Below are 230,686 nucleotides of genomic sequence, written 5' to 3' on the forward strand. Positions count from 1 at the left end.
GGCTGTAGCCATGCTTTTCCATCGGGTCGATCATGATCGAGCCGATCGAGGCGACCGCCGCCGAGCCGGTGCCCGAGATCGCCCCGAAGACGCCGCAGGCCACCACCATCGAGGTCCCCATGCCGGTGCGCGAGCGCCCGACGAGGGTCTCGACGAATTCCACCAGCCGCCGTGCCAGCCCGCCAGACTGCATCAGGTAGCCGGTCATCACGAAGAGCGGCAGCGCGGTCAGGATGATCGAGTTGACCGACCAGAAGCCGGTGGTCATCAGCGACGAGATGTCGACGTCATAGGCCAGCGACAGCACCAGCGTCATGGCGGCGAAGGAGAAGACCACCGGCACGCCCAGCATCATGAGCGCCACGACGGCGAGAATTGCGTAGACGGCTCCCATCGGTCAGGACTCCTTGCCGCTGAGGTCGCGGACCAGGTCCCGCGCGAGGTAGAGAACGAAGCAGAACGCCGCGAAGAGCAGGCTGGCCTGGCTGACCCACATGGGCAGCGAGAAGACCGGCGTGCTCTGGCCGCGCTCGACGCCCCAGGAGACGAGGCTCCAGGCCCAGGCGGTGAAGAAGATCGCCAGCACGAGCGAGATGAAGGTGGTCACGGTGCCGATGATCCGCAGCTTGCGCGGGTCGCTCACCATGACCGACATGAAGTCCGCCGCGAGGTGCGAGCGCTCGCGCGAGGCGAGCACCGCGCCGCACATGTAGAACCACATCACGCTGAAGAGGACGATCTCCTCGAGCCCGAACACCGGGTGCTCGAGCGCCGAGCGAAAGAAGATGCCGACCACCAGCATCACCGCGACGGCGAGCCCGGTGAGCACGACGACGGCCTTCAGCACGAAACCGAGAAGCTGATCGAGACGGGAAAGAAGGGGCACCATGATCTCCGGATCCTTGAGTTGGGGGAGGGGAGCGGGCGCAGGGCGTGCCTGCGCCCGGACGGCGGCCTTACTCGGGGCTCGAGGCGTTGGCGCGAACCTTGTCCATGATCTCGCTGCCGACCACGTCCTCGATCTGCGGCCAGACCTCGGCGCGGACCCGTTCGACCCAGGCGCCCTTCTGCTCGGGGGTCGGCACGATGTATTCCATGCCGCGCTCCTGCGCTGTCCTGATCCACTTCTCGTCCTCGGCGCGGGCGGCCTGGAACTGCGCCGAGATCACCTCGCCGGCGGCCTCGGTCAGGATGCCCTGGTCCTCCGCGTCGAGCGCGCTCCAGCTGCCCTCGTTCATCAGCAGGTAGAAGGTCGAGAAGTTGTGCGAGGACTGCACGAAGTAGTCGAGCTGGTCGCCGAAATACTCGACGTCCCAGTAGATGACGTTCGAGCTGTCGCCGTCGACGACGCCGGTCTGGATCGAGGTGTAGACCTCGGACCAGTCGATCGGCACGGCCTGGAAACCCATGGCCTGGACGGTCTGCGGCAGCGGGAAGATCGGCTGCGAGCGCACCTTCATGCCCTGCGCCTCCTCGAAGGAGGTGGCAGCGGCGCCCTTGGTGGCGATCCCGCCGAAGCCCTCGGGGAAGGGGCCGAAGTAGTGCAGGCCCATGTCCTTGTAGATCGGCTGCACGACATCGCTGATCCAGCCACCCTCTGAATAGCTCTCGATGGCGTCGTCCCAGCCCATCACGAGGTAGGGCGTGAACATCACCGACATGCGCTGGTCGTAGGAGGTCTGCGGCCAGGTGATCATCATGTCGACATTGCCGCGCACGAACTGGTCGAAGAGCTCCTGCTGGCCGCCGAGTTCGCCCTGGAAGAAGACATCGACGCGGATGCGGCCGTCGGATTTCTCGCCGATCTTCTCGGCCCAGGCGGTCATGGCCTTGCCCACCGGGCTCTCGCGGTCGCCGGCCTCGCTGGTCAACACGAGGCGGTGCTCACCCCCGGCAAAGACGGCACTGCCGAGCGACGCGAGAATTGCGATGGCCGCGGTGGATGCGAATATTTGTTTCATGAAGGCCCCTGCTGGCGAAATTATGGTTCTTTGCGTGGCGATGATGTCGCGGCAGAGGGGCCTTCGTCGCAAACGACAATTTCGGCGGGCAGGACATAAGCTGAAGCTTATGGTGTCATAAAAGTGCAATGGCGCAGGCGGTTAGGCTACAGCGGGCCGATTGCGCTGTTTCAGAGATTCAGGCTGGAAGTTCTGGCGCGGCTTTGCTGGGGACACGCAGGAGGGCGTGGGGCCGGTGTCGGCCTCGACCAGTTCCTTCGGTCCTTGCGGTGGAGCCAGAGGCATTCCGTCTGGTCCGAGTGAAGCTCCGGTGTGTTCAAACCCGCGCCTTGGACCTCGAACCGAACGATTTCGGTTCCACACGTGCTGCGCCTTATGAAAGGTTGAGACCTCTCAAGTGCGCTGCTGCGGGCGGTTGAAGTAAAAACCCTGCCACGGAGTCGTGTGAGCTGACCCCAGCGAGTGGTCCGGGTTAAATGCTTCCGGCACCGGTAGATCGTGTGCTGCGATATCCCGATCTGGCGCACTGCATCGGCCATCGAAGGGCTCTGGCCAAGCAGCATCTCGACCTTACGTAACTTGGGGACAGTGTCTTCCACCTTCTCTCGCTATCCAGCCATTCCGTATTCGTCAAATTCACCATAATCCTACCGGACTTCGCGCATTGTCGGTGGACCAGTTCAAAGGGGCTGACTCCCGAGTCTTGTGCGTCTGTGCAACGCTGGACATGGAACTTCGGCCAAATATTTCACATAATTTCCCTTATCCGTCTACCACCTGTGTAACGGTGCGCGCTACCATCAAGTGCGACTCCTATTAAAAACAGATAGTTATCTATTGGAGTAAGACTGCCATGGGAGCGGTTTACGCGCAACTCAGTGCTAAGGAACGTGTCCAGATCGAACTCTGGTAACTGGCAAAGGTCCCTGTCCGGCAGATGGCGCGCGTACCGACAGACTGGAGGCGTGCTGCCTCTTCGGGACAAGCCCGGAGTAAGCAGCACGCTACGTTTCTCCGTCGTAGTGACCTGCTCCCCATAGAGTCCGTGCTTATGAGTAGCCCTGTTCAGGGTTTGGTCCTCTACTGACCGTTGGTGATACTCCCACGGAGTGAGCGCGTCGAGGCTCGTGTGGGGGCGGTGATGGTTGTGGTCGTCGCGCCACGCGTCGATCGGGTCGCGGGCGTGGCGCAGATTGGCGAACAGGTGCTCATTGAGGCATTCGTCACCCAGCCGTCCATTGAAGCTCTCGACGAAGCCGTTCTGCATCGGTTTTCCCGGAGCGTTGTAGTGCCATTCGACCCGGCGCTCCTCCCGCCATTTGAGGATGGCGTTCGAGGTCAGCTCCGTGCCGCTCGCCATTGTCCTCGGACCAATGGCGGACAAGGCTCGCTCGCTGACCACCATGCATGGATAGCCGCGCACCCGAGCGATGCTGTCGAGCTCACGGCCAACGCGCAGCCCAGACAGCGAGGTGTCCACGACCGCGGCCAGGCATTCCCGGCTGAAGTCGTCGATGGCGCAGAGCACCCGGACGCGGCGACCATCGAGCAGGCTGGCTGAGACGAAGTGCAGCGTCCCGCGCTGGGTCGGGCCCCGCGGGGTCGCCATGGGCGCCCTGGTCCCCAGGGCCCGCTTGCGACCGCCCCGTTTACGGACTGTTAAGCCTTCTTCTCGGTAGATGCGGTAGAGCTTCTTCCAGTTCACCTTCCAGCCTTCGCGGCCAAGAAGCAGGTGCAGCCTTCGATAGCCGAAGCGACGCCGTTCGCTGGACAGCTCGTTCAGCCTCTCTCGCAGCTCGGTGTCCGCAGGTCTGGTTGATCGTCGTCTGTAGATACGCGGATCGATCCCGGCCAGGGCAGCGGCCCGTCGCTGGCTATAGCTCTTCTCTGTCATGGCCCAGTCCACGGCTTTCCGCCTCGCACCGGGCTTCAGAAGTTTTTTCCCAGCATCTCCTTGCGCGTGGCGACATCGAGCATCTGCTCCGCCAGCGTTGTTCGGGGCAAACGCCCCACTGGGGCCTTTGCTGATCCCTCCAACTCTTCAGCTTCGCGTTCTCAACCTCGAGCGCTTTTAGCCGCTTGGCCTCGGACACTTCCATGCCCCCATACTTCGAGCGCCACTTGTAGAATGTGCCATCGCTTATGCCGTGCTTCCGGCAGAGTTCCATAGCACCTATCCCGGCTTGGCGCTCCTTCAGGATGCCGATGATCTGCTCTTCGCTGAAACGGCTTTTCCGCATCGTCTGTCTCCTCGTTTCGAGAACAGGCTAACCTCAAACCGCGGACTTTTCAGGGGAGCAGGTCAACCTTTATTCCCTCGTATTTAAAAGCTTCTCTGAACCAATCGGCGTCACAGCCGCTGTCGGCCAGAAGCCAACCCGCCTGCGGTAGGCCGATCAGCGGCGCGGCCGCGCCGGTGTAATCACTCACCGGACCGGCCAACATGTAGAACCCGGTTGTCCCTCCCTTGTCGTCGGTGAAGCCATGCAAATTGGTGTTCATACCGACTTTTGTCCGGCCGATCTGGCGTCCACGCCCCAGATTTCACCCGCAGGCTCGATGCCGTCCGGTGTGACTATAGATAGGTCGCCTCCATCATGATCGTCTTGTGCTCGACGCTCGCGGCGGCCAGGCCGGTTTTGATCCGGGCGAGCCCCCGTTGTCGCTCCAACGTTCCAGCGGTAATTAAGGGTCTTTGCCGGGCAGTATTCGTTCGGCGCATCACACCACCGCAACCCATTGCGATTGATAAAGACTATGCCGCTGAGGACACGACGATCATCGACACAGGGTTTGCCATGGCTCTTGGGAAAGAACGGCTTCAGGCGCGCCATCTGGGCATCGGTCAGCCAGAAAAGATTGCTCATCGATCAGGTCTCCTTGCGGAACCTGAATCACGTCAAAATTTCGAAATCAATGGGTGTGGAGCCTAGATTTTGTTACGGCTATATGCTATTTATGCGTATCTTAATTTTCCTTACTCTTAGATAAGGGCGAATATTATGAGGACGAAATATTCCCTAGTTCTTTATGTCGCCAGCATTTATTTTGGCCTTGCTCTTCAATCTGCTGCGAAATCGCCTGGAGCTTCATGTTTCGGTCACGGCAGGGGTGTACCCCACTTCTGCGCCACCGTTCCTGAAGTCGGTGCGGAAGGAGCGTTGATCGCAGTTGCCTTTGTGATTGGTGCGCTCGCCATCATAGTCGCGAACCGGCGTCGCAGGCTCTCTGACCAAAACCTAGATCAGTAGAAGACTAGGTGCGTAGGTCTCAAGCTGCGCAACATTGTCGTTTTCCATGATGCTTAGGCTTTTCGCGGTGCCTGGAGCCTTGGTGGTAGAGTATCTCCTGCTCTTCCTGACCTTAGCCCATTTTCACGACGGGGATGTGATCGCATCCCTGCCACCTGTGGTTCGGACGGTACTTTCGCTGTCCCCTGCCCTTGTTGGCGTTCTGATAGCCTCTACATGTTCCGCCTTTCTATTTTGGGACGAGACTATCAAGCGCCGTTTGGAAGAGAACATTCGCAACTCCGGGCCCTTGTCACTCGGCGTTATCGCGTTCCACCTAGTAGCCTTTTTGGCGCTTTTCGGTCTAAGCGCCGCCATGCTCTCGTGGGCGAACCAGCAGAGCATGGCACTTATTTTGTTCGTAGCGTGGCTGATTTCCGCAATTGCCTGCACGGTCACTCTGTTTCGTGCAGCGTTCGGGCGCGCCACCTGGTCGACCCTTGTGGCGCTTGGCCGACCGCTTGCCAGCGCGCTCGTCGCGGGGAGCGTGGCTTCGGGTCTCGCGATATTGGCATTCCAGTTCTGGACCATCCTTACAATACCTACACTGAGCATCTCAGCCTTCTTTCTTCGCGCCTTCTTTGACGTAGTTATTGTCGACAGAGCCAATAGTGGATTGGCCCTGCCGGACTTCGGCGTGATAGTCGACGCCAGTTGCTCGGGCATCGAAGGGCTTGCACTAGTTAGCCTGTTCATCCTCCTATACCTGTATAAATACAGAGAGAACTTTCGCCTGCCCCGAGCCTTGATTTTGTGGTCCATCGGGGTCGCTATATCCTTTCTCGGCAATGCCATTAGAATTTCTACCTTGGTTGTCGTCGGCGAAAAAATTGATCCTGAGCTTGCAATAGGCGCGTTTCATTCAATGGCGGGTTGGGTCTTCTTCTGCGTCATCACGGTGACATTGCTTACCGTTGCTGAGCGTATCCCATGGCTTCTTTCCCCCACCGCGCGGAATCAGAGAACGGGACAATCAAAACCTAAGAGCGGGATGACGCCTGAGACTCTCTACCTCCTCCCCTTCGTCACCTGGCTCGGAACAGGCCTTGCCACAGCTTCGCTGACCAACAATTCAGACTCGCTTTACCCGCTGCGTGTTATTGTCATCGCAGGACTTGGCGCAGTTATGTTGCGGGCTGCTCACGCCAGCCGACTTGTGCAACAGAGGCCGATCCGCAGCGCGCTTGGGTTCGCTTCTGCACTACCGCCACTTTCCATCGGCGCTGCTGTGTTCGCAACCTGGTTGGCAATGTCTCCCACATCCAATTCACTGATCGCCAATCCTGTGTCTTTCACATCTGGCTGGTTTCTTCTTTGGAGCATGGGACGGCTTTTAGGGCATGTCTTTATCGTTCCTCTGATCGAAGAGGGAGCATTCCGGGGATACCTGCAAAGGCGCCTTATCTCGCCAGACTTCTCTGCGGTGCCGCAAGGAAGGTTCACGCCGGTCTCACTCTTGGGAAGCAGTGTATGCTTTGGACTGCTGCATGACGGTTGGGTTGTGGGCATCTTGGCAGGAGTTGCCTTCAGCTTCGCCACGTACTTGCGCGGGCGTCTGCTTGACGCCGTAATTGCTCACGCCTTCGCGAATTTTATGATTGCAATTTGGGCATTCGGCTACGGTCGATGGGACTTGTTGTAAAATACGCTGTCTCAACGAATGCGGTTCACACAACGCATAGGCAAAGTTCCATTCAATATCCGCGATGGTGACAATTTCGTCCGAAGCTTTGTTCCGGGCGAAGAGTGCGCGTAAACAGTGACCTGCTCCCCTGAAAAGTCCGCAGTTCGAAGTTAGCCTGTTCTCCAAACGAGCAGACAGACGATGCGGAAAAGCCGTTTCAGCGAAGAGCAGATCATCGGCATCCTGAAGGAGCGCCAAGCCGGGATAGGTGCCATGGAACTCTGCCGGAAGCACGGCATAAGCGATGGCACATTCTACAAGTGGCGCTCGAAGTATGGGGGCATGGAAGTGTCCGAGGCCAAGCGGCTAAAAGCGCTCGAGGTTGAGAACGCGAAGCTGAAGAGTTGGAGGGATCAGCAAAGGCCCCAGTGGGGCGTTTGCCCGAACAACGCTGGCGGAGCAGATGCTCGATGTCGCCACGCTCAAGGAGAAGAGGCTGGGAATGGAGGCGGGTGAACGTCTCCGGTGCAAGAGAACCTGCCGACCCTTCTGAAGCCCGGTGCAAGGCGACGCGCTGTGGACTGGGCCATGACCGAGAAGAACTACAACCAGCGCCGGGCCTGTGCCTTGGCCGGGATCGATCCGCGTATCTACAGACGACGATCAACCAGACCTGCGGACACCGAGCTGCGAGAGAGGCTGAACGAGCTGTCCAGCGAACGGCGTCGCTTCGGCTATCGAAGGCTGCACCTGCTTCTTGGCCGCGAAGGCTGGAAGGTGAACTGGAAGAAGCTCTACCGCATCTACCGAGAAGAAGGCTTAACAGTCCGTAAACGGGGCGGTCGCAAGCGGGCCCTGGGCACCAGGGCACCCATGACGATCCCGCAGGGGCCGAACCAGCGCTGGTCGCTGGACGTCGTGCCAGACAGCCTGTCCGATGGTCGCCGCTTCCGGGTGCTCTGCGTCATCGACGACTTCAGCCGGGAATGCCTGGCCTGTGTGATCGATACATCGCTGCCTGGTCAGAGAGGAGCGCGGGACCTCGACAACATCGCCCGGGTCCGCGGCTATCCCTGCATGGTGGTCAGTGAGCGAGCCCTGTCCACCATTGGTCCGAGGACAATTGCGAGCGGAACGGAGCTGACATCGAACGCCATCCTGAAATGGCAGGAGGAGCGATACATCGAGTGGCACTATATCGCACCCGGCAAACCGATGCAGAACGGCTTCGTGGAAAGCTTCAATGGCCGTCTGAGGGACGCGTGCCTGAATGAGCACCTGTTCGCCAACCTGCGCCATGCCATCGCCCATCGGGCTCGGACCGATGGCGTCTCGATGGACGATCCTGATCGAGGCGTGGCGCGACGACAACCACCACCGCCCCTACAACCACCACCGACCCCCTGAACAGAGCTAGGGAGCCAGTCGATGACTAGGGCGATGCGATTGCGCCGCTTGTATCGGCGTTTGTCGTATTTGACCGGCTTCTTGCGTTTCTTTCGGCCTGGGATACAGGCGCGTATCCCTTTGTTCTGCAGCGCTTCTCTGAACCAATCAGCGTCATAGCCACGATCCCCGAGCAGCCATTTGACGTTTGGTAGGCCGCTGAGCAATACGCGTGCGCCGATGTAATCGCTGACCTGTCCGGCGGTGACGAACAGGTCGATCGGTCGTCCCAGACTGTCGCAGATGGCGTGCAGCTTGGTGTTCATGCCGCCTTTGGTTCGACCGATCAGGCGACCGCGCCCCCCTTTTTTGCGGCCATGCTGGTCGCCGTTCGATGGGCCTTGAGATATGTCGCGTCGATCATCACGGTCTTCTCTTCGCCGTGCTCAGCGGCCAGACCTGCCATCATCCGAGCGAAGATGCCTTTCTCGCTCCACCGCTTCCACCGGCTGTAGAGCGTCTTGTGCGGACCGTACTCCTTCGGCGCATCCCGCCAACGCAAGCCATTGCGATTGATGAAGATAATCCCACTCAAAACCCGTCTATCATCGACCCGAGGCTTACCATGAGGCTTGGGGAAGAAAGGGGCCAGGCGTGCCATCTGCGCGTCGGTCAGCCAGAAGAGATCGCTCATGTCACCGCTCCGTTTTCGAAGCCGTGAATCATGCTGTTCGAGCGAAATCAATGCATCCTGACCCTACGAAGAACATAGATTTCACAAAATATATGAGAAAATCGCATCAATTTTCGAGGGACCGTCCATGCGAACGTCGAACAGCCCCGCTGCAGTGCGAAATCCCGCACTGTCATTCAAGGGAATAGGAAGATCGTCGATCATGATATACAGCTCGAAGCTGTATTTCAGCGACACGTTGGCTGCCGTGATCCGTACGGAATTTCCCCGCCACGAGATCCTCCGCAGTCACGACCCGCGTGACCTGGAAAACCGGGACATTCGCGCGCTCCTGCTCGGGACTGAGCGGCTCGCGAACTTCGCTGCGAATGTCGAGGCCGCGGGCAAGGCCTACCCCAACGCGGCAATCATCCAGTGTTTCGAAGACCTTGACGAAACGCGCCGCATCTACCACGCGCAGTGTGACGCGCTGTGCGGCAAATCGGTCAGCTTCCTTCCATTGAACGCCCGGGTCGAAGTCTCGATATCGCTCCTGCATCTCATCCTCCTCGGACAGACCTTCATTCCGCGCGAGTTCCACATGCAAGACTCGGCCTCTGCCGATCGCGAGCCAATGGGCAAGTCCCGACCTGCGCAAGCGCCGTTCGACAACCTCACCCAACGCGAGGTCGAGGTGCTCGGGCTTGCCGCAAAGGGGCTGCAGAACAAGCTGATCGCCGTGCATCTTGATATTTCGGAACACACGGTGAAGCTGCACATGCACAATGTCATCCGCAAACTGGATGTCCGCAACCGCACCGAGGCGGCGCATCGCTATCTCAGCGAGCAGTAACGGAGGCCGGCCGGGGCCAGTCCCGGCGGGCCCGCGGTTCGGGGCCGCAGAGGTCCCTGGGTGCCGGGTTTCCAGAGTTCTTTCCCCCTCCTTTCGTTCAGCCTCCGGTCAGGTTTTCGGAGACCGCCCTCCGCCTGCGCGCCGCCCACCGGCCCCGCAGCGCGGGGTAACACGCGCCCCCGGCCTTCAGTAGGCACCGTACCCCGTCAGGACCACCCGCGCGGTGCGAAACAGGATCCCCAGATCAAGGGCAAGCGTGCGCCGGGCGGCATAGTCGACGTCGAAGGCCACGCGCTCGTCATAGGTGGTGTTGTTGCGCCCGCTGACCTGCCAGAGCCCGGTGATTCCCGGCCGCAGCGAGAGGTAGATCGGCACATAGGCGCCGTAGCGAGGCAACTCGTCCCGGACAACGGGCCGTGGCCCCACGAGACTCATCTGACCCGCCAGAACGTTGAAAAGCTGCGGCAATTCATCCAGGCTGGACTTGCGTAGCAGGCGGCCGACCACGTGCACGCGCGGGTCCTTCCTCAGCTTCTGCGTCTCGTTCCACTCGCGCCGCTGGTCGGGATGATCCGCAAGCCACTGGGCAAGGATCTTGTCACCGTCCTTGCGCATGGTGCGGAACTTCAGGCAGCCGAATTCACGATCGTTGCGCCCAATCCGCTGGTGCCGGAAGTAGACCGGACCTCCGTCGAGCAGCAGGATCGACGCCGTGATCAGCAGGAAGACCGGCAGCAGGAACACGATCAGAAGCGAGGCGCCAGTGACATCCACGGCCCGCTTGACAAGGTCGGACCGGACCGTGCGCGCCGCCACCTGCGCCGCCTCGTCCGCGATGAGCGACGCCTCCTCGGAGAACGGATCGGGGCAGGGTTTCAAGAAACTCTCGTCCTTCATCATACCTCATCCCAAGTGGGGGAGCCGCAAGGGCTCTGCGGCCGGTCAGGTGCTAGCTCGCCGGGCACGGGACGAAACCGGGCCCATTCTCCGGCCCGCATCCCTTGCCACCCCGGGCACCGCGAAATATATGAACTCCGTTGCCCGCCGCGCGCCGCATTTCCCGGCTCTCCAGCGCGGCGGGGGTGCTTCAGTAATTCGACCGAGACATTCTCCGGCCCCCAGAGGAGCCTTTGGCCATGCATAACCCCGACGAATCCGCGACCTGCGCGCAGCCCCGCGGCAGCCGACCGACTGCCCGCACCCAAGCGGAGCTTGACGCGGCATCAGGCCGGCGGATCCGTGTTGCGGCCGTGGCTTTCGCGGCGCTGGCCTGGGCGGGCGCGTTCTACCTGGCATTGCGCTGATCTTCCACGGCGAGGCCAAGCTCGGCCTCGCGGGCCACGAGCACGGCCTCGATCTTCTGCGCCGCGTCCGCGATCCCGACGTTCCGCCCCTGGGAGATGCTGAGCTCCCGCAGCGGCACGGTCTCCAGGTTCCCGGTCACCACCCGCTCCCAGCCCATTCCTTTCTCGAAGCCACGCCCCGAGGGGCTCTCCGATGTCACGAAGTGCAGGACGCGACCGTCGAAGGCATCCGGCCGATAGCCATCGCGCGCCCTGCTGAGGTAGGCGATGAACTCCTCCTGCTCGGCATCCAGGTCGGTGTGCCTGACGCGCTCGATCAGCCCGGCCCGCACCGCCAGGCGCAGCGGACCGCGGAAAGCCCGGAACGTGCCGAGAAACGACTGCAGCGAGATATCCCCCCTGCGCAGGAACCGCAGCCGCGTGCCAAGGAAGTGCCACCGCGCGAGCAGCCAGGTCATGCGGCTGGCACCGACGCGCACGGCATAGCTCGGCTCCCAGACGTCCTTCATGACCACGGCGGCGACCTGCTCCCCGTCCTGCTGCAATTGCCGCGCCACCTCGAGCGCGAGGTTGCCATGCACGCAATTGCCGAAAAGGGCGTAGGGTCCATGCGGCTGCGCGCTGCGCACCGCGTCGACGTAGTCGGCCGCGATCTCCTCGAACCGGCGCGCCGCGAGCTGCGTGCCATGCGCCGCGTCGTGGATCCTCACGGCAAAGACCGGACGCTCGCGCGCAAAGCCGTTGGCCAGCGCGTAGATCGTCTGGGCGTTGTTGATGGCGATCAGCGGAATCCCCTGCCCTCCCTCGTTCAGCCGCAGAACCCGCCAGTCGGCGCGATCGGGGGCGGAGGCGTCCCTGCCCGACAGGTGCCGGGCCAGCGCGCGCAGCGTCGGGCTGTGGTAGGCGGTCGCCAGGCTCAGCTTCTTGCCGAACTCCTGCTCGATCCGGGCCAGCATGCGGACCGTCAGGAGCGAATGGCCCCCAAGATCGAAGAAGCTGGAGTTCGGCGGGATCTTGTCGAGGCCGAGCAACTCGCTCCAAATCGGCATAAGCCGGGCCTCGATCGCACCGACGTCACCGTCCGGAGCCGCCGAAGCAGGCGCGCCGCCGCTCCGCGCCGCCGCCATGACCGCCGCCGCGAGTGGAAGCTGCGCCCTGACGAAGCGCCCTTCGGCATCCTGCGGCAGCGCCCGCAGGACGCTGATCGCATCCGGTTGGCCATCCTCTTCCAACTCACCGAGGAGATGGTCCGCGAGCGATGCCGGCAGCCCCTCGAGCGGCACCAGCGGCGCCTCGGAGGCGGGTGAGACGAACGCGTGGATGCGGCGCGTGCCGTCGGACTCCGAGTACTGGACCACCGCCGCCTGGCCGACTTGCGGATGCGCGGCGAGCGAAGCCTCGATCCTTGCGATCCGGCGCGCGTCGGCCTCGAGGGTGCCGGGATCGCTCTTCGGCCTCGGCATGGTGGTAATCGGCTTTTCCGGCGTCTCGAATGCCGTGCCGAAGGCGGCACGCCAGATGTCGAGGAGCGCCTCCGCCCGGTCTGCGGTGAAGAGGTCGGAGTTGTATTCCAGCGTCATCCGCCAGCCCGTCGACCGGCCGATGAGCACGAAGCTGAGGTCGTAGATCGCGCCCGGCGCATGCGACGGGGCGCTCGAAAGTTCGAACTCGCCGTAGCGGACCGTCTCCATGAAGGCCGGCTGCAGGATGAAGTTGACCGAGATGAGCGGCGTCCGCGACGGGTCACGCGGCGGGTTGAGCGTCTCCACCAGCTTGTTGAAGGGAAGATGCTGGCTCATCAGCGCCTGCTGGACGACAACCTTGGCGCGGCCGAGATGTTCGTTGATCGTCACGTCGGCAGGGGTCGGAAAGCGCATGACGACGTTGTTGATGAAGGCTCCGATCAGCGGCTCGAGATCGACCTCGGTTCGCCCCGCCGTCTGCGTGCCGATCGTGACCTCGGGTGTGCCGGCACAGGTCGCCAGCATCGCGCTCAGCACGCCGGCGCCATAGGCAAACGGCGACATGGAGCGTCTACGCGCCTCCTCTTCGAGGCGCTCGCCGAAGGCCGGCGGCAGGTCGCACATGGTCATCGCACAGCGGTCACTGCGCGATAGCGGGCGCGGGAAATCCGGTTGGAGTTCGAAATAGGGGGCCCCGGCCAGCCGCTCGCGGCAGGCCGCCAGCTCTGCCGAAAAGGCGGGGCTGTCGAAATAGGCCCTCTGCCACAGGGCGTAATCGGCGTATTGCAGGGGTAGCTCCGGCAGCTCGGCGACAGTGCCGGTCGCGCGCGCCGCCGCGCATTCGCCGATCTCCCGGCCGAGGTTGCGGATCGACCAGCCATCGAAACAGATCTGGTGGATGGTGATCGCGAGGATCGCACGATCGTTGCTGAGCCGGATCAGCGTCGCGCGGACCAGCTCGGGCGTCGAGAGATTAAACGGCAGAGAGGCGCTCTCGGTCGCAATGGTCTCGACCCGCGCCGCTTGCTCCGCGGCCGGCGTCGTGCGGATGTCGATCTCGGAGAGCCGGAACTCGCTGCTCTCCATGATCACCTGCTCCGGCCCGTGCCCGCGGTCTTCGAAGCGCGTGCGCAGGATCTCGTGCCGCGCGATCACGTCCCGGAAGGCGCCCTCGAGCGCCGCGGCGCTGAGCCTGCCCTGGACGTTCCATCGCACCGCGACATTGAGCGCCCGCGTGCCGGGATTGAGCTGATCGAGAAACCAGCAGCGTTCCTGCGTGGCCGAACATGGGAACCGCCCGGTTTCGACCGCGACGGTAGCCGCGGGCGCATCGCCGGCATGGCGCGAGGTCGGGGCGGTCATGCCGACACCTCGGCCTGGCGCCGCGCACCTCTGCGGAAGTCCTTGAGCGAGGGCGCCTTCGGCTCGTTGGCATGGGTTTCGGCGTAGGCCGCGAGACCGCGGATCGTCGGGTTCTCCATGATGTGACGGGCTTCGATCCCAAGGTCCCGGTCGAGCATCCGTGCCGCGATGCGGAAGATGCTGAGCGAATTCACGCCAAGGTCGAAGATGTCGTCGGTCACCCCGATTGCCCCGGTCCCCAGCACCTCCTGCCAGATCCCCAGGATGGTTTGCTCGAGCTCGCTGCCCGGCGCCACGATTTCCCGGACCGCGGCTTTTGCGTCGAGCGGCTCCAGCGCCGGCAGCCGCTTGCGATCGAGCTTGCCATTGCCCGTGAGCGGCAGCGCGTCGATCCTTTGGAACCGGCTGGGCACCATGTATTCCGGAAGCACCTGGCGCAGGCTGGCGGCAAAGACCGCCGCATTTGGCGCCCCGGACCTCGCCACGTAATAGCCGACGAGAACCGGGCCGGCAGGGCTGTCCCTGAGCGCGGCGGCAGCGGCCGAAACCCCGTCGACGGCGCGCATCGCCGCCTCGATCTCTTCCAGCTCGATCCGGAAGCCGCGCAGTTTGACCTGCCCGTCGGCGCGGCCCAGAAGCGCGATCGTGCCGTCGGCATTGCGCCGCGCCAGATCGCCCGTGTGGTAAAGCCGGATCGGCCCGGCGCCGGGAACATCGATCATGCGGTAGGCTGCCTCGGTCAGGTCCGGACGGCGGAAGTAGCCCTTGGCAAGCCCCGCGCCGCCGATCACCAGCTCGCCGGGAACGCCGACCGGAACAAGCTCGCCCGTCTCGCCGAGGACATGCATCACGGTGTTGGCGATCGGTGCGCCGATGGTGATCGGCCCGTGGTCGACCCGCCCGCAGGACGACCAGATCGTCGTCTCCGTCGGGCCGTACATGTTCCAGACCTCGCCACCGAGAGCCAGCAGGCGGTCCGCCAGGTCACGCGGCAAGGCCTCGCCGCCGACCAGCATCTTGAGCCCTGTGTCCGGTTTCAGCCCGGCCTCGACCAGCATCTGCCACAGCGTCGGCGTTGCCTGCAGCATCGTTATGTCGCCCCGGCCGAGCCGCTCGACCAGCGGGAAGGCCTCGCGCACATCCGCCTCGGAGGCGATGACCGTGCGTGCGCCCACCGTCAACGGCAGCAGGAGCTCCAGCCCGGCGATGTCGAAGGACACCGTGGTCACGGCGAGCACCACGTCGCCTGCGGTGATCCCGGGCCGCTCGGCCATCGAGGCGAGGAAGTTGAGCAGCGCCGAATGCGGCACCTCGACCCCCTTCGGTGTACCCGTCGAGCCCGAGGTGAAGATGACGTAGGCGGCCGCATCGTCGCCCGGGAGGCTCGCGACCGGCGGCAGGCCGCCCTCGGGAAGGCGCGCCGAGGCGCTGACCGGAAGCATCTCGAGATTGAGCCCCTCGGCACTCGCCGGGATGTCACCGCCGTGGATCAGCCCGGTCACCGCCTCGAGCACGAGCCGGTTGCGCGCCTCGGGATGGCCCGGATCAAGCGGCACATACGCATGGCCCGCCTTCAGGATCGCAAGCAGCGCGACGACCAGCAGCGACGAGCGGTCGAGCATGACGGCAACGCGCGCGCCGGCCTCGGGCAGACGTTCCCGGATCGCCGCCGCCAGCAGGTCGCTCGCGTGCTCGAGCTCGGCATAGGTCAGGCTGCCCGACGCGTCCTCGACGGCGATCTGCTCCGGCGTTTTCGCCGCCTGGGCGGAGATCAGCGTCTCGAGCCGCGCGACCTCGGGCATCGGTGCAGCCGTGTCATTGCCGAGCGCCGCGAGCGCCGCCGCTTCCTCGGCTGACAGCAGGGATGCAGCACCGACCGGCAGCGACATCCCCTCCGCGATCGCCACCAGCAGGCAGTGGTACTGCCGGCACCAGCGGGCCACCGTGTCTTCGGTGAGGATGTCCGTGGCGTAGGTCAGGTCGATGCGAAGACCCTCGGGGCTCTCCGTGACGTTGAAGATCAGATCGAAATTGGTGTAGGCGCGGGAATTGGAGGCGACGGTGCCAGACAGCGCGTCGAAGCCGAAGTCGTCGGGCTGCTGGTCGAGGTTGAACTGCACCTCGGTCAGCGGCTGGCGATCGACACCTCCGGTCACCCCCGCTGCCCGCAGGATATCGCCGTAGGTCATGTCGCCGTGGTCGAAGCAGTCGAGAACCTTCGTCGCGACGCCTTTCAGGTAGTCCGCGAAATCGGCGTTGTGCTGGCGGGTGAGGCGGATCGGCAGAAGGTTCACGCAGTGCCCCACCAGCCGGTCATCGGGCAGCAGGAGCTGCCCCGCCGTCGGCACCGCAAGCGTGACCTCCTCGGCACCGGACAGCCGTCCGAGCAGTTCCGCCAATGCGCCGGAGAGCACCCCGAAGAGCGTCACGCCCTCGCGCCCGGCGCTGCGCTTCAGGGTCCGGACGAGATCGGCCTCGATGCAGTGCACGTGGGTGGCGCCGGCGAAGCTTCGACGGCCGATGCGCGGGGCATCGGTCGGCAGGTCGGGCAGCTCGGGCGCTTCCGGGAATTCCGCGGACCAGTAGGCGTGCGTGGCGTCGCACGGGGCCCGGCTCCCCTCGGTGCGGGCGTAGTCGGCGAAGCTGGCGGGCGGGCAGAGCACTGCCGTGGTCCCCGAGCGATCCGCGTTGTAGAGCGCGGCCAGTTCCTCGAGGATCAGGTAGGTCGACCAGCCGTCGCAGACGATGTGATGGGTGGTGAGGTTGAGCACGTGCCGGTCGGGCCCCAGCCGCGCGAGCCGCGCGCGAACGAGCGGCCCTTCGGTCAGGTCGAAGGGGGTCCGCGCGTCCTCGGCGATCATGGCCGCAAGCCCCGCCTCGTCGGTCTCCTCGGGGATCAGCGACAGGCGCAGGCGCGGCATCACTTCGGCGGCCTCGCCACTCGCGGCGAAGCGCAGGCGCAGGGCGTCGTGGCGCGAGATCACCTCGTTGAGGGCGCGTTCCAGCGCCCCGACGTCGAGCTGCCCCTCGAGCCGCAGCCCGATGCCCTCGATGAAGACGCCGGAGGCTGCATCCCCGAGCTGCGCCGCCATCCAGACTTCCTTCTGCGGCGCGGTCAGCGGCAGGGTGATCGGCACGTCCACCGCGCGGGCCGTCCCTCCCAGGATGCCGACCGACTGCAGGCGGTCGACCGCCGCCGTGAACGCCTCGAGCACGTGGAGGTAGTCGGCTTCCTCGTGCGCGGTGGTGAAGAACCATGGATAGCCGTCGTGCACATGGACCCCGCCGAGCCGCATGAGCGGATAGAGCAGGGCCGCGCGCGGATCGAGCGACGAGAGGTTGACGATCAGCCAGCTCGAGAAGCCGGTGACCGCCCGCGGCAGGCCGCGCGCGACGAGGACGTCGTTCATGTCCGCGAGCAGCGCGCCGGTGCGCGGCGCGACCCGCTCGTAAAGGGCCCTCCCCTCGCCGTCGATGTGATCGAGCACCGCCGACATTGCCGCGAGCACCAGCGGGTGCCGCACGAAGGTGCCGGCAAAGAAGGTCGGCGGAACCTCCGGCTCGCTCTCGTCGCCAAACGCCCAGTGGCCGCCATCGAGCGCATCGAGAAAGCGCGACGCTCCCGACAGCACGCCGATCGGCATGCCGCCGCCCACGACCTTGCCGTAGGTCGCCATGTCGGGCTCGATCCCCCAGAGTTCCTGGATACCACCCCGGGCGACCCGGAAGCCGGTGACGATCTCGTCGAGGATCAGCGCCGCGCCGGACTCCGCGGTGATGCGGCGGATCTCCTCGCAGAAGGCACGCGGTCGCAGGTCGGGCCGCCGGCTCTGGACCGGCTCGACCAGCACCGCGGCGATCTCGCCGACGTTCTCGCGGATCCAGTCGAGCGACGCGTCACTGCCGTAGCTCAGCACCACCATGTTCGCGACCGAGCCGGCCGGAACACCGGCCACCGCCGGCAGCGCGGTCGGATCCCCCGACTTGCGCCCCTTCACCAGGACCTCGTCGAACTGGCCGTGGTAGTCGCCGTTGAACGAGACGATCGTGTCGCGCCCGGTGACGGTGCGCGCGAGGCGCATCGCCGCCATCACCGCCTCGGAACCGGTGTTGCAGAAGGTGACCCGTTCATGGCCGGTGACCGTAAGGAACTTGCGCGCCACCTCGTAGGCCAGCGGGGTCTGCGGCCCGATCGCAAAGCCCCTGGCCATCTGTTCGGCGACGGCCTGTGTCACGAAATCCGGCGCGTGACCGAAGGCGGTCTGGCCAAAGCCGTTCACCAGGTCGAGGTAGCTGTTGCCGTCGACATCGACGAGCCGCGCGCCTTTCGACGTTTCCGCGATGACCGGGTAGACGATCTCCTTCCACTCGCGGCGGAAGCCGGATGCGGTCCGCGGATCGGCGAGCCGCTTGCGGTTCTCCTGTGTCCGTTCCTTGGACAGCGGGTACTTCGCATCATGCTCGGCCGCGATCTCGGCGATGAGCCCCAGCTGGGCCTCGGTGAACTCGGTCTGTGTCGCACTCCCCTTGCCGCGTTCGTAGCGCGAGGGCCCCTCGTCGCCGCCCGCCGCAACCGGCGCGCGACCCTTCGCGGGCTGCGGTGCCGGAGCGCCCGCGATCACCGGTGCGGCCGCGCCTGCCGCCGCGGTGCCGCCGCAGGCCCGCATCTGGCTGTCGAAGAGGGCGAGCAGCGCCTGCGTCTGCGAGGCCATGAGCGCCGAGAGCTCGCCCGAAGCCGGCACTCCGCCCGGAGCCGGCTGGCCCGCGGGTGGGGCGACTCCGTTCAGCGCCGGCGCTGCCGCCGGAGCAGCAGACGGGGCGGGCACGGCCTCGGGCGGAAGCTCGGCGTCGAGATAGGTGACCAGCGCCTCGACGCTCGGGTAGTCCTTCATCAGCTGGCGGAAGGTAAGCGACACGCCGAACTCCTTGCCCAGCCGCTGCGAGACCTGCGCCAGAAGCAGCGAGTCGAAGCCAAGATCGAAGAAGCTGGCACCGGACTCCCCGGCGTCGAAGCTTTCCCCGGAAAGCTCTTCGAGCAGTCCAAAAATTCGAGTCGTCAGCGTTTCGGTGCGCGAGGGCATCTGCATGGCGGGCCTATCTGAGGTTGTCGTTGCGGTGGGAGCGGCGGGCACGGCGGCCAGGGGCTGGGAGGATTGGCGGGCCAGCGGTGCGGGCGGTTCGATCCAGTGACGGGAACGTTCGAACTGGTAGCCGGGGAGCGAGACGCGCCCCACGGCGCCAACCCGGTACGGCGCCCAGTCGATGGCCAGACCGGCGCTCCACATCGCGCCGGCCGCGTTGGCCATCTCGTGTCGGTCGCGGTCCGCCTCGCCGTGGTCGGGAAGCGACTGGAGGATGACGGCCCGCCGCTTGCGGTCGACCGCCTGCCCCGCGAAGGCGCCAAGCGTGCGCCCGGGACCGACCTCGAGCAGGATCGGCGCCGGGCCCGACGCGCAGAGCGTCTGCACCGCGGCCTCGAAGTTGACACCGGCGCGGCAATGGCGCGCCCAGTAGGCCGGATCGGTCGCATCCGCGGTGGTGATCCAGTCTCCGGTGACGCAGGAGACATAGGGGAGCTCGGGCGCGGCGAAGCTGTGCTTGCGGGCCTCGGCCTCGAGCGCGTGGACCACCGGGTCCATCATCGCCGAATGGAAGGCGTGGGACGTGTGCAGCCGCTTGCAGGCGATGCCCGCGGTCTCGAGCTCGCGCGCAAAGGCATCGACCGCCTCGCCCGGCCCTGCCCAGACGGTCAGGCTGGGCGCGTTGCGCGCGGCGAGATCGACGCCTTCCGGCGCCATCGAGAGGACCGCATCGGCCGGGGCCCGCACCGACAGCATGGCGCCCGCCGGCTGGTCCTGCATCAGTCGGCCGCGTGCCGCGATGAGTTTCAGCCCCGTCTCGAAGGACATGACGCCCGCCATCGTGGCGGCGACGAACTCGCCCACCGAATGGCCGATCATCGCCTGCGGTGTCACGCCGCGCTCGGCCCAGAGCCGTGCCGTGGCGAACTCCACGAGGTAGAGCGCGGGCTGGGTGATCGCCGTGTCGCGCAGCACCCGCGCGGCGGCGGCGGCATCGGGAGTGCGGTAGATCAGCTGCGCGAGATCGAGCCCGAGCAGCGGCGCGAGCACCTCGCTGCCCTGATCGATGATCCGCGAGAAGACGGGCTCCTGCGCGTAGAGCCCCTGCCCCATGCCGGGATGCTGCGAGCCCTGGCCGGGGAACATGAAGGCCACCGGCGGCGCCTCCTCCGCGGCGTCCATGGCGCGCAGGCTGCCGCGCAGAGCGGCCACCGCTTCCGCACGGGTTTCGGCGGCCACGGCGGCACGGCGGCCAAAGACCGCGCGCCCCTCCTGAAGGGTCAGCGCCGCGTCCGCCAGCGAGGGCGCATCCCCTGCCTCTAGCGCCTCGGCCAGCGCTTCGGCCTGCGCCTTCAGCGCGAGGTCGGTCCTTGCCGAGAGCGGCAGGACCACCGGCCGGTCGGCCTCTCCGGACTGCCGGCGCGGTGCCTCCTCGAGGATGACATGCGCGTTGGTGCCGCCCACGCCGAGCGCGCTGACCCCGGCCCGCAGCGGGCCGGCGTCGTCCCAGCTCATCTCCTGCACGGGAATGCGGAAGGGGCTGTTTTCGAGGTCGATGTTCGGGTTCGGGCGGGTGTAGTTCGCCAGCGGCGGAACCACCCTGTCGCGCAGCGAGAGCGTCGTCTTGATAAGACCCACGACCCCCGCAGCGGCATCGCAATGGCCGACGTTCGCCTTCGAGGAGCCGAGCCAGACCCGGCCCGGCGCGACATCCGCGAATGCCTTTTTCAGCCCCTCGAACTCGACGGGATCGCCAAGCGGCGTGCCGGTGCCGTGACATTCGACGTAGCCGATCGACGAAGGCTCCACTCCGGCCGCGCCCTGCGCCATGGCGATCGCCATGGCCTGCCCGTCCACGCTCGGCGCGGTAAAGGAGATCTTGTCGCTGCCGTCGTTGTTCAGTCCCCAGCCGCGGATCAGCGCGTAGATCCGGTCCCCGTCGGCGAGCGCGTCCTCCATCCGGCGCAGCGCGACGACACCGGCCCCATGGCCGAACACCGTGCCGCTGGCCTCGGCGTCGAAGGGGCGGCAATGCCCGTCGCGCGAGACCATGCCGCCTTCCTGGTACATGTAGCCCCGCTCCTGCGGGAAGGTGATCGAGACCCCGCCGGCCAGCGCGAGATCGCACTGGAAGGCCTCGAGGCTCTGGCAGGCCTGCGCAACCGCCACGAGCGAAGTCGAGCAGGCCGTGGCCACGGTCATGGCCGGGCCCGTCAGGCCGAGGCGGAAGGCCACCCGGGTCGCGAGGGTGTCGGTGAGCGCCCCCATGAACTGGTGGTAGTCGCCCAGCTGATAGGTCGAGACGAAATCCTCGGTCCGGGCGCGGTCGGTCAGCACGTTGTTGAGGAAATAGGTGGACATCGACGCGCCGCCGAAGACGCCGACCGGCCCGGGCGCCCGGCGCGGGTCGCAGCCGGCATCCTCGAGCGCCTGCCAGCAGCATTCCAGGAACACCCGGAACTGCGGATCGGTCTGCGCCGCCTCGCGCGGCAGCATGTCGAAGAAGGGGGCGTCGAACATCGCGACATCGGGCAGCGAGGGACGCACCGGCACGTAGCTGTCACGGGCGCGCTCCGCGTCGCTGAAGTTGTCGGCGAGGGTCTCGGGCGGATGCGGGCGAATGAGATCGCGGCCGGCCCGGACCGACGCCCAGAAGTCCTCGACCGAGCTTGCGCCGGGAAAACGCCCCGCGAGGCCGACGATCGCGATCGCGCCCGGAATGGCCATGTCGGGAAGGGATTGGTCTTTCATTTCTGGGGTATCCTTCTTGCTCTGGCTCGGGCCATGGTCGATCGGCGGGCCGCAACGGGGTCGGCGGTGACTGCACCGGCGAAGAGACGCTCGATGTCGCGGATGCGCGGCGCCTCGAAAAGCTTGGCGATGTCGAAGCGAAGGCCGAGACGGGTCTGCAGCTCGGCATGAACCTCGATCAGCTGCAGCGAGGTGCCGCCGAGGTCGAAGAAGGTCTTGTCCAGCACCCGCACCGGGGTGCCGAGCGTGCGCTCCCAGACCTGTCGGATGATCTCGCGAAAGCTGTCTCCGGTGACCACGGCCGGGACCGGCTCTGACACCGTGACAAGATCGGCGGCCATGCGGCGCCGGTCGACCTTGCCGGAACTGGTCAGGGGAAATTCGTCACGCGCGAGGAGCTCGGAGGGCAATGCCGCCGGCGGCAGGAGCTCGCGCAGGCGTCCGCGCAAGCCGTCGAGGGCGCCGTCATCCAGCAGGGGCTTCACGATGGCGACGATCCGGCGCGTTCCGTCGGGCCGGGGCACGGCCACGGCCACCGCATCCTCCACCTCGGCGTCGGCGCGCAGCGCATGCTCGATGGAGTCGAGCTCTACCCGCTGGCCGTTAACCTTGATCTGCCGGTCCGCGCGCCCGTGAAACGAGATCACGCCATCCGGATGGCGGCAGACGAGGTCCCCGGTCAGGTAGACCCGCCCGTAGTAGTCGCCCAACGTCAAGGTGCGGAAGGAGGCCTCGGTCAGTTCGGGTTGCCCCAGGTAGCCGATGCCGACCCCCGCCCCGCCCGCCGCAAGCTGGCCGATCTCGCCATCCGCGAGCGGGTTCAGGCTTTCGTCGAGCACGAAAAGCTCGTCATGCGCGAGGCCGCGGCCGATCGGGATCGGACCGCCGGTCCAGCCGTCGTCGATCGGATAGCAGCAGGTGAAGACGGTGTTCTCGGTCGGGCCGTAGCCGTTGATCATGCGCAGGTGCGGCAGGCGCTCGCGCATCCGCTGCACGTGGACCTCCGACAGCACGTCGCCGCAGGGGAAGCACTGGCGCAACGGCGCGAGCATCTCGGGGCGATGCTCGGCAATGATGTGAAAGAGCCCGGCCGTGATATAGGCGATGGTGACCCCCGCATTCGAGATCACCTCGGAAATGCGGTCCAGCGACGGCGCGGCGTCCGGCAGGATCGCTAGCACGCCCCCGTTCAGCAGCGCGCTGTAAACCTCTCCGATGACCGCATCGAACCCGACGGCCGCCATGCAGAGCATCACCTGGTCGGGCCCGAGATCGGCGTAGCTCTGGCCGCGGACCAGCCGGCAGACCCCGCGATGCGCGACCATGACCCCCTTTGGCCGCCCGGTCGAGCCCGAGGTGAAGATGACATAGGCCAGCTGCGAGGGCGTGGTTCCCGCGCTGACGCGCTCGAGTTCGCCGGCGATTTCCTCCTCGTCGCGCGCTCCGGCCGGCCGGGCACGACTGAGCGTGACGACTCTGCAGCCTGCCGCGACGAACCGTGTCGCGGAGTCCGCGTCGCGCGGATGCAGGAGCACCAGCCGCAGCCCTGCCTGTTCGACGACTTCGCGGTGGTGGCGCTCGGCCGCCGCCGGGTCCAGCGGCACGAACGCGGCACCGATCGAGACCAGCGCAAGCTGCGCGGCGACGGATTCGACGCTGCGGCGCGACGCCAGGCCGACAAGATCACCCTTGCACACGCCCGCCGAGAGAAGGTCGTAGGCCAACTGCAGCACCAGCGTGCCGAGTTCGGCGTAAGAGAGATAATCCTCGTCCTCGATGACCGCTATCGCATTGGGTCGGCTCCGCACCTGCGAGATGAAGAGGCGCGGGATGGTGAAGGAAGGATCATAATACAGATGCGAATGAATCGGCTGCGCGTTGCCAATAGAAAATGACAATGTATTCCCTCCGTCCCAATTCCGCCTCATTTCAGAAGCAGGGAGATGTGGAGCAAGGCTCAATCAATAAATTCGTCGAGACGCAGATGAAATAGGTGGCCGTTTTTTGTTTTCCGTCAGGAAAATCATCCCGCGCAGAAAACAGGCCTTTCCCGTCCCAATTCCCTGGCTTCGATCATCTGCGCTCCGCATCTATTTGGGTAGCTAACAAAATGATTACGTCCGCTTCGGTACGCTTCTCTGCGGGCGGATGCCTTGGCGTTTGCCTTCCCGCGAATTGACCACGCAAAGTGCCGCACGACCTCGCTCAAAATGTGATCCTCTGCGATCCGGGTCCAAGCCGGACAGCCCGGGAATCGTCCCGATCCAGCGGCATCACATGTCGGCGTTCTCCGGCGTGTCCTCGACGTCCGGATGTGCCGGGCGCCCGTCACCACGCGGCGGTCCCTCGGGCCGCGGCTGGAGCTGCGGTGTCGCCTCCACCCGGCGCGTCAGCACGCCGCGAAGGTGCAGGCCGAGCCGGTCCGCAAGCGCCGCGATCATCAGCGTGGGATTGGCATGACCGCTGGTCGGGAACACCGATGCACCCGCGACGAAGAGCTGGGCGACCCCGTGCACCTGGCATTGGGCGTCCACCACCCCTTGATGCGCCGTCGCCGACATGCGCGTCGTGCCGGAACTGTGTGCCATGTCTATGATCCCGGCCGCCATCACATCGCCGCGGAGGACCCAGTCCGCCAGCTGCGGCCGCGGAAGACCGGCGGCTGCAAATTCTTCGCGGATCAGCCCGGCAAGACGGACGAGCGTTCTGGTCTCCAACTCCCCCACCCGCCACCTCACCGCCGGCAAGCGCTGACCGAACCGGTCGCGCCGCTGTGCCAGGAACACACGATTCTCGGGATCCGGCACCTGTTCGCAGACCGCCTGGATCTGAAGGGACACCAGCTTGTGCGGCACGCCGCCGGTCAGATACTCCCCAACCGCTAGGCCCGGCACGCGGCGCAGGACCTGGTCAATCGTGGCGCGCTTGAGCCGCTCGGGAAAGCGGGGGCTTTGCAACGCGAGACGGCCGGCGCCCACCGCGACCAGCCGCGGCGAGCGCAAAATGGCCGAAAGGTCCTGGCCCCAGTGCGTGCTGCCGCCTTTCAGAAGGCGCCGCACCGCGTCCCAGGGATCGTCCGGCGCGCGCTCGCCCGGCATGAAGGCGGCGCAGTTGAGGAGGCCCTCCTCTTTTTGAACCCGCGGGGAGGGTGTCAGGCCGCGCATGTACATGTGGACACCGTTAGGCCCTTTGACACCATAGAAGCCGTAGAGACGGGAGAGCTTGGCAATATCCTCAGGCTTGAAGGCGCCGATCACGGCGCCCGGATGATCCATCAGGCAACGGCCCACCCAGCCGGTCGCATTGCCCAGCCCGGCGGGGCCTTCGCCTTCAGAATTGAGCAGGAGGCGCGCATTCTCGATGGCGCTGGCAGCGAGCACCGTTGCGCGGGCGCGGATGGCCCGACGGCGCCCGGCTCCGTCGGCAACGGTGACACCCACCGCGCAGCGTCCCGCGTCGCGGGTCAGAACCTCCAGCACCGTCGCGCCGGTCAGCACCCTGCATCCCGGTGGCGGGTCCTTCAGGAACTCGGCGCCAGCCCGCAGCACGTCCATCGGATTGATGGTGGAGCGGGCGAATTGCCAGAAGAACGACTCGAGCCGCTCCGGGTCCGGCCGCGGCTCGGGCACCTGGCGCTTCATCAATGCCCAAAGCGCGTCGCCATAGCAGTTGGGCCCGAGATTGAGGACCCGTGCCGCCCTCTCGAGATTGCTTTCGAGGTCCTCGAGGCGCAGCGGCCAGCCGCTGTGCGGAACCCAGGGTCTTTCCTCGAAATCGATGGCGCCAAAGGCCGCCGACTTTCCAGCCCACGCCGCCGTGGCCCCGCCAAGGCCGCGGCAGCGCACGCCGTAGCCCTGCCGGCTGTGCGACCAGTGCGGGGCCTGGGGCGCATGGTAGGCGGTGCGCCGGGTTGCCTGTGCCTCGGTCCAGGTGCCGGCCCCGACGATCACCTCGTTCAGATCCTCCGCGTCCGGGCCCGGCTCGATCCCCCCGCTTTCCAGCACCAGCACCCGCATATTGCAGCCCGCCACGCTGCGCGCGACAGTCAGCCCTGCAGGCCCGCCGCCGACAATCAGCACATCGCATGCCAGATCCTCGGCATCGTCCACTGCCGCAAGCTCGCGGACGAACCGCGAAGAGTTCATGACGCCGCCCCTGAATTGTCCTCGGTCAGGATCTGCTGAAACCGCAGGGCTTCGCGGCGGAACTTCCTGTCCGAGGCGGCGAGGCTGACGTTCTCGCGCAGCTTGCTGAGCCGCGAACAAACCCTGTTGGCAGTCCAGATCGCCTCGTTCATGCGGTCGAGCGGAGTGGCCGCCTGCATCGGGACCGAACTTGGCGAATAGCGTTCGATAACCGGGAACGGAAACACTGCATAGATCGGCAGGCCCGTCTTCCAGAAGTGGTCCATCGCAAGATCGATCGTCGCCTCGATCTCACCCAGAGCCGCCAGCATCCGCTCCGCCCCGGTTCGCGAGAGAATGTAGGACTGCGCGCCAGCAGGGCTCGACTTGTAGCGGATGATAGAACGGTCGAAAAAGAAGCTCAGGCGCACCGCGTCAGCGTAATACATCCCGAACAGCCTCATGTAGTGAATGCCGCGTGCCCGGCAGAGGTCGACGAGCGCCGGCAGGGCAAAGGCCGTGTCGAAGATGACGTCATCCTCGAAGACGAGAAGATAGTCGCTGCTGCCCCGCTGCAGGAATTCCTCGATGACAGTGTAGTGGCTCGACCAGCAGCCGAGCTCCGGCACGGAAAGAGTGCGCCCGAATTTGTGGTAGAGGGTCGCGGGATCATAGCGCGGCGCAAGGTTCACCAGAGATCCGTGCGCGTCGAAGAAATGCCAGGGCAGCGGCAGCCGGGTGAATTGCTCTTCCATGAGCCGACGCCGCGGTGCCGCTCCCTTGAGGCTGATGACGGCTACCTCGACAGGCTGTCGCTCCGAGTGGGGTTCCATTCGCATGGCGCGGCTCTCCTCAGGCGGGGACTGCAGCACCGACGGCCCCGGCCCTCGACGCGGCGTTGCGCAGGCTCCGCTTCTGCCACTGCATTACCGGCAGGGGGTATTGCGCCCCCAGCGACACGCGACAGGTGCGCGACAGGATCTCGAGCGTGCGGGCGTAGTCGTCGGGCAGATAGGTGATCTCGCGATTGGCCCAGGCATGCGGATTCATCTTCGGATGGAACGCGCGCTTCGAGAGCACCGCCTCCCAGTTGACGAAGACATGCCGGTCGGTGTCCAGCAGCCGCTCGGCGCCGCGCGTCCTGCCAAACACGCGTGCCTCCTCCGGATCGTCGAAGATCACACTCAGCGCGACGGCGTTTTCCGGGTCATTGTGCGGCGACAGGCGGCAGTTCGGCAGATCCGCGAAAGTCCGGGCGACGATCGGGTGCCGTCTGCGCAGCCGCCGCAGGAATGGGTCAAGCTTGGCCAACTGTGCCCAGAGCACGGCTCCGGTGAGCTCGGAGACCCGGAAGTTCAGCCCCGCGAACAGCGGCTCTGACGCCTCGCCATGCCCGCGCATGAAACTGCCGGGGTCATGGTACATCCGGGCGCGCTCGAAGTAGCCGCGGTCGCTGGTCAGCACCGCGCCGCCCTCGCCAGAGGTGATATTCTTGAAATGGTTGAAACTGTAGGCACCCAGATGGCCTATAGAGCCGGTACGCCGTTCCTTGTAGCTGACGCCGACGGCCTGTGCCGCGTCTTCGATCACGATCAGCTCGTTCCGCCGCGCGATCTCCATGATCGCATCCATGTTGCAGACCAGATTCAGCATGTGCACAGGGATGATCGCCTTGGTGTAGGGCGAGAGTCGCCGCTCTATGTCGAGCGGGTCCATGGTGAGAGTCTCGTCGATGTCGACCAGCACCGGCACGGCACCGACCGCGAGCGGCGCAATCGCGGTCGCCATCCACGTGTAGGCGGGGACAAGCACCTCGTCGCCCGGCCCGATCCCCGCCGCGGCGAGCGCGGTGATCAGCGCGTTGGTCCCGCTGTTGACCGTCAGCACGTGACTGGCGCCCGTCATCTCCGCGAGCCTCGTCTCGAACCTGTGGGTGTAACCCTTCGCGCCGCGGGGATAGCGCAGGAGTTGACCGTTGGTGATGACCCGTCCGAGAGCGAACAGCTCGCTTAGCCCTACTCGTGGCATTGGCGTTCTCCAGATTGGTGGCTCGCTTTTTGCCGAGCCTTCGTGGGCAGTTGGGATGGGGGAGCAAGGCGGTTGACCTGCCCGGGACCGGCGATGATGTCGCGTCTGGCCTTGCGGCAGATCAGCACGCAGCCCCGGCTGTCGCTGGCCGGCAGCCATGGATGCGTCGGAACGGTGTGGGACAGCTGGGGGATGGGCCACTCGTCGACGACGTCGTACCCCATCGCGTCGACCTCGGCGTCCCAATCCGTGCGCGAGCGGATCTGGTATGGAACGCGCCCCGGACCGATCCGTTCAACGGTGAAGACGCCCGCGTCCGGGCGCAGCGCCACCTCGTTGAGCAGCACGACCTTCGGGCGCTGCGCCAGCGCGGCCACGAACCCGGCAAAGGGCGTGTCGAGATACTGCAGCAGGCCGGAGGCAATCAGTATGTCGCAGGGCGGGGCGTCGGCCAGCCGGTCCACGAAACGGAGCCGCTCCGGCAGCTCGTGCCTCTCCTGACGCTTGCGCGCGGCAAGGACGATGCCGGGCAGGTCAAAGACGGTCCAGTCGAACCGCCGGACGTCAAGCACCCCTGAAAAGGCGATGTACTTCGTTCCCATGTGGCCCCCGGCGTCAAGGACGCGGGTTCCCTGCCCGCCGAGCCGTTCCAGCCAGAACAGCATCGGGTAATCCCAGGGAGCGCGGCGGCACATGATCTCGAAGGAAACCGCGGCGACCTTCTCGGAGTCGTACCCCGTGGCGCTGGCCCGGCGCGCGGCCTGCTCGGCACTGGCCCAATCGCTGTAGACGCCGCTGAAGCGCGGTGCCCATTGGGTGGCCGCGGCGATCCGTGCGCCTCCGGCAATGGGCAGCGCCGCCATGAGGCCGAGCAGGCCCCGCAGCCGTTCGCGCCGTCCGGTTCCGCGCGCGCCCGGCACTGTCTCGACCGGGGTCATGACAGGGTCTCCGAGCTGCGCGACGGAAGCTTCACCGCGTCGGCGAGCAGCGCGCCGAGCGCCGGATCGACGAAGAAGAGAACGGCTAGGTAGACCGCGCCCCCCGCCAGCCCGGACAGAACCGCGAAAAGCAGGGGGTGCATCGGCACCGCCACGATGGCGTGGCCGAAGATGAAGAGCGCCGCCACCCCGAAGACCAGCGCAATGAACGTGCCCCGCAGGCTCCTGGCCAGCTCGCCGGGCAGGATACCCGCCGTGTCGCGGAAGACCTGAACCGCTCTCACCGCGGCAAAGAGCGAGACCCCGGCCTGGGAATATGCCAGTGGAACCGCGCCGAAGGGGGCGAAGGACATGGTCAGCACGACGGAGACGAGGAAGATCGCCAGCGTGTAGCGCGGCAGGCGCCGCACCGCGCCGATTATCGTCAGGAAGGGTTCGATGAAGACGCCCGGAAACATGGGGAGCCGACCCAGTGCCAGGATCATCAGCAGCATCCCCGCAGGCTCCCAGCCCGCACCGAAGAGGCCCCGCACGATCTCGTCGTTGAACACGGCAAGCCAGACCAGGAACGGGGCGCCGAGGGCGGTCAGCACGGTGCACTGGCGCACGAGCGTCTGCGAAATGCGGGCCATGCGCGTCTCCGCCGTCCCGCCGTTGCGCGCCCGGCGCAAATGCTGCCAGGCGAGCACCTGCCCCGGCACATAGATGAGTTCGGTGACGCTTCCGGCAACCCGCTCCGCTGCGCGGAAGAATCCGACCATGGTCGGACCGAGAAAGACCCCCACGATCAGCGTGCTGAACTGGAGCCGGACGTTGACGAGAATCCGGCTCGACAGGTACTGCAGCGAGAAATGCGCGAGCTCGCGCATGATCGGCCCAGGAAGGCCACGCCGGGGCGCCCGGCGCGTGACAGCGAAGGTGACGCAGAGTACGACCAGCTGGCAGGCGAGCCGTCCGTAGACCAGCGCGAAGACCCCTGCCCCCTGCTTCAGCGCAGCGATCGCCACGACGAGACCGACGGCCTCGCCGGCGATCTCCGACAGCGCCGAGCTTCGGATGCGTGCCGCCCAGGTGAGCACGGCTTTCTGCGCCGACGCCGCATTGGCCAGCGCGATCCAGACCGCGAAGAGCATCATCAGCGATCTGAGGTCCTGGTCCAGCCCGGCGAGCAGCACCGCGCAGGCACCGACCGCGGCAAAGGCGATCCCGGACATGATCGCGACGAAAAGGACCTGCTGGACCACCAGCCAGTCATCTCCGCGCGACATGATGAACGGCGACCACCCCATCTCGGCGACCCGGAAGAGAAGCACGGCGCAGGCCGACGCGAGCGCGAAGACCCCGAACTCGGTCGGGCCCAGCACCCGGGCCGCGTAGACAAAGACCATCAGTTGCGCGACTTGCGAGAAGATCCGCTCGAGCATGATCGCCGCGGCATCCGCCGCGGTGCCGCGGCCTGCGGCCGCGACCGGCGCCGCGCTGTCCACCTGAAGATCCGGGGCTTGGGTTCCGGGATCGGTTGCGGTCATCTCAGCGGCCGCCTTCTCGGACGAGGGCGGGCCGGAGCAGGACCGCGGTCATGGCGATCGACCGCCGCACGCTCGGAATAAATGAAATCCAGCGCGATTGGGGTAGAGCATCGCGCATTCCTTGGTAATACCACGGCATTTTAGAAAGTCGGGAAATAATCAAGATAAAGCCTCCGGATGACTCGCCGTCATGTCGAAATTCGTTTCGAAAAAATATTCGCCATGAAGAATTAATTACAGCGCCCCTAGAAAAATAACATTTCCGAACTCATGAAGAATATGGCCAAGGAGGATCTCATAAAGATCGTCACCTCCTTTATGGAACGTCAACTTATGATCGGCTTTCGACGGTGGATTCGGTAGCTAACAAAACGATCATGTTCTTCCCTGCGGATCCGCGATCATTCTGAAAGAAATGCGAAAAATAAAGGCGGGGCGGGGGTGTTCGGCATCCGCGACGATGGCGTCGAGCGCCTTTCCCGGATGGACTGATCCATTGGTCTATTTACCGGCTCGACCGGCCATGGGAGTCTGGACTCGTTGCGCAGCGCCCTGCGCACCCGGCGCCTGCCGCCCATCCCAACCCCACAGCAAGGTGCCCGCGGCCCGCGGGTCTCACCCGTCTCGAACGGAGTCCCGTTTTGCAGCTGTACCCCGCCTCGATCGTCTTTCTTGCGATCCTCGCTCTCTTTGCGGTCCGGGGGGCTCAGAACGTGCTCATGCTCATGGTGGCGATGATCCCCTTCGGCATGTTCTCGGTGGTCGGGCTGCCCTCCGTGGGCGGCCTGTCGCTTCTGGCGGTGAACCTTTGCGCCGCGACGCTGATCGGACTGGGATCCATCGCGCTGGTTGCGCGGCTGATCCGGGGCGACCGAGTGCCGATCGAGCCCGCAACGCTGATCCTTGCACTCTTCGCGATTTATACCGTGTTCTCTGCCACCGTGCTGGTGCGCCTGTTCCAGGGCGACTTGATGGTCTTTGCCCTGTCGCGTGGCGCGACCGGCGTGAAGGTCAGCATTCATTTTTCCTGGGAAAAGGTCTGGCTCGGACCCAGCAACTCGAACATCTCCCAGACCCTCTACGTGCTCATCGCCTGCGGTCTTTTCGTGATCGCAAGCCACGTGCTGGCCAGGCATGGTACGGCCTTCGGTGTCCGGTGCCTCGCGTTCGGAGCCGGCCTCAATGTCCTGCTGGGCGCGATGGACCTTCTGGCGCTCGATCCGCTGCTGTCGATCATCCGCACCGCCGGCTACTCGCTGTCCAACGAAGCCACCGTTAACGGCGTACCGCGGGTGATCGGCGGCTTTTCGGAGGCCTCGAGCTTCGGCGCCGCCAGTTCGATGTTCTGCGCCTTCTTCGCCACCGCCAGTCTGCGCGAGCGGCGGCTCGGGCATGCCGCTCTGGCCCTGGCCAATGGTGGCTTCACGCTGATGGCGCTGTCTTCGACCGGGATCATCTCGCTGGGTGTGACCTGCTTGGTGCTGGGGCCGCAGGCGCTGGCGGCGATGCCCCGGCGCGTGTCGCGCAAGACGCTCATACTTGCCGCCGCGGGTCTCTTCGGGATCACCCTGACGATCTCGGGCATGCTTCTCTTCACCACCGCGCCGGACATGATCGGCAAGGTCGTGCAGAACCTGGTCCTCGACAAGTCGCAGAGCTCGTCCGGAATGGAGCGCACCGCCTGGGCCATGGGCGGCCTCGAGGCCCTGCGCGACACCTGGGGGCTGGGCGCGGGCACGGGATCGCTGCGATCGAACGGCCTGATCTTCGTCCTGCTGGGCAGCGTCGGGCTGATCGGCACCGCCGCCTTCCTGGCCTTCCTCTGGGCCGCCTTCGGCGGGCGGGCTTCCGAGGGGCAGGCGTCGGTCCTGTCGAGCGCGCGGGTCGCCGCGCTGGCCTGCCTGACCTCGATGTTGCTGGCCTCCACGGTGCCCGACCCGGGCGTGCCGCTGATCTTTCTTGCGGCCCTCGCGGTGGCAGCAAAGGCCCCGCGCGGCTTCACCGGCAGATCCCCACGCGGCGAAATTGCCTTCGTAAAATCAATGAGTGCGCCCGGGGACATGCATCTCGACCCCATGCGTGGCGGAGACGAATACCGCGACATCCCGAGGGCACGGATCGTGGGACTGTTTGTCAGCGCGGCGGAATCCAAGGCTTGGCGGCGGTCCGTGGCCCGCACGCGCTCCGCGATCCTGCGCTCCAAGCTCCGCCCCGCCGGAACGGAGCGTGCCGCCGTGGTGTTCGGGGGCCTGCCCAAGATGCTGGGGGCCGCATGAAGATCGCGGTGGCATTCGCAAGCACCGGACGCGCCGAGCTGCTCGGCCAGACGCTTCTCGACCTGCAGCGGCAGATCCGGGTGCCGGACCGCGTCATTCTATCGCTTGCAGGCCGGGACGACGTCGATCGCGACGCGCTTGGCCGCAGCACCCTGCCGGTCGAGGCATTGATCGGCGACAGGGGCCTCACACGGCAACGCAACACCGTGCTCGACGCGCTGCGCGACGAGGACCTCGTGCTGTTTCTCGATGATGATTTCGTCATGGCGCAGGACTATCTCGCACGGCTCGAACAGCTCTTTTCCGAGCGGCCGGATGTCTGCGTGGCCACCGGCACCGTGATCGCGGACGGCATCAACAACGCCGGGCTCAGCGCCGACTACGCGCGCCACCTGCTCGGGCGAAGGCAGGACTTCGCGGCTGATGCAGAGCTCGAAGAGGTGAACAACGCCTATGGCTGCAACATGGCCTTCCGCTGCGCGCCGATCCGGCGTCACGCATTGCGCTTCGACGAGAACCTGCCGCTGTATGGCTGGCTCGAGGACGTGGATTTCTGCCGCCGCGTGGCCGCCCACGGTCTTTGTGTCCGCGCTCCGGACCTTCGCGGCGTCCATCTCGGGGTCAAGGGCGGCCGCCAGAGCGGGCTTCGCTTCGGCTACAGCCAGGTGGCCAACCCGGTCTACCTGATCCAACGCGCGACGATGCGGCCGTCACACGCGCTGGCGCTCATCTCGCGGAACATCATGGCCAACGTCGCGAAGTCGCTGCTGCCGGAGCCCTGGGTGGATCGACGCGGCCGCCTGCGCGGCAACGCCTTGGCGCTGGTCGACCTGCTGCGCCGCAGGAGCGATCCGAGGCGCATTCTCGACCTTGGCGGTGGTCACGATGGCCGCTCCTGATCGCATCGTCCTTCTCAACGATTTCTCCCGCGCCGAGGGCGGGGCAGGATATCTCGCGACCACGCTCGCGGCGGGGCTTTCCGCGCGGGGGCTGCGCGTCACCTTCATCGCCGGTGACACGATCGAGCAGGGCCTGCCGGAGGGTGTCGAGCCGGTTGCGATCGGCGGGCATGCCTTGCTCGACGGCCCGGCCCGCAGCGCGGCGCTCCGCGGCCTCGACAACCGCACGGCGGCCGCGGCCGTCGGGCGCTGGATTTCGGAGAATGACACGCCCGGCACGGTCTACCACCTCCACAACTGGTCAAACATCTTCTCGCCCTCGGTGTTCGACGCCCTCGCCCCGGTCCGCGACCGCCTCGTCATTCATGCGCACGACTTCTTCCTCGCCTGCCCGAACGGCGCCTATCTCGACTTCCAGCGCGATGAGATCTGCGGGCGGACCCCACTTTCGACCGGCTGCATCGCGGTCAATTGCGACAAACGCAGCTACAGCCACAAGCTCTGGCGCGCGGCACGGCAGGGCGTGCTCCAGCGCAAGCTGCGTCCACATCTTCCCTTTGCCAGGTTCGTGACGATCCACGAGGCGACCGTGCCGCTGCTGCGCCGCGCCATAACGCCCGCCCACATGCACGTGATCCGCAATCCAGTCACCGCGTTTGCAAGCCCTGTCCCCGCCCCGGAAGCGCAGCGCCGCTTCGTGCACATCGGGCGGATCCAGAAGCTGAAGGGCGTTTTCGAGATCGCCGCGGCCGGCGAGCGCCTCGGCCTCAGGATCGACTTCTTCGGCGGCGGCGAGGATCTCGACGAGATGGTCCGGCGGCATCCCTCACATGCCTACCACGGCTGGACCGACCGCGACACGATCGGCAAGGCGATGCAGACGGTGCGGGCCGTGATCGTCGGCACCAAGAGCCCCGAGCCCTTCTGCCTTGCCGCCTTCGAAGCCGCGGCGACGGGGCTCCCGCTCATCCTCTCGGACGCGATCCTCGCCGCCCCCGAACTGGCCGGGACCGGCGCTGCCATCATGTTCCGCGCCGGCGACGCCGATGCACTGGCCGCCGTGATCGGCCGTGTCCGCGATGACGATGCGCTCGTCGCGCGGCTCGCCCGCGCCGCGCGCGACACCCGGGAAAGCCTGGGGCACGGGCTTCCGGACTGGATCGAGGCGCACCTGCGTCTCTACACGCAGCTTGCCCGCCCGGCGGGCAGGCATACCGACACTCAAGTCGCCCGTGCCGCGGGCTGAGGAGGAGACAGGATGATCTCGCGCCGCATCATGCTTCTGGGAGGCGGGCTGCTCGCCGCGGTCGCCACGCGCTTGTCCGATGCGCGCCCCGCGACCGCCAATCCGATCCCCGCGGTGCTCCGCCTCGAGGACCTGACCGCGACACCCGCCACCGGTCAGCCAATGTTCATCCCCGGGCAGGGCTGGTTCGAGAGCACCCTCCCGGACGGCGAGGCGGACGGTGTCGTGCACATTTCCGGCCCGGACGGTCGCCACTGGAAGAGATGCGGTTTCGACGGGGCGCTGCATCCCGGCTGGTTTGCGCGTCCAGAGGATGGCGAGGACCAGAGCCTCGCGATCCAGCGCGCCTGCGATCATGCCCGGAAGTTCGGACCATTTGCCGTCGAACTTGGCAATGCCGTCCACCGCTGCCTCTCGATCCTGCGCATCGACCCGACCCGCGTGGCCCTGCGCGGCTCCGGTGCGCGGCTCGATTACTCCGCCATGCCGGAACCCCCGGCCAGCGATCCCGTCGCGACGCTGGACAACATCGTGCCCTCCGCCGGGTGGCGCCGGGATGCGGGGGCCCTGATGTGCGACGATGGCGGCGGCGAGACGCTGTCGCTCGACCTCGAACTGCCCGGCGACGGGCGCTACCGCATAAGCGCGACGATCGGCGCGCTGGAGGGCAGCGAGGACTTCCCGTCGCTCCGGATCGCCATGCTCGCGCCGGGCCGCGAGCCGCTCGCAACACTGGTTGCAGCCTCTCCGGGACCCTTCTATTTCGAAGTCACCGGGCCCCAGCAGGCCGTTCGGCTGACGCTCGAGACCGGCTCCGCGGTGCGCCTCGAAAGCCTGACAGTCAGCCATCACGGGCTGCGCGAGTGCGTGCTCATCTCCTCCGGCGAGACCAGTCCGCAATACGGGCACAAGTGGATGGAGGGGATCGAGATCGTTGGCCCCGGCGCCGGCACCGCCCTGCATGGCATGCGCTTTGAATCCTTCGCCATGGCGCGTTCGGCCCGAATCGAGATGCAGAACGTCACCGTACGCGGCTTTGACACCGGGCTGGTGCTGTCGCACCGCTGCTATCTTCTGCGCGGCACCGCGATGCGGATCAACTGCGGTGTCGGCGTGCATTTCCTCGGTGGCCTCGAAGACGCGGGGGAACTCATCTCGTTCCAGGGCGGCGTGATCGACGGCGGCCGGATCGCGATCCTTAACAACGGGGCCGAGATCTCTTTCTTCGGGACCTCGATCGACTTCGCCGATCAGGTCTTTGTCGGGACGGGCCAGCTGAACCTCGTGGGGTGCCACGTCGAGATGAACCGCCCCAAGGCCGCGGACAAGCCGCTGGTCGACCTCGGCATCGGCAACGTCGCCGTCGACGGCGGCTCGTTCAGCGTCACCGGCAACGACTTCGAGGCCGGCAATCTCTGCGACCACATCTTCGAACTGCGCTCGCCCGCGGCGACAGCGTCGCTCCGCGAGGTCACGCCCTACAACCTGCGCACGCAAAGCGGGGCGCTGGCCGGCGGACCGGGACGGCTGGACACCGCGCTCATGCGGGGCCGCCGTCCGCGGCACATCGCGCCGATCGTGCAATTCGCGCAAGGGCGCAACCTGCTCGGCCCGATGCCGCTCGACCTGCGCGCCAGCGACGGTCCGGGCGGCGGCTTCCAGATGTTCCCCACCACCAACCCGAGCTTCAAGGCGTCGCAGAGCTTCCGCTATATCTGGCTTGTCGGCCGCGCCAGGCCCGGCAGCGAGGTCGGCGTGCATCTCAGGATGCGCTCCGACGTGCAGGGCGAGCTGAGGCTGGCGCTGCAGGCGTTGGCCGGAGATGTCCGGACACCGATCGGCAACGGCTGGGCGTTCAAGGTCGGTCCTGACTGGAAGACCTTTCTCGGTGACAGCAACGACACCCACCCGTCGGCGGCAACCTCTGGGCGGATGCCCGAGGGCAGCCTTCAGATCGGGTTGATGCTCGATCTCACCGGCATCGACGGCACGGTGGAGTTCGCGGACGCGTTCCTATGTGCGATCTAGCCTGCCCTGACAGCGCAGGCCTGCGGTCGGGGCCGGAAGCGCCTCGTGCCCGGGGCCACGGAATGGCAGGGGTCTTTCGCAGGGGCGCGGGATCGGAGACACCCCGGTGATCCGTCTCGCGTGGTTCGGCGCGGCGCTGGCGGCGACCGCGGCCCTCGCCGGCGCGCTGCGGTCAGACGAGCTGCTCTCGATCGGCCACGACGCCATGCGCAAGGCGCTGCTGCTGCGTGCCGGGCTCGACCTGCACAGCGGGATCATGGTCAAGATGCCGGACGGCGTGCGTCTCGCGACCGACGTCTACCTGCCCCGCAACGCCGGCGGCAAGCTGCCCGCCCTGCTGATACGCCTGCCCTACGGCCGCAGCGGCTTCGGTGGAGCGACCTGGTGGGTCGAGGCCTACGGGCCGCGCGGCTACGCGCTGGTGATCCAGGACATGCGGGGCCGCCATGGCTCGGAAGGGGTCTTCGCGCCCTATCGCAACGGCGCCGAGGACGGCGCGGCGACGCTCGACTGGATCGCCGCGCAGGACTGGTCCAACGGCCGTGTCGCAACCGCGGGCTGCTCGGCGCTCGGGGAAATCCAGCTCATCCAGTCCAAGACCCGCAATCCGCATCTGGCGGCCATGATCGCCGAAGGGGCCGGCGGTGCGATTGGATCGGGCGGCGCCTCGCACGCCTATTTCGGCGTCTTCGAGGGCGGCATCCCCAATCTTGCAGCCGCCTACGGGTGGTTCTCGGAAGCGGGCGGCAAGACGCCCGAGCACATGGCGCCGGCCGGGGTGGATCCGGCCCGGGTCATCGCGGAACTGCCGTCGGGCACGCTGGTCTCGCGTCATCGGCGCGACCCCACGGACTACGAGGACTTCCTCGCCAATTTCGAGAACCCCGACTATTGGCGCGATCTCGGCTACCTCACCGGGGACGACCGGTTCGCGGCGCCCGCGCTGCACGTCAACACATGGCACGACATCGCCATACGCGGCACCTTCGAAAGCGCGGCCCTGATGCGCCGCAACGCCGTCACCGAGACCGCTCGGCTGCATCAGCACGTGCTGATCGGGCCCGGCCTGCACTGCAGCTTCGATGCCCCCTTCGTCGATGGCATCGTCGGCGACCTGCCGGTCGCGCTCGACGCGGGACTCGACCTGCAAACGCTCTATGACGCCTGGCTGGACCACTGGTTGCGGGACGGACCGATGCCGGAGCTGGCGCAATACACCTTCTTCGTGCTCGGCGCGAACCGCTGGGAGACCTCGGAGGAATGGCCTCCGCGTGACGCCCGCCCGCTCCGGCTCTATCTCGGCGCGGCGGACAGCGGGATCGGGACGCTGAGCCTTGACGCCCCGGACGGCGGGGCGAAGAGCTATCTCTACGATCCCGCCGACCCGACCCCCTCGATCGGTGGTCCGATCTGCTGCACCGGCGGCCTCGATCTGCGTGCCGGTCCGCTCGACCAGAGCCCGAACAGGGCGCGCGATGATGTGCTCACCTTCGTCACCGACCCGCTCGACGACGCCATCACCCTTGCTGGGGACATCACCGCCGAGATCGCCTTTTCCTCCGATGCGCCCGACACCGATCTCATCGCGGTTCTCATCGACCTGGCGCCCGACGGAACGCAGGTCGCGATCCAGAGTGGCGCGCTGCGCATGCGCTACAGGAACGGGTTTGACAGGCCCGAACTTCTGGAGCCCGGAAAGCCGACGCGGGCCAGCCTGAGTTTCGCGCCGATCGCCTACGAGATCGCGCGGGGACACCGCATCGGGCTGCACCTGAGCTCCGCGAGCTTTCCGCGGCTCGAGCGCAACCTGAACACCGGCGGCCCGAACTATCTGGCGAAGATCCCGCGCAAGGCGCGCAACACCGTGCATTTCGCCGGCGAGGCCGGGGCGTCTTCGCTGCTGCTTCCGGTGCTGCCCACCCGCCCCTAAGTCGCGAAGCGCAGCATCTGACGCGTCCGGGCGGCGGTCACCTCGTCGGCGAATTCGGCGCGGAAACGCGCCGCCCCGAACTTGCCTGCGTGTTCGGCAATGGCGACCGGATCGAACTTCTGCCGCCGCGCATCGAAGTCGACGACCGCGGCGCGCAGCGACGCAGCGCTCTGCTCCTCGAAGAATGTGCCGGTCACATCCGGCAAGACCGAGTCCCGCACTCCCCCGCGCCCGTAGGCGATGACCGGGGTGCCGCAGGCCATCGCCTCGACCGGAACGATCCCGAAGTCCTCCTCGCCGGGGAAGACCAGCGCGCGGGCGCCCCGGTAGAGATCGGCCAGAGAGTCGACCCGCCCAAGGAGCTCGACGTTCGGCGGCGCGATCTTCGAGAGGCGTTTGTATTCTTCGCCCTGCCCGACCACCTTGAGCGGGAACTTCAGCCCGCGGAATGCCTCGACCGCGAGATCGGCCCGCTTGTAGGGCACGAGTTCCGAGACGAAGAGATAGTAGTCCCGGTCCGACTGCGGCACGCCCGAGCCCGCATCGCCAAGGTGGTAGGTTTCCAGGTCGACGGGGGGATTCACCACGCCGGCGTCGCGACCGTAGAACCGCGCGATGCGCCCCGCGACGAAGCGGGAATTGGCGACGAAACGGTCCACCCGCGCCGCGGAAGAGACATCCCACTGCCGCAGGCGGTGCGCGAGTTGCGAGAAATAGCGCTTCTTGGCCCAGCCCATCGGGCCCGAAAGGCTGTCGCGGTAGCCGTAGTAATGGTCCCAGATGTAGCGCATCGGGGAATTGCAGTAGCACAGGTGGGTCGCGTCGGGTCGGGGCAAGACACCTTTCGACGGCCCCGACTCCGACGACAGCACCAGGTCGTAGTCACTCAGATCGAGTTCCTCGAGGGCGCGCGGCATCAAGCTGAGGTATTTCGGGTAATGCTTTCGCGCCCCGGGCAACCGGCCGACGAAGGTCTCGGTCACCGTCCGCGCCGCCAACTCGGGGCTCAGCTTCGCGCGATCGAGAACGTGGGTGAAGAGATCCGCGTCGGGATAGAGTTTCAGAAGCTCCTCGACCACGCGCTCGCCGCCGCGCATCCCGATGAGCCAGTAATGGACTATCGCAACGCGGCGCGGAGGTTGCAGGATGAAGTTGCGTTGCTCGCCCTGCACAGGAATGGTGCCGGCTGCGACTGGTGCTCCGTCAGGCATGAAATTCCACCTCCCTCGAAAAAATGGGGTCGGGTGCGGCCACCGTGCCATTGGCAACGGCCCGACTGTCCGCACGCGACAGAATGGTTCCCGAGACCACCGCGCCCGCCGTCCTGAGCGCGGCAACGGCCGCGCTGATTTCCGCGCGGTTCGACCCGCGTGCCCTCGCGACGAGGACGACGGCGTCGGTCAGTCCGGCGATCACGGTCGTGTCCGCGAGGCCCGAGACCGGCGGGGCGTCGATGATGACCACATCATACCGCGCCACAAGTTCATCGAGCAGCGTGCCGAAGCGCCGGGCCGACAGCATGTCGGCGACGCTCCCGCTGCTCGGCGCGACGCGGACCAGCGCAAGGCCGGGCTCGGCGTCAGCGATGACGATGTCAGACACCTCGGCCTGACCCGCGATGTATTCGACGACGCCCGGCCCGCGCACCGGCACCTGCAAGAGCTGCGCAAGCGACGGACGGTGAAAGTCGGCATCGAGCAGCACGACCCGCTGGCCGATGTCCACCAGCGTCCGGCCAAGGCCAAGCGCGGTCGTCGAGCATCCGGCGCCGCGTTCCGGCGCGGTCAGCATGACCACCCGCGGCCAGCCATTTTCCGGATCGTTCATGAGCCCGAAGCGAAGCAGTCTCAGCCCTTCCGCGTAGGCCGTCACCTTCCTGGAACTCAGCCGCGCGCGCTGCCACGCGGCACCGCCCCCACGCCCGCGCCAGCGGACGGTGGGGAGTGTGCCGAACACCGGAAGGCCGGTAAGCTGGGAAAGCTCCTGGGCGGTCCGGACCGTGCGGTTCATCGCTTCGCGAATAAGCGCGATCGTGACCCCGAGGATCGCCCCGAGCGTGACCGAGACGGCAAGCACGAGCGGCTTGCGCGGGCGCGACGGGGCGAGCGCCGGTTCGGCCTCGGAGATGATCCGGGCATCGGGCCGCTGGAACTCGAGTTGCTGCGTCGTTTCCTGGAAGCGCGAGAGGAAGCTGTTGTAGACCTGCCGCATGGCGTTGGCCGAACGTTCGAGCTGGTTCATCCGGATCGAGGAGCGCAGAAGATCGACTTTCAGCGCCTGCGCCTTGCCGATGTCCTTCTCGATGGCAAGCTGCCGCCCCTCGGCCTGCGCCACCTCCGATTCCAGCTCGCGCACCCCGGCCCTGATCGCCGCGGCGCGATCGCGCATCAGGTCGCCGAACACGACGTTGAGCGACAGCAGGTCGGGGTGGCGCGGGCCAAGACGGGTCGCGAGCTTCGCCCGCTCGCGGGTGATGCTGGCAAGCTCCGAGTCGAGCGCGGTCAGCCGCGCGGTGTTGAGCGAGGCGGCGGCGACCTCGGGCCCGTCCTCGGCCAGCATCTGCTGGACGTGGGTCAGCCGCGCCTCCGCCGCCGCCCTGTCATTGCGCGCCGCGACCACCGATCGGTTCATCTCGCCCAGCTGCTGCGAGACGCCCTCCTCGTTGCCGCCGTCCTCGACGACCTGCTGCGCCAGCGCATCGACGACCGCGTCCTCGGCGTCCTGCAACTGCTTCTGGAGCTGCATGAGACGCGTATCGAGCCATTCGATCGCGCGCTGAGTTGCCGCCTGCTTGGCGTGCAGCTGGTCCTGGATGTACTGGCGCGCCACTGCGTTCGCGATATCGGAGGCCACCTTGGGGTCATGCGCCGCCATGGAGATCGAGATCACGTAGGAGATGCCGCTCTGGTAGACGGTCATCCCGCTGCGCACCTTCCAGATCACGATGTTGCGCGCATCCGCTTCGCTGAGCTTGCCGTCCTCGTCGGACTGGTTCTCGGCTTCCGGCATGGGTTCCGGGGCGCTCACGCCCGACCAGAAGCCCGCAAGCCAGGTGCGCAGGACAACGCCCGCGCGCCCGAGCAGGCTCTCGTCGTCGGCAAGGTCCGGGTCGAAGTCCGGGTGCGACATGAGATCGAGCTCGTCCACGACCTGGCCCAAGAGCAGGTTCGATCGCAGCACGGCGATCTCGCCCGCGACGACCGAATTCGTGACGTTGAGATCGGATACAACCTGCTCGACACCGACGACGCGTTCCTGCCGGGTGTCGAGCAGCACCTCCGCCGACGAGAAATAGCTTGGCCGGATGTCGGAGAGCGCCAGGAACCCCGTGGAGGTGGCCGCCAGGGTGCAGCCGAGGATCAGCCACTTGCTGCGCCCGAGCGCCCCGAAGACCGCGCCGAGATCGAGCCCCTCGGGCTCGGGCCGGTGCGGGAGCCGGATCGGGTATCCAGGTGCCGGACGCGGCTTCATCCGGTTCATTGCGACACCTCGCCCGCCAGCGCCGGATCGCGCAGCTCGATCCGCACGATCAGCGCGTCGCCGGGCAACAGCTGATCCGTCTCGCCGAGCTCACGGGTCTCCATGCCGCTGCCGGCCTCGCGCCGCCGGACCTGCGTCACGATGCGCGAGGTCTCCTCGCCTTCACGCGTGCGCAGCGACCAGTCCTTGACCAGCGCGAGGCGCTCGCCCAGAGAGCGCCGCGTCTCGCGCAGCTTGGCCGCGCGCAGCAGGCTGTCGGACATCTCGGTACGCCAGCCCTGCATGCGCCGGTAGTCGAGTTGCAGCAATTCGCGGTTCAGCGCGGTCAGATCGCGGCGGCGCGAGGCCTGCCCCGCCTGAAGCTGCAGCAGCACCGAACGCTCGTCGGTCATCTGCCGCAGGATCTGTGCGCGCACCGGCTCTGCCATCAGGCCCCTGTTCACCAGTTCCGAAGCGCGTTTCACTTCCTGCTCATAAGAGACGATCTGCGCCTCCTGCGCCTCGATCTGCTTTTCTGTGAGATCGATCTGCAGCTTCGCCTCTTCGACCCCCCGCTCGACAAGGTTGCGGTCGGTCGCGTGGAACGCCCGCTCTTCCGAGATGATGTCCTGTTGCTGCGCGACCATCTGGTCGACAAGAGCGGGTTCGACCGAACCGTTGCCGAGCGAGGCGGGAACCGCGATCTCGTCTCGGCCCGCGAGCTGCGCGGTGATCCGCGCGGCCGCAACCGCCTCGAGCGCAAGCGAATTCTCCGTTGCCGCGAGTTCACCCTCGAGCGCGATCCGCTGCAGTGCCCGCTGTGCTTCGCTGTCCATCTGCCGGATCACGCCCCCCGCGAGGCCGATCGCCTGCTCGACTGTGAGTTCGGCGGCGTAATCGTAGAAGCCCGGCTTCTGGACATCGCCCAGCACTGCGACCTTTCGGTGGTTGACCACCGAAAGATCGAGCTGAGGATGCAGGAAAATCTCCTTCTCGACGTAGGTCGCGGTCAGCAGATCGCGCGCGCTGCCCAGCGTAAGGCCGGCGAGGTCGAGCGTTCCGACATAGGGAAGCAGAACCTCTCCGGCGCTCCCGACCTTGAGAACGGCAGGCTCTGCGATGTCATCGAGGAAGTCGAGTTGCAGCTCATCCCCCGCCGCGATGACGTAATCATCGATGGCCGTGGCCTGTCCCTGCTTCACCGCGAGCACCCACAGCATGCCGATCAGGATCAGCACGGATGCATGTCGACACTGGAGCGAAAGCGGGAAAAGGCGCATGCGGCCTCCTGCATTTTGGTGGCCATAATCCCCTTGCGGGCGCCACGCCGAACGTAACTAAATTAAGGAAAAACTAAGCCGGGCTCCGTGACCGGTCTATAGACAGTTCGGTCAGGTCCCCAGCTTCGGCCACGCGAAGTGGCCTTCGGACGGCGTCACGCCCTCCGAAGATATCTGCTGGATCTGGTCGTCCGAACCGGGCAGATGCGCAATCATTTCGGCGCACGAGCGCTGAACGGCAGCCTGCCAAACGTCGAATGGCTGCCCGCGGATCATGGCCATGGCGCTGATTGGTTCCGAGAATTCCTTCGCGCCCGCATCGAGCCCCGAACGTTCCGACAGCCGCGCCTTCAGCCCTTGGCGAACGGGTCATCCTCGCAGGCCAGCAGCAGGAGCAGCCAGTCCTCGTCGTCGTCGGCCGTCTCGGGGGGCGGAAGGTCGAAACCCTGTGGGCCGGGCAGCGCGGGCGGCATCGCCGTCTGGCTGGTGCCGCTGCGCGGGTCGACCCAGTGGGCGCAGAACGGCACCTTTGCGAGCGGGGCGGGCGCGAGGTGCAGCGGCTGGACGCGGGGCGAGTAGACGACGGCAAGCCGGCCGTCCGGGGCCGCGGCGCAGTCGACCTCGGCGAGCACGTTCGGCGCGCCGCAGAGCGCGGTTTCGGCGTCGCTGCGCAGGGTCCACCAGGGGATCGCCTCGAAGAATTCGCGCAGGTGCGTCATGCTGACCGAGCCGGGGCTGGACAGCTCCTCCCGCCAGTCGCGCGGCGCGGCGAAGAGGCCCTGCCGGGTGAAATGCCAGATCGGGTTGTTGCCGAAGACCTGCCCGGCCGCCCCCGCCATGATCGCGCCGTAAGCCGCCTTGCGCAGCGACCGGGGGGTGGCGTCCCGTTCGTTTTCGTAGCGGCTCTCGATCAGGACCACCGGCAGGCCGAAGCCGCCGGCGAGGTGTTCCTCGACCTTGTCGCCGGTGTCGCCGTAGGTGTAGGCCGTGTCGAGGTCGAGCCACGGCGCGCCCCGCCAGAACGCGGCCGTGACGGTATCCCGGTTCGAATGCACGGTCTGAAGCGCACCGGGCTGCGCGGCGTCGATGGCCTCGGCCATGGCGGTGACGAGCGTCTTGTCCGGCACATCCCAGTCCCCGCCATGGGTCCAGACGATATTGTCGAGATCGCCGAAGGTCCGGGCGAGATAACCGGCATAGCCTGCAAGCCGTTCGGGCCCCGCCTCGGTCATCTCCTGCCACCAGCCCTGCGAGCCACCGTTCACCCCGACATAGGCGGGCGCGAGGAAGACGAGAAAGCCCAGATCCCGCGCGCGTTGCAGGACCGCATGGGCATGGGCGAAATAGGCCGGGTCGGGCATGTCGAAACGCCCCGGCAACTCGAAAGGCGCGACACCCTCGGCGTTGGCCGGGGCATTGGTGCTGAATTCATGCTCGATCAGGTTGACCAGCAAGGCGTTGAAGCCGCGCGCCTTGCGGTCCTGCAGGTAGACCTCGGCCTGCTCGAGGGTCAGCTCGGCGATCAGCGACCAGGCGGTGTCGCCGTTGACGAGAAAGGGCAGCCCGTCCCGGTCGACAAGATGGCTGCCATCGCCGGACACCGCGAGGGGAAAGGCCGCCGGCCCCTTTCCGGCAGGATCGGCGGCCTGCGTGTCATGCGCCGCGACAAGCCCGGCAAGGACCAGCAGAAGCGCGCAGCCCCACCTCCCCCACATCACCTTTTGCCCGGCGCGAGGCCATCGGGCGTGTTGTAGCGGCGGTAGACGACCTGCGAGGGCCGGCCCACGAGGTGCCTCTCGACGCCGTCCTCCAGCGCCCGGGCATAGACGCCGAGCGCGCCGTCGATCGCGGCGACGGCAAAATCGACATCCGCCTCGCTGTGGCTGTAGCTGACCACCAGCGACGGCGCGAGGATCCCCCTGCGGATCGTCTCCTGCAGGAAGAGCGAGCGGAAGGCCTGCGAGGGCGCGCCCTCCGCGTCGAGCGTCTGGTAGGCAAGGCAGCAATCCCGCCCGACGATGCCGACATGGCCGGTGAGCCCGTGCCGCCTGATCGCCTCCTCGGCGCCGAGGCGCAGCCGCCTGCCCATGGCGTGGACATGCGCGATCACCGGCTCGTCCCGGTAGACCCGCATCGTCTCGGCCGCGGCGGCGAGGGCATGGGTCTCCGCCCCGTGGGTGGTCGAAAGCAGGAAGACGCGCGGGAAATCGACGTGATCGAGCCCCCCGAGCCGCATAACCTCGCGCTTGCCGGCCAGCGCCGACACCGAGAAGCCGTTGGCCATGGCCTTGCCGAAACAGGACAGGTCGGGCTCGACACCGTAGACCTCCTGCCCGCCGCCCCGCGCCCAGCGGAAGCCGGTGATCATCTCGTCCAGAACGAAGAGCGCGCCGTTCTCGTGGGCCAGCTGCCGCAGGCCGGACAGGTAGCCCGGCGGCGGGTCATCGCCGCGCGCCGGCTCGAGGATCACCGCGGCGATCTCGCCGGGATGGCGCTCGAACAGGGCGCGGGCGCTTTCGAGATCGCCGTAGCGGAAGGACAGGGTCAGCGACTTGATGGTCTCGGGGATCCCGCCGTCGACCGGGGTCGTGCCGATGAACCAGTCGTCGGTCGAAAAGAACGGATGGTCCGCGCAGATCGCGATCTTCTCGCGGCCGGTATAGGCCCGCGCCAGCCGCATCGCGCCCGAGGTCGCATCCGAGCCGTCCTTGCAGAACTTGACCATCTCCGCCGCCGGGATCGCCTCGAGGAAGGTCTCGGCGCAGTTGATCTCGTAGGGGGTCGGCCGGGTGAAGTTGCAGCCCACGTCCAGCGCCCTGCGCGCGGCTTCGGTCACGCGCGGAAAGCAGTGCCCGAGGCCGATGGCGCGGTTGCCCATGCCGAACTCGACATAGGCGTTGCCATCCACGTCCCAGACCCGGCACCCCTGCCCGCGCGCGAGGAACCCGGGCGCCAGCAGCGGGTACTGATCGTCTCCCTTGGCATAGGTGTGCGCGCCGCCGGGAATGATCGCATGCGCCCGCCGCTGGAGATTCCGGGAGAGCGGGAAGGTCTCGGCGCTGCCCGGCGTGCCCGCGGCCGCCTCGTCCGTACCGAATGTCGCGCTGGGGAATGCTTCGATCTGCATGAGAAACTCTCCATGACTCCGGTGCAGGATTGTCGCGGCCCGCCCCTCTCACCAATCCACCCATTCGGCCCGGCCCCCCTCGAAAGGCGTAGTCCGCGTGCGCCTCAGGCCCGGGCGCGGAGGGTGCGCAGGAGGTTCTTCACCGGTGCCGGCAGGTAGGTCCGCAGCCCCGGACGCAGCCCCGGAGGCAGCCGCCAGCTCGACAGGGGGAGCGGCGAGGGAAGCGGTGGTGGATCGCGGCGCAGCGTCTCGATCAGCCGGGCATACTCCCTGCCCAAGCGGTCGATGCCATAGTATCCCCGGACCTTCTCAATTGCCGCTGCCGACATCGCCTCCCGCCAAACTGGTTTCTTGGCGAGCGCATCTAGGCATTGCGCGGCGACCCGGCACTTTCCAACCGGGAACAGCAGGCCATCGCGCTTGTCTTCAATGATCGTGCTGGTCACCCCGGGGATGTTCGACGCCACGGGGACGCAGCCGATCGCCATGGCCTCGATCAAGACGTAGCCGAAACCTTCGAACCGCGACGGCATGATCAGCGCGTCATGCGCCGCAAGGAGGGCTGGAACCTTGTCGGGAGGTACCCCGCCAAGAAAACTCACCTGGTGCTCGAGACCCGCAAAGCTCCGGCGGAGGCGGGCGAGATCCGGACCATCTCCCGCCACGGTCAACGTTGTGGACTCGCTGCAGTAACGCAAGATCCGAGGTAGCCAAAAGACCCCTTTCGAAGCATCATCCACGCGCCCCAGGAACAACACCCGCAATTGGCCGGAAACCCCTCGGGAGACCTGCGGCGCTGAAATTTCCGGAAGACCAAGCGCATTGTCGATCACCACGGTCCTCACTGGATCAAACCTGAAACGACGCACGAGGTCATCGCGAATGCGCCGGCTCACGCAAACGGTGGCATGCACATGCCCCTGAAGCGCTCGCGCCGCGGCATAGGTCCCTGGAGAGATGTTGTGGACGATCATTACCTTCAGGAGCGTCTCCGGCAGGTACCTTGCGAGGTTCATCGACACGTGATCGCTGAGAACGTTGATGAAGACTCCATCACAACCGGCAGTCTCGATTTCAGCGGCCATCATCTTCGCCTGAGAGGCCTCATCCATGCCTTCCATTGGCGCAAGCGGCACACCGAATTTCAGTGTCGGCGACCAGTCGGGATCTACATCGAGTTTTTCACGCCGCGTGCGTCCCATCCAGACGACTGCAATGCCGAATGGCGCCAGGGCAGCCCGCACCTGGGTGAATACGGTGTAGGTACCGCCAAGATGAGGCGCGACAAGGAATGCAAACTTCATCACGAAAATGATCCTCCGGTTCACCTCGCGGAGATCGCCGATCCCTTGGCTACCGCGCCTTTGTCGAGCACAACGTAGTACGTAAGGGTTTTCCCGCTCTCTGCGCAAAGGGAGGAGACCCCTAGTTCCAATGGCGGTAGGGCGCGCCAAGGGGCGCATCGATACCTCGAAGAGCGATATTCTGCCCGCGTGCTACAGGTTGCAGGTTTCACGCTGTGGGACCGCAGACACCAGCAGGAGACCGAGCGTGAAGATCGCACTACTGGGGCAGTTTGGCTCAGGAAATATCGGAAACGACGGCTCATTGAAAAGCATGACGGAATATCTTCGGGAGTACGCTCCCGACGCAGATCTTCTGTGCATCTGCTCCCGCCCCGAAGAAATTATGGCAACCATGGGGCTGGCCGCGGTCGGAATAACGAGATCCGCGTCGCTTTCCCAGGGAAGATCTCTCGTCGTTTCAAAGCTATCGAGGTTGAACCGCATCAGACAGAATTTCGAGTATGCCTTCAGGACAGCAAAGGACTGCGACCTGATCATAGTCCCCGGCACCGGCATCCTCGACGACTTTAAAGAGCTTCCGTTCGGGTGGCCATTTTGCCTCCTGAGATGGACGACCGCGGCACGGCTTGCCCGCACGCCTGTTGCCTTCGTGAGCGTTGGGGCTGGACCGATCAACAATTGGCTGAGCCGTCGATTTCTCATCTCGGCGGCGAAGGGCACCGATTACATCTCCTACAGGGATCAGAACTCACTCGATTACATGTCCGAATACGGCTCCGCGTACAATAACTCGGTATACCCCGACATAGTGTTTCGCCAGAAGTCCCAGGAAACACGCCGGGTTAAACGTAATGCCCGAGAAAGACCCTGCATCGGGCTTGGCGTCATGAATTATTCCGGGTGGTCGAAAAGCGGGGCGAACAACCAGGAAACATATGAACGCTATATTTCCGAGATGACGCTGCTGGCCCGGTTGCTGACATCAGAAGGCTCACAGGTAAGGCTTCTCACGGGCGGTCGGGAAGACAGGACCGCGGTCGAGGAGATTCTCGACGCTGCCAAGCGCTGGCAAGACGAGGAGACCTCCTCGCTGCTGGAATATAACGAAATCAATTCACTGGATGACCTGCGCGACGAGATCGCACAGACGGATATCGTCGTCGCCAGCCGGTACCACAACGTCGTCTGTAGCTTGGCGATGCTGAAGCCCACCATTTCACTTGCGTATGCATCCAAGAATGATGCGATCATGCGCGACTTCGGGCTGCAAGATTATTCCCGTTCGATCTCGAACTTTGCCGCTCGTGATATTCTTGGCCTGATCAAAATGGCTCACGCCGACGGCGCGAATATCGCCCGTCGGTCCGCAATCACGATGCGCGACTACAGGCGGCGGCTTTCCATTCAGGATCTATGCATCTTCAACTTGTTCCTGATCCGCACTCAGCGTCGTCTGGACACCACGTTCGCTCACGACTCAAGAGACGATCTGCGATGCGAATGAGCGCGGCTTCATGAGACCGGCGCGCCGCAAGATGTACCCGATCGGCGGAAACACCTTGGCGGGCCATTTCCTGCGCTGGAATGAATAGATCAGAAGCTTGAAAATTTCCTCAGGTGCAAGCCTCAGAGCGCCCGTAACGGCGGAACAGTACGCTCGCTCCCCCAGAACCCTGAGCGCGTCGTCACGCAGTTGATCGGAATTCGACAGTCGCGCGCCGTCTGCGGCGAAAAATTCCACGAAGGCTGCTTCGAATTCCATGTTCCAATGCAGCACGTTGGGAACAGACGACGATTGATTGTACGGATGACGCCGCGCATATGCCTGCATACAGTCCAGGAAGGCCGCGTTGCCCGTTGTCGCGAACCGCAGCCACATTTCGAGGTCATCCGCATGCCGAAGAGTTTGAGAATAGTGCCCTAAAGATTTCTGGACAGATGTACGAACGATCACGCTGGGACCACCAATGTAGTTTCGAGCCGCATGACATAGTCCGGCCAGCAGATCGCTTCCCATCACCGGCACCCAGCTTGCGTCACTGTTCTCGGCGGGCAATGGTGATAAGTCGCCTGCAATGCTCGAAACACGTCCATAGGTCAGGTTGATATCGGGGTGGGCCTCCAGGACGGCGGAGGCGCGTCGCAGCGCCCCCGGCACCAGCATGTCATCCGAACAGAGGATGAGAAAATAGTCCGACCTTGCCCAATCGATGCCCTCGTTGAACGAGGCGTGCGGGCCGAGGTTGCGTGGGCGGAGGCGCAATTCCACCCGGGGGTCCTCCGCCGCGAGGGCGCGGGCAATCTCGGGGCTGTCGTCGGTCGAGGCATTGTCGACGATGAGGATCCGCAGGTCCTCCACGTCCTGCGACCTCACGCTGTCGACGCAGGCCCGCAGGTAGCGCCCGTAGTTGTAGTTCGGGATCACGACGTCGAAGCTGGGCATGGGGACTCCGGGGATCTCAGGCGGTTTTGCGAACCATGCCGAGCGCATGGTGCGAGAGGATGTTCAGTTCGGTCAGGATCGGGTGGCGCAGCAGGATGACCCCTCCGAGCCAGCCGACGAAGGCAAGGCCCGCGCAGGCCAGCGCCTGCCACATGCCGAAGGCCAGCCCCGCGCCCGAGGCCACGATCAGCGCCACGGGGCCGAGGAACGTGCAAGCAAGCACGGCGCCGCTGTGAAGCGCGACCCGCCCGAACTCGCCCCAGGTGAACCCCAGGTGGCGGCGGACGGCACGGAGCGACACGAAGGCGTAGAAGGGGATGGCGACGAACTGGCTCAGCGCCAGCGCCGTCAGACCGAGGAAGCTGGCGCTGCCGAGGATCAGCATCCCCGCGCCGCGGCCGGTGAGGCTGGCGGCCAGCGCGCTGCGATTTGCGCCGAGGGCGAAGAGCGTCGGCTGGGTCACGATGATCGGAAACCAGAAGACCGAGGCCATCGCGAGGATCCGCACGATCGGCGTCACCGCCTCCCAGCCTGCGCCGAGCGCACCGCGGACCAGCGGGCCCGCGATCAGCGCGACAAACGCGACGGCGGGGCAGAAGAGGACCGAAATGTAGCTCTGCGCCTGCAGGTAGGCCGACTTGGCGTCCCCCCCTGCCCGTATCCGCGCCGCAAGCGCCGGGAAGGTGAAGGAGAAGACCGCCGACATCATCAGCCGGTCGGGGATCCCGCAGAGCAGGTTCGCGCGGTTGTAATAGCCGACGGCGGCGACGGGCATCACGCGGCCAAGGATGAGCTGGGGCATCGCCTCGTAGATCCGGTCGATGATCGTGGTGGTTCCCTTGACCCCGCCGAAGGACAGCACGTTGCGCCATCCGGCGAAGCTCATCCCCGCCGTCACGATATCGGGGCGGAGCGCAACGGCGCAGGCGGCCCGGACCAGGGCCCCGGCCATCTGGCCCCAGGCGATGCTCATGAAGCTCATCCCCATCGAGGCGCAGAGGATGGTGACCGCGGCGGTCACGGCGGCGGAGGCGATGTTGACCCGGGCGAGAAGGGCAAAGGCGATCTCGCGCCGCAGCAGCGCCTGGAACGGCGTCGTCAGGGTCTCGAAGAGCGCGGCAAGGCACATCACCTCGAGAAAGGCGCCGAGGCCGGGCTGGTCATAGCCTTGCGCAACCCAGCCCGAGGCGATCCAGAGCACCGCGGCGACCGCAAGATTGACGACACCCGCAAGCGTGACCGCCGTGCCGACATCCGCGCGCGTGAGCGTCCTTTGCTGGATGAGGAACTCGGAGCTGACGAACTCCTTGGCGGTGAAGACGATCGTGCCGATGCCGACGCCGATGGCCGAGATGCCGATCTCCTCGGGGGTCAGCAGCCGCGCCACGACGAAGACGCTCACGAACCCGAGGATCGCCACGATGAACTGTTCGACACTGGCAAAGGCGAAGGCACGACGCATGCAGGGATCCATCCTGTTCGGGCGGCTGGCGGCCTCGGGACAGGACGCCGCCGAAGTCGCCCCTCATGGCAGGAGGCTAGCAGCGGGTCGTGACGGGCCTCCTCAACCTTTTGGCGAAATGGCGTAGTCAATTGGGGGGTATTTCAACGCGCCGGCCTTTCGGCGGGCGGCGCGGCATCGCCGCGCTTTCCCGGGTGTCCGGCGGCCCCGGGGCGGGTCGCCCTTCGTCTGAAAGGCGTAGGTGGCGGCATTTTTTGGGGGTGTTTGCCGGGGCGAGGAACCGGTCGAGAGTGGGGGCAATGCGACGGCTCGCCGGCGCGTGAACCGCCGTTCTTGCAGGGAGATACTGTTGATGCGCGTTCTGGTGACTGGCAACCGTGGATATATCGGCACGGTGATGACGCCGATCCTCGCCCGGGCAGGGCACGAGGTGACGGGATATGACGTCGATCTCTACCGGCGCTGCAGCTACGCCGCCGGCGGCCCCGTGCCCGACGTGCCGACGATCGAGAAGGACGTGCGCGACGTGGAGCCCGCGGACCTCGCGGGCTTCGACGCGGTGATCCACCTCGCCGCGCTGTCCAACGATCCGCTCGGCAACCTGAACGAGCAGGTCACGCTCGACATCAACCACCTCGGCAGCGTCCGCATGGCGCGGGCGGCCAAGGCCGCCGGCGTGCGGCGGTTCCTCTTCGCCTCGTCCTGCAGCAACTACGGCCGCTCCGGCGACGCGATGATCGACGAGACCGGCGAGCTGAACCCGGTGACCGCCTACGGCCGGTCCAAGGTTCTGGCCGAGCGCGACATCGCGCAGCTGGCCGATGACGGTTTCTGCCCCACCTTCCTGCGCCCGGCCACGGCCTACGGCGTCTCGCCGCGGCTGCGGTTCGACATCGTGCTCAACAACCTCGTCGCCTGGGCCGCGACCGAGGGCGTGATCCTCCTCAAGTCGGACGGCAGCCCGCTGCGCCCGATCGTCCACATCGAGGATATCTCGCGCGCCTTTCTCGCGGCGCTCGATGCGCCCGTCGACAAGGTCTGGCGCGAGGCGTTCAACATCGGCTCGACCGGGCACAACTACCGCATCCGCGACATTGCCGAGATCGTCGCCGACGTGGTTCCCGATTGCCGGCTCGACTTCGCCTCGGACGCGGGGCCGGACACGCGGTCCTACCGCGTCGATTTCGGCAAGCTCGCCCGGACGCTGCCCGAGGCGATCCCGCAATGGGATGCCCGCCGCGGCGCCGAACAGCTCCTCGCCGCCTACCGCATGACCCCGCTCTCGGTGGCGGAGTTCGAAGGCCCGCGCTATCAGCGCATCGGCCATATCCGAAGCCTGATGGAAGCCGGCATCCTCGGCGGTGACCTGCGCGCGCAGGGCGGAATCCACCAGCTCGCCGCGAGCGCCTGAGATGGACGACGCGCGGGGCGGGAGCGACGCCTGGCCCGTCCCGGCCGATCCCGGAACGCTCGGCCCGCGGATCCATGCGCGGGCCGCCGAACTCTATCCCGTCTGCCGCAGCATCGCCGGACCGGGGCTGCGCCAGACGCTCGACATCATCGGCCGGGAGATCGCGCTCGACCGCGTCGAGACACCGAGCGGCTCCGCGGCCCATGACTGGACGGTGCCCCGCGAATGGACGCTCCGCTCTGCATGGATTCGCGATCCGTCGGGCCAATGCGTGCTCGATGCCGCGGACAACAACCTGCACGTCCTCAACTACAGCATTCCCTTTCATGGCAGACTGCCGCTCGAGGAACTGAAGGCGCATGTCTTCACCCTGCCGGACCAGCCCGAGCTGATCCCCTACCGCACCTCCTACTACCAGCCGCGCTGGGGGTTCTGCATGCGCCACGCGGATTTCGAGCGCCTGCCGGAGGGAGAGTACGAGGCCTGCATCGAGGCCAGCCATGGCGACGGCGCGATGAGCCATGGCGAACACCTCATCCGCGGGCGCAGCGACCGCGAGGTCGTGCTGAGCGCCCATATCTGCCACCCCTCGCTCGCCAACGACAACTGCTCGGGCATCGCCGTGCTGGTCGAGCTTGCAAGGACACTCGCAGGGCGCGACCTGAGGCACAGCTACCGCTTCCTCTTTGCCCCCGGGACGATCGGCGCACTGGCCTGGCTGTCGCGGAACCAGCAAGGCGTGGGGCGGATAGATCACGGCCTGATCGTATCCTGCCTCGGCGATGGCGGCGGTCCCACCTACAAGCGCAGCCGGCGCGGCAATGCGCCGATCGACCGGGCCATGGCGTATGTCCTTGCTGCGCAGGGACCAAGCGCGCGCTGCGTGGAGTTCACCCCCGACGGCTACGACGAGCGGCAATATTGCTCACCCGGCTACGACCTGCCGTTCGGCTCCTTCCAGCGCAGCGCGCCCGGAAGCTTCCCCGAGTACCATACCTCTGCCGACAACCTCGACTTCATCCGCCCCGAGCATCTTGCCGCGTCGCATGACATGATCCTGCAGGCGATCGAGATCCTCGAGGAGGACCACTGCCCGCTGAACCTCTGCCCGATGGGCGAGCCGCAGCTCGGGCGGCGCAATCTCTACGGCACGATCGGCGGCGCGGGCCAGTCGTCGGAGATCGACGCGATCCGCTGGGTGCTCAACCTCGCCGACGGCCGTCATTCGCTGCTCGACATGGCCGAGCGGTCGGGCCTGCGCTTCCGCGACCTTGCGCGGGCCGCGCGCAGGCTTCACGCGGCGGACCTGCTGAGCGCGCCGCCGCGCTAGCCTCCGGCACCGCGACTGCGCCGCTGGTCGGGATGAGGCCCCACGGCCCCCGGCACGAGCCCTTCGGGAGCGGCATCGGCCAGGTCCCGCAAGCCGGGCCAGAGAAGGTCCTTTTCGCTCATCACCGTGGCCGGTTCCGGCCAGGCAATGGCGATCTCGGGGTCGTCATGGGCAACCCCTGCCGCGGCGGCGGGCGCATGGAAGTTCGAGATCAGGTATTGCGTCACCGCGTTGTCGGTCAGCGCCTGGAAGCCATGGGCGAACCCGGCGGGAATGTGGAAGCGCCGGCCGGTCTCGGGCGAGAGTTCCGCCGCCCGCCACTGCCCGAAGCTGGGCGACCCGTGCCGCAGATCGACGGCGACGTCCCAGATCCGCCCGCCGACGCAGGAGACCAGCTTGGTCTCGTCATGGGGTGCCCGCTGGAAATGCAGGCCGCGCCGGGTGCCGCGCCGGAGCGACAGCGACTGGCTGTGCTGGACGAAGCGCGTCTCGAGCCCGTGCGCGGCGAACTCCCTTTCGCAGAAGATCCGCGCAAAGGAGCCGCGCTCGTCGCGCGCCTCCTCGGGCTCGATCAGCCACAGCCCCTCCAGTCCCGTCTCGATGAAACGCATGCACCCTCGCAATGATCATCCGGCAGATGCCCAATTGATCGCATTCCCGGCGCCGAAACGCCTAGGCCGCAGCTGGGATAGGGGTCGGCCGATCGGCGGAGTCATCGGATGAGCGAAGGGTCCACCGCTCAACCGATAATCCATCTTGACCTACACCTTATGGTCAGGTGCGCCACCTCTGTTGGTGGAGTCCAATGCGCCTTGCTCTCTGGGTAAGTTGAACTAGGGTCCGGAATTTTGCCGGATCGGCCGTTATCAGTCGCCGACGGTGCAAGAGGGTATTATGACCATTCATTCAGTTCACGACCTACACGAAGATACCATTTCTGTCGATCCGGCCCCGTGCCGGCTGTGCGGATCGCCGCTCAATCACATGATGATCGACCTCGGCATGTCCCCCCCGTGCGAAAGTTTCCTGCTGCCGGAATTGGTCGATTCCGCCGAAACCTTCTACCCGCTCCGGGTCATGGTCTGCGATCAGTGCTGGCTGGTGCAACTGCGGGAATACGTGGATCCGCGCGAGATCTTCACCGAATACGCCTATTTCTCCTCCTATTCGACGAGCTGGGTCGATCATGCCCGGCGCTATGCCGAGATGGCGGTCGCGCGGTTCGGCCTTGGCGGCGAAAGCCTTGTGGTCGAGCTGGCCAGCAATGACGGCTATCTCCTGCAGCATTTCGCGCCCTTCAATATCCCGGTGCTCGGGGTCGAGCCCGCCGCCAATGTCGCCGAGGCTGCCGAGGCGCGCGGCGTTCCCACCCTGGTCGAATTCTTCGGCGCCGAAATGGCAACCCGCATGGTTTCCGAGGGCCGCGCCGCCGATCTGATCGTCGGCAACAACGTCCTTGCACAGGTTCCAGACCTCAATGATTTCGTCGCGGGCATTGCGATTCTGCTGAAGCCCGAGGGCGTCGCGACGCTGGAATTCCCGCATGTCGGCCGCCTCCTGGCCGAGAACCAGTTCGACACGATCTACCACGAGCACTATTCCTATTTCTCGCTCCTGACGATCGAGAAGATGGCCGCCCGGCACGGGCTCCGGGTCATCGACGTCGAGGAGCTGCCGACCCATGGCGGTTCTCTGCGGGTGTTCCTTGCCCGCGACGGGTCGGACCGCGACACGTCGGACGCCGTCACGGCGCTGCGCGATCGCGAGCTCGCTGAGGGCCTCGACCGGGTCGAGACCTACACCGCATTCGACGAGCGGGCGCGGCGTACCAAGCGGGAATTGCTGTCCTTTCTCATCGCCGCGAAGGACGAGGGCAAGACGATCTGCGGCTACGGCGCGCCCGGCAAGGGCAACACGCTGCTGAACTACTGCGGGATCGGACGCGACTTTCTCGACTTCACCGTCGACCGCAACCCCTACAAGCACGGCCGCTACACGCCCGGAATGCACATCCCCATCCGGCCCGTCGATGCCATCATGGCGGCAAGGCCGGACTACATCCTGATCCTGCCCTGGAACCTGCGTGACGAGATCGTCGCCCAGCTCAGCAGGACCGCGGATTGGGGTCCGAAGATCGTCGTTCCCATTCCGCACGTCGAAATCCTGGAGACGCGAGGTGACTCGAAATGAAGGTGGTTCTTTTCTGCGGCGGACTCGGCACCCGGATCCGGGAATATGGCGAGAACACCCCGAAGCCGATGATCCCGGTCGGGCATCAGCCGATCATCCGGCACGTGATGCAATACTATTCCGATTTCGGTCACAATGACTTCGTTCTCTGCCTCGGTTACAAGGCCAATGTCATCAAGGATTTCTTCCTCGACTCCCGACCCCAGACCTTTTCCGACTGCATCGTCACCGGCGCGGGGCAAACCGTCGAGGTGCTCGGCAAGCCGGCGGCCGATTGGCGCATCGCGCTGATCGATACGGGGATCTGGCGCAACATCGGGGAACGACTCTGGGCGGTACGCGAGCACGTGCGCGGCGAGGAGCTCTTTCTGGCCAATTACAGCGACGGGCTTTGCGACGTCGATCTCGATGACATGATCCAGCGCTTCAGGGACAGCGGCAAGATCGCCTGCTTCCTCGCCGTCCGGCCTCCCCTCACCTATCACCTGGTGGATGCCGACGAGTCCGGCCTCGTGCAGGAATTCCGCTCTTCCAACGCGTCGGATATCTGGATCAACGGCGGCTATTTCATCTTCCGCTCCGAGATTTTCGACTACATGCGCGAAGGCGAGGAACTGGTGCTGGCACCCTTCGCGCGGCTCATCGAGGAACAGCAGCTGCTGGCCTACAAGTACGAGGGATTCTGGCGCTCGATGGACACGCTCCGGGACTGGCAATCGCTGCAGGACATGGTGGAGCGCGGCGAAACCCCGTGGCTCTCGAGATCCCGTGGCAAAGAAGCGGCGCCGAAACACGTGATCATGACATGACGCCAATTGCGTTGTCCGAACGCAGCGAGAAACTCGACCTTCTCTGCATCGGCGCCCATTCGGACGATATCGAAATCGGTGCAGGTGGATTTATTCTCAGCCTCCTGCAATCCGGATTTCCGGTGAACGTGCAGTGGTGCGTATTGAGCGCCAGCGGCCCGCGCGCGGAGGAAGCCCGGCAATCGGCCGAGGCATTCCTTTGCGGGGCCGCCTCGATCCAGATTGAGATCGGTGATTTCGCCGACACGCAATTCCCCAGCCAGATTCCCGCAATACGGGAATGGCTTTCCAGAATTCGCGAGAAAGCTGTCCCCGACGTCGTCCTCGTGCACCGCGCCGACGATGCCCACCAGGATCACCGCACGCTCAACCAGCTGGCCTGGAACATGTTCCGCGACCAGACGATCCTCGAGTACGAAATTCCCAAGTGGGACGGGGACCTGGGGCGCCCGAACGCCTATGTCGCGCTGACCGAGGCGGTGCTCGAACGCAAGCTCGAACTGCTGCAGACGCATTTCGCGAGCCAGCGGTCGAAGGACTGGTTCGACACCGATACCTTCCGCGGCCTGGCACGGCTCCGCGGCATGGAATGCCGCGCCCCCGAACGTTTCGCGGAAGCCTTTACCACCACCAAGGTCCGGCTCCTGTAATAGGCGCGCTTATAGGTACATCAGAAGGATATTAATCTTTCGCCATGACAGGACTGTTATCAGGTGACATGAAGGGCATCCAACTCTCCTTTTAGGCGACTTTATGAAAAAAATGTGTCCACATAACTCTTTATGTTACCCCGGTTTTAGACTATTCTATCTAAATCGTCGTTTTGGCGAATTTCGGATAAAAAGTGTTAAAACTGCCCCCCGGGCCCGAGTTTTTTTATTGACGCATTCTGTCTAGGCTTTTGTGCACGTTGGAAGGTGCTGGGATGTCCTCTAGAAGCGATTCGAACTTTCATGTTTCAACGACCAAGAAAATTAGTGCCGTGCCCGTGTCCCGCCTTCGCGATCACGATCTTCGCGAGACCTCCAGGGCCGATGCAGGCTGGTCCATCGAGCTCATAGACTCCCGTGTTCTCGATCGCGAGTGCTTCGAATTGTCGCTGCGCTCGGCTCAACCCAATATCGACGTCACGTCCTTCTCGTCCGTCGACGAGTGGAGCCGGGCACCCCGCCCCGCCTCCGATGCCGCTGCGATCATCTTCAACATCGGCAGCCTGCGCGCCTCGAATCCCAAGACGCGGGATGCGCTGACCACGCTTGTCGAACTCGCCGCCCCGACCCCCGTCCTGGTCCTCGCAACTTCCGAGGACCTCGCCGACATGCTCGACGCGCTCGACTGCGGCGCGCGGGGCTACGTCCCCTCGAGCGTCGGGGTCGCGGTCATGACCGGGGCCACGCGCCTCGCCATCGCCGGGGGCGTCTTCCTTCCGGCGCTGAGCGTCATGTCGATGCGCGAGAAGCTCAAGGACGCGCAGAACGACTTCGTCTGCGTGAGCGACATCTTCACAAGCCGGCAGGCCGCCGTCGCCGATGCGCTGCGGCGCGGCAAGGCGAACAAGCTCATCGCCTATGAACTCAACATGTGCGAGAGCACGGTGAAGGTGCACATCCGGACCATCATGAAGAAGCTGCAGGCCCGGAACCGCACCGAGGCCGCCTACCAGCTCAACCAGCTGTTTCCGCCCGATCAGGCGTGAGCCGATCCGTGCCGCCCGCGGCACGGCGTCCATAGTGCGTGCATTTCAAAGCATGAGTTTCGTTCGATGATAGTGTCTTCAGACCGAACCGACGACGCAGGTGTGCTGGAAGCGCTGGCATTTCTGTGGCGGTGGAAATTCAACATCGTCCTTCCCGTGATCCTGGGAACCGCCTTTGCCTTCTTCGCATTCGAGACGACGCCGACGCAGTTCTCGTCCCAGACCGTCCTGGTGATGGACGTCCGCAGGCAGCAGGTGCTGCCCGGAGAGTCGGTCGTGACGCCGCTCTCGCCCGAGAACCGCATGATCAAGACCGAGCTCGACATCATCGCGTCGAGGAACACCGCCGAGGCGGCGGCGGCGATCCTCGCCGAGCGGAACGTGGCGATCCTTCCCGTGCGCCCGGATCGCCATCCCCTGCTGAACTTCGTGGGCAAGCTGACGCAGCTGGTCGGACCCGCGGTCGCGGATGCCCTCGACGGCGCCGCGGCCGCAAGTCCGGGCGGAGCCGACGCCTCGTCCGGGGGAGACATCGACGACCTGCTTGCCGGCCTGCAGGTCTCCAACTCCGCGGGCACGCACACGATCTTCATCAGCTACGATTCCACCGATCCCACCTACTCCGCAGAAGCGGCAAACGCCTTTGCGGAGGCCTATCTCGCCCAGCAGATCGCCATCTACGACAGCGCGGCCGAACGGGCCGGCGACTGGCTGAAGCCCCGGGTCGAGGGGCTGCGCGACCGGCTGGAGGTGGCCGAGCGCAGCCTGCAGCGCCACCGGCGCGAGGCCGGGCTCGGGCCCGAGGGTGAAATGACCATGGCGACGCAGCGGCTGGTCGCCCTCAACACCGAACTCGTGACCGTGCGCGCGCAGGTGGCCGAGGCCCAGGCAAGGCTCGACAGCGCGACCGACGGGACCGACGACAGCGACTCGGACGCGCAATCGCCGCTGCTCAGTTCCCTGCTGGAAACCCGCGCGGGGCTCGAACGTGACCGCTCGCGGATGGTCGAACAGGGCGCGCTCAAGAACAAGGAGCTGGCCGCCATCGAGCTCGACCTCGCCTCGGTCGAGCGGCAGATGGAGGCCGAGCGCGCGCGGCTCGCAAGGCAGCTCGCCAACGAGGTGGCGATCTCGGGGCTCAAGGAAAAGACCATCCTCAAGGAGATCGAGGAGACCCGGTCGGCGATTGCCGCGAACCAGGGCGCGGTGATCGAAGCGGCGCAGCTCGAGCGCGAGGTCGAGGCGACGAGCACGCTCTACGAAAGCTTCCTGACCCGCTACAAGGAGGCGATCGAACAGCACGGCATCGCGACCGCCGACGCCCGCATCATCTCGCGCGCCGAGGTCGGCCGGCCGGAAGGTCATGGCCGCCTCGCCAAGTGGCTGATGTCCGGCTTCGCGGTGGGCGGCGTCATCGGCGGAAGCTGGGCGCTCACCCGCGGTGCCTTCGCGGCGCAGCTGACCACCCCGGGCGCCGTCGAGAGCGGCACGAAGGCCTCGGTGATCGGCTTCGTGCCGCCCTTCGCCCCCCGCGCCCTGCGCCGCGCCCTGCGCTCCCCGCTCGACGATAGCTCGGCGTGGAGCCGCGCCATGGCGCAGATCTGCACCAACGCAAGGCTCGCGCTCTGCGACAAGACCCCCTCGGTCGTGGCCGTGACCTCGCTCGAAGAAGGAGACGGCAAGACCAGCGTCGCCATCGGCCTCGCTCAGGCCTGCGCCGCCACCGGCGCGCGGGTGCTGCTCGTCGATGGCGTGCCGAATTGCCCGCCGCGCATCGCGGACAGGCTCGGGCTTCCTGCGATGGAGACGTCCGAGACGACCGACCCGGACGGCCTGCTCGACTCCGCCGCCTGCCAGCGCACCGGGTGGCACGGCGACCTTCTGACGATGGCCACCGCCGGCACGCCGATCGCGGTCGCCTTCGGTCCCGAGCGGCTGAAACCGTTCCTCGACGCGGCGCGCAGGCGGTACGACGTGATCGTGCTCGACACGCCGCCGATGTCCGGCTCGCCCGCCGCGATCACCCTTGCCGCCGCCGCCAACTGCGTGATCCACGTGGTGCGCTGGCAGCATTCGCATTTCACCGAGACCCGGGATGCGCTCGGCCAGCTCGACAGCGTGCTGCGCGGCCGTCCCCAGGGCGTCGTCTTCAACGGTCTCGCGCGGGGCACCTGCCACCTGCGGATGACGCCGGACCTCGATCCCGAAAGCCGGAGCGCCTGACATGGCTGGTTTCATATCGACTGCCAAACAGGCCCGGGCCGCCGCCGTCGCCCTGCTCCTGATTATGCTCACCGCCGCCTGTCCGGCACTGGCTCAGCAGGCCGAACCCTACCGCGTGACCACGGGGGATCGCCTCTCGGTCTCGGTCTACGGCAACCCCGACCAGTCCGGCGAGCTGCGGCTGGATGCCGACGGCGCGATCGTTCACCCGCTCGCCGGGACCGTGCCCGCTCTCGGCCGCACGCTCGAGGAGATCCGCGGCGACCTCTCGGCGCGGCTCGCCGAATTCCTGCCGAACCCCACGGTGACCATCGGCATCGCCGCCTATTCCCCGGTCTTCGTGCTGGGCGACGTGCAATCCCCCGGCGAGTACGACTACCGCCCCGGGCTCAGCGTGCTGCAGCTCATCGCGCTTGCCGGCGGCGTGCCGCGCGACCCGCTCGGCCTCACCGGCGGGTTCCTGAGCATCCTCGACGCCAAGCGCGATGCCGAGATGCAGTCGCTCGCCATCTTCGCCGCGGAAGTGACCATCGCGCGCCTGCAGAGCGAGCTGTCCGACGAGTCCTTCGTGACGACCGGCATCACGCCCCCGCCGCTCATCTCCCGGTCCGACGAGAACCGGATCATCGACGACGAGCACCAGCTCTACGCCCTGCGCAAGGAAAAGCGCGCCGCCCAGGACCGCGGATTCGAGGCGCAGATCCAGAGCTACGACACCGAGATCGAGACGCTCGAGAAGAGCATCGTGCTGCACAACGACGAGCTTGCGCTGATGGAGGAGGATATCAGTGCGACCCAGCAGCTGGTCGAGCGCAGCCTCGCGACGCCGACACGGCTGCGCGAGGTGCAGCGCGAGAAATCCGCGAAACTCCGCGACGCGCTGGAGCTGCAGATGTACCTGTCGCGGGCCCGCCAGGGAAAGGTGGCAACGACCCGCGAACGCACCGACGCCGGCACGGAATTCCGCACCGCGGTCGGTGAATCGCTGAAGGCCGCGCGGGCGGATCTCGTGCAGGCGCAGCTGCGGCTGCGGACGATCGAGGAAACCCTTGCGAACCTGCGCTCGAGCCGCGAGCTGGCGGCGGACGGCGGCGCCGAGTCCGACCTGGTGCTGACGGTGATGCGCGCCTCCGGAGACGAACTGCAGGAACTTCCGATCACCGCGAACGCGCGGCTCGCTCCCGGCGATATCCTCCGGGTGACGCGCCCCGCCTTCGCCGCGGGCGCCACGAACTAGCCCCGGCGGCCCGACCGTTCGACTACCGCATGGCCGATGGGAGGAGGCGATCCTCGTCCCAATGGCCATCCGCCGACACGCGCGATCCGTGCCATCTCATGGCGGCGGCGACATCGCACCCGGCGAGGGTCGGTGCCGCGGCCGCGCGGACGCGCTGCACCAGCCTTTGGGAACCCCAGGATGAAATTGATTTTCGTGAACCGTTTCTTCTATCCCGACGAGTCCGCCACCAGCCGCATGGTCTCGAGCCTCGCCATCGCGCTGGCCGGCGAGGGGGTCAGGGTGACGGCGCTCTGCGGCACCCGACCCGACGATGCCGCGCAGAAGCCGGGCAGGGAAAGCCTTCGCGGCGTCGAGATCGTGCGGCTCGCCACCTCGAAGCACACGGGCGGTCTCGTGCGGCGCGCCATCGGCGATCTGGGCTTCCACCTTTCCGCATCCTTCTGGCTGCTTCGCAACCTGCGGCGCGGGGACTGCTGCGTCATCTGCACCGACCCGCCCATGCTCAGCGTCAGCGCGGCCCCCGCCATCGCCCTGCGGCGCGCCACCATGGTGAACTGGGTCTTCGACCTTTTCCCCGAGGTCGCCATGGAACTCGGCGTGATCCCCCGCTCGGGGATGGTGGCGCAGCTCTCGGTCTTCCTGCGCGACCTGTCCCTGCGCGCCTCGTCCCTCATCGTCTGCCCGACCGAGGCCATGGCCCGGCGGCTGGCAAGGCGCGGCCATGGCAGTGACCGGCTCGCGGTGATCCGGCTCTGGTCCGACGGCAGCGAGATCGTCCCGGTCGCGCGGGGCGACAACGTGCTGCGCCGCGACTGGGGATACGGCGACGAGCTGGTGATCGGCCATTCCGGCAATTTCGGCATGGCCCATGATTTCACGACACTTCTCGGCGCTGCGGAAAGGTTGCGCGACACGCCGGACGTCCGCTTCCTGCTGATCGGCAACGGCGTGAAACGCGCTGAGGCCGAGGCCTTCGTCCGCGACCGGGGGCTGACCAACGTCACCTTCGAGCACCTGCAACCGCCTGAACAGCTCAGCCAGAGCATGTCGGTCGCCGACGCCCATGTCGTGTCGCTCAACCCCGCTCTCGAAAGCTGCATCGTCCCCAGCAAGTTCTACGGCGTGCTCGCCGCGGGTCGTCCCACGCTTTTTGTCGGCGATCCCCAGGGCGAGGTCGCCCGCACCGCCGCGACCGCCGACTGCGGCGTGCAGGTCGACATCGGCGACGTCGACGGGCTCGTCCGGCAGTTCCTGCGGCTCCGCGACGATCCCGAACGGCGCATGGCGATGGGCCGGCGGGCGCGCAACCTCTTCCTGTCGGACTACACGCTCCAGCGCGGCATCACCGAATGGCGGACCGCGCTCGGCGGTCTGCCGCACGCTTCCGGGCGGAACGCGCGCCATGACATTCCCCGCGAGATCACCATGACAGAGGCAAGCGAGGCCGAGAAATGACCGCAGACGTGATCGTATGCCACCTTGGGGCGCGGCGGCACTATGCCGAGGCGCGCATGCTGGCCGCGCACCAGCGGCTTTCCCGGTTCTGCACCGACATCTGCGCGACGACCGGATGGACATCGCCGCTTGCGCGGCTGCCGGGCCGGCTCGCCCCCGCCGCGCTGCGCCGGCTCGCCGGTCGCGTGCCGCAGGGCGTTCCCCCCGGCCGGATCGTGACCTTTCCGCTCTTCGGCCTGCACTCGGCCTTTGTCCGATTGGCGGGGCGCGACGGGACCGATGTCACGCGCCACGCGATCTGGGCGGGCCAGCGCTTCTCTCGCCTCGTCGCGGGACGGGGCTTCGAGGGCGCGCGGGGGCTCTACACGATCTCCGGCGAGGGGCTGGAAATGATCGAGGCCGCCAAGGCCGCCGGGCTCTGGGTCGCCGTCGACCAGATCAACGCCCCGCACGAGATGCTGGAGCGTCTCGTCGCCGGCGAGCGGCGCCGCTTTCCCGACTGGGAGGCGCAGGGGACGACCTCGGCCGAGGTGGCCCGCGCCTTCGCCGATCGCGAGAAGGCCGAATGGGCGCTCTGCGACGTCATCGTCTGCCCCTCGGAATTCGTGCGCCAGGGGATCGCCGCGGTGGGCGGTCCGGTCGAGAAATGCGTCGTCGTTCCAAGCGGCTTCGACGCCGCGCCTTTGACAGGGGATCGCACCCGCGCGCCCGGGCCGCTCCGCGTGCTGACCGCCGGGGCAGTCGGGCTCCGCAAGGGCACGCCCTACGTGCTCGAGGCCGCAGAACGCCTGAAGGGCCGCGCCGAGTTCCGCATCGCGGGACCTATCGGCATCGCCGCCGAACCGCTCGACCGGCTGCGCGCGGCGGTGGATGTACTCGGCATCGTGCCGCGCGCCGGGATGGCCGCGCAATACGCCTGGGCCGACGTGTTCCTGCTGCCGTCGGTCTGCGAGGGCTCTGCCATGGTGGTCTACGAGGCGCTGGCCGCGGGCCTTCCCGTGGTTGTCACCCCCAATGCCGGCAGCGTCGCGAGGGACTGCGAGGACGGGTTCATCGTGCCGCTCGGCGATACCGACGCCATCGTCGCGCGGCTGGGCCAGCTGGCGGGGGATGAGGCGCTCCGGCGCACCATGTCGGAGGCCGCCCGCCGGACCGCCGCCGACCACAGCGTCGCGCGCTACGGCGAGCGGCTGCTCGCCGCCCTGCCCTCGCCACCTGCGGAAAGGGTGCGATAAGATGCGGATATTGCACGTCATCGCCGACATCGATCCGGCCCATGGCGGCCCGCAGAGCGGTGTCATCCGCCTCGCCGCCGCGCAGGCCGCGCAGGGTGCCGAGGTTGTCGTCGCGAGCTATTCGCCCGCCGAGGTCGCCACCGCGGCCGCGGCCGATGTCCCGAACGCCTCGCGGGTGGCCTTCGCCGCGCTGCGCCCCGAGTCCGGGTCCGGCCGTTTCACCGCATCGGCGGCCGCGGCCGACCTGCGGCCGCTGATCGGCGAGGCCGATTTCCTGCACCTGCACGGGGTGTGGGAGCCGGTCCTGCTGCGCGCGGCCAGGCTGGCGAACCGCGCGAACGTCGCCCATTGCATCACCCTGCACGGAATGCTCGACCCATGGAGCCTCTCGCAGAAGCGGCTGAAGAAGGTGATCGCCCTGCGGCTCGGCTTCCGGCGTATGCTGAACCGCACGGATTTCATCCATACGCTGAACGACGATGAGCGCAGCCTCATTGCCCCGCTGGGACTGACCGCGGACACCTGCACGATCCCGAACGGCATCTCTCTGGCCGAGGTCGACGGTCTGGCGATCCGCGGCGGTTTCCGCGCGCGTTTCCCCGCGCTTGGCGATGCGCCCTACATCCTTTTCCTGTCGCGGCTCCACCCCAAGAAGGGGCTCGATATCCTCGCCCAGGCCTTCGCCCTGCTGCTGGCGCGGCGCGGCGATGTCCACCTCGTGGTCGCGGGCCCGGACGCGGGCGCGGAGGCCGAGCTGCGCGCGGCCATCGACCGGACCGGGATCGGCGCCTCGACCCACATCACCGGCCCGCTCTACGGCGCCGCCAAGTTCGAGGCGCTTGCCGATGCCGCCTGTTTCTGCCTGCCGAGCCGCCAGGAGGGGTTCAGCATCGCGATCACCGAGGCGCTGGCCTCGGCGACGCCGGTGGTCATCTCCGACCAGTGCCACTTCCCCGAGGTCGCGGCGATCGGCGCGGGGCATGTGGTCCCGCTTTCGCCGGATGCGGTCTGCGACGGGCTGGACGAGCTGCTGTCCGACCCGGAGCGCGCCGCGGAAATGGGCCGGAACGGCCGACGCCTGGTGGAAGAGCGCCTGACCTGGGACAGCATCGCCCGCCAGACCCTGCGCGCCTACGGCTCCTACCTGCGGCGGCCGGGAAGCGCGCCGACAGCCGTACTCAGCGCGCGCCGAAGATATCGTCGGCGGTGAAGGCCGCCCTCGTCCGAAGCGCGACGGCCGGGTTTCCCGCATAGACCGTCCAGGGATCGAGATGCCTCATCGCCACGCCGCGCGCGCCAAGCACCGCGCCGGTGCCGATGACCACGTCCGGCCCGACGAAGGCCTCGGCGGCCACCCAGGCGTCGTCTCCCACGACGATCCCGCCCGGGCGCAGCGGAAAATCCGGCCGGTCGATGTTGTGCCCGGCGGCGCAGAGAAACACGCCCTGCGACACGTTCGCCCGCGCGCCGAGCGTGATCGGCGCGACGTTGTAGCAGGTCGCCTTCGGCCCCAGCGAGCTGTCGGGCCCCATCTCGAGGTGGGCGGGCCACCAGATGCGGGCGCTCGACCGGACCCGCGCCGTGGGATGCAGGCGCGCCCCGAAGGCCCTCAGCAGCAGGCGGCGGACCGGCATCCAGCCCGGCGGCGTCCAGCGCGCGCACAGGAGCCAGGCGACCGACCACAGCAGGCGCATCGCCCTGTGCCGCGCCGGAAATGTCGGCGCGCCGAGGATCGGCAACCGGCCCGTTCCCTTCGATCCGTTCGCTGAGGAAGCGGTCATCTCATGCTCCTGTGGATGTCTGCGGGGCACGCGTCACCAGCGCATAGGCAAAGGCGGGCGTGCAGAAGGCCAGCATGTGGATCCATCCCGAAAGGACCCAGTCGGTCTGGTGCGAGAAGGCGTGCATCGCGGGCACGACGCTCAGCATGTAGACGAACTGGCCCATCGTGTCGCCGCGCCGTGCCGACGCCCAGATCACCCCGAGCACGTAGGCCAGCAACATGAATTTCAGCGCGCCGAAGTACCAGAAGGATTGGAAGGCATCGGGCATTCCGGTCATGGTCGTGCCGGTGGCGGGCTCGAACCCGCGCGGCGCGGCGGGCGTGGGGATCATCAGCCCCGCCTTGACGTCCCAGCCGACGAACCTTGCGGGGAGGTAGTTCCAGACCAGCGTGTTCCAGTGGCTGGCGCCGTAGTCGAACAGCGACGTGGCATCGGTGTTGTCGATCAGGATCATCGCGTTCTGCATCTCGTACCCGCCTTCCTCGAAGGTTCCGGTCAGGTTGCCGAGAAAGTCGATGTCCGCGACCTCTTCGAAGACGAGCCCGGAGTTGGCGCGCGTGACATCGCGGTATTGCCCCATGCTCGTGCTGCCGATCATCGCCAGCACCAGACCCGCGACCAGCAGGGGCCGCGGCAGGATCCAGCCGCGCTGGAACCAGAAGGACAGCGCGAAGATCATCGCGAGCTCCGCCGTTTCCGCCCGCTTGCCCGTGACGATGATCCGCTCGAGATAGAAGAGGCAGTCGAAGACGATCAGGATCAGCATGGCCCGGCTCGGACGGTGGGCATAGCACAGGCAGGCGATCGCCAGTCCATAGGTCATCAGCCGGGCAAAGAAGAGGTACATGACGGGCGCGCCGGAGATCAGCACGCCCACGATCATCTCGCCGGGCAGCTGGCTGAGCTTGTAGTAGAAGAACGCCCCCACCAGCGAGAACACCGTGGCGATCTCCATCAGCCGCCTTTCGGACATGTCCCCGCGCAGAAGGCCCATGGGCCGCGCCGCCAGCCGCCAGCCGATCAGCGCGCAGATCGCACAGAGGAGCGTCATGAAGGTGGTCTTGACGTAGGACCTTCCCGGCAGGAAGGGCGCGTCGAGCAGGCTGACGAGCTGCGGCAGGACGAAGCTGCACAGGATCAGCCCGACGAAGAACGGAAACTCGAGCACGCGCCGGGTGTCGATCATCGCGCGGACGACCAGCCCGACGGACAGGACCGCAAGACTTGCCAGCAGGACCTCTTTCATGGCTGACCGGCGGCGCTCATGTCGACTGGCCCTTCTGGAGCCGCCGGAGTTCGACGGCCTTGACCTCGATCATCAGTTCGTAGCTGGCCAGCATCCGGCAATAGGTGTAACCGGCCCAGCCGTCGAGGAACCCGCCGCGCAGGACGTACATGTAGAGAAAGCGCTGCGTCGGGCGGAACGGCAGGCGCGCGGCCAGGGCCTTGAGCGCATAGCGCCGGTCAGCCGTGTCGGACGAGAACAGGTCCCGCCACTGGATCGGCGTCGGCTCGTCGGTCACCGTCGCCAGCGTCGCCTCGTTCGAGGAATAGCGGTTGTGCTTGTCGTACCAGGCTGCCAGTCCCTTGTTGAAGCTGTGGTGGTCGTAATGGGACTGGAGCCGCCCGACCGGGCCCTCGCCAAGGCAGCGCGGATGGATCAGCCGTTCGTAGTGCACCCGGTCCGGCCGCATGAAACGCGGTGTCCACGTGGGATAGAGACTGCTCCGCCGGATCCAGCGCCCCATGAAGATGTTGCGGTAGCGCACCATGAACAGGACCTCCTGCCGGGCGGGATCGCGGGCGATGGCCAGCATCTCGTCGCGCAGCTCCGGCGTGCAGATCTCATCGGCATCGGGCGTGTAGACCCAAGGGTGGACGTAGTCGATTTCCTTCAGGCTGAAATTGCGCTGATGCGGCTCGCAGTCGAACGCCCGCTGGAAGACGCGCGCGCCGGCGGCGCGCGCGATCTCGACCGTGCGGTCGGTGCTGAACGAGTCGAGGACCACGATGTCGTCGCACCACTCCAGCGCCTTCAGGCAGGCCGGAAGGTTTTCTTCCTCGTTCAGGGTCAGGATAACAGCCGACACACTCATCAGTGGACCACCCTTATTGCTTCAGGTTGTTTTGCAGTGCCCTCCACGCTTCCCTTGAAGGGGGCCACGTCGGGCGGCAGGGGCGAATTGGCGGGCACCTCGATGCGGATGCCCTTGGTCGCGACCAGCACCAGCGCCGTATGGGCCACCACCAGCGGAACCAGCCCGATCATCATCACCGAGGCCCGCACCCCCACCACCATGCCGAAGAAGCCGACCCCGCCACAGACGAAGGCGATCGCGGAAATGACCAGGGTCACGCGGGCGTGGGACAGGCCAAGGTCGAGCAGCAGGTGGTGCAGGTGCCAGCGATCCGCCGAGAACGGGCTGCGCCCCGCGGCGAAGCGCCGGACGATCAGGCTCAGCGTGTCGATGACGGGAACCGCCACCAGCCACAGCAGTGCGGGCAGCGTCGGGCCGCCCTCCGTGCCGCTCAGCCCGAGGATCAGGTAGGCCAGCGCCGCACCGAGCGCCGTGCTCCCGGCATCGCCGAGGAACACGCAGGCCCGCGACCGCCAGGCCGTGCGCAGGTTGAAGACGAGGAATCCGGCCGTTGCCGCCATGACGATCTGCGCGTCGCCCGCGATGCCCTCCGCGCCGAACCTCGAGGCGATCAGGACGAGCCAGAACAGCGCCGACATGCTGACGCCGCCGGCAAGCCCGTCGAGACCGTCCATCATGTTGATGCTGTTGAGCAGGAGCAGCGCAAAGCCGAAGCCGATCACCAGGCCGGCGGTCGGCATGATGTCCCCCGGCAGCCGGGCCATGTCGCCGAAGGCCACGACGGGGATCTCGTGCGTGACGAAGAGCAGCAGCGCCGCCATGCCATAGCCGATCAGGCGGCCGGTGGCGGGCAGCCCGCGCAGGTCGTCGGCGGCGCCGATGCAGGCGGCGCCCAGCACCCAGAGGCAGACGACCAGCGAGGCCGCCAGCGCCCCGAACAGCGCCGCGACCGCGATGGCCAGCAGGATGGCGATGCCGCCGCAGGTCGGGGTGGTCTGCTCGTGCCGCTTGCGCCCGGCGGGCACGTCGACAAAGCCGAGGCGCACCGCCAGTGGCTGGAAGAAGTGGATCAGGACAACGGAAACCAGAAATACATTCAATAAAATTGTCGGCTGGATGCTCATAAAATGCGACCCCATCTAGACCAATTAGGATGCAGTCAAATTTCGAAACGGGGCGCGCAGAGCCCCTGCCCAGCCAGCGGACTCGCCCCCCTCGCCTCGATGCTAGGGCCGGGGGTGCATGGCCCCCCTTAGGCAATCCGTTCGATCGAGCCCCCCTCCAAGGGAGTAGGCCGTCCGGTGCCAGCACCGCGGCCTCCTCCATTTGGTGCGCCTCGCCCCTCCCCCTTCGGGTCATGCCCGCCTCCCCCAAGGGGGCAATCGCCTTTCGTGACGGGAGAGCTACGCCCTTCGTGCGGATCGGGCCCGGCGGGCAATGCGCCGAACCTGAACCTCTGCGAGGCGCCCCGGGGCGCCTTCGCCGTGTGCGCTGTTGCAAGCGGTCTGGGATCAGCCTGCGAGGGGTCGGAAATGTGTGGAATCGTTGGAGTCCTGATGAAGAAGCCGGCCGCGCCGGTGATGCTCGAAGCGCTCCGCCGCCTCGAGTACCGCGGCTATGACAGCGCGGGACTTGCCACGCTCGCGGGGGGCAGCCTGCAGCGGCGCAGGGCGGCGGGCCGCATCTCGGCCCTGTCGCAGCTGCTCGACAGCGAACCGCTCGCCGGAACCATCGGCATCGGCCACACCCGCTGGGCCACGCATGGCGCCGCCAGCCAGCACAACGCCCACCCGCACCGCTCGGGGCCGGTCGTGGTCGTGCACAACGGCATCATCGAGAACTGGCGCGCGCTGCGTGACGAGCTGATCGCCGGGGGCTGCGTCTTCGAATCCGAGACCGACAGCGAGGTCATCGCCCATCTCTGCGCGACGCTGCTGGCCCGCGGGCTCGACCCGCGCCGGGCGGCAATGGAAACCATCTCGCGGCTGGTCGGGGCCTATGCGCTCTGCCTGCTCTTCGAAGGGGCGGAGGACATGATGATCTGCGCCCGCCGCGGCTCGCCCCTCGCGATCGGCTACGGCGAGGGCGAGATGTTCGTCGGCTCCGACGCGCTTGCGCTCGGCCCGCTCACCGACCGCATCTGCTATCTCGCCGATGGCGACTGCGCCGTGCTGACCCGCACCGGCGCCGAGGTCTTCGATGCAAGCGGCGCGCCGGTCCAAAGGCCGATCCAGACCGTGCCGATGGAGGCGGTGCTGGTCGACAAGGCGGGCTACCGCCACTTCATGGCCAAGGAGATCCACGAACAGCCGACCGTCGCCGGATACGCGCTGGCCCGCCACCTTTCGGCCGACCGCCGTCACGTGGTCAGCGCCGCCGCCGCCATCGACTGGCGCACGCTGCCCCGCCTGTCCATCGCCGCCTGCGGCACCGCCTTCTACGCCGCCCAGGTCGCCAAGTGGTGGTTCGAGACGATCGCCCGCCTGCCGGTCGACGTCGAGATCGCCTCGGAATTCCGGTACCGCCAGCCGCCGATGACCGAAGGCGGCGCGACCCTCGTCGTCAGCCAGTCGGGCGAGACGGCCGACACGCTGGCCGCGCTGCGCTACGCCCGGTCCGCCGGGCAGACCGTCCTCGGCGTCGTCAACGTCGAGAATTCGACCATCGCCCGCGAGGCGGACATGGCGATCCCCATCCATGCCGGGCCGGAGATCGGCGTCGCCTCGACCAAGGCCTTCACCACCCAGCTGATCGCGCTGGCCTGCCTCGCCATCCACGCCGCCCGCAGCCGCCAGGCCATCACGCCGGAAACGGCGGCCGCGCTCATCGACGCGCTTTCATCCGCGCCGCGGCTGATCGCCGAGGCCATCGCGCTCGAGGACCAGATCGCCGTCGCGGCGAGGGACATCGCCGAGACCGAGAGCGCGCTCTTCATCGGCCGCGGCACGATGCACGCGCTGGCGCTCGAGGGCGCGCTGAAGCTCAAGGAGCTGACCTACATCCACGCCGAGGGCCATGCCGCGGGCGAGCTGAAACACGGCTCCATCGCGCTCGTCGACGCGACGCGCCCGATCATCGCCCTCGCGCCGCATGACGATCTTTTCGAGAAGACCGCCTCGAACATCTCCGAGGTGGCCGCCCGCGGCGGCCGCATCCTGCTGATCACCGACCGCAACGGCGCCGCCCTTGCCGGGGCCGAGGCCGCCCGCACGCTGGTCCTGCCGGAGGTGCCCGACTTCATCGCCCCCCTCGTCTACGCGATCCCCGTCCAGCTGCTCGCCTATCACGCGGCGGTGCAGCGGGGGACCGACGTCGACCAGCCCCGTAACCTCGCGAAATCGGTGACTGTCGAGTAGCGCGCGCAGGTCTGACCTCGCGGAACAACTCTTTCGGGAAGGTTGAAGATGACCGCCGGTCACAATAGTCATGACCGCGAGTCATGTCCCTCCTGCGCAATGCGCCCCTGCATCGCAGGCGCGGCCTTCCGCGCAGTCGGGACGCGAGTGAGGCCGATCCCATGGTGCAATACGCAACCGCCCTCGAAGACAAGGAAGCCCGCCGCGAGGTCATCCTCGAAGCGGCGCTCGCGCTCTTTCTCGAGGACACCCGCCGCCTGCCGACCGTCGCCGCCGTGGCCGCCCGCTCGGGTCTCGCAAAGGGGACGGTCTATCTCTACTTCGCGAGCAAGGAGCAGGTCTTCGCCTCGCTGCTGGTGCGCGAGTGGCGCGGCTTCATCGGATTGATCTCGGGTTATTTCGACGCGGCGACCGGCACGCCGGAAGACAGGCTCGCCGGGTTCATCCGCTTCTACGTCGAGCATATCCTCGCGCATCCGGCGCTGATGCGGCTCGACTCGATCGGCTACGCGGTGCTGGAACCCGCGCTGTCGGACGAGGCGCTGATCGACTTCAAGACGCAGTTCTCCGATGCGCTCGACGGCGCGGGCCAGGCCATGGAGCGGGCGCTGGACCTGCATCCGGGCGACGGCGTGACCCTGCTCTTCCGCAGCTTCGCGATGACCCGCGGCCTCTGGCAGGTGGCCGACCTTCCCGAGACCGTACGCGCCCATCCGGGCTTCGCCGGCCACCCCTTCGCGCGCGTGGACTTCGGCCGCGACCTGTCACGCGCGCTCAGCGATTACTGGCGCGGCGCCTGGGAGATGTCCCGGCGACACGCCGCGCCCTGACCGCAGCTTTTCCGTCGGGACTTCATGACACGGGCCGCAATGGGGCACGGTCTGCAGAACCCCCTGCCCTTTTCCATAGGGATGCCCGCGCTTGGCGGAGCGATCAGCACGAAGGCGGGCCTTGCGTCACGTCAGGCGGACACGGTGTCGATCGGCAGCACCGTCTGCGACTTCAACCGCTTCAGGGCGAAGTTGGCCGAGAGATCCCGGACCGGGATCGCCTCGGTGATCTGCCGCCGGATGCGCTCGAAATCGGCCATGTCGCGCACCACGATGCGCAGCACGTAGTCGTGGCTCCCGGCAAGCTGGTAGGCCTCCATGACCTCGGGCAGATCGCCCACCACCTCCTCGAAGCGGCGCTGCCAGTCCGCGCCCTGCTCGGGGGCGGACACCCCGGCAAAGACGGTCAGGCCAAGCCCCAGCCGCTCCGGATCCACCAGCGCCACGCGGCCGCGGATCACCCCGGCCTCCTGCAACTTGCGCAGGCGCTTCCAGCACGGCGTCTGCGACAGGCCCACCATATCGGCGAGCCGCGCGAGCGGCACGGTCGCGTCGGCCATCAGCGTCGCGACGATCTTGCGGTCTATGCGGTCGAGATCCATCCGGGCGCCTCCTGCGACTCGGGTCATGACCCCAGCATGTCGCTAATTTACAATAAGTCTACTGCTATTGTCGTGATTAAGAGAAAGACGACTTCTCCTGCCGCGAAATTGGTGATTTACTGCCGACATGATCACCCAGAAGACCAAATATGCCCTCAAATCGCTCATGGCGCTCGGCGCGGTGGAGCATGGCACGGCGCTGACCATCGAAGAGGTCGCGCAACGGTCGGGTGCGCCGAAGCGCTTTCTCGAGCACATCCTGCTCGACCTGCGCAAGTCGGGCTACCTCGGGGCCAAGCGAGGCCGTTCGGGCGGGTATTTCCTGATCCGCGAGCCCTCGAAGATCTCGCTCGGCGAGCTGCTGCAGCAGATCGACGGCCCCATCGCCCCGCTGCCCTGCCTCTCGCGCCGCGCCTACCGCCGCTGCGAGGATTGCACCGACGAGCAAAGCTGCCAGCTGCGCCGGGTCTTCGGCGAGATCTTCTACAGCTACCTGCTGCTGATCGAGTCGCTGACCCTGCAGGACCTGCTGAAAGACCCTGTCATTATTGGGAAATCCCTCGGAATCGAGGCCGGCCCGGACGGCCTGCAGGAAAGCGGATCATCCCAGCAGCCGGTCGCCGGAGAATAAAATTCTCCCGGCGCGGCGCAGAACGCTGAACCTCTTCTCTCGAAAACACGACTAAGACGGTGGATATTTAGGTCATTGGGCGTTCCCGCCCATGTCTTCACCGGGCGATCCCGCCCGTTTCCGAAAGGAGGACCTGAATGCCGAACGCTCTTCACACCAGGCCCAAGGGGCGGGTCCACGTGCTGCATCTCGTGGCCCGCGACACCGGCCTGCCGCTGCTGATCGGCGGACGCGAACTGACCGTGCTCGCCAGCGATCCCGATTACGCCGCCCGCGAACTCATGCGCGGCCGCAACCCCGCACAGTGGCGGGTCCGCGTGACCCGGCCCGGGCAGCTGCCCGCCTGATTTTCCCAAGGAGAGAGACCCGACATGACCCTTGCCTTCCTTCGCACCCCCGCCCCGCTGCTCGCCGCGCTTCTGGCCAGCAGCGCGGTCATGGGCCCGAGCCACGCCGCCGCCGAGACGCGGCTGCTCAACGTCTCCTATGATCCCACGCGCGAGTTCTACCGCGCCTACAACGAGCTTTTCACCAAGTGGTGGGAGGCGCAGGGCCACGAGCCCGTCACCATCGAGCAGAGCCACGGCGGCTCCGGCGCGCAGGCGCGGGCGGTGATCGACGGGCTGGACGCGCAGGTGGTGACGCTGGCGCTGGCCTCGGACATCGACGCCATCGCCGAGCGCTCGGACGTGCTGCCAAAGGACTGGCAGGCTGGCCTGCCGCACAATTCCGCGCCCTATACCTCGACCATCGTCTTCCTCGTGCGCGAGGGGAACCCCAAGGGCATCGCCGACTGGGCCGACCTGATCCGCGACGACGTGCAGGTGATCACCCCCAACCCCAAGACCTCGGGCGGGGCGCGCTGGAACTTCCTCGCCGCGTGGGGCTGGGCGCTGCACCAGCCCGGCGGCAGCGAGGAGAGCGCGCGGGACTACGTGACCGAGCTCTTCAGGCACGTGCCGGTGCTCGACACCGGGGCGCGCGGGGCGACCACCACCTTCACCCGGCGCGGCGTCGGCGACGTGCTGCTGGCCTGGGAGAACGAGGCCTTCCTCGCGCTCGACGAACTGGGCGAGGACAGTTTCGACATCGTGGTGCCCTCGGTGTCGATCCTTGCCGAGCCGCCGGTGGCGCTGGTGCCGGGCAACATCGAGGATGACGCGCAGCGCGAGGTGGCGCAGGCCTATCTCGAGTATCTCTACAGCCCCGAGGCGCAGGCGCTGGCACTCGCCAACTACTACCGCGCCTGGGACACCTCGCTGGCGGCGGATGACGACATCGAGCGTTTCCCCGAGCTCGAGCTGGTCAACATCGCCGACTTCGGCGGCTGGACCGAGGCGCAGCCGCGCTTCTTCGGCGACGGCGGCATCTTCGACCAGATCACCGCGGAGTGAGCCGGATGCTGCGCGTGGCCTCGCCCCTGCCCGGCTTCGGCCTCGGCATGGGGATCCTGCTGGCGGCCCTGACCGGCGTCGTGCTGCTGCCGCTCGCGGCGCTGCTGGGTCAGGGCATCCTCATGGGACCGGCGGAGATCGCCGGTCACCTCGCCCCGGCGCGGGTGCGCTCGGCGCTGCTGCTGTCGTTCCGGGCGGCGCTGGTCGCCTCGCTCTTCAACCTCGTCTTCGGCCTCGCGCTGGCCTGGGTGCTGACCCGCTACCGCTTCCCGGGGCGGCGGCTGATCGACGCGGCGGTGGATCTGCCCTTCGCGCTGCCGACGGCGGTGGCGGGGATCGCGCTCACCACGCTCTACGCGCCGAACGGCGTCTTCGGCCAGGCGCTGACCCCCTTCGGGATCAGCGTCGCCTACACCGAGGCGGGCATTTGGCTGGCGCTGGTCTTCGTCGGGCTGCCCTTCGTGGTGCGCACCGTCCAGCCGGTGATCGACGAGATCGACCCGGAATGGGAGGAAGCCTCGGCCACGCTCGGCGCCTCGCGGCTGCGCACCCTGCGCCGCGTGGTGCTGCCGGTGCTGACGCCCTCGCTGATGACCGGCTTCGCGCTGGCACTGGCGCGCTCGGTCGGCGAGTTCGGCTCGGTCATCTTCATCGCCGGCAACCTGCCGGGAAAGACCGAGATCGCGCCGCTGCTGATCGTCATCCGGCTCGAGGAATACGACTACGACGCGGCCGCCGCCATCGGCCTCGCCATGCTCGGCATCTCGTTCGCGATGCTGCTCTTCATCAACGCCACACAGGTCTGGACCCGAAGGAGGATCGGCCATGTCTGACCCAAACCCCTCTCGCCCGAGCCTGCCCTGCGCCTGCCGCGGCACCATCCGGCTGCGCAGACTTCCCGCCGGCAGCGGCTTCGCCATCGGCGGCGCCTTCGGCGCGATCGGCCTCGCCGCCGCGCTGGTGCTCTGGAACGCGGGCGCGCCGCTCTGGGTGGTCCTGCTCGTCTACATGACCCTGCCCGGAACGCTGCTTGCCGCGCTCTTCCTCGCCACCCGCCCCCTGCCGCCACGGACCACAGCGCACCACCTGCGCGAGGAGAACCGCCATGTCTGAGGCCAGCCTGCCCCACCGCGTCACCACCGAGGCGCCGCCGGTCCGCGCCCTGCTCACCCTCGCCGTGCTGGCGCTGACCCTCGTGCTGCTGATCGCGCCGCTCGCCGTGGTCTTCGCCGAGGCGCTGCGCGACGGGCTCGGCGCCGCGCTCGCCTCGCTGACCGAGCGCGACGCCTGGTCGGCGATCCGGCTCACCCTGCTGGTCGCCGCAGTCTCGGTGCCGCTCAACGCCGTCGTCGGCCTCGCCGCCGCCTGGGCCATCGCCAAGTTCGACTTCCGCGGCAAGGCGGTGCTCATCACCCTCATCGACCTGCCCTTCTCGGTCTCGCCGGTGGTTGCGGGCCTCGCGCTGGTGCTGCTCTACGGCTCGCACGGCTGGCTCGGGGTCTGGCTGCAGGCGCATGACCTCAGAATCGTCTTCGCCTTCCCCGGCCTCCTGCTGGCGACGCTCTTCATCACCTTCCCCTTCGTCGCGCGCGAACTCATCCCGGTGATGACCGAGCAGGGCCGCGCCGAGGAGGAGGCGGCGCTGACCCTCGGCGCCTCGGGCTGGCACATGTTCCGCACCGTGACCCTGCCCAACGTCCGCTGGGCGCTGCTCTACGGCGTGCTGCTCTGCAACGCGCGCGCCATGGGGGAATTCGGCGCGGTAGCGGTGATCTCGGGCAAGATCCGCGGCCAGACCACCACCATGCCGATCATGATCGAGATGCTCTACAACGAGTATCTCTCGGTCGCCGCCTTCTCGATGGCGGCGCTGCTGGCGGCGCTCGCGCTGCTGACCCTCGCCCTGAAATCCCTGCTGGAATGGCGCCACGCGGACCTGCTGTCCGCCACGCGCCGGCATTGAGAGGAGACCCCCATGCATATCGACATCGACGAGATCTCCAAGAGCTTCGGCACCACCACCGCGCTGCACCCCGTGTCCCTGTCCATCCCCTCGGGCGCCATGGTCTCGCTGCTCGGCCCCTCGGGCTCGGGCAAGACCACGCTGCTGCGGATCATCGCCGGGCTCGAACAGCCAAGCGCCGGCCGGGTACTGCTCGACGGCAAGGACGCCACCGGCACGCCGGTGCAGCACCGCCGGGCGGGCTTCGTCTTCCAGAGCTACGCGCTTTTCCGCCACATGACCGTCTTCGAGAACATCGCCTACGGGCTGCGCGCCCGGCCGCGCCGCAGCCGCCCCGGTCGCGCCGAGATCGAACGCCGCGTCGAGCGGCTGCTCGAGCTCATCCAGCTGCCGCAGATCGCCGCGCGCTACCCCAGCCAGCTGTCGGGCGGCCAGCGCCAGCGCGTCGCGCTTGCCCGGGCGCTCGCCACCGAGCCGCGCATGCTGCTGCTCGACGAGCCCTTCGGTGCGCTCGACGCGCGGGTGCGGCGCGAACTCCGCGCCGGGCTGCGCGAGATCCACGACGCCACCGGGCTGACCACGGTCTTCGTCACCCATGACCAGGAAGAGGCGCTGACCCTCGCCGACCGCGTCGCGGTGATGTCGATGGGGCGGATCGAGCAGGTCGGCGCGCCCTCCGAGATCCGCGGCCACCCGGCGAGCGACTTCGTGCGCAGCTTCGTCGAGCCGGGTGCGGGGGCCGGGGTCGCCCAGCCGGAAAGGGCGCTCGACAGGGCAGCGGCGCCGAGATAGCACGAGCGCGCCGGCACCCCGGCGCCGTCCCGCATCGGGGCGGCGCGGCTGCCGGCGCGAAAGGGAACACATGTCCGAGCCCTGCCCCTCCGGGTCCGCAAGATGAGAAGCCCGCTCTTCCGCAGCATCCTCTCGGTCGGAAGCTGGACCCTGCTGAGCCGCCTCGTCGGCTTCGTGCGCGACCTGATGATCGCCGCCTACCTCGGCACGGGGCCGGTCGCGCAGGCCTATCTCGTCGCCTTCAGCCTGCCCAACATGTTCCGCCGCTTCTTTGCCGAGGGCGCCTTCAACACCGCCTTCGTGCCGATGTTCGCGCATCGGCTCGAGGCCGGCGACAACCCGCGCGGCTTTGCCGAAGAGGCCTTCTCGGGGCTCTTCACGGTGGTGCTCGCGGTGTCGATGCTGGCGCATCTGGCGATGCCCTGGCTGGTCGCGCTGCAGGCGAGCGGCTTCATCGGCGACGCGCGGTTCGACCTCGCGGTGCTCTACGGGCGCATCTGCTTTCCCTACATCCTCTTCATCTCGCTGACCGCGCTGCTCTCGGGCCTGCTGAACGCCGGCGGCCGCTTCGTCGCCGCCGCCGCCGCGCCCGTGCTGATGAACCTCATCCTTATCGCCGCGATGCTGATGGCGGACCGGCTCGGCTGGGACATGGGCCTTGCCATGGCCTGGTCGACACCGGTCTCGGGCCTTGCGCAGCTTGCCACGGTCTGGTGGGCGGCGCGGCGGATGGGCTTTTCCCTGCGCCTGCGCCGACCGCGGCTGAGCCCGGACATGCGGCGGCTGCTGGCGATCGCGGCCCCGGCGGTGCTGGCCGGCGGGGTGGTGCAGGTGAACCTGCTGGTCGGGCGGCAGGTCGGGTCCTTCTTCGACCACGGCATCGCCTGGCTGACAAATGCCGACCGGCTCTACCAGCTGCCACTGGGGGTGGTCGGGATCGCCATCGGCATCGTGCTCCTGCCCGAGATTTCGCGGCGGCAGAAATCCGGCGACCGGGCCGGTGCCCGCCACGCCTTCAACCGCGCCGCCGAACTTGCGCTGCTGCTGACGGTGCCCGCCGCCGTGGCGCTGATCCTCGCCGCCGAGCCGCTGATCTCCGTGCTCTTCCGCCGCGGCGCCTTCCTGCAGTCCGACGTCGGCCCGACCGCGCTCGCCCTCGCGATCTACGGCGCGGGGCTTCCGGCCTTCGTGCTGCACAAGGTGCTGCAACCGCTCTACTTCGCACGCGGCGACACGCGCGCCCCGTTCCGCTTCGCGCTCTGGTCGATGGTGGTGAATGCCGTCGTCGCCCTCGGCCTCGCGCCGCTCATCGGCTTTTCCGCCTCGGCCCTCGGCACGACGGTCGCCGGGTGGACCATGGTGCTGCAGCTCTGGCGCGGCGTTCGGGGCTTCGGCGAGACCGCCCGCCTCGACGAGCGGCTGCGCCGGCGCGCGCCGCGCATCCTGCTGGCCTCGGCGGTCATGGGGGTGGCGGTCTGGACCCTGCGCCACATGCTGGGCGACGCCTTCGACACCCCCGGCACGCGCTATCTCGCGCTCGGCGCGCTGGTGATCGGCGGGACCGTCACCTACCTGCTGGCGGGATGGCTCTTCGGCGCGGTCCGGCCCGGCGACCTCGGCCTGCGCCGCCGCCGCCGGTGACCCCGCGGCTCAGTGACGGCGGACGATGACCGCGTAGCTCACGTAACGATCCGTGGCATTGCGGAAGGTGACCGGGCTCGGCGCGCCGAGCGACATGCTGTCACCGGCGCCGAGGGTCTCGGCCTCGCCGCCGCAGACCACGGTCAGCTCGCCCTCGAGAACCCAGATGAGCTGGCTGATGAAGGTGAAGGCCCCGGCGGGGAACCCGGCCTCGGACCGCGGCGGCAGCACCACCTTCGTCACGTCCATCCCGGTTGCCGACCCGTGCGGCGACACGGTTTCGCGCGAGAGCCGGGTCTTCGGATCGAAGAACGGCACGCGATCTGCCTGCCGCGCCACGCGCTGCTGCGCCATCGCCGGCTGCGCGACGAGTTCCGAGACCGTCATGCCGAAGGCCGCCGAGAGCTTGCCCACCATCTCGATCGTCGGGCTGCTCTGCCCGCGCTCGAGCTTGTTGATCATGCCCTGCGACACCCCCGCCCGCTCGGCCAGCTGCTGCCGGCTCCACCCGGCATGGCGCCTGAGCTCGAAGAGCCGCTCCGCAAAGCCCTGCGCAGCGCCGGCGGGTGCCCCGGTCGCGGGCGTCGTCGCTTCGGTCATCTCCCGCGGGTCTCAATGCCTGCCGGGGTTGCCCCGCCGCCTCCCGCGCAGATTGTCCAGGAGAGGCATTGATTACTATAGTAACCATCCGCGCCCCCGACACCCGGGAAGCCACCCGATGTTCTTCGACCAGCCGACATCCACACTCCTTCCACCTTCCTGCCCCGCTCTCAGCCCGAAATCCCGGAAGGAAATCCACCAAGGCCGGGCTATCCCGATCCCGACACGGGTTGCGCTTTTGTGTACTATAGTGGAAATCAGGCGCAAGCACCACCGACTCAGAGAGGGTCACATGCGGATACGCGACGCGGAAGCGGGCGACATCGACGCCATCACCGCCATCTACAACGACGCCGTGCGCAACACGACCGCGATCTGGAACGACAGGACCGTGGACAGCGCCAATCGGCACGCCTGGTGGACCGACCGCCAGCGCGCGGGCTACCCGGTGCTCGTGGCGCAATCCGACACGGGCGAGGTGATCGGCTACGCCACCTTCGGCGACTGGCGCGCCTTCGACGGCTACCGGCACACGGTCGAGCATTCGGTCTACGTCCTCGGCAGCCAGCGCGGCGGCGGCGTGGGACGGGTGCTGATGGTCGCGCTCATGGAGCGGGCGCGGGCGCTCGGCAAGCACGTCATGGTCGCCGGCATCGAGGCGGGCAACACCGCGTCGATCCGCCTGCACGAGAAGCTGGGGTTCGAGAAGGTCGGCCACCTTTCGGAAGTCGGCACCAAGTTCGGCGCGTGGCTCGATCTCGCCTTCATGCAGATCCGCCTCGACAGCCGCGAGCAGCCCGACCAGATCGCCTGACCACTTTCCGCCGGGCCCCCGCGCAGGCGGGACCCGGCGCCGCCTCGCTCAGGCCTTGATCAGCATCTTGCGCGGGATGTCGCAGAAGACCTCGGGCGTGCCCTCGGTGATGGCGATGGATTCCGTGGTCTCGTAGCCCCAGTTCTCCATCCAGAGCCCGGTCATGAAGTGGAAGGTCATGCCCGGCTGCAGCACCGTCCGGTCGCCGCGGCGGATCGACATGGTGCGCTCGCCCCAGTCGGGCGGGTAGCTGAGGCCGATGGAGTAGCCCGCCCGGTTGTCCTTCTCGATGCCGAATTTCTCGAGCGTGCCGAAGAAGGCCTTGGCCATGTCCTCGCAGAGGTTGCCCGCCCGCGCCGCCTCGAGCCCCGCCTCCATGCCCTCGAGCACCGCCTTCTCGGCGTCGAGGATCTCCTGCGGCGGGGTGCCGAGGTAGATCGTCCGCGAGAGCGGCACGTGGTAGCGCTGGTAGCATCCGGCGATCTCGAAGAATGTGCCCTCGCCCGCCTTCATCGGCAGGTCGTCCCAGGTGAGGTGCGGCGCGGCCGCGTCCGGCCCCGAGGGCAGCAGCGGCACGATCGCCGGATAGTCGCCGCCATGGCCGTACCATTCGTCATAGCGCAGCCCCGCGTCATAGATCTCGGCCACGAGATCGCACTTGCGGATGCCGACCTCGACCTTGTCGGCGATGCGGTGGTGCATGCGCTCGACGATGCGCGCGGCTTGGCGCATGTAGTCGAGTTCCTTGGGGGATTTCACCGCGCGCTGCCAGTTGATGAAGCCGGTGATGTCCTTGAATTTCGCATCGGGAAGGCCGTTCTGCAGCCTTTCGTAGGCGCGGGCCGAGAACCAGTAGTTGTCCATCTCGACGCCGATCCGGCCCTTGTCCCAGCCGCGCTCGACCAGCTTGGCGCAGAGGTACTCCATCGGGTGGCGTTCGGTCGACTGCACGTAGTGGTCGGGATAGCCGATGACCTGCTCGGGCGGCATCCAGACGGTGCGGTAGGCGCCGTTGGCATCCTGCCCGCGCCCGAACCATACGGGCGGTCCGTCCGGCCCGACGAGCACGCACTGGTGCACGTAGAAGGACCAGCCGCCGTAGCCCGCGACCCAGGCCATGTTCGACGGATCGCTGAGGATCAGCAGGTCGAGCCCCTCGCGTTCCATGCGGGCGCGGATCTTCTCGAGCCGGGCCTCGTATTCCTCGGTCGTGTATCGCTCGGGGGTTCGCTGGAGTTCGGGCATTCGGACCTCTGTGACAGATACGGCACGCGCGCGGGCGGCGACGGGCTGCCGCGAAACCCCTTGCGCGTCTTGAACAACGTCCCCGGACCGTCGCCCGAGATCCCCCTCATGTCCAGTCCCGACCGGTGCAAGACCAAGGTCCGCCCCGCACCCTCCCCGCCGCGCTTGATTTCGGGGCAGCCACCCGCGTCAGGTCGCGGTGACCTCCGCCAGCGCCTCGAGCAGCGCGCGGGTACAAGCCGGGCGTTCGCCGTTCTCCGGTGTCACGACGACGATGGACCGCTGGTAGAGATGCCCGTCCGGCAGCGGCACCGCGCCCCGCAGCCCCGGCCAGTCCGGCACCACCGACACGCCCGCGCCCTGCCGCACCATCTCGGAGATCGCCTCGAGCCCGTCGAGCGCGCAGAGCCGCTGCGCCGCGATGCCGTGATCGTCGAGATAGCGCTGCGCGATCCGCCCGCCCCAGCTGCGCGGGTCATAGGCGACATGCGGATGCCCGGCGAAGAGCTCGGCCACGGGGCGATGCGCCTCACCCGCCGGAGCCAGCAGCACCAACGGCTCGCGCCGCAGCTCGAGCAGCCGGATCCGCTCGAGCGGCGGGACACCGGGCGCGACGATCAGCGCGGCGTCGAGCCGCCCCTCCAGCACCGCCTCGTGCAGCGCCTGCGAACTCCCCGGCTCGATCTCGAGCGTGACCCCCGGCGCGATGCGGCGCAGCGCCTTCAAGAGGTCGGGCACGATCCCGGTCAGCATGGTCGAGATCGCGCCAAGCCGCACGACCCCCTCGGCCACGCCCGGCGCGGCGCGCTGCTTCAGCGCCCGAGTCTGCGCCACGACCTGCCGCATCGGCTCGAGCAGGTCGAGGCAGCTGCGCGTCGGCACGGCGGCATTGGCCTTGCGGGTCAGCAGCTGCACGCCAAGCTCCCGCTCCAGCACCTGTATCCGCTGGCTCGTCGCGGCGGGGGTCAGGTTCTGCGCCCGCGCCGCCGCCACGATCGAGCCGGTCTCGACCACGCTCAGCAGGCTCTCGAGAAACCGGGTGTCCATCGGAAAAACCTTTTCTCAGACACAGAACAATGCGTTTTTCCTTTTTGTCGGATGGCTCTACTGCTGTCATCCGAAAACAGGAGACCCTTGATGAAATCCCTCTTCCACCTCGCCATCCATGTCACCGATCTCGACGAGACCCGCCGCTTCTACGGCGACGTGCTGGGTTGCGAGGAAGGCCGTTCGACCGACACATGGGTCGATTTCGACTTCTTCGGCCACCAGCTTTCGTTCCATCTCGGCAAGCCCTTCGAGACCACGCGCACCGGCAAGGTCGGCGATCACATGGTCATGATGCCCCATATGGGCGTGGTGCTGGCCCTGCCGGACTGGCTGGCACTCGCCGAGCGGCTGGAGAAGCACGGCATCGCCTTCGACATCCCGCCGGTGATCCGCTTCGAGGGCGAGCCGGGCGAGCAGCGCACGATGTTCTTCTTCGACCCCTCGGGCAATCCGATCGAGATCAAGGGCTTCGCCGATTTCGCCGGTCTCTTCGCGCGCTGAGATCTTGCGTGCACGTGGGCCCGCCCCCCTGCCGGGTGCGGGCCCTTTCCGCTACAAGAACCCGAGCAGGCCTTTCTGCTTCGCGATCTCGACCCAGTTCCGCACGCACATCTCGATCAAGTCGGCCCCGCCTTGCGCACCGACAGGAGGGCCGAGGGATAGATCGCGGCCAAGCCCGGCTCGGCGGTCACGAAGGCGTCGTCGGGCAGCAGCCTGTCCAGCGGTGCGCTCGTCGTGGGTCGGTACGTGTTCGATATCGGAGCAGCCCTGCCCGCCCTCGTGCCAGCCGATCATCGTCTCGCAGGGTAGCCCGAAGGCATGGCTGGCGGCATGCTGGTCGGGCATCTTCAGGATGATCTGGCCGCCGGGCATCGCGGTCGCGGACATCCGGTCTTCCTTTCCTTGCCGGGCGGCATCTGTCCTGCAGCGGCACTCCGCACCCGACCCGGAGATTTTTTCCCCGGCGTTCCCGATGATTGCAAGACCGGCCATGCGCCGGAGAGCGGCTGGAGCCTGCGCCCCCTCGAAATCCGCGGGCGGGCTCCTATCTTCCACATCGGGGCCTCCGCGACCTTTCGGGACGACGGTTGGCGAACGCATCCCAAGCGCCCTTCTTCGCCGGACAGCCTGAACATGGTCACCCCCGCCCCCTTCCCCCGCAGGCGCCTCGTGCCGACCGGCGCGGCCGCGCGGCGGGACCGAGGGAGAGCCCCTGCGCGCCCTATGTGGTTGCGCAGCGCCGCGCGGCACGGCAAGAGTGGGCGGCCATGACCACCACGACGATCACGCGACGGATCGGGGCGCTTGTCCTGCTGCTCGGCCTGCTGGCCGGGCTGGTCGTGTACCCGTCGCCGAAGGTGCCGCTGGCCAGCGTGCGGCAGGCGGCCGAGACGATTGCCAGCTACGTGCTCACCGAGGCCAAGGGCGTCGTGCGCCCCGCCGCGGTCGAGCGCGCCGGCGATCCGACCGTGCCCGACCCGCTCTTCCTGCACGCGCTGACGCCCACGCTCGCGGTCCTCGCCCCGCCCTCCGCGGCCTCGTTCCGGCTCGCCTGGGCCGTCACGCGCGCGCTCTACCGCCGCGCCGGGCAGAAGGTCCACCCGCCGCGCGCACCCCCCGCAGCATGATCCCGCGAAGCCCCCGCCACGCCTGATCCCGATCAGGGACGGGCGCCGGGGCACCCATATCACGACAAGACCAAGACATATCGACACGTCCCGCACCGCCATGGCGACGGGATCTGTCCGGGATCCGACATGCAAAGACCAACCTTGTGGAAACGCCTCGGGGTGTGGGGCGTCTGCCTCCTCTGCCTCTGGCTCGCCCTGCCGAACGCCTTCTATGCGCGCGTCGAGCAGCACAACGACCTCGTCGCGCAAAACGCGACGGACACCACCGCCTCCGGCAGCGCGAGCTGGCCGAGCTGGCTTGCCTCCGACCTCGTGAACCTCGGGCTCGACCTGCGCGGCGGCGCGCATCTTCTGGCCGAGGTCGACGTCGACGGCGTCGCGCGCGAGCGCATGGACACGCTCTGGCCCGACCTGCGTGACGCGCTGCGCAACCTGCGCGCACAGGTCGGCACGCTGCGCCGCGTCGACGCCCCCGTCGGCGAGCTGCGCGTCTCGATCTCCGAGCCGCAGGGCATGGACGCCGCGCTGCAGGCCGCGCGCGGCTTCGCGACCCCGGTCACCTCGCTTTCCGGCGCCGGGCAGTCCGACATCGAGGCCTCGGCCGAGGGCAGCACCCTCGTCATCCGCTACACCGAGGCGGGCCGCGCCGAGATGGCCGACCGCGTCGTGGCGCAGAGCCTCGAGATCATCCGTCGCCGCATCGACGAGGCGGGCACGCGCGAGCCCACCATCCTGCGCCAGGGCCAGGACCGCATCCTCATCGAGGTGCCGGGCATCGACAGCGCCGAAACGCTGAAGAGCCTCATCGGCACCACCGCGCGGCTCTCGTTCAACCCGGTGCTCGGCACCGGCGCCGGCGCGGGCTCCGACACGCTGTCGCTGCCCTCCGCCGACCAGCCGGAGGTCATCTACAACCTCGACCCGCGGGCCGTGGTCACCGGCGAGGATCTCGTCGACTCCAAGCCCAGCTTCGACCAGAACGGCCGCCCCGCGGTGACCTTCCGCTTCGACACCTCGGGCGCCCGCGCCTTCGGCGACTACACCGCCGCGCATATCGGCGAGCCCTTCGCCATCGTGCTCGACGGCAAGGTGCTCTCGGCCCCGGTGATCCAGAGCCACATCCCCGGCGGTTCGGGGATCATCACCGGCCACTTCACCGTCGAGCAGTCGACCGAGCTCTCGCCGTGCTGCTGCGCGCCGGCGCCCTGCCCGCCGAGCTGCACTTCCTCGAAGAGCGGACCATCGGGCCGGAGCTCGGCCAGGACAGCATCGACGCGGGCAAGCTGGCGACCGGCGTGGCCTTCGTCGCGGTGCTCGGCTTCATGTGGGCGAGCTACGGTCTCTTCGGGGTCTTCGCCAATATCGCGCTGATCGTGAACATCGGCCTGATCTTCGGCCTGCTGTCGCTCATCGGCGCGACGCTCACGCTGCCCGGCATCGCCGGCATCGTGCTGACCGTCGGCATGGCGGTCGACGCCAACGTGCTGATCTTCGAGCGCATCCGCGAGGAGCTGAAGACCGCGCGCGGCCCGGCCCGGGCGATCGAGCTCGGCTACGAGAAGGCGCTGTCGGCGATCATCGACGCCAACCTGACCACCATCATCACGGCGATCATCCTCTATGTCATGGGCTCGGGTCCGGTGCGCGGTTTCGCCATCACCCTCGGCCTCGGCATCGTCACCTCGGTCTTCACCGCGATCTTCGTCACCCGGCTGCTGATCGCGATCTGGTACGACCGCCGCCGTCCCAAAACCATCGAGGTCTGAGCCATGCGTCTTCGAGTCATTCCCGACAACACCAGCTTCGACTTCTTCAAGCGCTGGAAGCTGTGGCTGGGCATCTCCGGGCTCATGCTGGTGCTCGCCATGGCGAGCTTCGGCATCCGCGGCCTGAACTACGGCATCGACTTCCGCGGCGGCACCACGATCCGCACGCAGAGCGCCGAGCCGGTGGACGTGGGCGCCTACCGCGACGCGCTCGGCGCGCTGGGGCTGGGCGATGTGGTCATCTCCGAGGTGTTCGACCCGGCCTTCGGGCCGGACCAGAACGTCGCCATGGTGCGCATCCAGGCGCAGGACGAGGCCGAGGCGGTCACCCCCGAAACCATCAGCGCGGTCGAGGCGGCGCTGCAGGGCGTCTCGCCGGACATCGAGTTCGTCTCGGTGGAATCGGTGGGGCCCAAGGTCTCGGGCGAGCTGATCTGGACCGCGGTCGAGGCCGTGGTCCTGTCGATCGCCGCGGTGCTGATCTACATCTGGCTGCGCTTCGAGTGGCAGTTCGCCGTCGGCGCGGTGCTGGCGCTGGTGCATGACGTGATCCTGACGATCGGCGTCTTCTCCGAGCTGCAGATGAAGGTCGACCTGACCATCGTCGCGGCGCTGCTGACCATCCTCGGCTACTCGATCAACGACACGGTGGTGGTCTTCGACCGGGTGCGCGAGAACCTGATCAAGTACAAGAAGACGGACCTGAAGGAGGTGCTGAACCTCTCGGCCAACGAGACTCTGAGCCGGACGCTGATGACCTCGTTCACCACGCTGGTCGCGCTGATCGCGCTGCTGGTGCTGGGCGGCGACGTGATCCGCGGCTTCGTCTTCGCGAGCGCGAGGCGGCGCTGGCCGCCACCCACAGCTGAGCCATTGCTCCCCGCCCGCGACCTGCGGGCGGGGACACCGTAAGGCGGTTCAGTCCTTGCCCATCCGCAGCCGCCGCTCCACGCCATGCCCGGCGCGCGCGGTCACGGGATCCTGCGTCTCCATGCGCCGGCGCAGGTACATCCACAGCAGCGCCATCACCCCGATCGAGAAATACCCGTCCACCGCGTAGTGATAGCCGCTCCAGATCGACAGGAGCAGGATCGCGCCGCAGAAGAGTGCCGCCGGGAAAGCCAGCAGCACCGAGCGCTCGCCGCAATAGAGCGCCACGACGGTCGCCACAGACACGTGCACCGAGGCAAAGGCCGAGATGCCGGTGCCAAAGCCCTCGCGCCCCGCGGCATACATGTCCCACAGGTAGTCCTGCAGCGCGCCCATCACCGTGCGGTCGAGCCCCGCGAAATGCAGCGTCCGGGTCAGCGCGGCGAAGCGGTCGCTGTCGTAGAGCCGGTCGTAGAAGATCGGCCCCACCGACATGCCGCTCAGCGCCAGCACGTTGCCGATGACGATCCAGCTTGCGCAGTAGAGCACGAGGTAGCGCTTCACCCGCACCGGGTCGTCGTCGGTGGCGATCAGGATCACCGGGAAGAGGAAGGCCGCGACCAGCCAGGGCCCCTGGTAGAGCGGCGTAAGGCTGAGCATGGTCTGCGCCCCGAACAGCCGGTTGATGACCGCCCAGGGGTCGGTGTGCCCGTGCAGCCAGGCGTCGAACCGCGCGAGATAGGGGTCGGCGTAATAGGGAACGATCGACGGCATCGTCGTCTTGAACATGGTGAACCCGACGTGCAGCGAGAGGATCGCGGCATAGACCATGGCGACGGTGCCGACCGCCCCGGCGGTGCCCGTGCCCCGCCGCGTCTCGGCGCGGACGGCCCAGAGCGACACCAGCCCGGCGGCCAGCCAGAGATACCAGAGCGAGACGTCGAGATCGCCGGACACCGTTCCCAGCACGTCGGCCACCACCCCGTCGCGGAACAGGATGGCGATCAGGAACGAGACCAGCGCGTAGCCGATGCCGAAGGCGAAGAAGGCCCGGGATGGCGCCAGGGTCATGGCCACCTCGTCAGAGCGGAAGATTTCAACATGTCCTTCACGAGCAGATTGTCACGAACTCGACATGTAGGAGACCTTAGGCCCCTTTGTAGTCAAGGGGCTGGATAATCCGCGCGGCCCGCTCCCGCTGGCGGATCCCTGCTCTCAGGCACCGGGAGCGAGCGCCGCGCGGATTGCATCCATCGTCGCCAGCATGTCGAGCGTGTCCGTCAGCGGCCGTTTCGGCGTCTCGGTGAGCCCGGCGGCGATGCAGCGCGCGACCTCTGCCGCCTCGTAGAAAAGCCCGTCGAAATGCCGCCCCGCCGGCTCCACGTAGTCGAGCACGGTGCCACCATCGGCCGAGATCACCCGGAACGGCCCCGGCAGGTTGAACTCGCTGCCGAACCGCACCGTGCCCTTCGTGCCGACGATCGCCGCGTTGGTCGGGGTGATCCCGTAGAGCGTCGTGGACATGGTGCCCTGGTTGCCCCGCGCATCGGCAAGGATCACCGACAGCTGCCCCTGCACCCCGCTTTCGTCCATCTGCGCAAGGCCCAGCACCTTCTCCGGCACGCCGAGCAGCCGGGTCAACAGCGACACCGGGTAGGTGCCGAGATCGTTGAGCGGCCCGCCCGCCAGCGCCGGATCGAAGATGCGGTGATCGCGGGTGAAATACTCGCCGTACTCGGTGTGCACCGACTTGATCTCGCCAAGCGCGCCCGAGGTGAGGATCTGGTCCAGCACGTCGAACTTCGGCAGGAAGTAGGTCCAGAGCGCCTCGGCGAGGAAGAGCCCGCGCGCGAGGGCCAGTTCGGCGAGCCGCACGCCGTCGGCATGGCTCAGAACCATCGGCTTTTCCACCAGCACGTTCCTGCCCGCGCTCAGCGCCATCTCGGCATGGGCGGCGTGCAGGTTGTGCGGCGTGGCGACGTAGATCACGTCGAGCGAGGGATCATTCACCAGCGCCTCGTAGCTGCCGTGGGCGGTGGGGATCCGCCAGTCCGCCGCGAAACGGTCGGCGCTCTCCTGCGAGCGCGAGCCGACCGCCGCGATCTCCTGCGTGGTATGGGCGCGCACCGACTCGATGAAGCGCTGCGCGATCCAGCCTGTGCCGAGCAGGCCCCAGCGCAGCGCCGGGGCCGCCATCGGGTCCGGCACGCGCGAGGCGGGCAGTGCCGAAGGAAAGCTCATGCGGGCACGCCCTGCGGCCGGTTGGCGGGCGCGGTGCTTCCGACCCGCTCCCAGACCCCGCTTGCCAGCGAGCGCTCCATGGCGTCCATGATGCGCATGTTCTCCAGCCCGAAGGCGAAGTTCGGGGCGCAGTCCGCATCCGACATGATACCCTCGACGAGGTCGCGCACCTCGATCACCTTCACGTCGAAATAGCCGAGCCCGCCCCCGGCGAAGTCGAAGGGGAAGAAGGCCGAGAACTGCGGCACCTGGCTGCCCGCCAGCAGCGTCTTGAAGCCGCGGTCGGGCTTCTCGTCGCCGAAGCGCGCGATCTTCAGCTCGTTGAAGCGCTCGCCGTCCATCAGGATCGTCCCCGTGGTGCCCGAGACCTCCCAGTAGACGCCGAAGACCTTGCCCGCCGAGACGCGCGAGGCCTCGATCGTGCCCCCCGCGCCGCTCTCGAAACGCACGAGTGTCTGGATCTGGTCCTCGTTCTCGACCGCGCGGCGCGGCGCACCCTCGCTGGCCTTGGCGCCGTAGCCCGCCGCGCCCTGCGGCACCGGACGGCTCGGGAAATAGGTCTGGCTCTGCGCGATGGTGCTCTCGATCCCGCCCATGAGGTACTGCGCCACCGAGATCACGTGGCTGCCAAGATCGCCGAGCGCGCCCGACCCCGCCTCGCGCCGCGTGCAGCGCCACGAGAACGGCAGCTCGGGGTCGTTGAAGAAGCCCTGGTCGAACCAGCCGCGGAAGCGCATCGGCGTGCCGATCTCGCCCCGGTCGATCAGCTGCTTCGCCAGCATGGCCGCAGGGGTCTTCACGTTGTTGAAGGCGACCATGGTCTTCACCCCGGCGGCGGCCGCCGCGGCGGCCATCGCCTCGGCCTCGGCCAGCGTCACCGAGAGCGGCTTTTCGCAATAGACGTGCTTGCCCGCCGCGATCGCCGCCATCGCCATGTCGAAATGCAGCGCGTTTGGCGAGGTGATGTCGACCACGTCGACACCCGGATCAGCCACCAGCGCGCGCCAGTCGCCGGTGCTGCGCTCGAAGCCGAAGCGCGCGGCCGCCTCCGCCGCCAGTTCCTCGGTCGCATCGGCCAGCATGTAGGGATGCGGCACGGCGGGAAGGTCGCGGTACAGCATCGCGGCACGGCGGAAGGCGTCGGCATGGGCCTGCCCCATGAAGCCCGATCCGATGAGGCCGATGTTCAGTCTCTTCTGCATGTCTCTCTCCTGCTCAGGCGGGCAAGGCGGCAAAGGCCGCGCGGATGTGGTCGAAGGCGCGGGTCACGGCGGCGCGCGGCGGGGCGATGGCGGGGTCCTGCTCGGCCTCGACGATCAGCCAGCCGCGGTAGTCGCCTCCGGCGGCGAAACGGACCAGCGGGCCGAAATCGAGCGCGCCGTCGCCGGGCACGGTGAACATCCCCTGCCGCACCCCCTCGTTGAAGCTGGCATCGCGGTCGCGCACCTGCCGCATGGCGCTGCTGCGCACGTCCTTGAGGTGGATGTGCGCGATCCGATCGCCGAAGCGCTCGATGAGCCGCGTGTAGCTGAAGCCCGAGGCGACGGCGTGGCCGGTGTCGAGCAACAGCCCCACGTCCGGCCCGCAGCGCCCGAGGATGTCCGAGATCTCCTCGAAGGTCTCGGCGATCATCATCAGGTGGTGGTGATAGGCCAGCCGCAGCCCGTACTCGCCCAGCAGGTGACGGGCAAACCCGGTGAGCCGCTCGGCATAGCCCGGAACCTCGCGCGGCAGCATCACCCGGCGGCGCGACATCGGCGCATCGAGCGGCGCGCCCGGTGCCATCATCGCCACCTCGCCATAGACCATCACCCCGCAGCCCATCGCCTGCAACAGCCGTGCGTGGGGGGCCACTGCCGCGAGCTCGGCGGCGACGTCGCGCTCGGCCAGCTCGCCCGAGTACCAGCCCGAGGCGAGGGAAAGCCCGTGGCCCTTCAGCAGAGGCGCCAGAAGCTCGGGCCGGCGCGGGAACTTGCGGCCGAGCTCGACCCCTTCGTAGCCCGCCTCCGCCGCGTCGCGCAGGCAGGTCTCGAGCGGGATGTCCGCGCCCAGATCCTCCAGCACGTCATTGGCCCATGAGAGCGGGCTCACCCCGAGCCGCAGCCCCGGCGGCAGGAAATCGGTTGCGCTCATCGGGTCCTCCTCCCGTGCTGCGGCTGTCATTCCGGGCGCCAGTCCGGGCTCATCGCCACGGCCTGCCCGGTCTCGTTCGACCGGATCGCCGCCTCGACCAGCCGCTGCGCCTCGAGCCCGTCGCGCGCCGTGGCGAGCGGCGGGGTGCCGTGCTCGATCAGCCCGGCGAAGGCGGCCATCTCGTCGCGGTAGGCCTGCGCGAAACGCTCGAGGAAATAGTTCATCGGCGGCGGCGCCAGCGTGCCCTCGGGGCGCACCACGTGCAGCGTGCCCTGCGGCGCGTTCTCGACCCGCAGCACCTCGCGCGCACAGATCGCCTCGAGCCGCTGGTCGTAGCCCATCGGCCCGCGCCGGCAGTTGACCACCTGCGCCAGCCGCCCGCTCACCGTGACGAGGGTGATCATCAGCGTGTCGACATCCCCCGCCGCGCCGATCTCGGGCGAAATGAGGCAGGAGCCCCGCGCGTAGACCGAGGCGATCTCCTCGCCGAGCAGGAAGCGCGCCATGTCCATGTCATGGATCGCCGTGTCGCGGAACATGCCGCCCGAGCTTTTCACATAGGAGACCGGCGGCGGCGCCGGGTCGCGCGATTGCATGATGAGGTGCTCGAGCCGCCCCGCCTCGCCGCTTGCCACCCGCGCCTGCAGCGCCCGGAACGAGGCATCGTAGCGCCGCTGGAAGCCCAGCATGCAGGGGATGCCCGCCGCCTCGACCGCCGCCACCGCCTTCTCGGTGAGCGCGAAATCGAGGCTCACCGGCTTCTCGCAGAACACCGCCTTGCCGGTCTCGGCGGCGCGGTGCAGCAGCGGCGCGTGGCTGCTGGTGGAACTCGCGACGATGATGCCGTGCAGCTTGGGGTCGGCAAAGACCTGCTCGGCGCTGACGATGCGCGCGCCGGTCGCCCTGGCGAGATCCTCCCGCGCCGGGCCCTCGAGCGGGTCGACGATGTACTTCACGTGCAGCCCGGGCTGCGCCGCCGCGTTGCGGGCGTGGATCTGCCCGATGCGGCCGGCCCCGAAAACGGCAAGCTGGACCATGTGCTCTCCTCCCTCCTTCGGCGCGCCGCTACAGCAGGTGCGCGACCTGCGGCGCGGGCACGAAGCGCCATTTGCGCAGCGGCCCGGCCATGACGTTGAGGTAATACATCTCGAACCCGTGCGGCGCGCCGCAGGGGTGGTGGCCGCGCGGCACGCAGACCACGTCGTGGTCATGCACCGCCATGGTCTCGTCGAGCAGCCGGTCGTCGGTGTAGACGCGCTGGATGCCGAAACCGTCGCCCGGGTTCAGCCGGTGGTAGTAGGTCTCCTCGAGATAGGTGATGCGCGGGAAGTCGTCCTCGTCGTGGCGGTGGCTCGGGTAGGACGACCAGTTGCCCGCCGGGGTGAAGACCTCGGTGACCAGCAGGCTGTCGCAATAGTCCTCGTTCTCCATGGCGATATTGTTGATGTGGCGGGTGTTCGCCCCCTCGCCGCGCTGGGTGAGGCTGATCCCCTCCGGCCCGATCCGCCGCGCCGCGTGCCCGCCCCTGCCCGGCGCCGAGCAGACCGCGAGCGTGCAGTCGGTGGTGGCCTCGGCGCTCCAGTCGCTGCCGTCCGGCAGGTAGAGGCAATGCGGCGGGCTCTTCTCGAAGACGCTCATCCGCGCGCCGAGCTCGCCCCAGTCCTGTCCCGCGCCGGTGAGCCTCGCCCTGCCCTCGACCAGCACGAGGATCACCTCGCGCTCGCCGGTGGCCTCTGACACGCGCTCGCCCGCGCGCAGCCGGTAGAGCGAGAAGCCGACGTAGCGCCAGCCAGCGCTCGCCGGGGTGATCTCGTGCACCTTGCCATGGGTGCCGAAAGGGTGGTGAAGAAGGTGGCTCATCTGCCCGGTGTCCCTGTCCTGTTTCCCTGACGCGCTCACGCCTCCTGCGGGGTGATCAGCCCGACCTTGGCCGAGAGCGCCTTCAGCGTCCGCAGCCCGAGCCCCTGGTACTCGAGCGGATTGCGGACTGCGCTGTCCTGCTCGGCCTCGATGACGATCCAGCCCGAATACCCGTGCTCCGCCGCGACCCTCAGCACCGGCTCGAAGTCGACGCAGCCCTCGGGATCGCCCGGCACGGTGAAGGTGCCGCGCCGCACCCCCTCGAGGAAACTCAGGCCCTTTTCGCGCACCTCGCGGGCCACCTCGGGGCGCACGTTCTTGCAGTGGATGTGGCTCACCCGGTCCATGTATTGCCGCGCCAGCGCCTCGGGATCGGCGCCGCCGAACCAGGCATGGCCGGTGTCGAGCAACAGCCGCGTGTGCGGCCCCGCCATCTCCATGAAGCGCGCGATGTCCCCCGCGCTCTCGATGATCGTGCCCATGTGGTGGTGATAGCCCATCGCCACCCCCTCCTCGGCGGCGACGCGCGAGAGCTCCTCGTAGCCGCGCGAGAAGCGGTCCCACTCGGCCTCACTCATCACCGGGCGGTCGTTCACCGCCACCGCGTCATTGCCATGCACCGTGTTCGAGCATTCGCATGCGTTGATGTGATCGCCCCCCGCCGCCTTGGTGAAGGCGATCCAGTCGCGCAGCGCCCGCACCTCGGCCTGCAGGTCGTTCACCAGCAGGCCCGTCGAGAACCAGCCCGCCGCAAAGCGCAGCCCGAACCCGGCGAGCACGGCTTTCAGCGCGGCGCCGTCCTCGGGCATCTTGTGGCCCTTCTCGATGCCGTCGAAGCCGAGCGTCCGACAGTCGCCTAGGCAATCCTCGAGGCTCAGGTGATCGCCGATCGACCAGTCGTCGTCGTTCGACCAGGCGATGGGGTTGGTGCCGAAACGGATCATCTCTCTCTCCCGATCCTTGTCATGTCCATGTCGCCGAGGGCTGCGCCTTCAGTCGAAGACCCGCTGCCTGCCGGCATTGGCCTCGTATTTCTCGCGCGCCGCCTCGAGCCGCTCCGGCCCGCCGACCTGCGGCACGGCCACGTCCCACCAGTGCCCGCCCGCGCCGGTGCCGGGCACCGCCGTGGTGTCGATGACGATCACCGTGGGAATGTCGCGCCCGCGCGCGGCGACGATCTTCGCCTCGAGCTCGGCGATGCTGCCCGCCTTCTCGGCATGCGCGCCCATCGCGGCGGCATGGGCGACGAAGTCGATCTCGGGCTGCACCTCGACGTTGCTGTCGCGGTACATGTTGTTGAACTCCGCCCCGCCGCACTCGATCTGCAGCCGGTTGATGCAACCGTAGCCGCGGTTGTCGGTGAGCACCGTGGTGAAGGGCACCCGCCGCATCACCGCGGTCGCGAGCTCGGAGTTGGCCATCATGTAGGAGCCGTCGCCGACGAAGCAGATCACCTCCTTGCCGGGCGCGGCGAGCTTGATGCCCATGGCACCGGCGAGCTCGTAACCCATGCAGGAATAGCCGTATTCCATGTGATAGCCGCCCTCGGCCGCCTGCCAGAGCACCTGCAGCGCGCCCGGCATGGTGCCCGCGGCGCACATGACGACGGTGTCCTTCGTCGCCACCCGCTGCACCGCGCCGATCACCTGCGCATCGCTGGGCAGACCCGCCGCGTTCGGCGCGGCGGTCACCTGCGCCACCGTCTCATGCCAGCCGGTCCGCGCCGCCGGATCGTGCCAGCCGAAAGCGCGGTCCCCCAGCCCCGCGCCCAACTTCTCGAGCACCACCCTGGCATCACCCACCACCGGCGCCGCCCCATGCTTCTGTGCGTCGTACCCCGAGAGGTTGACCGAAAGCAGCCGCCGCCCCTCTGCGCCGAACACCGTCCACGAGCCGGTGGTGAAATCCTGGAACCGCGTGCCGACACCGAGGATGAGGTCCGCGCGCGCCGCCAATTCATTGCCGCAGGCAGACCCCGTGACGCCGGGCGAGCCGAAGTTCATCTCGTGCTCCCACGAAAGCCCGCCCTTGCCGGCCTGCGTCTCCACGACCGGAATGCCGTGGCGCGTGGCAAACTCCGCCAGCACCCCCTCGGCGCCGGAGTAGAGCACGCCGCCGCCCGAGACGATCAGCGGCCGCTCGGCGCCCTGGAGCATCTCCAGCGCCGCCTCGAGCTCGACCGGGTCCGGCTCAGGCCGGCGGATGCGCCAGACGCGCGGTTCGAAGAACGCCTCGGGATAGTCATAGGCCTCCGCCTGCACGTCCTGACAAAACGCCAAAGTCACCGGGCCGCAATTGGCCGGGTCGGTCATCGCCTGCAGGGCCCGCGGCAGGCAGGTCAGCAGGTGCTCGGGCCGGGTGATGCGGTCGAAGTAGCGCGACACCGGGCGGAAGCAGTCGTTGGCCGAGACCGTGCCGTCGCCCCAGTCCTCGATCTGCTGCAGCACCGGGTCGGGCCGGCGGTTGGCAAAGACATCGCCCGGGATGAGCAGCAGCGGCAGGCGGTTCACATGCGCCAGCGCCGCGGCGGTCACCATGTTGGTCGCGCCCGGCCCGATCGAGGAGGTCACCGCCATCGCCCGCCGCCGCCGCTTGGTCTTGGCATAGGCGATGGCGGCATGGGCCATGGTCTGCTCGTTCTGCCCGCGCCAGGTGGGCAGCGCCTCGCCGATGCCGTGCAGCGCCTCGCCGATCCCCGCCACGTTGCCGTGCCCGAAGATCGCCCAGACCCTCTCGACGAAGCGCTCGCCCTCCTCGGTCATCTGCACCGAGAGCCATCTCATCATCGCCTGCGCCGCCGTCAGCCGGATCATGCCCATCGCCTCATCTCCCACTCGGCCAGCCGCGGCCGTTTCCACATGGTCCAAATATCCCGGGGGAGTCTGCCGCAGGCAGACGGGGGCAGAGCCCCCTCCCTGTTCGCCGTCCTTCATGCCGCCACCTCCCGCGCCCCGGCCCGCGCCCGGTCCCAGAGCGCGCAGAGCCGGGCGTAGCGCGCCGCCATCTGCTCCACCGCCTCGCCATCCGAGATCGCGCCGCCCATCCAGGCCCGCGCCGCGTCGCCGAAAATCGTCCGGCCCACGGCAAAGCCCTTCACGAGCGGCTGGCGCGCGGCGAGCGCGAAGCTCTCGGCCAGCTCCTCCTCCGGCGCGTCGAGACCCAGCACCACGATGCCGCGGGTGCGCGGGTCGTTCTCCTCGATCGCCGCCACGGCCTTGGCCCAGGCCGCCTCGCTGCGGAACGGCTCGAGCTTCCACCAGTCAGGGCAGATGCCGAGCGCGTAGAAGCGGCGGATCACCTGCGCCGTGGTCTCGTCGTTCACAGGGCCGACCTTCGAGGGGATCACCTCCAGCAGGAACTCCAGCCCGCTCCGCCGCGCGGCGGTGAAGAGCCGCAGCACTGTCTCCTCCTGCGCGGCCCAGGTCGCGGCATCGTCCTCGGGGTGGCAGAAGCACAGGCACTTCACCACCTGATCCCGCGGCCATTCCCTGAGCCCGCCAATGTCCGGGCCCAGTTCGGGCTCGAGCATCAGCGGCCGCGAGCCGGGCCATTCCACCGGGCGGCCGATCCAGAGCCCTGTGCCCTCGGCGCGGTAGAGCGCCTCGCGTCCGAGCCGCCCGTCGCAGAGGATGCCGAAGCCCCCCTGCCCGCCCGCCACCTCCTGCGCCGCCCGCAGGCAGAGCTGCTTGAAAGCGCCGATCTTCTCGGGGCATGCGCCGGCCATCTCTTCCATCTGGCTGCGGTGGTCGAAGGCGAAGACGCGCATGGTCAACCAGTCGCCCTTGCGGTTCGTCGCCCAATGCACCTGCTCGAGCGCGGCGTCGTTGCGCAGGTCCCTTCGCTGGATGCCGCGCTCGAAGAAATACTGCAGTTCCTCCCAGCTCGGGTAAGCCGGGGTGCAGCCGTGGCGCGAGACGGCGAAAGCGCCGCAGGCGTTGGCGTATTTCAGCGTCGTCGGCCAGTCCTCGCCATCGAGCCAGCCCTTCAGCAAGCCCGACATGAACCCGTCGCCGGCCCCCAGCACGTTGAACACCTCGATCGGGAAACCCGGCCCGGTCTGACCGTCATCGAGGCTGTCCGGGATCGCGCCCTCGAAGGCCGTCGCGCCCATCGGTCCGCGCTTGCAGACCAGCACCGCCTCCGAGACCCTGCGCACGTTGCGCAGCGCCTCGAGCGTGTCGGTCGAGCCGCCGGCGATGTGGAACTCCTCCTCGGTGCCGACGATCAGGTCGAAGAGGTGCAGCGTGGATTGCAGCTGCGCGGTGACCTCGGCGCTCTCGGCAAAGCGGCTCTCGCCGTCGCCGTGGCCGAGCACGCCCCAGAGGTTCGGGCGGTAGTCGATGTCGAGCGCGGTCCGCGCGCCGTGCTTCTTGGCAAGCGCCAGCGCCTTCAGCACCGCCGCGCGGGTGTTCGCGTGGCTGAGGTGCGTGCCCGTCGGCACGACCGCCCGCGCGGAGGCGATGAACGCCTCGTCGATGTCCTCCTCGCAGAGCGCCATGTCGGCGCAGTTCTCGCGGTAAAAGATCAGCGGGAACTGCTCGCGGTCGCGGATGCCGAGGATGACCAGCGCGGTCAGCCGCTCGGGGTCGGTCTTGACGCCGCGCGTCTCGACCCCCTCGCGGGCAAGCTGCTCGAGGATGAAGCGCCCCATGTGCTCGTTCCCAACGCGGGAGATCAGTGCCGATTTCATCCCGAGCCGCGCGGTGCCGCAGGCAATGTTGGTGGGCGAGCCGCCGATGTACTTCTCGAAGCTGCCCATGTCCTCCAGCCGGCCGCCGATCTGCGCGCCGTAGAAATCCACGCCCGCGCGCCCGATGGTGATCACGTCCAAACTCTTGCTCATCTGTCGTCCTCTGGCTGTCCCGCGGCGCGGGCCTATCGGGGAGTTGCGGGTGCCGCGCCGCGCGGGAGGAGGGCGCAGCACCCTGTTCCGGGCGGCCAAGGGAGAGCGGCCGCCCGGACGTTCAGACCTTGGCCACCACGCCCTCGCGCACGAAGGCGATGCTCTCGGCCAGCGCCGCTTCGGGGTCCGGGAGCGCATGGACCTCCTCGGCGAAGGGCTCGAAGGAGAAGGGGCCGTCGTAGCCCGCCGCCAGCAGCGCGCGGATCTGCGGCAGGTTGCCGAGTCGGTCACCCGCATCCACCAGTACCCGGTGCGCATCGAGCATGTCCTCGACCGCGACGCCGGGATCGGTCACGCCGGAGATGTGCACGAGCCCGGTCCATTCGGGGAAGATCTCGGTCTCACCGGCGAGGGTGTGGTGGAAGGTGTCGTGCATCAGCCGGAAGACATCCTCGCCCCCCGCCGCCTCGATCGCTGCGATGGCATCCGCCTTGCGACGCAGCGAGGAGACCGGGAAACCGAGCGGCTCGACCAGCCCGGTGATCCCGCGCGCGCGCAGGATCGGGGCGAGGTTCCGCAGCGCCTCGACGAGCTGCGCCTCGGGCACCGGCGTGCCGTCGTTGAGCGGGCAGAGCACCAGCGCCTTCGCGCCGCAGTCGCGGGCGTAGTCGGCCATCCTCTCGGCCCGCTCCGGCAGGTCGCCCGACCAGACGTTGAACGGGTAGAGCGCGTTGATCGACAGGATCTCGACCCCCGCCGCCGCGGCCGCGGCTTTCACCGCATCGGGCGCGACATTGTTCATCACGTCGGGGATGTCGTTGCGGATCTCGACCCCGGTGGAGCCGAGCCGCCTGGCCATGGCGAAGACTTCCTCGACCGAGAGCTTCGGCGCGCAGATGTGGTTGATCGCGAACTCCATGGGCATGTCCTCAGGCGTAGAGCGCGGGGCGCTCGGGGTTGGTGATGGCGATGGCGGCGCCATCGCTCTCCTGCGCCTTCACGCAGGCGTCGCAGGTCACGGCGGCCATGTAGCCGTCCCAGGAGGTCGGGCCGGTGGCGGTGCCCGCCGAGGCGGCCTTGATGAAATCCTGCAGCTCGGTGTCGTAGCTGGCGACGAAGCGGTCCTTCCAGTCGGTCAGGATCGCATTCTGAAGCGTGGCGTTGAGGCGCATCTGGATGGCCATGGGCTCGGGCAGCCGGGCGATGCCTTCCTCGCCGACGACCTCGCACTGGATGTCGTAGCCGTACTTGCAGTTCACGTAGATCTCGGTGGTGATCACCACGCCCTTGGCTGTGGTCAGCGTGACGATCTGCGGATCGCGCAGATTGGCGTGGGTGGCGGCGCAGCTGCGCGGGAAGGTGACGCGAGCCGAGACGTAGTCGTCCCCCAGCAACCAGCGGAACACGTCGATCTCGTGCACGAAGGTGTCGTGGATCGCCATGGGGGTCACGTATTGCTCGGGCACGGTCGGGTTGCGGTGCGCGGCATGGACCATGATCGGCGCGCCGGTGCGGGTCTCGACCGCCTGCTTGAGCGCGACGTAGCCCGCGTCGTAGCGGCGCATGAAGCCGACCTGCACCAGCCGCTTGCCACCCGCCACCTCGGCATCGACGATGCGCTTGGCGCCCTCGGCGGTGGTGGCGAGGGGTTTCTCGCAGAAGCAGGGCTTGCCGGCGGCGATGGCGGCAAGGACATAGGCCTCGTGCGTGGAGCCGGTCGAGCAGACCAGCACCGCGTCGACGTCTGCCGCGGCGATCAGGTCCTCGCCGCGCTCGTAGACCGTGGCCTGCGGCGCGAACTCGGCCTGCACCGCGCGGGCAGCCTCGGGGTTGTAGTCGCTGAGCGCGACCACCTCCGCCCCCGCCAGCACATGCTGCAACCGCCGCGTGTGATCGCGCCCGATCATCCCCGTGCCGATGACACCGATTTTCAAAGTCATTTCCGAGACCTCACTTGAAGTGCTTGTCGATAAGGCGCTGCATTTCCGCGCGCATGAACCTGCCGGACTCGTCGGCCCTGTCCTCCCAGGCGAAGACGCAGGCGGTCATGATCCCGTCGAAGCCGATCTCGGCCAGCGTCCGGTAGAAGTCGTCCCACGGCACCTCGCCCTGGCCGATGTTCAGGTGCTGGTGCACCCGCGCCTGGGTGCCCGGCGGGTTGAGAATGTAGCGCAGGCCAGAGCTGGCCTTGTGGTTGAACGTGTCGGCGATGTGCACATGCGCGAGCACGTCGGCGCAGTCGCGCAGCATCGCCACGGTGTCGTCGCCGAAATAGAAGGTGTGCGGGCAGCAGTAGAGGAACCTGACCCGCGGGCTGTTCACCGTGCGGATGAGATCGACCGAGGGCTGCAGCGTCTCGACCCAGTCCTCGGGGTGCGGCTCGATGTGCAGGGTGATGCCCTCGCGCTCGAAGACCGGGACAAGTTCCTCCATCGAGCGCCACCAGGCGTCCTCGCAGGCCTCGATCATCGACCCTGTGTGGCAGCAGTAGCAGCTGCCCTTGTCCGGATGCGGGCCGCGGCCGAACTCGCTGTTCATCGTGTCGACGCCCAGCTCGACGGCGATCTCGATGGCGCGGCGCCAGTGCTTCACGGCGGCGCGGCGCTCGTCCTCGTCGTTGCTGGCCCAGCGGTACATCGGCAGCAGCGAGGCGATGCCGACCTTCGCGTCCGAGAGCGCTCGTTTGAACGTCCTGACCCGGCCCGGGAACACCCGCGGCGCCTTGAACCATTCGAGGAAATCCCCGCGCGGGCTGAGTTCGATCCAGTCATACCCCAGCTCGGCCACCTTGGACGGCAGCGCTTCGAGACTGAGATGGCGGTGCATGAAGGGGTCGAGGGCGATCTTCATGGGGGGCTCCTTGGGTGGCCGCCTGCGCGGCGCAGTCACGTGTCGTTCGGCAAACCTCTCCCGCTCCCCTTCCGCGAAGGGGATGGCGGTCTGCGCTCCTGTCTTGGCGGGACGCCCGGCGAGTGGGACCGGGCGTCCCCGGGGGGACGGCCTACGCCGCGCCGGCGAATTCTTCCTGGGTCTTGGCGCCGGTGATGTAGGCCACCACGTCCTGTCCGTCGGTCTCGTGCTTGCGCAGGTTGGCGACGATGCGGCCGCGGCGGAACACCACGATCCGGTCGCAGATATCCATGACCTGCCGCATGTTGTGGCTGATCAGGATCACCGGCTCGCCCTGCGATTTCAGCGTGTGCAGGATGTTCTCGACCTGCGCGGTCTCCTGCACGCCAAGCGCGGCGGTGGGCTCGTCCATGATGATCAGCTTGGACTTGAAGGTGGCGGTCCGGGCGATCGCGACGCACTGCCGCTGCCCGCCCGACATGTTCTGGATGGTGTTGTTGATGTTGGGGATCTTCACCCCGGTCTTCTTGAGCCCTTCCAGCGTCGCCTTGCGCATCCCCTTGTAGTCGAGGATCGAGAACGGCCCGAGCCGGAAGCGCACCATCTCGCGGCCGAGGAACAGGTTGTCCGGCACGTTGAGGTGATCGGCCAGCGCGAGGTTCTGGAACACGGTCTCGATCCCGGCCTCGCGGGCCTCGAGCGGGCTCTTGAACTCGACGTAGTCGCCGTCGAACCAGATCTTGCCCGAGGTGCGCTGCTCGACCGCGGTGATCTGGCGCACGAAGGTCGACTTGCCCGCGCCGTTGTCTCCCATGATCGCCACGGCCTCGCCCCGGCGGATTTCGAAATCGGCCCCCTCGAGGGCATGGACCCCGCCGTAGCGCTTGGTCAGGTTCTCGGTTTTCAGAACGATGTCCGACATGTCCTCTCCTCCCTCAGATCCGGTCCGAATGGCGGGACTGGCGCCACTGGTCGAGCACCACGGCCCCGACGATGATCGCGCCCTTGACCATCTCCTGGTAGTAGGCGTCGAGCTTGAGGAACGTGAACCCCGAGATGATCACCCCGAAGATCAGCGCGCCCAGAACCGTGCCCAGCACCGAGCCGCGGCCGCCCTGCAGCGAGATGCCCCCGATCACCGCCATGGCGATGGCGTCGAGCTCGTACATCACGCCCATGCCCGACTGCGCGGTGAGGTTCTTCGAGCTGAGCACGATGGCGGCGAGGGCCGAGAGCACGCCGGCGATGGTGTAGACCAGCACCTTGTGGCGGGCGACCTTGATGCCCGACATGCGCGCCGCGGATTCCGACGAGCCGATGGCATAGGTGTGCTTGCCGTAGACGGTGTATTTCAGCGCGAGCCCGAAGAGGATGGCGACCCCGGCAAAGATCAGCACCGGCGTCATTCCCGCCCCCAGCGAGGCGTAGCTCTCGGTGGGGAAGGAGACCGGCTGACCCTTGGTCCACCACTTGGCGATGCCGCGGGCGGTCACCATCATGCCCAGCGTCGCGATGAAGGGCGGGATGCGCGTGTAGGCGATGAAGAGCCCGTTGATCACCCCGGCGAGCAGCCCGCAGGCCAGCCCCACCAGTAGCGGCACCACGATCGGCAGATCCACCCAGCCCTGCGCGAAGAAGACCGCGCGGGTGTTCTCGGCGCCGTAGACCGTGCCCGCCTGCGCGAAGCTCATCGCGATCATCGCCGTCGCGCCCACCACCGAGCCCGAGCTGAGGTCGATCCCGCCCGAGATGATCACCTGGGTCACGCCGATGGCGATGATGCCGATGATCGAGACCTGCAGGATGATGATCTTGAGCCGCGCCGTGTTGAAGATCGCGTCGACGTTGTCGCGGGTGTTGAACAGGAAGCTGTCGTGCATGAACAGCCTCCCGAGAACCTCGAAGATCGCGACGATCAGGACCAGTGCCAGCGCCACGCCAAGTTCCGGCGGCAGGGCGCGCTTCTTCGGGTCGAAGGTCAGGCCGCCAATGCCGTGCGTCGTGTCAGTCATGGGTTCTCCTCCAGCCCGGGCCCGGCCCGCGCGCCTCTCGATCGGGGCGGCACGCCGTCGCGCCGCCCCGGTTCGGATCAGTTCTTCGCAAGGTACTGGTCGCGGGTCTCGGGGGTGACGAGCTGGAAGGGGATATAGACCTTCTGCGCCACCTCCTCGCCCTTGGCGAGCTTCAGCGCCGCGTCGAGCGCGCCGCCGCCCTGCCCCGCCGCGTCCTGGAACACGGTCACGTCGAGATCGCCCGCGCCCATCGCCGCCAGCGCGTCCTGCGTCGCATCGACCCCGCCGACGATCACCTCTTCCATCGAGATGCCCGCCGCCTTCATCGCCTGGATCGCGCCGATCGCCATCTCGTCGTTGTTCGAGATCAGCGCATCGAAGGGCGTGCCGGTGGACAGCCAGTTGGTCATCAGGTCCTGCGCCTCGTCGCGGCTCCAGTTGGCGGTCTGCTCGTCGATGATCTCGAGCGTCACGCCGCAGTCGCCCGAGGCCATCACGTCATGGATGTCCTTGGTCCGCTGCACCGCCGCCTGGTTCGACAGCTCGCCCATCATCACGTAGATCTGCGCCGTGTCCTTGCCCTTGTCGGCGAGCAGGCGGCAGACCTCCTTGGTCTCGAGCGTGCCGCTCTCGCGCTCGTCCGAGGCGACGAAGGCCTGGTTGTCGGGCAGCGTATCGACGTTGATCGGCTCGCGGTTGACGAAGACCAGCGGTACGCCGCCGGCCGAGGCCGCGTTGGTCATCGCCTCGGTGGCCGAGGTGTCGACCGGGTTGACGATGATCGCGTCGACCCCCGAGGCCACGAAGTTGTTGATCTGGTCGAGCTGCTTGGCCACGTCGTTCTGCGCGTCCTCGACCTGGATGTCGACGCCCTCCATGGACTCGGCCTTGGCGATCATCCCGTTGCGCAGCACGGTCAGGAAATTGTCGTCGAACAGCGCCATCGAGACACCAATCGTCTCGGCCTGCGCGGCACCCGCCACGGACAGGACGAGGGCCGTCGAGATAAGAAGCTTCTTCATTATTTCTCCTCCAAAAACTGACGTGGCCTTCGCCGGGCACAGCTCTCCCGCGCTCCGAAACGGGGTTCGGAGATCGTGCTGGCTGTGGTCTGAGACCCGGGGACACGGCAACGCCTCCCAAACGTTGCGAGGCCCAGCATTCGTCAAAGGCGACGTATGGTCAACGTCCTTGGCGAGCGGAAACCCATCATTCCTGATGCAAAATGATGCGCAATGATGGCTTTTCTATCAGGAGAGGGATTCCGGCGTGTAGATCCTTGGGGCGAAGAATTTCTGCCCCGGGGTTTCCGCCATGCCATTGTCCAGCGTGCTTCCCGCCAGCACCAGCAGGTCGGTCACGATCTGCCGCAGCGGCGTGCCGAAGACGATCGAGACCACGCCGTTCTGCAACCCGCTGTAGGATTCCGGCGTCAGCTCGTTGACGATGAGCGCGTGGCTGTCGGGCTCGCGGCATTCCTCGAAGGCGGCGATCGCGCCCTCCATGCCGCCGCCCGCGACGTAGAGCCCGACAAGATCGGGGTGCCGCGCCAGCAGCTCGCAGGTCGCGTCATAGGTCAGGTCGCGCGTCTCGAGGTTGATCTGCGCCTCGAGCAGTTCGAAGCCGCGCCCGTATTCGCGGATGAAGCTGCGCAGCCCGGTCTCGCGCAGCTCGTGCCCGTGGTAGCGGTGCGCGCCGATGAAGATGCCGATCTTCCCCGGCCTCGGCGCGATCTTCGAGATCAGCCAGCCGGCCGTCCGCCCGACCCGCAAGTTGTTGAGCCCGAAATAGCTTTCCCGCACCCCCTGGGCGAAATCCGACAGCAGCGAGAAGGTCGGCACCCCGGCGTTGCGCAGCTCCAGCACCGCCGAGGTCACCTCGTGGTGGTCGATCCCGGTGCTTGCCACCGCGTGCACGCGGCCCTTGAGCGAGAGCAGGATCTCGGCCAGTTCCTGCGGCCGGGTCGACTGGGCATAGCGGATCTCGAGCCGCACGTTGCGCGTGGTGACCTGCCGCGCCTGCTCCTCGAACTCGCGCTGGAAGTCCTGGTAGAAGGTGTGGCGCGGCTTCTGCAGCACGACGCCGAGCCGCAGTTCCGGCAGGTCGGTCATGATCCGCTGCCGGATCGCGTTCGCTCCGTGGTAGCCGATCGCGTCGGCCGCCTCCTGCACCTTGCGCGCGGTCTCGTCGCGCACCTTCATCCGCCCGCTGAGCACCCGGTCGACGGTAGCGACGCTCACGCCGGCGGTCTTGGCAACATCGGCAATCGTGGGGCGTTTCATGGCAGGTGTCCGGTCAGGAGGGGGGACTCCCAGAGAACGCCCTGAGGGAATTCATTGCAAGACCTTCCCTCAAACACCTCACGCCCTGAGGGGCAAAGGCATCATCGACTCGCCGGTCAGTCCTGCCATTCCACGTCGAACCGCGCGACCAGCGCGGCGACCTGCGCCGCGTCCAGCATCCGCGGCGACAGCCCCCGGGTCATCATCGCCAGCTTCGCCCCCGCCTCGAGCTCCTCGATGGCATGGACCGCGCCCTCGAGATCCTTGCCCGCCACCACCGGGCCGTGATTGGCCAGCATCACCGCCGAGCGCTTGCCCGCCAGCCCGCGGATCGCGTCGCCGATCGCAGGGTCCCCGGGCATGAAATAGGGCAGCAGCTTCACCCGCCCGAGCTTCATCACCGGGTAGGGCGTCAGCGGCGGCAGGAAATCCTCGCTGTCCGCGTCGGGCATCATCGAGAGCGCGACGGAATGGCAGGCGTGCAGGTGAACGATCGCCCCGGCCTTGCCCCGCGTCTCGTAGAAGGCGCTGTGCAGCGGCATCTCCTTGGTGGGCGCGTCGCCCTCGACCAGCCGCATCTCCGCGTCGAAGCGGCTGAGCCGCGCCGGGTCCAGCGTCAGGAAGGACGAGCCGGTCGGCGTCACCAGCAGCCCGCCATCCGGCGTGCGCACCGAGATGTTGCCGGTCGAGCCATGGGTGAGCCCCTGCCTGTAAAGCGTCTCGGCATGGGAACAGAGCTGCTCGCGCAGGCGCGACAGCGCGCTCATGCCCGCGCCTCCAGCACCGCGAGCGCCTTGGCGAAGAAATCCGCGTCGCCGAAGTTCCCCGACTTCAGGGCCAGCGCCAGCGCGCGCCCCTCTGCCGCCACCGCCGGAACGCCCGGCGCGATTTCCGGCCCGATCCGCAGCGCCGTGAGGCCCAGCCCCTCGACCACCGCGCCCGAGGTCTCGCCCCCGGCGGTGACCAGCCGCGTGACCCCGCCCGCGACCAGCCGGCGCGCGGTCTCGGCAAAGAAGCCCTCGAGCCGCCCGGCGATGGTCGCGCGCCCGTAGCGCTCCTGCGCCGCCTTCACCCGCGCCGGATCGGCCGAGGAGTAGATGAGCAGCGGCTCCGGGCTTTCCAGCGCGGCATCCGCCGCCGCCTCGGGGGTGACCTCGCCCGACATGACCGCATCGGCGCTCACCTCGAGCGCCGGGTGAAACTCGGACCAGCGGGCGATCTGCGCCCGCGTCATGGTCGAGGCCGAGCCGGCGATCAGCGCAGCCCGGCCGCCCTGCCCGCTCCAGCCGGTCCCCGCCGGCCGCAGCCCGTCCTGCCCCATGAGCACCGAGGGCAGCCCCATGGCGACGCCCGACCCGCCGGTCACCAGCGGCAGCCCGCGCGTCGCCGCGCCGATGGCGCGCAGGTCGGCGTCGCTGACCGCGTCGATCACCACCAGCGGGCGGCCCGCCTGCGCCTCCGACCGCACCGCCCCGGCGATGGCCTCGGGCCCCGCAAGGACGGTGGACGCGGGCACATGTCCCACGCCCCGCGTGGACTGGCGCGACAGCCAACGGCGGATGTCGGGATCGGTCATCGGCGTCAGCGGGTGATGCTCCATCCCCGACGCCGACAGCAGGTGATCGTTGACGAAGAGATGCCCCTGGTAGACCGTGCGCCCGGTCGCCGGGAAGGCCGGGCAGACGATCGCGCAATCCGCCCCGAGCCGGTCCATCAGCGCCTCGGTCACCGGGCCGATGTTGCCCTCGGGCGTCGAATCGAAGGTCGAGCAGTACTTGAAGAAGATCTGCTCACAGCCCTGCGCCCGCAGCCAGTCCAGCGCCTCGAGCGAACGCCGGACCGCTTCCTCGACCGGCACGGTGCGCGTCTTCAGCGCGACCACGCCCGCGTCGATGTCCTCGGGGGCCGGCCCCTCGGGCACGCCGGTGAACTGGATGACCCGCATCCCGTTCTTGGCCAGCATGCTGGCAAGGTCCGAAGAGCCGGTGAAATCGTCACCGATGCATCCGAGCTTCATCTAGGTATCCCTTCAGGCTTGGTTCGCGGTCATGCGTCGCGGGTCTCGGCGCGGCTGTCGCGGTGGCGGCGGATCATCGGCATGATCACCGTCACCACCAGCAGCAGCACCGCGATGGCCAGCAGCGCCGCGCTGATCGGCCGCTCGAGGAACACCGACCAGTCGCCGCGCGACATCGCCAGCGACCGGCGCAGCTCGCTCTCGGCGATCGGACCCAGCACCACGCCGAGGATGATCGCCACCAGCGGGAAGCCGATCTTCTCGAGCAGGAAGCCCGCGAGGCCGAAGCCCAGCATCAGCCAGACGTCCATCATCGAGTTCTGCACCGAGTAGGTGCCGACGACGCAGCAGATCACGATGATCGGGCCCAGCACCGAATAGGGCACGTCGAGCAGCTTCGACAGGACCGCGATGAACGGCTTCGAGAAGACGAGGATCAGCACGTTGACGATCATCAGCCCGACAAAGACCGCGTAGATCAGCTCGGAGTTGCCGCTCATGAAGGTCGGGCCCGGGGTCAGCCCGTGCACGATGAAGGCGCCGAGGATGACCGCCGTCGTGCCCGAGCCGGGAATGCCGAGCGCGAAGAGCGGCACCAGCGCCCCCATGGCGGCGGCGTTGTTGGCGGATTCCGGCGCGGCGACGCCCTCGGGCGCGCCCCTGCCGAAGCGGCTGCGGTCCTTCGACCAGCGCACGGTCTCGCTGTAGGCCACCATCGCCGCGGTCGAGGCGCCGATGCCGGGCAGGATGCCGATCGCGGTGCCGAGGATCGACGAGCGCAGGATCGTGCCGCGGATCTGCCGGATAATCGGCAAATCGAAGATGCGGATCTCGAAGCTCTTGGTCGAAAGGTGGATGTCCCCCTCCTGGCTGCGCTTGAGCACCTCCGAGATGGCGAAGAGGCCGATGATCACCGGGATCAGGTTGATGCCGCTCATCAGCTCGAGGCTGCCGAAGGTAAAGCGCTCGGTGCCGGTCAGCGGGTCGAGCCCGACCGAGGCGATGATCAGCCCGATGCAGACGCCGATGACGCCCATGATCAGGTTCCCGCCCAGCGAGGCCACCACTGTCAGCCCAAGCACCGCAAGGGCGAAGAACTCGGGGGAGGAGAATTGCAGCGCCATGCCCGCAAGCAGCGGCGTCGCGCAGATCAGCACGATGGTGCCGAACATGCCGCCCACCGCCGACGACAGGATCCCGACGCCGAGCGCCTTGCCCGCCTCGCCCTTCTGCGTCATCGGGTAGCCGTCGATCGCGGTCATCACCGCCTCGGGCGTGCCCGGCGCGCGGTAGAGGATGGCGGTGATCAGCCCCGAGAAGACGCTCGAGGCATAGATCGCCGTCAGCAGCATGAAGGCGCCGGTCGGCTCCATCGAGTAGGTGACCGGCAAGAGGATGACCACGAGGATCACACCGCTGATGCCGGGCAGCGCGCCGCCGACGAAGCCGATCAGCACGGCCGAGGCCAGGATCAGCAGGTTCATCGGTTGCAGGACGACCCCGAAGCCGCCCATCAAGTCGCTAAGCATGTCGTGTCCTTTCAGGCGTCCGTCACGGAAGCGGAATGTTGAGCAGCCGGTCGAAGACCACGCTGACGATGAGGACGGCGATGATCGTGTTGAGGCCGATGCGCAGCGGCCTGCGCTCACCAAGGACGACCGTGGTGGCGGCGGCAAAGAGCGCGGTGGCAACGAGGTAGCCGGTCACGCTCATCAGCAGCGTGTAGCCAAGCGTCAGCCCCAGCACGACGAGGTGCCGCCAGTTGCCGCCCGGGGCCGCGTCGCGGCGTACCGCCGCGTCGGGCTCGCCCTCGGGCAGGTCCGGGACCTCGGCCTCGGCCTCGCCGGTGAACTGGCCGGGCCCCTTTGCCCAGAGCAGCACCGCCATGGCCGCGACGAGGGCCAGCATCAGCACCAGCACACCGAGCGGCCATGTCCGCGGCCCCACGAGGGTCGAGACCTCGTGGCTGCCCGGGAACTGCGCCGCCTGCCAGAGGAAGTAGAGCCCGGCAAGGAAGGCCACGGCGGCGAAAGTGTACAATCGTGTCGTCATCGCGGGACCCCTGTCGCTGCGCGCGACCCGCAGGACGCGCCCGCCGGGGCGGGCGCCGTCGCGGATCAGTTGTCGGCGAGAAGCTCTTCGAAGAAGGCGAGGTTCTTTTCAAGCTCGGCACGGTAGTCCGCGCTGCCCAGCCAGCCGGGGCGCACGTCGAGGAAGGTGCGGGCGGCATAGGCCTGATAGGGCTCGGACTTGTAGATGTCCTCGAACACCGCCTCGATCGCGGCGATGGTCTCGGGCGGGGTCTTGGCATTGATGAAGATGCCGCGCTCGTTGCCGAAGCTGAAATCCCAGCCGTGCTCCGCCGTGGTCGGCAGGTCCGGATAGGCCGGCAGCCGCTCGTCCGACAGTGCCAGCACCGGAACCATCTCGCCCGACTGCATGTAGCCCTGGATCGCGCTGATCTCGTTGAACATGCCGTCGATGTTGCCGCTCAGCAGGTTGGCCGAGGCCGCGCCCTCGTTGTCGTAGGGGATGAAGCTGAGGTCGAGCCCGGCCTCGGCGTTCAGCCCGAGAAAGGCCATGCGGTCGACGCTCGCCGCGTGGGTGCCGCCGATGATCAGCGTGCCGGGGTTCGCCTCGGCCGCGGCGAGGAAGGCCTCGAAGCTCTCGTATTTCTCGGGGTTCACCACCAGCGTCAGCACGTCCGACTGCATCCGCGCGACCGGGGTCAGCATGTCGAGCCCGATCGGGTTCTGGCCCGCGGCAAGGCTGGTGATCAGCGTGGAGGAAGCGAACTCGATCGAGGCCCCGTCCGGTGCCGCGGTGGCGGTGCGCTGGTGCGCGATCGCGCCCGAGGCGGCGGGCAGGTTCACGATGGTCACGTTGGCGCCGAGCCGCTCCTCGAGCATCGGTTGCACCGTGCGCGCGAAGTTGTCGGTGCCGCCGCCCGCGCCCGCCGCGACGAAGGCGGTGATCTTGGCGGGCTTGTAGGCGTCCTGCGCCATCGCCGCTCCGGCAGAGAGCGCGACGGTGGTCGCAAGCGCGACGGTCCGGTAAGTGTGGTTCATGGTTTCCTCCCAAGGTTGAACGGCTGGATCGCCGCCGCGGCACCTCCGCGCCACGCGGCGACTGGTGCGGGTGTCAGGCCGAGAGCCTCTCCCGCGCGAAACGTCGGTCCTGCTCCGCGCGCAGGCGCAGAAGCTCGCTCTCGGTGTCGAGCACGAGATCGCTCATGCGGATCGGCTCCCCGGCGCGCACGTCGCGCGCCAGAATGCGGTTCGAGGCGATGTAGAACGGCGCGGGCGCCTGCGCGTCAAGCGGCGCGCCCGGCACCATGCGCGAGGAGACGCCCTCGATCGAATGGTGGTGCCCGCCCATGGCGAGCGTGCTGCCCGCCGGGAAATCCCGGTCCGCATGCGCCACGAGGTCGACGTGGTGGCCCGGCTCGGCCGCCCCCGAAGACACGCCGCGGAGCGCGATCTCGAAGATCGTCGTCGCCGCCTCCATGCCCAGCAGGTGCCGCGGGATGTAGATCATCGCGGTGCTGCCGGTGCGGCTGACGAGATGCCCCTTGCCGCGCAGCAGGTCCCATGTCTCGTCATGCAGGCAGCGCACCACGACGAAGACGCCGCCCGCAAAGCTGACCTCGCCCGGCGCGCGCAGGCAATGGAAGACGTCGAGCACGCCGGGGCGCGACAGTATCCCGCCCTCGGCGGTCTCGCAGAGGATCGTCGCGACCTCGTCGATCCGGGCGATCGGGCAGTGCAGGTCCGGCCGGTCCGGCATCATCCCGCAGGCATTGGCCACCAGCGTCATCTCGCAAAGATCCGGCACCGCGCGCTGCGGCAGCATCGCCGTCGCCGCCGCGCGGCGCGCGACCATCCCGGCGCAGTCCGCATCGCCAAGCCGCTCGAGCCCGGCAAACTCCGGCACCGCGGTGACGCGCCCGTCGACACTCATCGTCCCGGCCTCGCGGTCGTAGACGAAGTCATACTCGCTCGACTTGCCCGCGGCGACGATCTCGAGCCCCAGCACCTCGGCCCAGGTGATCAGCCCGATCAGCAGGCTCGGCTGGTCCCCGTCCACCGGCGAGACGATCACCCCCTTCTCGCGCGCCATGGCGGCAAGGCCCGGCCCGACGACGCTGTCCACTTCCTTCGAGACCAGCGCCACGTGCCGCCCCTTCTCGATGGCAATGCGGGCATGGCGCGCGCCGACCTCGGGCGCGCCGGTCGCCTCGACGACGATCGACACCGGCAGATCGGCGACGACGGCGAAGTCCCCCGCGGCGATGAAGGCGCCGTCCCCCCAGGCCGTCAGCGCCTCGGCGGCATCGGCGCATTCGCGGATCTCGCCCGCCGCCACGCCGACCGAGCGCAGGCTCTCCGCCGCGATGCCGCTCTCGCGGTCCACCGCGACCCGCACCGACAGGCCCGGAACCACCAGGCCCTGCGCGAGGAAGCTGCGGCCGAAGCCGCCGGTGCCGATGATGCAGCACTCGACACTGCGGGTTCCTCGGTCGAAATAGCTGTGGTGGTTCATCCGGTCCTCCTGCCGAGATCACCCGCCGCTTTGCATGCAATGGGCGTAAAATCGGCGATCTTTCGAGCATCTCTTGTCGATTTTGTCACATCTTGCATGCAATAATGGTTCCGTCAAATGGTAACTTCAGTTTTCTGGCGCATCGTGCGAAATTTTGCATGCAATCGGAGGAGCCCATGAAAGACCAGCCCGTCGAGCCGCCCCGCGGCACCAGATCCGCCTTCGTCACCCAGCAGGTCCGGGACATGATCACCAGCGGCGAGCTCGAACCCGGCAGCCGCATCAACGAGCGCATCCTCGTCGAGAAGCTCAACATCTCGCGCACGCCCCTGCGCGAGGCCTTCAAGATCCTCGAGGGCGAGGGGCTCATCGCCATCCGCCCGAACGCCGGGGCCACCGTGGTCAGGCTGTCGACCGAGGACGTCGAGGCCTCGATCGAGGTGCTGATCGGGCTCGAGAGCATCGCCGCCGAGCGCGCGGTCCTGCATGCGACCGAGGCTGACCTGCGCCAGCTGGCCGAGTTGCAGGAACAGATGGTCGGCGCCTGGCGCGACGGCGAGCTGATGACCTATTTCCACCTCAACCAGACCATCCACCAGAAGATCGTCGATGCCGCGCGCAACCCGGCGCTGTCGCGGGTCTACGCCAGCGAATCCGCCCGCATCCGCCGCTTCCGCTTTGCCGGCAACCGCGATCCCGAACGCTGGGCCCGGGCGGTGCGCGAGCACGAGCAGATCCTCGACGCGCTGGTCCGCCGCGAGGGGCCGCTGCTGCGCGAGATCCTGCGCGCGCATCACCTCTCGGGCTGGCGCGCGGCGCGGCAGGCGCTCGACAACCCGGCCCCGGCGCCGGTCTGAGGCCGCGCATTCATCGGTTGACCGTTGCAATGGGCGGCGGCAGTCGCATAGCTACCGGAAACACCAGCGGGGCCGGACTTGAACACCTCAGCACACCCGATCGACAGGCGGCAGGCGCCCAACCGAGGCGCAGCATGATCAGCGGCGGCATCGACCTCGGCGGCACCAAGATCGAGGCGCGGCTCTTCGGCCCGGACCTCGAGACGCTGGACATGCGCCGCACCGCCACGCCGACGCAGGACTTCGCCGGCTTCATCGCGGGGCTCGCGGATCAGGTCCGCTGGCTCGAGGACCGCTCCGGCGCGGGCAAGGCCCTGCCGGTCGGCGTCGGGCTTCCCGGCCTCGTCGATCCGCAGACCGGACAGGCCTTCGCCGCGAATATCCCGGTGAGCGGCCACGACCTGCCCGGCGCGCTCGCGGATGCGCTGGGGCGCCCGGTGCCGCTGATCAACGACTGCCTCGCCTTCGCGCTCAGCGAGGCGCATTCCGGCGCCGGTGCCGGGGCGCGCTCGGTGATCGGGCTGATCATGGGCACCGGCATCGGCGCCGGCCACGCGCTCGACGGCGCGCTGCCGCACCGGCGGAACGGCTCGGCGCTCGAGGTCGGCCACATCGGCCTGCCCGCCCATGCGCTGCTCGCGCATGACCTGCCGCTGCGCGACTGCGGCTGCGGCCGGCGCGGCTGCTACGAGGCCTATGTCTCGGGCCCCGGCCTTGCGTGGCTGGCGGCGCAATGGCTCGGCGAGCCCGTGGCCGCCCCCGAGCTCGCCCGCCGCGCCGCCGAGGGCGACGCCGGTGCCACCGCGGCGCTCGAGCTCTGGGCCACGCTCGCGGGCGAGCTCCTGCTCGCCCTCCAGCTCTCGCACGACCCCGACTGCATCGTGCTCGGCGGCGGGCTGTCGCAGATGCCCGGCGTCGAGGACCGGCTCGCGGCGGCGCTCGACCGGACCCGGCTCGGAACCATGCGCCCGCCGGTGATCCGCATCGCCCGGCATGGCGACAGCTCGGGCGCGCGCGGCGCCGCGCTGCACGCCCGCGCGCAACTCACCTCCGGGAACACCAGATGAGCGATCTCTTCCTTGCCGCCACCGCCTGGCGCGAGGGCGCCTTCGAAAGCGACCTGCTGATCGAGACCGACGGCGCCCGCATCACCGATATCCGCCCCGCGCCGCAGGGTGGCGCGACGCCGCTGGCCCGCCGCCTGCGCCTCGCCGGCCCCGCGCTCACCGACCTGCAGGTCAACGGCAGCGGCGGGCGGATGCTGAACTCGGACCCCAGCGCCGAGACCATCGCCCACATGGTCGCGACCCAGCGCCAGCGCGGCACCGGCTGGATCCTTCCCACGCTGATCACCTGCGAGGCCGACCGGCTCGCCCGCTGCGTCGATGCGGCGCTCGAGGCCTGGGGCCTGCCCGGCTTCCTCGGCCTGCATGTCGAGGGGCCGCACCTCAACGTCGCCCGCAGGGGCACGCACAGCGCCGCCTTCATCCGCCCGCTCGAGTCCGCGACGCTCGACCAGATGCGGCGGCTGCGCGCGGCGGGCATCCCGGTGATGCTGACCCTCGCCCCCGAATGCGTGCCCACCGCGATGATCCGCGCGCTCGCGGACATGGGCGTCGTGGTCTCGGCCGGGCACAGCGCCGCCGACGCCGCCGAGACCTGCGTCGGGCTCGACGCCGGGGTCAGCTGCTTCACCCACCTCTTCAACGCCATGCCCGCGATGGAATCGCGCCGGCCCGGCATCCTCGGCACCGCGATCAACTCCGACGCCTTCGCCGGGATCATCGTCGACGGCCAGCACGTCGATTATGCCATGGTCGCGCTGGCCTGCCGCGCCCGGCCGCTGCCGGGGCGGATGTTCATGGTCTCCGACGCCATGTCGACGATCGGCGGCCCGGACCATTTCGAGCTTTACGGCGAACGCATCGCGGTGCGCGGCGGCGCGCTGGTGAACGCGGCCGGGGCGCTTGCGGGGGCGCATGTCGATCTCGTCACCTGCCTGCGCAATGGCGTCACCGAGGTGGGGCTCGACCTCACCGAGGCCTATGCCATGGCGGCGCTGGTGCCGCGCGACGTGATGGGCCTGCCGCGCCCGGCGCTGCGCACGGGCATGGCGCTCGACGAGGTGCTCTTCCTCGACGAGGACCTCGCGCGCGTCACCCCCTGACCCCCTCCCCTGCCGACACCATTGTTTCTTGACAGGAGCCCATGAGCCGGGGTTACAACTGGTCCGGTAACCGAACCAATTGTCAAAATCCATTTCATCCTTCCCCGGGGGACCGTCTCGGTGAACGACGTCCACAAGCTGCTTCTGGACAGTGCCAACGAGCTGGGCCGCGACATCCGCCGGCTCACCATGAAGGACGTCATCGCCGAGAAGATCGCCGCGCTCATCGCCTCGGGCCTGCTGGCCCCGGGGGACGAGCTGCCGAGCGAGCGCCACCTCGCCGCCGCCTTCTCGGTCAGCCGCGAGACCGTCCGCGTGGCGATCCAGACGCTGGCGGCGCGCGGCATCCTCGGGGTGACGCAGGGCGCCCGCACCCGGGTGCTCACCGACCAGATCGGCGCGATGGCCATCGGCATGACCCGGCAGATCGACGTCAACCGCTACGACATCGACGAGGTCCACACCGCCCGGCTGCTGATCGAGCAGCAGGTGGTGGCCGATGCCGCCGCCCGCATCCCCGACGAGGTGCTCGGCATGCTGCGCCGCTCGCTCGCCACCCAGCGCGGCTGCATCGACGACCCGCTGCGCTTCCTCATCGCCGACCGCGAGTTCCACCTCGCCATCTACCGCGCCTGCGGCAACAGCCTGCTCGCCGACGTGGTGACCGACCTCTACACCTACATGATCGACCACCGCCGCCGCGTCGTCTCGCGCCCCGGTGCCATCGCCGAGAGCATCTCGGACCACGAAGAGATCTTCGCCGCCCTCGAGGCCCGCGACAGCGCGCGCACCCGCGCGACCTTCGCCCGCCACGAGGAGCGCATCTACACCACGACCCGGATGACCCTCGAGGCGCAGGCCTCGCGCAGGGCACCCGGGGCGTAGGTCACGGCGCGCCAAGGAGGGGCGCGTTTCGCGGGTGGCCGGAAATGGCACCCGGATTTTCAGGCGCCGCCCGGTTCGGCGCAGCATATTGGGAGGAAAAGCATGTTCAGCAAAAGGCACTTCATCACCCTCACGGCCGCGGCCCTAACCGTGGCGGCAAGCGTCGGCATCCCCGCCCCCGCCGCCGCGCAGAACAAGGAGGTGGTCTACCTCACGCCCGGCCTCGACCTGCCGTTCTGGCGCTACCTGTCCAAGGGCGTCGAGAAGGTCGCCACCGCCGAGGGCTACGGCTTCCAGGCGCTCGACTCGCACAACGACGCGCAGCAGCAGCTGCAGAACGCGCAGGACGCCATCGCCCGCGGCGTCGCCGGCATCGTGCTCTCGCCCACCGACAGCTCGACCGCGCCGAGCGTGCTGACGCTGGCGGAAAAGGCCGGCATCCCGGTGGTGATCGCCGACATCGGCACCAACAGCGGCAATTACGTCTCGTTCATCATCTCGGACAACTACGAGGGCGCGAACGGCACCGGCGCGGCGCTGGCGGCGGCACTGGCCGACAAGGGCTGGACCGACGGCTCGGTCGGCATCGTCGCGATCAGCCAGGCCCGGCTCAACGGCCAGGCGCGCACCAAGGGCTTCAAGGACGCGATGACCGCGGCCGGGATCACCGGAGATGCCGGGCTGCAGCAGATGCAGTCCTACACCGCCGACGAGACCTTCCGCTTCACCCAGGACATGCTGACCGCCAACCCCGGCATGCGCGGGCTCTTCGTGCAGACCGACCAGCCTGCCATCGGCGCGCTCCGCGCGATCAAGGCGGCACGGCGCAACGGCGAGGTGCTGGTGGCGGCCTTCGACGGCATCCCCGAATTCGTGCCGCTGCTGCAATCGGGCGAGATCGTCGCCTCGGGGATGCAGCAGCCGCACCTGATGGGCGAGGAATCCGCCAAGGCGCTGTTCGAGCACCTGAAGGGCGGCACCCCGGAGAAGGAGATCCTCGTGCCCATCGTCGTGGTGACCGACAAGAACATCGAGGAGATGCTGCCGACCATCACCGAGACCGTCTTCGCCGGCGAACTCGGCAACGGCTGACCGCAAGGGCCCGTTCCGGCGCTTCCGGTGCCGGAACGGCGGCCGCCCCTTCGATGGAGACACCCATGCCCCACCCGGTGCCCGCCCCGGACATCGCACCGGACATCGCCCCGGCCCTCGTCGCCCGGTCGGTGTCCAAGCAGTTCGGCAGCACGCAGGCCCTTGTCGATGCCAGCCTCGAGGTCCGCTCGGGCGAGGTCCACGGCCTGCTCGGCGCGAACGGCGCGGGCAAGTCCACCCTCTCGCGGATCATCTGCGGCCACGTCGCGCGCAATGCCGGAGAGCTGCTCTACCGCGGCAGGACCCTCTCGCCCCGCTCGACGCGCGAGGCGCTCAATTCCGGCATCGCGCTCGTCGCGCAGGAGACCAGCCTCGCGCCGGATCTGTCGGTGCTCGAGAACATCTTCCTGCCCGAGCTCGGCCGCCCCGGCCGGCTCTCGTTCCGCGACATGCGCCGCCGCGCCACCCAGATCCTCGCCCGGCTCGGCCGCGAGCACGCCCTGCCGCTCGACAGCGAGGTGCGCAGCCTCTCGGCGGCGCAGCGCCAGCTCGTCGAGATCGCCAAGGCCCTCGCGCTCGACGCCGACCTGATGATCTTCGACGAGCCCACCGCCTCGCTCTCGCCGACCGAGGTCGACCGGCTCTTCGACATCATCGCCCGGCTGCGCGAGCAGGGCCACGCGCTGATCTTCGTCTCGCACCGGCTTGAAGAGGTCTTCTCGATCACCGACCGGGTGACCATCCTGCGCGAGGGGCGCACCGTCGCCGCCAGCCTCGAGACCGCGCGGCTGACGCAGGCCGACATCATCCGCCACATGGTCGGGCGCGAGCTCGGTGCGATCTACGCCACCCCCGGGCTCGACCGCGCCGGCGGCACGCCCGAGCCGGTGCTCGAGGTGCAGAACCTCTCCGCCCGCCCGATCGTGCGCGACGTCAGCTTCACCGTCCACCGCGGCGAGATCCTCGGCATCGGCGGGCTGGTCGGCGCGGGCCGCTCCGAGGCGATGGAGGCGCTCTTCGCCCTGCGCCCGCGCGACGGCGGCACGCTGCGACTGAAAGGCCGCGAGATCGCCATCCGCCGGCCCGTCGACGCGATCCGGCAGGGCATCGGCTTCGTCGCCGAGGACCGCCGCGCCCAGAACATCGTCCCCGACCTCAGCGTGCGCGAGAACCTCATGCTCGCCCATATCGGGCGGCACCGCGGCTTCGGCCTCGGCTACGGCGCGCGCCGCGAGAAGCTGGCCGAGCTGCTGTCGAGCCTCGCCCTGCCCGCGAACCGCATGGACGCGAACCTGCTGACCTTCTCGGGCGGCATGCAGCAGAAGGTGATCATCGCGCGCTGGCTGCTGGTCGATCCCGAGGTGCTGATCCTCGACGAGCCGACCAAGGGCGTCGACATCGGCACCCGCAGCGCCATCTACCGCATCCTGCGCGACATCGCCGACCGCGGCGTCGCGGTGGTGGTGATCTCCTCCGACTTCGAGGAGCTGCTCGGGGTCACCGAGCGGGTCGTGGTGATGAGCGACGGGATGACCATCGCCGACCTGCCCACCGCGATCCTCACCGAGGAGAAGCTGACCCTGCTCGCCGCCCCGCGCACCTCGACCGCGCGCAACCGCGCCCTGCTCGAGCGGCTCGCGCAGGACCACGGCGCCTTCGCATGGTGGGCGCTGCTCGAGGAGGACTCGCTGATCTGCCTCGGCACCGCCACCGGCCCCGGCGCGCCACAGCTCGGCCTGCGCGCCGGCGAGGCCCGCCAGTCCGGAGGCACCGAGATCGCCGCCGCCCTCGCCGCCCGCGGCACCGACCCCGTGACCGAGCCCGGAACCGGGCTGCAGACCGTGATGCAGCCGCTGCGCAACGCCCGCGGCCATGACCTCGGCTGGATCGGGCTGACCACCGCCCCCGGCCGCCCCCTGCCCTCCCCCGCAGAGATCGCCCGGCTGGTCCGCGGCCTGACGCACGACCCCGACACCGATGCCGCCCCCGAAGGAGACCCCGCATGAGCGACACCAGCGTACACCGGCCGGCGGGCGCGATGCGCCTCTTCCGCAGCCTCGAGGTCCGCATGCTGGGCCTTGCCCTCATCATCGCCGTGGGGCTCTCGCTGCTCTCGCCCTACTTCCTGACGCAGAACAACATCTTCAACATCCTCGACCAGTCGGTGGTCATCGGCATCGTCGCGGTCGGCATGACCTTCGTCATCCTGACCGGCGGCATCGACCTCTCGGTCGGCTCGGTGGCGGGGCTCACCGGCATCATCCTCGGGCTTGCGCTGAGGGACCTGCCGATCCCGCTCGCCATCGCCGCCGCCGTCGCCTCGGGCGCCTTCATCGGGCTCGTCTCGGGCGTGCTGGTGGCGGTCTTCGGCCTCGCGCCCTTCGTGGTCACGCTCGGGATGATGGCGATCGGGCGCAGCCTTGCCTACATCTTCTCGGGGCAGACGGCGATCTCGGGCATTCCCGACGCGCTCTCGGACATCGTCTACACCAGCGTCCTCGGCATCCCCGCCAACGTGCTCTTCCTGCTGCTGCTCTACCTCGCCGCGTGGAGCTACCTGACCTTCACCAAGGGCGGGCGCACGATCTACGCCGTCGGCTCCAACCGCGAGGCGGCGCGGGCGGCAGGGCTCAACGTGATGGGCTACTCGATCCTCCCCTACGTCATCTCGGGCGCGCTCGCCGCCGTCGCCATCACCTTCTCGATCGCGCAGATCCTCTCGGCCGACCCGCTCGCCGGGAACCAGATGGAGCTCGACGCCATCGCCGCCGTGGTGATCGGCGGGGCCAGCCTCTACGGCGGGCGCGGCTCGATCCTCGGCACGCTGATCGGCGTGCTGATCATGGTGATGATCCGCAACGGGCTGAACCTCATGGGCGTCTCGCCCTTCTGGCAGGGCACCGCCATCGGCTCGATCATCATCCTTGCGCTGCTCGCCGAGCGGCTCTTCAACTGGCGCAACAGGCCCTGATCAGGGGGCATTCGGGGGGATACCGACATGACCGACCAACCCAGCCGCGACATCCGCCTCTTCGGCACCGACGAGCCCGTGCAGCCGCCGCGCCTCCTGCGGGCCGGCCCGCTCAGCGCCGAGCTCGAGGCCGGCAACCTGCGTTACATCCGCTACGGCGGCGCCGAGGTGCTGCGCGCCGTCTCCTACGTGGTGCGCGACCGGGACTGGGGCACCTACAACCCCGAGATCACCGAGCTCGGGATCGACGAGGACGCGCAGGGTTTCACCGTCAGCTACCGCGCCCGCGCCGCCGACGCCGGGCAGGCCTTTGCCTACGCCGCCCGGATCGAGGGCCGCGCCGACGGCACGCTGGTCTTCGAGGCGAGCGGCGCCGCCGAGAGCCCCTTCCTGACCAACCGCACCGGCTTCGTCATCCTGCACCCGATCGCCGGGGTCTCCGGCGCGCCGGTCACCATCACCCACACCGACGGCCGCGAGGTTGCCGGCCGCTTCCCCGAGCTGATCGACCCGGTGCAGCCGATGATGGACCTGCGCGCCCTCGCCCATGTCACCCCCGAGGGGCACCGCGTGACCTGCCTGATGGAGGGCGACACCTACGAGATGGAGGACCAGCGCAACTGGACCGACGCCTCGTACAAGACCTACGTCCGCCCGCTCGCCCTGCCCTGGCCCTACGAGCTCGCGCCCGGCGAAGAGGTGGCGCAGAGGATCACCGTCTCCGTCGAGGGCGCCGAGATCGCCGCCGCAACGGACGAGACCGTGACGGTCACCCTCGGGCCGAGCTTTGGCGAGATGCCCGCCCTCGGCATGGGTCTCGACCCCGACGATACCGCGGCCGCCCTCACCGTCACCGCCCCGCTCGCGGCGATGGGCGCGGCGCATCTCATCTGCCACCACGACCCGCGCCGCGGCCACGGCACCGAGACCCTGCGCGCCCAGATAGACGTCGCCCGCGCGCTCGGCGCCGAGCCCTGGCTCGAGGCGGTCATCACCTCGGTCGACGGCTTCGCCGAGGAGATCGCCGCGCTCGGCCGCATGGTCGGGGCGCTCGGCGCGCCCTTCGCCACGGTGCTGCTCTCGCCCGCGCCCGACCTCAAGTGCACCCTGCCCGGCAGCATTTGGCCCGAGACCCCCGACGCCGCCGAGATCGCCGCCGCCGCCCGCGCCGCCTTCGAGGGCAAGCGCATCGGCGGCGGCATGTTCAGCTATTTCACCGAGCTCAACCGCAAGCGCCCGCCGATCGCGGCGCTCGACCTCGTCAGCTTCACCACCTCGGCCATGGTCCACGCCGGCGACGACCGCTCGGTGATCGAGACGCTGCAGGCGCTGCCCGCCATCGCGCAGAGCGCCGCGGCGATCGCCGCCCCCCTGCCCTTTGCCGTCGGCCCCTCGGCCATCGGCATGCGCGCCAACCCCTACGGCGCCGCGCCGAAGCCCAACCCCGGCAACATCCGGCAGGCGATGAGCTTCAACGACCCGCGGCAGCGCGGCCTGCTCGGCGCGGCATGGACGCTTGGCTACATCGCCGAATTCGCTGGCGGCGGCGCCGAGGCCATCGCGCTCGGCGGCCCCGTCGGGCCCTTCGGCGCCGTCCACGTGCCGGGCGACCTGCCGACCCCCGGCTACGACCGCGCCGGGGCGCTCTACCCGCCCTACCATCCGCTCAAGGCCCTCGCCCGCCACCGCGGCAGGCCGCTGCGCCGCGTCGCGCTCTCGGATCCGGCCTGTGTCACCGGGCTCGCCATCGACACCCCCACGGGCACCGAGCTCTGGCTCGCCAACCTCACCGCCGCGCCGGTGCCGCTCGCCCTGCCTCCCGGCGCGGCCGACATGACCCTGCTGACCGAGGCCGAGTTCGCCGCCGCCGCCAAGACCCCCGATCACTTCGACCACACGCGTCCCGCGACCGACACGCTGACCCTCGGCGCCTACGGCCTCGTCCGCCTGCGCGGCCTCACCTGACCCCTCACGGAGACACGACCCACATGCATATCCTCATCATCGGTGCCGCCGGCATGGTCGGGCGCAAGCTGACCGCCCGGCTCGCCGCCGACGGCACACTTGGCGGCACCGGGATCACCGCCCTCACCCTCGTCGACGTGGTCGCCCCCGTGCCGCCCGCGGGCCTTGCCATCCCCTGCACCTGCACCGCGCTCGACATCTCGGACCCCGCCGCCGCGGCGCAGATGGTCGCACAGCGCCCCGCGGTGATCTTCCACCTCGCCGCCATCGTCTCGGGCGAGGCCGAGGTGGAATTCGACAAGGGCTACGCCATCAACCTCGACGCGACGCGCCACCTCTTCGAGGCGATCCGCAGCCTGCACGAGCAGGACGGCTACACCCCGCGCGTGGTCTTCACTTCCTCGATCGCGGTCTTCGGCGCCCCCTTCCCCGAGAAGATCGACGACAGCTTCTTCACCACCCCGCGCACCAGCTACGGCACGCAGAAGGCGATGTGCGAGCTGCTGCTCTCCGACTTCTCGCGCAAGGGCATGTTCGACGGCATCGCGCTGCGCCTGCCCACCGTCTGCATCCGCCCCGGCACCCCGAACAAGGCCGCCTCGGGCTTCTTCTCGAACATCCTGCGCGAGCCGCTCGTCGGCAGGGAGGCGGTGCTGCCCGTCTCCGAGGACGTGCGCCACTGGCACGCGAGCCCGCGCTCGGCGGTCGGCTTCCTGCTGCATGCCGCCACGCTCGACCTCGCCCCGCTCGGCGCGCGCCGGGCGCTGACCATGCCCGGGCTCAGCGCGACGGTGGGTGAACAGATCGAGGCACTGCGCCGCGTCGCCGGGGACAAGGCCGTGGCGCTGATCCGCCGCGAGCCCGACCCCGCGATCCTCGAGATCGTCTCAGGCTGGCCGCGCGACTTCGACGCCGCCCGCGCCGAAGGGCTCGGCTTCACCGCCGAAACCAGCTTCGACGAGATCATCCGCATCCACATCGAGGACGAGCTCGGCGGGCGCCTCGGCGCCTAGCCCGGCACCCCCCGAATACGCGAGCTTATAACCCTGACCTCCATGTTATTTGTGCATTCGGGGCCCCTCACCTAAGACTTCCTGCACGATTGCAATCACCCCCGCGTGGCAAGGAGGCGCCCCTCACCGGGCGAAGCGGCGCGGCGGGTCAGACAAGGCGGGGGGCCATGCTGGACGCTCTGGGACACTCTCTGCACGCGCTGGTCGCGGGCGGGGGATCACTCTATCTCATCCTCGGAACGCTGGTCGGGCTGGTCTTCGGGATCATTCCCGGCCTCGGCGGTCCGACGGCGCTCGCGCTGCTCATCCCCCTGACCTTCGGCCTCGACACCTCGGCGGCGATGCTGCTGGCGGGCGGGATCATGGGCGCCGTGCCCTTCGGCGGCTCGGTCACCGCGATCCTGCTCAACACCCCCGGCACCGCGCCCAACGCCGCCACCGTCTTCGACGGCTTCCCCCTGACCAGGCTCGGCCGCGCCGGCGAGGCGCTCGGCGCGGCGGGGGCGGCCTCGTCGGTCGGCGGCGTGCTCGGCGTGCTGCTGCTCTTCGCCATCCTGCCCGTCGCGCGCGAGATCATCCTGCTCTTCTCGCCGCCCGAGTTCTTCATGCTCGCCGTGCTCGGCCTCTGCGCCATCGCCGTCTCGACCGAGGGCAAGTTCCTGCGCGGCATGATCGCGGCGGGGGTCGGCCTGCTTGTCGCCTTCATCGGCTACGACGACGTGAGCGGCGGCACGCGCTTCACCTACGGCATCGACTACCTCTGGGACGGGGTGCCGCTGGTGCCCGCGCTGATCGGCCTCTTCGCCATCGCCCAGATCATGCAGCTCTACATCGAGGGCGGCGCCATCGCCGACGATCCCGCCCGCGTCCGCGTCACCCGCGTCACCGACGGCGTGCGCGCGGTGTTCCGCGAATGGCCGACGGTGCTGCGCGGCTCGGTCGTCGGCGCGACCATCGGCGCCGTGCCCGGCGTCGGCGGGACCGTGGCGGCCTTCCTCGCCTATTCCATGACGGTGCAGATCTCCGACGAGCCCGAGAGCTTCGGCAAGGGCAACATCAAGGGCGTCATCGCCCCCGAGGCCTCGAACAACGCCCGCGAGGGCGGCGCGCTCATCCCCACCCTCGCCTTCGGCATCCCCGGCAGCGCCGAGATGGCGGTCTTCCTCGGCCTGCTCGTGCTGCACGGCATGCAGCCCGGCCCGTCGATCCTGCTCGACCACATGGACGTCATCACCACGCTGATGCTGTCGCTCGCCATCGCCTCGGTCGCCGCCTCGGTCATCTGCCTTGCCGTGGCGCGGCAGCTGGCGCGGATCACCATGATCGACATCAACTACCTCGTGCCGATCATCCTGCCGATCTCGCTGGTCGGGGCCTACGCGCTCAACAGCTCGATGTACGACGTCATCGTCGCGGTGATCTTCGGCGCGGTGGGCTATCTCATGCAGCGCTTCGACTATCCCAAGCTGCCGCTGGTGATCGCCATGTTCCTCGGCGCGGTGATGGAGGTCAACTTCCGCCAGGCGCTGATGATCTCGGGCGGCGACTGGACCACCTTCTTCACCCGCGGCCTGTCGCTGACGCTCTTCGTGCTGATCCTGCTGAGCCTCGCCATGCCGCTCATCCGCTACCTGCTGCGCCGCCGCAAGCTGGCCCGCGCCGAGAGGGAGGACACCGCATGACCCCGTCGCGTCTCAAGGGCATCGCGCCCACGCTTGTCCTGCTCGCGCTCTGCGCGGTCTACTACGCCACCGGCGCAAGCTACGGCGCGGCGACGCGGGCGATCCCGCTCGCGGTCTGCGCGGTGACGATCCTGCTGCTGGGGCTCGACCTGCTGAGCCAGGGCGACGGCAGGCTCTCGGTGCTGCTGCGCCGCGCCCTCGGCGGCGCCCGCGCCCTGCGCCCCGGCGCCGGCGGCCACGAGGCCGGCGTCGGGCGCGAGATCGCCGCCTTCGCCTGGATCGCCGCCTTCGCGCTGCTCGCCGTGGTCCTCGGCTTCTATATCTCGATCCCGGTCTACGTCATCGCCTACCTCAGGCTCCACGCGGGCAAGCCGCTGGCCACGGCCGCGCTGATCGGCCTCGTGCTGACCGGGGTGCTCTACCTGCTCTTCGCCGTGCTGCTCGGCTACGACATCTTCGAAGGCCTGGTCTTCGGCGGCTACATGTAAGATTACCAAGGGAGGAAAAAATGAAACAAATCAATGCACTCATGCGAAGCGCCGCGCTCGCCCTGCTGCCCGCCCTCGCGCTGGCGCAGCCCGGTCAGGCGGCGGACTGGCCGCGCGGCGACGTCGACCTCATCATCCCCTCGAGCCCGGGCGGCGGCTTCGACACCTACGGGCGCATCCTCGCCAAGGTGATGGGCGAGCAGCTCGGCGTCACCGTCGTGCCGAAGAACATCTCCGGCGGCGGCGGCATGCGCGGCGCGCAGGCGGCCTTCCACGCCCGCCCCGACGGCCAGACCATCGGCCTTTACAACGTGCCGGGGATCATCGAGCCGATCGTCACCGGGCAGGACGTGGGCTACGACATCGCGGCGATCGACTGGATCGGCGCCATGGCCTTCAACCAGTACATCGTCGTGGTGCAGAAGGACTCGCCCTATTCCACGCTGGCCGACCTCAAGGCGGCGGGCAAGACCATCACCTTCACCGGCTACGGCGCCTCCGGGGTCGCGGCCAACCGCATCCTCTGCGGCGAGGTCGAGCTCGAGTGCCAGGTGATCACCGGCTACCCCGGCAACAACGACGCGCTGCTCGGCGTGGTGCGCGGCGATGCCATCGCCTCGGTGACCCCGATCGAGACCGCCGCCTCGTTCAACACCGGCGGCGATCTCAAGGCGATCCTGCTGATGAGCGACCGCGACGTCGCCGCCTTCCCCGAGGTGCAGAAGGCGACCGACGCGGGCTATCCCACGCTCGGCAGCCTCGGCCTGATCCGCGCCTTCGGCCTGCCGCCCAAGGTCAGGCCCGAGGTCGCCGAGGCGGTGACCGCCGCCTTTGCCGCCGCCGTCGGCTCGCCCGAGATGGCGCAGTGGTCGGATGACAGCAACTCGCCGCTCGACCCGATGGACGGCGCCGAGCTGGCCGGTCTGATCGACGAACAGACCGCGCTTCTCGAGAAGTACAGGGACGTCATCGGCCAGGCCGACTGAGCACGGCCCCGGCCCCGGGATTGCCTCGCCGGCCGGGATCGGAGAGATTGGGGGCGCGCCGCGAGACCGGCGCGCCCGCCGGCAGTCCGGCGGCAGGGAACGCGGGGAGGCGCTCTTGGACACCCTTCACATCGGCAGCGAGACCGGCACGCAGGCGGCGCCCCCCCTGCCCTCCCGGTCTGCCGACGCCCGCCTGCCCAACCTGCGCCACCTGCGCGCGCTCCTGCATGTCGGGCGGCTCAAGAGCGTGAACCAGGCCGGGCAGTTCATGAACCTCTCGCAGCCCGCCGTCACCCAGGCCATCGCCCGGCTCGAGCGCGGCCTCGGCGTCGAGCTCTTCCAGCGCCACCCGACCGGCATGTACGCCAGCCGCGCCGGCGAGCTGCTGCTGCGCCACGTCGAGGAGATGTTCGCCGTGCTCGAGATCGGGCTCGCCGCGATCAGCCGCCCCGGGCGCGAGCCCCTGCCCGCCGACATCCTGCTCAAGGCCACGCAGCTCGACGCGCTCGTCGCGCTGACCCGCGCCTCCACCCCCGAGGGCGCCTCCGAGACGCTGGGCATCACCCCCGTCGCGCTCAACCGCAACCTGCACCGGCTCGAGGAGCGGCTGCACGTCACCCTCGTGCTGCGCGACGGCCGGCAGCTGCGGCTGTCGCAGGCCGGCCTGACGCTCGCCCGCGCCGCGAAGCTCGCGCAGCGCGAGCTCGAGATGGCGATGGAAGAGATCGACGAGGCCGCCGGCCACATGCGCGGCCGCCTTGCCGTGGGTGCCCTGCCCCTCGCCCGCACCTACGTCGTGCCGCGCGCGCTTATCACCCTCGGCCAGCGCCACGCCTCGGCGCGGATGCAGCTGGTCGAAGGCTCCTACGAGACGCTGCTCGCCGCGCTGCGCGACGGCGACATCGACATCCTCGTCGGCACCCTCCGCCAGCCCGCCCCGACCCCCGATGTGACCGAGGTGCCGCTGTTTCAGGACCGGCTATGCGTGGTTGGCCGCGCCGGGCACCCTCTGGCCGGCAAAAAAGACCTCAAACTATTGGATTTATTACGCTTTCCGTGGATTGCGCCGCGCATGGGCTCGCCCGCCCGGCGCGAGTTCGACCAGATCTTCTCCGAGCCCGGTCACCAGCCGCCGCAGCTCTTCGAGGTCGCCTCGCACATCGCCGTCCGCGCCATCCTGCGCGAGAGCGACACGCTGGCGCTGATCTCGCGCCGCCAGATACGCTACGAGGAAGGCGACGGCCAGCTCGTCGTCCTCTCCGAGACCCTCGCCCGCAAGGACCGCACCATCGGCTACACGGTCCGCAGCCGCTGGAGCCCGACCCGGCTCCAGCAGAGTTTCCTCGACGCGCTCGACGCCGCCCAGAAGGAAGGCCCGGCCTCAGTCGGCCCCTGAGCCGAGGATCGCCCGCGCCGGTCCGAACAGCGTCCCGACATCCATCCTTTCGGGCAGCAGCCCCTGGTCCCAGGCCGAGGCCAGCAGCGCCTCGACCGAGGCTGCCATCGCCTCGATCCCCAGCGGGTAGAGATCTTCCCCCGCGCCCCGGCTCTCCGCCTTGGCCTCGCGGAACAGCGCCATCAGCCCCGCCACCGCCTCGGGCCGCGCCTCGGCCAGCTCCCGCGTGACGCAGAGCAGGTGGTTCACCGGCACCCGCCCCGTCCGGGCAAAGCTGGCCCGGGCGGCGCTGTCCGCATCCTCGATCACCGGCGCGACCCAGGGCAGGTCCGGCAGGTCGTTGCCGAAGATCGCCGCGTCGATCACCCCCTCCTCGAGCATCCCCAGAAGCGAGGCGCTCTTCGGCGCGTGCTCGACATGCGGCGGGTCCTCGAACTGCGCCACATGCGCCCCGACCTGCGTCACCCAGTGCATCGAGAGCGGCGACAGCCCGTATTCGTGCTGCAGGATCGTGCGCACCCAGGCGCCGGTGGTCTGGGTATAGGCCCGGACCCCGACGCGCCGCCCCGCCATATCGCCGACGCCGAAGGCCGGACGTTCCGCGTTGCGCACGATGCAGCCGTGCTGGAACCGCGCCGCCAGCGTCACCGGCAGCAACACCAGCGGCACGCCGTAGGCCACCGCCTGCATGGCCGAGACGATGGCAAGCTCGCTGGCGTCAAAGGCCTGTTCGCGGATCATCGGGGTGAAGGCGTCGTGCATCGGCCTGGTGACGATGCGCTGCAGCTCCAGCCCGTGCCGCTCGGCCCGTCCCGGCTCCATCGCCGCGCGGCTGATCGGGTGATGGCCGACGGTGATCGACAGCGGCGCGGCGCTCATGCCTCGACCCCGGGCATCTCGGCCAGCACCGGGTAGAGCTTCCGGGCCGTGCCGCTGAAGATCATCCGCCGGTCCGCCTCGGGCAGCGGCGCCAGCGCCTCCTGCGCGCGCTCCACGATATAGGCGAGCGTGCGCTCCGCCGCCGGGAAGTTCGACCCCCAGGCGATGCGCGACGCGCCGAAGAGATCGAGGATATGCGCCAGGAAATCCTCGAGCCGCGAGGCGCCCGTCTGCGCCGCCTCGATGTTGCGCAGCGTGAGCTTGAGATGCACGCCCGGATGCGCCGCAAGGTCCCAGAGCCCCTGCGCCGCCGCGTAGGGCGCACCATCCTCCAGCACCGGCCGCGCGAGGTGGTCGAGGATCACGATGGCGCCGGGAAAGCGTTCGAGCAGCCCGGTCAGCGCCGGGATGCCCTCGGGGCGCATCTGCACGCAGACCGGCAGGCCGGTCTTTTCGGCATGGGCCCAGGCCGGGAAGGAGGCGGGATCGCCCAGCCAGCCCGCCTGACCCGGCATGGTGCTCCCGGTGGTGAAGAGCCGCAGGCCGCTCAGACCCTTGCCCTGCCAGTATTGGATCTTCTCCACCGCGTCTTCGGCCATGACATCGACCGAGAAGACGCCGGTGAACCGGTCCGGATGCGCCGCGACGCTGTCGGCAAGGTAGGAATTGTCGTGGCCGTAGGCGGTCGAGGCCTGCACGACCACCGCCTTAGAGACCCCGGCACCGTCCATCGCGGCGATCAGGTCCTCGTGGCTGGTGGGATGCGCCTCGGACCATTTCGACTGGTTGCCGCCAAGCGGCTTCAGCGGATAGGCCGCGGTGTCGGGAGAGATCACGTGCGGGTGGATGTCGATGATGTCTGTCATTCTGGGCTCTCGGTCGCGTGTCGCTATGGAAGGGCCCTCAGGGCCTTCCGGGGGTTCGGGCCGACACTAGGCAGCGTCCCGGACGGCGACCAATTGCATTGCGGCAGGGGTTATAACCGCCCGTATCCATCCCGCCCGGACCTGCCGCGAAAGAAGGGACTCCGCCGGAACCCGACCGCTCACCCGCGCGGGAGTTCACAGCTGTGAACCCTCACGCGGCGCGCTTGTCGAGGGAGAGGACCATCCGTGTCGGCGAGAAGGAGCCTTCGCGCGCCTTGCGGGTGAGGTGGCGGATGTAGCCGCCCGGGTTGCGGATTTCCGAGAACCTCTGGAGCATGGCGCAGAGCGTCGCCGCGGCCTGTTCGGGGCCCATGGCGGACTTGGCGTCCGTCCAGGCGGAGTCGGAGATCCCGGTCATCGGACGGATCTTCTCGGTTGCCCGGATGAGGCCGTGCCAGTCGTGGATGGGGTCGGGGGTGAAGACCGCGATCTCGGAGCAGGTGCTGAGGACGAGGCGCAGCGGTGGGGGAGGGGCCGCCCTTTTCTCGGCCTCCATCGCTGTGACGGTCTCGCCCGGCGCAACCACGGCAAGCTCGATGACAGGCTCTGTCTCGGGGGATTCAGAGTCTAAGAGTTCTTTTTGTGACTTCTGTTGGTGCTGCTCATTCCGGGCGTCACTGCTGCTCATTTCGGCTGTTTCGACTTCGAAGACACGGGCCGCGCGGAGGAGGGCGTCGCGCAGCGTGGCCTCGATCCGGAGCAGGGTTTCGAGGTCCAGCTTGCGGCGCAGGTCGCGCGCGGTGAGCTGCGCGAGGTCGGAGAAGGCATCCCAGGGCGCGGCCCGGGGGGTCTCGATGCGGCCGAGGTCGGCGAGGGCGGCAAGGTCGCGGCGCAGAAGGCTCACGGTCTCGCGCAGGGCCTTGATCTCGTCCTCGAGCGCGCGGGCTTCCTCGGCGCGGGAGGCGATCTCGGAGGCGCGGTGGAGCAGGGGGCGCAGGTCGAAGCCGAAGGCGATCTTGCCGCCGGCGACGCGGCGGGCGTAGCGCTTGCCGTTCGGGCTGTCGCGGCGGACCAGCAGGCCGGCCGAGACCAACCGGGCGAGGTGCCGGCGCATGGTCGAGTCGGGCATGCCGTTCGCCCGGGCGCAGATCGTCTCGTTCGAGGGGTGGATGACCAGCGGCTGCGATCCGTCGAGCCGGGCCTCGGGGTGGAAGCTCAGCAGCGCCTGCAAGAGGGTGATGTCACGGTCGGAGAGATCGAAGCTCCGGCGCGCCGCGGTGAGATCGCGGAGGACCTGCCACTTGTCGACGCTGCAGGGGGCCGCGGCCGCCGGGAGCCGGGCTTCGAGCGATGTCCGGACAGCCTCGATCGTTCGCCCGAAAGGCGTGATGGGGGTGTGACCCATGTTTTTTCATTCACGAAGACAAAAAATAGCCGCGCCGCAAATCGATTTCGACTTGCAGACAAGGGCTCCGGACACTAACTTGAAGGTGCAAAGAACAAGTGAGGGTCTCGTGGAGCGAAAGCTTTGCGGGGCTCTTTCTTTGTCGGGCTCGTGCCTCCTATCTCATTGTTTTCGTTGACTGCTCAGTCTTCGGCGCGGGCTTTCCAGCGCGCGTGAAGCTCTTCGATGACGGTCTGGGCCTCGGCTTCGATCCAGTCGGCAAAGCGCGGGTCCACGAGTTCCATGTTCAGCCCCTTGGCGGTGCGCTTGAGCGTCCCGGCCTTGCGTCCCTCGACGACGAGCGACTGGCGGCGGAGCTTTTCCACCGGCCTGGGCCTGGGCGCCGCGGCGCGGGCAGGGGAGGGGGCCAGGTGGCCCATCACCGCCTCGAAGGCGGCGACCGAGACATCCTCGGGGACCGGCTCGCCGCTGACCATGGCGACCTGCGCGCGGGTGTGGACGTCATCCGCCAGCCGGGCGAGTTCGTCGCGGTCGGCGCCGGTTTCCTCGATGCCGCGGGCAAGCGCCTCCCAGCGCGGCCGGCCGATGCCATGGGCGGCACCGATGGCGGTGGCAAGCTCGCGGCCGATCAGGTCGGCGACCGAGAGCGCCATGGAGATTGCCGACTTGGTGACCGTCAGGACCTCGGCGACCTGGCTCTGGTTGCCAAAGCCGGTTTCCACCAACTCCTTGGCAAAGAGCGCCTTTTCGATGAAGGACAGGTCGCGCCGGGCCATGTTCTCGGAGATCTGCGCGGTCATTGCGTCGCGCTCGTCGAGCGTGGCGACCAGCGCGCGGACCTTGGTGACCTTGTCGGAGCCGCGGATCGCCTCGAGGCGGCGGCGGCCGTAGACCAGCAGGTAGCGCCCATCCTCCTCGGGATGGCGACGCACGAGGATCGGCACGGTCTGGCCGTTGGTCTCGATCGCGTCGCGCAGGTCGATCACGTCGGACGGATCGAGCCGGTCGCGGGTGCGGGTGTCGTCGATCTGCGACGGATCAAGCTCCCAGACGCGGTGGCTGTCGACCGCGTCGCGGGCCGAGCGCAGCGCGCGGTTGGTGGCCATCATCGTCGCCCCCGTCGCGCCCTGCTTGCTGGCGGCGGCGAGGCTGTCGAGCATGGACATGCGTTTCTTGCGGTTGTCGCTCATCTCTCTGTCTCCTCCCGAACCCCTCAGCGGCCCCACGTTTTCTGGATCAGCGCGGCGATCTCGTCGTTCACGGCGTTGAGGCTTTCGAGCGCCCGGTCGTAGGTCGCGCGGGTGAAGGCGCTGCGCTCGACCTCGTAGAGGGTCTGCTTGGTGAGACCCGCATCCGAGATCGCCGTGGATTTCAGCATGGGCGCGTTCAGCACCTTCTCGGCGTACATGGTGCGCAGGAAGGCCACGATGCGGTTCTGCGGCGCGTCGGTCGGCTCGTAGCGGGTGAGCAGGTAGCGCATCCAGTCGTGTTTCATGTTCGCGCCGCTCTCGGCGATCACGTCCATGAGGTCGGCGGTCATGCGCAGGAACTGCGACATGGACATGACGTCGAGCATCTCGGGGTGGATGGTGACCAGCACGCCGGTTGCGGCGGAGAGCGCCGACATGGTCAGGAAGCCGAGCTGCGGCGGGCAGTCGATGACCACCACGTCGTAGCGCTCGTCGACCTGCGCCAGCACGTCCTTGACGCGGAAGAAGAACAGCCCGGCGTTGCCCTGCGCCAGCGCGCGGGGAGTCTCGTGCTCGAATTCCATCAGCTCGAGGTTGCCGGGGATGAGGTCGAGCCCGGGGATGTAGGTCGGGCGGATGACCTCGGTGATGGGCACGGGATCGTCGTAGCGGATGGCATCGTAGAGCGTGCCGCCGTCGATCAGGTCGAACTCGGGCTGGACGCCGTGCAGCGCGGTGAGCGAGGCCTGCGGGTCGAGGTCGATCGCCAGCACCCGGTAGCCGAGCAGGGCGAGCCGCTGCGCGAGATGGGCAGAGCTGGTGGTCTTGCCCGAGCCGCCCTTGAAATTCATCACGCCGATGACCTGCAGGTGGTCCCCCTCGCGGCGGCCGGGCAGGTAGTCGCCGGGCTTGCGCGCGGTCTTCTCCAGCAGGATGCGCAGGTCGTGGATGTCGTGCACCGAGTAGAGCCGGCGGTTGCCGGGCGTCAGGTCGGGCGAGGGGCCCTTGCCGTCGAGGTGCAGCTTGCGCAGGTAGGAATCGTTCACGCCGAGCAGCGCGGCGGCTTCCCCGGAGGTGAACTTGCGCATCTCCTTCGAGGCGTCGGGCGGGAACAGGCTTTCCGCCTGCGCATGGAGCTGCGCGGTCAGCCGTTCGGAATGGTCGCGAATGACCGTGTTCAGGTCTTCGTTTTCGGTGATATCCTGCATGCGCACGGTATCCTGCTCACTGTCTTGCCTCGGGCCCTGGCGTGGCCCTGCCTCGGTGCCTTGCCCTGTTCCGCCGGACGTCTGATGCGTCCTGTCGTGTTCACGGTATTTGGCGTGTTCCGGCTCTTTTTCGTGACTATTGCCGAAGCATCGCGAGTCGCGCAAGAAGTTTTGCACGCCAATCAGTAGGATGGGGGCGGGAGTGCCCCGGGATTGACCGGCGCGGCAGGCGCGACATATACTACCCAGTAGCACAGGACGGACCCTCATGAGCGTGAAATCCTCCATTTCCCTGACCGAAGCGCAGGACGCCTATGTCCGCGGGCTGGTGCATGACGGGCGGTTTCCGTCGGTGAGCGCGGCCCTGCAGCACGGGCTCGAGCTGATGCGGCAGGAGAGCGAGCAGGCCGAGGCGCTGCGCCGGCTGCTCGACGAGCGGCGGGGCGGGGCCTTCGTCTCGCTGGCCGAGGGCCGGGCGGAGACCGAGGCGATGATCGCGCGCAAGCGGGGAGCGCGTGGCCTATAGCGTCCTGCGCGCGGCGGCGGTCGCGCGCGACCTCGAGCTGATCTTCGACTTCATCGCCGGCAGCGCGGAGACGCTGGGAGAGGACGCCGGCACCGCCTTCGACATGGCGGAGCGGCGGATCCGGGCGATCCTCGGCGCGATGGAGGGGCTTGGCCGGGCGCCGCACCAGGGCACGCTGCGACCGGAGCTGGGCGCGGGCGTGCGGCACGTGACCAAGGACCGGGCGATCTTCTACTTCGAGGTCGATGACGCGGCAGAGGAGCTGCGCATCCTCGCGGTGTTCTTCGGCGGGCAGGACCACGACCGCCACATCCTGCTGCGGCTGCTGTCCGGGGCCTGAGCGGGGCAGGGGGCGCGCGGCGACCGTTGCCAAGCGCCGCCGTTCCGGACAGGGTGCCGGAAAACAGAGGATTCCCCTCCGGTGCCATCCGATCCTGCAGTGCTGCCGTCCGAGGCGGGGGCGCCCCCGGGCGTCGGCTCCGAGCTCTGGCTCTACCTTGGCGGGCGGCTGCTGTGGGTGGCGGCGGGGCAGATCACCAATGTCGCGATGGGCTGGCTGGTCTACGACGAGACGCGCAGCGCCATGGCGCTCGGGCTCGTGGGGCTTGCCGCCTTCCTGCCGAAGCTCGTGCTGGTGCTGGTCGCGGGGCTGGTGGCGGACAGGGTCGACCGGCGGCTGGTGATGGCGGTCTGCCTTGCGGTCAGCGCGGCGGTGACGGCGGCGCTGGCGGTGATCGCAGCGCAACCGGGCCTGTCGCTGGCGGCGGTCTACGGGCTGGTGATCCTGCTCGGCATCGCGCGCAGCTTCGTCGGGCCCGCCTCGCAGGCGCTGATGGCCAACCTCGTGCCGCGCTCGGAGCTGAGCCGGATCGCCAGCCTTGCCTCCTCGGTCAGCAAGATCGCCACGATCGGCGGCCCGGCGCTGGCGGGGCTGATCTACCTGATCTCGCCCTGGGCACCCTTTGCCGTGGCGACGGGCTGTTTCGCCGCCTCGGTGCTGCTCAACCTCGCGCTGCGGCCGCGCCCGGCGCTTGCGGTGCGCACGCCGGTCACCCTGTCGGCCGCCTTCGAGGGGATGCGCTTCATCTTCCAACGGCCGGTGATCCTCGGGGCGATCTCGCTCGATCTCTTCTCGGTGCTGCTGGGCGGGGTTACGGCGCTCTTGCCGATCATCGTCAGCGAGATGCTGATGGGCGGCCCGGCCGAGCTGGGGCTGCTGCGCTCGGCCCCGGCGGTGGGGGCGATGGCGGTGGGGCTGGTGATCTCGTGGTGGCCGATCCGGCGCAACGGCGGGCGCAAGCTTTTCGTCGCGACGGCGATCTTCGGCGTCTCGACCGTGGCGCTGGCGTTTTCCCACAGCCTCTGGCTCAGCGCCGCGCTGCTCTGCCTCGGCGGGGCGGCGGACGTGATCAGCGTGGTGATCCGCCAGACGCTGGTGCAGGCCGACACGCCGGACGAGATGCGCGGCCGGGTCGCCTCGGTCAACATGCTGTTCATCGGCGCGTCGAACGAGCTGGGCGAGTTCGAAAGCGGGGTGACGGCGGCGCTCTTCGGGCTGGTGCCGGCGATCCTGATCGGCGGCTGCGGCACGCTGCTGGTGGCGCTTGTCTGGGCGGCGCTCTTCCCCGGGCTGCGCCGCCGCGACCGGCTTGTCGAGGACTGAGCGGCGGATGGGGAAAGGGCGGACCTTGCGGCCCGCCCTTCATGTGTCCGGCAGGGCAGGGGCCCCGCGTCAGGCTTTGCGGCCGAGCCCGAGCAGCTGGTAGAGCAGCAGCGCGGCCAGCGTCGAGGTGCCGATGCCGCCCAGCGAGAAGCTGCCCATGTGCAGGGTGAAGTCGCCCGCACCGAAGATCAGCGCGATGCCCGCGGTGAAGAGGTTGCGCGGGTCCGAGAAATCCACCCGGTTCTCGATCCAGATCCGCGCCATGGCCGAGGCGATGAGCCCGAAGACCGCCACCGACAGGCCTGCGAGCACCGGCGCCGGGATGGTCTGCAGCAGCGCGCCGAACTTCGGCGAGAGGCCGAGGCAGATCGCGACGAGGGCGGCGATGACGAAGACCAGCGTCGAGTAGACCTTGGTCATGGCCATGACGCCGATGTTCTCGGCATAGGTGGTGACGCCGGTGCCGCCGCCCGAGCCCGCGACCATGGTGGCGAGCCCGTCGGCGAAGAAGCCGCGGCCGATGTAGCGGTCCATGTCCTGCCCGGTGATGGCACCGAGCGCCTTGATGTGGCCGAGGTTCTCGGCGACGAGCACGATGGCGACCGGGGCGATGAGGGTGATCGCCGACCAGTGGAACTCGGGCGCCTGGAAGTGCGGCAGGCCGAACCACGCCGCGGTGCCGACGGCCGAGAAGTCGATCGCGGGCATGAGGCCGAGCCCGTTGCCCAGCACCAGCACCAGCGCGTAGCCGAAGAAGAGCGCGATCAGCACGGAAAGCCGCCGCGTGCGCGAAGGACCGTAGCAGGAGACCATGGCCATGCAGAGCACGGTCAGCAGCGCGATGGTCAGGTGCGCGGGGGTGGGCGATCCGAAGGCGTTGAGCTGGTCCACCGCGACCGGCGCGAGGTTGAGGCCGATGGCGATGCCGATGGTGCCCGTGACCACGGGGGGCATCAGCTTCTCGACCCAGCCGTAGCCGGCCAGCATGACCACGACGCCGATCAGCGCGTAGAGCGCGCCGCAGGCGATGATGCCGCCGAGCGCGTGGGCGATGGTGGCGCCCTCCTGCCCGAGCACGGCCAGCACCACGGCGATGAAGGCGAAGGAGGAGCCGAGGTAGCTCGGCACCCGGCCCGCGGTGAGGATGAAGAAGAGCAGCGTGCCGATGCCCGAGAAGAAGACCGCGACGTTGGGGTCGAAGCCCATGAGGATGGGCGCGACGATGGTCGAGCCGGACATGGCCAGCAGGTGCTGGAAGCCCATGGGCACCGAGGCGGCGCCGGGAAGGCGCTCGTCCGGCATGATTACGGGGCCCGTGCCCACGCGCCATCGGGGGAAATAGGACATCGCTCTCTCCTGGAAAGACTCGCTGCGCGTCGCCATAGCCTCATTCGGCGGCGGATGTCAGGGGTTCCCAAGGGGCGGATCGCCCGGCGCGGCCGCCGGGCGAGGGTCTTTGAGCCTGCCTCAGCGCCAGCCGAGGGCCGGGGCGACGTGGGTCAGGATGTTTTCGATCACGTGGGTGTTGTAGTCGACGCCCAGTGAGTTCGGGATGGTCAGCAGCAGCGTGTCGGCCTCGGCGATGCCCTCGTCACCCTTCAGCTGCTCGATCAGCTTGTCCGGCTCGTCGGCGTAGGAGCGGCCGAAGATCGAGCGCTGCTCCTCGATGAAGCCGACCGAGTCCTGCTCCTTGCCGCCGGTGCCGAAATACATCCGGTCCTCGTCGCTGGTGATCGCGAAGATCGAGCGGCTGACCGAGACGCGCGGCTTGCGCGAATGGCCGGCGGATTTCCACGCCTCGCGGTAGGCGCGGATCTGCTGCGCCTGCTGGATGTGGAAGGGCTCGCCGGTCTCGTCGTCCTTGAGCGTCGAGCTTTGCAGGTTGAGGCCCAGCATGGCGGCCCATTCGGCGGTCTTGTTCGAGCCGGCGCCCCACCAGATGCGGTCCTTCAGCCCCTCGGAATGCGGCTCGAGCCGCAGCTTGCCCGGCGGGTTGGGGAACATCGGGCGCGGGTTCGGCTCGGCGAAGCCGTGGCCCTCGAGCATCTGCAGGAAGACCTGCGCGTGGCGGCGGCCCATGTCGGCGTCGGTCTCGTCCTCGGCCGGGCCGTAGCCGAAGTAGCGCCAGCCGTCGATCACCTGCTCGGGGCTGCCGCGGCTGATGCCGAGCTGCAGCCGGCCCTGGCTGATGAGGTCGGCGGCGCCGGCATCCTCGGCCATGTAGAGCGGGTTCTCGTAGCGCATGTCGATGACGCCGGTGCCGATCTCGATCTTCGAGGTGCGCGCGCCGATGGCGGCGAGCAGCGGGAAGGGGCTGGCGTGCTGGCGGGCGAAGTGGTGGACGCGGAAATAGGCGCCGTCGAGGCCGAGCTCCTCGGCCGCGACCGAAAGCTCGATGGCCTGCAGCAGCGCGTCGCCGGCGGTGCGGGTGGCCGAACCGCGCTGCGGGGACCAATGTCCGAAGGACAGGAAGCCGATCTTCTTCATTACGATACTCCTTGGGCTGCGGCGGCAGCGGAAAGCGCCCGCTGCCGGGCCCGGTTGGCGCATAGCTAGTCATTCGGGGGCGGCTCCCGCAAGCGGGGCGGCTGTTTGCCCAAGCGCAGGGCCTGTGCGCGGCGCGCGGGGGGCGGTGTGCGGGAGTATAAGCACGCAAATTTCGGCATTTGCCACATTCGTGTGACATATCGTGCGAACTGGCCTAGACTGGGGGCTGCGCCCGGGGCCGGGCGTGCCTGCAGGAGACGAGGAATGAACGAGGCCGCTGTCGAGACTTCACCCGGGCCGCTGGCGCTGGCCGGGCTGCGCGCCGCCGAGGCGCCGCGCGCGCCCGCCTTCATCGTCACGATCTACGGCGACGTGGTGGAGCCGCGTGGCGGGATGCTCTGGATGGGCACGCTGATAGAGTGCTGCGCGCGGCACGGGCTGAACGAGAGCCTCGTGCGGACGGCGGTGTCGCGGCTTGTCGGCGCGGGGCGGCTCGAGGGGGTGCGCATCGGGCGCAAGAGCCATTACCGCCTGTCCGACGCGGCGCGGGCCGAGTTCCGCGAGGCGGCGCGGCTGCTCTTCGCGCCGCCGCCGGCGCCGGAGGACTGGCTGGTCTGCCTGTCGGAGGGCGTGCGCGACGCCGAGCTGCCGCTGCCCTGGGCGCGGCTGGCGCCCAATGTCGCGCTGGCGCCGAACCGCGAGGACATCGCGCCGCTCGACGGGGTGCTGCTGCGCGCGAGGCAGCTCGACGGGCACGGCGACCTTGGCCAGCTGGCGGCGGAGCGCTGGGACCTTGCCGAGGTGGCCGCGGCCTACGAGAGTTTCCTGCTGACCCATGGCGCGCTGCGCGAGCTTCTGGCCGAGGGCGTGCCGCTTTCGCCCGAGGACGCGCTCGCCCTGCGGCTGCGGCTGGTGCACGACTACCGCCACGCGGCGCTGAGCGATCCCCGCCTGCCGCGTTCCGCCTACCCGCAGGACTGGCCCGCCGAGGCGGCGCGGAGGCTTTTCGTGACGGCCTATCTCGGCCTGTCGAAATACGCGGAAACCCATGTGGGGGCGCAGTTTCTCAGCCCCGAGGGGCATCTGGCGCCGCGCAATGACGAGACCGAGCGGCGGCTGTTCCGGCTGCGGCGCGAAGCGGCGACGTGAGGGAGGGCTCTCCAATACGTCACGTGAAATCGAGATTGTGACTTAACATGTGCCGTATTGCGTGCTAGTTAGTTGACCGATCGGTCGGTCATTGATGGTCGGCCTCGATTCTCGAGGGAGGAGATACGGATGTCCGAGGCATTCATCTGCGACGCGGTGCGCACCCCTGTCGGCCGTTACGGCGGGGCGCTGTCTTCGGTCCGCGCCGATGACCTGGCCGCCGTGCCGCTGGCCGCGCTGATGGCGCGCAACCCGTCGGTGGACTGGGCCAGCGTCGATGACATCATCCTTGGCTGCGCCAACCAGGCCGGTGAGGACAACCGCAACGTCGCGCGCATGGCGGGGCTGCTTGCGGGCCTGCCGATCGAGGTGCCGGGCACCACGGTCAACCGGCTCTGCGGCTCGGGCATGGACGCGATCGGCCTTGCCGCCCGCACCATCCGCGCCGGGGACGGCGACCTGCTGCTGGCCGGCGGTGTCGAGAGCATGAGCCGCGCGCCCTTCGTGGTGGGCAAGGCCAGCTCGGCCTTCTCGCGCAATGCCGAGATGTACGACACGACAATCGGCTGGCGCTTCAAGAACCCGAAGCTCGACAAGGCCTTCGGCACGCATTCGATGCCCGAGACCGCCGACAACGTCGCCGGGGATTACGGCATCAGCCGCGCCGACCAGGACGCCTTTGCCGTGCGCTCGCAGGACCGCTGGGAGGCCGCGCAGAAGGCGGGTCTCTTCGCCGAGGAGATCGTTCCGGTGACCATTCCGCAGCGCAAGGGAGATGCGCTGGTGGTGGACACCGACGAGCACCCGCGCCCCGGCACCACGCTCGAGATGCTGGCCAAGCTGCGCGGCGTGAACGGACCCGACCTCAGCGTCACCGCGGGCAATGCCTCGGGCGTCAACGACGGCGCGGCGGGGGTGATCGTCGCCTCCGAGGCCGCGGCCGCGAAGAACGGCCTCACCCCGCAGGCGCGCGTCGTCGCCATGGCGGCGGCGGGTGTCGCGCCCCGCGTCATGGGCATCGGCCCGGTTCCGGCGACGCGCCGCGTGCTGGAGCGCGCCGGCCTGACGCTGGAGCAGATGGACGTGATCGAGCTCAACGAGGCCTTTGCGGCGCAGGGGCTCGCGGTGATGCGCGAGCTTGGCCTGCCCGACGACGCGGCCCATGTGAACGCCAATGGCGGCGCCATCGCCATGGGCCATCCGCTTGGCATGTCCGGCGCGCGGCTCGTCCTGACCGCGACCCGGCAGCTGCACCGCACCGGCGGCCGCTACGCCCTCTGCACCATGTGCGTCGGCGTGGGGCAGGGGATCGCGATGATCCTCGAACGTATCTGACCCCTTCAGGAGGAGGCACGACCATGTATGCACAGATGGTGAAATCGGAAGGCATGAAGTCCCCCGAGGAGATGACCCCCGAGGAGCGCGCCTTTCAGGAGCGGGTCGACCGCGGCGAGAAGATCGAGCCCAAGGAGTGGATGCCCGAGGGCTACCGCAAGACGCTGATCCGCCAGATGGGCCAGCACGCGCATTCCGAGATCGTCGGCCAGCTGCCCGAGGGCAACTGGATCACCCGCGCGCCGACGCTGGAGCGCAAGGCGATCCTGCTGGCCAAGGTGCAGGACGAGGCGGGGCATGGGCTCTACCTCTATTCCGCCGCCGAGACGCTGGGCGTGTCGCGCGACGAGCTGATGGAGAAGCTGCACTCGGGCGCGATGAAATACAGCTCGATCTTCAACTATCCGACGCTGACCTGGGCCGACATGGGCGCGGTGGGCTGGCTGGTCGACGGCGCGGCGATCATGAACCAGGTGCCGCTGCAGCGGACCTCCTATGGCCCCTACAGCCGCGCGATGATCCGCATCTGCAAGGAAGAGAGCTTCCACCAGCGGCAGGGCTACGCGATCATGATGAAGATGGCCGAGGGCACGCCCGAGCAGAAGGAAATGGCGCAGGATGCGCTCAACCGCTTCTGGTATCCCGCGCTGATGATGTTCGGCCCGTCCGACAAGGACTCGGTGCACTCCGCGCAGTCGATGGCGTGGAAGATCAAGATGAACACCAACGACGAGCTGCGCCAGAAATTCGTCGACGAGACCGTGCCGCAGGCGAAGTACCTCGGCCTCACCGTGCCCGACGAGACGCTGACGTGGAACGAGGAGCGCGGTCACTACGACTTCGCCGAGCCCGACTGGGACGAGTTCTTCGAGGTGATCAAGGGCAACGGCCCCTGCAACGAGGAGCGTCTCGGCGCCCGCCGCGAGGCCTGGGACAAGGGCGCGTGGTTCCGTGACGGGCTGACCGCCTATGCCGAGAAGGCCGCCGCCCGCCGCGCGGCCCCCAACATGGCCGCCGAATAAGCGCGCCGACCGAGGAGGATGTGACATGACCAAGAAAGAATGGCCGCTCTGGGAGATCTTCATCCGGGGCCAGCACGGGCTGAACCACCGCCACGTCGGCAGCCTGCACGCACCGGATGCCGAGATGGCGATCAGGAACGCCCGCGACGTCTACACCCGCCGCAAGGAAGGCGTGTCGATCTGGGTGGTGCCCTCGGCGGCGATCACCGCCTCGTCGCCGTCCGAGAAGGGTCCGCTCTTCGATCCGGCCGAGAGCAAGGTCTACCGCCACCCGACCTTCTTCGACATCCCCGACGAAGTGGGGCACATGTGATGCCCTCGCTTTCGGATGCCGCAACGCCGGATGTCGCCCGGCTCGCCGAGCGCGCCGCCGCCGCGCAGGGTCAAGATTTGGGCCACGATCCGCACATGGCGGACGTGGCGCTGAAGCCCGCCTTCTTCGACTGGCTCTGCCGGATGGGGGACAACTCGCTGATCCTCGGCCACCGCATCTCGGAATGGTGCGGCCACGGCCCGGTGCTGGAAGAGGACATCGCGCTGGCGAACACCGCGCTCGACCTCATCGGCCACACGCAGATGTGGCTCGGCCTTGCCGCCGAGGTCGAGGGTGCCGGGCGCAGCGCCGATGACCTCGCCTTCCTGCGCGACGCGATGAAGTTCCGCAATCTCAAGCTGGTCGAGCTGCCGAACGGCGACATGGCCGTGACGCTGATGCGCGAGTTCCTGTTCGACGCCTTCCACTTCGAGCTGCTGACCGCGCTGACCAAATCGTCGAGCCCGCGCGTGGCCGAGATCGCCGCGAAGGCGCTGAAGGAGGTGTCCTATCACCTCGAGCGTTCGTCGGATCTGGTTGTGCGCCTTGGTGACGGCACCGAGGAGAGCCACACCCGCATGCAGGCGGCGCTGAACAAGGTCTGGGGCTACACCGGCGAGATGTTCGCGGGTGATGCCGTGGACGACGCGGTTGCCGAGGCCGGCATCGCGCCCGCGCTGTCGGACCTGCTGCCGCTCTGGCAGCGGACGGTCGGCGAGGTGCTGGAGGAGGCGACCCTGCGCCAGCCCGAGCAGCGTTTCGACGCGCATTCCGGCGGCAAGCAGGGGCGGCACACCGAGCACCTTGGCTATATCCTTGCCGAGATGCAGTTCCTGCAGCGCGCCTATCCGGGCGCAAGCTGGTAAGCCGATGAGCGCGGTTCTGCCATCCACCCAGCAGGTCTGGGACTGGCTGGGCGAGGTGCCCGACCCCGAGATCCCCGTGGTCTCGGTGACGGAACTCGGCATCGTGCGCGAGGTCCGCTGGGAGGGGCAGACGCTGGTGGTGGCGGTGACGCCGACCTACTCCGGCTGCCCCGCCACCTCGGTGATCGACCTGATGATCGAGACCCAGCTGCGCGAGAAGGGCGTCACCGACCTGCGGCTCGAACGCCGCCTGTCGCCGCCCTGGACCACCGACTGGGTGACCGACGCGGCACGCGACAAGCTGCGCGCCTACGGCATCGCCCCGCCGGTGGACGGCACCGCCTCGGACGGGCTGATGGCGGGCCGCGCGGCGCGCCTGTCGGGCAAGTCGAACCTGGTGATCGCCTGCCCGCGCTGCGGCTCGTCCCATACCGAGCGGGTGAGCCAGTACGGCTCGACCCCGTGCAAGGCCAGCTACCGCTGCCGCGACTGCCTCGAGCCCTTCGACTACTTCAAGTGCCACTGAGCCATTCCGGTGCCCCTGCGGGGCATCCCCGACGCATTTCCCTGTGCAGACAGGAGGAGGTCTGATATGCCCCGTTTCCATCCCCTCGAAGTGACCGACGTCCGCCGCGAGACCCGCGACGCGGTGGTGGTCACGCTCAAGCCGCGCGCCGAGGACGCGGAGAGCTTCGCCTTCACGCAAGGCCAGTACCTGACCTTCCGCCGCGCCTTCGACGGCGAGGAGCTGCGCCGGTCCTACTCGATCTGCGCCGGTCTGGACGAGGGCTGCCTGAAGGTCGGCATCAAGCGCGTCGACGGCGGCGCCTTCTCGACCTGGGCCAACGAGAACCTGAAGCCCGGCGACACGCTCGACGCGATGACCCCGCAGGGCCGGTTCTTCACCCCGCTCGACGCGGCCAGCGCCAAGACCTACCTCGGCTTCGCCGGCGGGTCGGGCATCACCCCGGTGCTGTCGATCATCAAGACCGTGCTGGCGCGCGAGCCCAATGCCACCTTCACGCTGGTCTATGCCAACCGGCAGGTCGGCTCGATCATGTTCCGCGAGGAGCTGGAGGATCTGAAGAACACCTACCTCGGGCGTTTCTCGGTGATCCACATCCTCGAGAGCGAGGGGCAGGAGATCGACCTCTTCACCGGGCGCATCGACGCCGAGAAGATGGAGATGCTGTTCCGCCTCTGGATCGATGCCGAGAGCGTCGACACCGCCTTCATCTGCGGCCCCGAGCCGATGATGCTGACCATCGCCGAGAGCCTGCGTCAGGCGGGCCTGTCGGACGCGCAGATCAAGTTCGAGCTCTTCGCCTCGTCGCAGCCGGGCCGCGCCAAGGCGCGCGCCGTGTCGCAGCAGGCCGCGAGCGCGGGCAACACCTGCGAGGTCTCGGTCACGCTCGACGGCGCGACGCGGGTGTTCCAGATGCCGAAGGACGGCACCGCCATCCTCGACGCCGCGATCCAGAACAACATGGACGCGCCCTATTCGTGCAAGGCGGGCGTCTGCTCGACCTGCCGCGCCAAGGTGATCGAGGGCGAGGTCGAGATGGAGATCAACCACGCGCTCGAGGATTACGAGGTGCGCGCCGGCTATGTGCTGTCGTGCCAGTGCATTCCGCTCTCCGACAAGGTGGTGCTCAGCTATGACGAATGACACCGAGACCATGCCGCTTGCCGACTACCTCGCGCAGGGTGGCAAGCTGTCCTCGCCCGAGAACGTGCCGCCGCGCTACCGTGGCGAGCTGTTGCGGCTGATGGCGTCCTTCGTGGACAGCGAGCTGGCGGGATCCGCGGGCTTTGCCGGGGCGATCAACTGGGCGCCGGGGATCAAGGCGCGCATCGCCGCCAGCCGGATCACGCTGGAGAAGGCCGACCATGCCGAGCGCGTGCTCGAGCTGATGGAGGCCTTCGGCACCGACAAGGCGCTTTACGAGAGGGCGCATGACTGGGCCGCGCGCGAGAGCAGGGACAGCACGCTGGAGGCGAAACGCCAAGGCGGCGACATGCGGCTCTCGGTCTTCCACGCGCCGCTGACCGGCTGGACCGACGCGGTGGTGATGAACGTGCTGATGGGCCTTGCCACGCAGCACGCCGTCGGCGAGCTGGCGCGCTGCTCCTACCAGCCGCTGGCCGAGGTGCTGCGGGAGATCCTGCCGCGCGAGAAACGGCACATGGAGCTGGGGCTGGAAGGGCTCGAGCGGATCGGCGCGACGGATGAGGCGAAAGCCTCGGTCGCCTACTGGATGCCGCGCGTCGCCGAGACCTTCGGCCCGGCGCAGTCCGAGCGGTTTGACCGGCTCAAGGCCATGGGCCTGCGCCACACGGACAACGAGACGCTGCGCACCGCGTGGCGCGCCGAGGCGGAGAGCCTGCTCTCCGGCCTTGGCCTGAACTGAACAGGAAGGACGAGCAAATGCTGGATACGGGACGCACCGCGCGCCGCCTCGAGAGCTACGTGCAGGGCGCCTGGCGCGCTGGCGAGGGTGAGGGCAAGCCGCTCGCCAACGCCGCGACCGGAGCGGTCCATGCCTATATCGGCTCGGACGGGCTCGATTTCGCCGGGGCGCTGGCTTGGGGCCGCGAGACCGGCGGCCGCGGGCTGCGGCAGCACACCATCCACGAGCGCGCGCTGATGCTGAAGGCCATCGGCACCAAGCTGATGGAGATGAAGGACGAGTTCTACGCCGAGAGCCTTGCCACCGGCGCCACGGCCAAGGATGCCTGGCCGGACATCGATGGCGGCATCGGGACCATGCTCACCTTCGCCTCGAAGGCGCGGCGCGAGCTGCCCAATGCCAAGGTGGTCCCCGAAGGCGCGGTCGAGGGCCTGTCGCGCGACGGGACTTTCGTCGGTCAGCACATCCTCGTGCCGATGCACGGCGTCGCGATCCACATCAACGCCTTCAACTTCCCGGTCTGGGGGATGCTGGAAAAGATCGCCCCGGCGCTGATCGCCGGCATGCCCTGCCTCGTGAAGCCGGCCTCGGCGACCGCGTATCTGACCGAACTGGTGGTGCGCCGGATCCTCGAGATGGGCATCCTGCCGGACGGCGCGCTGCAGATCGTCTGCGGCGGTGTGGGTGACCTGCTGGACCACGTGACCGGGCAGGACGTCGTCACCTTCACCGGCTCGGCCACGACCGGGCGCAAGCTGAAGTCGCACCCGGCGATCGTCGCCAACTCGGTGCGCTTCACCATGGAGGCCGACAGCCTCAACGCCGCGATCCTCGGCCCGGATGCCGTGCCGGGCACGGCCGAGTTCGAGCTTTTCGTCAAGGAAGTGCACCGCGAGATGACCGCGAAGTCGGGGCAGAAATGCACCGCGATCCGCCGCGTCATCGTGCCGAAGGCGCAGGAGCAGGCGGTGATCGAGGCGCTTTCGGCCCGGCTGGCGCAGACGCCGCTGGGGCTGCCGGACGACGCCAACGCACGGATGAGCGCGCTGGCCTCGCTCGGCGACCGTGACGGCGTGCGCGAGAAGATCGCCGAGATCGCCCGCGAGGCGGAGATCGTCTTCGGCGATCCGGCGAAGGTCGCGCTGGTCTCGGGCGATGCCGAGGCGGGCGCCTTCATGAACCCGGTGCTGCTGCGCTGCGCCGACCCGATGAGTGCCACCGCGCCGCATGACATCGAGGCCTTTGGCCCGGTCGCGACGGTGATGGGCTACGAGGGTCTGGATCAGGCGATCGAGCTGGCGATGAAGGGCAAGGGCTCGCTGGTTTCGTCGGTCTTCACCAACGATGCCGAGGTCGCCTCGACGCTGGTTCTCGGTGTTGCGCCCTTCCACGGGCGGGTGATGCTGGGCAACCGGGACAGCGCCAAGAGCTCGACCGGCCACGGCGCGCCGCTGGCGCCGCTGGTGCACGGCGGGCCGGGCCGCGCGGGCGGCGGCGAGGAGATGGGCGGCATGCGCGGGGTGAAGCATTTCATGATGCGCACCGCCGTGCAGGGCACGCCGCGCCTGCTGTCGGCCGTGACCGGCGAGTGGGTCTCGGGCGCGCCGGCGGAGCAGGGCACGCACCCGTTCCGCAAGTCGCTGGCCGAGCTTGCCATCGGCGACCAGCTGGTCACCGAGCGCCGGGTCATCACCGAGGAGGACGTGGAGCACTTCGCGCATTTCACCGGCGATACCTTCTACGCCCACATGGACAGCGCCGCCGCCAAGGCCAACCCGTTCTTCGACGACCGGGTGGCGCATGGGTACCTCATCGCCTCGTTCGCGGCGGGTCTCTTCGTGCAGCCCGATCCGGGCCCGGTGCTGGCCAACTACGGCGTCGACAACCTGCGCTTCCTGACGCCGGTCTACTTCGGCGACAGCCTGCAGGTGCGGCTCACCTGCAAGCAGATCAACCCGCGCGAGGGCACGGTCTACGGTGAGGTCCGCTGGGACTGCCGCGTCACCAACCAGAAGGACGAGGTGGTGGCCGAGTATGACGTGCTGACCATGGTGGCCAAGAGCTGGCCGCTGCCGCAGGAGGTCTGAGCATGGCGATCTGGTCCTGGGACGGGGTGGTGCCGGTGGTCGCGCCGTCGGCCTTCGTCCATCCCGAGGCCGTGCTGATCGGAGACGTGATCGTGGGGGCCGGCTGCTATGTCGGCCCCGGCGCCGTCCTGCGCGGCGACTTCGGGCGGATCACGCTGCACCCGGGCTCGAACGTGCAGGAGACCTGCGTCGCCCATGCCTTCCCCGGCAAGGACGTGGTGGTCGAGGAGCGCGGCCATGTCGGGCACGGCGCGGTGCTGCACGGCTGCCACATCGGGCGCAATGCGCTGATCGGGATGAACGCTGTGGTGATGGACGAGGCGCGGATCGGCGAGAACAGCATCCTCGGCGCCATGGCCTTCGTCCGGGCGGGGACCGAGATCCCGGCCAATGTCATGGCGGTGGGATCGCCCGCCAAGGTGCTGCGCGAGCTGACCGCGCAGGAGATCGACTGGAAGTCGCGCGGGACGGATGTCTACCGGCAGCTTGCGGTGGATGCCAAGACCAAGCTCGCCCCGGCGCAGCCCCTGACCGAGGTGGAGGAGGGGCGCCGCCGCGTGACGGCGCCCGAGTACGATCCTCTGGTGGTCGAGCGGGCGGCGCTCAGCGGACGGCCTTGACCCCCTCGAGGATCAGGGTCGTCGCGACGCGGGCATAGTCCTCGCGGCTGATCTTGCCGCCGTCGCGGAACCACATGTAGACCCAGTTCATCATGCCGAAGAGCGACATGGTGACCGGCATCAGCAGCGGCCGGTCCGGCGTGTCGAGCTGCGGGTGGATCTCGTTCAGCACCGCCGAGAAGTGCTTGACGATGCGCCGCTCGATCTTGGTGATCGCGGCCTTCTGCTCGTCCGACAGCGCGGGGCCGGCGTTGAGCTGGACCTTGTGCTGGTCGTCGGCGCCCTTGTAGGCGTCGAGCACGGTCATCACCAGGTGCTCGAGCCGCGCGCGCGGGGGCAGGGCGGGATCGTCCGCCTCGACCAGCGCGGCGTCGAGCTCGTCGAGGTGCGTCTCGATGATCGCGAAGATCAGCGCGTCCTTCGACGGGTAGTAGTGGTAGAGCAGCGACTTCGACACCCCGGCCTCGGAGGCGATCTGGGACATGGACGCCTTTTCCATGCCCTGCGTCGCGAAGACGTTGGCGGCGGTCAGGAGCAGCTGGTGCTGCTTCTCCTCGAAGTCGCTGGCGCGCGTTCTTGCCATGTGCGCGAATGCTCCTCTTGGTCCGGCGGACGGAATGGCTGCGTGCCAGTCCTTAGCCGCCGGACGGGATTTTTGCTACCCTGCGAGCGGGTTACTTCGGACGGTTGTCGACGACGCGCTTCGCCTTGCCTTCGGAACGGGCAACGCTCTGGGGATCGTGCACCTCGATCTTGGTCGAGACGCCCACCACCGACTTGATGTGATGCGACAGTTCCTTGGCCGAGGCGGCGCGGGCGTCCGCATCGCAGCGGTTCGGGGTGCATTCCACGTGCACGGTCATCATGTCCATGCGGTCCTTGCGCGAGAGCTCGATCTGGAAGTGCGGGGCGAGGCCCTCGCATTTCAGGATCTGCTCCTCGATCTGGGTCGGGAAGACGTTGACGCCGCGCAGGATGATCATGTCATCGCTGCGGCCGGTGATCTTCTCGATCCGGCGCATCGAGCGCGCGGTGCCGGGCAGGATGCGGGTGAGGTCGCGGGTGCGGTAGCGCACCATCGGCAGGCCTTCCTTGGTGAGCGTGGTGAACACCAGCTCGCCCATCTGGCCGTCGGGCAGCACCTCGCCCGTCGCCGGGTCGATGATCTCGGGGTAGAAGTGGTCTTCCCAGACGTGCAGCCCGTCCTTGGTCTCGACGCATTCGTTGGCGACGCCGGGGCCCATGATCTCGGACAGGCCATAGATGTCGACCGCGTGCATGTCGAAGGCCTGCTCGATCTCCTCGCGCATGGCGTTGGTCCAGGGCTCGGCGCCGAAGATGCCGACCTTCAGCGAGCTCTGGCGCGGGTCGAGGCCCTGGCGGCGGAACTCGTCGAGGATCGAGAGCATGTAGGAGGGGGTGACCATGATGATCTGCGGACGGAAGTCCTGCATCAGGGTGACCTGGCGCTCGGTCATGCCGCCGGAGATCGGCACCACGGTGCAGCCGAGACGCTCGGCACCGTAGTGGGCGCCAAGGCCGCCGGTGAACAGGCCGTAGCCGTAGGCGACGTGGCAGATGTCGCCCTTGCGGCCGCCCGAGGCGCGGATCGAGCGCGCCATGCAGTCGGCCCAGGTGTCGATGTCCTTCTGGGTGTAGCCGACCACGGTGGGCTTGCCGGTGGTGCCGGACGAGCCGTGGATGCGCACCAGCTGCTCACGCGGGACGGCGAACATGCCGAAGGGATAGGTGTCGCGCAGGTCCTGCTTCATGGTGAAGGGGAACTTGGCGAGATCGGCGAGCGTCTTGAAGTCGTCCGGGTGCGCGCCGTTCTCGTCGAAGCGCTTGCGGTAGAAGGGAGAGTTCTCGTAGGCGTGGCGCAGAGACCAGGCCATGCGCTTTTCCTGAAGCGCGGAAATCTCGTCGCGGCTGGCGATCTCGATCGGATCGAGGATCTCCTTCATGGGGGTCATGTCGGTCATGGGTACTCCTCCCTTCATGGTCAGTCCTCTGCGCGGGTTTCGGGCAGCAGGGGGCGGTTGAGCGTCCGCGAATGGCCGCGGAATTCTGCGATGACGGTCCCGTCCTCCCGGGTCACCGTCACGTCATAGATGCCGGAGCGGCCCTTGCGCGAAACCTCGCGCGCGGTGGCCGTCAGCCTGTCCCCGAGCGCGCCCGGGGTGATGTAGGTGACCGAGCAGTGCTGCGCGACGGTCATCTCGTTGTAGGTGTTGCAGGCGAAGGCAAAGGCGCTGTCGGCGAGCGTGAAGAGGTAGCCGCCGTGGGCATTGCCGTGGCCGTTGGTCATCTGGTCGCTCAAGACCATCTCGAGCGTCGCATGGCCCGGGGCGATGTGCTTGAGCACCATGCCGAGACGCTGCGAGGCGCTGTCGGCGTTCCACATTTCCTTGGCGCAGGCCGCGGCGAGATCCTGGGCGGTCATGGTCTGGCTGTCCTTCATGGCTCACTTCCCCCGGAAGCTGGCGGGACGCTTCTCGAGGAAGGCGGTCACGCCCTCGGCGTAGTCGTCGGACCGACCCGCCTCGCGCTGACAGTCTCGCTCGCGGTCGAGATGCGTGTCGAGATCATTCGTCGCGGCCTCGTGGATGAGGCGCTTGGTGAGGCCCAGCCCCAGCGTCGGACCGGCGGCGAGCCTTGCGGCCAGCGCCTCGGCCTCGGGGATCAGCGCCTCGTCGTCGAGTGCCTTCCAGATCAGCCCCCAGTCGGCGGCGGTCTCGGCCAGCAGCGGCTCGGCGGTCATGGTCAGCGCCTTGGCGCGCGGCTCGCCGAGGATGCGGGTCAGCGACCAGCTGCCGCCCGCGTCGGGAATGAGGCCGATCTTCGAGAAGGCCTGGATGAACTTCGCCGATTTCGCCGCGAGCACGATGTCGCAGGCAAAGGCGATGTTGGCCCCGGCGCCCGCCGCCACGCCGTTGACGGCGCAGATCACCGGCTTTTCGAGCGCGCGGATCATGCGGAGGGTGGGGTTGTAGAAGGTCTCGATCGTGTGGCCGAGGTCCGGCTTCAGCCCGCCCTTGCGCGGATCGCGGTCGCCGAGATCCTGCCCGGCGCAGAAGCCGCGTCCGGCGCCGGTCAGCAGGACGGCGCGAATCGCGGCGTCGTCGTGTGCACGCTGGATTTGTGCGCGCAGCTCGAGATGCATCTCCTCGTTGAAGGAGTTCAGCTTTTCCGGGCGGTTGAGCGTCAGCTTCAGGACGCCCGAGTCGAGCTCCGCCAGCACGGTTTGCGATGTCGTCATGTGATCCTCCGAGCCCCCCTCCAGGGGCCTGTGACATTTACTGTTGCATAAACCGACCGGACGGTCAATGATACAGACCAAGCTTTGGGAGGAGCCATGACAGACCTGTTCACCCGCCATCAGCCTCTTCTGGAAAGTGCCCTCAAGGCATTGGAGACGCGCGAATTCTGGACCCCGTTCCCCGAGGTCCCGAGCGGGAAGATCTATGGCGAGACCGCGAAGGAAGAGGGCGAATCGTCCTACGAGGCGCTGCTTGGCGCCGGTTTCGACCTGCCCGGCCACCCCGAGGAATTCCGCGTCGGCGCCGAGGTCTCGCCCTGGGGCCCCGAGCTTGGCATCACCTATCCCGCCGCCGCTCCCGAGGTGCTGGTCGCCGCCGCCGAGGCTGCCGCGCCGGCGCTGGCCGAGGCCTCGGTCGAGGTGCGGGCAGGGGCGCTGCTCGAGGCGCTGGTGCGGCTCAACCGGATGAGCTTCCTGCTCGGCCACGCCACCATGCACACCACCGGCCAGGCCTTTGCCATGGCCTTCCAGGCGGGCGGGCCGCACGCGCAGGACCGTGGTTTGGAAGCTCTGGCGGCAGCCTATGCCGAGCTGACCCGCAGCGCCCGCGACGCGGTCTGGGAAAAGCCGCAGGGCAAGCACGCGCCGCTGATCATCGAGAAGCACTGGGAACTGGTGCCGCGCGGCGTCGCGCTGACCGTGGGCTGCAACACCTTCCCGACGTGGAACGGCTACCCGGGGATCTTCGCCAGCCTCGCCACCGGCAACCCGGTGATCGTCAAGCCGCACCCGCGCGCGATCCTGCCGCTGGCGCTGACCGTGCGCGTGCTGCGCGAGGTCTTCGCCGAGGCCGGGCTGCCGCGCGACGCGGTGCTGCTTGCCGCCGACGCGCCGGGGGCCGAGATCACCAAGGATCTCGTGACGCATGAGAAGGTGGCGCTGATCGACTACACCGGCTCGACCGCCTTCGCCGACTGGATTCGCGCGCACAGCCGCGCGCAGGTCTTCACCGAGGAGGCCGGGGTCAACTCGGTCACGATCACCGGCACCGATGATTTCGATGGGATGTGCGCCAACCTCGCCTTCTCGCTGTCGCTCTACTCGGGGCAGATGTGCACCTCGCCGCAGAACCTCTACATCCCGCGCGGCGGGATCGAGACCGACGCGGGGCACAAGAGCTTCGACGCGGTGGCCGAGGGGCTGAAGGGCGCGATCGACGCGCTGCTTTCGGATCCGGCCCGTGCGGCCGGGGTCTGCGGCACCATCGTGAACCCCGCGACGCTGGACCGCATCGAGACCGCGCGCGGCGCGGGCCGGGTGATCCGCGACAGCGCCGAGACCGGCCACGGCCGCAGCGCCACGCCGCTCATGGTGGCGGTCGAGGATGCCGAGGGCCCGCAGGACGACGAGTGCTTCGGGCCGGTGTCCTTCCTCGTGCCCTGCGAGGACGCCGAGGAAGCCATTGCCCGCGCCGCCGGCATCGCCCGCAGCAAGGGCGCGATCACCGCGGCGCTCTACGCGACCGACGACGCGCTCATCGCCCGGGCCGCGAAGGCCTTTGCTCAGGCGGGGGTGAACCTTTCGGTGAACCTCACCGGCAACATCTACGTGAACCAGTCGGCGGCCTTCTCCGACTTCCACGTCACCGGGGCGAACCCGGCGGGCAATGCCAGCCTGACCGATGCCGCCTTCGTCGCGCCCCGCTTCCGGCGCGTGATGATCCGCTGGCCCAAGGCGGCCTGAGCGGACCCGGCACACGAACATCGACGGACACCAATCTGGGAGGAGTTACCATGATGTCCAAGACCACCACCGCGCTTGCCACCCTGGCCGCGCTCGGCGCCCTCAGCGGCGCCGCGCAGGCCGAGATCCGCCTTGGCGTGAGCGTTTCCGCCACCGGCCCCGCGGCCTTCCTCGGCGACCCCGAGGCGAAGACCATCGAGATGCTGGTCGAGCAGCTGAACGAGGCGGGCGGCATCAACGGCGAGGAGATCGCCCTGACGCTCTACGACGACGGCGGCGATCCCAACAAGGCGCGCACCTTCGCCACCCGCCTCGTCGAGGATGACGAGGTCGTCGCGATCCTCGGCGGCTCGACCACCGGCACCACCATGTCGATCCTGTCGGTCGCCGAGGACGAGGGCATTCCCTTCATCTCGCTCGCCGGCGCGATCTCGATCGTCGACCCGGTCCGCGCCAACGTCTTCAAGACGCCGCACACCGACCGCATGGCCTGCGAGAAGATCTTCACCGACATGCAGGCGCAGGGGATCAGCAAGATCGGCATGATCTCGGGCACCGACGGCTTCGGCGCCTCGATGCAGGCGCAGTGCAAGGAGGTCGCGGGCAACCACGGCATCGAGATCCTCGCCGACGAGACCTACGGCCCGCAGGACGCGGACATGACCCCGCAGCTGACCCGCATCCGCAACACCGAGGGCGTGCAGGCGGTGCTGAACCCGGGCTTCGGCCAGGGCCCGGCCATCGTCACCCGCAACGTCGCGCAGCTGGGCTTCGAGATCCCGCTCTACCAGAGCCACGGGGTTGCCTCGGACGCGTTCATCGAGCTCGCGGGGGCAGAGGCCGCCGAGGGCGTGCGCCTGCCGGGCACCGCGCTGCTGATCGCCGACAAGCTGGCCGAGGACGATCCCCAGTACAAGGTCGTGACCGCCTACACCGAGGCGTACAAGGCCAAGTACGACCAGGACGTGTCGACCTTCGGCGGCTACGCGCATGACGCCTTCGCGCTGATCGTCGATGCGATTGCCCGCTCGGGCGATGCCGAGGACCCGGAGGCGATCCGCGACGCGCTGGAAGCCACCAGCGGCTTCGTCGGAACCACCGGCACCTACAGCTTCTCGCCCGAGGATCACCTCGGCCTCGATCTCAGCGCCTTCCGGATGCTTCAGATCAAGGACGGCGACTGGCTGCCCGTCGAGTAATCCGCTCCGGCTCCGGGCCCCGCGCCCGGAGCCGCACCCCCCATCCGCCAAAGCCTTGGGAGCCCCGATGGACGCCCTGCTGCAATTCCTGTTCTCCGGTCTGACCGTGGGCGCCGTCTACGCGCTCGTGGCGCTGGGATTCACGATCATCTACAACGCCTCGGACGTGGTGAACTTCGCCCAGGGCGAATTCGTCATGCTGGGCGGGATGATCACCGTCTTCACCTTCGAGGCCGGGCTGCCGCTGCCGCTCGCCGCCGTGGTCGCCATCCTCGTGACCTCGGCCATCGGCGTGGCGCTGAACAAGCTGGCCATCGAGCCGGCGCGCGGCGCGCCCGTGGTGTCGCTCATCATCATCACCATCGGCGCCTCGATCCTGATCCGCGGCGCGGCGCAGCTGGTCTTCGACAAGCAGCTGCACCGCTTCCCCTCCTTCTCGGGAGACGAGCCGATCCGGGTGCTCGGCGCGACGATCCTGCCGCAGAGCCTCTGGGTGATCGGCGGCGCGCTGGCGGTCTTCGTCGGGCTCTGGATCTTCTTCACCCGCACGCTGACCGGCAAGGCCGTGCTGGCGACTGCCAACAACCGCGTTGCGGCGCAGCTGGTCGGGATCAACACCGGCTGGGTGATGACCCTCTCCTTCGGCCTCTCGGCCGCCATCGGTGCCTTCGCGGGTGTGCTGGTCACCCCGATCACGCTGGTCGGCTATGACGTCGGCGTCGCGCTCGCGCTCAAGGGCTTTGCCGCCGCCATGCTGGGCGGTATGGGCAACCCCAAGGGCGCGCTGGTCGGCGGGCTGCTGCTTGGCTGCTTCGAGGCGCTGACCGCGGGCTATCTCAGCTCGCAATACAAGGAAGCGGTGGCCTTCATCGTCATCCTCGCCGTGCTCTTCGTGATGCCGCAGGGTCTCTTCGGCCGCAAATCGACGGAGCGCGTGTGATGACCGGCCGCAACAAGTGGATTTCGCTCGGCGTGCTGGCGCTGCTCATCGCGCTGCTGCCGCTGTTCTTCCCCTCGGGCTACTACTACCGCGTCGGCGCGCTGATCTTCGTCAACGCGCTCTCGGTGGTGGGGCTGGTGATCCTGATCGGCTACGCCGGGCAGATCAGCCTCGGCCACGCGGGCTTTGCCGGGATCGGCGCCTACGCCTGCGCGCTGGCCCCCGAGCACCTCGGGCTGCACCCGGCGCTGGCGGTGCTCCTCGGCGCAGTGATCTCGGGCGTCATGGCGGCGCTGATCGGCAAGCCGATCCTGCGGCTCAAGGGCTACTACCTTGCCGTGGCGACGCTCGGCTTCGGCATCCTCGTGTCGATGGTGCTGACCAACGAGCGCGCGCTGACCGGGGGGCCGGACGGCATGAACGTCGCCGACCTCGGGCTGCGTGACCTGCTGCGCGACATGGGCTGGAAGCTCTCGGGCGGCGAGTTCTGGTACATGCTCTGCGGCATCGTGCTGCTGGTCGGCGCGTGGCTCGCGCTCAACCTCTTCGACAGCCCTTCGGGCCGCGCCATGCGGGCGCTGCACGGCTCCGAAGTGGCGGCAGCCACGGTCGGCGTCGACGTGCCGCGCCAGAAGCTGCGCGCCTTCGTGATCTCGGCGGTCTACGCCTCGGTCGCGGGCTCGCTGCTGGCGCTGCAGAACGGCTTCATCACGCCGGACGTGGCGGGCTTCATGCACTCGGTCGAGATGGTCACCATGGCGGTGCTCGGCGGTGTCGGCTCGGTGCTGGGCGCAACCTTCGGGGCGGCGATCCTGACGCTGCTGCCGCAGGTGCTGACGGTGTTTGCCGAGTACGAGCAGCTGGTGCTGGGCCTCGTCATGGTGCTGGTGATGATCTTCCTGCCGCAGGGGCTCCTGCCCTCGATCGCGCGGCGCCTGAAGGGGAGGGACGAATGAGCCTTCTGGACGTACAGGGCCTCGGCATCAGCTTCGGCGGGCTGAAGGCGGTCAACGACGTGAGCTTCAGGGTCTCGCCGGGCGAGATCGTCTCGGTCATCGGGCCGAACGGCGCGGGCAAGACCACGCTCTTCAACATGATCTCGGGCGTCTACCAGCCCGGTCGCGGCTCGGTTTCGCTCAATGGCACCGAGGTGACCGGGGTCGCCCCCAACCGGCTGGCCGAGATGGGCCTGTCGCGCACCTTCCAGAACCTGCAGATCTTCCAGGAGATGACGGTGCTCGACAACGTGCTGGCGGGCTATCACCTGTCCGAGCGCGGCTCGGTCTGGGCCGACCTGCTGTCGCTGCCGGGGATGCGCCGCCGCGCCGCCGAGGCGCGAGAGGGCGCGCGCAAGCTGCTGGAGCGGGTGCGGCTCGACAAGGCCGCCGAGCAGGTTGCGGGCAACCTCAGCTACGGCGCGCTGAAGCGGCTCGAGATCGCCCGGGCGCTGGCGCTTCGCCCGAAGATCCTGCTGCTGGACGAGCCGGCGGCGGGCTGCAACGCGGTCGAGACCGAGGAGATCGACCACCTGATCGCCGAGCTTGCGGCCTCGGGCATTGCCATCCTGCTGGTCGAGCACGACATGAAGCTGGTGATGCGGATCTCGAACCACATCGTCGTGCTGGACCATGGCGAGAAGATCGCCGAGGGCGATCCGGCCACCGTCGCGCGCGACCCGGCGGTGATCGCCGCCTATCTCGGCACCGAAGAGGAGGAGCCTGCCCATGCTGACGGTTGAGGGGCTGCGCTCGCGCTACGGGCGCATCGAGGTGCTGCACGGGCTCGACCTCGAGGTCAGCTCGGGCGAGATCGTGACCGTGGTGGGCGCCAACGGCGCGGGCAAGACCACGCTGCTGAAGTGCCTGTCGGGCATACAGCCGGTGAGCGACGGCAGCATCGTCTTCCGCGGCGAGAGCTTTGCCGCCGTGCCCGCCCACAAGCGCCTGAAGCGCGGGCTGGCGCAATCGCCCGAGGGGCGGCAGATCTTCACCAACCTCTCGGTCGAGGAGAACCTGCGCCTCGGCGCCTTCCTCTACACCGACGAGCGGGTCGAGCGCGACATGGCGGATGCCTTCGCCATGTTCCCGATCCTGAAGGAAAAGCGCAACCTCGCGGCGGGCGGGCTCTCGGGCGGGCAGCAGCAGATGCTGGCCATCGCCCGTGCGCTGATGGGCCGGCCGCATTGCCTTTTGCTGGATGAGCCCTCGATGGGTCTGGCGCCGCTCTTGGTGGCGCAGATCTTCGAGGTGGTGAAATCGCTCAAGGAGCGCGACGTCACGGTGCTGCTCGTCGAGCAGAACGCCTATGGCGCGCTCAAGATCGCGGACCGGGGCTACGTGATGGAGACGGGGCGGATCACCATGACCGGCCCGGCCCCGGAGCTCATCGCCGATCCGCGCATTCGTGAAGCCTACCTGGGACTCTGAACCATGACACTCCTGACTGTCCGCCGCGACGGCGAGATCGCCGTCGTCACCCTCGACAATCCGCCGGTGAACGCGATTTCCGAAGCCGTGCGCAAGGGGCTCTTCGAGATGGTCGGCCAGCTCGACGCCGACCCCGAGGTGAAGGCCGTGGTACTGATCTGCGCCGGCCGGACCTTTCTTGCCGGGGCCGACGTGCGCGAGTTCGGCAAGCCGCCGGTCGAGCCGCACCTGCCCGACGTGGTGGACCGCATCGAGGCGGCGGAAAAGCCCTGGGTCGCGGCGATCCACGGCGCGGCGCTTGGCGGCGGCTTCGAGATCGCCATGGGTTGCCGGTTCCGCGTCGCGGTCGAGAGCGCCAAGGTCGGCCTTCCCGAGGTCACGCTCGGCGTCATCCCCGGCGCCTCGGGCACGGTGCGCACGCCGCGCCTTGCCGGCATCGAGGCGGCGGTGGAGCTGGTGACCGGCGGCAAGCCGGTGGCCGCCGCGAAGGCGCTGAAGGCCGGGCTGGTCGATGCCGTGGTGAGCGGCGATCTCGAGAGCGAGGCGGTGGGTTTCGCCCGCGCCGCGCTGGCGACCGATCTGCCGCTGCCGGTGTCGCAGCGCCCGCTGGCGCCGATGCCCGAGGAGTTCTGGCAGGTGGCCCGCAAGACCGCCGCGAAGGCCGGGCACAGCGCGCCGCTGCGCGCGCTCGACAGCCTTCGCTTCGCCACCGAGCACGGCTTTGCCGAGGCGATGGCGGTGGAGCGCGGGACCTTCCTTGACCTGCGCGGCTCCGACGAGGCCGCCGCGCTGCGCCACGTCTTCTTTGCCGAGCGCGCGGCGCCGAAACCGGCCGCGCTCAAGGACGTGGCGCCGCTGCCCTTCGGGACCGTCGGCGTCATCGGCGGCGGAACCATGGGCGCGGGCATCGCCGGCGCCTGCCGCGAGGCGGGGATGGAGATCATCCTCATCGAGCGCGACGCCGAGGCGGTGGCGCGGGGCCTTGCGAACGTGGACAGGATCTTCCAGTCGTCGGTCCAGCGCGGCACGCTGTCCGAAGACGGCCGGGCGCAGCGCATGGCCGGGGTCCGCGGCAGCACCGATTATGCCGACCTGGCGCAGGCCGACCTCGTCATCGAGGCCGTCTTCGAGGAGATCGGCGTCAAGCGCGCGGTCTTCGCCGAGCTGGGTCGGGTCTGCCGCCCCGACGCGGTGCTGGCGACCAACACCTCCTACCTCGATCCGCGGGCCATCGCCGAAGGGCTGCCGAATCCCGGGCGCTTCATCGGGCTGCACTTCTTCAGCCCGGCCCACATCATGAAGCTGCTCGAGATCGTGCCGACGCCCGACACCGCGCCCGAGGTTCTGGCCACCGGCTTCGCGCTTGGCCGCGCGCTCAACAAGATCCCCGTGCAGGCGGGCATCTGCGAGGGCTTCATCGGCAACCGCATCCTCAAGCGCTACCGCGCCGAGGCCGAGGCGCTGGTGACGCAAGGCTTGGCCATCGCCGAGGTGGATGCCGCGATGCGCGGCTACGGCTTCCGCATGGGCCCGTTCGAGGCGCAGGATCTGGGCGGGCTCGACATCGCCTTCCTGCAGCGCGAGGGCGCGCGGGCGGCGGGGCAGGACGTGCCCGAGACGCTGGGCGACATCCTCGTGCGGGCCGGACGCAAGGGCCAGAAGACCGGTGGCGGCTGGTACGACTACGCCGAGGGCGACCGGACCGCGAAGCCCGCGCCGCAGGTGGCCGAGCTGCTGGCCGCGCGGATTTCCGGCTCGCGGGACCTGTCCCGCCCCGAGATCGCGGCGCATCTGGTCGCCGCCATGGCCGCCGAGGGCGCGGCGATCCTCGAGGAAGGCATCGCGCAGCGCCCCGAGGACATCGACCTCGTGGAAGTCCACGGCTACGGCTTCCCGCGCTGGAAGGGCGGGCCGATGTTCGCGGCCCGGACCGACAGGGCGTAACGCGCCGCCCAGACAGAGCGCGGGGCGGTCACGCCCCGTGCTGCAGGGCCTCGATGCGCGCGACGATCAGGTCGTGGTCCGAGAGCGGGCCTCCCGAGGGATCGAGGGCCGGGCGGATGTCCACCGGGCCGAGCGTCATGCCGCGCGCAAGGAACCAGTCGAGCTTCTGCGCCCGGTCGGGCCAGCGGGTGATCAGGCTCGGGCGGGTGGTCATCTGCTCCTCGGGCCCGCCATGCGCGCTGAAGCCCGCCGCGCGGGCGACGTCGAAGAGCCCCTCGGCCCGCCAGTTGCCGTGGTTGTGGTTGCCGGTGTTGAGATCGCCGCCGATCAGCACGGGCAGGCCGGGGAACTCGGCGTCGATCGCCGCGATCAGCCCCGCGACCTGATCTTCCCGATGCTCCGGCCCGCAGGCGCTTTCGAGATGGGTCGAGACGGCGAGGAACGGGCCGTCCGTGGTCTCGATCCGCGCGCCGACGGCGATGCGCTCGCCGAGCCGGGGCTGCTCGGCATCGAAGAACCATTGCCGCTTGCCGCGAAGCCGCAGCGCGAAGGGCTGGTGCAGCGCGCCGCGCGCCATCAGCCCGTTGCCATGGTAGCCGCGGGCGTTGTGACCGTCGTCGCAGAACTGCAACTCGATGGGCGAGCCGAGGCCGAGCTCGAGGAATTCCACCGCGTAGGCATAGGCCGCGCCGAGCGCACCGGCGAGGGCGGCGGTGGTGTTGCGCTGCTGCGTGCGGGCCATGCCGTGGTCCATCTCGGAGACCAGCAGCAGGTCGCAGTCGCGGGCGCGCACGGCCGATGCCTCGGGGAAGAGGCAGCGCTCGAGGTTCCAGGCGCCTACGGTGAGCGGCAGGGACAGCGGGGCGCCGGGTGCCGCGCCGCCGGTCTCGATCAGGTTCATGCCGGGCACGGTCGCCATGTGGGCATCGTGCACGGCGATCTCGCGCGGCAGGTCGCGGATCGCCAGATCCGCGGCGCCGGGCACGGGCAGGTCCCGGACGGTCTGGCGGATCATTGCGCGGGCTCGGCGACGTGCTGCAGCCGCGGCTCCATCCGCCGCCCGCTGCGCGCGTCGAAGAGATGCAGCTTCGCCGGATCGACGGCGATGCGCAGCTCCGGGCCGAGCGGCGTGTCATGCGCGTCGGTGACCGCCAGCGACTGGTCGCCGACCATGCCGTGCACGATGCGCTGCGCGCCCAGCTCCTCGACATAGTCCACCCGCATCGGCAGGCCGGTCGCGGCGATGCGCAGATCCTCGGCGCGCAGGCCGAGCGTGACCGGCCCGGGTGCGTTGCCGAGCGTCGCCAGCGCGTGGCCGTCGAGCAGGAGCTGCCCGCCGTCGATGCGCGCGTCGAGCAGGCTCATGGCGGGCGCGCCGATGAACGAGGCGACGAAGGTCGAGGCGGGCCTGCGGTAGACCTCGAGCGGCGCGCCGATCTGTTCGACCCGCCCGCCGTTCAGCACGACCAGCCGGTCGGCGAGGGTCATCGCCTCGAGCTGGTCGTGGGTGACGTAGAGCGATGTGGTGCCAAGCCGCTGCTGCAGCTTGCGGATCTCCATGCGCATCGACACGCGCAGCTTGGCGTCGAGGTTCGACAGCGGCTCGTCGAAGAGGAAGGCGGCGGGCTGGCGCACGATGGCGCGGCCCATGGCGACGCGCTGGCGCTGCCCGCCCGAGAGCGCGCGGGGCTTGCGGTCGAGGTACTGGCCAAGCTCGAGCATCCGCGCCGCCTCGGCGACGCGCTCCTCGATGACGGCCTTGCTCTCGCCGCGGTTCCTCAGCCCGTAGGCCATGTTGTCGCGCACCGACATGTGCGGGTAGAGCGCGTAGTTCTGGAACACCATGGCGATGTCGCGCTCGGCCGGGTCGAGGTCGTTGACCCGCCGCCCGCCGATATGAACGTCGCCGCGGGTCACCGTCTCGAGCCCCGCCACCATGCGCAGGAGCGTGGACTTGCCGCAGCCGGAGGGGCCGACGAGCACGATGAACTCGCCGTCCTTGATGTCGATGGTCACGTCCGAGACGGCATCGACGCCGCCCGCATAGGTCTTGCCGACCGACTTGAGAGTAAGGTCTGCCATCACTTGTCGCTTTCCGTCAGGCCCTTGATGAACATGCGCTGGAAGATCACCACCACGGCAACCGGGGGGACCATGGCCAGCACCGCGAGGGCAAAGGCTTCGTTGTAATCGGGGATCTGGCTGCCGACCCAGACCTGCAGGATCGACTTGATGCCGCGCATGAGCGTGTAGAAGCTCTCGTCCGTGGTCATCAGCAGCGGCCAGAGGTACTGGTTCCAGCCGTAGATGAACATGATGATGAAGATCGCCGCCATCATGGTCTTCGAGAGCGGCACGAGCACGTCGATGAAGAACTTCACCGGGCCCGCGCCGTCGATCCGCGCCGCCTCGAGCAGCTCGTCGGGCACCGAGCGGAAGAACTGCCGGAAGAAGAAGGTGCCGGTGGCCGAGGCCAGCAGCGGCAGGATCAGCCCGGTGTAGCTGTTCAGCAGGTGCAGGTCCGACATCACCTGGTAGGAGGGCATGATCCGCACCTCCAGCGGCAGCAGCAGCGTCGCGAAGATCATCCAGAAGAGCGGCGTCGCGAAGCGGAAGCGGAAGTAGACCAGCGCGTAGGCGGCCATCATCGACAGCGCGATCTTCCCGACCGCGAAGCCGAGCCCCATGATCAGCGAGTTGCGCAGCATCAGCAGGCCCGTGACGTCGCCGGTGAAGCCGCCCTTGTGGGTCAGCACCTTCGTGTAGGTCGCCACGCCGTTGCCGCCGGGCAGCAGCGACAGGCCGTTCGAGTGGATGTCGACCGCGGTGTGGGTCGAGGACATGAGCGCCATCAGCACGGGCGCGCAGAGGAAGACCGCGCCGAGGATGAGTATGAGGTGATCGAGGGGTTTGATCTTCTGCATGGGCTTATCCGTAGTGCACGCGGCGTTCGAGGAAGCGGAACTGCAGCACGGTCAGCAGCGCCACGACGCCCATCAGGATCACCGACTGCGCCGAGCTGCCGCCGATGTCGTTGCCCTTGAACCCGTCGAGATAGACCTTGTAGACCAGCGTCATCGGGTTGTTGGCGGGCTTGTCCTTCACGATGACGTCGATGATCGGGAAAGTGTCGAACATCGTGTAGGTGATGTTGATCACCAGCAGGAAGAAGGCGGTGGGCGCGAGCAGCGGCAGGATGATGTCCCGGAACCGTCGCCAGCCCGATTGCGCGTCGATGAGGGCCGCCTCGCGCACCGGGACGGGCACCGACTGCAGCCCCGACAGGAAGAAGATGAAGTTGTAGGGGATCTGCTTCCACACGGCGATCACAATGAGCGCGGTGGCGGTGTCCCAGTAGTTGATCCCGACCTTGAGCTCGTAGCCGAAGAGCGCGGCGAGGTCCTTGAGCGGCCCCATGTGCATGTCGAAGAACATCATGCCGATGAGCCCCGCGACGGGCGGCGCGATGGCATAGACCGAGATCAGCAGCGTCTTGTAGCTCTCGGCGCCGCGGATCACCTTGTCGGCCTTGACCGCCAGCACGAGGCCGATGCCGAGGGCGAGCGCCGTGACCACCACGCAGAAGAAGGCGGTGAAGGCGGCGGTGCTCAGGTATTCCGAGCTGCCGAGCGCGTCGGTGTAGTTCTCCATCCCGACGAAGGTCGCGCCGAAGCCGAACGGGTCCTCGAGGTAGAAGGACGAGGTCACCGCCTGCACCGAGGGCCAGTAGAAGAACACCGCCACCACCGCGAGCTGCGGCAGCAGGAAGAGCCAGGGGGTGAGCGGGCGGTCGAACTGCACGCGCTTGGCGGGGTTGGCGGTCTCGCCGGACCACCAGGCGCGGAAGCGCGCGACCAGCGGGCGCGCGGTCCCGGCAATTTCGAGGGGGGTATCGGTCACGGGATGTGTCCTGGTCGGAAGCGGGGCCGGGCAATGTCACGGGGGGCCCGGGCCGATGGCCGCGGGCCCCCCGATCCAGCGGCGCCGGTTACTGCGCGGTCTTGGCGAAGCGCGCGAGAAGCGCGTTGCCTTCGGACTGGATGGTGTCGAAGGCTGCCTTCACCTCGGTCTCGCCCGAGAAGATGCGGTTGAACTCGCGCTCCATCACGGTGCGGATCTGCGGGTAGAAGCCAAGGCGGTAGCCCTTGGACCATTCGCCGCCCGGCAGCATCAGCTGCTGGATGCCGACCTCTGCCACGGGCTGCTCGTCGTAGTAGCCCTCACCCTTGGCCATCTCGTAGGCGGCCTCGGTGATCGGCACGTAGCCGGTGTTCTTGTGCCAGTAGACCTGCGTCTCGGGCGAGGTCAGGAACGAGAAGAACTGCGCGGTGCAGGTGTTCTGCTCTTCGGGCTTGCCGGCCATCGCGAAGAGCGCCGCGCCGCCGATGAAGCTCTGGGTGCCCGCGCCCTCGATGCTGGCCCAGTAGGGCATGAACCCCGCGCCGAAGTCGAAGTTCGCCGATTTCTGCAACCCGCCGAAGCTGCCCGAGGAGCCGATCCACATCGCCGCCTTGCCTTCCTCGAAGGGCTTGAGGTTGTCGGCCCAGCCGGCACCGTAGAAGCCGTAAAGACCCTCGTCGGCCCAGGCCTTCAGCTTCTCGAACATCATCACCTGGTTCTCGTCGTTGACGATGATCTCGGTGCCGTCGACGGCGTCATAGCCGTTGTTGTTCGTGGCGAACTGCTGGTTGTTCCGCGACTTGAAGTTCTCGACCATCATCCAGGTCAACTGCGAGGCGGTCATCGGCAGGTAGCCGGCCTCCTTCAGCTTGGGCGCGACCTCTTCGAACTCTTCCCAGGTCTTCGGCGGCTCGACCCCGGCCTTCTCGAAGGCCTCGGTGTTGTAATAGAGGATCGGCGCCGAGGAGTTGAACGGCATGCCGATGAACTTGCCGTCTGCATCGGCGTAGAAGTTGCGCACGCCGGCGATGAAGTTCTCGCGGTTGAACTGCTCGCCCGCGCCGGTGATCAGGTCCTCGGCGGCGATGGTCGCGCCCTTGGCGGCGATGATCGTCGCGGCGCCGGCGTCGAACACCTGCAGGATGTTCGGCTGCTCGCCCGAGCGGAAGGCGGCGATGCCCGAGGAGAGCGCCTCTTCGTAGGTGCCCTTGGAGATCGGCGTCAGGTGGCAGGCGTCCTGCGCGTCGTTGAACTGCTGCGAGATCTCGTTGATCACCTCGCCATTGCGGCCGCCCATGCCGTGCCACCAGGTGATGTCGGTGGCGGCGAATGCGGTCGAGGCCATCAGCGAGGCGGCGATCGCGACTCCGGTCGTCTTGAACATGTGGTGTCCCCCGTTCCTGTTCGGCGCCGGGGTACTCGCGGCCTGTAACGGCAATGATACTGCCGCGTGACGTTTGCGTAACGGCAGGCGGGATCAGTCCAGCATGCCCGCAATGTGCCGGGCGATGGGCATGGCGCTGGTCGCCGCGGGCGAGGGGGCGTTCAGCACCGCGGTCACGCCGCCGAGGCTGCGGATCAGGAAATCGTCCACCAGCGTGCCGTCCGGCCGCACCGCCTGCGCCCGGTTCGCCGAGCGGTAGGTGCCGAGATCGGCAAGCGTGATCCCCGGGCTGTATTTCTGCACGAGCTTGAGATAGGCGCCGCGGAACATCGAGCCCTTGAGCTCGTTCAGCGTCGCCCTCGGATGCCGCGCGAGCGTGCGCCAGAGCCCGGGATAGAAGAGCGCGCTGGCCGCGTCGCGCGCATCAACGCTGAACCTTCCGTATTTCTCGCGCGCGAGCGACAGGACCGCGTTGGGGCCGACGGTGATCGTGCCGTCGATCATCGGCGTGAGGTGCACGCCGAGGAAGGGCAGGGCGGGGTCGGGCACCGGGTAGATCATGCTGTGCACCACGGTGTTGAGCCGGGGCGGCAGCACGAAATACTCGCCGCGGAACGGCAGGATGCGCACCTCGGGGTCGATGCCCAGCATCCGCGCCACCCGGTCCGAGGCGAGCCCGGTGCAGGCGATGACCCGCCCGGCGGAGATCCGGTCCTGCGCGGTCTTCCCGCCGTTGATCAGCACCTCGTGGCTGTCGCCGGTCGCGCGGATGCCGGTCACCTCGGCGTTGAAGCGCACCGCGCCGCCGCTGTCCTCGACCTGCGCCAGCAGGGCGCGGGTCACGCCGGTGTAATCGACGATGGCGGTGGCGGGGATGTGCAGCGCGGCGACGCCGCTGACGTTGGGCTCGCGCTGGCGCAGCCCGGCGGCATCCAGCCGGTGCGCCGTCACGCCGTTCTCGGCGGCCCGGGTCTCGAGCGCGCCGAGACGGCTTTCCTCCAGCGCGTCGGTCGCCACGATCAGCTTGCCGCGGGCGTCGTAGCCGATGCCATGGGCGGCGCAGAAGGCGCGGGTCTCCTCGAGCCCCTCGCGGCAGAACCGGGCCTTGAGGCTGCCGGGCGTGTAGTAGACGCCGGAATGCACCACGCCGGAGTTGCGGCCGGTCTGGTGAAAGGCCGGGAGGGCCTCCTTCTCGACCACCTGCACGCGCTTGCCGGGGTTGCGGCGCGCGACCTCGGCCCCCAGCGCCGCGCCGAGGATGCCGGCGCCGATGATCAGGTAGTCACAGACCGTCGTGTTCATTCTGTTCCATTTCGCCCGTTGTGCCCGGATCCGGCGCCATCTGCCTGATCCGGGGAGGTTTTTCTTGCCGGGGATGGTGCACCGGCGCCCGATTTTTTCCAAGCGCGAAGCCCGCGGGATCCGCCGGCCGCGGCAAATGTCCTAGAGCCGGATGCCATAGCGGCTGATCTTGTCGTTGAGGGTGCGGCGGGCCATGCCCAGCACCTTGGCGGTGCGCTCGGTGTTGCCGCGGCAGCGCTCGAGCGCGAGGCGGATCTCGCGCGCCTCGAAGGCGGCAACTCGGGCGGCAAGGCTTTCCGGCTCGGCCACCGGCGCCGCCGGGTCGTCGGGAAAATCGAGCCCGAGCGCGATCCGTTCGGCCACCGCCTTCAGCTCGCGCACATTGCCCGGCCAGGGGCGGCGCATCAGCCGCTGCTTCAGCGCCGGGTCGAGCCCCGGCATCTCGCGCCCGTAGCGGGTGGCGGCGAGGCTGGCGTAATGGCTGAACAGCAGCGCGATGTCCTCGCCCAGCACGCGCAGCGGCTCGACCGCGATCTCGGCCCCGGCGAGGCGGTAGAAGAGGTCGGGCCGGAAGCTGCCGTCGAGCGTCAGCTGGCGCAGGTCGGTCTTCGAGGTGGCGACGATGCGCAGGTCGAGCGGGCGCAGACGGTTCTCGCCGAGCCGCTCGACCATGCGCTCCTGCAGCGCGCGCAGCAGCTTGGGCTGGATCGCCGCGGGCATGGCCTCGACCTCGTCGAGCATGAGCGTGCCGCCCGAGGCGGCCTCGAGCTTGCCGGGCTTGTCCTGCGCGCCGGGAAAGGCACCGGCGACATGGCCGAAGATCTCGATCTCGAAGAGGCTCTCGGGCAGGGCGGCGCAGTTCACCGCGACGAAGGGACCGGCGGCGCGGGCGCTGGCCGCGTGCAGGGCACGGGCGACCAGTTCCTTGCCGGTGCCGGTCTCGCCGGTCACCACGATGTCGAGATCGGTCGGGGCAAGCGCGGCGATCTTCGCCCGCAGCGCGGTGATTGCGGCGGACTGGCCGAGCAGCCCGCCCTCGTCGCGCCGCGTGATGCGGTCCTGCAGGCGGCCGATCTCGGCCCGCGCGGCGCGGCTGCGGAGGCCGCGCTCGATCACCGTCAGCAGGTGCATCCCGTCATAGGGTTTCTCGAGGAAATCCTCGGCCCCGGCGCGCATCGCCTGCACCGCCTGCGCCAGATCGCCATGGCCCGAGATCAGCACCACCGGACAGTCGGGATCGCGCTCGCGCATCGCCTGCAACAGCGCCTGCCCGTCCATGCCCGGCATCCGCAGGTCGGTGAGCACAAGGTCGGGGCGGGCGGTCGCGGCCAGCGCGGCGCTGCCGTCGGCGAAGGGCTCGGCCCTGTAGCCGGCGGCCTCGACGAGGTCGCAGAGCGCGTGGCGGTGGTCCCGGTCGTCCTCGACCACGTGGATAAGGGGGATCATTCGGCGGCCTCGCGGGTGACGTCATCTTCGAGCAGCGGCAGGACCACGGCGATCTCGGCCCCCTCGCCGGGGTCGGACCTTATGTCGAGCCGCCCGCCGAAGTGCTGGACCACCTCGAAGGAGATCGCAAGCCCCAGCCCCAGCCCCTCGCCGCCGATGCGGGTCGAGAAGAAGGGCTCGGTCACCCGTGGCAGCACGTCGGGCGGGATGCCGGGGCCGTTGTCGCGCACCAGCAGGGTCAGCTCGCCCGCCTGCGCGCGGACCGAGAGCGTGACCTCGCCGCGCCCGGGCTCCACCGCCTCGATGGCGTTGTGCAGCAGGTTGACCAGCACCTGCTCGAGCCGCGCGTGACCGGCGCGGACCACGGGCGCACCCGCGCCGGGCTCGAACTGGAGCTGCACCCCCGCCGCATCGGCGCGCGGCTGCGCCAGCGCCAGCGCCGAGCGCGCCACCTCGATCACCGGCACCGGCGAAAGCGGCGCCATCTCGCGGCGCGAGAAGTTCTTGAGATGCTTGGTCATCCGCTGCATCCGGCGGATCAGCCCGCGCGCCGATTGCAGCCGGGCGGCGGTCTGCTCGGGGGCGCGCGAGAGGCCGAACTCGGCGGCGGTCAGCGTCGCCTCCATCGCCGCGAGCGGCTGGCTGACCTCGTGCACGATGGCGGCGGACATGCGTCCCAGAGCGGCCATCTTCTCGGATTGCACCAGCGTCGCCTGTGTGGCGCGAAGGTCGGCCTCGACCTGCCGCCGGGCCTCGACCTCGCGCGCGAGCTCGGCGGTGCGCAGGCGGACCTTGCGCTCCATCACCTCGGTCTGGCGCAGGCGCAGGGCGATGAGCCTGCGGCGGTGCCGGCGCATGTCGGCCAGCCCCAGCCCGAGCAGTCCGGCGAGCAGCACCAGCGCGGCGGTGCCGCCCGCCGCCGCCCGTGCGGGCCAGAGCGGCGCCGCGGCGAGCAGCCGCCAGCCGTTTTCCAGCGGCGTGCCGCGCAAGGTGGCGGCGCGGCCGCCGCCGGGGATGCGCAGCCCGGTCCCGGCTGGCAGCAGCGGCACCGCCCGGTCGAGCTCGGAGCGGTCATAGAGCCGCGATCTGTCCAGCCGGTCGCGCGCCGCCTCGGGCAGCGGCGTCAGCGGGCGGTAGCGCCAGGCGGGCAGGGAAGAGAGAAAGACGATGTCGTCCCGGTCGGTGACCGCGATGCGCTGGCCGGTCTCGGCCCATGCCTGCTCCAGCGGGCGCAGGTCGATCTTGACCACCATGACGCCATGCACGCCAAGCCCGGGATCGTCGACGCGGGCGGAGATGAAGTAGCCCGGCTCGCCGGTGGTCACGCCGATGGCGTAGACCGCGCCGTTGCCGGTGGCGCGTGCATCGGTGAAATAGGGGCGGAAGCTGTAGTCGTGGCCGACGTAGCTGTCGGGCTCGTTCCAGTTCGACGAGGCCAGCGTGACGCCCTCGGCATCGAGCAGGTAGAGCCGGCCCGAGCCGGTCTGCGTGGCGATGCGTTCGAGGTAGCGGTTGGCGGCGTCGATGGCGCGCGCGTCGGCGGGGGCTTTCAGCGCGGCATGGACGCGGGCGTCCTCTCCGGCGACGCGGGGCAGGTAGCGGAAGCGGTCGATCTCGGTCTGCAGGGCGCGGTGGCTGACCAGCAGGCTCTGCTCGAGCCCTTCGCGGATCTGGCCCATCACCACCTGCCACGCGAGCGCGGCGCAGAGCAGCGCGCCGAGCGTGACCAGCATCAGCCGCAGCCGCCATGCCGGGCGGAGGCGGCGCAGGAGGGCGCGCCGACGGGTCATCAGCCCGCGTCGGGGCAGGGGGCGAGCTGCACCGGCTGGCCCGGTGTGGCGCCGAGCTGGGTGCAGTCCGCGGCGCAGAGCGTCCAGGCCGAGGGGGTCGCGCCCGAGGCGGCGAGCGTGAGCGAGGGCACCGGCGCAAGCTCCGGCGTCCAGACCCACCAGCCGTCCTCAAAGTGGCCGCCCGGGCCGGGCTCCATGCCCGCGCCCGAGCCCTTCACCGCCGCCCCGGTCAGGTGGAGTTGGTGGTCCTGCGTGACCTCCCAGCTCTCGCGCCATGACTGGCGCTCGACCGAGTGGGTCCATTCGAGCGTGAAGCTGCCGCCCTCGGCGAGGGCGAGCATCATCGCCCCCGCCATCAGGCAGCCGGTCATGCCTGCACCGCGGCCTTGCGACGCCACACCAGCAGCCCGAAGACCACGGTGAGCGCAAAGCCGACCTCGTCGGTGATCGGCAGGGCCGCGACGAGGCTGAAGGCCGCGGCGACGGCGATCAGCCGTTCCCAGACCGCCAGCGGGCGGCCGAGCCAGCCGATGACGCTGGCGCCCCAGAGCGCGAGAGCAAAGAGCGCCTTGACCACGATGTAGGCGACCGCGGGCCAGTAGCCGATGGCCCCCGCCAGCGCGCCGCCGTCCTGCAGCATCAGCGCCGGGGTGTAGACCGCCATGAAGGGCACGACGAAGCCCGCGGCGGCGACCTTGATCGCCTCGAAGCTGATCTTCAGCCCGCTTTCCTTGGCGATCGGCGCGGCGGCGAAGCAGGCCAGCGCGACCGGCGGGGTCAGGTCCGCAAGGATGCCGAAGTAGAAGACGAACATGTGGCTGACGATCAGCGGCACGCCGAGATCGAGCAGCGCCGGGCCGGCGATCGACGAGGTGATGATGTAGTTGGGGATCGTCGGGATGCCCATGCCGAGGATGATGCAGGTGATCATCGTCAGGATCAGCGACAGGAAGAGGCTGTTCTGCCCCACCGAGACGATGAACTGGCCAAAGGTGTTGGCCGCGCCGGTCAGGGTCATCACGCCGATGATCACGCCGACGAGGGCGCAGGCGATGCCGACCGGCAGCGCGGTCTTGGCGCCCTCGGCAAGGCTGTCGCGGCAGACCGCGAGCGTCTCGCGCCCGCCCTTGAAGGCGGCGCAGGCGGCGATGAGCGCGGCGAGCACCAACAGAAGCGCGTTGATCCCGAACTTGAAGAAGGCCGAGGCGCAGAGCCCGAGCACGACCCAGAAGATCACCCGCACGGCCATCGAGGACATCCCCATGGCGATCGCCGCGCCGAGGATCAGCATGCCGGTCAGCGCAAGGCCGATGGTCCCTGCAAAGAGCGGCGTGTAGCCCGAGAAGAGCAGCCAGACCAGCACGGCCAGCGGCAGGATCAGGTACCAGCCCTCGCGCAGCGCCTTGCGGGCCGAGGGCATCTCCTCGGCGGAAAGGCCGCGCAGGTTGCGCTTGCCGGCCTCGAGATGGACCATCCAGAAGGCCCCGGCGAAGTAGAGGATCGCGGGCACCAGCGCGGCGCGGACGACCTCGATGTACTGCACGCCGAGGGTCTCGGCCATGATGAAGGCGACGGCGCCCATCACCGGCGGCATGATCTGCCCGCCCATCGAGGCGGTGGCCTCGACGCCGCCGGCAAAGGCCGGGCGGTAGCCGAAGCGCTTCATCAGCGGGATGGTGAACTGGCCGGTGGTGACCACGTTGGCGACGCCCGAGCCCGAGATCGTGCCCATGAGGCCCGAGGACAGGACCGCGACCTTCGCGGCGCCGCCCATGCGGTGCCCGACGAGGCCGAGCGAGACATCGGTGAAGAGCTTGATCATCCCGGCCTTCTCGAGGAAGGCGCCGAACAGGATGAAGAGGAAGATGTAGGTCGCCGAGACATAGGTCGGGATGCCGTAGATCCCCTCGGTGCCGTAGGCGATCTGCTCGACCACCTGCTCGAAGGCGTAGCCGCGGTGGTCGAAGGGCGCGGGCAGGTGCTGGCCGAAGAGCGCGTAGGCGAGGAAGATCCCGCAGATGATCGGCAGGGCCGGGCCCATCAGCATCCATGCGGCGATGAAGACGGTGGCCACGGCGATGCAGCCGAAGACGAGGTCGGCGGTGGTGGGATCACCCGCGCGCATCAGCAGCGGCGTATACTCGATCCACTGGTAGGCGGCGACCGCCACGCCCGCTGCGGCGAGCAGCGTGCAGAAGAGCCGCAGCGGCGCGCCGTAGCCGCGCCCGAGCGCCAGCAGCGGGAAGCCGAGCGCCATCAGGAAGCCGACGTGCACCGCGCGCATCACCTGGCTGGGCAGGTCGATGACATGGGCGGCGATGGAAATCTGGTAGAGCGAGAAGGCAACCGCCAGCCAGAAGAGGAAGCGCCCGGTCAGGTTCGGCGGAAAGCTCGAGGCCAGCGGGTCATGCAGTTCGGCCAGTTCCTCGGCCCGGCCCTGCTCGGCCGCGGTGTGTCCGGTCATGTCGTCCTCCCGTCGTGCAGGCAGCCCGGCCGGAGCCGGGCCGCCGCGTGGCTCTGCTCAGAGCAGGCCCTTTTCCTTGTAGTACTTTTCGGCACCCGGGTGCAGCGGGATCGGCGAGTTCTTCACCGCTTCCTCGATGTTGATGTCGCCTGCGGCGGCATGGGCGGCCTTCATCTGGTCGAGGTGCTCGAACAGCAGCTTGGTCATCTGGTAGGCCAGCTCGTCCGAGACGTCGGAGCTGGTCACGAGGATGTTGGTGATTGCCAGCGTCGTGATGTCGGCGTCCTGGCCCGGGTAGGTGCCGGCGGGGATCACGCCCGCGGAATAGGGCGCGCCGAGCGTGTCGGCGACCTCGGCGGGGACCGAGACGTAGGTCACGTCCTGGGTCGAGGACAGGTCCTTCAGCGCGGCCGAGCCGAGGCCCGAGCTCTGCAGCGTGGCATCGAGCTGGCGGTTCTTCATCAGCTCGACGGACTCGGCGAAGGGCAGGTACTCGACCTTGCCGAGGTCTTCGTAGGTCATGCCGAGCGCGTCGAGGATCTTGCGCGCGTTCACCTCGGTGCCGGACTTGGCGGCGCCGACCGAGACGGACTTGCCCTTGAGCTCGGTCACGGTGGTCACGCCGGACTCGGCGGTGGCGGCGATCTGGATGTAGTTCGGGTAGATCGCGGCGATGGCGCGCAGCTTGTCGAGCGGCTTTTCGAAGCCGACCTCGGCATTGCCCTCGTAGGCGTCCTTCACGGAGTCGCCGAGCGCGAAGCCGATCTCGCCGCGGCCCTGCTGCAGCAGGTTCAGGTTCTCGACCGAGGCCTTGGTGGCCTGCACCTGGGTGCGCGCGTCGGGGATGTTCTTGGCGTAGATGTCGGCGAGGGCCACGCCGAGCGGGTAGTAGACGCCCGAGGTGCCGCCGGTCAGCACGTTGACGAATTCCGCGGCCATCGCGGCAGGCGCGGTGACGGCGAGGCTGCCGGCGAGCATGGCGCCGAGCCCGAAGGTTCTGATCATGATGGTCCTCCCGAAAGATACTGCCGCGCATTACTTGTGCCTCCGAGGCGCGCGGTGAGCGAACCATGCGCAAGCCATGGGCACCCGACAACCCCGTAAAGGCCGGACCGGGCGAAAATTCCTCGCAGATTTCCGCCCCGGGCGGGGCAGATTTCCGCGCGGACATTGGCAGGACTGCGGCCCCTGCCCACCCCGGAAGGCGCAAAAGCGCATTGCCCTTTCGCCCGTCATGGACCAAGTTCGCCACTCGCGTACCCACCCCGGCGGCGGTCGATCCGACCGCCGGCAGGCAGGCACCAATCGGGTTTCGGACGATCGCGTTGTCCGATCTGCAGGGGGTACACATCCGTTGGGGTTCATGCATTCCATGACGTGCCGCACCGACGGCATCGAGAGCACGGCGCCGGTGCGCTGGCGCTCCTACGAGGGCATGTGCGGGGTCTACTGGCAGGCCCGGGGAGAAACCGGCGCCACCGGCTACTACCGCTCGCCCGACCCGCGGATCATGCTGTTCTTCAACGATGTTTCCGGGAATATCCGGCTGACGGACCGGCGCTCGCTTGCGCCGCGCCACTGGCGGCCGATGCTGCGCGCGCTCTACGTGCCCGCCGGGGTGCCGATGTGGACCCGGTTCGGGAGCGGCCATGTCTTCTCGCACCTCGACCTGCACCTAGACCACGCTTGGCTGGTGGCGCGGCTCGCGCCGATGATGCGCGGCGGCACCGCCGAGGAGGCGCTGCGCCACCCGGTCGAGGTGCAGGACATCGGCACGCTCGCGTCCGTCGCCCGCGCCCTGACCGAGGAGATCTCCGCGCCGTCGCGCGGCCCGGTCTTTGCCGAGAGCCTCGCGGTCGCGCTGGTTGCCGGGATGATCGGGCCGCGTGCCGAGGCGCCGCTGCCTCCTCCGGGGCAGGGCGGGCTCTCGCCGCGCCAGATGCGGCGGCTGCTCGACTGCCTCGCGGCGGCGGGGGGCCGCAGGCTGAGCAATGCCGAGCTTGCCGCCGCGGTGGGCCTGTCCGAGGGATGGTTCTGCCGCGCCTTCAAGAAGACCACCGGCAAGACGCCGCTGCACTGGCAGCAGGAGCGGCGCCTCTGCGCGGTGAAGGAGGAGCTGCGGCAGGCAGAGCTGACCATCGCCGAGATCGCCCTGCGCCACGATTTCTCGGACCAGGGGCACCTGACGCGGGTGTTCCGCAAGTACGAGGGCACGACCCCCGGCGCCTGGCAGAAGGCGCAGCGGGGTGATTGAGCGCGCGCCCCCCGGGAGTGGACCGGGGGGCGCGGCGCCTTACCAGCTGTGGTTCAGCGTCACGCTGATCTCGCGGCCGGCGTTGTAGTAGTCGGTCGAGAAGCCGCCCTGCGCGATGTGCTTCTCGTCGAGCAGGTTGGTGACCGCGAGCCGCATCCGGGTGTTCTCGGCGATCTCGTAGCCGACGGCGGCATCCCAGATCCACGCGGCATCGGTCTTGCTGGTGTTGGCGTCCGAGCGCCAGTATTCGCCGGTGTAGCGCACCCCGAGCCCGAGGTTCAGGTCACCGAACGAGCCCTGTCCCGGCACGCTGTAATCCGCCCAGACCGACCCCGAATGCTCCGGCGTCGAGGCCAGCCTGTTGCCGTTGTTGGCGCCGTTGTCGGATTCGAGGATCTCGGTCTCGAGATAGGTGTAGGCGGCGGTGAAGGCGAGCTGCTCGGTCAGCTCCGCCTTGGCCTCGAGGTCGATGCCGCGCACGCGGGACTCGCCCCGGACCTCCTCGAGCAGCGTGTCGGCGTTGGTCACCGTCTCGTTGTACTTGGTCAGGTCGTAGATCGAGGCGCTGAACAGGCCGCGGAACCCGTCGGGGCGGTATTTCACGCCGATCTCGTACTGCCGGCCGCGCTCGGGCTCGTCGCCGAGGTTCGCCGGAACGACCGACTCCGCGTAGCTGCCGAAGAGCGACAGGTTCGGGCTCAGCTTGTAGGTGAGGCCGAGCCGCAGCGTGTCCTCGACGTCGTCAGACTCGGTGGTGACGTCGGTGAGATTGTCGGTGATCGAGTTGTCGATCCAGTCGCGCCGCAGCCCGCCCTGCACGATCAGCCGGTCCCACGCGAATTCCTGCTGCAGGTAGAGCGAGGCGACCTCGGTGTCGGTGGTGGTGTCCTGATAGGGGTCGGTCGCGTCGAGGTCGAGCCCGCCGGTGTAGACCGGGTCGGTCCAGTCGATGTCCGCGGCGCGCGTGTACCAGAGCGTGTTCTCGCGGTGGTTGTCGCGGTACTCGATCCCGCCCATCGTCCGGCTCGACAGGGTGCCGAAGCTCGTCTCGTAGAGCAGGTGCGCATCGGCGACGAAATTCTCGAAATCGGCGTCGTTGGCGAAATAGTAGCGCGAGACGGTGGTGTCCGCCTCCGAGGTCACCGCGTCGAGGAAGACATAGCCGAAGCCGCCCGTGCCCTTGGTGTAGCGCGCGGTCGTGCCGAGCTCGAGCCCGCCGCCGAAATCATGCTCTAGCTTGAAGGTCAGCGTGTGGCGGTCGGTGTCGAGGTAGTTGAAATCCGGCTCGCCGAGGAAGAGGTCGCGGTCGAAATCGTCACCGGTCGCCGGGTAGCCCGAGCTGTTGGGATAGCCGTCGCGGTAGAGGTAGTCGTAGACGAGGCTGACCGTGGTGCGGTCGGTCGGCCGCCAGGCAAGGCCGCCCATCAGGAAGGTCTCGTCGTCGTTGGACCCGTCGGTCTCGGCCTCGGCATCCTGCATCTTGCCGGTCAGCCGCCACGACAGGTCGCCGGAACCGGCGAAGGTGTCGCCGAGATCGAAGCCCAGTTCCTTGTGGTTGAAGCTGCCGAGCGTGCCGTAGATCTCGCGCAGGCGCTCGCCGGTCGGGGACTTGGTGATGAAGTTCACCGCGCCGCCGGGGTCGCCGACGCCGAAGGCGGTGGAGTTGGCGCCCTTCAGCACCTCGACCCGGTCGAAGGCAAAGGGCTCTTCGCGCACGCCGCCGAAGGCATCGCCGATCAGCATCCCGTCGCGGTAGGTGGTGGCGTCGTAGCCGCGGATCTTGAAGTAGTCGTAGCGGTCGTCGCGTCCGTAGAAGTCGGTCGAGATGCCCGAGGTGTATTGCAGGATCTGCTCGGTGGTCTGTGCCCCGCGCTGCGCGATCTCCTTCGAGGTGATGACCGAGATCGTTGCCGAGCTGTCCATCACGTCGCTCGGCAGCCCGCTGCCGCTGGTCACCTGGTCGGCGACGATGGTCTCGTCGTCGTCGGTGCCGTCGCTGGCGGTGTCGATGAAGATCGTGCCGAGCGAGACCGTGCCGCCGGATTGCTGCGCCGAGGCCGGGAGGGCGGCCAGAAGGCCGAGCGTCGCGCAGCTGGTCAGCAGCAGCGAGAGCCGCGAAAGGGCAGGGGCGGGGAGGGGATGCGTCACGTCGAAAAGGCTCCTTCGAGGGTCTGTTGCGCTGTGCCTTTCGCTCGAGTGGCTGTCCTTTCCCGGATGGCTTGCTGGCAGGCTGGTATGGGGGCGTCCCGTCCGACGCTCGGGCCGGCAGGGGACGCGTCGCAGCGCCGATACCAGCGATACGGCGGATCGTATTGAACAAATCTGCGGTTTTTGTACTTTTCTGACTAAATTTATAAAGAAATGTCCGCCGCCGACCAGCCGCTCATCGCAGCAGCCCCGCGTCGCGGGCCGAGGGCACGACGGTGGCGCTGTCTCCGTCGAGCGCGGCGGTCATCTCCGGCTCGAGCCGGTCGAGCGCGAAGGGCATCGAGAGCACGCTGCCGAAGGAGAGCGCCCCGGCGAGCAGGTCGTCGCAGAAGACCTCGCGCCCTTCGGCACTGGCGCGCAGGGTGCGGCGCATGGCGAGCGCGGCAAGGTCTTCGGCCTGTCCACCCGAGGAGATCCACAGCAGCAGGTCGGCGTCGATGGGCGAGAGATCCTCGGGCGAGAGCGTCGTGTAGAAGCCGTCGATCAGCTCGGTCTGCGCGAGCGCTTCCGGCAGGCGGAAGCCCAGCTCCCGCAGGAACTGCGCGCGGGTGTCGCCGCCCATGAAGGCCCCGGTCTGCCCGCCGTTGTGCCAGGCGCAGACGCCGCTGCGCCCCGTCCAGTCGGGATGGCGGGCGCGCACGGCGGCGAACCTGCCGTGCAGCTCGGCGATGAGCTCCTGCGGCGCGACCTTCGGTGCCGGTGGCGCGGGCCACCATCCGCAGCTCGGCGTCCCAGGGCATGCCGTAGGTGGTGACCTCGGGGGCGTGCATCAGCACCGGCGCCACCTGCGACAGCAGCGCGTATTCCGCCTCGGAGATGCCCGAGCCGCTGGCGACGATGAGCTCCGGCGCGAGGCTGGCGACGGTCTCGATCGAGACCTCGCCGGTGATCACCGTGGGCGTGGCATCGCCAAGGAGCGGCTGCGCCCAGGGCCAGACCGCGTAGGGCTGGTCACCGAACCAGGCGCGGACCCCCACCGGCACGACGCCGAGCGGGGTGGCGCGGCGGCAGGGCCATGGCCTGGCATCGGGGATTTGGAGAATGGCCTGGCTGGACACCGGTCCCCGAGGGAAGGAAGGGCGCGGGAGACGCTTGCTGGGCGATACCCGAGTCGAATAATCGGAAATGCCCGGCTTGGAAAGCCTCGCGACGGATATCGGGTGCTGGGGCCTAGGGCGCCTCCTCGCGGCTGACCAGCAGCTTGTCGATGCGGCGGCCGTCGAGGTCGACGACCTCGATCCGCCAGGCGCGCCACTCCAGCACCTCGCCGACCTGCGGCAGGCGTCCCATCTCGTCGAGCACCAGCCCGGCGACGGTGGAATAGCCGCGGCCCGGCGCCAGCGTGACGCCAAGATGGTCGGCGAACTCGTCCACCGGCATCGCGCCCGCCACCAGCATCGAGCCGTCGGCGCGGGTGACCAGCTCCTCCGCCTCGTGCGCGTCGCCGCCGAAGTCCCCGGCGATGGCCTCGAGGATGTTCATCGGCGTGACGATCCCCTCGAAATGGCCGTATTCGTCGTAGACCAGCACCATGTGGGCGGGCGCGCCGCGCAGCGTCTCGATGAGGTCGAGCGCGGGCATGCCGTCGCGCACCACCGGCGCCTCGAGCAGGCGCGCGCGCGGGTCGAGGAGCGTGCCATCTGGGCTCAGCAGGTCATGCGCGGCAAGCACGCCGATCACCTCGCCCTCGGCCCCGTCGCGCACCGGCATCCGGGTGAGGCGGCTGTCGCGCAGCTGGGCAAGAAGCTGCGCGGGCGGGTCAGTCAGGTCGAGCAGCGCGACCTCGTGGCGCGGGGTCATCAGGTCGCGCGCGGCGCGGTCGGCGACGCGCATGACCCCGGCGATCATCTGCGTCTCGGCATGTTCCAGCACCCCGGCGCTGCGCGCCTCGGTGAGCACCTGCCGCACCTCGGCGTCGCTGACGTCGGAGCCGCGGTCGCCGGACTGGCCGAGCAGGGCGAGCACCGCCTTGCCGGATCGGTCGAGCAGCCAGACCAGCGGCGCGGCGACAAGCGCGATGCCGCGCATCAGCGGCGCGACGCGCGTCGCCACGGCCTCGGGCGCGCGCAGGGCGATCTGCTTGGGGACCAGCTCGCCGACGATCAGCGACAGGTAGGTGATGACCACTACCACTCCGCCGACGCCGAGCGACTGCGCCGCCGCGGGCGAGAGGCCCGAGTCGCCGAGCGCCGCCGCCAGCCGGGTGCCGAGCGTGGCGCCGGAGAAGGCGCCCGAGAGCACGCCGACCAGCGTGATGCCGATCTGCACCGAGGACAGGAAGCGGCCCGGATCCTCGGCAAGGCGCAGCGCGGTGGCGGCGCCGCTGCGCCCCTCCTCGGCCATGACCTTCAGCCGCGCGGGCCGGGCCGAGACGATGGCAAGCTCGGACATGGCGAGCAGGCCGTTGACGAGGATGAGGGCAAGGACGATGGCAATCTCGAGGGTCATCGGAGTTTATCGGGTCTCACTGGCTGTGTCGGTTTCAGGGGAAGGCGGCGGGGATCCGGCGTCGCCGCGGGTCTTCCAGAGCGAGTAGGCGACCCCCGCGGTCAGGATGGCGAAGGTGATGCCAAGAGACCAGACCGGCGGGAATTTTTCCCAGCCCATCAGGTCGGCGATGAAGACCTTGGAGCCGATGAACACCAGCAGCACCGACAGCGCGTACTTCAGGTAGGCAAAGCGCCGCAGGATCGCCGAGAGCGCGAAGTAGAGCGCCCGCAGCCCGAGGATCGCGAAGATGTTCGAGGTGTAGACGATGTAGGGATCGGTGGTGATGGTGAAGACCGCCGGCACCGAGTCCACGGCGAAGACGAGGTCGGCGATCTCGATCACGATCAGCGCCAGCAGCAGCGGCGTGGCGTAGCGCAGGGTCCTGCCGGTGGCGGGATCGGTCTGCTTCACGGTGAAGCCGTGGCCGTGGATCTCGTCGGTGACGCGCAGCCTGCGCTTGAGGAACCTGACCACGGGGTTGGTGGCGAGGTCGGGCTCTTCCTCCGCGCCGCCGGCGCAGAGCATCTTGACCCCGGTGAGGATCAGGAAGCCGGCGAAGACGTAGAGCACCCAGTGGTACTGCTCGACCAGCGTCGCGCCGAGGCCGATCATGATGCCGCGCAGCACGATCACCCCGAGGATGCCCCAGAACAGCACCCGGTGCTGGTAGGCGGCGGGGATGGCGAAGAAGCCGAAGATCAGCGCGATGACGAAGATGTTGTCGAGCGCCAGCGTCTTCTCGACGACGAAGGCGGTCAGGTACTGCGCCGCGGGCTCGGTGCCCATCTGCCACCAGACGAAGCCCGCGAAGGCGACGCCGAGTGAGATGTAGAGCGCCGAGGTCTTCAGGCTCTCGGCGACGCCTATCACGTGATCCTCGCGGTTCAGCACGCCGAGGTCGAAGACCAGCAGGGCGAGCATGATCGACAGGAAGGTCAGCCACATCCACAGCGGCTGCCCGAGAAACAGGGTGAGAAGGATATCCAAGACGGACCTCGTTGAAGCATCACGTCTCGAGGTCTGCGGGGGATGTTTGACGATCCGGGCACGACATCGAGCACAGCCGATGCGGTCCGACATCACGAGCGCTCTCGCGCGCGTCAGAGGGGCCCGGCCCGCCGTGATCGAGGTGGGGATGACCGGGGCACTGCGCAAGGAGGGGAGCGATGCATTCACGCAGGTGCGTCCTTGCCGTTTCGGCGGGATCCGGCGCATCCAGCCGGACGCCGCGCAAGGGCTTGCCGAGGTGTCACTGGCGCGGCCCGTGGCGGGGGTGCGGCCCCGCGGTCTGCCGCGGATGGGGGCTGTTCTCGCGCGCCACGCGCGGATGCGGCGCGCCCGTCTTCTGCGCGCGCGGGTGGGTATCCGCCCCGGCAGCGTGGCGGGGGTGGCGCGGCGGTTCCTCGCGGGCGGTGACGTGCAGGCGGCCGGAGGTCCGGCCGCTCGGATGGCGCATCTCGTGGCCGCGCGCGTCCGCGTCCTTCATTGGAGGGTCCGGGATTCCTGGAGGGTTTCGGTGGTGCGCCGCGCAGGGGGCGGCACGCGAAACCGGGACCCGAAGGCCCCGGTCTCGTAAGGTCGCAGCGGGGAAGCCGGGTCAGGCGCGCGCTTCGGCCCCGTCGATCCGCTCGTCGCGCCGCGCTGGGGGCAGCTCGCCGTTCAGCGCCTTCTCGAGCTTGTCGTGGTCGAGCTGGCCTTCCCAGCGGCTGACCACGATGGTCGCCACGGCATTGCCGATGAAGTTGGTGATCGAGCGGCATTCCGACATGAAGCGGTCGACGCCGAGGATCAGCGCCATGCCCGCCACCGGCACCGTCGGCACCACCGAGAGGGTTGCCGCCAGCGTGATGAAGCCCGCGCCGGTCACCCCGGCCGCACCCTTCGACGAGAGCATCGCCACCAAGAGCAGCAGGATCTGGTCGCCGAGCGAGATGTCGATGTTCATCGACTGCGCGATGAAGAGCGCCGCCAGCGTCATGTAGATGTTGGTGCCGTCGAGGTTGAACGAATAGCCCGTGGGCACGACGAGGCCGACCACCGGACGGGCGCAGCCCGCGCGCTCCATCTTCTCCATCAGCGCCGGCAGGGCCGATTCCGACGAGGAGGTGCCGAGCACCAGCAGGATCTCGGCCTTGAGATAGCCGATCAGCTTGAAGATCGAGAAGCCGCAGGCCCGCGCCACCAGCCCCAGCACGCCGATCACGAAGATCGCGGCGGTGAGGTAGAAGGTGCCGACCAGCATGGCGAGGTTGGCGATCGAGCCGATGCCGTACTTGCCGATGGTGAAGGCGAAGGCGCCGAAGGCCCCCACCGGTGCGACCTTCATCAGCACCGACACCATGCGGAACATGATGATCGAGGCCTTCTCGCAGAAGCTCACCACCGGGGCGGCGTGATCGCCGACGAGGATGCAGCTCACGCCGAAGAGGATGGCGATGAACAGCACCTGCAGGATGTTGCCGTCGGTGAAGGCCGAGAGGAGCGTGTCCGGGATGATGCCGAGCAGGAAGCCGGTGATCGTGGTGTCATGCGCCTTCGAGGCGTAGCCCTCGACCGCCGAGGCGTCGAGCGAGGCGGGGTCGATGTTCATCCCCGCGCCCGGCTGGATCACGTTGGCGACGATCAGCCCGACGACCAGCGCCAGCGTCGAGAAGAACAGGAAGTAGCCGAAGGCCTTGGCCGCGACCGAGCCGACGTGTTTCAGCGAGCCCATGCCCGAGAGGCCGGTCACGATGGTCAGGAAGATCACCGGGGCGATGATCATCTTCACCAGCTTGATGAACCCGTCGCCGAGCGGCTTCATCGCCTCGCCGGTCTCGGGGTAGAAATGCCCCAGCAGCGCGCCGAGGGTGATCGCGACCAGCACCTGAAAGTAGAGGTGGCGATAGAAGGGAATGTGGGGATGGGCGGTGGTCCCGCCGGTCTCGAACTGCATCTACTCCTCCGCATGCTTGAGAACGTGACAAGCATATGAAGCGGGCATCTGGTGTACCAATTTCGGCGCTGGCTGGGTAAGTGCTCGGTATACCGCGGTATTTCCCCGGGCCTGCCTTGCCAAGTGTTTCGGTTTCCATACAGTCGTTTTTGCGGTAGTCCGGAAAAGGAAACAGCTTTCGGACCCGACGTGACCGCGACTCTCCCTTCTCGAAAGGCCACCCCCAGCCGCTGGCCGCGCCTGCTCGCGCTGGTCCTGGCCGCCGCGCTGGTGGCGCTCGCCTGGGCCGGGGAGTTCCGCATCGCGCTCGGCGCCGCCCGCGAGGAGGCCGCGACCGACGCCCGCAGCCGGGCGCTCGGCATCGCCTCGGAGCTGTCGCGACAGCAGGCGGTGAGCGCGGTGCTTGCCAGCGACCCGCAGGTCATCGACGCGCAGGCCACCCCCTCCGCCGCCGCGGCCGAGGCGCTCTCGGCCCGGCTCGAGGCGCTGAACGCCGACATCGGCGCCTCGGTGATCTACGTGACCGACACCGAGGGCATGGCGACTTCCTCGTCGAACTGGCGCGAGCCCACCTCCTTCGTCGGCAGCAGCTACGGCTACCGCGCCTACGTGCAGCAGGCGCTGGCGCGCGGCGAGGGGCGGGAATACGCGCTCGGCACGGTCAGCAACCAGCCCGGGCTGTACCTCTCGCGCCGCATCGGCAGCGTCGCGGCGCCGCTCGGCGTGGTGGTGGTGAAGCTGGAGTTCGACGCGCTCGAGGCGAACTGGCGCGCCTCGGCGCGGCCGAGCTACGTGCTGGGCGCGGAGGGCACGGTGACGCTGACCTCGGACCCGGCGCTGCGCTTCGGCCCCGCCCCGGACAGCGGCGGCTGGAGCGTGACCGAAGCGGTGCCGCGCTCGGACTGGACGCTGGTGATGTCGTTGCCGCCGGGCCCGGTCTACCGGCAGTCGGCCATCGCGGCGGTGCTCGCGGCACTGGCGCTCGCCGGGGCGGGGACGGCGCTTGCCAGCTACCGGCGCCGCCAGACCGAGGCCACGCGCTACCGCGATCGGCTGGAGCGGGACGTGGCCGCGCGCACCGAGGCGCTCTCGCAGCAGATCGCCGAGCGCGAGGAGGCCGAGGCGCAGCTGGCCGGGATGCAGGCGGCGCTGGTGCAGGCCAACAAGCTGGCCGCGCTGGGGCAGATCACCGCCGGGGTCGCCCACGAGGTGAACCAGCCGCTCGCCACCATCCGGCTGCTTGCCGAGTACGGGCAGGACTTCGTGACCGCGGCCGACCCCGAGGCGCGCGAGCAGTTGGCCGCGAACCTCCGCCAGATCGTCGCCATGTCGGACCGGATCGGCACCATCACCTCGGACCTGCGCGGCTTCTCCCGCAAGGCGCGCGGCGATCTCGGGCCGGTGTCGCTGTCCGAGGCATGGCAGGCCTCGCTGCGCCTTGCCGCGAGCCGCCGCGCCAGCGCGGGCGTCAAGATCATTGCCGATCCCATCGACCCCGATCTGCGGGTGCTGGCCGAGACGGTGCGGCTCGAGCAGGTGCTGGTGAACCTCATCCAGAACGCGCAGGAGGCGCTCGCCGGGCGCGCGGGCGGGCGCGTCACGCTGACGCTCGACGAGGGGCCGGGGACCGTCCGCCTCTGGATCGCCGACACCGGGCCGGGGCTGGCGCCCGAGGTGGCCCGCGCGCCCTTCACCCCGTTCCAGACGACCAAGCCCGACGGGCTGGGGCTGGGGCTGGTGATCTGCCAGAGCATCCTGCGCGACTTCGGCGGCACGCTGGCGAGCGATCCCGATCCCGCGAGCCCGGGCGCACGCTTCCGCATCGAGCTGCGCAAGTGGAGGCCGGAATGACCGACGACACCCCCAACCTCGTGCGGCTGGTCGAGGACGACGCCGCGCTGCTCGCCGCCACCGCGCAGGGGCTTGCCATGGCGGGCTTCACCGCCGAGCCCTACGCCGACCCGCTGGCCGCGCTCGAGGGGCTGGGGCCGGACTGGCCCGGCGTCGTGCTGTCGGATGTACGGATGCCGGGGATCGACGGGATCGAACTGGCCGCGCGCATCCGCGCGATCGACCCCGAGCTGCCGGTGATCCTGCTGACCGGCCATGGCGATGTCGAGATGGCGGTGCAGGCGCTGCGCGACGGGGCCTACGACTTCATGACCAAGCCCGCCAGCCGCGCCACGCTCGAGACCACGCTGCGCCGGGCGCTGGCGGCGCGGCGGCTGGTGCTGGAGAACCGCCAGCTGCGACGCGAGCGCGATCAGGCCGTGCCCCCGGACGGGCTGATCGGCCGCAGCCCCGCCATCCGCCACATGCGTGCCACCGCCGAGCACATCGCCCGTGCCGGGATGCACGCGCTCTTCACCGGCGAGGCGGGGGTGGGCAAGGAACGGCTCGCGCGGCACATCCACGCGATGAGCCCGCGCCGATCGCGTCCCTTCGTGGCGGTCAGCTGCGCCGCCATCGCGCCCGAGCGCTTCGACGCCGACTACCTCGGCTCGGTCGGCGGCAGCGGCCCGCACCTGCGCAGTTACGGCCGGATCGAGAGTGCCTCGCGCGGGATGCTCTACCTCAACGGCATCGAGGCGCTGACCCCGGAGATGCAGGCGCGGATGCTCGAGGTGATCGAGACGGGGACGGTCTGGCCGCTGGGGGCCAGCGATGCGCGGCCGGTCGACCTGTGGGTGATCGCCGCGACCCGCGCCGATCTCGCCTCGCTGGTCGCGGAGGGCAGGTTCCGCGCCGACCTCTACTACCGGCTGAGCGGGCTGACCCTGTCGCTGCCGCCGCTGCGGGCGCGCCGCGAGGACGTGCCGCTGCTGTTCCGGCATTTCGTGCAGCGCGCCACAGAGCGCAACGGTCAGAGGGTGCCGGCGCTGACCGAGGTCGACCAGGCGCATCTCGACGGGCATGACTGGCCGGGCAACCTGCGCGAACTCGAGCAGTTCGCCGAGGCCTTCTGCCTCGGGCTCGGCGCGGCGCCCGAGGGCACGCGCGGCGCCTCGCTCTCCGAGATGATCTCCCGCTACGAGGCCGCGCTGCTGCGCGACGCGCTGCGGCAGGAGGGCGGCAATGCCACCGCCGCGATGACCCGGCTGCAGGTCTCGCGCAAGACCTTCTACGACAAGCTCGCGCGGCACGGCATCCGCAGCGGCGACTTCCGCGCCCCGCGGGGCGGCGCGTGAGAGGTGGCTCAGAGTTCGAGCGGCGAATTCTCGTCCGCGATGAGCGCGCTCAGCAGGCCGCGGCGGGTGTTCTCGGTGTGCAGGCTGATCGCCTCGCGCGCCGCGGCGCCGTCGCGGGCGCGCAGCGCGGCGACGATACGGCTGTGGTCTTCCTGCGTTTCGGGGGTCACGTCGCGGATCGTCGCGCCCATGTGGAAGAGCCGCGTGCATTCCTCGAGATAGCCGGTGATCAGCGCGTGCAGCCGCGGCACCCGCGCGCCGAGGGCGATGGCGGCGTGGAAGCGGTTGTTGGCGGCGACGAACTCGAGCACCGGCAGGCTCTTGTCCTGCCCGTAGGTCTGGTGCGACAGGGTCTCGAGGTCGTCGAGCTCCTCGTCGGTCATGCGCAGCGCGGCCAGCTCCGCCGCCACCGCCTCCAGCGCCTTGCGCACGGTGAAGATGTCGGTGATGTCCTTCACGGTGACCGGGGTCACCCGGTAGCCGCGCCGGGGAAAGGCCTCGACCAGCCCCTCGAGCGTGAGCCGGGCCAGCGCCTCGCGCACCGGCGTCTTGCTCATCGACAGCCGCGCCGCCAGCTCCTGCTCGCCGATGTCGGTGCCCGGGCGCAGCGCGCAGGTGATGATCTCCTCGCGCAGCCGGGCATAGGCCTGATCGGTGAGCGAGACCGCCTTGCCGCGCTCGCTCGCGGGTTTCTGCATTTTCGTCATGCCTGCTCCCTGTGGTCCCGTACGGCCCCTGCCATGCGCTGCAGTGCCTCGTCCAGCAGCTCCGGCGTGCAACCGTAGTTGAGCCGTGCCCAGCCTTCCAGACCTGACCCGAAGTCCGTGCCGCCGCTCAGGGCAACCCGGGCGCGATCGAGGAAGAACTCCGCCGCGGGGACCGGCAGGCCGAGCGCGCGGAAGTCGATCCAGGCGAGGAACCCGGCCTCGGGGGGCAGCATCCGGGCACCGGGGATCAGCCCGGGAAGGCGCGCGGCCAGCAGGTCGCGGTTGCCCTCAAGACGCGCGCGGACGGCGTCGCGCCAGTCCGCGCAGCTCTCGTAGGCCGCGCTCATCCCGGCAAGGCCGAGCACGTTCACGCTGTCGACCATGCCGCGTTTCGCGCCCTCGAAGCGGGCGCGCATCGCGGCGTCGGGAACGATGGCAAAGGCGGTCTTGAGCCCCGGCACGTTCCAGGTCTTGGAGGCGGCCATCAGCGTCACCGAGCGCGCGGCGATCTCGGGCGAGAGCGAGGCGGCGGGGATGTGGCGGCGCCCGTCCAGCACCAGCCCGCAATGGATCTCGTCGGAGATCAGCACCATGTCGTGGCGCAGGCAGAGCTCGGTGCGGAATTCCAGCTCGGCGCGGGTGTAGACCCGGCCGGTGGGGTTCTGCGGGTTGCACAGCAGCAGCGCGTCCGAGGCGCGGGCGGCCGCTTCCATCTCCTCCGCGTCGCTGGTCCAGCGCCCATCCTCGGGGCGCTGCCAGATCTCGTTGAGGGTCAGGCCCCAGTGCCCCGGCGCGGCGCGCAGCGGGGCATAGACCGGAAGCTCCTCCAGCAAGCCGCCGCCGGGCGAGGTGAAGGCCGACAGCGCCATGTTGAACCCGCCCTCGACCCCGGGCAGGAAGACCAGCCACTCGGGCTCGATCCGCCAGCCGTGGTCACGCAGCATCGCCCGGACCAGCACCTCGCGCTGCGCCTCGGTGGCCCGGCCGTAGCCGAGCACGCCATGGTCGAGCCGCGCCCGGATCGCCTCGGCGATGCGCGGATCGGCGGCGAAATCCATGTCGGCCACCCAGAGCGGCAGCACGTCCGCATCGTAGCGGCGCCACTTGTTGCTGTCGGTGCCGCGCCGGTCCGGCGCTGTCAGCGTCGTCATCACAGCCCCCGGATCATCCCGCCATCGACCCGGATCATCGAGCCGGTGACGTAGGCCGCCTGCGCCGAGCAGAGGAAGGTGACCACCGCGCCGAACTCCTCTGGGGTGCCGTAGCGGCCCGCGGGGATGGTCTTGCGGCTGGCCTCCTGCACCGCCTCGAGCGAGGCGCCGGACTTGTCGGCCTTGATCCCGTCGAGCTGCGCCAGCCGGTCGGTCGCAATCCGGCCCGGCAGCACCATGTTCACCGTCACCCCATGCGGCGCGACCTCCTCGGCGAGGGTCTTCGACCAGCCCGCCACCGCGCCGCGCACGCCGTTCGAGAGCGCGAGGTTCGGGATCGGCTGCACGATGCCCGACGAGCCGATGGTGACCACCCGGCCCCAGCCCTGCGCGATCATGCCGGGCAGCGCCGCGTCGGTGATCGCGAAGATCGGCGTGGCCATGGCCTCGAAGGCCGCGGCCCAAGCCGCCGTGCTCTGGCCCTTGGCGGGGCCCGCGGCGGGGCCGCCGCAGTTGTTGACCAGGATGTCGAGCTGCTCGGCGAGCCGCGCGATCAGCGCCGCGACCGCGCCCGCGTCGGAAAGATCGAGCGCCAGACCCTCCATGCCCTCCGCCGGGGCCGCGCCGCTGCGCGAGGCGGCGATCACATGTGCGCCCTCGGCGGCCAGCAGCGCCGCGCTCGCGGCACCGAGCCCGCGGCTCGCGCCGAGCACCAGCGCGGTCCTGCCCTTCAGTCCCAGATCCATCAGTTCAGCTCCTTCAACCGTTTCTCCTGCCGGGCGAGCAGGCGCTCGACCTCGGCGATGGCCGCGGGCGCGAGCCCCGCGCCCGGCGCGCGCAGCGCCGCCGAGCCGATGGCGCCGCGTTTCGCCAGCACGTATTTGCGCACCGCCAGCCCCGCGCCCGGCTGCTGCTCGTAGCGCACGAGCGGCAGGTAGGCGTCGAAGATGTCCTGCGCCCGGTCCATATCGCCCGCGCCGGCGAGGCGCACAACCTCCGCCAGCATCTCGGGAAAGCCGAAGCCGGTCATCGCGCCGTCGGCGCCGCGGGCCATTTCCTCGGGCAGGAACACCCCGCCGTTGCCGCAGAGGATCGAGATGCGGCGGCGGCCCTCGGCCTCGGCCTGGCGGAGTTTCGTGATCTTGGCGAGGCCCGGCCAGTCCTCGTGCTTGAGCATGACGACCTGCGGCACGTCGTCGATGATCCGGCCCAGCACCTCGTCCGAAATCTGCACGCCGGTGGCCAGCGGGAAATCCTGCAGCACGATCGGCACGTCGTCCCCGAGCGTGCGGGCGACCTGGCCGAAATAGGCGTGGATCTGCGGGTCGGTCTTCAGCGAGCCGGGCGTCGTGACCATGCAGCCCGCCGCGCCCATGTCCATCACGGCGCGGCCAAGCTCGCCGATGGCGGCGAGGCCGGGGGCCGAGACGCCGACCACCACGGGCTTGCCGGCGGCGCGCCGGATCACCCGCTCGGCGACGGCGCGGCTCTCGGCCTGCGTCAGCTTCGGCGCCTCGCCCATCATGCCGAGGATGGTGAGCCCGTCGGCGCCCTTTTCGAAGTAGAAATCGGTCACCCGGTCGAGGCTGTCCCAGTCGATCGCACCGGTCTCGGTGAAGGGCGTGACGGAGATGACGTAGACGCCGCGGGCGTCGGAGGTGAGCAGGGTCATTGGACGTGTCCTTGATCGGCGAACCAGCCGGTCGCGCCCCGCGCGACGTAGCGGCCGCTGCCGGGGGTGTTGAGAATGTCCGCGCCGTCCCAGACCGGGGCGCCGCGCAGGTAGGTGGCGGCGACGCGCACGCTGAACGTGTCGCCGTGGAAGGGGGACCATTTCAGCCCGTCGAGCGCGCCGGCCTCGTCGTAGACGAAGGCGCCCTGCTCTAGCACGGCGAAATCCGCGTCCCGGCCCGGGGTGATGGCGCCCTTGCCGTCGAGGCCGAAGAAGCGCGCCGGGCGGGCGCAGAGCTGCTCGGCGGCGAGCCGCGCGGCGTCGAGCCCGCGCGCCTCGGCAAGGGTGTAGAAGAGCGGCAGCAGGGTCTGCAGCCCCGGCACGCCGGCGCCCGCGTCGAAGATCGAGGCGGTCAGCTTGTTGTCGATCGGCCAGCTCGAGTGGTCCGAGGAGGTGAAGGCGACCTGACCCGTCTCGATCGCCTGCCAGAGCCCCTCGACCCGCCCGGCGCGGATCGGCGGGTTGACCTTCATCCGCGCGCCGAGCCGTTCACCGTCTTCGGCGGCATCGAGGCAGAGGTAGTGCACGCAGGTCTCGCCGGTGGCGCGGGCGCCGAGCCCGGCGAAGGCGGCGACCTGTGCGAACCCCTCGGCCCCGGTGAGGTGCACCGGGTGGGCATGGGCGCCGCTCGCCTGCGCCAGCGCGAGGAACTGCGCGGTGGCGGCAAGCTCGGCGGCCATGGGGCGCGCCTCGGCATGGGCCTCGATGCCGTCACGCCCGGCGGCGCGGGCCTCGGCCATGCGGGCGCGGACGATCTCCTGGTCCTCGTTGTGCAGGCCGAGCGGCACGTCCGTCTCGGCCAGCACCTCCATCATGTCGAGCATGAGATCGGCGCCGATGCGCGGGAAGCGGGTCGGGCTGCTTTCGAAGGAGGAGATCTTGAAGGCGCAGACGCCGCCCTCGATCAGCGCGCGCATCTCGGCGGTGCCGGTCTCGCGCGTGGCGGTGCCGTAGAGCGCCATGTCGGCATGGGCGTGCTCGGCGATTGCGGCGGTCTTCTCGGCGAGGCGCTCGGGCCGGTCGAGCGGCAGCGGGTTGTCATAGGGCATGTCGACGAGCGTGGTCACCCCGCCCGCCAGCGCGCCGCGGGTGGTTTCGGCGATGCCCGCCATGCCCTTGGCGCTGGTGGCATGGGTCTGGCCGTCGACCACGCCGGGCAGGATCAGCGCCGCGCCATGGTCGATGGTCTTCGCTGCGGCGGGGGCGTCCGCGCCCCGGCCGGTGGCGATGATGCGGCCGCCCTCGACCGCGACCCAGCCGTTTTCCAGCGTGGCCCCGGGCGTGACGATCGTGCCGCGAAGGAGAAGGTCCATGTCAGGCTCCGGTCTTTGCGAATGCGTGGTAGTCGAGGTCCAGCGCCGTCACCGCGGCGGCGACGGCAGCCTGCACCGGGTCGATCACCGGCAGGCTGATCGCGGCCTGCAGCGCGGCGCGGTGCAGGCCCATTCCGGCGCAGCCGAGGATGATCACCTCGGCGCCGTCGCGGTCGCGCAGCGCCTCGGCGGTGGCGCGGATCTTCGGCAGGCTTTCCGGGCGGTTGCCCTCGGCGACGGTCATCGAGATCTCGCGGTCGCCGGCGAGGCGGGACAGCAGGCCGAGGTCCTCGATCCGTGCGGCGTGGCGAGCGATGGAGGAGGGCCCGAGCGAGATCACCCCGAAGCGCTGCCCGAGTTGCAGCGCGGCGTAGTAGGCTGCCTCGGCGATGCCGATCACCGGGCGGCCGGGAAGGGCGGCGCGGGTGCGCGGGACGCCGGGATCCGAGAAGCAGGCGATGACGATGGCGTCGGCCCCGGCGGTGGCCGCCATGTCGTGGCTGATGAAGAGGTAGGAGAGGCCGAGATCGGCCTGCAGCTCCATCATCAGGTTCACCACCTGCGCCTTGATCGTCACGTCGAGCGCCGAGACGCTCTCGTCCGCCACGATCAGCCGCGGCTTCAGCCCGAGCGCGCGGGCGATCGAGATGCGCTGGCGCTGGCCGCCGGAGAATTCATGCGGCCAGCGGCATGGCGGCTCGCGCGGCGAGCCGACCGCGGTCGAGCAGCGCGGCCACGCGGTCGGTCATCTCGGACCCCTTGTGCGAGCCGAAATTGGCAGCATCAGGCTCGTGCACCACCATCGGCTCGGCGATGGCCTCGCCGACGCGCATCCGCGGGTTGAGCGAGCTGAACGGGTCCTGGAAGATCATCTGCATCTCGCGCCGCGCGTCGCGCAGCATGTTCGGCCCAAGCCCCATCACGTCGACGCCGTCGAGCACCACCCTGCCCTTGATCGGCTCGACGAGGCGCAGGATCGAGCGCCCGCAGGTCGACTTGCCGCAGCCGGATTCGCCGACGAGGCTCAGCGTCTGGCCCTTGTTGACGGTGAAGCTCACGTCCTCGACCGCATGCACGTTCGACACGGTCTGGCGGAAGAAGCCGCCCTTCACCGGGAAGCGCGTGGTCAGCCCCTCGACCTGCAGCAGCGGCGTGTCGGTGCCGGGGATCGGCATGATCTCGTCCTGCTCGCGGCCCAGAAGGCGCATCGGCTCGGGCAGCGGCTTGCCGCGCATCTCGCCGAGCCGCGGCGCGGCGGCGAGCAGGCGGCGGGTGTACTCGGTGCGCGGGGCGGCGAAGACCTGCTCGGTCGCGCCTTCCTCGAGCAGCTTCGAGCGGTACATGACCACGGTGCGCTCGGCGATCTCGGCCACCACGCCCATGTCGTGGGTGATGAACATCACCGAGGTGCCGGTCTCGCGCTTGAGCCGGTCCATCAGCGCGAGGATCTGCGCCTGGATGGTCACGTCGAGCGCGGTGGTCGGCTCGTCGGCGATGAGCAGGCGCGGCGCGCAGGCGAGGGCGGTGGCGATCATCACCCGCTGCAGCATGCCGCCCGACATCTCGTGCGGGTATGGAAGATCATCGCGATGTCGTTGCCGCGGATCCGCTCCATCTGACGTTCGGGCAGGTCCAGCAGCTCCTTGCCCTCGAACTGGACCGAGCCACTGGCGCGGGCGAGCCCCTCGGGCAGCAGCCCCATGACCGAAAGCGCGGTGACGCTCTTGCGGCGCTCCACGGCAGGGTCTGCCGCGGCGGCGCGCAGCGCCTCGACCGAGCTGCGTGCGGCCGAGCGGTTGTGCACCGGGTTGAGCGAGGTCATCGGCGGCGCGCTCGATCCCGGGGGCCGTGGATGCCGAGGCCTATACCGATTTCGCCGCCCCCGCCGCGCCCGAGCTTGGCCAGCGTCCGCTGCCGCGGATCGAGGCGCTGCAGGCGGCGGCGCGGCGCTGGGGGATCACGACGGATCGGACCGTGGTACTTTATGATGCCGAGCGCGCGATGACTGCCGCGCGGGCCTGGTGGGTGCTTCGATGGGCGGGCCTTCCCGACGTGCGGGTGCTTGATGGCGGGCTTGATGCCTGGGTGAAGGCGGGGTTCGAAACAGCGGGTTACGCCCATGAAAACAAGGTGTCTGACGTGATCCTCGCACCCGGTCATATGCCGGAACTCGATGCCGCCGCCGCGATGGCGCTGGCGTCCGAGGGCGTGTTGCTCGACGCGCGAATCCGGCCCAACTACATCGGCGGCCCGCAGGAGGGTGGCGATCCCGGGCGCGGCCATATCCCCGGCGCGCTGAGCGCCCCGGCACCCGACAACTTCACCGACGAGGGCCCGCTCACCAACGGCGCCACGCTGGCCGAGATGTACCGCGGGCTCGGCGTGACCGGCGAGAGGCCGGTCGGGGTCTACTGCGGGGCGGGCATGTCGGCGGCGGTGACGGTGCTCGCCCTCGCCTCGATCGGGGTCGAGGCGGCGATGTACCCGGGCTCCTGGTCGCAATATGTCGCCGACCCCGACCATCCGGTGCGGCGGGGGCCGTTCCCCTGACGGGCGACAATTTCCGCGCCGGTTGACGCGGATGCCCAATCCTTGGGCAGGACGCGGATCCGGGGGACGGAAAATGCGTGGAATCGGCGCTCTGTCTCAAAACAAATATTGCACGAGATATATCACGAGGCCCAAAGTCCGACGGCAACCCGCGACTCGGTCGCGCAACAAGGGCCGCGGCCCGATCCAACACAGGAGCGAAAGATGAAACTGACGCGCAGATTGTTCGGGGTCCTCTCCGGCGCGGCGCTGGCGCTGGGGACGGTGCCGCTCACCGCCCAGAAGGCGGCGGCGCAGGAAGCCTCGACGCTGGTGATCGCGGTCCCCTCGGACGCGGTCGGGCTCGAGCCGGGGATCAACAAGGCCGAGCCGATCGGCTCGGAGATCATCCTCAACGTCTTCGACACGCTGGTCGCCTGGAAGGCGCCGGACTTCGCGGAGCTCGAGGGGCGCCTTGCTACCGACTGGACCGTCTCCGAGGACGGAAAGACCTTCGACTTCACCCTGCGCGACGGCGTCACCTTCCATGACGGCACGCCGTTCAACGCCGAGGCGGTGAAGTTCTCGATTGAGCGCACCGCCGGGATGAACCCCTATGTCGAGGCAACGCTGGGCCTGATCGAGAGCATCGAGACCCCGTCCGAGACCGAGGTGGTGTTCACCCTGTCGCGTCCCTATCCCGCCTTCCTGTCGATCCTCGCGCAGCCGCAGTCGGCCATCGTGAGCCCGGCGGCGGTCGAGAAGTTCGGCGACGAGTTCGCCACCAACCCGGTCGGCACCGGCCCGTTCAAGTTCCGCGCCTACCAGGCCGACACCCGCGTGGTGCTCGACGCCAACCCCGACTACTTCCGCGGCGCGCCGAAGCTCGAGCGGCTGATCTACACGGTCATCCCCGAGGCCTCGACCCGGCGCCTCGAGCTGGAGAATGGCGGCGTCGACATCATCCAGCAGGCGGGCCAGCTTTCCGCCGTGCCCTCCGAGGAGATGGCGGCCTTCGCCGGCAACCCCGACATCCAGATCCTCGAGAGCCCGTCGCAGATCATCCGCCAGCTCGAGTTCAACAACTCGCTGACCGAGGGGCCCTTTGCCGACGTGCGCGTGCGCCGCGCCATCGCCATGGCGATCGACTATGACGGGCTGCTCTCGGGCGTCTTCGACGGCACCGCCGAGCGCGTCTACGGCCCGCTCACCTCGAACAGCTGGGCCTTCGATCCGGCGGTGAAGGATCTCGCGCCGCAGTACGATCCCGAGGGCGCCAAGGCGCTGCTCGAGGAGGCCGGCGTCGATCCGGCGGATCTGTCGGTCAAGCTCTACAGCTTCCAGGGCGCGCTCTGGGGCGCGGTGGCGACCTTCGTGCAGGCCAACCTCGCCGAGATCGGCGTCAACGTCGAGATCGCGCAGACCGAGTTCCCCTCCTACCGCGCGCTGCACGTGGCGGGCGAATGGCAGATGGCGCTCGACGGCCGCCAGCCCTGGTACAACGACCCCGACGCGCATGTGACCATCGGCTACCTGTCGTCGCTGAAGGACAGCGCAATGACCTTCCGCATGCCGGAGAACGCCGAGCTCGACGCCAAGATCCTCGCGGCGCAGGGAGAGGCCGACATGGACAAGCGCAAGGCGCTCTACTCCGAGATCCAGAAGGAGATCGTGGCAGAGGTGCCGGGTGCCTACCTCTTCAGCCCCAAGCTGATCGTCTTCGCCCGTTCGAACGTCGATGGCCTGGTGGTCAACAGCGCGCCGCCGCTCAACGAGTACTGGAGCGTGTCGAAGAACTGATCTTCGCCCCCTGCTGACACTGGCACCGGCCCGGACCCCGCCGTCCGGGCCGGTGCCCCCCTCTCTGACCGGACCCACCGATGTTTGCCTTCCTCGTGCGGCGCCTGCTGTCGCTCATCCCCGTTCTCGCGCTGGTGCTGGTGATCGTGTTCTCGCTGGTGCGGCTGATCCCCGGCGATCCGGCCACCACCCTTCTCGGACCCGGCGCCACCGACAGCCAGATCGCCGCGCTGCGCGCGCAGCTCAACCTTGACGAGCCCGCGCTGCTGCAGCTCTGGCACTACGTGGCCGGGCTGGCGCAGGGCGACCTTGGCGTCTCGCTGAAATCGGGGCAGCCGGTGCTGGGCGAGATCCTGCTGCGCCTGCCCGCGACGCTGGAGATCTCGATCGCCGCCGTGCTCGTCGCCATCCTCGTCGGCACGCCGATCGGCGTGCTCTCGGCGACCCGGCCGAACTCGGGCTTCGATCACGGGGTGCGCATCCTGTCGCTGACCGGCGTGTCGATGCCCGCCTTCCTGCTGGCGCTGCTGCTTCAGCTGATCTTCGCCACATGGCTCGGCTGGCTGCCGGTTTCGGGGCGGATGTCGAGCTATCTCTTCATCGACAACGTCACGGGCTTCGCCATCATCGACGGCTGGCTCTCGGGCGAGGAGGGCGCGGTGCAGAGCGCGCTGCTGCACATGATCCTGCCGGTCACCGTGCTGGCCGCCTTCCTTGCCGCCACGCTCGGCCGCTTCGTGCGCGCCACCATGCTCGAGACGCTGGGCGAGGATTACGTGCGCACCGCCCGCGCCAAGGGGCTGAGCCGGCGCGAGGTGATCTACGGCCACGCACTGCGCACCTCGCTGCTGCCCGCGATCACCGTGGTCGGCCTCAAGTTCGCCGAGATGCTGGGCGGCGCGATCCTGACCGAGACGATCTTCAGCTGGCCCGGCATCGGGCGGTTCATGTTCGAGGCGATCCGCAACCGCGACTACCCGGTGATCCAGGGCGCGACGCTGGTCTTCGCGCTGCTCTTCATGCTGACCTCGCTGCTGGTCGACATCCTCTATGCCGTGCTGGACCCGCGCGTCCGCCGCAAGATGCGCTGACGGGGGCGCCGCCATGAAAGACCTCATCCATTTCCTGCGCCGCAACACGCTCGCCATGGTCGGCGCGGGCATCCTCGGGGCGCTGCTGCTGGCGGTGCTCGTCGGGCCGCTGCTGGTGCAATCGCCGACCGCCATCGACATGGGCGCCAAGCTGCTGCCGCCGGGGCCGGGCCACTGGCTCGGGACCGACAGCTTCGGGCGCGACATGCTCTCGCGGCTGGTGCACGGCGGGCGTTACACGCTGGCCATCGGCATCCTCGTGGTGGGCATCGCCTTTGTCATCGGCGTGTTCTTCGGGGTGATCGCGGGCTTCACCGGCGGCTGGCTCGACACGGTGATCATGCGCATCGTCGATGCCATGCTCTCCTTCCCGGCGCTGGTGCTGGCCATCGCGCTCGCCGCCGCCTTCGGGCCGAGCCTCGAGAACGCCATGGTCGCGGTCGCCATCACCATGGCGCCGCAGTTCGCCCGGGTGGCCCGCAGCCAGGCGCTGGCGGTCTCGTCGCGGCTCTACGTCGACGCGGCCCATGCGCTCGGCCTGCCGCAGCGGCGGATCCTGCTGCGCTACGTGCTGGTCAACGCCATCGGCCCGCTGCTGGTGCAGGCCTCGCTCAACGTCGGCAGCGCCATCCTGCAGACCGCCAGCCTCGGCTTTCTCGGCCTCGGGGCGCAGCCGCCGATGCCGGAATGGGGCGCCGACGTCTCGGCCAACCTCGCCTTCGCGCGCTCCAGCCCCTGGACCGCGCTCGGCCCGGGCTTCGCCATCCTGCTGGCGGTGCTCTCCTTCAACCTGATCGGCGACGCGCTGGCCGACTGGTTCAACCCCCGCCGCCGGAGCCAGATCGGATGAGCCTTCCTTCCGTCCCGACCATCGCGCTCGAGAAGATCGACTTCCTGCCGCCCGACCGGGTGACCGACGATTGCAGCGTGCTGACACTGAAGTCGCTGGTGCTCGAGCCGATGCTGCGCTGGCAGGATGGCGAGATCCGCCCCGGCCTCTTCGCCGAATGGGCGCTGGATGCCAGCGGCTGCCGCTGGAGCCTGCGCATCCCCGCCGGCAAGGCTTTTCACGACGGTACGCCGGTGCGCGCCGAGCACGCGGCCGAGTTCATCACCCGCATCCTCGACTCGCGCGACATGTTCGGCATGCCCTGGTCCTACGCCCGCTACCTTGCCGGCGCAGGGATCAGTGCCGAGGGGCAGGTGCTGACCATCGAGACGCCGAAACCCTTCCCCGACCTGCCCGAAATCCTCTCGGAGTTCTACCTGCCGAGGATGGACGCCGAGGGACGCCCGGTGATCGGCACCGGGCCCTGGCAGGTGGAGGCCTTCACCGCCGGCCGCGAGGTGCTGCTGCACCGGCGCGCCGATGCGCGGCGGCTGCGTTTCGTCGCCATGCCCCATGCCGAGGACCGGCTCGCCGCGCTGCGCGCGGGCGAGGTGCAGGCCGCGACCCACATGGAGCGGCTCGAGGTCTCGCGGCGCGGCATCGACGGCTTCGGCTGGCAGGAGCAGACCAGCACGCTCTCGGTCATGGCCTACCTCAACGGCTTTTCCGGTGCCTTCGCCGACCCGCACGCGCGGCTCGCCGCCAACCTCGCGCTCGACCGCGCCCGGCTGGCCGGCGAGGTGATGGGCGGGCTCGCGGTTCCGTCGGACACTATCGTCAGCCCCTGGCACTTCGGCCATGCCGAAGCGGGGCTCTCGCCGCTGCGCTTCGACCCTGACGAGGCGCGGCGCGTGCTGGCGCTTTCGCAGGGCCCGCGCGAGGTGGTGCTGCGCAGCCCGACCTACATGCCCGAGCGTGCCCCCGAGGTCGCGCGCTTCATGGCCGAGGCGTGGAATGCCGTCGGTTTCGAGACCCGCGTCGAGATCGCCGAGGACCGTCCGCAATACGCCCGCGACATCGGTGAGAAACGGATGGGCGACGCCGCCATCTTCGACAGCTCGCCGCACAGCAGCTTCCGGGTGCTCGACGACAAGATCTCCGGGCTCAGCCGCGCGGTCTGGTGGCAGGGCGTGAGCGATCCCGAGGTCGATGCCGGCTTCGATGCTGCGCGCCACCTGACCGACACCGCGGCCCGCGCCGGGGCCTATGGCGGCCTGCTGCGCCGCCTGCATGAGGCGCCGCCCTGGGCCTATCTCTTCCACCCCGTGCTCTGCCTTGCGCATGATCCCGCGCTGCGGGGGCTGAGCCTCGATCACAAGGGCATCCTGCGCATCGCCTGAGCGCCGCCCGCCGACAGACAGACAGGAAAGGACCCCGATCATGCTCAAGGAATGCGCGATCACCTTCTACTACTACGAGGACATCCACGCGGTGGCCCCCTTCTACGAGGAGGTTCTGGGCTTCGAGCTGGTGCTCGACCAGGGGCTGGCGCGGATCTACCGCATCGCTGGCAACGCCTATTTCGGCATCGTCGACGGCAACAAGGGGCACCTCAGGCACCAGCCGCAAAGCGCGGCGCTGCTCACCGTCGTGTCCGAGGACGTGCCGGGCTGGCACGCGAAGATGACAGAGGCGGGCGTCACGGGGCTCTCGGAGATCCTGCGCGGCACCTATTGCGAGCATTTCTTCTTCGAGGATCCGGCGGGCTACGCCATCGAGATCCAGCGTTTCCACAACCCGGACGTGGCAAAGCTCTTCAAATGACCGCACGTCCGATCCTGCCCCGCCTCGTCGGTTTCACCCACGAGGACCGCGCCGCCAAGGGCCTGCGGGCCTTTGCCGAGGGCGCCGAGCCCGAGGTGGCGGTGCAGTTCACCGCGCCCGAGATGGTCTCGATGCACCGCGCGCAGCTGCTGCACGCGCCGCGCGGCGGCGGCAAGACCACGCTGGCCCGGTTCCTCTGCGCCGCGCTGACGGATCAGCGCACCAGGGATCACGATGGCGCCCCCGAGGCGCTCTGCCGCCCGGCGATCCGCAATCCCGAGGGGCTCTCGCTGCCGCAGGTCTGGGAGGCGGGCGCGCCGCTGCCAGTGCTCTCCGCGCCGGGGCAGGGCAGTGCGGCGCTGGCCGAGGCCCGCACCTCCGAGGGCCCGGTGCTGCTGGTCCTCGACGGGCTCGAGCGCGAGGCGGACGCTTCGGCGCTCGTGCAGGAGGCCATGGGCTGGCTCGCGGATACCCCCGGAGCGCGGCTGCTGATCCTCTGCGAGAGCGGCGCGCTCGAGAGCATCCGCCTGCACCCCGATCTGCGCGCCCATGCGCTCCTGCCCCTGCCTGCGCCCGAACGCGCGGCGGCACTGGCCGGGGAGCGTGACCCCTGCACTGAGACTTGGGTCGAGCCCGGTCTCTGGGCGCTCTCGCTCGCCGAGGGCCGGGCGCTGTCGCTGCCCGAGGCCGCGGCGCTCCCGGTGGCCGAGGACTGGCTGCAGGAGGCGCGCGACGCCGCCGCGCTGGACGCGCTGCCGCCCGCCGCGATCGCGGGCCGCGCCGCGCTGGAGCCGGACCGCTGGGCGGGACCGCTGCGCCTGCTGGTGGCCCAGCGGGGCGCGGATGCGCCGCTCGCCGCCGCGCTGGCCGCGGCCGGTCCGCTGCCGCTGCTGCTCGCCGCCGCCGATCTCACCCCGGCCGGAGGCGCCGAGGCGCCGGTCATCGCCGCCGCGCTCGCCCGGGCCATCGGGGCCGGTGGGGCGGCGCCCGCGTTGCGCCGCCGCGCCGGGGCGGCGCTGGCCCGGCTCGGCGATCCTCGCGCGCTCGACACGCTCGTGGAGGTGCCCGCCGGGGGCTACGAGATGGGCGGCGACCTGCACCCGAACTCCGCCCCCTCGCATTCCGTCACGCTGCCCGCCTTCCGCATCGGCGCCTACCCGGTCACCTGCGGCGCCTACCTGCGGTTCGTCGAGGCCACCGGACGGGACTGGCTCTCGGCCAATGGCCGCGCGCCGGAGCGGGCGAGCCACCCGGCCACCGACCTCACCTGGCACGACGCCCGCGCCTATTGCGCCTGGCTCACCGAGGGCTGGCGCGCCGAGGGCCGCATCGCCGCGGGCGAGACCGTGCGCCTGCCGACCGAGCGCGAATGGGAAGCCGCGGCGCGCGGTGCCGGGGGGCTGGCCTATCCCTGGGGACGGGAGTGGGCGCCGGAACACGCCAATGACGAGGAAACCGGTTTCAACGACATCTGCACGGTCGGCCTCTTCCCCGAGGGCGCCTCGCCCTTCGGCTGCCTCGACATGGCCGGGCAGGCCTGGGAATGGTGCACGACGCTCTGGGGCAGCGACATGACCGCGCCCGGCTTCGCCTTCCCCTGGGCCGATGACGGGCGCGAGGCGCTCGACGCCGCCCCCGACGTCCGCCGGGTGCTGCGCGGCGGCTGCTTCTCGTCGGGGCGGCTCAAGGCCAACGGCATCTACCGCGGCAGCCTCGAGCCGAACGGCTTCTGGCGCGGCAACGGGTTCCGGGTGGTGGTTGGCTGAGGGGGTGCGCGCTAGGTGCCCGTCGCAGAACGCCCGGACATTCGGAGGTCTCCGGGCGGCGGGCGAGGTCAGCGACGTGACTGGCGCGCGAGGGCCTGCTGAGCGGCCTGCGCCAAGCGCAGGCTTCTCGGCGTCCGTGGCCATGATGCCGGGTGGGTCAGGGCAGGTCCGAAAGGCAAGGCGTCGAAGGCCTGCATCCCGGCCCGGAAGAAGCGAAAGGCCACGGCTCGGGATTTGCGTCCACTTCCGACGACCGGACGCCGGCATTCAGGGCAAAGAGGCAGACCCATCCGGGACATGACGACCGTATCAGCGGCGCACCGGAAGGATCAGGTCCTTTCGATATGGTACTGCTTCATCTTCCGGTACAGCGTCGGGCGCGAAATCCCGAGGACGGAGGCGGCCTTGGTCAGGTTGCCGTTCTCGGCGACCAGCGTCCTGCGGATCGCGTTTGCCTCGATGCTTTCCAGGTCGCCGTAATTGCCCTTGAGAATGGTGCCGAGGCCATCGGCGTCGTGATCCTCGAAATCCTCCTGGATTTCCGGTGGAAGATCCTTGACCCGGACGACATTCCCCGATCCGACGAGATGCACCCGTTGCACCACGTTGCGCAGCTCGCGGACGTTGCCGGGCCACTGGTAGGCGGCAAGACGCAGCAGCGCCTCCTGGCTGAAGGCAAGTTTCGGGCGCCCGAGCTCCTCGGCGCAGAGCGTCGAGAAATGTTCGATCAGCGTCAGGAGGTCGTCGCCGCGTTGCCGAAGGGGCGGGACCTCGATGGACACGACGCTGATGCGGTAGAAGAGATCCCGGCGGAACGTGCCACGCTCGATCTCCCGGCGAAGATCCCGGTTGGTCATGGCCACGAGGCGCACGTCGACGGGGCGTCGCTGGCTGTCGCCCATCCGATAAATGGCCCGCTGCTCCAGCGCGCGCAGAAGGTAGGGCTGCAGCTCGATCGGCATGTCCCCGATCTCGTCGAGGCAGAGAACGCCGCCGTCCGCCTGTTCGAACTTTCCGGCCCGCCCGCCACGCGCGGCGCCGGTGAAGGCGCCCTCGACATAGCCGAAGAGTTCCGCGCCGATCAGCTCGTTCGAGATGGCGGCGCAGTTGACCGGCACGTAGGGCGTCTCGTCCCCGGACATCCGGCTGTGGATGAGCCGCGCGAAGAGTTCCTTTCCGACCCCGGTCTCGCCCTGGATCAGCACCGAGACATTGGCCCGCGCGGCGCGCTCGGCAAGCTCGATGGCCTCGAGCATGGCGGGCGACGTGCCGACGATGTCGATATGGCGCTCCGAGACGTTGCGCCGCGGCTTGAGCCTGCGCGCCTCGGAGATCAGCGCGCCGGAGGTCCGCTGGCTCTTGAGAAAGAGCGCGGCGCCGCGCGAGACTCCCTCGGAGGACAGCATCTCCAGCGCCTGCGCCTCGATGCTCGGCGGCAGGAATTTCTGCAGGTCCTTTTCCGAGATGCTGCTCAGCTGCGGCAGCAGCTTGTAGCCGACGGCGAGATCCGCGATCGGCCGGTGGGTGGGCTCGTCGAGCCCCTTTCGGAAGAGAATGCGCCCGCTGCAATCGAGAAGCAGGACGCTGTTGTCCATGCGGCTGTAATCCGAGAGCAGGAAGGCCTCGAGAAGCTGCGTGCGCTCCAGCCGCTGCTGCTCGGCCAGCGCGATCTCGATCTCGCGCGCGGCGGCGAGCACGAGCGCGATGTTGTGCTGGCGGAATATGTGCGGCGGGCCGGAAAGATCCACGACGCCGATGACCGACTGGCTGAACGGGTCGCGGATCGGCACTCCGGCGCAGGTCCATGCCTGCACGCCCTCGGCAAAATGTTCCGCCGCATGAACATAAGTCGGGGTGCCGGTCTTGAGCGCGGTGCCGATGCCATTGGTCCCTACGGCCTTCTCGGTCCAGTCGCCGCCGATCTCGAGGTGGATGTCCTGGCCTTCGTCCAGCACCATCTCGTCGCCGATGGCGTCGATGATGATGCCCTGGTCGTCGGCAAGGATCAGTATGGTCCGCGCCTCGCGCAGATGCGGTTCGAGCCGCCGGAACGCCGCCGAGGCTGCCTGACGGAGCGCCGCATTGCGCTCGCGCCGGAGGAACATCTCGTTCTCGTCGGTGATCTTGCGCGAGCGCTGGATGCCGGCGTCCACGCCCAGCTCGAGGCTGCGCTGCCACGAAGCGAGGATCTCGCGCCGCACCTGTGGCGGCGCCCCCTCGGGCTGACTTACGGCGGCGACAAAGCTTTCCCACGCCGCCCGTGTTTCACGTTCCGAATACACCGGCTCTCCCTCCGGAATTCGGCCCTTTTCATTGCTTGCTTTGAAGTAGCTCGCTCGCGACATGGTCTGGGGCAATTTCACGTTCTGTTGTTGGCGTTATCCGTCCTCGCCGCCCTGCCCATCGAACTCGGCCTTCCCTAACCCCAGGTGTTCCGTCAGCGCCCTTGCCAGGTCGTCTTCGGAGAAGTCCCGGGATATTTCGGCACCTTCGAGGTGGCCAATAGCGGCACGTATCTCGTCGTCTATGGGAGAAAGAAAGCCGTTTTCGCGCGTCGCCAGGACAAGGCGCCGGGAGATGAAATTGCCCCGGATCTCGCCCAGCATCTGCAGTTGTCGCCCGCTCGCCCTGTCCGCGAGGACAACCCGGTTGTTCAGGCTGACCTTCACGTAGGGCTCGGGCCGGTCGTCGCGCACGGGCGCCTTCAGGTCGTGAATGAGCAGACCGTCCGGCGTGGGCTGGTCCCTGCGCCGCGCCTCCTCCTGGCGCATCCGCGTGAAACCCCCGTTGCTGATCTGGTCGGCAAGCCTGCGGATTGTCCCGGCATTTTCTGAAAGAAGCTTGCGCGCACGAACGTCTTCGAGACGCGGGCCTTCGCGCTTCGAAAAAATATCCAATTGTCTTCCTCCCGAGCAGAAAGTTATCAGGTCGGCCGAAACAAGGCTACGACATTTTGTCGCGGTCTGGTGCGTCTTTGGTCGCGGTCGCGCCTTGTTCCATTGGCCATTCGACGGAGTGTGGAGGGGTGCGTCCGCGCGGCGAACCGGGCTCCTGCGCATCCCCCCACGGTTCATTTTCAGAGCCCGGTTCGGGCAAGATCGAACCGGTCGGCCTCCATGACCTTGGCCCATGCGCGGACGAAATCCTGCACGAAGAGGCTCTCGTTGGCAGGGCTGGCATAAACCTCGGCCAAAGCCCGAAGCTGCGAGTTCGAGCCGAAGACGAGGTCGGCGCGCGTGGCCGTCCACCTGACCGCCCCGGTCGCCCGGTCGCGCCCGGTGAAGAGGCGCTCGTCGTCGCCGGGAGTCCAGACCGTTCCCATGTCGAGGACCGAGGTGAAGAAGTCGGGGCCGAGCGTGCCCGGCCGCTGCGTCAGCACCCCGTGTCCGGTGCCGCCGTGCACGGCTCCCAGCGCCCGCATCCCGCCCAGCAGCGCGGTCATCTCGGGCGCGCCGAGCCCGAGAAGCTGCGCCTTGTCGACCAGCATCACCTCTGCCGGGACGGCCTGTCCACGCGCCTCGTAGTTGCGGAAGCCGTCGGCTGCGGGCTCCATCGGTGCAAAGGACTCGGCGTCGGTCTGTTCGGGGCGCGCGTCGGTGCGCCCCGGGGCGAAGGAAACGCTGACGGCATGGCCGCCGGCGCTGGCCGCGGCCTCGATGGCCGCGTTGCCGGCGAGCACGATGAGGTCCGCCAGCGAGACCTTCTTACCGCCCGCGGCAGCCGCGTTGAACGTGGCCTGAATGGCTTCGAGCCGTGCGAGAACCCTTGCCAGCATGTCGGGTTCGTTCACCTCCCAGTGGTTCTGCGGCGCGAGGCGCAGGCGGGCGCCATTTGCCCCGCCGCGCTTGTCCGAGCCGCGGAAGGTCGAGGCCGAGGCCCAGGCGGTCAGCACCAGCTCGGCCGTGGTCAGCCCGGATTGCAGGATCTGCGTCTTGAGCGCGGCGACGTCGCCCGCGTCGATCAAGGGGTGGTCAACCGGCGGGACGGGGTCCTGCCAGATCAGCTCTTCGGCCGGGACCTCCTTGCCGAGATAGCGGACCTTCGGCCCCATGTCGCGGTGGGTGAGCTTGAACCAGGCGCGGGCGAAGGCCTCGGCGAACGCATCGGGGTTCTCGTGGAACCGCCGGGAGATCGGCCCGTAGACCGGGTCCAGCCGCATGGCCATGTCGGCGGTGGTCATCATGATCGGCACGCGCTTGCCCGAGCCGTCCACCTCGGGCGCGTGGTCGGCCTCCTTCAGCTCCTTCGCGTGCCAGATGTGCGCCCCGGCCGGAGATTTCGTGAGCTCCCAGTCGTAGCCGAAAAGTACGTCGAAATAGCCCATGTCCCAGCGCGTCGGATGCGCGGTCCAGGCGCCCTCGATGCCGGAGGTGGTGGTGTCGACGCCCATGCCCGAGAGGTGACGGTTCTGCCAGCCGAGCCCCATGGCCTCGATCGGCGCGCCCTCGGGCTCGGCGCCGACGAGGGCGGGATCACCGGCGCCATGTGCCTTGCCGAAGGTGTGCCCGCCCGCCACGAGCGCTACGGTCTCCTCGTCGTTCATCGCCATGCGGGCAAAGGTCTCGCGGATGTCGCGGCCCGAGGCGATCGGGTCGGGCGTGCCGTTCGGCCCCTCGGGATTGACGTAGATGAGCCCCATCTGCACCGCGGCCAGCGGCGCGGCCAGCTCGCGGTCACCCGAGTAGCGCGCGTCCCCCAGCCACTCGGTCTCGGCGCCCCAGTAGATGTCCTCCTCGGGGGCCCAGACATCCTCGCGCCCGCCGCCGAAGCCGAAGGTGCGCCCGCCCATGCTCTCGATCGCGACATTGCCGGCAAGGATCATCAGGTCCGCCCAGCTGAGCGCATTGCCGTATTTCGCCTTCACCGGCCACAGCAGGCGGCGCGCCTTGTCGAGGTTGCCGTTGTCCGGCCAGGAGTTCAGCGGCGCAAAGCGCTGCGTGCCCGAGGACGCGCCGCCGCGCCCGTCCGCCGTGCGGTAGGTGCCGGCGCTGTGCCACGCCATGCGGATGAAGAACGGCCCGTAATGGCCGTAGTCGGCGGGCCACCACGGCTGGCTGTCGGTCATCAGCGCGGTGAGGTCGGCCTTGACCGCGTCGAGATCGAGCGCCCTGAACGCCTCGGCATAGACGAAGCCGTCGGGCATCGGGTCCGAGGCCGGCGCGTTCTGGTGCAGGATCGCAAGGTTCAGCTGGTTGGGCCACCATTCCCGGTTGCCCTGTCCGGCAACATTGGTGGCGCGGTGCATGACCGGGCATCGCCCTTCCGCGGCGATCTTGTTTCCGTCCATGTCTTGTCTCCCTCGTGTCTCGTGTCGGTTTCGGTGCAGGCGCCGTTCTGGCGCGGGCGCACGGCCGGAGGGCGGGACCGGCCGCGCGCCGCTGTGCCTTCGGGCTCCGTCAGGGGACGATGACGCCCCGCCCGGTGAAGCGCCGGTGCTTGAAGTCGTCGATGGCCTGGTTGATGTTGGCGAGCTTGTATTCGGTCTGGTGCATCTTGACCTTGCCGTCGGCGTTCAGCTCCATCAGCTCGACCAGCTCGATGTAGTCGCCGACGAGGCTGCCGCCGATCTTGATCTCGTTCACCACGAACTCGAGCGTCGGGATCTCGATCTTGGCGCCGTAGCCCACGACGATCAGCTCGCCGCCCTGCCGGAGCAGCTTCCAGCAGATGTTCTCGACCCCGAGCTCGCCGACGAAGTCGATCACCACATGCGCGCCGCCGCCGGTGATGTCCTTGACCTGCTGGATCAGGTCCGGCCCGCCGTCGAGCACCACGTCCGCCCCAAGCTCCTTGGCAAGCACCTGCGCCGCCGGTTCCCGGTCGACCGCGATGACCCGCCCGCCGCTCATGTGCTTGAGACATTGCAGCGCGATGTGGCCGAGGCCGCCGATGCCGAGAAGCACGGTCCAGGCGCCGGGATAGGTGAGCTTTGCCGCCTTCTTCGCCGCCCGGTAGGCGGTGATCCCGGCGTCGGCCATCGGCGCGACGTCGAGCGGGGTTATGCCGGTGTTGAGCTTGATCACCGAGCTTTCGGAGGTCTTGAAATACTCGGCAAAGCCGCCGTCGAGCCCGAGCCCCGGAAAGAGGCCATGCTCGCAGTACATGTCGTGCCCGTAGCGGCAGTTGAGGCAGATGCCGCAGCTTCGGTGCGGGTGAACGATGACCGCGTCGCCCGGCTTGACCGAGGTCACGGCGCTGCCCACGTCCTCGATCCAGCCGGCGTTCTCGTGCCCGAGGATATAGGGCAGGAGCGTGCCGCTGCCGTCCATGATGTCCTTCCAGACACCTTCGATGATGTGCAGGTCGGTGCGGCAGAGGCCCGCGGCGCCGACCTTCACGATCACCTCGTTGGGCGCCGTGATTGTCGGTGGCGGCACATCCTCGATCTTGAGCTCGACGTTCATCGCGGGGTCGTATTCGTAAAGTCTCGCAGCCTTCATGGTGTGGCTCCTGGTGGGGTGACGGGCCGCCAGCGTTCTTCGAGCGCGGCGGGAAGGGGGTCAGGGACGGCCGAGAAGCTCGGCGCCGCCGCCGCGGGCGGGGCCCTCGGTCGGATCCGCCTCGCCCTCGGCGAGATCGGCGACCAGCGTCTCGGTGGTGAGGATCAGGGTCGCGACCGAGGCCGCGTTGACCAGTGCCGAGGCCGCCACGCGGGCCGGGTCGATGATCCCCGCCGCGAACATGTCGCCGTAGCTGCCGGTCGCGGCGTCGTAGCCATGCCCCGCGGCGCTCGAGGTCACCGCGTCCACCACCTGCTCGGCATCGGCCCCGGCGTTGGTCGCGATGCGGCGCAGCGGCTGGGTCAGCACCGAGCGGACAAGAGCGATGCCCTTGCCGATGTCCCCGATGGCGGCGAGGTTGTCGAGGACCGGCGCGGCCTGCGCGAGCGCCGTGCCCCCGCCCGCCACGACGCCATCCTCGGCGGCGGCGCGCACGGCGCAGAGCGCGTCCTCGATCAGCTGGATCTTGCGCTTCTGCTCGACCGGGGTGAAGCCGCCCGCGTAGAGGATGGCGCTGCCACCCGAGAGCTTGGCGAGCCGGTCGTGCAGCTTGTCCTGTTCGATGTTCGGCGGGGCGACCTCGTACATGCGCTGCACCTGGTTGCGCCGGGCCGCCACGGCCTGCGGATCGCCCGCGCCGCGCAGGACGCTGGTGGCAGAGGCCGTGGCGCGGACCATCTCGGCTCCGCCAAGCTGGGCGCGGGTGACGTTCTCGATCTTCTTGCCAAGATCGCGCGACAGCACCTCGCCGCCGGTGATGATGGCAAGATCGTCCATCATCGCGGTGCGCCAGTGGCCATATTCGGGCGGGTGCACGATCAGGAACCTGCCCGCGCCGCCGCCCTCGAGCAGGCGGATCACCACCTCGGGCGCGATTTCCTCGGCGATGATCAGCAGCGAGCGGCCTTCGCCCTCGGCGATGGAGATCGCGCCGTCCAGCGTCGAGGGCTGCAGGATCTTCTGGTCCGTCATCAGGATGAGCGGGTTGCGAAGGACCGCCTCCATGTGCTCGCGGTCCGTCACCATGTGGTGCGAGATGTAGCCGCGCTCGAAGGACATGCCCTCCATCACGTCCATGGTCGTCTCGATCGTGACGCCGAACTCGGCGGTGATGACGCCCTCCCGGCCGACCCGGCGGAAGGCTTCGGCCACGAGGTCGCCAAGCTCGGGATCCGTCGCCGAGACCCGGGCCACCGCCGCGAGATACTCGGGGTGCGTCGCGCAGTCGCGCGAGCTTTCGTCGATGGCGTTGATGATGCGCGCCACCGCCATGTCGATGCCCTTGCAGAGGTCCACCGGCTTCACGCCATTGTCGGTCAACGCGACCTCGCGCTGGATCAGCGCATTGGCCAGCACGATGGCGGTGGTGGTGCCGTCGCCCGCGACCTCGTTGGTCTGCATCGAGACCTCGCGCACGACCTGCGCGCCCATGTTCTCGAAGCGGTCGGTGAGTTCGATCTCGGACGCGATGCTCACCCCGTCGCGGGTGATGAGCGGCGTGCCGACGGGGCGGTCCACCATGGCGTTCAGCCCCTTCGGGCCGAGCGTCGGTTCCACCGCGGCCGCCAGCCGCGCGACGCCGCGCGCCAGCGCCTTGCGGGCGAATTTTCCATGTACAAGCAGCTTAGCCATGTCTTCCTCCATCACCGGGGCAAGCGCGCCGGTGTCCTCCCAAAACTCTTCTCTTCGTCGGTTACTTGCGGGCCGCCGCCTCGTGCCGGGGCGGCACCCGGTCCAGCAGGAAGTCCACGAGCGTGGGGCCGTCCTCGGCGACCCTCACCTCCTTGTAGCGGACCGAGGCCAGGCCTCGGCACAGTGCGCCGTTGAACTCCATGTTGATCCTCGTGCCGCGCAGGCGGTCGAGGTGGGCGGGAAATGCGTCTTCGGCGATGGGCCGCCCGTCCCAGGTCGGGAAGGCCGGATCCTCCGGGCCGCGCACCAGACCCCGGCTCACCAGAAGGTCGCGGTAGCGCGCCGCCTGGCGTGCCTCCTCGGCGGTGTCGAAGGTGACCCGGTCGAACGCCCGCAGCGACATGCCGACAAGATCGCCCGCCGCCAGCCCGCGCCGGCGCAGCGCCAGAAGCACGCTTTCCTGCCGCCGGTCATAGGCCTTTGCCAGGAAGGTCGCGGTGACCTCGGCAAGGTCGGCGCCGTTGCAATACTCGGAAAACACCTCCGAGAAGGGCCGGCCGCTGTTGACGCCCGCGTTGACCTCGTCGCCGAAGCAATGGTCCCGCAGCGTCACCCGCGCCTCGCGGACCCAGGGCATGGCGTCGATCTCGCGCCGGATGCCGAAGGCCATGAGGAAGGCGAAGTTGGGCGAGCACCAGTAGGTGGGAAGCCGGAAATCGACCTCCACCCGCCGCGCGTCGATGACCTCCACGCGCTCGACGAAGCCCATCTCGGTGACGGGTTCGTCGAGCTCGGGATCGGTCACCCTCTCGAGGCGTTCCCAGACGTCGGTCTCGAGATCGGCCCTGATGATGTCCGTCATCATCGCCCTTACTCCGCGGCCAGCTGCACCGGGGCGCCGGCGAGCTGCTTCTTCTTGGCCTCGACGTCGATGCCGTAGAGGCGCGCCGCGTTGAGGCCGAGGATCTTTTCCTTGATCGCGTCGGTCAGCTGCACGCCGCGTTCCTCGGCGATGTCGTCGGGGATCTGGAAGTTCCAGAACCGCTCGACCAGCCATTGCGGCGTCCAGATCGCGTAGTCCGAACCGAAGAGCAGCTTGTCCTCGCCGACCCAGAACAGCAGCTCGGCCAGCACCTCGGCAAAGTAGCGGGGCCGGGTGTGGATGAAGGGCAGGGCGACCGCGAGCCCGCCGTAGACGTTGGTCTCCTGCACGGCGATCCAGCAGAAATCGTCGAGCCGCGGCAGGCCGCAATGCTCGATGATCCAGTTGAGGTTCTGGAAATCGGTGGCGGCATAGTCCACGTCATGCACGTCGAAGGCGTCCTTCGACAGCGGGATGATCGTCGGGCCCTTGTGGACGTGGATGTTCCTGATCCCGAGCTTTTCGCAGAGCTCGAAGCACTTGTAGGCCTGCGGATCGTTGAGCGCCCAGCCCTTCGAGGCGCCGTTCCACTCGGCCGTGTACATCTTCACGCCGGTGATATCGAACTCCTCCTTCATGTAGTGGATGTATTCCAGCGCCTTCTCGCCGTCGCGCGGATCGAAGGTGCCGTTCACGATGAAGCGCTCGGGATGGCGCGCCGCCATGGTCGAGCTGCGTTCGATCGAGGAGAAGCCGTTCTTGTAGAAATCCGACAGGTAGGTGGACTGGATGATCGCCATGTCGTCCGGCCCGTCGATGAAGAGGTCGCGGTAGATGTCGTCGGCGGTGTATTTCTCGAACTTCGCCTTTGCCCAGAGCTGGTCCCTGGGGCTGAGGTTCGCGTGGTAGGCGTAGAAGCAGTCGATGAACTGCTTGCCGTGGATGTTGGACTGGTTCTCGGGGCTGCCGTCCCAGAAGTGGGTGTGGCCGTCCAGAATGAAGACCTCTTTTCCCTCGGGCGTCTTGTACATGGTGTCCTCCCTGATCTCGCTGTCTGAATGGAACTGCTGGAAAGAGGGGGCCGGCGGACCGGCCCCGGCGTGCCGGGGAAACCGGTCAGATGTATTCCATGACCTCGTCCATGTCCCCGAAGAGGATCACGGTGTTGTCGTCGACGCGGACCATCCGCCCGTAGTGGGTGGAGGTGTTGACCTCGAAGATCTCGGCGGTCATGTCGCGCCCGAGGTATTCGCTGATCTCGTCCATCTTGAAGATCAGCTTGCCCTCGCCGTCGATCCGGATGGTGGCCGGGTTGTAGGTGACGGTGACGTTCGGGTCCTGCTCCTCCATGAACTCGGCGATGGCGCGGGCCTCGACGCTGTCGTTCATCGTGACCCCGCATTGGTGCGAGATCGTCTGTTCGAAGGTGATGTCCTTCATCGACTTGAAGATGTTGCTCTTCGAGGCGTCGCGTGCGGCTGTCGACATGGTGTGTCTCCTCCCTGCTGTCGTTAGCGGCTGAGGCCGAGTTCGCCGAGGATCTGGCCGATGCGCTCGTGCGACACCGCCTTGACGTCCTCGAAGGAGACCGGCTTGGAATGGGGTTGCGACCAGATCGGCTGGAGCGCGGCGGCGGCCTTGTCGGCAAGCGCGCCATGCCTGGTGATCCAGGTCTGGAACAGCGCCTTGTTCTGGGCGCCGAACTCGGGATCGTTTGCCAGCAGGTAGATCAGGTCCACCGTGTTGGCGAGGTTGCGCTCGTAGTCGGCCTCCGCCGCCGAGATCACCGGGGGCGTGATGAAGTCGTTGTTCGCCGCCGCCGCCTGCATGAAGAAGCCGGAGCGGACCAGCTCGCCCACGAGGGGCTCGAAGACGATGTTGATGGCGAAATACTGCTCGAGGTAGTCCTCGCAGCCCATGATCGTCTCGACCGCCTCGCGGGTCGGCTGCCAGATAGGGTCTTCCAGCCAGGCCTTTTTGCCCAGCGTGTCGTCCCAGCCCTCGATGTCCATGCCGATCTCGGCGAGGTAGAGCGTGATGTCCTGCGCCAGCCGCATCTTGTAGGAAGAGTTGGTCAGCGTGGCGTTGTTGATCATCTGGGTGTAGCCGTAGCGCTGCGCCTGCATGAGCGAGGTGCCCAGACCGAACTCGGCATGTTTCCACGCGCCGAGGTGCTTCTGCAGGATGGTCGTCCAGACCTTGTCGAAGGCGGCCGGAGCCCCCGCCTTGCGCGCGTTGGCGATGACGTTCTGCACCATCGTCTCGATCCGCGACTGGCGCTGGTAGTGGGTGCGCTCCCATTCCTGGTCCGGGGCGCGGAAGGCATGCCAGTTCGAGGACTGCGCCTTGGTGTTGGTCTTCTGGTAGGCGCCGCCGCCCTTGCCGTTCTCGAACTCGATGATCCAGTTCTGGATCAGGTAGCGTTCGGGATCGGGCTGCACGTCGACGGTGACGTCCTCGTAATGCGTTGCCCGCTTGCCGCGCGGCTCGAAGTAGTTGTACCTGCGGCTCTTCGAGCCGACGAAGGTGGCGGCACCGGCCGCCCCGGATCCAACCGAGCTTGATGTTGCTACCATTGTAGCCTCCCTTTCCTTTGGTTTTTTCAATCCACTAGCGTTCGGGCCGGTCTCAGTGGCCCGAAGAACCAGAAGTGGTGGTGAAGCGGTCGAAGAAGATGCGATCGGAGTCGAAGTCGTGCATGAAGAGCACCGGCTGCAGCGCGTCGATCATCGGCGGCGGGCCGCAGGCGTAGACGTCGCCCTCGCCCTCGATCCCCAGCGCCCTGAGCCGCCGGTCCACGCATTCGTGGACGAAGCCGCGCTCTCCCGCCCAGCCGTTGCCCTCGGCCTCGTGGCTGAGGACGGGGATGAACTCGACGTTGGGGTTCGCTGCCGTCAACGCGCCGATCTCGTCGAGCTTGAAGAGGTCGGTCTGAGTGCGCGCGCCGTAGAAGAAGTAGACCGGCCGGGTCTCGCCGCTGACCACCTGGTCCCTGAGGATCGACCAGACCGGCGACATGCCAGAGCCCGCGCCGACGAGGATCATGGGTCCGTCTCGCTCTTCCCGTCGGAAGCACATTCCGTAGGGGCCTCGCACCGAGACGTCGGCTCCGGCGCGGATACCGCCGTTGTCGAGCTCGTTCGAGAACCGTCCGTCGGGGTATTTCTTGATGATGAACGAGAGTTTCTGGGTTTCGCTCGGCGGATTTGCCATGGAGAACGAGCGTGTAATCGTCTCCCCCTCTTCGGTCCTGACGGAGATGTCGACATATTGGCCCGCCCAGAATTTCAAAGGCGCATCCAGCTCGATCTGGACGCCCCGGATGTCATGGGTCAGCTTCTGGAAATCGACGATCTTGCCGGAGAACTGCTTCACCGGAATGGACTTGGAGAGCACCTCCTCGTCGTAGTTCAGCAGCTCGATCTCGACGTCGCTCCAGACGAGGGTCCGGCACATCAGGACGTGGCCGGTCTCCTTCTCGCTGTCGTTCAGCGCGAAGGTCGAGTATTTGAGCATCTCGGTCTCGCCCTCGAGCTGGACGCATTTGCAGGCCGAGCACTGACCCTCCTTGCAGCCGTGCGGCAGCGCGATGCCCTGTCGGAACGCCGCGTCGAGGACGGTCTCGCCCTCTTCGACCTCGAACTCGACGCCTACCGGCTCCAATCGGACGGTATGGATGTCCGCCATGTCTGTCTTCTCCCTGGTGTGGCCGCGTTTTCCCGGCGCGGACCGGTGGGGAGGCCGGTGGGCGGCCTCCCCGCATCGCTCAGTTGCAAGGATTGATGGTGAAGCCCTTGCGGTACTCGGCGACATGGGCGTCGCGGTCGGCGTCGGACATGGCGCGCAGCATGTTGAGCGGCGAGCGCAGCGTGTGGCCGCGGACGTGCTCGAGCTTCCACATGTCCTTGTCGTCGAAGCGCAGGTGCGGCTGCGGCACCAGCGTCTGGCCGTCGTCACGCACGAAGTTCAGATCGACGATGGCGTCGGCGAGATCCCAGCCGTCGTAGACCGTCTCCCATTCGCGCTTGCCCGAGAACTTGCCCATCGCCGGCGTCGGCCGGCCCTGGTACTCGTCGGCAAAGGCCTCGACGGCGGTCCAGCGGTCGAGCTCGTGGGCGAAGGTGTGCCACTGGCCGTCGATCTGGTCGATCACCATGTCCTCGCGGATGAGGCAGGGCACGAGGCAGGACCAGCAGCGGTGCGGGTAGACGTAGCCGGTCTCCTCGTTGAAGGTGATCACCTTCTCACCCGGCTTCGAGAGCTTCCCGTACCATTTCCAGAAATCGCCGAACTCGGCGTACCAGCCCGGGTACTTGTGCTCGAACCATTCGAAGTCCTTGTCGGTCTGCGCCTCGATCCGCCAGAAGTTCACCGGCCAGCCGACGGCGAAGAACTGGGCGACCTTGTGGACGTAGTTCTTCTCGGTGATGCGCTTCCAGGCTTCCTGCACGTCGTCGTGGTGTACCTTCACGCCGTATTTCTCGAGCGGCAGCATGTAGGTGCGGTAGTAGTCCTCGAAGATCCAGCGGTGCCACATCTCCGCGTAGGATTCCTTGTCCTTGTCGCGGTTGGTGGTGCCGTATTCGATGAACGTGCCGATGGCCGCGTCGACGATCGCGTGGTTCTGCCAGAAGGCGTAGCGCAGGTCGCGTTCCAGCAGCAGGTGGTTCTCGGGCTCCTTCAGCGCGGCCATCAGCATCGAGTGGCCGTTGCCAATGTGCCGGCTCTCGTCGGACTGCACCGACAGGAACACGGTCGGCAGCGCATAGTCACCGTTGCGCGCCGCCTCGGAGGGCATGGCGACGAAGAGCGTGTTGGTGAAGGCGGTTTCCGCGACCACGGTCAGGTACATGCAGGCGGCGGTCATGGTGTCGCCGGTGATGAAGCCCTCGCCGAACTGCCGCCCGATGGTGGTGGCATAGCACTTGCCGAAGGCTTCCTCGGTGATGTCGAACCCGGCGGGGTCGATGTAGTTCTCCATGTACCACTTCTTCAGGTTCATCTGGATCGTGGAATGGCGGAACTCGTCGACCATCTGCATGGTGAAGCCGGTGCGCAGATCCTCGCCGGGGGCCAGGCGGGCGACCATGGCCATCGAGCGGGCTGCGGAAATCTCGGGGAAGGGGATGATCGCCAGGAAGAGCTTCATCCACTCGACCCAGCGCGGTTCCACGTTGCGGAACATGTCGCCGCGCAGGGCGGCATCGAGCGCGCCGTAGACCCGGTTGTCCTTCTCTTCCTGCATCGGGAAGTAGGAGCGCAGGACCTGCTTCATCGGGTCGCGCGGCGCCTTCGAGATCTTGTAGTCGGTGGGGAAGGTGTTGGCTTCCTGAACAAAGGTGGGGTTCCACCCGAGATCGGAAATCTTCTTGGTGGCCTCCCCGACCGAAATCCCGCGCTGAGACGTGATCTTGTTGAGCGTCAAAGTCATGCCATGAGCCTCCTCGGAGCTCTGCGACCGGGGACCCGGCCGCGATTGGCGGCTTTCGCCGTTGCGATAGAGCGCCCACGTCATCCGGGACGCCGGTTCCGGCAAAGGTTGAGAAGCCTCACGTGCCCGCCCCGGTTGCCCTGCCTGCCCGGTCTGGGCCGGCCCTCGGCAACGGCGACGGATCCCGTCTCCCTGTCCTTCGTTCTTTGGCGGCCTCCCGTCTGGACGACCGCAAGCTGTCTTGTGCGGTTCTTCCTGCACGGCCCGTTCCAGAACGGGGGGAAATGAGGGTCGGGAGACAGGGAAGTAGTTTAAGTAATTGAAATATTTTGATTAAAAATCTTGGGACCCTGATGATTTCCGCGCGCGGCTGTCCGGGTCGGTCCCGAGGCGCGCGGACGCTGTCGCAAATCTTTACGGTTTCGTTACGGTTTCGCCTGCGGAGCTTTACAAACCGCCCAACAGGTCAGCATTACACTCTCAAAACGCTCACGCGGACCGCAGTTCCCTGCGTGCCGAGATCCGCGTGACAAGATCGGTGGAAAGGCCTCGGCGACCGCCGGAGGCGCTGTCAGGGACGCTGCCGCCGCTTGTGAGCAGGCGGCAAGCCAAGCTCCTGCCGGTACTTGGCGACCACCCGCCGGGACACAGCGAGACCCTCGGCCTCCAGCATCCCGGCAAGGCACTCGTCGGTCAGCGGCGCGGCGGGATCCTCGGACCGCAGCAAGGCGCGGATGCGGGTCAGGACCCGGGGTTTCGAGGGGCCTGCGCCGGTTGACGCGGCCCCGGCGCAGAGTGCCCTTGCCTCGAACATGCCGTTCGGGCCCTCGATCAGCAGTCCGTTGAGGACGCGGCTCACCGTGCTGGGGTTGAAGCCGGTTGCAGCGGCAATCTCCGCCATGGTCAGCGGGCAGAGCGCGCCGGGGCCGTCGCGGAAGAAGTCGCCCTGCCGGTCGACCAGCGCGCGGACGACCCTCTCCTGCGCCGAGCGCCGCAGGTCGAGCGCGTGTTTCAGCGCCCTTGCCCGCATCCGGGCCTCGCGCAGGCCGCGGCAGGGTTGCCCGGCCGCGAGGGGGGCCACGCGAATGTCGCGGTGCCCGGCCAGGGGCAGTTCGACGCTCCAGCCGCCCCGCTCCCACGTCACGCGCACGTCCGGCTCGCGCGCCAGCGTGGGATCGCAGGCAAAGGCCGCGCCGGGTTTCGGATCGCAGCGCCGGATCGCCGAGAGGCACGCCGTGACCCGGGCAGGCGGCAGCGCTGCGGCCTCTGCCACGCCCTGAACGCCGCCGCGCTCCATCGCGCCAAGGTTCGCGACGACGCGCGCCATCTCGGCCGTCCAGAGATCGCGCTCGACGAGTTGCAGCCGCAGGCAGTCCGCGAGGTCACGCGCAAAGAGCCCGGCGGGAGAGACCTTCTTCTGCACCAGCGCCAGCGCGGCCAGCAGGGTCGGCTCGCCGAGGCCGAGATCTTGGGCGATCAGGGACAAGGGCCGTCCCAGCCAGCCGGAGGGCTCCAGGTCCTCGATCAGCGCGAGAACGACGCGGCGCACGGGCCCCTCGTGCAGGAGCAGCGTGCCAAGCTCGCGCATGACGTGGTCGTAGAGGCTGCTCGCGGCATCGGCGGTGGTGTCCTCGATGATGCCGGAAATGCTGCCCGAGACGCGCGCCGCCTGCCGCGAAGAGCGCACCAGCAGCATCGGGTTGTCGCGCCCCGCATCGGCCAGATGCTCGTCGAGCTCGTCCGCCGACATCTGCAGCACGCCGATGAGTTGGCTGACCTTGAAGGTCTGCGTCTGCCGCGCATCGAGACGAAGCCCGGCGGACATCAGCAACGCCCCCCACAAAGCGCTGGCCTGCGGCCGAAAGACCGGTCTATCCTTCTCGCGATCCCTATCCGTGATGTTGCGCCATGAGCGATCGAAATCCCGTGGACGGTGTCATTCCCCTGGAAAGCGCGCCGCCCGACCTGTCCTATCCCGGAGTGTCGCCGCAGCTTCTGGCGCGGGTGAGCCAGCTCTGGTCCGCGCGGGGCCTGGATTTCCACGGTGTCTGGCGGCACAGCCTGCGCAGCCTGCCCGGCTTCCGTGCGCTGCCGCGCGTCGACGGCTCGGCCACGAGCGCGCAGGTCGACCTGGTGTTTCTCTTCGACCAGGGCGTGATCTGGGCCAGGGCCTTTCACGCCGCGACGGCCGCGGGCCATCGCCACTCGGTCCCCGGCCTTTCCGGGGCGCAGTGGTACGGGCTGGCTGGGGTCTCCGCCCGGTTGATCGAACAGCTCTCGGCGCTGCGGTTGCTTGCGCTCACCGACCTGCCGATGCCGGCGATGCAGATCGCCCGATCGATCTCCGAGGACGCGGACATGGCCCTGGTCCTGCTGATCCGCGCCCGGCTCGCCGAGAATTTCGCCCAGTGCCGCACGCCCGACAGCGCCAGCGATTTCTGGCGACGGCATATCGCCGGAGGCCGGGCGTTCCGCGCGATTTCCGAGCGGCTCTATTCGGTGGGCATCGACCATTCCGACGACACCGACTACGCGAAATGGCGGCGCAGCGTCCTGACCACACTGGGGGCGGCGGTGCACAGCAACGCGCTGCGGACGGATACGCCCGGGCGTCGGGATGGCCAGATCCTGCTGAACGACGACAGCCTTCATTTCGCGACCTTCAGACTGCATGAACTCTGCGCCTTTGCGCAGCTCCTGAAGCCCGAACTGACCGACATCCTCGCGGCGGCCGGCATCGCCGCCTTGGACGACGACGGCGGCGCGCGCAGCCTTGCGCCGCTTGCCGCCCCGCTGAGCGGCATCCTTGTCAATCAGATCCAGAGCCTCGCCTCCCCCGCTCCGGCCCGCGCGTCCGGCGGGCCGAAGCGGCACTAGCCCTGCGCCGCTAGTGCCGCGGATCCTCCTGCCGCCCGAAGCGGTTCTCGGCGATCCAGCGGGCGGCAAGGATCAGCGCGCCGGTGGCGAAGTCCTTGCCATGATCCTCGACCATCTCTTCGGCGATCTTGGCGAGGCTCTGGAAGTACCTGTCCTTGCTCAGTTCCTCGGCGGTGAGTGTCGCGTTCATTGGGTCTCCTCCCGAATGCGGTCTCATTTGAACATCGATTTGGGGAAGGTCACGATGGCGGCCGTGCCATCATCGCTGCCCAGGGCCAGGTGGCTGCCATCCGCGGACCAGGACAGCGCGGTCACCGCACGGCCGGTGCCTTCGCGCAGCATCATCTCGTCGCGCTGGCCGATGCGGCTGAGGGTGACGAGGCCGTTTGCATAGCCCACCGCGCAAAGATCGCGGGCGGGATGCGCCGCGACGGCCTCGACGAGGGTGAGACCCGCGCGACCGGTTTCGATCGCCTCCCCCCCGTGATCGCCGAAGGGAAGGTCTGGCAGCCGCCAGCCCACCGTCCTGAAGGCGCCCGAGGCGATCAGCGCCCGCGCCGGAGCGCTGAAGGCGACCTGGCCAACCGGCGCCGGGAAATCGACGATGCGGTCGGCTTGGCGGGCCTGCGTATCGTAGAGAAGCAGTGCCTTCTCGCGGCACCCGCCGGCGATCCAGCGTCCGTCCGGCGACCATGCCAGGTCGAGGAGATCGCCTTCGCCCTCAACCGTGGCGACGACCGCGGCGGTAGCAAGGTCGACCAGCGTCAGCGACCCGGGGCGCCAGCAGGCCAGCGTCCGGCCGTCGGGAGACAGGCGCAGGCGCCGGACGCCGTGCGCGAGCGGGACCGAGCCCGGCAAGGCGGCGCCATCCGGGCCGAATATCTTCAGCTCGCTTCCCTGCACCGCGGCCAGACCGCCTTCGCCGGGCAGGTCACAGAGGGCATCGAAGGGTGCGGGACTGCCCTGCGCGATCCGCAGGAACTGACCGCGCGCGGTGGCGCGCCAGAGCCCGCCGTCGAGGCCGATGGCCGCAAACCCCTCCGTACCGAGGCGGCACATGCCGGGCTCCTCCCTGACAACGGGCTCGCCGGTGCCGAACGCCGCGGGCAGGCCGTTCTTCCGGGGGCGGATGCTCATGCGTCCGGTGTCGAACTCGACCCGCATCCGCGTTTCGGGATGTTCGGAATCCGCCACCGGCAGGAAGCGGACCGAGCCGTCCGAACAGGGCGCCGCGACGGCGGTCTGGGATGCGTTGAAGACGAGTTGCGCAACCGGGCAGCCGAGATCCCACGCCCGGCCGATCAGATCGAAAAGCGACAGTGCTCCCTGCGGAGTTCCATGATGTGTCATCTACTCTTCCTCGCGGGCCACGGCGGCCTCCAATTCCCTGTCCAGATCGGCAAGCTGCAGTTCGAGCTCGCGGATCGCGTCAATGGTGGCCTGCAGGGCCGCGTAGACCTGCCCGCGCGCCTCGTCGCGTTGCGTGCTGGTGGTCCCGTCGGCTTCGTCCTTCATGTCGAGCACCATCATTCCCCCGGCCAACTGGCTCAGGCGCAGGTGTTCGGCGTTCGCCGAGGCGATGGATTGAATGGTGCACAGCCGGGCGGAGAGAATGTCCGGGATCGAGCGCGGCTGACCTGTCATCGGCGCGCCCTCCTATCCCGGCGGCGGTCTATTGCAGCGTTGAACACCGGCGCCTCCCTCCCTCGAGTGTGCGGTCGGTCAAGGTCTGCACATGCTAGCGCGGCCGCGGGGGGCCACAAAGAAATCCGCCATGGCCGGGCGGTTTTTCCCGCCTTCGGGCGAGGTCGGAGGGGGATCCGTAAAGTTCCCTTACGGTCGCGGGAAACCCTGTGTAACGCTTTGTTTCGATTAAATCTTCGCTGCAGCGCAGCTTTTTTCGCCGCAGGGCAGAATGACGAATCGCGAGGCTTGCCTTGATCCGCCTCCGTCCCGCATGCTGGGGTCCTTTCCGATGGGCAGGCCGAAGATGGATCGATACCCGCAGCGTCTGGAGCAAGGAGATTTCTGCCTCAGGCCGATGACGCGCAGCGATCTGCCCGCCGTCAGCCAGCAGCTCGGGGCGCTCGAGACCGCCCGGTGGCTGGCGGCCGTGCCGCACCCGTTCCTGCAGTCGGATGCGGAGGTCTTCTGGCGCCACGCGATGGACCCGGCGCAGCGTGTCCGGATCATCGAGTGCGGCGGAGATGTTGCCGGATGTCTTGGGCTCGGTGCCTCGGTCTGGTTCTGGCTCGAGCCCGCGCAGCGGGGCAGGGGGCTCATGCAGCGCGTCTTGCGCGCGGCGATCTCCTGCCATTTCGCGGCTACCCTTGCCCCGCCGCTGATCGCCACCTGTCGCCGGGACAACCAGTCCTCGGCCGGGGTGCTGGCGGTGACGGGGTTCGCGCGGGCACCTGCCTCCCGCAGGATGTTCTTTCAGGCGACGCACGCCGCGCAGGACTGCCATGACTACGTGATGACCGCCGGGCAATGGCACCTGCTGAACCCGCCGCGTCTCGAGGCTTGCGGGTTGATATTGCGCCCGGTGCGACAGCAGGACGCCCCTGCGGCGGTACGGATGCTGCCCTTCGCGGCGACAGCGAGGCCCGCGATCTGGCCCTCGCCGGAAGACATGCACGGGTTCATCGAGCGCCATCGCTGCCGGTCGCCCCTGTGCGGGCTCTTTGCATTGGAGGACGAGATGCGCTGCCTGATCGCGCTGGCGCTCATTGACCGCGAGGCCTCTGCCTTTTCGCTCCTGTGTCCCGAGCCACGGAACAGGGACCGATGCGAAGACGCGATCCGGCAAGTTCTCGGCGTTCCGAACGGGCACGGGGCGGGCTCTTGAACGGCGGGTCCCAAGCCATAATCCGGCTTGAGGAAAGAACGATGCCTTGCTCTTTTGCGCACCGTTCTCAGGGCTTGGCCGTTGTGGCTTTGTCGCTCCTGATTGCTCGATCCGAGATGAAACGCCGCGAAAATCTTCCTCGTCGGTGAATCTCAGGAAACGCGCCACGTCTCGAAGAGCATCTGGGTGAAGGCCGCGACATGCGGTGTGTCGAGGCGCGCGGGGTTGCGCTTCAGGTAGTAGACCCGGCCGCTGTCGAGGGTCTCGTCGAAGAGCCGCACCAGCCGGCCCTGCTGGACCAGGTCCTCGACGAGGTGGTGCCAGCCCAGCATGATGCCCTCGCCGTCGAGCGCCGCCTCGGTCAGCGTCGCGTAGTTGTTGGTGGTCAGGATCGGGCGTGGCGGCTCGGCCTCGGGCAGGTGCTCGCGGAACCAGTCGTCCCAGCTCAGCGGATACCAGGCGATCGCCTCGCTGGCCCAGTGCATGCGGTGGAGCTCCATGAGGCCGGCGTTCTGCAGGTCGTCGGGACTGGCGAGCGTGCCGAAGCGCTCGAGGTAGGAGGGCGCGCAGACCGGGGTGACGGTCTCGCGGAAGAGCGGGATCATGTCCTCGCCCGGCGGCCTGCGGTCGTTGCCGCAGATCAGCGCCATGTCCACCTCCTCGAAATTCGAGAGCGTGTCGTTCTCGTCCGAGGAGAGCAGCACGAAGCGGGTGCCGGGGTGGCTCTGGCGAAATCGCGCGGCCATGGGGCGGAACCAGAAGGTGATGGCGGCATTGGTGCCCGCGCAGGTGATCGTGCTCTCGTCGGCGGACTGGCCGACCCGTGCCGCGGCATCGGCCAGCGCGTCGAGCCCGAGGGTCACCGCCGCCAGCAGCGTGCGCCCCTCCTGCGTCAGTTCGAGCGCGTTGTGCTGGCGGTGGAAGAGCCGTGCGCCGAGCCCCTTCTCGAGCGCGCGGATCTGCTGGCTGATCGCCGCCTGCGTCACGTTGAGCTCGGTCGCGGCCTGGGTGAAGGAGAGGTGCTTGGCCGCCACCTCGAAGGTCGCGAAGGAGCCGAGCGAGGGCAGGAACCTGCGTCTCACGGAGCGCGACTGCCTCGGGGTGCCTGTCATCGCCAGCCTCGCCTTTCGCCGGATCGTCACTCGCTGCGCGCCTGGTGCTCGCGCCACCGAATGAACATGTTCGCCCCGATCCTGGCAAGGGGCGCGGGCGGCAGGCGGGTTGGTTCCGGCTCCTGTGCGAAAAAGCGGGTGATCTCGCTCTCGTGGCCAAGCGCCTGCTCCGCGGCGCAAATCCCGGTCAGCGTGCCGCGCGCGGTGCCGAGACCGTTCTGGCAGCAGGCGGCGAAGAGTCCGTCGTCGAGCCGGCCGGTGACCGAGACATGGTTGCGCGATAGGCAGAGGTGCCCGGACCAGCCGTGCGCCATCTTCACCCCGGCCAGCTGGGGGAACCGGTCGGCAAATTTCTGGCGCATGACACCCTCGGCGTGGCGCATCTGCGCGGGGGTGGTCTCCATGCCCGGCTCCATCGTCGCGATGCTGCGGGTGACGATGCGGTTGCCGCCCTGGCCGATGCTGATCCGGCGCAGCGTGGTGCCCATGGGATCCGAGGGGGTGATGCCCCAGCAGGGCGCGCCGCCGAGACGCTGCAGCGCCTCGGGCGAGAGCTCCTCGGTCATGCAGGCGAAAAGGAAGATGTGCATCAGCCGGTTGCGCATGAAGCCGAAGCTCTCGAGATGGCCATTGGTGGCCATGATGACCTGCCCGGCGTGCAGCTCACCTGCGAGGCTGCGCAGGGTCCATGCGTCGTTGCCGCGGTCGAGCGAGAGGACCGGACTGTCCTCGAAGAGGCGGATGTGGCGCGCCAGCCCGGCGGCGAGGCCGCGGACATAGCCGGCTGGTTGCAGCATCACCGTGCCCGGCGTGTAGAGCCCCGACAGGTAGTGGCGGCTGCCGGTCAGCTCGAACATCGCCTGCGCGTCCAGCGCCTCGTGTGGCTCCTCCAGCGTGGCGAGATGCGCGGCATAGGAGAGGTTCTGGCGGTGGCTCTTGTCGCCGGCCGCGCCGTTGACCTTGCCGTCGCGGCGGAAGAACTCGGGCGAGATGCCAAGCTCCTGCACCGCCTCGGCGGCAAAGGCGATGGCGGCGCGGTTGGTGCGGATGACCCGCTGGTCCTGCGCCTTGGTCTCGCCGGCGTAATTGTCCGAGGTCAGCTCGTGCGGCAGGTCGATCATGAAGCCGGAGTTGCGGCCCGAGGCGCCCTGACCGATGCGGCCGGCGTCGATGAGCGCGATCCTTGCCTGCGGCGCCAGCTGGAGCAGGCGGCGCGCGGCGCTGAGCCCGGCGAAGCCGCCGCCGATCACCGCGACATCGCAGGTCTGCGTGCCCTGCAGCGGCGCATGGGGCGCGCGCGGGCCGAGGATCGCGTCCCAGGCGGCGGCCCCGGTGTGCCGCGGGGTGCGGCGGGCGGTGTAGCTTCGAGACATGGGGAAACTCCCGAAACCGGGGCCGGAGCCCACGGGGGCATTGAGGTGCGCAAGGGGGGCGGGGGCGGGCAGGGTGCCGCCCCCGGAGGGAAGGTCAGTCGACAGTGTCGCCGGCGTCATCGCTCAGGTCGAGCCAGATCGTCTTCAGCTGGGTGTACTGGTCATGCGCGTGGATGGAGTTGTCGCGCCCGCCGAAGCCCGACTGCTTGTAGCCGCCGAACGGGGTCGAGATGTCACCCTCACCGAAGCTGTTCACGGTGACGGTGCCGGCGCGGATCATCCGCGCGCCGCGGATGGCGCGCTTGGCGTTCGACGTGAAGATCGAGGCCGCCAGCCCGTAGTCGGTGTCATTGGCGACGCGGATCGCCTCCTCGAAGCTCCCGACCTCGATCACCGACAGGATCGGACCGAAGATCTCCTCGCGGGCGAGCACATGGTCATTGCCGGGGATCTCGACGACGGTGGGCGAGACATGGGTGCCGTTGGCCTCGCCGCCGATCACCACCTTGCCCTTGCCGACCTTGCCGAGATAGCCCGCGACCTTGTCGTAATGCGCCTTGGAGACAAGCGCGCCGATGCGGGTCTCGGGGTCGAGCGGATCGCCGACCGGCCATTCGCGGGCATGGGCGGCGACCTTCTCGAGGAGCCTTGCCTTGACGCCCGACTGCACGATCAGCCGCGAGGCCGCCGAGCAGTTCTCGCCCATGTTCCAGAACGCACCGTTGACCACATGCGCCGCGACCACGTCGAGGTTCTCGGCGTCATCGAGCACGATGCAGGGGTTCTTGCCGCCCATCTCGAGCACGACTTCCTTGAGGTTGCTGTCGGCCGAATAGTGCAGGAAGCGCCGGCCGGTGGCGGTGGAGCCGGTGAAGGAGACCATGTCGACATCGGGGTGACGGCCCAGCGGCTCGCCGACCTCGGCGCCGCTGCCGGTCACGACGTTCAGCACGCCCGCGGGCAGGCCGGCCTCCATCGCCAGCTCGGCGAGGCGCAGCGTCGAGAGCGAAGTCTCGGCCGCCGGCTTGACCACCACCGAGCAGCCCGCGGCCAGCGCCGGGCCGATCTTCCACGCCAGCATCAGCAGCGGGAAGTTCCATGGCAGCACGAGGCCGACCACGCCGACCGCCTCGCGCACGACTAGCGCGATGTGGCTGTCCGAGGACGGGGCGACCTGATCGTAGATCTTGTCGATCAGCTCGGCGTGCCACTTGAGGCAATGGATGGTCTCGGGGATGTCGGTGGTGGCGCAGTCGTAGACCGGCTTGCCGCTGTCGATGCTTTCCAGCACGGCCAGCTCGGGCTGGTTGCGTTCGAGCAGCTTCACCAGCTTCAGCAGCACCTCCTTGCGCGCGCCCGGATGCAGGCGCGACCAGCGCCCGTCCTCGAAGGCCTCGCGCGCCTTGGCAACGGCGAAGTCCACGTCCTCGGACCCGCAGGCGGCCACATCGGCCAACTTGGCGCCGGTGGCGGGGTTCACCGTCTCGAAGGTCCTGCCCGACTGCGCCGGGCGGAAGCTGCCGTCGATGAAGGCGTTCACCGGCAGGTCGAGGGACTTGGCGAGGGCTGCGTATTCAGCCTTTGTCAGAAGATCGGTCATCGGATCAGTTCCCTGCCTTGATGTCTGCGATGGTGGTCTTGAGCACGCGGATCACCTGTTCGAGCTCGCGCTTCTCGTCGATGTTGAGCCCCTTGAGCGGCGGGCGCATGCCGCCGGTGGGCACGGCCTGCACGGTGGTGCCGTGCTTGACGCATTGGATGAACTTGCCGCCCTGCTCGAGCACGCGCATCAGCGGCATCATCGCCGACATGATCTTGCGGCCTTTCACGAAGTCGCCGTTCAGCACGCAGGTCTCGTAGAGGTAGACGTGTTCCTCGGGCAGGAAGTTCGAGCCGGCGCAGATCCAGCTGCGCGCGCCCCAGGCGAAGAACTCCAGCGCCTGGTCGTCCATGCCGCAGGACATCTGGATGTGCGGGTAGTCGCGGGCCAGCAGGTGGACGCGGTTGATGTCTCCCGAGCTTTCCTTGATGCCGATCACGTTGCGCGAGCGGCTGACGCGGTTCAGGAACTCCTCGCCCATGCTGACGCCCATCCGGCCGGGGTAGTTGTAGAGGATGATCGGCAGGTCGGCGGCGCGGTCGATGGCCAGCGCGTTCAGCGCGTTCTCGCGCTCCGTCGGCACCGAGTAGGGCGGGGTGCCAAGCAGCAGCGCATCGGCGCCCATCTCGCGCGCGCCTTTCGCCAGCGCGATGCTGTCCTCGGTGCGCATCGCGCCGGTACCGACGATGACCGGCAGGCGGCCCTTCGTGGCCTCGGTGATGAACGTCGCCAGCTGCAGGCGCTCCTCGACGGTCTGGGCGTAGTTCTCGCCGGTCGAGCCGCCCGAGATCAGGCCGTGCACGCCCTTTTCGATGAGGTGTTCGACGATGTCGGCGAGGCGATCCAGGTTGAACGAGCCGTCCGCGTTCAGCGGGGTGACGAGCGGGGTGTAGATCCCCTCGAGTGTCAGTCTGAAGGTCATGGTGTCACCTTTCGGAAGGGGATCAGGGCAGGTAGCCGGCGGCGCGCGGCAGGAAGAGCGAGAGGTCCGGCCAGTAGGTCGTCACCAGCATCACGGGCAGCGCGGCAAAGGTCATGAAGAAGAGCGCGGGGCGGATCACGTCCTTCATCCCGACCTTGCCGACGCGGCAGGCCATGAAGAGGATCGGGGCCATCGGCGGGCTGTTCGCGCCGATCACCACCGAGGTGCCGATGATCGCGGCGAAATGCACCGGGTCGACGCCGATCGACTGCATCACCGGCACCACCAGCGGGCTGATGATGGCGATCACGCTGACGTCGTCCATGATCATGCCGAGCAGGATCAGGAAGACGTTGACCAGGAGCAGGATCAGCACCGGGCTCTCGAAGGTGCCGAGCAGCAGGTCGGTCAGCGCCTGCGGCACGCGCTCGAGGGTGAAGATGCGCGAGGCGACGAAGCTGAACACCAGGATGATCATGATGACGCCCGTGGTGGTGGCCGCCTCGACGACCGCCGAGAGCAGGCTCTTCAGCGTCAGCTCGCGGTAGACGAAGAAGCCGACGGGTATGGCGTAGACGACGGAGAGCGCCGCGGCCTCGGTCGGGGTGAAGATGCCGCCGTAGATGCCGCCGAGGATCAGCACCGGCAGCAGCAGGGCGGGGGCGGCCTTCCAGCCGTCCGAGCCGATGGCGCGGGCGCGCACCGCCCAGCTCATCACGTCCTTGCTGTTGCCGCCGTTGCGCCGGACGTGCAGCGTGTTCAGCACCGACAGCACGATCATCAGCAGGATGCCCGGCCCGATGGTGGCGAGGAAGCAGGCGGCGACCGATTGCTTGGTGACCACGGCGAAGAGGATCATGGTGATCGACGGCGGGATGAGCAGCCCCAGCAGCGACGAGATGCCGAGCAGCGCCGAGGTGTAGCCACGGCTGTAGCCATGCTTTTCCATCGGGTCGATCATGATCGAGCCGATCGAGGCGACCGCCGCCGAGCCGGTGCCCGAGATCGCCCCGAAGACGCCGCAGGCCACCACCATCGAGGTCCCCATGCCGGTGCGCGAGCGCCCGACGAGGGTCTCGACGAATTCCACCAGCCGCCGTGCCAGCCCGCCAGACTGCATCAGGTAGCCGGTCATCACGAAGAGCGGCAGCGCGGTCAGGATGATCGAGTTGACCGACCAGAAGCCGGTGGTCATCAGCGACGAGATGTCGACGTCATAGGCCAGCGACAGCACCAGCGTCATGGCGGCGAAGGAGAAGACCACCGGCACGCCCAGCATCATGAGCGCCACGACGGCGAGAATTGCGTAGACGGCTCCCATCGGTCAGGACTCCTTGCCGCTGAGGTCGCGGACCAGGTCCCGCGCGAGGTAGAGAACGAAGCAGAACGCCGCGAAGAGCAGGCTGGCCTGGCTGACCCACATGGGCAGCGAGAAGACCGGCGTGCTCTGGCCGCGCTCGACGCCCCAGGAGACGAGGCTCCAGGCCCAGGCGGTGAAGAAGATCGCCAGCACGAGCGAGATGAAGGTGGTCACGGTGCCGATGATCCGCAGCTTGCGCGGGTCGCTCACCATGACCGACATGAAGTCCGCCGCGAGGTGCGAGCGCTCGCGCGAGGCGAGCACCGCGCCGCACATGTAGAACCACATCACGCTGAAGAGGACGATCTCCTCGAGCCCGAACACCGGGTGCTCGAGCGCCGAGCGAAAGAAGATGCCGACCACCAGCATCACCGCGACGGCGAGCCCGGTGAGCACGACGACGGCCTTCAGCACGAAACCGAGAAGCTGATCGAGACGGGAAAGAAGGGGCACCATGATCTCCGGATCCTTGAGTTGGGGAGGGAGCGGGCGCAGGGCGTGCCTGCGCCCGGACGGCGGCCTTACTCGGGGCTCGAGGCGTTGGCGCGAACCTTGTCCATGATCTCGCTGCCGACCACGTCCTCGATCTGCGGCCAGACCTCGGCGCGGACCCGTTCGACCCAGGCGCCCTTCTGCTCGGGGGTCGGCACGATGTATTCCATGCCGCGCTCCTGCGCTGTCCTGATCCACTTCTCGTCCTCGGCGCGGGCGGCCTGGAACTGCGCCGAGATCACCTCGCCGGCGGCCTCGGTCAGGATGCCCTGGTCCTCCGCGTCGAGCGCGCTCCAGCTGCCCTCGTTCATCAGCAGGTAGAAGGTCGAGAAGTTGTGCGAGGACTGCACGAAGTAGTCGAGCTGGTCGCCGAAATACTCGACGTCCCAGTAGATGACGTTCGAGCTGTCGCCGTCGACGACGCCGGTCTGGATCGAGGTGTAGACCTCGGACCAGTCGATCGGCACGGCCTGGAAACCCATGGCCTGGACGGTCTGCGGCAGCGGGAAGATCGGCTGCGAGCGCACCTTCATGCCCTGCGCCTCCTCGAAGGAGGTGGCAGCGGCGCCCTTGGTGGCGATCCCGCCGAAGCCCTCGGGGAAGGGGCCGAAGTAGTGCAGGCCCATGTCCTTGTAGATCGGCTGCACGACATCGCTGATCCAGCCACCCTCTGAATAGCTCTCGATGGCGTCGTCCCAGCCCATCACGAGGTAGGGCGTGAACATCACCGACATGCGCTGGTCGTAGGAGGTCTGCGGCCAGGTGATCATCATGTCGACATTGCCGCGCACGAACTGGTCGAAGAGCTCCTGCTGGCCGCCGAGTTCGCCCTGGAAGAAGACATCGACGCGGATGCGGCCGTCGGATTTCTCGCCGATCTTCTCGGCCCAGGCGGTCATGGCCTTGCCCACCGGGCTCTCGCGGTCGCCGGCCTCGCTGGTCAACACGAGGCGGTGCTCACCCCCGGCAAAGACGGCACTGCCGAGCGACGCGAGAATTGCGATGGCCGCGGTGGATGCGAATATTTGTTTCATGAAGGCCCCTGCTGGCGAAATTATGGTTCTTTGCGTGGCGATGATGTCGCGGCAGAGGGGCCTTCGTCGCAAACGACAATTTCGGCGGGCAGGACATAAGCTGAAGCTTATGGTGTCATAAAAGTGCAATGGCGCAGGCGGTTAGGCTACAGCGGGCCGATTGCGCTGTTTCAGAGATTCAGGCTGGAAGTTCTGGCGCGGCTTTGCTGGGGACACGCAGGAGGGCGTGGGGCCGGTGTCGGCCTCGACCAGTTCCTTCGGTCCTTGCGGTGGAGCCAGAGGCATTCCGTCTGGTCCGAGTGAAGCTCCGGTGTGTTCAAACCCGCGCCTTGGACCTCGAACCGAACGATTTCGGTTCCACACGTGCTGCGCCTTATGAAAGGTTGAGACCTCTCAAGTGCGCTGCTGCGGGCGGTTGAAGTAAAAACCCTGCCACGGAGTCGTGTGAGCTGACCCCAGCGAGTGGTCCGGGTTAAATGCTTCCGGCACCGGTAGATCGTGTGCTGCGATATCCCGATCTGGCGCACTGCATCGGCCATCGAAGGGCTCTGGCCAAGCAGCATCTCGACCTTACGTAACTTGGGGACAGTGTCTTCCACCTTCTCTCGCTATCCAGCCATTCCGTATTCGTCAAATTCACCATAATCCTACCGGACTTCGCGCATTGTCGGTGGACCAGTTCAAAGGGGCTGACTCCCGAGTCTTGTGCGTCTGTGCAACGCTGGACATGGAACTTCGGCCAAATATTTCACATAATTTCCCTTATCCGTCTACCACCTGTGTAACGGTGCGCGCTACCATCAAGTGCGACTCCTATTAAAAACAGATAGTTATCTATTGGAGTAAGACTGCCATGGGAGCGGTTTACGCGCAACTCAGTGCTAAGGAACGTGTCCAGATCGAACTCTGGTAACTGGCAAAGGTCCCTGTCCGGCAGATGGCGCGCGTACCGACAGACTGGAGGCGTGCTGCCTCTTCGGGACAAGCCCGGAGTAAGCAGCACGCTACGTTTCTCCGTCGTAGTGACCTGCTCCCCATAGAGTCCGTGCTTATGAGTAGCCCTGTTCAGGGTTTGGTCCTCTACTGACCGTTGGTGATACTCCCACGGAGTGAGCCCGTCGAGGCTCGTGTGGGGGCGGTGGTGGTTGTAGTCGTCGCGCCACGCCTCGATCAGGATCGTCCATCGAGACGCCATCGGTCCGAGCCCGATGGGCGATGGCATGGCGCAGATTGGCGAACAGGTGCTCATTGAGGCATTCGTCACGCAGCCGTCCATTGAAGCTCTCGACGAAGCCGTTCTGCATCGGTTTTCCCGGAGCGTTGTAGTGCCATTCGACCCGGCGCTCCTCCTGCCATTTGAGGATGGCGTTCGAGGTCAGCTCCGTGCCGCTCGCCATTGTCCTCGGACCAATGGCGGACAAGGCTCGCTCACTGACCACCATGCATGGATAGCCTCGCACCCGAGCGATGCTGTCGAGCTCACGCCCAACGCGCTGCCCTGACAGCGAGGTGTCCACGACCGCGGCCAGGCATTCCCGGCTGAAGTCGTCGATGACGCAGAGCACCCGGAAGCGGCGACCATCGAGCAGGCTGTCTGACACGAAGTCCAGCGACCAGCGCTGGTTCGGCCCCTGCGGGATCGCCATGGGCGCCCTGGTCCCCAGGGCCCGCTTGCGACCGCCCCGTTTACGGACTGTTAAGCCTTCTTCTCGGTAGATGCGGTAGAGCTTCTTCCAGTTCACCTTCCAGCCTTCGCGGCCAAGAAGCAGGTGCAGCCTTCGATAGCCGAAGCGACGCCGTTCGCTGGACAGCTCGTTCAGCCTCTCTCGCAGCTCGGTGTCCGCAGGTCTGGTTGATCGTCGTCTGTAGATACGCGGATCGATCCCGGCCAGGGCAGCGGCCCGTCGCTGGCTATAGCTCTTCTCTGTCATGGCCCAGTCCACGGCTTTCCGCCTCGCACCGGGCTTCAGAAGTTTTTTCCCAGCATCTCCTTGCGCGTGGCGACATCGAGCATCTGCTCCGCCAGCGTTGTTCGGGGCAAACGCCCCACTGGGGCCTTTGCTGATCCCTCCAACTCTTCAGCTTCGCGTTCTCGGCCTCAAGCGCCTTCAGCCGTTTGGCCTCCGACACTTCCATGCCCCCATACTTCGAGCGCCACTTGTAGAACGTGCCATCGCTGACGCCGTGCTTCCGGCAGAGCTCCTTGGCGCCTATCCCGGCTTGGTGCTCCTTCAGGATG

The 230,686-nt window shown here is 68.4% G+C and carries 188 protein-coding genes and 9 pseudogenes (1 of these 197 cut by a window edge); 81 read left to right on the forward strand and 116 right to left on the reverse strand.

What is annotated here, in order from left to right; all coding sequences use genetic code 11:
• The 5 genes and pseudogenes from PVT71_RS27420 to PVT71_RS27440 all read right to left on the reverse strand — a co-directional run.
• Positions 1–394: TRAP transporter large permease subunit (locus PVT71_RS27420; RefSeq protein ID WP_353476525.1), on the reverse strand; the 394-nt coding region annotated here is incomplete at its 3' end.
• Positions 395–397: 3 nt separating this feature from the next.
• A complete protein-coding gene (locus PVT71_RS27425) occupies positions 398–886 on the reverse strand; it encodes a TRAP transporter small permease (RefSeq protein ID WP_353476526.1) in 489 nt (162 codons plus the stop codon).
• 70 nt (positions 887–956) lie between these two features.
• On the reverse strand, positions 957–1,961 hold the full coding sequence (gene dctP / locus PVT71_RS27430; protein ID WP_353476527.1) for a TRAP transporter substrate-binding protein DctP: 1,005 nt from the start codon (positions 1,959–1,961) through the stop codon (positions 957–959).
• Positions 1,962–3,018: 1,057 nt separating this feature from the next.
• Positions 3,019–4,201, reverse strand: a pseudogene (locus PVT71_RS27435) (IS3 family transposase); the annotation flags it as partial.
• 64 nt (positions 4,202–4,265) lie between these two features.
• Positions 4,266–4,828, reverse strand: a pseudogene (locus tag PVT71_RS27440) (IS5 family transposase); the annotation flags it as partial.
• 466 nt (positions 4,829–5,294) lie between these two features.
• On the opposite strand from PVT71_RS27440, the gene xrtE reads away from it, so the two are divergent.
• Both xrtE and PVT71_RS27450 read left to right on the forward strand, forming a co-directional pair.
• A complete protein-coding gene (gene xrtE, locus PVT71_RS27445) occupies positions 5,295–6,893 on the forward strand; it encodes an exosortase E/protease, VPEID-CTERM system (RefSeq protein WP_353476528.1) in 1,599 nt (532 codons plus the stop codon).
• A 183-nt stretch (positions 6,894–7,076) separates the two neighbouring features.
• Positions 7,077–8,292: pseudogene (locus tag PVT71_RS27450) on the forward strand (IS3 family transposase).
• 13 nt (positions 8,293–8,305) lie between these two features.
• On the opposite strand, the pseudogene PVT71_RS27455 reads toward PVT71_RS27450, so the two are convergent.
• Together PVT71_RS27455 and PVT71_RS27460 are read right to left on the reverse strand one after the other, a co-directional pair.
• A pseudogene (locus PVT71_RS27455) lies at positions 8,306–8,955 on the reverse strand (IS5 family transposase); the annotation flags it as partial.
• Positions 8,956–9,036: 81 nt separating this feature from the next.
• Positions 9,037–9,159 (reverse strand): hypothetical protein, encoded by a 123-nt coding sequence (locus tag PVT71_RS27460; RefSeq protein ID WP_353476529.1) that lies wholly within the window; start codon positions 9,157–9,159, stop codon positions 9,037–9,039.
• Between PVT71_RS27460 and PVT71_RS27465 the strand changes: the two genes are divergently transcribed.
• Positions 9,158–9,787 (forward strand): response regulator transcription factor, encoded by a 630-nt coding sequence (locus PVT71_RS27465; RefSeq protein ID WP_353476530.1) that lies wholly within the window; start codon positions 9,158–9,160, stop codon positions 9,785–9,787. The two genes, PVT71_RS27460 and PVT71_RS27465, sit on opposite strands and share 2 nt — an antisense overlap.
• Before the next feature lie 186 nt (positions 9,788–9,973).
• On the opposite strand, the gene PVT71_RS27470 is transcribed toward PVT71_RS27465, so the two are convergent.
• The gene (locus PVT71_RS27470; RefSeq protein WP_353476531.1) at positions 9,974–10,687 is read right to left on the reverse strand and encodes a sugar transferase; all 714 of its coding nucleotides are present in this window, start codon (positions 10,685–10,687) and stop codon (positions 9,974–9,976) included.
• Positions 10,688–10,923: 236 nt separating this feature from the next.
• On the opposite strand from PVT71_RS27470, the gene PVT71_RS27475 reads away from it, so the two are divergent.
• Positions 10,924–11,091 carry a hypothetical protein gene (locus PVT71_RS27475; RefSeq protein ID WP_353476532.1) on the forward strand — a complete coding sequence of 56 codons (168 nt, stop codon included), beginning with the start codon at positions 10,924–10,926 and terminating at the stop codon, positions 11,089–11,091.
• Here PVT71_RS27475 and PVT71_RS27480 read toward each other — a convergent pair.
• From PVT71_RS27480 to PVT71_RS27515, 8 genes are all read right to left on the reverse strand, one after another.
• Positions 11,073–13,916: a condensation domain-containing protein gene (locus tag PVT71_RS27480; protein WP_353476533.1), complete on the reverse strand. Its 2,844-nt coding sequence runs from the start codon at positions 13,914–13,916 to the stop codon at positions 11,073–11,075. The genes PVT71_RS27475 and PVT71_RS27480 overlap by 19 nt on opposite strands.
• Positions 13,913–21,748 (reverse strand): amino acid adenylation domain-containing protein, encoded by a 7,836-nt coding sequence (locus tag PVT71_RS27485; protein WP_353476534.1) that lies wholly within the window; start codon positions 21,746–21,748, stop codon positions 13,913–13,915. The genes PVT71_RS27480 and PVT71_RS27485 overlap by 4 nt, the downstream gene beginning before the upstream one ends.
• Positions 21,745–23,646 (reverse strand): non-ribosomal peptide synthetase, encoded by a 1,902-nt coding sequence (locus PVT71_RS27490; RefSeq protein WP_353476535.1) that lies wholly within the window; start codon positions 23,644–23,646, stop codon positions 21,745–21,747. Before PVT71_RS27490 ends, PVT71_RS27485 begins: the two co-directional genes overlap by 4 nt.
• Before the next feature lie 375 nt (positions 23,647–24,021).
• Complete coding sequence (locus tag PVT71_RS27495) at positions 24,022–25,893, reverse strand: FAD-dependent oxidoreductase (protein ID WP_353476536.1); 1,872 nt, start codon at positions 25,891–25,893, stop codon at positions 24,022–24,024.
• On the reverse strand, positions 25,890–26,711 hold the full coding sequence (locus PVT71_RS27500) for a glycosyltransferase family 25 protein (protein WP_353476537.1): 822 nt from the start codon (positions 26,709–26,711) through the stop codon (positions 25,890–25,892). Before PVT71_RS27500 ends, PVT71_RS27495 begins: the two co-directional genes overlap by 4 nt.
• Positions 26,712–26,724: 13 nt before the next feature.
• Positions 26,725–27,900 (reverse strand): DegT/DnrJ/EryC1/StrS family aminotransferase, encoded by a 1,176-nt coding sequence (locus PVT71_RS27505; RefSeq protein WP_353476538.1) that lies wholly within the window; start codon positions 27,898–27,900, stop codon positions 26,725–26,727.
• Positions 27,888–28,838, reverse strand: coding sequence for a methyltransferase, TIGR04325 family (locus tag PVT71_RS27510; RefSeq protein ID WP_353476539.1), 951 nt, complete (start codon positions 28,836–28,838; stop codon positions 27,888–27,890). The genes PVT71_RS27505 and PVT71_RS27510 overlap by 13 nt, the downstream gene beginning before the upstream one ends.
• On the reverse strand, positions 28,835–30,367 hold the full coding sequence (locus PVT71_RS27515) for an oligosaccharide flippase family protein (RefSeq protein ID WP_353476540.1): 1,533 nt from the start codon (positions 30,365–30,367) through the stop codon (positions 28,835–28,837). Before PVT71_RS27515 ends, PVT71_RS27510 begins: the two co-directional genes overlap by 4 nt.
• Before the next feature lie 641 nt (positions 30,368–31,008).
• Between PVT71_RS27515 and PVT71_RS27520 the strand changes: the two genes are divergently transcribed.
• From PVT71_RS27520 to PVT71_RS27540, 5 genes are all read left to right on the forward strand, one after another.
• Positions 31,009–32,643 carry a hypothetical protein gene (locus PVT71_RS27520; protein ID WP_353476541.1) on the forward strand — a complete coding sequence of 545 codons (1,635 nt, stop codon included), beginning with the start codon at positions 31,009–31,011 and terminating at the stop codon, positions 32,641–32,643.
• Positions 32,644–32,651: 8 nt separating this feature from the next.
• Positions 32,652–33,542 (forward strand): glycosyltransferase, encoded by an 891-nt coding sequence (locus tag PVT71_RS27525; protein ID WP_353476542.1) that lies wholly within the window; start codon positions 32,652–32,654, stop codon positions 33,540–33,542.
• Positions 33,529–34,788, forward strand: a complete 1,260-nt coding sequence (locus tag PVT71_RS27530) for a glycosyltransferase family 4 protein (protein WP_353476543.1) — start codon at positions 33,529–33,531, stop codon at positions 34,786–34,788. The genes PVT71_RS27525 and PVT71_RS27530 overlap by 14 nt, the downstream gene beginning before the upstream one ends.
• Before the next feature lie 12 nt (positions 34,789–34,800).
• Positions 34,801–36,816, forward strand: coding sequence for a hypothetical protein (locus PVT71_RS27535; protein WP_353476544.1), 2,016 nt, complete (start codon positions 34,801–34,803; stop codon positions 36,814–36,816).
• Positions 36,817–36,922: 106 nt separating this feature from the next.
• Positions 36,923–38,746 (forward strand): CocE/NonD family hydrolase, encoded by a 1,824-nt coding sequence (locus PVT71_RS27540; RefSeq protein WP_353476545.1) that lies wholly within the window; start codon positions 36,923–36,925, stop codon positions 38,744–38,746.
• On the opposite strand, the gene PVT71_RS27545 is transcribed toward PVT71_RS27540, so the two are convergent.
• The 7 genes from PVT71_RS27545 to PVT71_RS27575 all read right to left on the reverse strand — a co-directional run bounded on the left by PVT71_RS27545 (position 38,743) and on the right by PVT71_RS27575 (position 47,916).
• On the reverse strand, positions 38,743–39,957 hold the full coding sequence (locus PVT71_RS27545) for a glycosyltransferase (protein WP_353476546.1): 1,215 nt from the start codon (positions 39,955–39,957) through the stop codon (positions 38,743–38,745). The genes PVT71_RS27540 and PVT71_RS27545 overlap by 4 nt on opposite strands.
• Entirely contained in the window at positions 39,950–42,226 is a 2,277-nt protein-coding gene (locus PVT71_RS27550) for a polysaccharide biosynthesis tyrosine autokinase (protein WP_353476547.1), read from the reverse strand. The genes PVT71_RS27545 and PVT71_RS27550 overlap by 8 nt, the downstream gene beginning before the upstream one ends.
• Positions 42,223–43,485 carry a polysaccharide biosynthesis/export family protein gene (locus PVT71_RS27555; protein ID WP_353476548.1) on the reverse strand — a complete coding sequence of 421 codons (1,263 nt, stop codon included), beginning with the start codon at positions 43,483–43,485 and terminating at the stop codon, positions 42,223–42,225. The genes PVT71_RS27550 and PVT71_RS27555 overlap by 4 nt, the downstream gene beginning before the upstream one ends.
• Positions 43,486–43,596: 111 nt before the next feature.
• Positions 43,597–43,767, reverse strand: coding sequence for a hypothetical protein (locus tag PVT71_RS27560; RefSeq protein ID WP_353476549.1), 171 nt, complete (start codon positions 43,765–43,767; stop codon positions 43,597–43,599).
• Between the two features lie 68 nt (positions 43,768–43,835).
• Complete coding sequence (locus tag PVT71_RS27565; protein ID WP_353476550.1) at positions 43,836–45,200, reverse strand: DUF4038 domain-containing protein; 1,365 nt, start codon at positions 45,198–45,200, stop codon at positions 43,836–43,838.
• On the reverse strand, positions 45,200–46,612 hold the full coding sequence (locus PVT71_RS27570) for a glutamate-1-semialdehyde 2,1-aminomutase (protein WP_353476551.1): 1,413 nt from the start codon (positions 46,610–46,612) through the stop codon (positions 45,200–45,202). Before PVT71_RS27570 ends, PVT71_RS27565 begins: the two co-directional genes overlap by 1 nt.
• A gap of 104 nt (positions 46,613–46,716) precedes the next feature.
• On the reverse strand, positions 46,717–47,916 hold the full coding sequence (locus PVT71_RS27575; protein ID WP_353476705.1) for a glycosyltransferase family 4 protein: 1,200 nt from the start codon (positions 47,914–47,916) through the stop codon (positions 46,717–46,719).
• Positions 47,917–48,163: 247 nt separating this feature from the next.
• Between PVT71_RS27575 and PVT71_RS27580 the strand changes: the two genes are divergently transcribed.
• Positions 48,164–49,423 carry a polysaccharide pyruvyl transferase family protein gene (locus PVT71_RS27580; protein WP_353476552.1) on the forward strand — a complete coding sequence of 420 codons (1,260 nt, stop codon included), beginning with the start codon at positions 48,164–48,166 and terminating at the stop codon, positions 49,421–49,423.
• Here the strand turns inward: PVT71_RS27580 and PVT71_RS27585 are convergent.
• Both PVT71_RS27585 and PVT71_RS27590 read right to left on the reverse strand, forming a co-directional pair.
• The gene (locus PVT71_RS27585; protein WP_353476553.1) at positions 49,397–50,362 is read right to left on the reverse strand and encodes a glycosyltransferase family A protein; all 966 of its coding nucleotides are present in this window, start codon (positions 50,360–50,362) and stop codon (positions 49,397–49,399) included. The genes PVT71_RS27580 and PVT71_RS27585 overlap by 27 nt on opposite strands.
• A gap of 16 nt (positions 50,363–50,378) precedes the next feature.
• On the reverse strand, positions 50,379–51,824 hold the full coding sequence (locus tag PVT71_RS27590; RefSeq protein WP_353476554.1) for an oligosaccharide flippase family protein: 1,446 nt from the start codon (positions 51,822–51,824) through the stop codon (positions 50,379–50,381).
• 346 nt (positions 51,825–52,170) lie between these two features.
• Between PVT71_RS27590 and PVT71_RS27595 the strand changes: the two genes are divergently transcribed.
• Both PVT71_RS27595 and PVT71_RS27600 read left to right on the forward strand, forming a co-directional pair.
• Complete coding sequence (locus tag PVT71_RS27595) at positions 52,171–53,235, forward strand: NAD(P)-dependent oxidoreductase (protein ID WP_353476706.1); 1,065 nt, start codon at positions 52,171–52,173, stop codon at positions 53,233–53,235.
• A gap of 1 nt (position 53,236) precedes the next feature.
• Positions 53,237–54,565, forward strand: a complete 1,329-nt coding sequence (locus tag PVT71_RS27600; RefSeq protein WP_353476555.1) for a DUF4910 domain-containing protein — start codon at positions 53,237–53,239, stop codon at positions 54,563–54,565.
• An 89-nt stretch (positions 54,566–54,654) separates the two neighbouring features.
• On the opposite strand, the pseudogene rfbC reads toward PVT71_RS27600, so the two are convergent.
• A pseudogene (gene rfbC, locus PVT71_RS27605) lies at positions 54,655–55,176 on the reverse strand (dTDP-4-dehydrorhamnose 3,5-epimerase); the annotation flags it as partial.
• A 283-nt stretch (positions 55,177–55,459) separates the two neighbouring features.
• Between rfbC and PVT71_RS27610 the strand changes: the two are divergent.
• From PVT71_RS27610 to PVT71_RS27650, 9 genes are all read left to right on the forward strand, one after another.
• Complete coding sequence (locus PVT71_RS27610; protein WP_353476556.1) at positions 55,460–56,755, forward strand: class I SAM-dependent methyltransferase; 1,296 nt, start codon at positions 55,460–55,462, stop codon at positions 56,753–56,755.
• Positions 56,752–57,564, forward strand: coding sequence for a sugar phosphate nucleotidyltransferase (locus tag PVT71_RS27615; protein ID WP_353476557.1), 813 nt, complete (start codon positions 56,752–56,754; stop codon positions 57,562–57,564). Before PVT71_RS27610 ends, PVT71_RS27615 begins: the two co-directional genes overlap by 4 nt.
• The gene (locus tag PVT71_RS27620) at positions 57,561–58,214 is read left to right on the forward strand and encodes a PIG-L deacetylase family protein (protein ID WP_353476707.1); all 654 of its coding nucleotides are present in this window, start codon (positions 57,561–57,563) and stop codon (positions 58,212–58,214) included. Before PVT71_RS27615 ends, PVT71_RS27620 begins: the two co-directional genes overlap by 4 nt.
• A gap of 332 nt (positions 58,215–58,546) precedes the next feature.
• The gene (locus PVT71_RS27625; protein WP_353476558.1) at positions 58,547–59,260 is read left to right on the forward strand and encodes a response regulator transcription factor; all 714 of its coding nucleotides are present in this window, start codon (positions 58,547–58,549) and stop codon (positions 59,258–59,260) included.
• A 156-nt stretch (positions 59,261–59,416) separates the two neighbouring features.
• Entirely contained in the window at positions 59,417–61,483 is a 2,067-nt protein-coding gene (locus PVT71_RS27630; protein WP_353476559.1) for an exopolysaccharide transport family protein, read from the forward strand.
• Position 61,484: 1 nt separating this feature from the next.
• Complete coding sequence (locus tag PVT71_RS27635) at positions 61,485–62,720, forward strand: polysaccharide biosynthesis/export family protein (RefSeq protein ID WP_353476560.1); 1,236 nt, start codon at positions 61,485–61,487, stop codon at positions 62,718–62,720.
• 180 nt (positions 62,721–62,900) lie between these two features.
• The gene (locus PVT71_RS27640; RefSeq protein WP_353476561.1) at positions 62,901–64,178 is read left to right on the forward strand and encodes a glycosyltransferase family 4 protein; all 1,278 of its coding nucleotides are present in this window, start codon (positions 62,901–62,903) and stop codon (positions 64,176–64,178) included.
• On the forward strand, positions 64,175–65,413 hold the full coding sequence (locus tag PVT71_RS27645) for a glycosyltransferase family 4 protein (protein ID WP_353476562.1): 1,239 nt from the start codon (positions 64,175–64,177) through the stop codon (positions 65,411–65,413). The genes PVT71_RS27640 and PVT71_RS27645 overlap by 4 nt, the downstream gene beginning before the upstream one ends.
• A 1-nt stretch (position 65,414) precedes the next feature.
• Positions 65,415–66,623 (forward strand): glycosyltransferase, encoded by a 1,209-nt coding sequence (locus tag PVT71_RS27650; RefSeq protein WP_353476563.1) that lies wholly within the window; start codon positions 65,415–65,417, stop codon positions 66,621–66,623.
• Here the strand turns inward: PVT71_RS27650 and PVT71_RS27655 are convergent.
• From PVT71_RS27655 to PVT71_RS27670, 4 genes are read right to left on the reverse strand one after another with little or no spacing between them, the layout of a single operon-like run.
• Complete coding sequence (locus PVT71_RS27655) at positions 66,592–67,194, reverse strand: hypothetical protein (RefSeq protein ID WP_353476564.1); 603 nt, start codon at positions 67,192–67,194, stop codon at positions 66,592–66,594. The genes PVT71_RS27650 and PVT71_RS27655 overlap by 32 nt on opposite strands.
• A gap of 1 nt (position 67,195) precedes the next feature.
• Entirely contained in the window at positions 67,196–68,443 is a 1,248-nt protein-coding gene (locus tag PVT71_RS27660; protein ID WP_353476565.1) for a hypothetical protein, read from the reverse strand.
• Between the two features lie 16 nt (positions 68,444–68,459).
• A complete protein-coding gene (locus PVT71_RS27665) occupies positions 68,460–69,293 on the reverse strand; it encodes a glycosyltransferase family 2 protein (RefSeq protein WP_353476566.1) in 834 nt (277 codons plus the stop codon).
• Positions 69,293–70,396, reverse strand: coding sequence for an MraY family glycosyltransferase (locus PVT71_RS27670; protein WP_353476567.1), 1,104 nt, complete (start codon positions 70,394–70,396; stop codon positions 69,293–69,295). Before PVT71_RS27670 ends, PVT71_RS27665 begins: the two co-directional genes overlap by 1 nt.
• Positions 70,397–70,828: 432 nt before the next feature.
• Here PVT71_RS27670 and glmS point away from each other — a divergent pair, with 432 nt between their 5' ends.
• Positions 70,829–72,652 carry a glutamine--fructose-6-phosphate transaminase (isomerizing) gene (gene glmS / locus PVT71_RS27675; RefSeq protein ID WP_353476568.1) on the forward strand — a complete coding sequence of 608 codons (1,824 nt, stop codon included), beginning with the start codon at positions 70,829–70,831 and terminating at the stop codon, positions 72,650–72,652.
• 161 nt (positions 72,653–72,813) lie between these two features.
• Entirely contained in the window at positions 72,814–73,482 is a 669-nt protein-coding gene (locus PVT71_RS27680; protein ID WP_353476569.1) for a TetR family transcriptional regulator, read from the forward strand.
• A gap of 131 nt (positions 73,483–73,613) precedes the next feature.
• Here PVT71_RS27680 and PVT71_RS27685 read toward each other — a convergent pair whose 3' ends face one another.
• Complete coding sequence (locus tag PVT71_RS27685; protein ID WP_353476570.1) at positions 73,614–74,084, reverse strand: Lrp/AsnC family transcriptional regulator; 471 nt, start codon at positions 74,082–74,084, stop codon at positions 73,614–73,616.
• Positions 74,085–74,211: 127 nt separating this feature from the next.
• Between PVT71_RS27685 and PVT71_RS27690 the strand changes: the two genes are divergently transcribed.
• The 8 genes from PVT71_RS27690 (at position 74,212) to murJ (ending at position 80,505) form a co-directional block, all read left to right on the forward strand.
• Positions 74,212–74,715, forward strand: coding sequence for an Rrf2 family transcriptional regulator (locus PVT71_RS27690; protein ID WP_353476571.1), 504 nt, complete (start codon positions 74,212–74,214; stop codon positions 74,713–74,715).
• 137 nt (positions 74,716–74,852) lie between these two features.
• Positions 74,853–75,062: a hypothetical protein gene (locus PVT71_RS27695; protein ID WP_353476572.1), complete on the forward strand. Its 210-nt coding sequence runs from the start codon at positions 74,853–74,855 to the stop codon at positions 75,060–75,062.
• 90 nt (positions 75,063–75,152) lie between these two features.
• Complete coding sequence (locus PVT71_RS27700; protein ID WP_353476708.1) at positions 75,153–76,109, forward strand: sulfate ABC transporter substrate-binding protein; 957 nt, start codon at positions 75,153–75,155, stop codon at positions 76,107–76,109.
• A gap of 5 nt (positions 76,110–76,114) precedes the next feature.
• Entirely contained in the window at positions 76,115–76,942 is an 828-nt protein-coding gene (cysT, locus tag PVT71_RS27705; protein ID WP_353476573.1) for a sulfate ABC transporter permease subunit CysT, read from the forward strand.
• Complete coding sequence (locus tag PVT71_RS27710; RefSeq protein WP_353476574.1) at positions 76,935–77,222, forward strand: hypothetical protein; 288 nt, start codon at positions 76,935–76,937, stop codon at positions 77,220–77,222. Before cysT ends, PVT71_RS27710 begins: the two co-directional genes overlap by 8 nt.
• Positions 77,215–78,072, forward strand: a complete 858-nt coding sequence (gene cysW / locus PVT71_RS27715) for a sulfate ABC transporter permease subunit CysW (protein WP_353476575.1) — start codon at positions 77,215–77,217, stop codon at positions 78,070–78,072. Before PVT71_RS27710 ends, cysW begins: the two co-directional genes overlap by 8 nt.
• 12 nt (positions 78,073–78,084) lie before the next feature.
• Positions 78,085–78,864, forward strand: coding sequence for a sulfate ABC transporter ATP-binding protein (gene cysA / locus PVT71_RS27720; RefSeq protein WP_353476576.1), 780 nt, complete (start codon positions 78,085–78,087; stop codon positions 78,862–78,864).
• 102 nt (positions 78,865–78,966) lie between these two features.
• A complete protein-coding gene (murJ, locus tag PVT71_RS27725; RefSeq protein ID WP_353476577.1) occupies positions 78,967–80,505 on the forward strand; it encodes a murein biosynthesis integral membrane protein MurJ in 1,539 nt (512 codons plus the stop codon).
• 9 nt (positions 80,506–80,514) lie between these two features.
• Here the strand turns inward: murJ and PVT71_RS27730 are convergent, their stop codons facing one another.
• Complete coding sequence (locus PVT71_RS27730) at positions 80,515–81,105, reverse strand: helix-turn-helix domain-containing protein (RefSeq protein ID WP_353476578.1); 591 nt, start codon at positions 81,103–81,105, stop codon at positions 80,515–80,517.
• A 292-nt stretch (positions 81,106–81,397) separates the two neighbouring features.
• On the opposite strand from PVT71_RS27730, the gene PVT71_RS27735 reads away from it, so the two are divergent.
• Positions 81,398–81,919 (forward strand): N-acetyltransferase family protein, encoded by a 522-nt coding sequence (locus PVT71_RS27735; protein WP_353476579.1) that lies wholly within the window; start codon positions 81,398–81,400, stop codon positions 81,917–81,919.
• A 48-nt stretch (positions 81,920–81,967) separates the two neighbouring features.
• Here PVT71_RS27735 and doeA read toward each other — a convergent pair whose 3' ends face one another.
• The gene (doeA, locus tag PVT71_RS27740; RefSeq protein WP_353476580.1) at positions 81,968–83,164 is read right to left on the reverse strand and encodes an ectoine hydrolase DoeA; all 1,197 of its coding nucleotides are present in this window, start codon (positions 83,162–83,164) and stop codon (positions 81,968–81,970) included.
• A gap of 189 nt (positions 83,165–83,353) precedes the next feature.
• The gene (locus tag PVT71_RS27745; protein ID WP_353476581.1) at positions 83,354–84,211 is read right to left on the reverse strand and encodes a LysR family transcriptional regulator; all 858 of its coding nucleotides are present in this window, start codon (positions 84,209–84,211) and stop codon (positions 83,354–83,356) included.
• Positions 84,212–84,301: 90 nt separating this feature from the next.
• Between PVT71_RS27745 and PVT71_RS27750 the strand changes: the two genes are divergently transcribed.
• Positions 84,302–84,715, forward strand: coding sequence for a VOC family protein (locus PVT71_RS27750; RefSeq protein ID WP_353476582.1), 414 nt, complete (start codon positions 84,302–84,304; stop codon positions 84,713–84,715).
• Between the two features lie 51 nt (positions 84,716–84,766).
• Here PVT71_RS27750 and PVT71_RS27755 read toward each other — a convergent pair whose 3' ends face one another.
• Complete coding sequence (locus PVT71_RS27755; RefSeq protein WP_353476583.1) at positions 84,767–85,102, reverse strand: hypothetical protein; 336 nt, start codon at positions 85,100–85,102, stop codon at positions 84,767–84,769.
• A 380-nt stretch (positions 85,103–85,482) separates the two neighbouring features.
• Here PVT71_RS27755 and PVT71_RS27760 point away from each other — a divergent pair, with 380 nt between their 5' ends.
• The 3 genes and pseudogenes from PVT71_RS27760 to secF all read left to right on the forward strand — a co-directional run bounded on the left by PVT71_RS27760 (position 85,483) and on the right by secF (position 88,523).
• On the forward strand, positions 85,483–85,842 hold the full coding sequence (locus PVT71_RS27760) for a hypothetical protein (RefSeq protein ID WP_353476584.1): 360 nt from the start codon (positions 85,483–85,485) through the stop codon (positions 85,840–85,842).
• 129 nt (positions 85,843–85,971) lie between these two features.
• Positions 85,972–87,611 (forward strand): annotated as a pseudogene (secD, locus tag PVT71_RS27765) (protein translocase subunit SecD).
• A 3-nt stretch (positions 87,612–87,614) separates the two neighbouring features.
• Positions 87,615–88,523, forward strand: coding sequence for a protein translocase subunit SecF (gene secF, locus PVT71_RS27770; protein WP_353476585.1), 909 nt, complete (start codon positions 87,615–87,617; stop codon positions 88,521–88,523).
• Between the two features lie 6 nt (positions 88,524–88,529).
• Here secF and PVT71_RS27775 read toward each other — a convergent pair whose 3' ends face one another.
• The 22 genes from PVT71_RS27775 to PVT71_RS27880 all read right to left on the reverse strand — a co-directional run bounded on the left by PVT71_RS27775 (position 88,530) and on the right by PVT71_RS27880 (position 113,261).
• Entirely contained in the window at positions 88,530–89,552 is a 1,023-nt protein-coding gene (locus PVT71_RS27775) for a phosphatase PAP2 family protein (RefSeq protein WP_353476586.1), read from the reverse strand.
• Between the two features lie 144 nt (positions 89,553–89,696).
• Entirely contained in the window at positions 89,697–90,722 is a 1,026-nt protein-coding gene (locus PVT71_RS27780) for a Gfo/Idh/MocA family oxidoreductase (RefSeq protein WP_353476587.1), read from the reverse strand.
• Positions 90,719–91,924 carry a Gfo/Idh/MocA family oxidoreductase gene (locus tag PVT71_RS27785; RefSeq protein ID WP_353476588.1) on the reverse strand — a complete coding sequence of 402 codons (1,206 nt, stop codon included), beginning with the start codon at positions 91,922–91,924 and terminating at the stop codon, positions 90,719–90,721. Before PVT71_RS27785 ends, PVT71_RS27780 begins: the two co-directional genes overlap by 4 nt.
• A 13-nt stretch (positions 91,925–91,937) precedes the next feature.
• On the reverse strand, positions 91,938–92,855 hold the full coding sequence (iolE, locus tag PVT71_RS27790) for a myo-inosose-2 dehydratase (RefSeq protein WP_353476589.1): 918 nt from the start codon (positions 92,853–92,855) through the stop codon (positions 91,938–91,940).
• A gap of 26 nt (positions 92,856–92,881) precedes the next feature.
• Positions 92,882–93,892 (reverse strand): inositol 2-dehydrogenase, encoded by a 1,011-nt coding sequence (gene iolG / locus PVT71_RS27795; RefSeq protein ID WP_353476590.1) that lies wholly within the window; start codon positions 93,890–93,892, stop codon positions 92,882–92,884.
• 28 nt (positions 93,893–93,920) lie between these two features.
• The gene (gene iolB, locus PVT71_RS27800; protein ID WP_353476591.1) at positions 93,921–94,715 is read right to left on the reverse strand and encodes a 5-deoxy-glucuronate isomerase; all 795 of its coding nucleotides are present in this window, start codon (positions 94,713–94,715) and stop codon (positions 93,921–93,923) included.
• 35 nt (positions 94,716–94,750) lie between these two features.
• The gene (iolE, locus tag PVT71_RS27805) at positions 94,751–95,659 is read right to left on the reverse strand and encodes a myo-inosose-2 dehydratase (protein WP_353476592.1); all 909 of its coding nucleotides are present in this window, start codon (positions 95,657–95,659) and stop codon (positions 94,751–94,753) included.
• 48 nt (positions 95,660–95,707) lie between these two features.
• A complete protein-coding gene (iolD, locus tag PVT71_RS27810) occupies positions 95,708–97,534 on the reverse strand; it encodes a 3D-(3,5/4)-trihydroxycyclohexane-1,2-dione acylhydrolase (decyclizing) (protein ID WP_353476593.1) in 1,827 nt (608 codons plus the stop codon).
• Positions 97,535–97,644: 110 nt separating this feature from the next.
• Entirely contained in the window at positions 97,645–99,558 is a 1,914-nt protein-coding gene (gene iolC / locus PVT71_RS27815) for a 5-dehydro-2-deoxygluconokinase (RefSeq protein ID WP_353476594.1), read from the reverse strand.
• A gap of 121 nt (positions 99,559–99,679) precedes the next feature.
• The gene (locus PVT71_RS27820; protein ID WP_353476595.1) at positions 99,680–100,477 is read right to left on the reverse strand and encodes a TIM barrel protein; all 798 of its coding nucleotides are present in this window, start codon (positions 100,475–100,477) and stop codon (positions 99,680–99,682) included.
• Positions 100,478–100,487: 10 nt separating this feature from the next.
• Entirely contained in the window at positions 100,488–101,498 is a 1,011-nt protein-coding gene (locus tag PVT71_RS27825; protein WP_353476596.1) for a Gfo/Idh/MocA family oxidoreductase, read from the reverse strand.
• A gap of 10 nt (positions 101,499–101,508) precedes the next feature.
• Positions 101,509–102,408, reverse strand: coding sequence for a sugar phosphate isomerase/epimerase (locus PVT71_RS27830; protein ID WP_353476597.1), 900 nt, complete (start codon positions 102,406–102,408; stop codon positions 101,509–101,511).
• Positions 102,409–102,559: 151 nt separating this feature from the next.
• Entirely contained in the window at positions 102,560–103,330 is a 771-nt protein-coding gene (locus PVT71_RS27835) for an ATP-binding cassette domain-containing protein (protein ID WP_353476598.1), read from the reverse strand.
• A 13-nt stretch (positions 103,331–103,343) separates the two neighbouring features.
• Complete coding sequence (locus PVT71_RS27840; protein ID WP_353476599.1) at positions 103,344–104,420, reverse strand: ABC transporter permease; 1,077 nt, start codon at positions 104,418–104,420, stop codon at positions 103,344–103,346.
• A 77-nt stretch (positions 104,421–104,497) separates the two neighbouring features.
• A complete protein-coding gene (locus tag PVT71_RS27845; RefSeq protein WP_353476600.1) occupies positions 104,498–105,442 on the reverse strand; it encodes a sugar ABC transporter substrate-binding protein in 945 nt (314 codons plus the stop codon).
• A gap of 228 nt (positions 105,443–105,670) precedes the next feature.
• Positions 105,671–106,702: a LacI family DNA-binding transcriptional regulator gene (locus PVT71_RS27850; protein WP_353476601.1), complete on the reverse strand. Its 1,032-nt coding sequence runs from the start codon at positions 106,700–106,702 to the stop codon at positions 105,671–105,673.
• 116 nt (positions 106,703–106,818) lie between these two features.
• A complete protein-coding gene (locus tag PVT71_RS27855; RefSeq protein WP_353476602.1) occupies positions 106,819–107,469 on the reverse strand; it encodes an aldolase in 651 nt (216 codons plus the stop codon).
• Positions 107,466–108,719: a 3-oxo-tetronate kinase gene (gene otnK / locus PVT71_RS27860; protein WP_353476603.1), complete on the reverse strand. Its 1,254-nt coding sequence runs from the start codon at positions 108,717–108,719 to the stop codon at positions 107,466–107,468. The genes PVT71_RS27855 and otnK overlap by 4 nt, the downstream gene beginning before the upstream one ends.
• A gap of 29 nt (positions 108,720–108,748) precedes the next feature.
• Positions 108,749–110,248, reverse strand: a complete 1,500-nt coding sequence (locus PVT71_RS27865; protein ID WP_353476604.1) for a tripartite tricarboxylate transporter permease — start codon at positions 110,246–110,248, stop codon at positions 108,749–108,751.
• A gap of 22 nt (positions 110,249–110,270) precedes the next feature.
• Positions 110,271–110,771, reverse strand: coding sequence for a tripartite tricarboxylate transporter TctB family protein (locus PVT71_RS27870; protein ID WP_353476605.1), 501 nt, complete (start codon positions 110,769–110,771; stop codon positions 110,271–110,273).
• 65 nt (positions 110,772–110,836) lie between these two features.
• A complete protein-coding gene (locus tag PVT71_RS27875) occupies positions 110,837–111,787 on the reverse strand; it encodes a tripartite tricarboxylate transporter substrate binding protein (RefSeq protein WP_353476606.1) in 951 nt (316 codons plus the stop codon).
• A gap of 73 nt (positions 111,788–111,860) precedes the next feature.
• Positions 111,861–113,261, reverse strand: coding sequence for a flagellar biosynthesis protein FlgA (locus tag PVT71_RS27880; protein ID WP_353476607.1), 1,401 nt, complete (start codon positions 113,259–113,261; stop codon positions 111,861–111,863).
• A gap of 176 nt (positions 113,262–113,437) precedes the next feature.
• Here PVT71_RS27880 and PVT71_RS27885 point away from each other — a divergent pair, with 176 nt between their 5' ends.
• The 13 genes from PVT71_RS27885 (at position 113,438) to PVT71_RS27945 (ending at position 128,763) form a co-directional block, all read left to right on the forward strand.
• Positions 113,438–114,118 carry a GntR family transcriptional regulator gene (locus PVT71_RS27885; protein WP_353476608.1) on the forward strand — a complete coding sequence of 227 codons (681 nt, stop codon included), beginning with the start codon at positions 113,438–113,440 and terminating at the stop codon, positions 114,116–114,118.
• Between the two features lie 134 nt (positions 114,119–114,252).
• Positions 114,253–115,185, forward strand: a complete 933-nt coding sequence (locus PVT71_RS27890; protein WP_353476609.1) for an ROK family protein — start codon at positions 114,253–114,255, stop codon at positions 115,183–115,185.
• Entirely contained in the window at positions 115,182–116,285 is a 1,104-nt protein-coding gene (locus PVT71_RS27895) for an amidohydrolase family protein (protein WP_353476610.1), read from the forward strand. Before PVT71_RS27890 ends, PVT71_RS27895 begins: the two co-directional genes overlap by 4 nt.
• 120 nt (positions 116,286–116,405) lie before the next feature.
• A complete protein-coding gene (locus PVT71_RS27900) occupies positions 116,406–117,170 on the forward strand; it encodes an FCD domain-containing protein (RefSeq protein ID WP_353476611.1) in 765 nt (254 codons plus the stop codon).
• Positions 117,171–117,272: 102 nt separating this feature from the next.
• A complete protein-coding gene (locus tag PVT71_RS27905; RefSeq protein WP_353476612.1) occupies positions 117,273–118,262 on the forward strand; it encodes a substrate-binding domain-containing protein in 990 nt (329 codons plus the stop codon).
• A 65-nt stretch (positions 118,263–118,327) separates the two neighbouring features.
• Positions 118,328–120,268 carry a sugar ABC transporter ATP-binding protein gene (locus tag PVT71_RS27910; protein WP_353476613.1) on the forward strand — a complete coding sequence of 647 codons (1,941 nt, stop codon included), beginning with the start codon at positions 118,328–118,330 and terminating at the stop codon, positions 120,266–120,268.
• A complete protein-coding gene (locus PVT71_RS27915) occupies positions 120,265–121,233 on the forward strand; it encodes an ABC transporter permease (RefSeq protein ID WP_353476614.1) in 969 nt (322 codons plus the stop codon). Before PVT71_RS27910 ends, PVT71_RS27915 begins: the two co-directional genes overlap by 4 nt.
• Positions 121,234–121,260: 27 nt before the next feature.
• Complete coding sequence (locus tag PVT71_RS27920) at positions 121,261–123,198, forward strand: hypothetical protein (RefSeq protein ID WP_353476615.1); 1,938 nt, start codon at positions 121,261–121,263, stop codon at positions 123,196–123,198.
• Positions 123,199–123,221: 23 nt separating this feature from the next.
• On the forward strand, positions 123,222–124,211 hold the full coding sequence (gene denD / locus PVT71_RS27925) for a D-erythronate dehydrogenase (protein ID WP_353476616.1): 990 nt from the start codon (positions 123,222–123,224) through the stop codon (positions 124,209–124,211).
• A gap of 167 nt (positions 124,212–124,378) precedes the next feature.
• Positions 124,379–125,893, forward strand: coding sequence for a tripartite tricarboxylate transporter permease (locus PVT71_RS27930; RefSeq protein ID WP_353476617.1), 1,515 nt, complete (start codon positions 124,379–124,381; stop codon positions 125,891–125,893).
• Positions 125,890–126,381 carry a tripartite tricarboxylate transporter TctB family protein gene (locus tag PVT71_RS27935; protein WP_353476618.1) on the forward strand — a complete coding sequence of 164 codons (492 nt, stop codon included), beginning with the start codon at positions 125,890–125,892 and terminating at the stop codon, positions 126,379–126,381. The genes PVT71_RS27930 and PVT71_RS27935 overlap by 4 nt, the downstream gene beginning before the upstream one ends.
• Before the next feature lie 20 nt (positions 126,382–126,401).
• Positions 126,402–127,367: a tripartite tricarboxylate transporter substrate-binding protein gene (locus PVT71_RS27940; RefSeq protein ID WP_353476619.1), complete on the forward strand. Its 966-nt coding sequence runs from the start codon at positions 126,402–126,404 to the stop codon at positions 127,365–127,367.
• Between the two features lie 115 nt (positions 127,368–127,482).
• Complete coding sequence (locus PVT71_RS27945; RefSeq protein ID WP_353476620.1) at positions 127,483–128,763, forward strand: LysR substrate-binding domain-containing protein; 1,281 nt, start codon at positions 127,483–127,485, stop codon at positions 128,761–128,763.
• Here PVT71_RS27945 and PVT71_RS27950 read toward each other — a convergent pair.
• The 5 genes from PVT71_RS27950 to repA all read right to left on the reverse strand — a co-directional run bounded on the left by PVT71_RS27950 (position 128,749) and on the right by repA (position 134,311).
• A complete protein-coding gene (locus tag PVT71_RS27950; RefSeq protein WP_353476621.1) occupies positions 128,749–129,642 on the reverse strand; it encodes a hypothetical protein in 894 nt (297 codons plus the stop codon). The two genes, PVT71_RS27945 and PVT71_RS27950, sit on opposite strands and share 15 nt — an antisense overlap.
• On the reverse strand, positions 129,639–130,508 hold the full coding sequence (locus PVT71_RS27955; protein WP_353476622.1) for an amidohydrolase family protein: 870 nt from the start codon (positions 130,506–130,508) through the stop codon (positions 129,639–129,641). Before PVT71_RS27955 ends, PVT71_RS27950 begins: the two co-directional genes overlap by 4 nt.
• 211 nt (positions 130,509–130,719) lie before the next feature.
• Positions 130,720–131,913, reverse strand: coding sequence for a plasmid replication protein RepC (gene repC / locus PVT71_RS27960; protein ID WP_353476623.1), 1,194 nt, complete (start codon positions 131,911–131,913; stop codon positions 130,720–130,722).
• 182 nt (positions 131,914–132,095) lie between these two features.
• Entirely contained in the window at positions 132,096–133,103 is a 1,008-nt protein-coding gene (repB, locus tag PVT71_RS27965) for a plasmid partitioning protein RepB (protein ID WP_353476624.1), read from the reverse strand.
• 23 nt (positions 133,104–133,126) lie between these two features.
• Positions 133,127–134,311: a plasmid partitioning protein RepA gene (gene repA, locus PVT71_RS27970; protein WP_353476625.1), complete on the reverse strand. Its 1,185-nt coding sequence runs from the start codon at positions 134,309–134,311 to the stop codon at positions 133,127–133,129.
• A 268-nt stretch (positions 134,312–134,579) separates the two neighbouring features.
• On the opposite strand from repA, the gene PVT71_RS27975 reads away from it, so the two are divergent.
• The 3 genes from PVT71_RS27975 to PVT71_RS27985 all read left to right on the forward strand — a co-directional run bounded on the left by PVT71_RS27975 (position 134,580) and on the right by PVT71_RS27985 (position 136,500).
• Positions 134,580–134,837, forward strand: coding sequence for a type II toxin-antitoxin system ParD family antitoxin (locus PVT71_RS27975; protein ID WP_353476626.1), 258 nt, complete (start codon positions 134,580–134,582; stop codon positions 134,835–134,837).
• Complete coding sequence (locus PVT71_RS27980) at positions 134,827–135,177, forward strand: type II toxin-antitoxin system RelE/ParE family toxin (protein WP_353476627.1); 351 nt, start codon at positions 134,827–134,829, stop codon at positions 135,175–135,177. The genes PVT71_RS27975 and PVT71_RS27980 overlap by 11 nt, the downstream gene beginning before the upstream one ends.
• 81 nt (positions 135,178–135,258) lie before the next feature.
• Positions 135,259–136,500, forward strand: coding sequence for an MFS transporter (locus PVT71_RS27985; protein ID WP_353476628.1), 1,242 nt, complete (start codon positions 135,259–135,261; stop codon positions 136,498–136,500).
• Between the two features lie 69 nt (positions 136,501–136,569).
• Here the strand turns inward: PVT71_RS27985 and PVT71_RS27990 are convergent, their stop codons facing one another.
• A complete protein-coding gene (locus tag PVT71_RS27990; protein WP_353476629.1) occupies positions 136,570–137,847 on the reverse strand; it encodes a solute carrier family 23 protein in 1,278 nt (425 codons plus the stop codon).
• 120 nt (positions 137,848–137,967) lie between these two features.
• A complete protein-coding gene (locus PVT71_RS27995) occupies positions 137,968–138,987 on the reverse strand; it encodes an LLM class flavin-dependent oxidoreductase (RefSeq protein WP_353476630.1) in 1,020 nt (339 codons plus the stop codon).
• 264 nt (positions 138,988–139,251) lie between these two features.
• On the opposite strand from PVT71_RS27995, the gene PVT71_RS28000 reads away from it, so the two are divergent.
• From PVT71_RS28000 to PVT71_RS28045, 10 genes are all read left to right on the forward strand, one after another.
• Entirely contained in the window at positions 139,252–140,136 is an 885-nt protein-coding gene (locus tag PVT71_RS28000; protein WP_353476631.1) for a PaaX family transcriptional regulator C-terminal domain-containing protein, read from the forward strand.
• Between the two features lie 129 nt (positions 140,137–140,265).
• Entirely contained in the window at positions 140,266–141,471 is a 1,206-nt protein-coding gene (gene pcaF, locus PVT71_RS28005) for a 3-oxoadipyl-CoA thiolase (protein WP_353476632.1), read from the forward strand.
• A 23-nt stretch (positions 141,472–141,494) separates the two neighbouring features.
• Positions 141,495–142,493: a 1,2-phenylacetyl-CoA epoxidase subunit PaaA gene (gene paaA, locus PVT71_RS28010; protein ID WP_353476633.1), complete on the forward strand. Its 999-nt coding sequence runs from the start codon at positions 141,495–141,497 to the stop codon at positions 142,491–142,493.
• A 25-nt stretch (positions 142,494–142,518) separates the two neighbouring features.
• The gene (gene paaB, locus PVT71_RS28015) at positions 142,519–142,806 is read left to right on the forward strand and encodes a 1,2-phenylacetyl-CoA epoxidase subunit PaaB (protein WP_353476634.1); all 288 of its coding nucleotides are present in this window, start codon (positions 142,519–142,521) and stop codon (positions 142,804–142,806) included.
• Positions 142,806–143,672: a 1,2-phenylacetyl-CoA epoxidase subunit PaaC gene (paaC, locus tag PVT71_RS28020; protein ID WP_353476635.1), complete on the forward strand. Its 867-nt coding sequence runs from the start codon at positions 142,806–142,808 to the stop codon at positions 143,670–143,672. Before paaB ends, paaC begins: the two co-directional genes overlap by 1 nt.
• 4 nt (positions 143,673–143,676) lie before the next feature.
• Positions 143,677–144,198, forward strand: a complete 522-nt coding sequence (gene paaD / locus PVT71_RS28025; protein WP_353476636.1) for a 1,2-phenylacetyl-CoA epoxidase subunit PaaD — start codon at positions 143,677–143,679, stop codon at positions 144,196–144,198.
• A gap of 66 nt (positions 144,199–144,264) precedes the next feature.
• Positions 144,265–145,341: a 1,2-phenylacetyl-CoA epoxidase subunit PaaE gene (gene paaE, locus PVT71_RS28030; protein ID WP_353476637.1), complete on the forward strand. Its 1,077-nt coding sequence runs from the start codon at positions 144,265–144,267 to the stop codon at positions 145,339–145,341.
• Entirely contained in the window at positions 145,331–146,083 is a 753-nt protein-coding gene (locus PVT71_RS28035) for a Phenylacetic acid catabolic protein (RefSeq protein ID WP_353476638.1), read from the forward strand. Before paaE ends, PVT71_RS28035 begins: the two co-directional genes overlap by 11 nt.
• Before the next feature lie 17 nt (positions 146,084–146,100).
• Positions 146,101–148,170 carry a phenylacetic acid degradation bifunctional protein PaaZ gene (gene paaZ, locus PVT71_RS28040; RefSeq protein ID WP_353476639.1) on the forward strand — a complete coding sequence of 690 codons (2,070 nt, stop codon included), beginning with the start codon at positions 146,101–146,103 and terminating at the stop codon, positions 148,168–148,170.
• 2 nt (positions 148,171–148,172) lie between these two features.
• A complete protein-coding gene (locus PVT71_RS28045) occupies positions 148,173–148,790 on the forward strand; it encodes a transferase hexapeptide repeat family protein (protein ID WP_353476640.1) in 618 nt (205 codons plus the stop codon).
• Here the strand turns inward: PVT71_RS28045 and PVT71_RS28050 are convergent.
• From PVT71_RS28050 to paaG, 4 genes are all read right to left on the reverse strand, one after another.
• Complete coding sequence (locus PVT71_RS28050; protein WP_353476641.1) at positions 148,774–149,373, reverse strand: TetR/AcrR family transcriptional regulator; 600 nt, start codon at positions 149,371–149,373, stop codon at positions 148,774–148,776. The two genes, PVT71_RS28045 and PVT71_RS28050, sit on opposite strands and share 17 nt — an antisense overlap.
• Before the next feature lie 91 nt (positions 149,374–149,464).
• The gene (gene paaK / locus PVT71_RS28055; RefSeq protein WP_353476642.1) at positions 149,465–150,772 is read right to left on the reverse strand and encodes a phenylacetate--CoA ligase PaaK; all 1,308 of its coding nucleotides are present in this window, start codon (positions 150,770–150,772) and stop codon (positions 149,465–149,467) included.
• Between the two features lie 20 nt (positions 150,773–150,792).
• Positions 150,793–151,251, reverse strand: a complete 459-nt coding sequence (gene paaI / locus PVT71_RS28060; RefSeq protein ID WP_353476643.1) for a hydroxyphenylacetyl-CoA thioesterase PaaI — start codon at positions 151,249–151,251, stop codon at positions 150,793–150,795.
• 3 nt (positions 151,252–151,254) lie between these two features.
• The gene (paaG, locus tag PVT71_RS28065) at positions 151,255–152,049 is read right to left on the reverse strand and encodes a 2-(1,2-epoxy-1,2-dihydrophenyl)acetyl-CoA isomerase PaaG (RefSeq protein WP_353476644.1); all 795 of its coding nucleotides are present in this window, start codon (positions 152,047–152,049) and stop codon (positions 151,255–151,257) included.
• A 96-nt stretch (positions 152,050–152,145) separates the two neighbouring features.
• On the opposite strand from paaG, the gene paaN reads away from it, so the two are divergent.
• From paaN to PVT71_RS28100, 7 genes are all read left to right on the forward strand, one after another.
• Positions 152,146–153,792, forward strand: a complete 1,647-nt coding sequence (gene paaN, locus PVT71_RS28070) for a phenylacetic acid degradation protein PaaN (RefSeq protein WP_353476645.1) — start codon at positions 152,146–152,148, stop codon at positions 153,790–153,792.
• 53 nt (positions 153,793–153,845) lie between these two features.
• On the forward strand, positions 153,846–154,991 hold the full coding sequence (locus PVT71_RS28075) for an ABC transporter substrate-binding protein (RefSeq protein WP_353476646.1): 1,146 nt from the start codon (positions 153,846–153,848) through the stop codon (positions 154,989–154,991).
• 67 nt (positions 154,992–155,058) lie between these two features.
• Complete coding sequence (locus PVT71_RS28080) at positions 155,059–155,931, forward strand: branched-chain amino acid ABC transporter permease (protein WP_353476647.1); 873 nt, start codon at positions 155,059–155,061, stop codon at positions 155,929–155,931.
• A complete protein-coding gene (locus PVT71_RS28085) occupies positions 155,931–156,887 on the forward strand; it encodes a branched-chain amino acid ABC transporter permease (protein WP_353476648.1) in 957 nt (318 codons plus the stop codon). The genes PVT71_RS28080 and PVT71_RS28085 overlap by 1 nt, the downstream gene beginning before the upstream one ends.
• On the forward strand, positions 156,884–157,669 hold the full coding sequence (locus PVT71_RS28090) for an ABC transporter ATP-binding protein (RefSeq protein WP_353476649.1): 786 nt from the start codon (positions 156,884–156,886) through the stop codon (positions 157,667–157,669). The genes PVT71_RS28085 and PVT71_RS28090 overlap by 4 nt, the downstream gene beginning before the upstream one ends.
• Positions 157,656–158,357: an ABC transporter ATP-binding protein gene (locus PVT71_RS28095; RefSeq protein ID WP_353476650.1), complete on the forward strand. Its 702-nt coding sequence runs from the start codon at positions 157,656–157,658 to the stop codon at positions 158,355–158,357. The genes PVT71_RS28090 and PVT71_RS28095 overlap by 14 nt, the downstream gene beginning before the upstream one ends.
• Before the next feature lie 3 nt (positions 158,358–158,360).
• Positions 158,361–160,301 (forward strand): 3-hydroxyacyl-CoA dehydrogenase NAD-binding domain-containing protein, encoded by a 1,941-nt coding sequence (locus PVT71_RS28100; RefSeq protein WP_353476651.1) that lies wholly within the window; start codon positions 158,361–158,363, stop codon positions 160,299–160,301.
• Between the two features lie 28 nt (positions 160,302–160,329).
• Here PVT71_RS28100 and PVT71_RS28105 read toward each other — a convergent pair whose 3' ends face one another.
• The 11 genes from PVT71_RS28105 to PVT71_RS28155 form a co-directional block, all read right to left on the reverse strand.
• Positions 160,330–161,316, reverse strand: coding sequence for an endonuclease (locus tag PVT71_RS28105; protein WP_353476652.1), 987 nt, complete (start codon positions 161,314–161,316; stop codon positions 160,330–160,332).
• On the reverse strand, positions 161,313–162,383 hold the full coding sequence (locus PVT71_RS28110) for a sn-glycerol-3-phosphate import ATP-binding protein UgpC (protein ID WP_353476653.1): 1,071 nt from the start codon (positions 162,381–162,383) through the stop codon (positions 161,313–161,315). Before PVT71_RS28110 ends, PVT71_RS28105 begins: the two co-directional genes overlap by 4 nt.
• Positions 162,383–163,225, reverse strand: a complete 843-nt coding sequence (gene ugpE, locus PVT71_RS28115; RefSeq protein WP_353476654.1) for a sn-glycerol-3-phosphate ABC transporter permease UgpE — start codon at positions 163,223–163,225, stop codon at positions 162,383–162,385. Before ugpE ends, PVT71_RS28110 begins: the two co-directional genes overlap by 1 nt.
• A gap of 4 nt (positions 163,226–163,229) precedes the next feature.
• Complete coding sequence (locus PVT71_RS28120) at positions 163,230–164,102, reverse strand: ABC transporter permease subunit (protein WP_353476709.1); 873 nt, start codon at positions 164,100–164,102, stop codon at positions 163,230–163,232.
• Positions 164,103–164,289: 187 nt separating this feature from the next.
• Positions 164,290–165,585: an extracellular solute-binding protein gene (locus PVT71_RS28125; protein ID WP_353476655.1), complete on the reverse strand. Its 1,296-nt coding sequence runs from the start codon at positions 165,583–165,585 to the stop codon at positions 164,290–164,292.
• Positions 165,586–165,678: 93 nt separating this feature from the next.
• Entirely contained in the window at positions 165,679–166,887 is a 1,209-nt protein-coding gene (lhgO, locus tag PVT71_RS28130) for an L-2-hydroxyglutarate oxidase (RefSeq protein ID WP_353476656.1), read from the reverse strand.
• Between the two features lie 141 nt (positions 166,888–167,028).
• Positions 167,029–168,333, reverse strand: coding sequence for a sigma-54 dependent transcriptional regulator (locus PVT71_RS28135; protein ID WP_353476657.1), 1,305 nt, complete (start codon positions 168,331–168,333; stop codon positions 167,029–167,031).
• Positions 168,330–170,123: an ATP-binding protein gene (locus PVT71_RS28140; protein WP_353476658.1), complete on the reverse strand. Its 1,794-nt coding sequence runs from the start codon at positions 170,121–170,123 to the stop codon at positions 168,330–168,332. Before PVT71_RS28140 ends, PVT71_RS28135 begins: the two co-directional genes overlap by 4 nt.
• A complete protein-coding gene (locus tag PVT71_RS28145) occupies positions 170,123–170,494 on the reverse strand; it encodes a DUF1850 domain-containing protein (RefSeq protein WP_353476659.1) in 372 nt (123 codons plus the stop codon). Before PVT71_RS28145 ends, PVT71_RS28140 begins: the two co-directional genes overlap by 1 nt.
• Positions 170,491–172,587, reverse strand: coding sequence for a TRAP transporter permease (locus PVT71_RS28150; RefSeq protein WP_353476660.1), 2,097 nt, complete (start codon positions 172,585–172,587; stop codon positions 170,491–170,493). The genes PVT71_RS28145 and PVT71_RS28150 overlap by 4 nt, the downstream gene beginning before the upstream one ends.
• A gap of 57 nt (positions 172,588–172,644) precedes the next feature.
• Positions 172,645–173,592, reverse strand: coding sequence for a TAXI family TRAP transporter solute-binding subunit (locus PVT71_RS28155; protein WP_353476661.1), 948 nt, complete (start codon positions 173,590–173,592; stop codon positions 172,645–172,647).
• Positions 173,593–173,950: 358 nt separating this feature from the next.
• Here PVT71_RS28155 and PVT71_RS28160 point away from each other — a divergent pair, with 358 nt between their 5' ends.
• Complete coding sequence (locus PVT71_RS28160) at positions 173,951–174,841, forward strand: AraC family transcriptional regulator (protein WP_353476662.1); 891 nt, start codon at positions 173,951–173,953, stop codon at positions 174,839–174,841.
• 39 nt (positions 174,842–174,880) lie between these two features.
• Here the strand turns inward: PVT71_RS28160 and PVT71_RS28165 are convergent, their stop codons facing one another.
• The 7 genes and pseudogenes from PVT71_RS28165 to PVT71_RS28195 all read right to left on the reverse strand — a co-directional run bounded on the left by PVT71_RS28165 (position 174,881) and on the right by PVT71_RS28195 (position 182,474).
• Complete coding sequence (locus tag PVT71_RS28165) at positions 174,881–176,989, reverse strand: TonB-dependent siderophore receptor (protein ID WP_353476663.1); 2,109 nt, start codon at positions 176,987–176,989, stop codon at positions 174,881–174,883.
• Positions 176,990–177,224: 235 nt separating this feature from the next.
• A complete protein-coding gene (locus tag PVT71_RS28170; RefSeq protein ID WP_353476664.1) occupies positions 177,225–177,689 on the reverse strand; it encodes a hypothetical protein in 465 nt (154 codons plus the stop codon).
• Between the two features lie 97 nt (positions 177,690–177,786).
• Positions 177,787–178,107, reverse strand: a pseudogene (locus PVT71_RS28175) (hypothetical protein); the annotation flags it as partial.
• A gap of 112 nt (positions 178,108–178,219) precedes the next feature.
• Positions 178,220–179,497, reverse strand: a complete 1,278-nt coding sequence (locus tag PVT71_RS28180; protein WP_353476665.1) for a hemolysin family protein — start codon at positions 179,495–179,497, stop codon at positions 178,220–178,222.
• A gap of 6 nt (positions 179,498–179,503) precedes the next feature.
• The gene (locus tag PVT71_RS28185; RefSeq protein ID WP_353476666.1) at positions 179,504–180,526 is read right to left on the reverse strand and encodes a TerC family protein; all 1,023 of its coding nucleotides are present in this window, start codon (positions 180,524–180,526) and stop codon (positions 179,504–179,506) included.
• 262 nt (positions 180,527–180,788) lie between these two features.
• The gene (locus PVT71_RS28190) at positions 180,789–181,025 is read right to left on the reverse strand and encodes a hypothetical protein (protein ID WP_353476667.1); all 237 of its coding nucleotides are present in this window, start codon (positions 181,023–181,025) and stop codon (positions 180,789–180,791) included.
• Between the two features lie 111 nt (positions 181,026–181,136).
• Positions 181,137–182,474 carry a dicarboxylate/amino acid:cation symporter gene (locus PVT71_RS28195; protein WP_353476668.1) on the reverse strand — a complete coding sequence of 446 codons (1,338 nt, stop codon included), beginning with the start codon at positions 182,472–182,474 and terminating at the stop codon, positions 181,137–181,139.
• A 189-nt stretch (positions 182,475–182,663) separates the two neighbouring features.
• Between PVT71_RS28195 and PVT71_RS28200 the strand changes: the two genes are divergently transcribed.
• Both PVT71_RS28200 and PVT71_RS28205 read left to right on the forward strand, forming a co-directional pair.
• Complete coding sequence (locus PVT71_RS28200) at positions 182,664–184,325, forward strand: ATP-binding protein (protein WP_353476669.1); 1,662 nt, start codon at positions 182,664–182,666, stop codon at positions 184,323–184,325.
• Positions 184,322–185,662 (forward strand): sigma-54 dependent transcriptional regulator, encoded by a 1,341-nt coding sequence (locus PVT71_RS28205; protein ID WP_353476670.1) that lies wholly within the window; start codon positions 184,322–184,324, stop codon positions 185,660–185,662. The genes PVT71_RS28200 and PVT71_RS28205 overlap by 4 nt, the downstream gene beginning before the upstream one ends.
• Before the next feature lie 8 nt (positions 185,663–185,670).
• Here the strand turns inward: PVT71_RS28205 and PVT71_RS28210 are convergent, their stop codons facing one another.
• The 7 genes and pseudogenes from PVT71_RS28210 to PVT71_RS28240 all read right to left on the reverse strand — a co-directional run bounded on the left by PVT71_RS28210 (position 185,671) and on the right by PVT71_RS28240 (position 192,387).
• Entirely contained in the window at positions 185,671–186,369 is a 699-nt protein-coding gene (locus tag PVT71_RS28210; protein ID WP_353476671.1) for a GntR family transcriptional regulator, read from the reverse strand.
• Positions 186,366–187,520, reverse strand: coding sequence for a PatB family C-S lyase (locus tag PVT71_RS28215; RefSeq protein WP_353476672.1), 1,155 nt, complete (start codon positions 187,518–187,520; stop codon positions 186,366–186,368). Before PVT71_RS28215 ends, PVT71_RS28210 begins: the two co-directional genes overlap by 4 nt.
• Positions 187,520–188,266 carry an SDR family oxidoreductase gene (locus tag PVT71_RS28220; protein WP_353476673.1) on the reverse strand — a complete coding sequence of 249 codons (747 nt, stop codon included), beginning with the start codon at positions 188,264–188,266 and terminating at the stop codon, positions 187,520–187,522. Before PVT71_RS28220 ends, PVT71_RS28215 begins: the two co-directional genes overlap by 1 nt.
• Complete coding sequence (locus PVT71_RS28225; RefSeq protein ID WP_353476674.1) at positions 188,266–189,192, reverse strand: dihydrodipicolinate synthase family protein; 927 nt, start codon at positions 189,190–189,192, stop codon at positions 188,266–188,268. The genes PVT71_RS28220 and PVT71_RS28225 overlap by 1 nt, the downstream gene beginning before the upstream one ends.
• Positions 189,189–190,565, reverse strand: a complete 1,377-nt coding sequence (locus PVT71_RS28230; protein WP_353476675.1) for a dihydroorotase family protein — start codon at positions 190,563–190,565, stop codon at positions 189,189–189,191. The genes PVT71_RS28225 and PVT71_RS28230 overlap by 4 nt, the downstream gene beginning before the upstream one ends.
• 1 nt (position 190,566) lies before the next feature.
• Positions 190,567–192,139, reverse strand: a pseudogene (locus PVT71_RS28235) (aspartate/glutamate racemase family protein); the annotation flags it as partial.
• Positions 192,100–192,387 carry a hypothetical protein gene (locus tag PVT71_RS28240; RefSeq protein ID WP_353476676.1) on the reverse strand — a complete coding sequence of 96 codons (288 nt, stop codon included), beginning with the start codon at positions 192,385–192,387 and terminating at the stop codon, positions 192,100–192,102. The pseudogene PVT71_RS28235 and the gene PVT71_RS28240, both read right to left, overlap by 40 nt.
• Before the next feature lie 14 nt (positions 192,388–192,401).
• Between PVT71_RS28240 and PVT71_RS28245 the strand changes: the two genes are divergently transcribed.
• The 7 genes from PVT71_RS28245 to PVT71_RS28275 all read left to right on the forward strand — a co-directional run bounded on the left by PVT71_RS28245 (position 192,402) and on the right by PVT71_RS28275 (position 200,404).
• A complete protein-coding gene (locus PVT71_RS28245) occupies positions 192,402–193,115 on the forward strand; it encodes a rhodanese-like domain-containing protein (protein WP_353476710.1) in 714 nt (237 codons plus the stop codon).
• A 204-nt stretch (positions 193,116–193,319) separates the two neighbouring features.
• Positions 193,320–194,894: an ABC transporter substrate-binding protein gene (locus tag PVT71_RS28250; RefSeq protein WP_353476677.1), complete on the forward strand. Its 1,575-nt coding sequence runs from the start codon at positions 193,320–193,322 to the stop codon at positions 194,892–194,894.
• Between the two features lie 80 nt (positions 194,895–194,974).
• Positions 194,975–195,985 (forward strand): ABC transporter permease, encoded by a 1,011-nt coding sequence (locus PVT71_RS28255; protein WP_353476678.1) that lies wholly within the window; start codon positions 194,975–194,977, stop codon positions 195,983–195,985.
• 13 nt (positions 195,986–195,998) lie between these two features.
• Positions 195,999–196,835, forward strand: a complete 837-nt coding sequence (locus PVT71_RS28260) for an ABC transporter permease (protein ID WP_353476679.1) — start codon at positions 195,999–196,001, stop codon at positions 196,833–196,835.
• Complete coding sequence (locus PVT71_RS28265) at positions 196,832–198,214, forward strand: ABC transporter substrate-binding protein (protein WP_353476680.1); 1,383 nt, start codon at positions 196,832–196,834, stop codon at positions 198,212–198,214. The genes PVT71_RS28260 and PVT71_RS28265 overlap by 4 nt, the downstream gene beginning before the upstream one ends.
• Before the next feature lie 40 nt (positions 198,215–198,254).
• The gene (locus PVT71_RS28270; protein WP_353476681.1) at positions 198,255–198,638 is read left to right on the forward strand and encodes a VOC family protein; all 384 of its coding nucleotides are present in this window, start codon (positions 198,255–198,257) and stop codon (positions 198,636–198,638) included.
• Positions 198,635–200,404: an SUMF1/EgtB/PvdO family nonheme iron enzyme gene (locus PVT71_RS28275; RefSeq protein WP_353476682.1), complete on the forward strand. Its 1,770-nt coding sequence runs from the start codon at positions 198,635–198,637 to the stop codon at positions 200,402–200,404. Before PVT71_RS28270 ends, PVT71_RS28275 begins: the two co-directional genes overlap by 4 nt.
• A 329-nt stretch (positions 200,405–200,733) precedes the next feature.
• Here PVT71_RS28275 and PVT71_RS28280 read toward each other — a convergent pair whose 3' ends face one another.
• From PVT71_RS28280 to PVT71_RS28335, 12 genes are all read right to left on the reverse strand, one after another.
• Positions 200,734–202,686 carry a sigma-54-dependent Fis family transcriptional regulator gene (locus PVT71_RS28280; RefSeq protein ID WP_353476683.1) on the reverse strand — a complete coding sequence of 651 codons (1,953 nt, stop codon included), beginning with the start codon at positions 202,684–202,686 and terminating at the stop codon, positions 200,734–200,736.
• Between the two features lie 96 nt (positions 202,687–202,782).
• Complete coding sequence (locus tag PVT71_RS28285; protein ID WP_353476684.1) at positions 202,783–203,301, reverse strand: hypothetical protein; 519 nt, start codon at positions 203,299–203,301, stop codon at positions 202,783–202,785.
• 179 nt (positions 203,302–203,480) lie between these two features.
• Positions 203,481–205,691 carry a catalase/peroxidase HPI gene (gene katG / locus PVT71_RS28290; protein ID WP_353476685.1) on the reverse strand — a complete coding sequence of 737 codons (2,211 nt, stop codon included), beginning with the start codon at positions 205,689–205,691 and terminating at the stop codon, positions 203,481–203,483.
• Positions 205,692–205,800: 109 nt separating this feature from the next.
• Complete coding sequence (locus PVT71_RS28295; protein ID WP_353476686.1) at positions 205,801–206,844, reverse strand: NAD(P)-dependent alcohol dehydrogenase; 1,044 nt, start codon at positions 206,842–206,844, stop codon at positions 205,801–205,803.
• Positions 206,845–206,904: 60 nt separating this feature from the next.
• Positions 206,905–208,536 carry a molecular chaperone GroEL gene (locus PVT71_RS28300; RefSeq protein ID WP_353476687.1) on the reverse strand — a complete coding sequence of 544 codons (1,632 nt, stop codon included), beginning with the start codon at positions 208,534–208,536 and terminating at the stop codon, positions 206,905–206,907.
• A 61-nt stretch (positions 208,537–208,597) separates the two neighbouring features.
• Positions 208,598–209,401, reverse strand: a complete 804-nt coding sequence (locus PVT71_RS28305) for an iron-sulfur cluster assembly protein (protein ID WP_353476688.1) — start codon at positions 209,399–209,401, stop codon at positions 208,598–208,600.
• 5 nt (positions 209,402–209,406) lie between these two features.
• The gene (locus tag PVT71_RS28310) at positions 209,407–210,429 is read right to left on the reverse strand and encodes an amidohydrolase family protein (RefSeq protein WP_353476689.1); all 1,023 of its coding nucleotides are present in this window, start codon (positions 210,427–210,429) and stop codon (positions 209,407–209,409) included.
• An 85-nt stretch (positions 210,430–210,514) separates the two neighbouring features.
• Entirely contained in the window at positions 210,515–210,886 is a 372-nt protein-coding gene (locus PVT71_RS28315; protein WP_353476690.1) for an MmoB/DmpM family protein, read from the reverse strand.
• A gap of 23 nt (positions 210,887–210,909) precedes the next feature.
• Complete coding sequence (locus PVT71_RS28320) at positions 210,910–211,974, reverse strand: aromatic/alkene monooxygenase hydroxylase subunit beta (protein WP_353476691.1); 1,065 nt, start codon at positions 211,972–211,974, stop codon at positions 210,910–210,912.
• Positions 211,975–212,026: 52 nt separating this feature from the next.
• The gene (locus PVT71_RS28325; RefSeq protein WP_353476692.1) at positions 212,027–213,085 is read right to left on the reverse strand and encodes a 2Fe-2S iron-sulfur cluster binding domain-containing protein; all 1,059 of its coding nucleotides are present in this window, start codon (positions 213,083–213,085) and stop codon (positions 212,027–212,029) included.
• A 79-nt stretch (positions 213,086–213,164) separates the two neighbouring features.
• Positions 213,165–214,829 carry an aromatic/alkene/methane monooxygenase hydroxylase/oxygenase subunit alpha gene (locus PVT71_RS28330; RefSeq protein WP_353476693.1) on the reverse strand — a complete coding sequence of 555 codons (1,665 nt, stop codon included), beginning with the start codon at positions 214,827–214,829 and terminating at the stop codon, positions 213,165–213,167.
• Between the two features lie 571 nt (positions 214,830–215,400).
• The gene (locus tag PVT71_RS28335; protein WP_353476694.1) at positions 215,401–216,654 is read right to left on the reverse strand and encodes an RNA polymerase subunit sigma-54; all 1,254 of its coding nucleotides are present in this window, start codon (positions 216,652–216,654) and stop codon (positions 215,401–215,403) included.
• An 83-nt stretch (positions 216,655–216,737) separates the two neighbouring features.
• Between PVT71_RS28335 and PVT71_RS28340 the strand changes: the two genes are divergently transcribed.
• On the forward strand, positions 216,738–217,706 hold the full coding sequence (locus PVT71_RS28340) for a hypothetical protein (RefSeq protein WP_353476695.1): 969 nt from the start codon (positions 216,738–216,740) through the stop codon (positions 217,704–217,706).
• Positions 217,707–217,716: 10 nt separating this feature from the next.
• On the opposite strand, the gene PVT71_RS28345 is transcribed toward PVT71_RS28340, so the two are convergent.
• The 3 genes from PVT71_RS28345 to PVT71_RS28355 are packed head-to-tail and all read right to left on the reverse strand — an operon-like array spanning position 217,717 to position 219,350.
• Positions 217,717–217,896 carry a hypothetical protein gene (locus tag PVT71_RS28345; protein WP_353476696.1) on the reverse strand — a complete coding sequence of 60 codons (180 nt, stop codon included), beginning with the start codon at positions 217,894–217,896 and terminating at the stop codon, positions 217,717–217,719.
• 23 nt (positions 217,897–217,919) lie between these two features.
• Positions 217,920–219,056: a hypothetical protein gene (locus PVT71_RS28350; RefSeq protein WP_353476697.1), complete on the reverse strand. Its 1,137-nt coding sequence runs from the start codon at positions 219,054–219,056 to the stop codon at positions 217,920–217,922.
• A complete protein-coding gene (locus tag PVT71_RS28355; RefSeq protein WP_353476698.1) occupies positions 219,057–219,350 on the reverse strand; it encodes a hypothetical protein in 294 nt (97 codons plus the stop codon). It abuts the gene before it with no gap.
• 271 nt (positions 219,351–219,621) lie between these two features.
• On the opposite strand from PVT71_RS28355, the gene PVT71_RS28360 reads away from it, so the two are divergent.
• Complete coding sequence (locus tag PVT71_RS28360; protein WP_353476699.1) at positions 219,622–220,554, forward strand: GNAT family protein; 933 nt, start codon at positions 219,622–219,624, stop codon at positions 220,552–220,554.
• A 152-nt stretch (positions 220,555–220,706) separates the two neighbouring features.
• On the opposite strand, the gene PVT71_RS28365 is transcribed toward PVT71_RS28360, so the two are convergent.
• The 8 genes and pseudogenes from PVT71_RS28365 to PVT71_RS28400 form a co-directional block, all read right to left on the reverse strand.
• Positions 220,707–221,636: a LysR substrate-binding domain-containing protein gene (locus PVT71_RS28365; protein ID WP_353476700.1), complete on the reverse strand. Its 930-nt coding sequence runs from the start codon at positions 221,634–221,636 to the stop codon at positions 220,707–220,709.
• A gap of 56 nt (positions 221,637–221,692) precedes the next feature.
• On the reverse strand, positions 221,693–223,039 hold the full coding sequence (locus PVT71_RS28370; protein ID WP_353476701.1) for an FAD-binding oxidoreductase: 1,347 nt from the start codon (positions 223,037–223,039) through the stop codon (positions 221,693–221,695).
• 94 nt (positions 223,040–223,133) lie between these two features.
• Positions 223,134–224,639 carry an aldehyde dehydrogenase gene (locus PVT71_RS28375; RefSeq protein WP_353476702.1) on the reverse strand — a complete coding sequence of 502 codons (1,506 nt, stop codon included), beginning with the start codon at positions 224,637–224,639 and terminating at the stop codon, positions 223,134–223,136.
• Positions 224,640–224,643: 4 nt separating this feature from the next.
• Positions 224,644–225,561 carry a dihydrodipicolinate synthase family protein gene (locus tag PVT71_RS28380; protein WP_353476703.1) on the reverse strand — a complete coding sequence of 306 codons (918 nt, stop codon included), beginning with the start codon at positions 225,559–225,561 and terminating at the stop codon, positions 224,644–224,646.
• Positions 225,562–225,583: 22 nt separating this feature from the next.
• Positions 225,584–226,882 carry a TRAP transporter large permease gene (locus tag PVT71_RS28385; protein WP_353476704.1) on the reverse strand — a complete coding sequence of 433 codons (1,299 nt, stop codon included), beginning with the start codon at positions 226,880–226,882 and terminating at the stop codon, positions 225,584–225,586.
• A gap of 3 nt (positions 226,883–226,885) precedes the next feature.
• Positions 226,886–227,374: a TRAP transporter small permease gene (locus PVT71_RS28390; RefSeq protein ID WP_353476526.1), complete on the reverse strand. Its 489-nt coding sequence runs from the start codon at positions 227,372–227,374 to the stop codon at positions 226,886–226,888.
• Between the two features lie 68 nt (positions 227,375–227,442).
• Positions 227,443–228,447: a TRAP transporter substrate-binding protein DctP gene (gene dctP, locus PVT71_RS28395; protein WP_353476527.1), complete on the reverse strand. Its 1,005-nt coding sequence runs from the start codon at positions 228,445–228,447 to the stop codon at positions 227,443–227,445.
• A 1,090-nt stretch (positions 228,448–229,537) separates the two neighbouring features.
• Positions 229,538–230,686, reverse strand: a pseudogene (locus PVT71_RS28400) (IS3 family transposase) (its annotated part continues 38 nt past the right edge of the window); the annotation flags it as partial.

Origin of the sequence: Salipiger sp. H15 (assembly GCF_040409955.1) — a bacterium.
Classification (GTDB): Bacteria; Pseudomonadota; Alphaproteobacteria; order Rhodobacterales; family Rhodobacteraceae; genus Salipiger.

Excerpts from the sequence above, each read along its gene's own strand:
- dctP (WP_353476527.1), bottom strand. The coding sequence starts at position 1,961 with ATGAAACAAATATTCGCATCCACCGCGGCCATCGCAATTCTCGCGTCG.
- PVT71_RS27465 (WP_353476530.1), top strand. The coding sequence starts at position 9,158 with ATGATATACAGCTCGAAGCTGTATTTCAGCGACACGTTGGCTGCCGTG.
- PVT71_RS27460 (WP_353476529.1), bottom strand. The coding sequence starts at position 9,159 with ATGATCGACGATCTTCCTATTCCCTTGAATGACAGTGCGGGATTTCGC.
- PVT71_RS27470 (WP_353476531.1), bottom strand. The coding sequence starts at position 10,687 with ATGATGAAGGACGAGAGTTTCTTGAAACCCTGCCCCGATCCGTTCTCC.
- PVT71_RS27475 (WP_353476532.1), top strand. The coding sequence starts at position 10,924 with ATGCATAACCCCGACGAATCCGCGACCTGCGCGCAGCCCCGCGGCAGC.
- PVT71_RS27480 (WP_353476533.1), bottom strand. The coding sequence starts at position 13,916 with ATGACCGCCCCGACCTCGCGCCATGCCGGCGATGCGCCCGCGGCTACC.
- PVT71_RS27485 (WP_353476534.1), bottom strand. The coding sequence starts at position 21,748 with ATGAAAGACCAATCCCTTCCCGACATGGCCATTCCGGGCGCGATCGCG.
- PVT71_RS27495 (WP_353476536.1), bottom strand. The coding sequence starts at position 25,893 with ATGAACTCTTCGCGGTTCGTCCGCGAGCTTGCGGCAGTGGACGATGCC.
- PVT71_RS27500 (WP_353476537.1), bottom strand. The coding sequence starts at position 26,711 with ATGCGAATGGAACCCCACTCGGAGCGACAGCCTGTCGAGGTAGCCGTC.
- PVT71_RS27505 (WP_353476538.1), bottom strand. The coding sequence starts at position 27,900 with ATGCCACGAGTAGGGCTAAGCGAGCTGTTCGCTCTCGGACGGGTCATC.
- PVT71_RS27510 (WP_353476539.1), bottom strand. The coding sequence starts at position 28,838 with ATGACCCCGGTCGAGACAGTGCCGGGCGCGCGCGGAACCGGACGGCGC.
- PVT71_RS27515 (WP_353476540.1), bottom strand. The coding sequence starts at position 30,367 with ATGACCGCAACCGATCCCGGAACCCAAGCCCCGGATCTTCAGGTGGAC.
- PVT71_RS27530 (WP_353476543.1), top strand. The coding sequence starts at position 33,529 with ATGGCCGCTCCTGATCGCATCGTCCTTCTCAACGATTTCTCCCGCGCC.
- PVT71_RS27535 (WP_353476544.1), top strand. The coding sequence starts at position 34,801 with ATGATCTCGCGCCGCATCATGCTTCTGGGAGGCGGGCTGCTCGCCGCG.
- PVT71_RS27545 (WP_353476546.1), bottom strand. The coding sequence starts at position 39,957 with ATGCCTGACGGAGCACCAGTCGCAGCCGGCACCATTCCTGTGCAGGGC.
- PVT71_RS27550 (WP_353476547.1), bottom strand. The coding sequence starts at position 42,226 with ATGAACCGGATGAAGCCGCGTCCGGCACCTGGATACCCGATCCGGCTC.
- PVT71_RS27555 (WP_353476548.1), bottom strand. The coding sequence starts at position 43,485 with ATGCGCCTTTTCCCGCTTTCGCTCCAGTGTCGACATGCATCCGTGCTG.
- PVT71_RS27560 (WP_353476549.1), bottom strand. The coding sequence starts at position 43,767 with ATGGCCATGATCCGCGGGCAGCCATTCGACGTTTGGCAGGCTGCCGTT.
- PVT71_RS27565 (WP_353476550.1), bottom strand. The coding sequence starts at position 45,200 with ATGTGGGGGAGGTGGGGCTGCGCGCTTCTGCTGGTCCTTGCCGGGCTT.
- PVT71_RS27570 (WP_353476551.1), bottom strand. The coding sequence starts at position 46,612 with ATGCAGATCGAAGCATTCCCCAGCGCGACATTCGGTACGGACGAGGCG.
- PVT71_RS27575 (WP_353476705.1), bottom strand. The coding sequence starts at position 47,916 with ATGAAGTTTGCATTCCTTGTCGCGCCTCATCTTGGCGGTACCTACACC.
- PVT71_RS27585 (WP_353476553.1), bottom strand. The coding sequence starts at position 50,362 with ATGCCCAGCTTCGACGTCGTGATCCCGAACTACAACTACGGGCGCTAC.
- PVT71_RS27590 (WP_353476554.1), bottom strand. The coding sequence starts at position 51,824 with ATGCGTCGTGCCTTCGCCTTTGCCAGTGTCGAACAGTTCATCGTGGCG.
- PVT71_RS27600 (WP_353476555.1), top strand. The coding sequence starts at position 53,237 with ATGGACGACGCGCGGGGCGGGAGCGACGCCTGGCCCGTCCCGGCCGAT.
- PVT71_RS27610 (WP_353476556.1), top strand. The coding sequence starts at position 55,460 with ATGACCATTCATTCAGTTCACGACCTACACGAAGATACCATTTCTGTC.
- PVT71_RS27615 (WP_353476557.1), top strand. The coding sequence starts at position 56,752 with ATGAAGGTGGTTCTTTTCTGCGGCGGACTCGGCACCCGGATCCGGGAA.
- PVT71_RS27620 (WP_353476707.1), top strand. The coding sequence starts at position 57,561 with ATGACGCCAATTGCGTTGTCCGAACGCAGCGAGAAACTCGACCTTCTC.
- PVT71_RS27635 (WP_353476560.1), top strand. The coding sequence starts at position 61,485 with ATGGCTGGTTTCATATCGACTGCCAAACAGGCCCGGGCCGCCGCCGTC.
- PVT71_RS27640 (WP_353476561.1), top strand. The coding sequence starts at position 62,901 with ATGAAATTGATTTTCGTGAACCGTTTCTTCTATCCCGACGAGTCCGCC.
- PVT71_RS27645 (WP_353476562.1), top strand. The coding sequence starts at position 64,175 with ATGACCGCAGACGTGATCGTATGCCACCTTGGGGCGCGGCGGCACTAT.
- PVT71_RS27650 (WP_353476563.1), top strand. The coding sequence starts at position 65,415 with ATGCGGATATTGCACGTCATCGCCGACATCGATCCGGCCCATGGCGGC.
- PVT71_RS27655 (WP_353476564.1), bottom strand. The coding sequence starts at position 67,194 with ATGACCGCTTCCTCAGCGAACGGATCGAAGGGAACGGGCCGGTTGCCG.
- PVT71_RS27660 (WP_353476565.1), bottom strand. The coding sequence starts at position 68,443 with ATGAAAGAGGTCCTGCTGGCAAGTCTTGCGGTCCTGTCCGTCGGGCTG.
- PVT71_RS27665 (WP_353476566.1), bottom strand. The coding sequence starts at position 69,293 with ATGAGTGTGTCGGCTGTTATCCTGACCCTGAACGAGGAAGAAAACCTT.
- glmS (WP_353476568.1), top strand. The coding sequence starts at position 70,829 with ATGTGTGGAATCGTTGGAGTCCTGATGAAGAAGCCGGCCGCGCCGGTG.
- PVT71_RS27680 (WP_353476569.1), top strand. The coding sequence starts at position 72,814 with ATGGTGCAATACGCAACCGCCCTCGAAGACAAGGAAGCCCGCCGCGAG.
- PVT71_RS27685 (WP_353476570.1), bottom strand. The coding sequence starts at position 74,084 with ATGGATCTCGACCGCATAGACCGCAAGATCGTCGCGACGCTGATGGCC.
- PVT71_RS27690 (WP_353476571.1), top strand. The coding sequence starts at position 74,212 with ATGATCACCCAGAAGACCAAATATGCCCTCAAATCGCTCATGGCGCTC.
- PVT71_RS27695 (WP_353476572.1), top strand. The coding sequence starts at position 74,853 with ATGCCGAACGCTCTTCACACCAGGCCCAAGGGGCGGGTCCACGTGCTG.
- PVT71_RS27700 (WP_353476708.1), top strand. The coding sequence starts at position 75,153 with ATGGGCCCGAGCCACGCCGCCGCCGAGACGCGGCTGCTCAACGTCTCC.
- cysT (WP_353476573.1), top strand. The coding sequence starts at position 76,115 with ATGCTGCGCGTGGCCTCGCCCCTGCCCGGCTTCGGCCTCGGCATGGGG.
- PVT71_RS27710 (WP_353476574.1), top strand. The coding sequence starts at position 76,935 with ATGTCTGACCCAAACCCCTCTCGCCCGAGCCTGCCCTGCGCCTGCCGC.
- cysW (WP_353476575.1), top strand. The coding sequence starts at position 77,215 with ATGTCTGAGGCCAGCCTGCCCCACCGCGTCACCACCGAGGCGCCGCCG.
- cysA (WP_353476576.1), top strand. The coding sequence starts at position 78,085 with ATGCATATCGACATCGACGAGATCTCCAAGAGCTTCGGCACCACCACC.
- murJ (WP_353476577.1), top strand. The coding sequence starts at position 78,967 with ATGAGAAGCCCGCTCTTCCGCAGCATCCTCTCGGTCGGAAGCTGGACC.
- PVT71_RS27730 (WP_353476578.1), bottom strand. The coding sequence starts at position 81,105 with ATGACCGAAGCGACGACGCCCGCGACCGGGGCACCCGCCGGCGCTGCG.
- PVT71_RS27735 (WP_353476579.1), top strand. The coding sequence starts at position 81,398 with ATGCGGATACGCGACGCGGAAGCGGGCGACATCGACGCCATCACCGCC.
- doeA (WP_353476580.1), bottom strand. The coding sequence starts at position 83,164 with ATGCCCGAACTCCAGCGAACCCCCGAGCGATACACGACCGAGGAATAC.
- PVT71_RS27745 (WP_353476581.1), bottom strand. The coding sequence starts at position 84,211 with ATGGACACCCGGTTTCTCGAGAGCCTGCTGAGCGTGGTCGAGACCGGC.
- PVT71_RS27750 (WP_353476582.1), top strand. The coding sequence starts at position 84,302 with ATGAAATCCCTCTTCCACCTCGCCATCCATGTCACCGATCTCGACGAG.
- PVT71_RS27755 (WP_353476583.1), bottom strand. The coding sequence starts at position 85,102 with ATGTCCGCGACCGCGATGCCCGGCGGCCAGATCATCCTGAAGATGCCC.
- PVT71_RS27760 (WP_353476584.1), top strand. The coding sequence starts at position 85,483 with ATGACCACCACGACGATCACGCGACGGATCGGGGCGCTTGTCCTGCTG.
- secF (WP_353476585.1), top strand. The coding sequence starts at position 87,615 with ATGCGTCTTCGAGTCATTCCCGACAACACCAGCTTCGACTTCTTCAAG.
- PVT71_RS27775 (WP_353476586.1), bottom strand. The coding sequence starts at position 89,552 with ATGACCCTGGCGCCATCCCGGGCCTTCTTCGCCTTCGGCATCGGCTAC.
- PVT71_RS27780 (WP_353476587.1), bottom strand. The coding sequence starts at position 90,722 with ATGAGCTTTCCTTCGGCACTGCCCGCCTCGCGCGTGCCGGACCCGATG.
- PVT71_RS27785 (WP_353476588.1), bottom strand. The coding sequence starts at position 91,924 with ATGCAGAAGAGACTGAACATCGGCCTCATCGGATCGGGCTTCATGGGG.
- iolE (WP_353476589.1), bottom strand. The coding sequence starts at position 92,855 with ATGAGCGCAACCGATTTCCTGCCGCCGGGGCTGCGGCTCGGGGTGAGC.
- iolG (WP_353476590.1), bottom strand. The coding sequence starts at position 93,892 with ATGGTCCAGCTTGCCGTTTTCGGGGCCGGCCGCATCGGGCAGATCCAC.
- iolB (WP_353476591.1), bottom strand. The coding sequence starts at position 94,715 with ATGAGCCACCTTCTTCACCACCCTTTCGGCACCCATGGCAAGGTGCAC.
- iolE (WP_353476592.1), bottom strand. The coding sequence starts at position 95,659 with ATGATCCGTTTCGGCACCAACCCCATCGCCTGGTCGAACGACGACGAC.
- iolD (WP_353476593.1), bottom strand. The coding sequence starts at position 97,534 with ATGGGCATGATCCGGCTGACGGCGGCGCAGGCGATGATGAGATGGCTC.
- iolC (WP_353476594.1), bottom strand. The coding sequence starts at position 99,558 with ATGAGCAAGAGTTTGGACGTGATCACCATCGGGCGCGCGGGCGTGGAT.
- PVT71_RS27820 (WP_353476595.1), bottom strand. The coding sequence starts at position 100,477 with ATGGAGTTCGCGATCAACCACATCTGCGCGCCGAAGCTCTCGGTCGAG.
- PVT71_RS27825 (WP_353476596.1), bottom strand. The coding sequence starts at position 101,498 with ATGACTTTGAAAATCGGTGTCATCGGCACGGGGATGATCGGGCGCGAT.
- PVT71_RS27830 (WP_353476597.1), bottom strand. The coding sequence starts at position 102,408 with ATGAAGATCGCCCTCGACCCCTTCATGCACCGCCATCTCAGTCTCGAA.
- PVT71_RS27835 (WP_353476598.1), bottom strand. The coding sequence starts at position 103,330 with ATGTCGGACATCGTTCTGAAAACCGAGAACCTGACCAAGCGCTACGGC.
- PVT71_RS27840 (WP_353476599.1), bottom strand. The coding sequence starts at position 104,420 with ATGACTGACACGACGCACGGCATTGGCGGCCTGACCTTCGACCCGAAG.
- PVT71_RS27845 (WP_353476600.1), bottom strand. The coding sequence starts at position 105,442 with ATGAAGAAGCTTCTTATCTCGACGGCCCTCGTCCTGTCCGTGGCGGGT.
- PVT71_RS27850 (WP_353476601.1), bottom strand. The coding sequence starts at position 106,702 with ATGAAACGCCCCACGATTGCCGATGTTGCCAAGACCGCCGGCGTGAGC.
- PVT71_RS27855 (WP_353476602.1), bottom strand. The coding sequence starts at position 107,469 with ATGAGCGCGCTGTCGCGCCTGCGCGAGCAGCTCTGTTCCCATGCCGAG.
- otnK (WP_353476603.1), bottom strand. The coding sequence starts at position 108,719 with ATGAAGCTCGGATGCATCGGTGACGATTTCACCGGCTCTTCGGACCTT.
- PVT71_RS27865 (WP_353476604.1), bottom strand. The coding sequence starts at position 110,248 with ATGCTTAGCGACTTGATGGGCGGCTTCGGGGTCGTCCTGCAACCGATG.
- PVT71_RS27870 (WP_353476605.1), bottom strand. The coding sequence starts at position 110,771 with ATGACGACACGATTGTACACTTTCGCCGCCGTGGCCTTCCTTGCCGGG.
- PVT71_RS27875 (WP_353476606.1), bottom strand. The coding sequence starts at position 111,787 with ATGAACCACACTTACCGGACCGTCGCGCTTGCGACCACCGTCGCGCTC.
- PVT71_RS27880 (WP_353476607.1), bottom strand. The coding sequence starts at position 113,261 with ATGAACCACCACAGCTATTTCGACCGAGGAACCCGCAGTGTCGAGTGC.
- PVT71_RS27885 (WP_353476608.1), top strand. The coding sequence starts at position 113,438 with ATGAAAGACCAGCCCGTCGAGCCGCCCCGCGGCACCAGATCCGCCTTC.
- PVT71_RS27890 (WP_353476609.1), top strand. The coding sequence starts at position 114,253 with ATGATCAGCGGCGGCATCGACCTCGGCGGCACCAAGATCGAGGCGCGG.
- PVT71_RS27895 (WP_353476610.1), top strand. The coding sequence starts at position 115,182 with ATGAGCGATCTCTTCCTTGCCGCCACCGCCTGGCGCGAGGGCGCCTTC.
- PVT71_RS27905 (WP_353476612.1), top strand. The coding sequence starts at position 117,273 with ATGTTCAGCAAAAGGCACTTCATCACCCTCACGGCCGCGGCCCTAACC.
- PVT71_RS27910 (WP_353476613.1), top strand. The coding sequence starts at position 118,328 with ATGCCCCACCCGGTGCCCGCCCCGGACATCGCACCGGACATCGCCCCG.
- PVT71_RS27915 (WP_353476614.1), top strand. The coding sequence starts at position 120,265 with ATGAGCGACACCAGCGTACACCGGCCGGCGGGCGCGATGCGCCTCTTC.
- PVT71_RS27920 (WP_353476615.1), top strand. The coding sequence starts at position 121,261 with ATGACCGACCAACCCAGCCGCGACATCCGCCTCTTCGGCACCGACGAG.
- denD (WP_353476616.1), top strand. The coding sequence starts at position 123,222 with ATGCATATCCTCATCATCGGTGCCGCCGGCATGGTCGGGCGCAAGCTG.
- PVT71_RS27930 (WP_353476617.1), top strand. The coding sequence starts at position 124,379 with ATGCTGGACGCTCTGGGACACTCTCTGCACGCGCTGGTCGCGGGCGGG.
- PVT71_RS27935 (WP_353476618.1), top strand. The coding sequence starts at position 125,890 with ATGACCCCGTCGCGTCTCAAGGGCATCGCGCCCACGCTTGTCCTGCTC.
- PVT71_RS27940 (WP_353476619.1), top strand. The coding sequence starts at position 126,402 with ATGAAACAAATCAATGCACTCATGCGAAGCGCCGCGCTCGCCCTGCTG.
- PVT71_RS27950 (WP_353476621.1), bottom strand. The coding sequence starts at position 129,642 with ATGAGCGCCGCGCCGCTGTCGATCACCGTCGGCCATCACCCGATCAGC.
- PVT71_RS27955 (WP_353476622.1), bottom strand. The coding sequence starts at position 130,508 with ATGACAGACATCATCGACATCCACCCGCACGTGATCTCTCCCGACACC.
- repC (WP_353476623.1), bottom strand. The coding sequence starts at position 131,913 with ATGGGTCACACCCCCATCACGCCTTTCGGGCGAACGATCGAGGCTGTC.
- repB (WP_353476624.1), bottom strand. The coding sequence starts at position 133,103 with ATGAGCGACAACCGCAAGAAACGCATGTCCATGCTCGACAGCCTCGCC.
- repA (WP_353476625.1), bottom strand. The coding sequence starts at position 134,311 with ATGCAGGATATCACCGAAAACGAAGACCTGAACACGGTCATTCGCGAC.
- PVT71_RS27975 (WP_353476626.1), top strand. The coding sequence starts at position 134,580 with ATGAGCGTGAAATCCTCCATTTCCCTGACCGAAGCGCAGGACGCCTAT.
- PVT71_RS27990 (WP_353476629.1), bottom strand. The coding sequence starts at position 137,847 with ATGTCCTATTTCCCCCGATGGCGCGTGGGCACGGGCCCCGTAATCATG.
- PVT71_RS27995 (WP_353476630.1), bottom strand. The coding sequence starts at position 138,987 with ATGAAGAAGATCGGCTTCCTGTCCTTCGGACATTGGTCCCCGCAGCGC.
- PVT71_RS28000 (WP_353476631.1), top strand. The coding sequence starts at position 139,252 with ATGAACGAGGCCGCTGTCGAGACTTCACCCGGGCCGCTGGCGCTGGCC.
- pcaF (WP_353476632.1), top strand. The coding sequence starts at position 140,266 with ATGTCCGAGGCATTCATCTGCGACGCGGTGCGCACCCCTGTCGGCCGT.
- paaA (WP_353476633.1), top strand. The coding sequence starts at position 141,495 with ATGTATGCACAGATGGTGAAATCGGAAGGCATGAAGTCCCCCGAGGAG.
- paaB (WP_353476634.1), top strand. The coding sequence starts at position 142,519 with ATGACCAAGAAAGAATGGCCGCTCTGGGAGATCTTCATCCGGGGCCAG.
- paaC (WP_353476635.1), top strand. The coding sequence starts at position 142,806 with ATGCCCTCGCTTTCGGATGCCGCAACGCCGGATGTCGCCCGGCTCGCC.
- paaD (WP_353476636.1), top strand. The coding sequence starts at position 143,677 with ATGAGCGCGGTTCTGCCATCCACCCAGCAGGTCTGGGACTGGCTGGGC.
- paaE (WP_353476637.1), top strand. The coding sequence starts at position 144,265 with ATGCCCCGTTTCCATCCCCTCGAAGTGACCGACGTCCGCCGCGAGACC.
- PVT71_RS28035 (WP_353476638.1), top strand. The coding sequence starts at position 145,331 with ATGACGAATGACACCGAGACCATGCCGCTTGCCGACTACCTCGCGCAG.
- paaZ (WP_353476639.1), top strand. The coding sequence starts at position 146,101 with ATGCTGGATACGGGACGCACCGCGCGCCGCCTCGAGAGCTACGTGCAG.
- PVT71_RS28045 (WP_353476640.1), top strand. The coding sequence starts at position 148,173 with ATGGCGATCTGGTCCTGGGACGGGGTGGTGCCGGTGGTCGCGCCGTCG.
- PVT71_RS28050 (WP_353476641.1), bottom strand. The coding sequence starts at position 149,373 with ATGGCAAGAACGCGCGCCAGCGACTTCGAGGAGAAGCAGCACCAGCTG.
- paaK (WP_353476642.1), bottom strand. The coding sequence starts at position 150,772 with ATGACCGACATGACCCCCATGAAGGAGATCCTCGATCCGATCGAGATC.
- paaI (WP_353476643.1), bottom strand. The coding sequence starts at position 151,251 with ATGAAGGACAGCCAGACCATGACCGCCCAGGATCTCGCCGCGGCCTGC.
- paaG (WP_353476644.1), bottom strand. The coding sequence starts at position 152,049 with ATGACGACATCGCAAACCGTGCTGGCGGAGCTCGACTCGGGCGTCCTG.
- paaN (WP_353476645.1), top strand. The coding sequence starts at position 152,146 with ATGACAGACCTGTTCACCCGCCATCAGCCTCTTCTGGAAAGTGCCCTC.
- PVT71_RS28075 (WP_353476646.1), top strand. The coding sequence starts at position 153,846 with ATGTCCAAGACCACCACCGCGCTTGCCACCCTGGCCGCGCTCGGCGCC.
- PVT71_RS28080 (WP_353476647.1), top strand. The coding sequence starts at position 155,059 with ATGGACGCCCTGCTGCAATTCCTGTTCTCCGGTCTGACCGTGGGCGCC.
- PVT71_RS28085 (WP_353476648.1), top strand. The coding sequence starts at position 155,931 with ATGACCGGCCGCAACAAGTGGATTTCGCTCGGCGTGCTGGCGCTGCTC.
- PVT71_RS28090 (WP_353476649.1), top strand. The coding sequence starts at position 156,884 with ATGAGCCTTCTGGACGTACAGGGCCTCGGCATCAGCTTCGGCGGGCTG.
- PVT71_RS28095 (WP_353476650.1), top strand. The coding sequence starts at position 157,656 with ATGCTGACGGTTGAGGGGCTGCGCTCGCGCTACGGGCGCATCGAGGTG.
- PVT71_RS28100 (WP_353476651.1), top strand. The coding sequence starts at position 158,361 with ATGACACTCCTGACTGTCCGCCGCGACGGCGAGATCGCCGTCGTCACC.
- PVT71_RS28105 (WP_353476652.1), bottom strand. The coding sequence starts at position 161,316 with ATGATCCGCCAGACCGTCCGGGACCTGCCCGTGCCCGGCGCCGCGGAT.
- PVT71_RS28110 (WP_353476653.1), bottom strand. The coding sequence starts at position 162,383 with ATGGCAGACCTTACTCTCAAGTCGGTCGGCAAGACCTATGCGGGCGGC.
- ugpE (WP_353476654.1), bottom strand. The coding sequence starts at position 163,225 with ATGCAGAAGATCAAACCCCTCGATCACCTCATACTCATCCTCGGCGCG.
- PVT71_RS28125 (WP_353476655.1), bottom strand. The coding sequence starts at position 165,585 with ATGTTCAAGACGACCGGAGTCGCGATCGCCGCCTCGCTGATGGCCTCG.
- lhgO (WP_353476656.1), bottom strand. The coding sequence starts at position 166,887 with ATGAACACGACGGTCTGTGACTACCTGATCATCGGCGCCGGCATCCTC.
- PVT71_RS28135 (WP_353476657.1), bottom strand. The coding sequence starts at position 168,333 with ATGATCCCCCTTATCCACGTGGTCGAGGACGACCGGGACCACCGCCAC.
- PVT71_RS28140 (WP_353476658.1), bottom strand. The coding sequence starts at position 170,123 with ATGACCCGTCGGCGCGCCCTCCTGCGCCGCCTCCGCCCGGCATGGCGG.
- PVT71_RS28145 (WP_353476659.1), bottom strand. The coding sequence starts at position 170,494 with ATGACCGGCTGCCTGATGGCGGGGGCGATGATGCTCGCCCTCGCCGAG.
- PVT71_RS28150 (WP_353476660.1), bottom strand. The coding sequence starts at position 172,587 with ATGACCGGACACACCGCGGCCGAGCAGGGCCGGGCCGAGGAACTGGCC.
- PVT71_RS28155 (WP_353476661.1), bottom strand. The coding sequence starts at position 173,592 with ATGATCAGAACCTTCGGGCTCGGCGCCATGCTCGCCGGCAGCCTCGCC.
- PVT71_RS28160 (WP_353476662.1), top strand. The coding sequence starts at position 173,951 with ATGCATTCCATGACGTGCCGCACCGACGGCATCGAGAGCACGGCGCCG.
- PVT71_RS28180 (WP_353476665.1), bottom strand. The coding sequence starts at position 179,497 with ATGACCCTCGAGATTGCCATCGTCCTTGCCCTCATCCTCGTCAACGGC.
- PVT71_RS28190 (WP_353476667.1), bottom strand. The coding sequence starts at position 181,025 with ATGAAGGACGCGGACGCGCGCGGCCACGAGATGCGCCATCCGAGCGGC.
- PVT71_RS28195 (WP_353476668.1), bottom strand. The coding sequence starts at position 182,474 with ATGCAGTTCGAGACCGGCGGGACCACCGCCCATCCCCACATTCCCTTC.
- PVT71_RS28205 (WP_353476670.1), top strand. The coding sequence starts at position 184,322 with ATGACCGACGACACCCCCAACCTCGTGCGGCTGGTCGAGGACGACGCC.
- PVT71_RS28210 (WP_353476671.1), bottom strand. The coding sequence starts at position 186,369 with ATGACGAAAATGCAGAAACCCGCGAGCGAGCGCGGCAAGGCGGTCTCG.
- PVT71_RS28215 (WP_353476672.1), bottom strand. The coding sequence starts at position 187,520 with ATGACGACGCTGACAGCGCCGGACCGGCGCGGCACCGACAGCAACAAG.
- PVT71_RS28220 (WP_353476673.1), bottom strand. The coding sequence starts at position 188,266 with ATGGATCTGGGACTGAAGGGCAGGACCGCGCTGGTGCTCGGCGCGAGC.
- PVT71_RS28225 (WP_353476674.1), bottom strand. The coding sequence starts at position 189,192 with ATGACCCTGCTCACCTCCGACGCCCGCGGCGTCTACGTCATCTCCGTC.
- PVT71_RS28230 (WP_353476675.1), bottom strand. The coding sequence starts at position 190,565 with ATGGACCTTCTCCTTCGCGGCACGATCGTCACGCCCGGGGCCACGCTG.
- PVT71_RS28240 (WP_353476676.1), bottom strand. The coding sequence starts at position 192,387 with ATGACCTCGCTCAACCCGGTGCACAACCGCTCGGCCGCACGCAGCTCG.
- PVT71_RS28250 (WP_353476677.1), top strand. The coding sequence starts at position 193,320 with ATGAAACTGACGCGCAGATTGTTCGGGGTCCTCTCCGGCGCGGCGCTG.
- PVT71_RS28255 (WP_353476678.1), top strand. The coding sequence starts at position 194,975 with ATGTTTGCCTTCCTCGTGCGGCGCCTGCTGTCGCTCATCCCCGTTCTC.
- PVT71_RS28260 (WP_353476679.1), top strand. The coding sequence starts at position 195,999 with ATGAAAGACCTCATCCATTTCCTGCGCCGCAACACGCTCGCCATGGTC.
- PVT71_RS28265 (WP_353476680.1), top strand. The coding sequence starts at position 196,832 with ATGAGCCTTCCTTCCGTCCCGACCATCGCGCTCGAGAAGATCGACTTC.
- PVT71_RS28270 (WP_353476681.1), top strand. The coding sequence starts at position 198,255 with ATGCTCAAGGAATGCGCGATCACCTTCTACTACTACGAGGACATCCAC.
- PVT71_RS28275 (WP_353476682.1), top strand. The coding sequence starts at position 198,635 with ATGACCGCACGTCCGATCCTGCCCCGCCTCGTCGGTTTCACCCACGAG.
- katG (WP_353476685.1), bottom strand. The coding sequence starts at position 205,691 with ATGGACGGAAACAAGATCGCCGCGGAAGGGCGATGCCCGGTCATGCAC.
- PVT71_RS28295 (WP_353476686.1), bottom strand. The coding sequence starts at position 206,844 with ATGAAGGCTGCGAGACTTTACGAATACGACCCCGCGATGAACGTCGAG.
- PVT71_RS28300 (WP_353476687.1), bottom strand. The coding sequence starts at position 208,536 with ATGGCTAAGCTGCTTGTACATGGAAAATTCGCCCGCAAGGCGCTGGCG.
- PVT71_RS28305 (WP_353476688.1), bottom strand. The coding sequence starts at position 209,401 with ATGATGACGGACATCATCAGGGCCGATCTCGAGACCGACGTCTGGGAA.
- PVT71_RS28310 (WP_353476689.1), bottom strand. The coding sequence starts at position 210,429 with ATGTACAAGACGCCCGAGGGAAAAGAGGTCTTCATTCTGGACGGCCAC.
- PVT71_RS28315 (WP_353476690.1), bottom strand. The coding sequence starts at position 210,886 with ATGTCGACAGCCGCACGCGACGCCTCGAAGAGCAACATCTTCAAGTCG.
- PVT71_RS28320 (WP_353476691.1), bottom strand. The coding sequence starts at position 211,974 with ATGGTAGCAACATCAAGCTCGGTTGGATCCGGGGCGGCCGGTGCCGCC.
- PVT71_RS28325 (WP_353476692.1), bottom strand. The coding sequence starts at position 213,085 with ATGGCGGACATCCATACCGTCCGATTGGAGCCGGTAGGCGTCGAGTTC.
- PVT71_RS28330 (WP_353476693.1), bottom strand. The coding sequence starts at position 214,829 with ATGACTTTGACGCTCAACAAGATCACGTCTCAGCGCGGGATTTCGGTC.
- PVT71_RS28335 (WP_353476694.1), bottom strand. The coding sequence starts at position 216,654 with ATGTCCGCCGGGCTTCGTCTCGATGCGCGGCAGACGCAGACCTTCAAG.
- PVT71_RS28340 (WP_353476695.1), top strand. The coding sequence starts at position 216,738 with ATGAGCGATCGAAATCCCGTGGACGGTGTCATTCCCCTGGAAAGCGCG.
- PVT71_RS28345 (WP_353476696.1), bottom strand. The coding sequence starts at position 217,896 with ATGAACGCGACACTCACCGCCGAGGAACTGAGCAAGGACAGGTACTTC.
- PVT71_RS28350 (WP_353476697.1), bottom strand. The coding sequence starts at position 219,056 with ATGACACATCATGGAACTCCGCAGGGAGCACTGTCGCTTTTCGATCTG.
- PVT71_RS28355 (WP_353476698.1), bottom strand. The coding sequence starts at position 219,350 with ATGACAGGTCAGCCGCGCTCGATCCCGGACATTCTCTCCGCCCGGCTG.
- PVT71_RS28360 (WP_353476699.1), top strand. The coding sequence starts at position 219,622 with ATGACGAATCGCGAGGCTTGCCTTGATCCGCCTCCGTCCCGCATGCTG.
- PVT71_RS28370 (WP_353476701.1), bottom strand. The coding sequence starts at position 223,039 with ATGTCTCGAAGCTACACCGCCCGCCGCACCCCGCGGCACACCGGGGCC.
- PVT71_RS28375 (WP_353476702.1), bottom strand. The coding sequence starts at position 224,639 with ATGACCGATCTTCTGACAAAGGCTGAATACGCAGCCCTCGCCAAGTCC.
- PVT71_RS28380 (WP_353476703.1), bottom strand. The coding sequence starts at position 225,561 with ATGACCTTCAGACTGACACTCGAGGGGATCTACACCCCGCTCGTCACC.
- PVT71_RS28385 (WP_353476704.1), bottom strand. The coding sequence starts at position 226,882 with ATGGGAGCCGTCTACGCAATTCTCGCCGTCGTGGCGCTCATGATGCTG.
- dctP (WP_353476527.1), bottom strand. The coding sequence starts at position 228,447 with ATGAAACAAATATTCGCATCCACCGCGGCCATCGCAATTCTCGCGTCG.